This is a genomic window from Kitasatospora sp. NPDC004289 (assembly GCF_053602875.1).
The window spans coordinates 1-200,929 of record NZ_JBSGEL010000006.1 but is presented as its reverse complement, the minus strand read 5'-3'; the positions used below and the strand labels follow the sequence as shown (position 1 = coordinate 200,929).

General features: G+C 72.9%; 176 protein-coding genes, 4 tRNA genes, 1 rRNA gene, 1 other RNA gene and 1 riboswitch. Of the genes, 110 read left to right on the top strand and 72 right to left on the bottom strand.

Translation table 11 applies throughout. From position 1 onward, the window contains the following. Positions 1 to 92: ribosomal RNA gene (gene rrf, locus ACWEPF_RS06275) — 5S ribosomal RNA — on the top strand; the annotation flags it as partial. Between the two features lie 61 nt (positions 93 to 153). Here the strand turns inward: rrf and ACWEPF_RS06270 are convergent. The 6 genes from ACWEPF_RS06270 to ACWEPF_RS06245 all read right to left on the bottom strand — a co-directional run bounded on the left by ACWEPF_RS06270 (position 154) and on the right by ACWEPF_RS06245 (position 6,463). Beyond that, the gene (locus ACWEPF_RS06270) at positions 154 to 768 is read right to left on the bottom strand and encodes a hypothetical protein (RefSeq protein WP_452171621.1); all 615 of its coding nucleotides are present in this window, start codon (positions 766 to 768) and stop codon (positions 154 to 156) included. A gap of 103 nt (positions 769 to 871) precedes the next feature. Then, positions 872 to 2,182: a DUF58 domain-containing protein gene (locus ACWEPF_RS06265; RefSeq protein ID WP_452171620.1), complete on the bottom strand. Its 1,311-nt coding sequence runs from the start codon at positions 2,180 to 2,182 to the stop codon at positions 872 to 874. Between the two features lie 27 nt (positions 2,183 to 2,209). Next, a complete protein-coding gene (locus ACWEPF_RS06260; RefSeq protein ID WP_452171619.1) occupies positions 2,210 to 3,238 on the bottom strand; it encodes an AAA family ATPase in 1,029 nt (342 codons plus the stop codon). Continuing rightward, positions 3,235 to 4,512, bottom strand: coding sequence for a DUF4350 domain-containing protein (locus tag ACWEPF_RS06255; protein WP_452171618.1), 1,278 nt, complete (start codon positions 4,510 to 4,512; stop codon positions 3,235 to 3,237). Before ACWEPF_RS06255 ends, ACWEPF_RS06260 begins: the two co-directional genes overlap by 4 nt. Then, positions 4,509 to 5,171 (bottom strand): DUF4129 domain-containing protein, encoded by a 663-nt coding sequence (locus tag ACWEPF_RS06250; RefSeq protein WP_452171617.1) that lies wholly within the window; start codon positions 5,169 to 5,171, stop codon positions 4,509 to 4,511. The genes ACWEPF_RS06255 and ACWEPF_RS06250 overlap by 4 nt, the downstream gene beginning before the upstream one ends. Continuing rightward, a complete protein-coding gene (locus ACWEPF_RS06245) occupies positions 5,171 to 6,463 on the bottom strand; it encodes a hypothetical protein (protein ID WP_452171616.1) in 1,293 nt (430 codons plus the stop codon). The genes ACWEPF_RS06250 and ACWEPF_RS06245 overlap by 1 nt, the downstream gene beginning before the upstream one ends. Before the next feature lie 205 nt (positions 6,464 to 6,668). Between ACWEPF_RS06245 and mtrA the strand changes: the two genes are divergently transcribed. Genes mtrA through ACWEPF_RS06230 form a run of 3 tightly spaced genes read left to right on the top strand, consistent with a single transcriptional unit; the run spans position 6,669 to position 11,305 of the window. Then, on the top strand, positions 6,669 to 7,346 hold the full coding sequence (gene mtrA / locus ACWEPF_RS06240; RefSeq protein WP_104816374.1) for an MtrAB system response regulator MtrA: 678 nt from the start codon (positions 6,669 to 6,671) through the stop codon (positions 7,344 to 7,346). A gap of 1 nt (position 7,347) precedes the next feature. Continuing rightward, positions 7,348 to 9,474, top strand: a complete 2,127-nt coding sequence (gene mtrB, locus ACWEPF_RS06235; RefSeq protein WP_380149639.1) for an MtrAB system histidine kinase MtrB — start codon at positions 7,348 to 7,350, stop codon at positions 9,472 to 9,474. Continuing rightward, entirely contained in the window at positions 9,452 to 11,305 is a 1,854-nt protein-coding gene (locus ACWEPF_RS06230; protein ID WP_452171615.1) for an LpqB family beta-propeller domain-containing protein, read from the top strand. Before mtrB ends, ACWEPF_RS06230 begins: the two co-directional genes overlap by 23 nt. On the opposite strand, the gene ACWEPF_RS06225 is transcribed toward ACWEPF_RS06230, so the two are convergent. Further along, complete coding sequence (locus ACWEPF_RS06225; RefSeq protein ID WP_452171614.1) at positions 11,293 to 11,985, bottom strand: ComF family protein; 693 nt, start codon at positions 11,983 to 11,985, stop codon at positions 11,293 to 11,295. The two genes, ACWEPF_RS06230 and ACWEPF_RS06225, sit on opposite strands and share 13 nt — an antisense overlap. 328 nt (positions 11,986 to 12,313) lie before the next feature. On the opposite strand from ACWEPF_RS06225, the gene hpf reads away from it, so the two are divergent. Both hpf and ACWEPF_RS06215 read left to right on the top strand, forming a co-directional pair. Continuing rightward, positions 12,314 to 13,006: a ribosome hibernation-promoting factor, HPF/YfiA family gene (gene hpf, locus ACWEPF_RS06220; RefSeq protein ID WP_345289991.1), complete on the top strand. Its 693-nt coding sequence runs from the start codon at positions 12,314 to 12,316 to the stop codon at positions 13,004 to 13,006. Positions 13,007 to 13,151: 145 nt separating this feature from the next. Further along, the gene (locus ACWEPF_RS06215; protein ID WP_345289990.1) at positions 13,152 to 13,880 is read left to right on the top strand and encodes a response regulator transcription factor; all 729 of its coding nucleotides are present in this window, start codon (positions 13,152 to 13,154) and stop codon (positions 13,878 to 13,880) included. A 27-nt stretch (positions 13,881 to 13,907) separates the two neighbouring features. On the opposite strand, the gene ACWEPF_RS06210 is transcribed toward ACWEPF_RS06215, so the two are convergent. Together ACWEPF_RS06210 and ACWEPF_RS06205 are read right to left on the bottom strand one after the other, a co-directional pair. Then, positions 13,908 to 15,707: an FAD-dependent oxidoreductase gene (locus tag ACWEPF_RS06210; protein ID WP_452171613.1), complete on the bottom strand. Its 1,800-nt coding sequence runs from the start codon at positions 15,705 to 15,707 to the stop codon at positions 13,908 to 13,910. A gap of 63 nt (positions 15,708 to 15,770) precedes the next feature. Then, entirely contained in the window at positions 15,771 to 16,937 is a 1,167-nt protein-coding gene (locus tag ACWEPF_RS06205; RefSeq protein WP_452171612.1) for a winged helix-turn-helix domain-containing protein, read from the bottom strand. A 271-nt stretch (positions 16,938 to 17,208) separates the two neighbouring features. On the opposite strand from ACWEPF_RS06205, the gene secA reads away from it, so the two are divergent. Next, on the top strand, positions 17,209 to 19,968 hold the full coding sequence (gene secA / locus ACWEPF_RS06200) for a preprotein translocase subunit SecA (RefSeq protein WP_345289986.1): 2,760 nt from the start codon (positions 17,209 to 17,211) through the stop codon (positions 19,966 to 19,968). Positions 19,969 to 20,220: 252 nt separating this feature from the next. Here the strand turns inward: secA and ACWEPF_RS06195 are convergent, their stop codons facing one another. Then, positions 20,221 to 20,691, bottom strand: coding sequence for an Rv3235 family protein (locus ACWEPF_RS06195; RefSeq protein WP_452171611.1), 471 nt, complete (start codon positions 20,689 to 20,691; stop codon positions 20,221 to 20,223). A gap of 251 nt (positions 20,692 to 20,942) precedes the next feature. Here ACWEPF_RS06195 and ACWEPF_RS06190 point away from each other — a divergent pair, with 251 nt between their 5' ends. From ACWEPF_RS06190 to ACWEPF_RS06180, 3 genes are all read left to right on the top strand, one after another. After that, positions 20,943 to 21,938 (top strand): patatin-like phospholipase family protein, encoded by a 996-nt coding sequence (locus ACWEPF_RS06190; protein WP_452171610.1) that lies wholly within the window; start codon positions 20,943 to 20,945, stop codon positions 21,936 to 21,938. Between the two features lie 64 nt (positions 21,939 to 22,002). After that, entirely contained in the window at positions 22,003 to 22,512 is a 510-nt protein-coding gene (locus tag ACWEPF_RS06185) for a DUF6912 family protein (protein WP_345281331.1), read from the top strand. Between the two features lie 62 nt (positions 22,513 to 22,574). Beyond that, entirely contained in the window at positions 22,575 to 23,489 is a 915-nt protein-coding gene (locus ACWEPF_RS06180) for an endonuclease/exonuclease/phosphatase family protein (RefSeq protein WP_452171609.1), read from the top strand. Positions 23,490 to 23,506: 17 nt separating this feature from the next. Here ACWEPF_RS06180 and ACWEPF_RS06175 read toward each other — a convergent pair whose 3' ends face one another. Next, positions 23,507 to 24,724, bottom strand: a complete 1,218-nt coding sequence (locus ACWEPF_RS06175) for a PucR family transcriptional regulator (protein WP_345281329.1) — start codon at positions 24,722 to 24,724, stop codon at positions 23,507 to 23,509. Positions 24,725 to 25,024: 300 nt separating this feature from the next. Here ACWEPF_RS06175 and ACWEPF_RS06170 point away from each other — a divergent pair, with 300 nt between their 5' ends. From ACWEPF_RS06170 to ACWEPF_RS06150, 5 genes are all read left to right on the top strand, one after another. Next, complete coding sequence (locus ACWEPF_RS06170) at positions 25,025 to 25,471, top strand: SsgA family sporulation/cell division regulator (protein WP_345281339.1); 447 nt, start codon at positions 25,025 to 25,027, stop codon at positions 25,469 to 25,471. Positions 25,472 to 25,500: 29 nt separating this feature from the next. Beyond that, positions 25,501 to 26,154 carry an HAD family hydrolase gene (locus ACWEPF_RS06165; RefSeq protein ID WP_449797272.1) on the top strand — a complete coding sequence of 218 codons (654 nt, stop codon included), beginning with the start codon at positions 25,501 to 25,503 and terminating at the stop codon, positions 26,152 to 26,154. A gap of 280 nt (positions 26,155 to 26,434) precedes the next feature. Then, positions 26,435 to 31,375: an NAD-glutamate dehydrogenase gene (locus ACWEPF_RS06160; protein WP_452171608.1), complete on the top strand. Its 4,941-nt coding sequence runs from the start codon at positions 26,435 to 26,437 to the stop codon at positions 31,373 to 31,375. Between the two features lie 102 nt (positions 31,376 to 31,477). Next, positions 31,478 to 32,095: an RNA polymerase sigma factor gene (locus ACWEPF_RS06155; RefSeq protein WP_452171607.1), complete on the top strand. Its 618-nt coding sequence runs from the start codon at positions 31,478 to 31,480 to the stop codon at positions 32,093 to 32,095. Further along, positions 32,092 to 32,889: a CU044_5270 family protein gene (locus ACWEPF_RS06150; RefSeq protein ID WP_452171606.1), complete on the top strand. Its 798-nt coding sequence runs from the start codon at positions 32,092 to 32,094 to the stop codon at positions 32,887 to 32,889. The genes ACWEPF_RS06155 and ACWEPF_RS06150 overlap by 4 nt, the downstream gene beginning before the upstream one ends. A 7-nt stretch (positions 32,890 to 32,896) precedes the next feature. On the opposite strand, the gene ACWEPF_RS06145 is transcribed toward ACWEPF_RS06150, so the two are convergent. Beyond that, on the bottom strand, positions 32,897 to 35,680 hold the full coding sequence (locus tag ACWEPF_RS06145) for an FtsK/SpoIIIE domain-containing protein (protein WP_452171605.1): 2,784 nt from the start codon (positions 35,678 to 35,680) through the stop codon (positions 32,897 to 32,899). 258 nt (positions 35,681 to 35,938) lie between these two features. Here ACWEPF_RS06145 and ACWEPF_RS06140 point away from each other — a divergent pair, with 258 nt between their 5' ends. From ACWEPF_RS06140 to prfB, 3 genes are all read left to right on the top strand, one after another. Further along, positions 35,939 to 37,864: a serine/threonine-protein kinase gene (locus tag ACWEPF_RS06140; RefSeq protein WP_452171604.1), complete on the top strand. Its 1,926-nt coding sequence runs from the start codon at positions 35,939 to 35,941 to the stop codon at positions 37,862 to 37,864. A gap of 195 nt (positions 37,865 to 38,059) precedes the next feature. Further along, positions 38,060 to 39,334, top strand: coding sequence for a serine/threonine-protein kinase (locus ACWEPF_RS06135; protein WP_452171603.1), 1,275 nt, complete (start codon positions 38,060 to 38,062; stop codon positions 39,332 to 39,334). A 9-nt stretch (positions 39,335 to 39,343) separates the two neighbouring features. Then, on the top strand, positions 39,344 to 40,453 hold the full coding sequence (prfB, locus tag ACWEPF_RS06130; RefSeq protein ID WP_345281351.1) for a peptide chain release factor 2: 1,110 nt from the start codon (positions 39,344 to 39,346) through the stop codon (positions 40,451 to 40,453). Between the two features lie 56 nt (positions 40,454 to 40,509). On the opposite strand, the gene ACWEPF_RS06125 is transcribed toward prfB, so the two are convergent. Continuing rightward, positions 40,510 to 40,704 (bottom strand): hypothetical protein, encoded by a 195-nt coding sequence (locus ACWEPF_RS06125; RefSeq protein WP_345281353.1) that lies wholly within the window; start codon positions 40,702 to 40,704, stop codon positions 40,510 to 40,512. Positions 40,705 to 41,003: 299 nt separating this feature from the next. On the opposite strand from ACWEPF_RS06125, the gene ftsE reads away from it, so the two are divergent. From ftsE to ACWEPF_RS06075, 10 genes are all read left to right on the top strand, one after another. Further along, a complete protein-coding gene (gene ftsE / locus ACWEPF_RS06120; RefSeq protein WP_345281355.1) occupies positions 41,004 to 41,693 on the top strand; it encodes a cell division ATP-binding protein FtsE in 690 nt (229 codons plus the stop codon). A 57-nt stretch (positions 41,694 to 41,750) separates the two neighbouring features. Further along, entirely contained in the window at positions 41,751 to 42,662 is a 912-nt protein-coding gene (ftsX, locus tag ACWEPF_RS06115; protein WP_345281357.1) for a permease-like cell division protein FtsX, read from the top strand. Positions 42,663 to 42,697: 35 nt separating this feature from the next. Next, a complete protein-coding gene (locus ACWEPF_RS06110; RefSeq protein WP_452171602.1) occupies positions 42,698 to 43,816 on the top strand; it encodes a S41 family peptidase in 1,119 nt (372 codons plus the stop codon). A 36-nt stretch (positions 43,817 to 43,852) separates the two neighbouring features. Next, the gene (gene smpB, locus ACWEPF_RS06105; protein WP_452171601.1) at positions 43,853 to 44,329 is read left to right on the top strand and encodes an SsrA-binding protein SmpB; all 477 of its coding nucleotides are present in this window, start codon (positions 43,853 to 43,855) and stop codon (positions 44,327 to 44,329) included. A 92-nt stretch (positions 44,330 to 44,421) separates the two neighbouring features. Further along, positions 44,422 to 44,797, top strand: a transfer-messenger RNA (tmRNA) gene (gene ssrA / locus ACWEPF_RS06100). Positions 44,798 to 44,984: 187 nt separating this feature from the next. Beyond that, positions 44,985 to 46,349, top strand: a complete 1,365-nt coding sequence (locus ACWEPF_RS06095; RefSeq protein ID WP_452171600.1) for a nitrate/nitrite transporter — start codon at positions 44,985 to 44,987, stop codon at positions 46,347 to 46,349. Positions 46,350 to 46,517: 168 nt separating this feature from the next. Then, a complete protein-coding gene (locus ACWEPF_RS06090) occupies positions 46,518 to 47,684 on the top strand; it encodes a uroporphyrinogen-III synthase (protein ID WP_452171599.1) in 1,167 nt (388 codons plus the stop codon). Between the two features lie 270 nt (positions 47,685 to 47,954). Next, entirely contained in the window at positions 47,955 to 50,237 is a 2,283-nt protein-coding gene (locus tag ACWEPF_RS06085) for a HelD family protein (protein ID WP_380149628.1), read from the top strand. 325 nt (positions 50,238 to 50,562) lie between these two features. Beyond that, complete coding sequence (locus ACWEPF_RS06080) at positions 50,563 to 52,038, top strand: malic enzyme-like NAD(P)-binding protein (protein WP_452171598.1); 1,476 nt, start codon at positions 50,563 to 50,565, stop codon at positions 52,036 to 52,038. Between the two features lie 527 nt (positions 52,039 to 52,565). After that, on the top strand, positions 52,566 to 52,847 hold the full coding sequence (locus ACWEPF_RS06075; RefSeq protein ID WP_104816345.1) for an HU family DNA-binding protein: 282 nt from the start codon (positions 52,566 to 52,568) through the stop codon (positions 52,845 to 52,847). A 78-nt stretch (positions 52,848 to 52,925) separates the two neighbouring features. On the opposite strand, the gene murA is transcribed toward ACWEPF_RS06075, so the two are convergent. Beyond that, positions 52,926 to 54,281: a UDP-N-acetylglucosamine 1-carboxyvinyltransferase gene (gene murA / locus ACWEPF_RS06070; RefSeq protein WP_345290378.1), complete on the bottom strand. Its 1,356-nt coding sequence runs from the start codon at positions 54,279 to 54,281 to the stop codon at positions 52,926 to 52,928. Positions 54,282 to 54,564: 283 nt separating this feature from the next. Here murA and ACWEPF_RS06065 point away from each other — a divergent pair, with 283 nt between their 5' ends. From ACWEPF_RS06065 to ACWEPF_RS06020, 10 genes are all read left to right on the top strand, one after another. Next, positions 54,565 to 55,134, top strand: coding sequence for a YqgE/AlgH family protein (locus ACWEPF_RS06065; protein ID WP_345290379.1), 570 nt, complete (start codon positions 54,565 to 54,567; stop codon positions 55,132 to 55,134). Between the two features lie 72 nt (positions 55,135 to 55,206). Then, positions 55,207 to 55,488, top strand: coding sequence for a DUF3039 domain-containing protein (locus ACWEPF_RS06060; RefSeq protein ID WP_345290380.1), 282 nt, complete (start codon positions 55,207 to 55,209; stop codon positions 55,486 to 55,488). 72 nt (positions 55,489 to 55,560) lie between these two features. Beyond that, a complete protein-coding gene (locus ACWEPF_RS06055) occupies positions 55,561 to 57,162 on the top strand; it encodes a beta-N-acetylhexosaminidase (protein WP_452171597.1) in 1,602 nt (533 codons plus the stop codon). Positions 57,163 to 57,449: 287 nt separating this feature from the next. Further along, positions 57,450 to 58,310, top strand: a complete 861-nt coding sequence (locus ACWEPF_RS06050) for an FAD binding domain-containing protein (RefSeq protein WP_449797329.1) — start codon at positions 57,450 to 57,452, stop codon at positions 58,308 to 58,310. Beyond that, on the top strand, positions 58,307 to 59,521 hold the full coding sequence (locus tag ACWEPF_RS06045; RefSeq protein ID WP_452171596.1) for a (2Fe-2S)-binding protein: 1,215 nt from the start codon (positions 58,307 to 58,309) through the stop codon (positions 59,519 to 59,521). The genes ACWEPF_RS06050 and ACWEPF_RS06045 overlap by 4 nt, the downstream gene beginning before the upstream one ends. Continuing rightward, positions 59,518 to 61,845, top strand: a complete 2,328-nt coding sequence (locus tag ACWEPF_RS06040) for a xanthine dehydrogenase family protein molybdopterin-binding subunit (protein ID WP_452171595.1) — start codon at positions 59,518 to 59,520, stop codon at positions 61,843 to 61,845. The genes ACWEPF_RS06045 and ACWEPF_RS06040 overlap by 4 nt, the downstream gene beginning before the upstream one ends. Positions 61,846 to 61,962: 117 nt before the next feature. Then, positions 61,963 to 62,550, top strand: coding sequence for a DUF3558 family protein (locus ACWEPF_RS06035; RefSeq protein WP_452171594.1), 588 nt, complete (start codon positions 61,963 to 61,965; stop codon positions 62,548 to 62,550). Positions 62,551 to 62,691: 141 nt separating this feature from the next. Beyond that, positions 62,692 to 64,065, top strand: a complete 1,374-nt coding sequence (locus ACWEPF_RS06030) for a S8 family serine peptidase (RefSeq protein ID WP_452171593.1) — start codon at positions 62,692 to 62,694, stop codon at positions 64,063 to 64,065. Positions 64,066 to 64,209: 144 nt separating this feature from the next. Further along, a complete protein-coding gene (locus tag ACWEPF_RS06025; RefSeq protein ID WP_452171592.1) occupies positions 64,210 to 64,536 on the top strand; it encodes a hypothetical protein in 327 nt (108 codons plus the stop codon). Position 64,537: 1 nt separating this feature from the next. Beyond that, positions 64,538 to 66,028 (top strand): PPE domain-containing protein, encoded by a 1,491-nt coding sequence (locus ACWEPF_RS06020; RefSeq protein WP_452171591.1) that lies wholly within the window; start codon positions 64,538 to 64,540, stop codon positions 66,026 to 66,028. Positions 66,029 to 66,196: 168 nt separating this feature from the next. On the opposite strand, the gene ACWEPF_RS06015 is transcribed toward ACWEPF_RS06020, so the two are convergent. After that, a tRNA-Cys gene (locus ACWEPF_RS06015) sits at positions 66,197 to 66,268 on the bottom strand. Between the two features lie 271 nt (positions 66,269 to 66,539). Further along, positions 66,540 to 66,601: riboswitch (guanidine-III (ykkC-III) riboswitch) on the top strand. Between the two features lie 35 nt (positions 66,602 to 66,636). Between ACWEPF_RS06015 and ACWEPF_RS06010 the strand changes: the two genes are divergently transcribed. After that, positions 66,637 to 66,951, top strand: a complete 315-nt coding sequence (locus tag ACWEPF_RS06010) for a DMT family transporter (protein WP_345290388.1) — start codon at positions 66,637 to 66,639, stop codon at positions 66,949 to 66,951. A 101-nt stretch (positions 66,952 to 67,052) separates the two neighbouring features. Then, the gene (locus ACWEPF_RS06005) at positions 67,053 to 68,567 is read left to right on the top strand and encodes an MFS transporter (protein ID WP_452171590.1); all 1,515 of its coding nucleotides are present in this window, start codon (positions 67,053 to 67,055) and stop codon (positions 68,565 to 68,567) included. On the opposite strand, the gene ACWEPF_RS06000 is transcribed toward ACWEPF_RS06005, so the two are convergent. Next, positions 68,564 to 69,808: a polysaccharide deacetylase family protein gene (locus ACWEPF_RS06000; protein ID WP_345290390.1), complete on the bottom strand. Its 1,245-nt coding sequence runs from the start codon at positions 69,806 to 69,808 to the stop codon at positions 68,564 to 68,566. The genes ACWEPF_RS06005 and ACWEPF_RS06000 overlap by 4 nt on opposite strands. 197 nt (positions 69,809 to 70,005) lie before the next feature. On the opposite strand from ACWEPF_RS06000, the gene ACWEPF_RS05995 reads away from it, so the two are divergent. The 4 genes from ACWEPF_RS05995 (at position 70,006) to ACWEPF_RS05980 (ending at position 77,394) form a co-directional block, all read left to right on the top strand. Continuing rightward, positions 70,006 to 72,558: a phosphatidylglycerol lysyltransferase domain-containing protein gene (locus tag ACWEPF_RS05995; RefSeq protein WP_452171589.1), complete on the top strand. Its 2,553-nt coding sequence runs from the start codon at positions 70,006 to 70,008 to the stop codon at positions 72,556 to 72,558. Positions 72,559 to 72,861: 303 nt separating this feature from the next. After that, positions 72,862 to 73,503: a class F sortase gene (locus tag ACWEPF_RS05990; protein WP_345290392.1), complete on the top strand. Its 642-nt coding sequence runs from the start codon at positions 72,862 to 72,864 to the stop codon at positions 73,501 to 73,503. A 55-nt stretch (positions 73,504 to 73,558) separates the two neighbouring features. Beyond that, the gene (locus ACWEPF_RS05985; RefSeq protein ID WP_452171588.1) at positions 73,559 to 74,869 is read left to right on the top strand and encodes an alpha/beta hydrolase; all 1,311 of its coding nucleotides are present in this window, start codon (positions 73,559 to 73,561) and stop codon (positions 74,867 to 74,869) included. Further along, the gene (locus tag ACWEPF_RS05980; protein WP_452171587.1) at positions 74,866 to 77,394 is read left to right on the top strand and encodes a bifunctional lysylphosphatidylglycerol flippase/synthetase MprF; all 2,529 of its coding nucleotides are present in this window, start codon (positions 74,866 to 74,868) and stop codon (positions 77,392 to 77,394) included. The genes ACWEPF_RS05985 and ACWEPF_RS05980 overlap by 4 nt, the downstream gene beginning before the upstream one ends. Before the next feature lie 12 nt (positions 77,395 to 77,406). Here the strand turns inward: ACWEPF_RS05980 and ACWEPF_RS05975 are convergent, their stop codons facing one another. After that, the gene (locus ACWEPF_RS05975) at positions 77,407 to 77,832 is read right to left on the bottom strand and encodes an SsgA family sporulation/cell division regulator (protein WP_449797285.1); all 426 of its coding nucleotides are present in this window, start codon (positions 77,830 to 77,832) and stop codon (positions 77,407 to 77,409) included. A gap of 342 nt (positions 77,833 to 78,174) precedes the next feature. On the opposite strand from ACWEPF_RS05975, the gene ACWEPF_RS05970 reads away from it, so the two are divergent. The 3 genes from ACWEPF_RS05970 to ACWEPF_RS05960 all read left to right on the top strand — a co-directional run bounded on the left by ACWEPF_RS05970 (position 78,175) and on the right by ACWEPF_RS05960 (position 81,983). Continuing rightward, entirely contained in the window at positions 78,175 to 79,995 is a 1,821-nt protein-coding gene (locus ACWEPF_RS05970; protein WP_345290456.1) for a DEAD/DEAH box helicase, read from the top strand. A 379-nt stretch (positions 79,996 to 80,374) separates the two neighbouring features. Then, on the top strand, positions 80,375 to 81,025 hold the full coding sequence (locus ACWEPF_RS05965; RefSeq protein WP_345290396.1) for an IclR family transcriptional regulator: 651 nt from the start codon (positions 80,375 to 80,377) through the stop codon (positions 81,023 to 81,025). 178 nt (positions 81,026 to 81,203) lie between these two features. Then, entirely contained in the window at positions 81,204 to 81,983 is a 780-nt protein-coding gene (locus tag ACWEPF_RS05960) for a S16 family serine protease (RefSeq protein ID WP_345290457.1), read from the top strand. A gap of 70 nt (positions 81,984 to 82,053) precedes the next feature. Here ACWEPF_RS05960 and ACWEPF_RS05955 read toward each other — a convergent pair whose 3' ends face one another. Both ACWEPF_RS05955 and ACWEPF_RS05950 read right to left on the bottom strand, forming a co-directional pair. After that, the gene (locus ACWEPF_RS05955; RefSeq protein ID WP_345290397.1) at positions 82,054 to 82,932 is read right to left on the bottom strand and encodes an IclR family transcriptional regulator; all 879 of its coding nucleotides are present in this window, start codon (positions 82,930 to 82,932) and stop codon (positions 82,054 to 82,056) included. Further along, positions 82,910 to 83,464, bottom strand: a complete 555-nt coding sequence (locus ACWEPF_RS05950; protein WP_449797287.1) for an Lrp/AsnC family transcriptional regulator — start codon at positions 83,462 to 83,464, stop codon at positions 82,910 to 82,912. Before ACWEPF_RS05950 ends, ACWEPF_RS05955 begins: the two co-directional genes overlap by 23 nt. A 226-nt stretch (positions 83,465 to 83,690) precedes the next feature. Between ACWEPF_RS05950 and ACWEPF_RS05945 the strand changes: the two genes are divergently transcribed. Further along, entirely contained in the window at positions 83,691 to 84,224 is a 534-nt protein-coding gene (locus ACWEPF_RS05945) for a VOC family protein (protein WP_452171586.1), read from the top strand. 204 nt (positions 84,225 to 84,428) lie between these two features. Here ACWEPF_RS05945 and ACWEPF_RS05940 read toward each other — a convergent pair whose 3' ends face one another. Together ACWEPF_RS05940 and ACWEPF_RS05935 are read right to left on the bottom strand one after the other, a co-directional pair. Continuing rightward, entirely contained in the window at positions 84,429 to 85,805 is a 1,377-nt protein-coding gene (locus tag ACWEPF_RS05940) for an ATP-binding protein (protein WP_452171629.1), read from the bottom strand. Positions 85,806 to 85,840: 35 nt separating this feature from the next. Then, entirely contained in the window at positions 85,841 to 86,554 is a 714-nt protein-coding gene (locus ACWEPF_RS05935; protein ID WP_452171585.1) for a response regulator transcription factor, read from the bottom strand. 168 nt (positions 86,555 to 86,722) lie between these two features. On the opposite strand from ACWEPF_RS05935, the gene ACWEPF_RS05930 reads away from it, so the two are divergent. From ACWEPF_RS05930 to ACWEPF_RS05920, 3 genes are all read left to right on the top strand, one after another. After that, entirely contained in the window at positions 86,723 to 87,277 is a 555-nt protein-coding gene (locus tag ACWEPF_RS05930; protein WP_345290401.1) for a hypothetical protein, read from the top strand. Positions 87,278 to 87,635: 358 nt separating this feature from the next. Then, positions 87,636 to 89,189, top strand: coding sequence for a cellulose binding domain-containing protein (locus tag ACWEPF_RS05925; RefSeq protein WP_452171584.1), 1,554 nt, complete (start codon positions 87,636 to 87,638; stop codon positions 89,187 to 89,189). Between the two features lie 187 nt (positions 89,190 to 89,376). After that, positions 89,377 to 90,747 (top strand): glycosyltransferase 87 family protein, encoded by a 1,371-nt coding sequence (locus tag ACWEPF_RS05920; protein ID WP_452171583.1) that lies wholly within the window; start codon positions 89,377 to 89,379, stop codon positions 90,745 to 90,747. A gap of 223 nt (positions 90,748 to 90,970) precedes the next feature. Here the strand turns inward: ACWEPF_RS05920 and ACWEPF_RS05915 are convergent, their stop codons facing one another. After that, entirely contained in the window at positions 90,971 to 91,387 is a 417-nt protein-coding gene (locus ACWEPF_RS05915) for an SsgA family sporulation/cell division regulator (RefSeq protein ID WP_345290404.1), read from the bottom strand. Between the two features lie 227 nt (positions 91,388 to 91,614). Between ACWEPF_RS05915 and ACWEPF_RS05910 the strand changes: the two genes are divergently transcribed. Both ACWEPF_RS05910 and ACWEPF_RS05905 read left to right on the top strand, forming a co-directional pair. Further along, positions 91,615 to 92,982, top strand: a complete 1,368-nt coding sequence (locus ACWEPF_RS05910; protein WP_452171582.1) for an RDD family protein — start codon at positions 91,615 to 91,617, stop codon at positions 92,980 to 92,982. 76 nt (positions 92,983 to 93,058) lie between these two features. Further along, the gene (locus ACWEPF_RS05905; RefSeq protein WP_452171581.1) at positions 93,059 to 93,799 is read left to right on the top strand and encodes an RDD family protein; all 741 of its coding nucleotides are present in this window, start codon (positions 93,059 to 93,061) and stop codon (positions 93,797 to 93,799) included. Positions 93,800 to 93,936: 137 nt separating this feature from the next. On the opposite strand, the gene ACWEPF_RS05900 is transcribed toward ACWEPF_RS05905, so the two are convergent. Beyond that, positions 93,937 to 94,182, bottom strand: coding sequence for a hypothetical protein (locus tag ACWEPF_RS05900; RefSeq protein ID WP_345290407.1), 246 nt, complete (start codon positions 94,180 to 94,182; stop codon positions 93,937 to 93,939). 189 nt (positions 94,183 to 94,371) lie between these two features. Between ACWEPF_RS05900 and ACWEPF_RS05895 the strand changes: the two genes are divergently transcribed. The 5 genes from ACWEPF_RS05895 (at position 94,372) to ACWEPF_RS05875 (ending at position 98,994) form a co-directional block, all read left to right on the top strand. Beyond that, the gene (locus tag ACWEPF_RS05895) at positions 94,372 to 95,091 is read left to right on the top strand and encodes an endonuclease V (protein WP_452171580.1); all 720 of its coding nucleotides are present in this window, start codon (positions 94,372 to 94,374) and stop codon (positions 95,089 to 95,091) included. A gap of 168 nt (positions 95,092 to 95,259) precedes the next feature. Further along, the gene (locus ACWEPF_RS05890; protein ID WP_452171579.1) at positions 95,260 to 95,727 is read left to right on the top strand and encodes a hypothetical protein; all 468 of its coding nucleotides are present in this window, start codon (positions 95,260 to 95,262) and stop codon (positions 95,725 to 95,727) included. Positions 95,728 to 95,779: 52 nt separating this feature from the next. After that, positions 95,780 to 97,183 carry a WXG100 family type VII secretion target gene (locus tag ACWEPF_RS05885; RefSeq protein ID WP_452171578.1) on the top strand — a complete coding sequence of 468 codons (1,404 nt, stop codon included), beginning with the start codon at positions 95,780 to 95,782 and terminating at the stop codon, positions 97,181 to 97,183. A 188-nt stretch (positions 97,184 to 97,371) separates the two neighbouring features. Next, on the top strand, positions 97,372 to 98,652 hold the full coding sequence (locus ACWEPF_RS05880; RefSeq protein WP_452171577.1) for a S8 family serine peptidase: 1,281 nt from the start codon (positions 97,372 to 97,374) through the stop codon (positions 98,650 to 98,652). Between the two features lie 93 nt (positions 98,653 to 98,745). Then, the gene (locus ACWEPF_RS05875; RefSeq protein ID WP_452171576.1) at positions 98,746 to 98,994 is read left to right on the top strand and encodes a hypothetical protein; all 249 of its coding nucleotides are present in this window, start codon (positions 98,746 to 98,748) and stop codon (positions 98,992 to 98,994) included. On the opposite strand, the gene ACWEPF_RS05870 is transcribed toward ACWEPF_RS05875, so the two are convergent. After that, positions 98,985 to 99,566: a GNAT family N-acetyltransferase gene (locus ACWEPF_RS05870; RefSeq protein ID WP_345290413.1), complete on the bottom strand. Its 582-nt coding sequence runs from the start codon at positions 99,564 to 99,566 to the stop codon at positions 98,985 to 98,987. The genes ACWEPF_RS05875 and ACWEPF_RS05870 overlap by 10 nt on opposite strands. A gap of 120 nt (positions 99,567 to 99,686) precedes the next feature. Between ACWEPF_RS05870 and ACWEPF_RS05865 the strand changes: the two genes are divergently transcribed. Together ACWEPF_RS05865 and ACWEPF_RS05860 are read left to right on the top strand one after the other, a co-directional pair. Beyond that, positions 99,687 to 100,178: a GNAT family N-acetyltransferase gene (locus tag ACWEPF_RS05865; protein ID WP_345290414.1), complete on the top strand. Its 492-nt coding sequence runs from the start codon at positions 99,687 to 99,689 to the stop codon at positions 100,176 to 100,178. 98 nt (positions 100,179 to 100,276) lie between these two features. Continuing rightward, entirely contained in the window at positions 100,277 to 100,816 is a 540-nt protein-coding gene (locus tag ACWEPF_RS05860; protein WP_452171575.1) for a DinB family protein, read from the top strand. A gap of 46 nt (positions 100,817 to 100,862) precedes the next feature. Here ACWEPF_RS05860 and ACWEPF_RS05855 read toward each other — a convergent pair whose 3' ends face one another. The 3 genes from ACWEPF_RS05855 to ACWEPF_RS05845 all read right to left on the bottom strand — a co-directional run bounded on the left by ACWEPF_RS05855 (position 100,863) and on the right by ACWEPF_RS05845 (position 103,516). Next, positions 100,863 to 101,981 (bottom strand): DUF2332 domain-containing protein, encoded by a 1,119-nt coding sequence (locus ACWEPF_RS05855; protein WP_452171574.1) that lies wholly within the window; start codon positions 101,979 to 101,981, stop codon positions 100,863 to 100,865. A gap of 199 nt (positions 101,982 to 102,180) precedes the next feature. Beyond that, positions 102,181 to 102,588 carry a hypothetical protein gene (locus tag ACWEPF_RS05850; RefSeq protein ID WP_345290417.1) on the bottom strand — a complete coding sequence of 136 codons (408 nt, stop codon included), beginning with the start codon at positions 102,586 to 102,588 and terminating at the stop codon, positions 102,181 to 102,183. Between the two features lie 496 nt (positions 102,589 to 103,084). Further along, positions 103,085 to 103,516 (bottom strand): hypothetical protein, encoded by a 432-nt coding sequence (locus tag ACWEPF_RS05845; protein ID WP_345290418.1) that lies wholly within the window; start codon positions 103,514 to 103,516, stop codon positions 103,085 to 103,087. 318 nt (positions 103,517 to 103,834) lie between these two features. On the opposite strand from ACWEPF_RS05845, the gene ACWEPF_RS05840 reads away from it, so the two are divergent. Next, on the top strand, positions 103,835 to 104,860 hold the full coding sequence (locus ACWEPF_RS05840; protein ID WP_345290419.1) for a type IV toxin-antitoxin system AbiEi family antitoxin domain-containing protein: 1,026 nt from the start codon (positions 103,835 to 103,837) through the stop codon (positions 104,858 to 104,860). A gap of 213 nt (positions 104,861 to 105,073) precedes the next feature. Here the strand turns inward: ACWEPF_RS05840 and ACWEPF_RS05835 are convergent, their stop codons facing one another. Further along, entirely contained in the window at positions 105,074 to 105,664 is a 591-nt protein-coding gene (locus ACWEPF_RS05835) for an isochorismatase family protein (RefSeq protein WP_345290420.1), read from the bottom strand. Positions 105,665 to 105,765: 101 nt separating this feature from the next. Then, positions 105,766 to 107,082 (bottom strand): nicotinate phosphoribosyltransferase, encoded by a 1,317-nt coding sequence (locus ACWEPF_RS05830; protein ID WP_452171573.1) that lies wholly within the window; start codon positions 107,080 to 107,082, stop codon positions 105,766 to 105,768. A 129-nt stretch (positions 107,083 to 107,211) separates the two neighbouring features. Here ACWEPF_RS05830 and clpS point away from each other — a divergent pair, with 129 nt between their 5' ends. The 7 genes from clpS to ACWEPF_RS05795 all read left to right on the top strand — a co-directional run bounded on the left by clpS (position 107,212) and on the right by ACWEPF_RS05795 (position 111,832). Further along, positions 107,212 to 107,505, top strand: coding sequence for an ATP-dependent Clp protease adapter ClpS (clpS, locus tag ACWEPF_RS05825; RefSeq protein ID WP_345290422.1), 294 nt, complete (start codon positions 107,212 to 107,214; stop codon positions 107,503 to 107,505). Between the two features lie 62 nt (positions 107,506 to 107,567). Next, positions 107,568 to 108,143 carry a DUF2017 domain-containing protein gene (locus ACWEPF_RS05820; RefSeq protein WP_345290423.1) on the top strand — a complete coding sequence of 192 codons (576 nt, stop codon included), beginning with the start codon at positions 107,568 to 107,570 and terminating at the stop codon, positions 108,141 to 108,143. 184 nt (positions 108,144 to 108,327) lie between these two features. After that, positions 108,328 to 109,770: an amino acid permease gene (locus ACWEPF_RS05815; protein ID WP_345290424.1), complete on the top strand. Its 1,443-nt coding sequence runs from the start codon at positions 108,328 to 108,330 to the stop codon at positions 109,768 to 109,770. A 44-nt stretch (positions 109,771 to 109,814) separates the two neighbouring features. Next, positions 109,815 to 110,240 carry a Mov34/MPN/PAD-1 family protein gene (locus ACWEPF_RS05810; protein ID WP_452171572.1) on the top strand — a complete coding sequence of 142 codons (426 nt, stop codon included), beginning with the start codon at positions 109,815 to 109,817 and terminating at the stop codon, positions 110,238 to 110,240. 136 nt (positions 110,241 to 110,376) lie between these two features. Next, complete coding sequence (locus tag ACWEPF_RS05805) at positions 110,377 to 110,493, top strand: putative leader peptide (protein ID WP_345290426.1); 117 nt, start codon at positions 110,377 to 110,379, stop codon at positions 110,491 to 110,493. Positions 110,494 to 110,585: 92 nt separating this feature from the next. Further along, positions 110,586 to 110,864, top strand: coding sequence for a MoaD/ThiS family protein (locus ACWEPF_RS05800; protein ID WP_452171571.1), 279 nt, complete (start codon positions 110,586 to 110,588; stop codon positions 110,862 to 110,864). Further along, positions 110,864 to 111,832: a PLP-dependent cysteine synthase family protein gene (locus ACWEPF_RS05795; RefSeq protein WP_452171570.1), complete on the top strand. Its 969-nt coding sequence runs from the start codon at positions 110,864 to 110,866 to the stop codon at positions 111,830 to 111,832. The genes ACWEPF_RS05800 and ACWEPF_RS05795 overlap by 1 nt, the downstream gene beginning before the upstream one ends. A 63-nt stretch (positions 111,833 to 111,895) precedes the next feature. On the opposite strand, the gene ACWEPF_RS05790 is transcribed toward ACWEPF_RS05795, so the two are convergent. Further along, the gene (locus ACWEPF_RS05790) at positions 111,896 to 112,333 is read right to left on the bottom strand and encodes a type II toxin-antitoxin system PemK/MazF family toxin (protein ID WP_452171569.1); all 438 of its coding nucleotides are present in this window, start codon (positions 112,331 to 112,333) and stop codon (positions 111,896 to 111,898) included. 169 nt (positions 112,334 to 112,502) lie between these two features. On the opposite strand from ACWEPF_RS05790, the gene ACWEPF_RS05785 reads away from it, so the two are divergent. Continuing rightward, on the top strand, positions 112,503 to 112,697 hold the full coding sequence (locus ACWEPF_RS05785; RefSeq protein ID WP_345290430.1) for a helix-turn-helix transcriptional regulator: 195 nt from the start codon (positions 112,503 to 112,505) through the stop codon (positions 112,695 to 112,697). A gap of 168 nt (positions 112,698 to 112,865) precedes the next feature. Continuing rightward, positions 112,866 to 113,612: an MBL fold metallo-hydrolase gene (locus ACWEPF_RS05780; protein ID WP_345290431.1), complete on the top strand. Its 747-nt coding sequence runs from the start codon at positions 112,866 to 112,868 to the stop codon at positions 113,610 to 113,612. Between the two features lie 23 nt (positions 113,613 to 113,635). On the opposite strand, the gene ACWEPF_RS05775 is transcribed toward ACWEPF_RS05780, so the two are convergent. The 5 genes from ACWEPF_RS05775 to ACWEPF_RS05755 all read right to left on the bottom strand — a co-directional run bounded on the left by ACWEPF_RS05775 (position 113,636) and on the right by ACWEPF_RS05755 (position 120,384). Continuing rightward, positions 113,636 to 114,910, bottom strand: a complete 1,275-nt coding sequence (locus tag ACWEPF_RS05775) for an LLM class flavin-dependent oxidoreductase (protein ID WP_452171568.1) — start codon at positions 114,908 to 114,910, stop codon at positions 113,636 to 113,638. Then, on the bottom strand, positions 114,907 to 115,836 hold the full coding sequence (locus ACWEPF_RS05770) for an LLM class flavin-dependent oxidoreductase (RefSeq protein ID WP_452171567.1): 930 nt from the start codon (positions 115,834 to 115,836) through the stop codon (positions 114,907 to 114,909). The genes ACWEPF_RS05775 and ACWEPF_RS05770 overlap by 4 nt, the downstream gene beginning before the upstream one ends. A gap of 238 nt (positions 115,837 to 116,074) precedes the next feature. Beyond that, positions 116,075 to 117,325: a PTS transporter subunit EIIC gene (locus ACWEPF_RS05765; RefSeq protein WP_345290434.1), complete on the bottom strand. Its 1,251-nt coding sequence runs from the start codon at positions 117,323 to 117,325 to the stop codon at positions 116,075 to 116,077. 288 nt (positions 117,326 to 117,613) lie between these two features. Beyond that, entirely contained in the window at positions 117,614 to 118,852 is a 1,239-nt protein-coding gene (locus tag ACWEPF_RS05760; protein ID WP_380149622.1) for a PTS transporter subunit EIIC, read from the bottom strand. A gap of 242 nt (positions 118,853 to 119,094) precedes the next feature. Further along, positions 119,095 to 120,384, bottom strand: a complete 1,290-nt coding sequence (locus tag ACWEPF_RS05755) for a PTS transporter subunit EIIC (protein WP_452171566.1) — start codon at positions 120,382 to 120,384, stop codon at positions 119,095 to 119,097. Positions 120,385 to 120,727: 343 nt separating this feature from the next. Between ACWEPF_RS05755 and ACWEPF_RS05750 the strand changes: the two genes are divergently transcribed. From ACWEPF_RS05750 to rdgB, 4 genes are all read left to right on the top strand, one after another. Beyond that, the gene (locus ACWEPF_RS05750) at positions 120,728 to 120,961 is read left to right on the top strand and encodes a PTS glucose/sucrose transporter subunit IIB (RefSeq protein WP_345290435.1); all 234 of its coding nucleotides are present in this window, start codon (positions 120,728 to 120,730) and stop codon (positions 120,959 to 120,961) included. A gap of 111 nt (positions 120,962 to 121,072) precedes the next feature. Next, entirely contained in the window at positions 121,073 to 121,807 is a 735-nt protein-coding gene (rph, locus tag ACWEPF_RS05745; protein WP_345290436.1) for a ribonuclease PH, read from the top strand. Between the two features lie 95 nt (positions 121,808 to 121,902). Then, on the top strand, positions 121,903 to 122,289 hold the full coding sequence (locus tag ACWEPF_RS05740) for a hypothetical protein (RefSeq protein WP_452171565.1): 387 nt from the start codon (positions 121,903 to 121,905) through the stop codon (positions 122,287 to 122,289). A gap of 60 nt (positions 122,290 to 122,349) precedes the next feature. Then, the gene (rdgB, locus tag ACWEPF_RS05735; protein WP_452171564.1) at positions 122,350 to 122,958 is read left to right on the top strand and encodes an RdgB/HAM1 family non-canonical purine NTP pyrophosphatase; all 609 of its coding nucleotides are present in this window, start codon (positions 122,350 to 122,352) and stop codon (positions 122,956 to 122,958) included. 87 nt (positions 122,959 to 123,045) lie between these two features. On the opposite strand, the gene ACWEPF_RS05730 is transcribed toward rdgB, so the two are convergent. Then, positions 123,046 to 123,128: transfer RNA gene (locus ACWEPF_RS05730), tRNA-Leu, on the bottom strand. A 498-nt stretch (positions 123,129 to 123,626) separates the two neighbouring features. Between ACWEPF_RS05730 and ACWEPF_RS05725 the strand changes: the two genes are divergently transcribed. After that, positions 123,627 to 125,990, top strand: coding sequence for a chitinase C-terminal domain-containing protein (locus ACWEPF_RS05725; protein ID WP_452171628.1), 2,364 nt, complete (start codon positions 123,627 to 123,629; stop codon positions 125,988 to 125,990). Positions 125,991 to 126,078: 88 nt separating this feature from the next. Here the strand turns inward: ACWEPF_RS05725 and bcp are convergent, their stop codons facing one another. Continuing rightward, positions 126,079 to 126,555: a thioredoxin-dependent thiol peroxidase gene (gene bcp / locus ACWEPF_RS05720; protein ID WP_345290439.1), complete on the bottom strand. Its 477-nt coding sequence runs from the start codon at positions 126,553 to 126,555 to the stop codon at positions 126,079 to 126,081. 144 nt (positions 126,556 to 126,699) lie between these two features. Here bcp and ACWEPF_RS05715 point away from each other — a divergent pair, with 144 nt between their 5' ends. Further along, positions 126,700 to 127,047: a DUF3618 domain-containing protein gene (locus ACWEPF_RS05715; RefSeq protein ID WP_345290440.1), complete on the top strand. Its 348-nt coding sequence runs from the start codon at positions 126,700 to 126,702 to the stop codon at positions 127,045 to 127,047. 176 nt (positions 127,048 to 127,223) lie between these two features. Then, a complete protein-coding gene (locus ACWEPF_RS05710) occupies positions 127,224 to 127,526 on the top strand; it encodes a GroES family chaperonin (protein ID WP_345290461.1) in 303 nt (100 codons plus the stop codon). Here the strand turns inward: ACWEPF_RS05710 and ACWEPF_RS05705 are convergent. After that, positions 127,517 to 129,934: a transglycosylase domain-containing protein gene (locus tag ACWEPF_RS05705; RefSeq protein WP_452171563.1), complete on the bottom strand. Its 2,418-nt coding sequence runs from the start codon at positions 129,932 to 129,934 to the stop codon at positions 127,517 to 127,519. The genes ACWEPF_RS05710 and ACWEPF_RS05705 overlap by 10 nt on opposite strands. A gap of 339 nt (positions 129,935 to 130,273) precedes the next feature. On the opposite strand from ACWEPF_RS05705, the gene ACWEPF_RS05700 reads away from it, so the two are divergent. The 9 genes from ACWEPF_RS05700 (at position 130,274) to ACWEPF_RS05660 (ending at position 140,376) form a co-directional block, all read left to right on the top strand. Next, positions 130,274 to 131,119, top strand: a complete 846-nt coding sequence (locus ACWEPF_RS05700) for an ABC transporter permease (RefSeq protein WP_452171562.1) — start codon at positions 130,274 to 130,276, stop codon at positions 131,117 to 131,119. 73 nt (positions 131,120 to 131,192) lie between these two features. Then, the gene (locus ACWEPF_RS05695; RefSeq protein WP_380149643.1) at positions 131,193 to 131,957 is read left to right on the top strand and encodes an ABC transporter permease; all 765 of its coding nucleotides are present in this window, start codon (positions 131,193 to 131,195) and stop codon (positions 131,955 to 131,957) included. Between the two features lie 28 nt (positions 131,958 to 131,985). Further along, positions 131,986 to 132,945 carry an ABC transporter ATP-binding protein gene (locus ACWEPF_RS05690; protein WP_345290444.1) on the top strand — a complete coding sequence of 320 codons (960 nt, stop codon included), beginning with the start codon at positions 131,986 to 131,988 and terminating at the stop codon, positions 132,943 to 132,945. Positions 132,946 to 133,059: 114 nt separating this feature from the next. Next, positions 133,060 to 134,262, top strand: coding sequence for a DegT/DnrJ/EryC1/StrS family aminotransferase (locus ACWEPF_RS05685; RefSeq protein WP_452171561.1), 1,203 nt, complete (start codon positions 133,060 to 133,062; stop codon positions 134,260 to 134,262). Between the two features lie 49 nt (positions 134,263 to 134,311). Further along, the gene (locus ACWEPF_RS05680) at positions 134,312 to 135,310 is read left to right on the top strand and encodes a Gfo/Idh/MocA family protein (RefSeq protein ID WP_345290446.1); all 999 of its coding nucleotides are present in this window, start codon (positions 134,312 to 134,314) and stop codon (positions 135,308 to 135,310) included. Positions 135,311 to 135,331: 21 nt separating this feature from the next. Further along, entirely contained in the window at positions 135,332 to 136,474 is a 1,143-nt protein-coding gene (locus tag ACWEPF_RS05675; protein ID WP_452171560.1) for a glycosyltransferase family 2 protein, read from the top strand. Between the two features lie 17 nt (positions 136,475 to 136,491). Continuing rightward, a complete protein-coding gene (locus ACWEPF_RS05670; protein WP_452171559.1) occupies positions 136,492 to 137,877 on the top strand; it encodes a nucleotide sugar dehydrogenase in 1,386 nt (461 codons plus the stop codon). Positions 137,878 to 137,960: 83 nt separating this feature from the next. Further along, positions 137,961 to 139,250 carry a DUF445 domain-containing protein gene (locus ACWEPF_RS05665; protein WP_452171558.1) on the top strand — a complete coding sequence of 430 codons (1,290 nt, stop codon included), beginning with the start codon at positions 137,961 to 137,963 and terminating at the stop codon, positions 139,248 to 139,250. 76 nt (positions 139,251 to 139,326) lie between these two features. After that, positions 139,327 to 140,376 carry an adenosine deaminase gene (locus ACWEPF_RS05660; RefSeq protein ID WP_345290450.1) on the top strand — a complete coding sequence of 350 codons (1,050 nt, stop codon included), beginning with the start codon at positions 139,327 to 139,329 and terminating at the stop codon, positions 140,374 to 140,376. A 4-nt stretch (positions 140,377 to 140,380) separates the two neighbouring features. Here the strand turns inward: ACWEPF_RS05660 and ACWEPF_RS05655 are convergent, their stop codons facing one another. The 5 genes from ACWEPF_RS05655 to ACWEPF_RS05635 all read right to left on the bottom strand — a co-directional run bounded on the left by ACWEPF_RS05655 (position 140,381) and on the right by ACWEPF_RS05635 (position 144,976). Continuing rightward, a complete protein-coding gene (locus ACWEPF_RS05655) occupies positions 140,381 to 141,127 on the bottom strand; it encodes a YidC/Oxa1 family membrane protein insertase (protein WP_452171557.1) in 747 nt (248 codons plus the stop codon). A 156-nt stretch (positions 141,128 to 141,283) separates the two neighbouring features. After that, positions 141,284 to 141,577: a DUF6412 domain-containing protein gene (locus ACWEPF_RS05650; protein ID WP_380149620.1), complete on the bottom strand. Its 294-nt coding sequence runs from the start codon at positions 141,575 to 141,577 to the stop codon at positions 141,284 to 141,286. A 94-nt stretch (positions 141,578 to 141,671) separates the two neighbouring features. Continuing rightward, positions 141,672 to 142,754: a Gfo/Idh/MocA family protein gene (locus tag ACWEPF_RS05645; protein ID WP_452171556.1), complete on the bottom strand. Its 1,083-nt coding sequence runs from the start codon at positions 142,752 to 142,754 to the stop codon at positions 141,672 to 141,674. Between the two features lie 124 nt (positions 142,755 to 142,878). Beyond that, positions 142,879 to 143,802: a lytic polysaccharide monooxygenase auxiliary activity family 9 protein gene (locus ACWEPF_RS05640; protein WP_452171555.1), complete on the bottom strand. Its 924-nt coding sequence runs from the start codon at positions 143,800 to 143,802 to the stop codon at positions 142,879 to 142,881. A gap of 394 nt (positions 143,803 to 144,196) precedes the next feature. After that, the gene (locus ACWEPF_RS05635) at positions 144,197 to 144,976 is read right to left on the bottom strand and encodes an HAD-IIA family hydrolase (RefSeq protein ID WP_380149618.1); all 780 of its coding nucleotides are present in this window, start codon (positions 144,974 to 144,976) and stop codon (positions 144,197 to 144,199) included. Positions 144,977 to 145,299: 323 nt separating this feature from the next. Between ACWEPF_RS05635 and ACWEPF_RS05630 the strand changes: the two genes are divergently transcribed. Further along, entirely contained in the window at positions 145,300 to 146,013 is a 714-nt protein-coding gene (locus tag ACWEPF_RS05630; protein ID WP_345287808.1) for a uracil-DNA glycosylase, read from the top strand. A 447-nt stretch (positions 146,014 to 146,460) separates the two neighbouring features. After that, positions 146,461 to 147,342, top strand: a complete 882-nt coding sequence (locus tag ACWEPF_RS05625; protein WP_452171554.1) for a glycoside hydrolase family 6 protein — start codon at positions 146,461 to 146,463, stop codon at positions 147,340 to 147,342. A gap of 23 nt (positions 147,343 to 147,365) precedes the next feature. On the opposite strand, the gene ACWEPF_RS05620 is transcribed toward ACWEPF_RS05625, so the two are convergent. Together ACWEPF_RS05620 and ACWEPF_RS05615 are read right to left on the bottom strand one after the other, a co-directional pair. After that, positions 147,366 to 148,139 carry a 3-oxoacid CoA-transferase subunit B gene (locus tag ACWEPF_RS05620; protein ID WP_452171553.1) on the bottom strand — a complete coding sequence of 258 codons (774 nt, stop codon included), beginning with the start codon at positions 148,137 to 148,139 and terminating at the stop codon, positions 147,366 to 147,368. Positions 148,140 to 148,142: 3 nt separating this feature from the next. Next, positions 148,143 to 148,913: a CoA transferase subunit A gene (locus tag ACWEPF_RS05615; protein WP_452171552.1), complete on the bottom strand. Its 771-nt coding sequence runs from the start codon at positions 148,911 to 148,913 to the stop codon at positions 148,143 to 148,145. A gap of 384 nt (positions 148,914 to 149,297) precedes the next feature. On the opposite strand from ACWEPF_RS05615, the gene ACWEPF_RS05610 reads away from it, so the two are divergent. From ACWEPF_RS05610 to ACWEPF_RS05585, 6 genes are all read left to right on the top strand, one after another. Beyond that, a complete protein-coding gene (locus ACWEPF_RS05610; protein WP_452171551.1) occupies positions 149,298 to 150,611 on the top strand; it encodes a substrate-binding domain-containing protein in 1,314 nt (437 codons plus the stop codon). 101 nt (positions 150,612 to 150,712) lie between these two features. Next, the gene (locus tag ACWEPF_RS05605; protein WP_452171627.1) at positions 150,713 to 151,489 is read left to right on the top strand and encodes an ABC transporter ATP-binding protein; all 777 of its coding nucleotides are present in this window, start codon (positions 150,713 to 150,715) and stop codon (positions 151,487 to 151,489) included. Positions 151,490 to 151,650: 161 nt separating this feature from the next. After that, on the top strand, positions 151,651 to 152,466 hold the full coding sequence (locus tag ACWEPF_RS05600; RefSeq protein WP_452171626.1) for an ABC transporter ATP-binding protein: 816 nt from the start codon (positions 151,651 to 151,653) through the stop codon (positions 152,464 to 152,466). Beyond that, complete coding sequence (locus ACWEPF_RS05595; protein ID WP_452171550.1) at positions 152,466 to 153,347, top strand: branched-chain amino acid ABC transporter permease; 882 nt, start codon at positions 152,466 to 152,468, stop codon at positions 153,345 to 153,347. Before ACWEPF_RS05600 ends, ACWEPF_RS05595 begins: the two co-directional genes overlap by 1 nt. Positions 153,348 to 153,421: 74 nt before the next feature. Continuing rightward, complete coding sequence (locus ACWEPF_RS05590) at positions 153,422 to 154,576, top strand: branched-chain amino acid ABC transporter permease (RefSeq protein WP_452171625.1); 1,155 nt, start codon at positions 153,422 to 153,424, stop codon at positions 154,574 to 154,576. Beyond that, complete coding sequence (locus ACWEPF_RS05585) at positions 154,573 to 155,613, top strand: alpha/beta fold hydrolase (RefSeq protein WP_452171549.1); 1,041 nt, start codon at positions 154,573 to 154,575, stop codon at positions 155,611 to 155,613. The genes ACWEPF_RS05590 and ACWEPF_RS05585 overlap by 4 nt, the downstream gene beginning before the upstream one ends. 164 nt (positions 155,614 to 155,777) lie before the next feature. Here the strand turns inward: ACWEPF_RS05585 and ACWEPF_RS05580 are convergent, their stop codons facing one another. Continuing rightward, positions 155,778 to 157,052, bottom strand: a complete 1,275-nt coding sequence (locus ACWEPF_RS05580) for a hypothetical protein (RefSeq protein WP_452171548.1) — start codon at positions 157,050 to 157,052, stop codon at positions 155,778 to 155,780. A gap of 263 nt (positions 157,053 to 157,315) precedes the next feature. Next, a complete protein-coding gene (locus tag ACWEPF_RS05575) occupies positions 157,316 to 157,915 on the bottom strand; it encodes a DedA family protein (RefSeq protein ID WP_345287822.1) in 600 nt (199 codons plus the stop codon). 650 nt (positions 157,916 to 158,565) lie between these two features. Here ACWEPF_RS05575 and ACWEPF_RS05570 point away from each other — a divergent pair. After that, positions 158,566 to 159,681 (top strand): LLM class flavin-dependent oxidoreductase, encoded by a 1,116-nt coding sequence (locus ACWEPF_RS05570; protein ID WP_452171547.1) that lies wholly within the window; start codon positions 158,566 to 158,568, stop codon positions 159,679 to 159,681. 133 nt (positions 159,682 to 159,814) lie between these two features. Here ACWEPF_RS05570 and ACWEPF_RS05565 read toward each other — a convergent pair whose 3' ends face one another. Further along, positions 159,815 to 161,842, bottom strand: coding sequence for a putative bifunctional diguanylate cyclase/phosphodiesterase (locus ACWEPF_RS05565; protein WP_452171546.1), 2,028 nt, complete (start codon positions 161,840 to 161,842; stop codon positions 159,815 to 159,817). Positions 161,843 to 162,271: 429 nt separating this feature from the next. Continuing rightward, entirely contained in the window at positions 162,272 to 162,697 is a 426-nt protein-coding gene (locus ACWEPF_RS05560) for an OsmC family protein (RefSeq protein ID WP_452171545.1), read from the bottom strand. A gap of 213 nt (positions 162,698 to 162,910) precedes the next feature. Here ACWEPF_RS05560 and ACWEPF_RS05555 point away from each other — a divergent pair, with 213 nt between their 5' ends. Continuing rightward, positions 162,911 to 163,315: a chorismate mutase gene (locus ACWEPF_RS05555; protein WP_345287829.1), complete on the top strand. Its 405-nt coding sequence runs from the start codon at positions 162,911 to 162,913 to the stop codon at positions 163,313 to 163,315. Between the two features lie 317 nt (positions 163,316 to 163,632). Next, complete coding sequence (lepB, locus tag ACWEPF_RS05550; RefSeq protein WP_452171544.1) at positions 163,633 to 164,349, top strand: signal peptidase I; 717 nt, start codon at positions 163,633 to 163,635, stop codon at positions 164,347 to 164,349. A 102-nt stretch (positions 164,350 to 164,451) separates the two neighbouring features. On the opposite strand, the gene ACWEPF_RS05545 is transcribed toward lepB, so the two are convergent. The 4 genes from ACWEPF_RS05545 to ACWEPF_RS05530 form a co-directional block, all read right to left on the bottom strand. Continuing rightward, the gene (locus ACWEPF_RS05545) at positions 164,452 to 165,099 is read right to left on the bottom strand and encodes a DNA alkylation repair protein (RefSeq protein ID WP_452171624.1); all 648 of its coding nucleotides are present in this window, start codon (positions 165,097 to 165,099) and stop codon (positions 164,452 to 164,454) included. A 146-nt stretch (positions 165,100 to 165,245) separates the two neighbouring features. Continuing rightward, complete coding sequence (locus tag ACWEPF_RS05540; protein ID WP_452171623.1) at positions 165,246 to 166,235, bottom strand: EamA family transporter; 990 nt, start codon at positions 166,233 to 166,235, stop codon at positions 165,246 to 165,248. Between the two features lie 163 nt (positions 166,236 to 166,398). Continuing rightward, positions 166,399 to 168,723 carry a transglycosylase domain-containing protein gene (locus ACWEPF_RS05535; protein WP_452171543.1) on the bottom strand — a complete coding sequence of 775 codons (2,325 nt, stop codon included), beginning with the start codon at positions 168,721 to 168,723 and terminating at the stop codon, positions 166,399 to 166,401. 218 nt (positions 168,724 to 168,941) lie between these two features. Further along, a tRNA-Lys gene (locus tag ACWEPF_RS05530) sits at positions 168,942 to 169,015 on the bottom strand. 80 nt (positions 169,016 to 169,095) lie between these two features. Here ACWEPF_RS05530 and ACWEPF_RS05525 point away from each other — a divergent pair. From ACWEPF_RS05525 to ACWEPF_RS05495, 7 genes are all read left to right on the top strand, one after another. Then, complete coding sequence (locus ACWEPF_RS05525; protein ID WP_452171542.1) at positions 169,096 to 169,893, top strand: DUF998 domain-containing protein; 798 nt, start codon at positions 169,096 to 169,098, stop codon at positions 169,891 to 169,893. Positions 169,894 to 169,895: 2 nt separating this feature from the next. Next, positions 169,896 to 170,816 carry an alpha/beta fold hydrolase gene (locus ACWEPF_RS05520; RefSeq protein ID WP_452171541.1) on the top strand — a complete coding sequence of 307 codons (921 nt, stop codon included), beginning with the start codon at positions 169,896 to 169,898 and terminating at the stop codon, positions 170,814 to 170,816. A gap of 449 nt (positions 170,817 to 171,265) precedes the next feature. Continuing rightward, positions 171,266 to 172,849, top strand: coding sequence for an ATP-binding protein (locus ACWEPF_RS05515; RefSeq protein WP_452171540.1), 1,584 nt, complete (start codon positions 171,266 to 171,268; stop codon positions 172,847 to 172,849). Positions 172,850 to 172,866: 17 nt separating this feature from the next. Continuing rightward, positions 172,867 to 173,250 (top strand): roadblock/LC7 domain-containing protein, encoded by a 384-nt coding sequence (locus ACWEPF_RS05510; protein ID WP_380149641.1) that lies wholly within the window; start codon positions 172,867 to 172,869, stop codon positions 173,248 to 173,250. After that, the gene (locus ACWEPF_RS05505) at positions 173,247 to 173,606 is read left to right on the top strand and encodes a DUF742 domain-containing protein (RefSeq protein WP_345285703.1); all 360 of its coding nucleotides are present in this window, start codon (positions 173,247 to 173,249) and stop codon (positions 173,604 to 173,606) included. Before ACWEPF_RS05510 ends, ACWEPF_RS05505 begins: the two co-directional genes overlap by 4 nt. Further along, positions 173,587 to 174,207 carry a GTP-binding protein gene (locus ACWEPF_RS05500; RefSeq protein ID WP_345285705.1) on the top strand — a complete coding sequence of 207 codons (621 nt, stop codon included), beginning with the start codon at positions 173,587 to 173,589 and terminating at the stop codon, positions 174,205 to 174,207. Before ACWEPF_RS05505 ends, ACWEPF_RS05500 begins: the two co-directional genes overlap by 20 nt. A gap of 181 nt (positions 174,208 to 174,388) precedes the next feature. Then, positions 174,389 to 175,759 carry a cytochrome P450 gene (locus ACWEPF_RS05495; RefSeq protein ID WP_452171622.1) on the top strand — a complete coding sequence of 457 codons (1,371 nt, stop codon included), beginning with the start codon at positions 174,389 to 174,391 and terminating at the stop codon, positions 175,757 to 175,759. Positions 175,760 to 175,866: 107 nt separating this feature from the next. Here the strand turns inward: ACWEPF_RS05495 and ACWEPF_RS05490 are convergent, their stop codons facing one another. The 10 genes from ACWEPF_RS05490 to ACWEPF_RS05445 form a co-directional block, all read right to left on the bottom strand. Continuing rightward, the gene (locus ACWEPF_RS05490) at positions 175,867 to 176,145 is read right to left on the bottom strand and encodes a hypothetical protein (RefSeq protein WP_345285707.1); all 279 of its coding nucleotides are present in this window, start codon (positions 176,143 to 176,145) and stop codon (positions 175,867 to 175,869) included. After that, the gene (locus ACWEPF_RS05485; RefSeq protein ID WP_452171539.1) at positions 176,142 to 176,819 is read right to left on the bottom strand and encodes a hypothetical protein; all 678 of its coding nucleotides are present in this window, start codon (positions 176,817 to 176,819) and stop codon (positions 176,142 to 176,144) included. Before ACWEPF_RS05485 ends, ACWEPF_RS05490 begins: the two co-directional genes overlap by 4 nt. Positions 176,820 to 176,881: 62 nt before the next feature. After that, on the bottom strand, positions 176,882 to 177,559 hold the full coding sequence (locus ACWEPF_RS05480; RefSeq protein WP_452171538.1) for a Crp/Fnr family transcriptional regulator: 678 nt from the start codon (positions 177,557 to 177,559) through the stop codon (positions 176,882 to 176,884). A 115-nt stretch (positions 177,560 to 177,674) separates the two neighbouring features. Next, positions 177,675 to 177,748, bottom strand: a tRNA-Lys gene (locus ACWEPF_RS05475). Between the two features lie 75 nt (positions 177,749 to 177,823). Further along, positions 177,824 to 179,242 (bottom strand): MFS transporter, encoded by a 1,419-nt coding sequence (locus ACWEPF_RS05470; RefSeq protein WP_452171537.1) that lies wholly within the window; start codon positions 179,240 to 179,242, stop codon positions 177,824 to 177,826. Positions 179,243 to 179,264: 22 nt separating this feature from the next. Further along, positions 179,265 to 179,645, bottom strand: a complete 381-nt coding sequence (locus ACWEPF_RS05465; RefSeq protein WP_449797324.1) for a DUF6755 family protein — start codon at positions 179,643 to 179,645, stop codon at positions 179,265 to 179,267. Further along, positions 179,642 to 180,256, bottom strand: a complete 615-nt coding sequence (locus ACWEPF_RS05460; RefSeq protein WP_452171536.1) for a QcrA and Rieske domain-containing protein — start codon at positions 180,254 to 180,256, stop codon at positions 179,642 to 179,644. Before ACWEPF_RS05460 ends, ACWEPF_RS05465 begins: the two co-directional genes overlap by 4 nt. Beyond that, entirely contained in the window at positions 180,253 to 180,906 is a 654-nt protein-coding gene (locus ACWEPF_RS05455; protein ID WP_345285719.1) for a 4Fe-4S dicluster domain-containing protein, read from the bottom strand. The genes ACWEPF_RS05460 and ACWEPF_RS05455 overlap by 4 nt, the downstream gene beginning before the upstream one ends. A gap of 4 nt (positions 180,907 to 180,910) precedes the next feature. Continuing rightward, on the bottom strand, positions 180,911 to 183,202 hold the full coding sequence (locus ACWEPF_RS05450) for a molybdopterin oxidoreductase family protein (RefSeq protein ID WP_452171535.1): 2,292 nt from the start codon (positions 183,200 to 183,202) through the stop codon (positions 180,911 to 180,913). After that, positions 183,199 to 184,251, bottom strand: a complete 1,053-nt coding sequence (locus tag ACWEPF_RS05445) for an MFS transporter (protein ID WP_452171534.1) — start codon at positions 184,249 to 184,251, stop codon at positions 183,199 to 183,201. The genes ACWEPF_RS05450 and ACWEPF_RS05445 overlap by 4 nt, the downstream gene beginning before the upstream one ends. 155 nt (positions 184,252 to 184,406) lie before the next feature. On the opposite strand from ACWEPF_RS05445, the gene ACWEPF_RS05440 reads away from it, so the two are divergent. Continuing rightward, entirely contained in the window at positions 184,407 to 185,186 is a 780-nt protein-coding gene (locus tag ACWEPF_RS05440; RefSeq protein ID WP_452171533.1) for a formate/nitrite transporter family protein, read from the top strand. A 55-nt stretch (positions 185,187 to 185,241) separates the two neighbouring features. Here the strand turns inward: ACWEPF_RS05440 and ACWEPF_RS05435 are convergent, their stop codons facing one another. Beyond that, complete coding sequence (locus ACWEPF_RS05435) at positions 185,242 to 185,523, bottom strand: hypothetical protein (RefSeq protein WP_345285727.1); 282 nt, start codon at positions 185,521 to 185,523, stop codon at positions 185,242 to 185,244. A 277-nt stretch (positions 185,524 to 185,800) separates the two neighbouring features. Here ACWEPF_RS05435 and ACWEPF_RS05430 point away from each other — a divergent pair, with 277 nt between their 5' ends. The 3 genes from ACWEPF_RS05430 (at position 185,801) to ACWEPF_RS05420 (ending at position 190,032) form a co-directional block, all read left to right on the top strand. Next, the gene (locus ACWEPF_RS05430) at positions 185,801 to 187,153 is read left to right on the top strand and encodes an FG-GAP repeat domain-containing protein (protein ID WP_452171532.1); all 1,353 of its coding nucleotides are present in this window, start codon (positions 185,801 to 185,803) and stop codon (positions 187,151 to 187,153) included. A gap of 119 nt (positions 187,154 to 187,272) precedes the next feature. Continuing rightward, positions 187,273 to 188,436, top strand: a complete 1,164-nt coding sequence (locus ACWEPF_RS05425) for an FG-GAP-like repeat-containing protein (protein ID WP_452171531.1) — start codon at positions 187,273 to 187,275, stop codon at positions 188,434 to 188,436. A 48-nt stretch (positions 188,437 to 188,484) separates the two neighbouring features. After that, positions 188,485 to 190,032, top strand: a complete 1,548-nt coding sequence (locus tag ACWEPF_RS05420; protein ID WP_452171530.1) for an FG-GAP-like repeat-containing protein — start codon at positions 188,485 to 188,487, stop codon at positions 190,030 to 190,032. 57 nt (positions 190,033 to 190,089) lie between these two features. On the opposite strand, the gene nirD is transcribed toward ACWEPF_RS05420, so the two are convergent. Then, positions 190,090 to 190,428 carry a nitrite reductase small subunit NirD gene (gene nirD, locus ACWEPF_RS05415; RefSeq protein WP_449798825.1) on the bottom strand — a complete coding sequence of 113 codons (339 nt, stop codon included), beginning with the start codon at positions 190,426 to 190,428 and terminating at the stop codon, positions 190,090 to 190,092. After that, positions 190,428 to 192,920: a nitrite reductase large subunit NirB gene (gene nirB / locus ACWEPF_RS05410; protein ID WP_452171529.1), complete on the bottom strand. Its 2,493-nt coding sequence runs from the start codon at positions 192,918 to 192,920 to the stop codon at positions 190,428 to 190,430. The genes nirD and nirB overlap by 1 nt, the downstream gene beginning before the upstream one ends. A gap of 216 nt (positions 192,921 to 193,136) precedes the next feature. Between nirB and ACWEPF_RS05405 the strand changes: the two genes are divergently transcribed. Further along, entirely contained in the window at positions 193,137 to 193,892 is a 756-nt protein-coding gene (locus ACWEPF_RS05405) for a sirohydrochlorin chelatase (RefSeq protein ID WP_452171528.1), read from the top strand. 191 nt (positions 193,893 to 194,083) lie between these two features. Next, the gene (locus ACWEPF_RS05400) at positions 194,084 to 194,878 is read left to right on the top strand and encodes a phosphotransferase (protein ID WP_452171527.1); all 795 of its coding nucleotides are present in this window, start codon (positions 194,084 to 194,086) and stop codon (positions 194,876 to 194,878) included. Between the two features lie 60 nt (positions 194,879 to 194,938). Here the strand turns inward: ACWEPF_RS05400 and ACWEPF_RS05395 are convergent, their stop codons facing one another. The 6 genes from ACWEPF_RS05395 to ACWEPF_RS05370 all read right to left on the bottom strand — a co-directional run. After that, entirely contained in the window at positions 194,939 to 197,005 is a 2,067-nt protein-coding gene (locus ACWEPF_RS05395; RefSeq protein WP_452171526.1) for a phosphocholine-specific phospholipase C, read from the bottom strand. Between the two features lie 200 nt (positions 197,006 to 197,205). Further along, positions 197,206 to 197,973 carry a hypothetical protein gene (locus ACWEPF_RS05390; RefSeq protein ID WP_452171525.1) on the bottom strand — a complete coding sequence of 256 codons (768 nt, stop codon included), beginning with the start codon at positions 197,971 to 197,973 and terminating at the stop codon, positions 197,206 to 197,208. A gap of 37 nt (positions 197,974 to 198,010) precedes the next feature. Beyond that, complete coding sequence (locus ACWEPF_RS05385; RefSeq protein WP_452171524.1) at positions 198,011 to 198,658, bottom strand: pentapeptide repeat-containing protein; 648 nt, start codon at positions 198,656 to 198,658, stop codon at positions 198,011 to 198,013. A gap of 28 nt (positions 198,659 to 198,686) precedes the next feature. After that, entirely contained in the window at positions 198,687 to 199,265 is a 579-nt protein-coding gene (locus ACWEPF_RS05380; protein WP_452171523.1) for an EF-hand domain-containing protein, read from the bottom strand. After that, complete coding sequence (locus tag ACWEPF_RS05375; protein WP_452171522.1) at positions 199,262 to 200,461, bottom strand: low temperature requirement protein A; 1,200 nt, start codon at positions 200,459 to 200,461, stop codon at positions 199,262 to 199,264. Before ACWEPF_RS05375 ends, ACWEPF_RS05380 begins: the two co-directional genes overlap by 4 nt. A gap of 275 nt (positions 200,462 to 200,736) precedes the next feature. After that, a partial coding sequence (locus ACWEPF_RS05370; protein ID WP_452171521.1) for a hypothetical protein occupies positions 200,737 to 200,929 on the bottom strand: 193 nt, incomplete at its 5' end.

The window sequence follows — 200,929 nt, the reverse complement described above, 5'->3', positions numbered from 1 at the left end:
CGCCCGGTTACATTCCGAACCCGGAAGCTAAGCCTCACAGCGCCGATGGTACTGCAGGGGGGACCCTGTGGGAGAGTAGGACGCCGCCGAACAATCATTCAAGAAAGCCCCCGCCGGGAAACCGGCGGGGGCTTTCTGCATTTCCAGGCCCTTTCAGGGCAGCGGCGGGAGCGGTATCGGGGTGGTGGTCGAGGTGTTGCCGTTGACGTCGACGAGGTTCTGGACCTTGGTGGGGTCCCTCAGGTCGACCGCGTTGACGAAGACGGTGTCGGAGGCTCGGTCGAGCAGGACCTGGCCGCTGTGGGCGTCCAGCAGCTCGTCGATCTTCGGGTGGGACACCCAGGAGGGGGCCGACGGGAGGTGCGGCAGGAGGGAGGCGGGGACGGCGGTGCGGTCGACGTCCTTGGAGGTGGTGGGGTAGTGCTGGACCTTGGGGAACTCGGCCGGTTGTGCGGGGAGTTGGCCGATGACCTTCGCGACCTGACCCGGGGGGAGCTGGGCGACAGCGCAGTAGAAGAGGTCGGTCGGGCCGGGGATGCTGCGGTCGGGGGTGTAGTCGTTCGAGGAGATCTCGGTCCAGTGGGCCGAGAGGACCGGGCCGAGACGGGCCAGGGCGCCACGGATGAAGGCCGGGTCGCTGACGGGCTCGGGCGCTTCGATGACCGAGTCGGTTGCCGAGGCGGTGTTCCTGTGGTCGGTGTCGCAGCCGACCAGGGCCAGTGGTGACAGGCCGAGTGCGCTGAGCAGGAGGAATTCCCTGCGCTTCATGTGGTGCTCCCCCGAAGGTTACTGATGACCGGTCAATTGGATCATCGAGGGAGCCGTGGCGGGATACGCCGGAGGTACCGGGGGCGTACGCCTCAGGTAGGGCTCAGAGGCGGCCGGCGGCCTTGAGGGCGAGGTAGGTGTCGGCGAGGGCCGGGGGGAGGGCCGCGGGCGGGGCGTCGAGGACGGTGACGCCGCGGCGGGTGAGGAGGGTGGCGGTGCGGGCGCGGTCGGCGCGGGTCTGCTCGGCGGCTGCGGCGGCGTAGACGTCCTGGACGGTGCCGCGGGTGGTGGCGAGTTCGTCGAGGCGGGGGTCGGCGACGGAGGCGAGGACGAGCTCGTGGCGCTTGGTGAGGAGGGGGAGCTGGGGGAGCAGGCCCTCCTCGACGGGGCCGGCGTCGAGGCCGGTGATCAGGACGATCAGGGAGCGGTGGGGGGCCAGCCGGAGGGCGGCGGAGGTGAGGGCACGCAGGTCGGTCTGGACCATGGCCGGCTGGAGGGTGGCCATCGCCTCGGTGAAGGCGGGGAGCACGTCGGAGGCCGAGCGGCCGACGACGGTGCGGCGCTTGTGGGAGTCGTGGGCGAGGAGGTCGACCCGGTCGCCGGCCTTGGTGGCCAGGGCGGCCAGCAGGAGGGCGGCGTCGAGGGCGGCGTCCAGGCGGGGGGCGTCGCCGACGCGGCCGGCGGAGGTGCGGCCGGTGTCGAGGACGATCAGGACGTGACGGTCGCGTTCGGGGCGCCAGGTGCGGACGGCGACGGTGTGCCGGCGGGCGCTGGCGCGCCAGTCGATGGAGCGGACGTCGTCGCCGGGGAGGTACTCGCGCAGGGAGTCGAACTCGGTGCCCTGACCGCGGGTCAGGATCGAGGTGCGGCCGTCGAGTTCGCGCAGGCGGGCCAGGCGGGAGGGCAGGTGCTTGCGGCTGGCGAACGGGGGGAGGGCGCGGACCGTCCACGGCACCAGGTGGGAGCCCTGGCGGGCGGCGAGGCCGAGCGGGCCGTGGGAGCGGACGGTGACCCGGTGGGCGTGGTGGTCGCCGCGGCGGGTGGGGAGCAGGTGGGTGGTGATCCGGCGGCGCTCCCCCGCGGGGATGGTGAGGGCGTGCCGGGAGGCCTCGAAGGAGGTGCCGGGGCGCCAGGTGGAGGGCGGCCAGGCGTCGCGCAGGCGGGCTCGCAGGGGGCGCCGGGAGGGGTTGGTGACGGAGAGTTCGACCGTGGCCGGCTCGCCGAGGCGGACGGTGGTGTCGCCGGTGCGGGTGAGCACCAGGGACCGTACCGGGGCCGCCAGGGCGAGGTCGGCGAGGACGGCGAGCAGGAGCGGGCCCGTGACCGCGGCGATCCCGGCCCAGGAGGGCAGCAGGAGGCCCACGACCAGCGCGCCGAGCGCGGCGATGAGGGCGGTGCGGCCGGTCAGGGCCATGGGTGACGCTCCTTCAGGCAGTACGGGTCAGCGCGGGGCCGGGGTCTGGGCCAGGACGGCCTGGATGACGGAGTCGGCGGTGACGCCCTCCATCTCGGCCTCGGCCCGGAGCTGGACCCGGTGGCGCAGGGTGGGCAGGGCGAGGGCCTTGACGTCGTCGGGGGAGACGTAGTCGCGGCCGGCCAGCCAGGCCCAGGCGCGGGAGGCGTTGAGCAGGGCGGTGGCCCCGCGCGGGGAGACGCCGATGGAGAGCGACGGGGACTGCCGGGTGGCCCGGCAGAGGTCGACGATGTAGGCCAGCACCTCGGGGGAGACGGTGAGCTTGGCGATCTCGGCGCGGGCGGCGGTGATGTCGGCGGGGCCGGCCACCGGGCGCACGCCCGCGGCGGCGAGGTCGCGGGGGTCGAAGCCGGAGGCGTGCTTGGCGAGCACCTGGTACTCCTGGTCCCGGGTGGGGAGCGGGAGCACCAGCTTGAGCAGGAAGCGGTCGAGCTGGGCCTCGGGCAGCGGGTAGGTGCCCTCGTACTCGACCGGGTTCTGGGTGGCCGCGACCAGGAACGGGACGGGGAGCGCGCGGGGTTCGCCGTCGACGGTGACCTGGCGCTCCTCCATGGCCTCCAGCAGGGAGGCCTGGGTCTTCGGGGGAGTGCGGTTGATCTCGTCGGCCAGCAGCAGGTTGGTGAAGACGGGGCCGGGCTGGAAGGAGAACTCGGCGGTGCGGGCGTCGTAGACCAGGGAGCCGGTGACGTCGCCCGGCATCAGGTCGGGGGTGAACTGGATGCGCTTGGTCTCCAGGCTGAGGGCGGTGGAGAGGGTGCGGACCAGCAGGGTCTTGGCGACACCGGGGACGCCCTCCAGCAGGACGTGGCCGCCGCAGAGCAGGGCGACGACCAGGCCGGTGACGGCGGCGTCCTGGCCGACCACGGCCTTGCCGATCTCGGCGCGCAGGGCGGTGAGCGCGGCCCGGGCGTCGGTGGCGGCGGCCGGGGCGGTCGAGAGGGTGGCACCGTCCTCGGGGGTCGGCTTGCTGAGGGAGGTGGTGGCCTGCTCGGTCACGGCTGTCGTACCTGCCTTTCCAGGGCGTCGAGGGCGTCGGTGAGCCGCAGCAGGGCGGCGTCGTCGGTGGGTGCGTCGCCGTACAGCAGCGCGTGGAGGTCGACGGCGGGGCGGTCGAGGCGGTCGGCCAGGGCGGTGCACAGGGCGGTCGGGTCGGGTTCGCCGGTGTGCAGGGGGATGCCGAGGGCGGGGGCGGTGCGGTGGCGGGCGGCGCGGCGCAGGGCGTCGGCGGCCCGGCCGCGGGCCTTGGCGCGTTGGTAGAGCCGGGCCCGGCCCTCGGTGGTCTCGGCGGCCCGGACGACCACCGGCAGCTGCTCGGTGACCACCGGACCGAGCCGGCGGGCGCGCCAGAGGGCGGCCAGGGCGGCGGCCACGGCGAGCTGCAGGGCGGCCCAGTTCCAGCCGGCCGGGATGTGGTCGGTGAGGCTCCTGGGCTGCTCGGCCTGCGGGCCGGAGTAGTCCGGGAGGTACCAGACCAGGTGGTGGCGGGAGCCGAGCAGGCCGAGGGCGAGCGAGGCGTTGCCCTCCTCGGCGAGCCGCTCGTTGGTGAGGAAGCGGCCGCTGCCGAGGACCACGGTCTCGCGGGAGCCCGGGTCGGTGTGGCGGACCAGGGCGGGGCGGCCGTTGGTGGGGTAGCAGCCGGTGTCGCCGGGGCCGGGCCGGTAGAGCAGGCCGCCGACCTCGGCGGTGCCGGCCCGGGCGGCCTCGGGCAGGGAGCAGCCGGGGGCGGTGGCGGTGGACTTGGTGAGGTGCGGCTCGCCGGAGGAGTCGTTGGCGGTGGTGATGCCCGGGGCGAGCTGGGTCAGGGTGTCGTTGTCGGGGCCGATCAGCACCAGGCGGCTGTCGCTGCCGCGCTTGCGGGCGGAGACCGGTCCGAGCTGACCGGGCGTCAGCGGGACGGTGAGGGGCAGCACCACCGTGGTGCCGGGAGCGGCCAGGGCTTCGGAGAGCTCGTCCTGGGTGGCGGCGGTGCGGACGTCGACGCCGCGCTGTTCGAGCAGGCGGACCACGGCCCGGGTGCCGTGCGGATCGGGGTCGCGCGGGTGGAGCGGGGGGTACTCGCGGTGGTCGTCCAGGCCGGTGACGAGCAGCCCGCCGACCAGGACGACGGCAGCGCCGAGCAGGAACCAGCGGCCGCGACGCCAGATCCGGCCCCAGCCGGGGAAGACCCGCAGTGCGGTGCCGACGGTCGGCGCGGGCCCCTCCGACGGTGTGTCAGGAGCGGTTGCCGGCGCGGCGGGTGCGGGGGCCGGGGCGGTGGTGTCGGTGCTCACGCGGTGCTCCCGGCGAGGGTCGGCCGGCTGGTGGTGACGGCCCGGTCGAGGTCGAGCAGGGCCTGGTAGGCGGCCGCGTCGGCGGTGTGCTCGCCGTAGACCACGTCGTCGAAGGTGCGGGCGGCGCGGCGCAGGGCCTCGGCGTGCTCGGGGAGCACCCGGCCGGCCTCGGCGGCGGCCTCGTCCGCGGTCCGGCCGGGGCGGACGTCGAGGAGCGTGCGCTCCTCCAAGCCGCGTATCAGGGCGCGCAGTTGCTCGCGCACGGCGTCGGCCCAGGCGCCCGCCGCCGCGTGGGCGGCGGCGGTCGCGCGGTGCTCGGCGGCGGTGGCCGGGCGGTCGGCGCCGAACAGGTCCGGGGCGGTGCTGCGGGCGGCCCGGCGCGGGGCGCCGAGACCCCACCACAGCAGCCCGGCCAGGACGGTCAGGACGACCAGGAAGAGCGCCACGGAGGTGATGCCGTGGGTGGCGATGCCGACGGCGCCGAAGGCCTTGTCGAGCTGCTCGACCACCCAGTTCCAGATCCGCTGCAGCAGGCTCGGATCGTGGTGGTGGTACGCCGGGTCGAGCCGTTCGATCCGGGCGGCGTCCCGGGCCGCGTCACGCTCCTCGGTGACCGGGACGCCGGCGGCCAGCGGGGCCCACTCCCCCCAGTTGGGCATCAGCTTCCCTGCGGTCCGGTCTGGTCGGGGGCGGTGTCGGCCGGGGCGGCGGCGGGTGACGGTGCGTCGGCGGGCGCGCTCGCGGCGCGGGCCAGCTCGATGTCCAGGCCCTCGCGGCGGATCCGGCGGTCGACGTAGAGCAGCACGTTGATCGCGGCGACCAGCGGGATGGTGATGCAGGAGGCCAGGATGGCGCCGATCGAGAGGACCAGGATCAGCGACGGCGGGGTGGTGGCGCCGAACACGCCGAAGTCCGAGTTCGGGGTGAACTGGTCCTCGCCGACCGCGGCCATGCCGATGACGGTGAACGGCAGCACGAAGACGGCGGCGATCAGCCCGGCGATGAACTGGCCGAGGGCGGTGATGCCGAAGGTGCGCCACCAGGCGCCCTTGACGAGGCGTCGGGAGCGCGAGAGCGCGGTGAAGACGCCCTGCTTCTCCAGCATCAGGGCCGGGGCGGCCATGCTGAGCTGGACCATCAACCAGAGCATCACGGCCAGGCCGGCGAGCAGTGGCAGCACGGCGAGGCCGATCAGCGCGCCGTCGGCGTCGGCGACGGCGAGCACCAGCATCGGCGCCATGGCGACCAGGGCGATGCCGACCATGATCAGGGTGGTGATCACGGTGAGCCCGAAGAGCTTCAACAGCTGCGGCCGGGCGGCGGCCCAGGCGGCGCCGAGGGTGGCGCGCTGTCCGAGGATCGCCTTGCTGACCACCATGGTGAGCAGGCCGGAGGCGATGATGCCGAGCAGCATCGCGAACAGGTAGGCGGCGATGCTCAGGACGGCCGGGCCGATCGCGTCGGGCTGCTCGTAGCCCCACCACTCGGCGCCGGCGGTGAGCGACTGCTCGGCGACCGCGACGCCGAGGGAGAGGCCGATGGTGGAGCGCCAGTAGCGGCGCACGGTGGTGAAGGCACCGTCCAGCAGCTCGCCGACCGAGAGCGGGCGGAGCGGGATGACGCCGGGCTTCGGGCTCGGCGGCTGGCCCCAGCCCGGGGCGCCGCCCCACTGCTGACCGCCGCCCCAGCCGGGCTGCGGACCGTACGGGGGCTGCTGGCCCCAGCCGGGCTGCTGCCCGTGGGGGGCCTGCTGTCCGTACGGGGGCTGCTGGCCGTAGGCGCCGGCGTAGGGGCCCGGCGCGGGCGGCGGGACCGGCGGCGGCACGGGGCCGGCCTGCGGCGGGACGGGCGGGGCGGTGGCCGCGGAGGGAGCTGGAGCGTCCGACGTCCCGGCGTCCTCTCGGGGCGGCTCGGGTGAGCCGGGCGAGGCCCAGCCCGGAGTGTCGGTCATCACTGCTCCCGTCGAATCGGTACTCTGTGGCGCCCATCGTGCCACGGCACTGTTCGGCGCTCGCAGGGATATCCCGGCCCGGTCCGGGGCCCGGTCCTGGCGGGGGGCGAACTCTGCGACGATATGACTGACTTGGCGGGCACGAGCACGCCAGATTGGCACGGCTGTGCGGCAGGTCACAATCCGGTAATGAGAGGATGGACGCATGAAGGGACGTGTCCTCGTCGTCGATGACGACACCGCACTGGCCGAGATGTTGGGCATCGTGCTTCGTGGTGAGGGTTTTGAGCCGTTTTTCGTCGCGGACGGGGACAAGGCACTAGCCGCGTTCCGGGAGACCAAGCCTGATCTGGTCCTCCTCGACCTGATGCTGCCCGGGCGGGACGGGATCGACGTGTGCCGTCAGATCCGCTCCGAGTCCGGCGTGCCGATCGTGATGCTCACCGCGAAGACCGACACCGTCGACATCGTGGTCGGACTGGAGTCCGGCGCCGACGACTACGTCGTCAAGCCGTTCAAGCCCAAGGAGCTGGTGGCCCGGGTCCGCGCCCGGCTGCGCCGCGCCGAGGAGCCGACGCCGGAGCAGCTGACGATCGGCGATCTGGTGATCGACGTGGCCGGTCACTCCGTGAAGCGGGAGGGCCGGGGCATCCCGCTGACCCCGCTGGAGTTCGATCTGCTGGTCGCGCTGGCCCGCAAGCCCTGGCAGGTGTTCACCCGCGAGGTGCTGCTGGAGCAGGTCTGGGGCTACCGGCACGCCGCCGACACCCGTTTGGTGAACGTGCACGTGCAGCGCCTGCGCTCGAAGATCGAGAAGGACCCGGAGCGTCCGGAGATCGTGGTCACCGTCCGCGGTGTCGGCTACAAGGCCGGGCCCAGCTGACGTGACGCAGCAAGCTGACGACTCCCCGTCGGGCACCGCCGCCGACGGGGAGTCCACCGTTCGCGGGGACGTGTTGAGCTCCACCACCACCGGTGGCCGCCGCCCCCGGCGCGGCCCGGTGGCACTCTTCGCGCTGGTGGCCCGTCAGTTCCGGCGTCCCTTCCACCGGGTGGTGGCGCTGTACCGGCGCTCCATCCAGGTGCGGGTGGTGGCCGCCACCCTGCTGCTCTCGCTCGCCGTGGTGCTGGTGCTGGGCGTGGTGGTGGTCGCCCAGGTCCGCACGGTGCTGCTGGACGCCAAGAAGCACTCGGCGCAGAACCAGGCCCGGGGCGGCTTCGAGATCGAGCAGGACAAGATCAACGACGCGATCAACCTGCAGGCCACAGTCGGTGCCAACACCGACCCGACCCGGGTGAAGACCAGCACCTGGCTGATCAAGCAGGTCTCCGACCTCGCCACCGGCGGCAGCGGGGTCTACTCGGTGATCGCCCTGGTGCCCAACAGCGACGAGGTGCAGAGCTCGTCCAGCGCCGCGCTGCGCGGCGCGTACGGCTCCGGCGAGATCCTGCCGGCCTCGATCTCGCCGGCCCTGCGCGCCCAGGTCGCCGCGAACCCCGGGCAGATGTTCGAGCAGACCGCCGAGGTGCAGCGGGCGACCGCGCCCGGGAAGGCTCCGAAGGAGGAGCCGGGCCTGATCATCGGTCAGCAGTTCCGGGGCCCGGACGGGACCACGCAGTACCAGCTGTACTACGTCTTCTCGTTCGCCCAGGAGACCAGCTCGCTCGGGCAGGTCACCGGCACGCTGGCGACCGCCGGGGTGTTCGTGGTGATGCTGCTCGGCGGCATCGCCTGGCTGGTGGTCCGTCAGGTGGTCACCCCGGTGCGGATGGTGGCCGGGATCTCGGAGCGGCTGGCCGCCGGGCACCTGGAAGAGCGGATGAAGGTCACCGGCTCCGACGACATCGCCCGGCTCGGCGAGTCCTTCAACCGGATGGCCAACGCGCTGCAGGCGCAGATCCGGCAGCTGGAGGAGCTCTCCCGGGTGCAGCGGCGGTTCGTCTCGGACGTCTCGCACGAGCTGCGCACCCCGCTGACCACCGTCCGGATGGCGGCGGACCTGATCTACGACAGCCGGGACGACCTGGACCCGATGGCGGCCCGCTCGGCGGAGCTGCTCCAGGGGCAGCTGGACCGCTTCGAGTCGCTGCTCGCCGACCTGCTGGAGATCAGCCGGTTCGACGCGGGCGCGGCGATCCTGGACGCCGAGCCGGTGGACCTGCGGGACATCGTCGGCCGGGTGGTCGAGGCGGCCGACCCGCTGGCGCAGGCCAAGGGCAGTGCGGTGATCATCCGGGGCGGCGAGGAGCCGGTGGTCGCCGAGGTGGACTCCCGGCGGATCGAGCGCATCCTGCGCAACCTGGTGGTCAACGCGCTGGAGCACGGCGAGGGCCGGGACGTGGTGATCCGGCTCGGTTCGGCCGAGGGCGCGGTCGCGGTCGGCGTCCGGGACTACGGCATCGGGCTCAAGCCCGGCGAGGCCTCCCGGGTGTTCCACCGCTTCTGGCGGGCCGACCCGTCCCGGGTGCGGACCACCGGCGGCACGGGCCTGGGCCTGTCGATCGCGGTCGAGGACGCGCACCTGCACGGCGGCTGGCTGCAGGCCTGGGGCGAGCCGGGCGGCGGCTCGCACTTCCGGCTCACCCTGCCGCGCACCCGCGGCGGGGAGATCAGCCGGGCGCCGTTCCGGCTGGAGCCGGAGGACTCCCGGCACAACCGGGGGCTGGCCAGCGCGGGCCCGTACCGGCGGGCCAGGCCGGCCGGGGCGACCGCGCTCACCTCGGCCGAGCAGACGGCGGAGGTCCCGGAGACGCCGGAGGGCCAGGCCACGGGCTTCGGCCCCGGGCTGGGCGGCGTGCTGAGCATCGGACCCGGGCTGGGCAAGACGCCCTCGGCCCCGGTGGCCGACCCCTCGGACGTCCGGGCCGCTTCGGCGGGGTACGGTGCGACCGGCGCACACGTGGTGGTGGACCGGTCGGCGGCCAGGCCGGCGGACGCGCCGTCGGCCGGCGCGGATGCCGGTGGGAGCGACTCGGAGGGGGAGCGGCGTGCGGAGGACGGACAGGACTGACCGGCGGCTGCTCCGCGCGCTCGGCGCGGTGCTCGCCCCGCTGGTGGCCGCGGGCTGCGTCTCGATGCCCTCGGACGGCGCGCCGGAGCGGGTCGGCACCCCGGCGACCGCCGCCCCGGAGAACCTCCAGGTGCGGGTCTACCCGGCGCCTCCGCACCCCGGGGACGATCCGGAGAAGCTGCTCACCGGCTTCCTGGACGCGGCCAACGCCGACGAGGCGACCTACGCGACCGCCAAGCAGTACCTGACGGCGGCGGCGCTGCGGAAGTGGCAGCCGGAGACGCAGGTGGTGGTCCTGGGCTCGCAGGCCCGGTACACCGTCTCGCTGGCCGCGGGCTCCGACCGGGCCGAGGTCCAGGTGCAGGGCGGCCAGATAGCCGAGTTGGACCGGCACCGCACCTACCGGCCGACCCCGGGCACGTCGTCCAACCAGACCTCCCCGTACGACAAGCGGTTCAAGCTGGTGCGGGAGACCGAGGGCAAGAACAAGGGCGAGTGGCGGATCGACGACCTGCCGGACGGGCTGATCACCGATCAGACCGAGTTCAAGAACGGGTACCGGGCGGTGCACCGCTACTTCCCGACCCGGACGGACCCCTCGGTCGACCCGGGCCCGCAGGCGGTGCTGGTGCCCGACCCGATCTACGTGCGCCGCCGGGTGGACCCGCTCACCGCCGCCGCCCAGGCGCTGGCCGACGGACCGTCGCCCTGGCTCGCCAAGGGGGTCCGGACGGCCTTCGGCGAGCAGGTCGCGATCGTGGGCGCCGTCACCGTCAACGACTCCAACGCGGCCACCGTGAAGGTGGACGTGCCGGACCTCGGCGCCGAGCCGGGGCGCTGCGGCGAGATGGCCGCGCAGCTCTTCCACACCCTGTCCGACGTCCAGGGCAAGCGGCTGACCCTGCTGACCCTGAACGGGCAGAAGGGCACCTGCCAGGCCGTCGGCGACACCGTGCTGCGCGCGCCGGGCGCGCTGGCCGGCGGGGTGTTCGGGACCAGGCAGTACTACCTGGACCAGGCGAAGGGCCAGCTGATGCAGACCGCGGACTCCGACGGGAGGGGCACTCCGGTCCCGGGCGAGCTGGGGGCGGAGAACGGCTCCCTCCGCCCGAGCGGCTTCGCGGTCCGACGGGACGGTGTGGCGGCGGCCGCGATCGGGGCGGACGGCCACGAGCTGTTCCTGGTCGACCTGGCCGCCAACAGCACCAAGGGGGAGCGCGTGCACCGGAGCGGTGGCGTGCTGAGCTCGCCGAGCTGGGACGGCTGGAACAACCTCTGGCTGGTGGACCCGGCCGCAGACTCCGGGGTGGTCATGGTGCGCGGCCGGACGGTGGTGCCGGTCCACGTCGGCGGGCTGGGCGGCGGGAAGGTCCAGTCGCTGCGGGTCTCCTCGGACGGCGCCCGGATCGCCCTGGTGGTGAACGAGGGCGGCAGGACCACGCTCAGGCTCGGCATGGTCCTGCACACCGGGAGCCAGACCAGTCCGGGGGCCGAGGTGGTGGGCCTGCGGGCGGTGGCCTCGGTGCTGAGCGAGGTGGTCTCGGTGGCCTGGGCCGACACGGACCAGCTGCTGGTGCTCGGCAAGGAGCAGGACAAGCTCCAGCAGCTGCACTACTTCGGCACCGACGGATCGGTCAGCGCGGACGTGCCGCTCCAGGGCGGTGACTCGATGACCTCGGTCTCGGCGACCGAGGCGCGGAACACCGGCAGCAAGGAGCTGCTGCCGCCGGTGCTGGCCACCTCCGCCGACCAGGTCTACCGGCTGTCGGGCAGTCAGTGGGTCGAGCTGGCGTCGGGCCTGAAGGGTCGTCAGTTCTCCTACCCGGGCTGACCGGTGGCCCGCCGGGCGGCGGCCACGGTGGCGGCGGCGCGGGGTGGGTGGCCGAGGGCGGTGAGGGCGCGGGCGGCTTCGGCGAGGGAGGCCCCGGTGGTCACCAGGTCGTCCACCAGCACGGCCTGACGGCCCGCCAGCAGGCGGGCGGCGCCCGGGCGGGCGGTGAGGGCGCCGTGCAGGTTGGCGTGCCGCTGGGCGGCCGTCAGGCCCGCCTGGTCGGCCACCGCGCGGCGGTGGCGCAGCAGGTGCGCGGCCCGGACGGGGCGGCCCCGCCGGCGCAGCTCGCGGGCGGCGGCCCGGGCCAGGCGCAGCGTCGGGTCGTGGCCGCGGGCGCGGGTGGCGGCCCGGGTGGAGGGCACGGGCACCAGCAGGGCCGGGCCGGGGCCCAGCAGGGGGAGCACCGCGGCGGCCAGGGCGCGGCCGAGCGGGGCGGCCAGGCGCAGGGCCCCGCGCTCCTTGTGGGCGAGCAGCAGTTGGCGGACCGGGTCGGCGTAGTGGGTGGCGGCGTGCACCGGGGGCAGGCCGGCGGGGCACGGGTGCGGGGTGGCCGGGCCGGGGCGGGCGGTGTCCAGCGCGGCGCGGCAGCCGGGGCAGAGCGGGGTGCGGCCGGTGCGGCAGCCGGCGCAGCGGGCGGGCAGCAGGAGGTCGGCCAGTTCGAACAGGGCGTGGGCGGTCATGGTGACTCCCGGTGGTCGGCCCGTACCAAACGGTGGGCCGTCCGGGGCATGTTGTCCAGGTGTTTACCGGTTTTTCACCCGCGTGAGGGTAAACAGGACGGAACAGTCCTCCAGCCGACCGGGGATGGCGAAATCCCGGTGTGAGGTGTTCGATGAGGCTCCAAGGGGTTTCAAGCGCTTCTGGTGGGGAGGAAGTGAGGTGAGGGCCAGTCCCTCCCAGCGCCCCCGGGAGCCCCGGTGGTGATGGTGAAGCGGCTGGTCCGGCTGGGTCTCAGTCCGGTCCGGGAACGTTCCGGCCCGGCGTCAGCACGAGGGATCGGAGTTCTGCGTGGACATCGTCGTCAAGGGCCGCAAGACCGAGGTGCCCAAGAGGTTCCGAGAGCACGTGGCCGAGAAGCTGGAGAAGGTCCAGAAGTTCGACGGCAAGGTGATCAGCCTCGACGTCGAGGTGTCCAAGGAACACAACCCGCGCCAGGCCGACCGGTCCGAGCGGGTGGAGATCACGATGCGCACCCGCGGCCCGGTGATCCGGGCCGAGGCCGCCGCCGCTGACCCGTACGCGGCGCTCGACCTGGCCTCCGCGAAGCTGGACGCGCAGCTGCGCAAGTCCGCCGACCGGCGGCGGGTGCACAAGGGCGGCAACGGCCGCACCCCGATCAGCGTCGCGGAGGCGACGGCGGCGCTGGCGTCGCTCCCCGAGGTGGAGGAGCCCAGCGCCGGGGTCAACGGCACGGCCCGCAAGACCATGATGGGATCGCTGGAGGTGGAGGGCGACGGACCGCTCGTCGTCCGGGAGAAGACGCACGGCGCCGCGCCCATGTCGCTGGACCAGGCGCTGTACGAGATGGAGCTCGTCGGCCACGACTTCTACCTCTTCGTGGAGAAGGACAGCGGCCTGCCGAGCGTGGTGTACCGGCGGCACGGCTACCACTACGGCGTGATCCACCTGGCCACCGACGGCACGAACGTCGGCCCGGCCAGTGACGCCGGTGGTGCGATCGGCGGCCCGGACCAGGACTGACGCACAGGAGGCGATGCGGGTGACCCCCGGTGGCGGCTGCCACCGGGGGTCACCCGTTCCGGGAGGGGCGACGGCGGAGGGTGATCGACCGCGGGTGCTTCGTGGAATGATGTGCCGACACTGACCGGGCGGCGGGGAGGGGCGGATGGGGGAGCGATTCGGTCTGACGGGCGGACCGCCGGGGGACGCGGACGAACCGCCGCACCGGGACGAGCCGATCCGGGTCCTGGTGGTGGACGACCACGCGCTGTTCCGCCGGGGCCTGGAGATCGTGCTGGCGGAGGAGCCCGACATCCGGGTGGTGGGCGAGGCCGGGGACGGCGCGGAGGCGGTCCTCAAGGCGGCCGACCTGCTGCCCGACATCATCCTGATGGACGTACGGATGCCGCGGCGCAGCGGGATCGAGGCCTGTACCGCGATCAAGGACGTGGTGCCCAGCGCCAAGATCATCATGCTGACCATAAGCGACGAGGAGGCCGACCTCTACGAGGCGATCAAGGCGGGTGCCACCGGCTACCTGCTGAAGGAGATCTCCACCGACGAGGTCGCCACCGCGATCCGGGCGGTCGCCGACGGGCAGTCGCAGATCAGCCCGGCGATGGCCTCCAAGCTGCTCACCGAGTTCAAGTCGATGATCCAGCGGCGGCCGGACGAGCGGGAGCTGCTGCCGGCGCCCCGGCTCACCGACCGCGAGCTGGAGGTGCTCAAGCTGGTCGCCACCGGGATGAACAACCGGGAGATCGCCAAGGAGCTCTTCATCTCCGAGAACACCGTGAAGAACCACGTGCGCAACATCCTGGAGAAGCTGCAGCTGCACTCCCGGATGGAGGCCGTGGTCTACGCGATGCGGGAGAAGATCCTGGAGATCGGCTGACCGCCGACCTCCAGGCCTGACCCTCCGTCAGCGGGCCTGCAGCTCCAGGAAGGTGCGCACGGCGGACTCCAGCGCGCCCTCGATCCAGGCCGGCTTGAGGCTGGTGTGCTCGCCCGCGAAGTGCACCCGGCCCTCGGGCCGGCCGGCCGCCGGGTGCAGCTCGTGCAGCTGCCCCGGGGTCGGGATCACCGCCTCGCCCAGGGCGTACCGGGCCCGGGCCCAGGACTGGGTGACGCCGACGCCGGTGAACTCGCGGCGCACCTGGGGGCCGAACAGCCGCTCCAGGTCGTCCAGCGCGAAGGCGTACCGCTCGCCCGGGGTCAGCGAGTCCCAGCGCATCGCGTCGTCGGACCAGGTGTACGAGGCCAGCACCACCCCGCCGGGGGCGCCGCCCGGGGCGTGCGAGGGGAAGTAGGTGAAGCGGCTGGCGCTGTCCGAGACGCAGCCGCCGCCGGTGAAGCCGTTCGGACCGTCCTCCCAGAAGCGGCGCTTGAACTCCAGCAGCACCTTGGTGGCGGAGTCGTAGTGCAGCTCGGTGACGGCGCGGCGCTTGGGGTAGGACATCAGCGGCTCGAACCGGCAGAACCGCAGCGCGCTGAACGGGATGGTGACCAGGGCGTAGTCGCCCTCGAAGACCTCGGTGCGGCCGTCGGGGGCGCCGTCGCAGGACTCCTCGTCGCCGCTCTCGCCGACCGTCTCGATCCGCACGCCGGCGGCGCTCTGGGACAGCCTGGTCATCCGGCGGCCCATCCGCAGCTCGGCGGCGAGCGGGGCGGCCAGCGCGGTGGTCAGGGTGTCGGTGCCGCCCTCCAGCTCCCAGTAGCGGTTCGCGGGGTTGATCAGGGCGTGGTCGATCAGGGTCGGGACGAGGGAGTAGTGCAGCCGGGAGGTGATGTTCTCCAGCGTCCCGGCGGCCTGGACGGACGCCTCGTCCCAGCCGGCCTCCTCCCGCAGGAAGCGGCGGGTGGAGTGGTAGCCGTAGCGGGAGAAGACCTCCGTCCAGCCGTCCAGGCGCCGGGCGATGTCGCCGGGCGGGACGCTGGCCGGCTCGAAGGCGGCGTGCACGGCGGCCGCGGCGGTGGAGGCGAAGCGGGCGCCGAAGGAGCGGTTGAGCTCGCCGGGGTCGCGGGCGTAGTCGGCCTTGGCGGCGGTCAGGCCGTTGACCGCGAGCAGGGTGCGGAAGACCGGGGCGGGCGCGGTGAAGGGGGTGTCCGGGCCGTTGCTCCAGACCTCGCCGGTGAAGGAGCGGTGCGTCACCGGGGGCACCGGACCGAGCGCCCGGGTGCCGGGGGCGATGTCGGCGTTGAAGAACAACTGCCGCTTCAGGCCCAGCTTGTCGGCCAGCGCCAGCACCAGGGGGTGGAAGTCGGGCAGCCGCATCGCGCCGGCCTCCGCGTACAGCCGCTCGTCGCTGAACATGCCGCGGAAGGTCTTCACCCGGCCGCCGACCCGGTTCGCGTTCGCCTCCAGGACCACCACCTCGTGGCCGGCCCGCTTCAGGAGGGTGGCCGCCGTCAGCCCGGCCACGCCCGCGCCGACCACCAGCACCCGCTTCCGGCCGGTGGTGGGCGGCAGCTGACCGTCGATCAGGACCTTGAGGTACTCCAGGGTCAGGTCGGTGCGCTCGTCCTCGCCGACCATCAGCATCTCCCGGGCCAGCCCCCGGCTGACCGCCCCGTCCGCCCGGGTGGCGTCCCTGGCCGGGAGCGTCCGGAGGGACGGCGCGGCGGTGGCCGGACGGGGTGTCAGGCCGACGGCGCCGAGGGCGGCGGTGCCCAGGGCGGCGGCTGCTCCGAACAGGGTGCGGCGGGTGGTGGTCGGACCCATGCGTTGCTCCGAATCGGTGGTGCGGAAGGACACCACCGGGCAACGGCTCCGGGCCCGCCGGGATCACCCGATCAGCTTCTCCAGGGCCGGGCGCAGGCCCTCGTCGGAGAGCCGCTCCACCCGGACGGCGGTGCAGCCCACCCAGCCGGCCGCCTCGCGCAGCGCGCCGGCCAGCGCCTCCAGATGACGGGGCGAGTCCAGCGACACCTGACGGGCCACCAGGGTCTTCCCCTCCCGGGCCGGGTCGACCCGGCCGACCAGCCGGCCGCCGGTCAGCAGCGGCATCGCGAAGTACCCGTGCACCCGCTTCTCCTTCGGGGTGTAGGCCTCCAGCCGGTGGGTCAGGCCGAAGATCCGCTCCGTCCGGGGCCGGTCCCAGACCAGCGAGTCGAAGGGCGACAGCAGGGTGGTGCGGTGCCGCCCGCGCGGGGCGGTCTCCAGCGCGGCCGGGTCGGCCCAGGCCTGCGCGCCCCAGCCGGCCACCGTCACCGGAACCAGGCCGGACTCCGGCAGGGCCGCGTCGAAGTGCTTCGCCTTCAGCCGGTAGTAGTCCATCAGGTCGGCCCGGGTGGCCACCCCGAGCGCCGTGCCGGCCTGGGCCACCAGCCGGCGCACGCACTCCGCGTCGGAGGGCTCCTCGGCCAGGTACTCGGCCGGGATCGCCTGCTCGGCCAGCGCGTACACCCGCTTCCAGCTGCGCCGCTCGGTGCAGACCACGTCGCCGAAGGCCAGCGCCTTCTCCACCGCGACCTTGGTGTCCGACCAGTCCCACCACTCCGAGGTGCGCTTGGCGCCGCCCAGCTCGGTGGAGGTCAGCGGGCCCTCCGCGCGCAGCTGGTCCAGCACCTGACGGTACGTCCGCTCCTCGGTGCTGCGGCCCCAGACGTGACCGTTGGACCGGTAGGAGCGGCGGCGGAAGCCGAACAGCGGCCACTCCTCCACCGGCAGGATGCAGGCCGCGTGCGACCAGTACTCGAAGGAGGTGCCGCCGCCCCAGTACGCCGCCTCCACCCCCGGGCGGCCGACCGCGCCGAGGCGCGCGTACGGCACCAGCTCGTGCGAGCGGGCCAGCACCGAGATGGTGTCCAGCTGGACCGCGCCGAGGTGCCGGAGCACGCCGCGCACCCCGCCCCTGCGGTCGGGCGCGCCGAGCAGCCCCTGGGCGCGCAGCGCGATCCGGCGGGCCTCGTCGGCGGAGAGTTCGAGGACGGGTGCAGGCGTGGCGGTCATGCCGCGCAGGGTAGACGGAGGGACTGACAGCGGGGGGAGCCGGAGCGGGAACCAAGTCAGGTCCCGGCGCGTACAACCTGAGCGAGGGCCGGAGGGTGACCGAAATGTCCGCACCGGAGCGCAATCGGCCGTTGTGCCCCCACGGGTGACACGGGAATACCGTGCTGACGCACCTCCCGGCGCGTTGGCTCCCTCGCATACGATGGCCCGTGCGGTGGGGTCGACCCACCGTGCTGCCGTCCAACGCCGAACAGGCAAGGAGCCCGCCCTAGTGTCCGTCTTCGACAAGATCCTGCGCGCCGGTGAGGGCAAGGTCCTTCGCAAGCTCCAGCGGATTGCTGCCCAGGTCAACTCCATCGAAGAGGACTTCGTCAACCTCAGCGACGAGGACCTGCGGGCACTCACCGACGAGTACAAGCAGCGGCTCGCCGATGGCGAGACCCTGGACGACATCCTCCCCGAGGCCTTCGCCACCGTCCGCGAGGCGGCCAAGCGGGTGCTCGGCCAGCGCCACTACGACGTCCAGCTGATGGGCGGCGCCGCGCTGCACCTGGGCTACGTCGCCGAGATGCGCACCGGCGAGGGCAAGACCCTGGTCGGCACCCTGCCCGCGTACCTGAACGCGCTGAGCGGCAAGGGCGTGCACCTGATCACGGTCAACGACTACCTCGCCGAGCGCGACTCGGAGTGGATGGGCCGGGTGCACCGCTTCCTCGGCCTCGAGGTCGGCGTGATCCTGGGCAACATGTCGCCCGCCGAGCGCAAGCGGCAGTACGCCTGCGACATCACCTACGGCACCAACAACGAGTTCGGCTTCGACTACCTGCGCGACAACATGGCGTGGTCGCAGGACGAACTGGTGCAGCGCGGCCACAACTTCGCGATCGTCGACGAGGTCGACTCGATCCTGATCGACGAGGCCCGCACCCCGCTGATCATCTCCGGCCCGGCCGACCAGGCCACCAAGTGGTACGCCGACTTCGCCAAGCTGGTGCTGCGCCTCAAGCGCGACCGCGACTACGAGGTCGACGAGAAGAAGCGCACGGTCGGCGTCCTGGAGGAGGGCGTCTCCCGGGTCGAGGACTACCTCGGGATCGACAACCTCTACGAGTCGGTCAACACCCCGCTCGTCGGGTTCCTGAACAACGCCATCAAGGCCAAGGAGCTCTACAAGAACGACAAGGACTACGTCGTCATGAACGGCGAAGTCATGATCGTCGACGAGCACACCGGCCGCATCCTGGCCGGCCGCCGCTACAACGAGGGCATGCACCAGGCGATCGAGGCCAAGGAGGGTGTGGAGGTCCAGAACGAGAACCAGACCCTGGCCACCGTCACCCTGCAGAATTTCTTCCGCCTCTACGACAAGCTCGGCGGCATGACCGGTACCGCCACCACCGAGGCGGCCGAGTTCCACCAGATCTACAAGCTCGGCGTGGTGCCGATCCCGACCAACAAGACCCCGCTGCGCATCGACCAGCCGGACCTGATCTACAAGTCCGAGCCGGCCAAGTTCGCCGCCGTGGTCGAGGACATCGTCGAGAAGCACGAGAAGGGCCAGCCGGTCCTGGTCGGCACCGTCTCGGTCGAGAAGTCCGAGTACCTCTCGCAGGAGCTGCGTAAGCGCGGCGTCCCGCACGAGGTCCTCAACGCCAAGCACCACGAGCGCGAGGCGCAGATCGTCGCCCAGGCGGGCCGTCGCGGCGCCGTCACGGTGGCCACCAACATGGCCGGCCGCGGCACCGACATCATGCTCGGCGGCAACGCGGAGCACCTCGCGGTGGCCGAGCTGGCGCAGCGCGGCATCACCGAGATCGACACTCCGGAGGAGTACGAGGCCGCCTTCCCGGCCGCCCTGGAGAAGGCCAAGACCGCCGTGAAGGCGGAGCAGCTCGAGGTCCAGGAGCTGGGCGGCCTGTACGTGCTCGGCACCGAGCGGCACGAGTCGCGGCGCATCGACAACCAGCTGCGCGGCCGTTCCGGCCGTCAGGGCGACCCGGGCGAGTCGCGGTTCTACCTGTCGCTGGGCGACGACCTGATGCGGCTGTTCAAGGCCGGGATGGTCGAGCGCGTGCTGGCCATGGCCAACGTGCCGGAGGACGTGCCGATCGAGTCCAAGATGGTGACGCGGGCCATCGCCTCGGCGCAGACCCAGGTCGAGCAGCAGAACTTCGAGATCCGCAAGAACGTCCTCAAGTACGACGAGGTGCTGAACCGTCAGCGCGAGGTCATCTACGGCGAGCGTCGTCGCGTGCTGGAGGGCGAGGACCTGCAGGAGCAGGTCACGCACTTCATGGACGACACCGTCGAGGCGTACGTCAACGCCGCGACCGGCGAGGGCTTCGAGGACGACTGGGACCTGGACAAGCTGTGGGCGGCGCTCAAGCAGCTGTACCCGGTGACGCTGGACCTGGAGGAGCTCGAGGAGGAGGCCGGCGGGCCGGCCGGGCTCACCGCCGAGTTCCTGGTCAAGGCGCTGCAGGAGGACGTGCAGGGGCAGTACGGCGCCCGTGAGGACGCGCTCGGCGCGGAGATCATGCGGGAGCTGGAGCGGCGCGTGGTGCTGTCGGTGCTCGACCGGCGGTGGCGTGAGCACCTCTACGAGATGGACTACCTCCAGGAGGGCATCGGCCTGCGGGCGATGGCCCAGCGCGACCCGCTGGTCGAGTACCAGCGCGAGGGCTTCGACATGTTCTCCGCGATGATGGAGGGCATCAAGGAGGAGTCGGTCGGCTACCTGTTCAACCTGGAGGTCCAGGTCGAGCAGCAGGTCGAGGAGGTGCCGCTCGCGGACACCGAGGAGACCCTCGCCAAGCTGGAGAAGGACCAGGCGGCCGGCCGCCCGGAGATCAAGGCGAAGGGCCTGGAGGCTCCGAAGCCGCAGCGTCTGCACTACACCGCCCCGTCGGTGGACGGCGACGAGCACGTCATCGAGGGCGACTTCGAGGACGGCGTCGAGGACGGCGACGGGCTGACCCGGGCGGAGCGGCGCAAGGCCGCCCGCGCGGCGAAGGGCCGCCGGAAGAAGTAACGCGTAGCTGTACGCGGTCGCCCGGAAGGGCAGCGCCTCAGGGGCGCGAGGAACTGCGCGAAGGGGAACGGCAACACCTGCAACTGGCTGATGGTGGGTCAGTTGCAGGTGCGCCGCCTCCCGAAGCGCGCGGTTCCTCGCGCCCCTTGGTGTTGCAACTGGCTGCCGGAGCTCGTGCTGTAGGTGGGTGCCTTCCGATTCGCGCAGTTCCTCGCGCCCCTGGGCGTTGCCCTGCCGAGTCGCTGCCTCCAACTACCTCGCTTCGACGGCGGTGCACTGCCACTGGTCGGTGCGGCGGTGCTGTTCGAGGCGGAAGGCGACCATGTGGTGGCGGGGGCCGAACTCGACGCGGACGCAGACTTCGAGGGCGCGGGGGGTGGGGGCGGAGTCGTAGACGCGGCCGAGGCGGTGGGGGGTGAGGCTGCCGCGGGGGCGGAGGGGGCCGGTGCGGACCAGGGCGGTGAGTTGCTGGTATCCGGGGAGGGTGGTGTGGCGCTGGAGCTGGCCGGCGGGGCGGTGGCCGGTGAGGACCTCGACGAGGCGGTGGGCGAAGCGGGCGGCGAGTCGGCTGCTGCCGGTGCGGGCGGGGGCGCAGGCGGCCCGAGGGTGACGCGGGGTCAGTTCGCCGACGGGGTGCGGGCGGCGCGGGGTGCGTTCGGGGCGCCGCGGATGGGGGTGGACCAGGGCTCGGACCCGGGGTGCGGCGGCGGTGGGAGCGGTCATCGGCGGCGCCCTTCGTGCGGAGCGGTGCGGGTTCGGCTCCTTGGTACCCGGGGCCGGGGGCGGTGGCAACGGACCCCGGGGGAGGTGTCGCGGGAGCGCGCCGGTGTCACCTATCCGGGTGGTTCGCGGTGCGGGACAAGGGCTGCGGCGGCCGGGGGTGGTGCACGGGGTTGACCGGCGGGGCGCGGCGGGAGGGCACGAAGGGGGACGTACCGTGGGGGCCGGTCGGTGGAGGGCGGAGGTGGTGCCTGGTGCGGCGGGGTCTGGTGCTCGGCGGGGGCGGGGTGCTGGGGGCGGCCTGGGCGGTGGGTGCGCTGCGGGCCGTGGAGGAGGAGACGGGGTGGCGGCCGGGGGAGGCGGAGGTGATCCTCGGGACCTCGGCCGGGTCGGTGCTGGGGACGCTGCTGGCGGCGGGGGTGGGGACGGCGGACCTGACGGACCACCAGCGCGGGCTGGACCTGGCCGCGGGCCCCCTGGCGGGGGTGGGCTTCGGGTACGAGGAGGCGCTGGGCGGGGCGCTGCCGCCGCTGCCGCGGCCGGGGTTCGGTTCGCCGGGGCTGCTGCGGGCCACGGTGCGCAACCCGCGGGGGTACCCGTTCCTGACCATGGTGTCGGCGGCCGCGCCGACCGGCCGCGCGTCGGTGGCGCCGGTCGGTGAGCTGGTGCGCGGGCTGGTCGGGGAGGCGGCGCCCGGGGGGTGGCCGCTGCGGGTGGTGTCGGTGGACTACGGGACCGGCCGGCGGGTGGTGTTCGGGGACCCGGGGCAGCCGCCGGCGCCGGTGGCGGAGGCGGTGATGGCCTCCTGTGCGATCCCGGGGTGGTTCGCACCGGTGGAGCTGGACGGGCACCGGTACGTGGACGGCGGCTGCTGGTCGGCGACCAACGCGGACCTGATGCTCGGCCGGGGCCTGGACGAGGTGTACGTCCTGGCCCCGATGGCGCTGCGGCCCGGCTGGCCGGACGGCCGGGCGGAGAGCCGGGGGTGGGCGGGAGCGGTGCGGGAGTGGCGGCGGCGGGACCGGCCGCGCGGGGTGCTGGTGCAACTGGTGGGCCGGTACCGGCGGGTGGTGACCCGTCAGCTGTTCCGTGAGGTGCGGGCGCTGCGGGCGGCGGGGGTGCGGGTGCAGGTGCTGGCCCCGACGCTGGAGGACCTGGCCGCGATGGGGCCGAACATGATGGATCCGCTGCGCCGTGCGCTGACCCTGGAGACCGCCCTGCACACCACGGCGCGGGCCCTTCGACGGTGAACCCGGCCGGGCCCGGGTGCGTATTGTTTGGCTGTCCAGATCGTCCGAGGAACCGGAGCCCCCGATGCGCGTGTACGTGCCCACCACCCTGGCCGGCCTGGCGGCCGCGCACCCCGGCGGCTCGCTGGACCAGTCGGTGGCGTACGCGGTGACCCCGGCGCTTCGGGAGTGGTACGTCAGCGACGACCTGGAGGAGCTGGAGTACGCCGCGCTGAACCGGGCCGCCCAGGCCGCGCTGCGCCTGCTGGCCGAGGACGCGCAGGCCCCGCGCCGCCGGGTGGTGGTGGCGGTGGACGTGGCCGACTCGGCGGTGGCGCCGTTCGCCGGTGACGAGTACCAGGACCAGGCCTCGCTGGGCCGGATCGTGCTCAGGGGCCCGCTGCCGCTGGCCAAGGCGGCCGCCGTGCACGCGGACGTGGCCGACGCGGACGTGGTGGCCGACGTGGCGGCGGCGGTCGCGGCGATCGGCGCGGCGGACGGCGGCGACGCGGACGCGCAGTTCACGGTGGACGGCGCCGAGGACCACGAGCTGCTCTGGTTCGCCACCCAGGAGATCCCCGCGCTGCTGGCCTGACCGGCGGGGTCTGACGGCCCGTAGAATCCCCCGGTCGTGCAGTCGATCGAGGGGGAACGTCCGTGCGCAGGCTGATGACGGTGCTGGTCGCGGTGGTGGGGCTGCTGCTGGCGGGGGCCCCGGCCCGGGCCGACGTGGCCGATCCGGTGAACTGGCCGAAGCCGAGGTTCATCACGTACAACGTCTGCGGGGCGGCCTGCCCGGAGGTCTACCAGGGCAGCACGGCCGCCTGGCGCGACCGGCTGGTCTCCGAGGTGGACGCCTGGAGCGCCGACGTGGTGGTGCTGCAGGAGCTCTGCCACGGGCAGTGGGACCTGCTGCGCACCAAGCTGGCGGGGCATTACGAGGCGGTCTGGGGGGCCACGCTGCCGTCGGCCTCCGGCTGCGCCAAGTGGGACGCCGCGGACACCCGCTTCGGCCTGGGGATCTTCGTGAAGGGCCCGGCGGGCACCGTGGTGCCAGGCAGCCGCTCGGTGACGATGCTGCCGAAGCCGGACGGCACCGAGCAGCGCGCGCTGCTCTGCGCCCAGGCGAAGGTGACCGGCCGTCAGGTCCGGGTCTGCGACACCCACCTGGACCCGCACGACGCCGTCACGCCGGTGCACGCCGCCGAGGTGGCCCGGCTGACCGGGGCGTACGTGGACGCGGGCGAGCCTGTGCTGCTGGCGGGCGACTTCAACGCGACCCCGCAGGAGCCGGCCCTGGACGCGCTGTACAACCACTCGGGCGGCGGCGGGAAGTACCAGGAGGCGGACGAGAACGACGCCGACTTCTGCGCGCTGCCGGGTGGCCGCTGCCGCACCGGCGCGCCGACCGTGGAGCCGCTCTGCTCGCCGAAGGCCACCACCGCGACGAAGATCGACTACCTCTTCCTGAGCGCCCGGGACTTCCGCGACGTCAAGGGTGACGCGGCGCCCTGCACCCCGGGCATGTCGGACCACCACCTGCTGCGCGGGGCGGCCGAGTTCGAGGGCTGAGCACCCCCGGAGGGCACTCAGTGCAGCGGGTCGCGGACCACCTCGGGCAGGCGGAGGACGGCCTGCAGGGCGATGTAGAGCTCGGCGGAATCCAGCGGGCGCTCGAAGGAGCGTCCGCTGAGCTGCTCGATCCGGCGCAGGCGGTAGCGGATGGTGTTGGGGTGGCAGAACAGCAGTTTGCCCGCCTTGTCGGCCGAGCCGTCCACCGCGAAGTAGGTGGACATGGTGGTGAGCAGCTGCTCGCGCTGGCTCTCCGGGAGGTCCATCAGCGGGCCGAGCACCTGGTGGCCGATCCGGGAGGCGGTGGAGGGGGAGCTGACCACCAGCATCGGCAGCGGGGAGGCGTCGAAGACCGAGACGGTCTCGGAGCGGGGGGCCGCGCTGGCCAGCGCGACCTGGGCCAGGTGGAGGGCCTGCGGGGTCTGGTCGAGTCTGGAGTAGCAGGGGCTGACCCCGGCCCGACGGACCGTCTGGAGCCGTAGCGTCTCGACCAGTTGCTCCATCGCCGCGCCGTCCTGCATGGAGACGATGCCGATGTGGGCGTCGGGGGTGAGGCGCCAGGCGGAGCCCATCTGGTGGCTGCGCAGGGCGGGTTCGATGTCCGGCAGGGCCTGCCGGGCCAGGCCGGGGGCGTGCGCGACCACCACGGCGAAGGTGCCGTCGTAGGGCAGGGTGAGCATGTCGGCGGCCTCCAGGACCCGTCCCGGGTTGCCCATGCCGCCGCGCAGCACCACGTCCACCAGGGCCGAACGCTCCTGGTCCCACTGGATCTTGAGGGCGGCGGTGCGCTCGTTGAAGGCGTCCACCATGGCGCCCACCACCTCGTCGTTGTACCGCCAGACCTCGCTGGCCATCGCGACCAGGTCGGCGCTGCTGGCCGCGCCGGTGCGCTCGGCCTCGGCGACCATCCGCTCCCACAGGCAGCGGAAGCCCAGCCGGTAGGCGGTCTGCACCATGGCCAGCGGCACGCCCTGCTCGGCCCGGCGGCGGCCGGTGACCCGGGGGGCCTCCAGGGTGATCTCCTCGCCGGTGAGGCCGCGCAGGGAGTAGGCCAGGTTGTCCCGGACCGCCTCGTGCAGCTGGCCGGACGGCAGCGGGCCGGCGTCCTGGTAGACCTTCAGCTCCTCGCGGATCCGGCGGACCGTCTCCTCGGTCAGCTCCGGCAGGCCGTCGAGCAGGATCCGGGCCAGCCGCTTGGTCGATTCCCCCAGCACCGTGGTCGGTTGAGCGTCCATAGCGGTCAGGGTAGGAAGCGGCGGCCCGGCCGCTCCGGGGCCGTTCGTGCCCGGCCGGGCGCGGCCGCACGGTGGGGTGGCGGGACGGGTGGGCGGACGGGCGGGCGTTCGGGGGGTGAGGCGGTGTCGCGAAGTTGACGCGGTGTCATCCGGAAGGCTGTCGGGCGCTTTTGTCGCCACCGACAGAACCGGCCGGGCCACCGCTGTTTGCCCCTACAGGGTTGCGGATCCGCGGGTACCGACCCGTTCCCGGTGTCGTTCTCAGTGCGCCGGACCGGGACGAGCGGAGGAGAGCGCGAGATGGAGAGCCGCGAGATGGAGAGCACCGTGCTGGAGCGCGACCTGACCATGGACCTGTTGGTGTCGCCCCAGGACAGCATCCCGGTCCGGGCCCGGCTGGGCTACCGGGCCGACGACCCGTACGCCGTGCACGTCACCTTCCACGTCCACTCGGCCTCCCCGGTCAGCTGGTACTTCGCCCGGGAGCTGCTGGCCGAGGGCGTCTACCGGGCCACGGGCAGCGGGGACGTGCGGATCTGGCCGAGCACCGTCGGCGGCCGCGGCCTGCTCACCGTGATGCTCCGCTCGCTGGAGGGCGACGTGCTGCTCCAGGCCGACGCCTCCACCGTGGCGGAGTGGGTCCGCCGCACCGAGGAGCTGGTGCCGCCCGGCACCGAGCTCGTGCACCACCAGGTCGACCGGGTGCTGCGCGAGCTGCTGGCGGACGGCTCGACCCCCGGGGCCTGAGCGCCGGCGGCGGCGGGTACCGTTCCTGGGTGAGCACGCACATCGTCTGGGACTGGAACGGCACCCTGCTGCACGACATGGCGGCCGTGGTGGCCTCCAGCAACGCGGCCTTCGCCACGCTCGGCATGGCGCCGATCACGCTGGAGCAGTACCGGGAGCTGTACACCTTCCCGATCCCGAAGTTCTACGAGCTGCTGCTCGGCCGCGAGCCCAGCCGGGACGAGTGGACGGTGCTGGACGCCGCCTTCCAGGACCGCTACCAGGAGCTCAGCGACGCCTGCGGGCTGACCGAGGGCGCGGCCGGGCTGCTGGCCGGCTGGCGGGCGGCCGGGCGCAGCCAGTCGCTGCTGTCGATGCACGAGCACCACCGGCTGGTGCCGCAGGTGCGGGCCCGCGGGATCGAGGAGCACTTCGTCCGGGTGGACGGCCGGGTCGGCGAGTCGTACGGGACGGGCAAGCGCGACTACCTGAAGCGGCACCTGGAGCGGCTCGGCCAGGACCCGGCGCGCACCGTGGTGATCGGGGACGCGGCGGACGACGCGGCGGCCGCCCACTGGGTGGGCGCGCGTGCGGTGCTGTACACCGGGGGTTCGCACACCCGGGAGAAGCTGGCCGGGCTGGGAGCCCCGGTGGTGGACTCGCTGGCGGAGGCGGTCGAGCTGGTCCTGGCCGACGAGGTCTGACGGGGCGTCATGTGACCGGCCGGTTTGGACATCGTGTCCAGGACGGTGTGATCTTCCTCCGGCTTTGTGCCTCCATGTCCCCTGACACCTTGGTTTGCTTTGGTTAGGGTGAGTGACGTCGTCGGGTGCCGAAACCGTCACCATTACCCGGACGAAGGTCGCTTCATGCGCGCCATGGGCCACTTTCCTCCGGAGCTGGTGGAGGATTGCGGGCAGACCCGGCGGTGAACCGGACCCATCACCGAGTCACGCAACGGCGCGCGACAGGAGCCATACAGCCATGCAGACCAAGCTGGACGCAGCCAAGGCCGAGCTGCTCATCAAGGCAGCGGCAGCCGCTGAGAACAGCCAGGTGGGGGGAGCGGCGCCCGGGGAGGGCCTGAGCAACGGTGCTCTCGCCTCGTACCTGCGGTACTACTACCTCCACACCGCCCCCGAGGACCTCGTCGACCGCGACCCGGTGGACGTCTACGGCGCGGCGGCCTCGCACTACCGCCTCGGCCTGAAGCGCCCGCAGGGCACCGCCGAGGTCCGGGTCTACACCCCCACGGTGGAGGAGAACGGCTGGTCCTGCGGCCACACCGTGGTCGAGGTCGTCACCGACGACATGCCCTTCCTGGTCGACTCGGTCACCAACGAGCTGACCCGCCAGGACCGCGGCATCCACGTGGTGATCCACCCCCAGCTGGTGGTGCGCCGTGACCTGACCGGCAAGCTGCTGGAGATCCTCGACCTGGACGCCTGCTCGCGCAGCCAGGCGGCCGGCACCGAGTGGCCCGCCGACGCCACGGTCGAGTCCTGGATGCACATCGAGATCGACCGCGAGACCGACCGCGAGGACCTGCACGCGATCGAGGCCAACCTGCGCCGGGTGCTCGGCGACGTCCGCGAGGTCGTCGAGGACTGGGGCAAGATGCGCGACTCCGCGCTGCGCCTGGCCGACGAGCTGGCCGAGGAGCCCCCGGCCCACCTGGCCGAGCAGGAGGTCGGCGAGGCCTGGGAGCTGATGCGCTGGCTGGCCGACGACCACTTCACCTTCCTCGGCTACCGCGAGTACGACCTGGCCGAGCACGAGGGCGAGGAGGTGCTGCGGGCCGTCCCCGGCACCGGCCTCGGCATCCTGCGCTCCGACCCGCTCAGCCACGACACCGACCACCACCCGGTCTCCGAGGCCTTCGGCCGGATGTCCGCCCCGGTCCGGGCCAAGGCGCACGAGAAGAAGCTGCTGGTCCTCACCAAGGCCAACAGCAAGTCCACCGTGCACCGCCCGGCCTACCTGGACTACGTCGGCGTGAAGCGCTTCGACGCCCAGGGCAACGTGATCGGCGAGCGCCGCTTCCTCGGCCTGTTCTCCTCGGCCGCGTACACCGAGTCGGTCACCCGGATCCCGGTGGTCCGCCGCAAGGTGCAGGAGGTGCTGGCCGGCTCCGGCTTCGCCAACGAGAGCCACGACGGCCGCGACCTGCTGCAGATCCTGGAGACCTTCCCCCGGGACGAGATCTTCCAGACCCCGGCCGAGCAGCTGCTCTCCATCGCCACCAGCGTGCTCTACCTGCAGGAGCGCCGCCGGCTGCGGCTGTTCCTCCGTCAGGACGAGTACGGGCGCTACTTCTCCGCGCTGATCTACCTGCCGCGCGACCGCTACACCACGCGGATCCGGCTGCGCCTGATGGACCTGCTGCTGCAGGAGCTGAACGGCGAGAACATCGAGTACACCGTCTGGTCCACCGAGTCGGTGCTGACCCGACTGCACTTCGTGGTCCGGGTCGCCAAGGGCAGCGAGCTGCCCTCGCTGACCGACGCCGAGGTGGAGCGGATCGAGGCCAAGCTGGCCGAGGCCGCGCGCTTCTGGATGGACGGCTTCCACGACCAGCTGCACGTCGAGCTGGGCGAGGAGCGCGCCGCCGAACTCGGCCGCCGCTACGCCAACGCCTTCCCCGACGGCTACCGCGCCGACTTCCCGCCGCGCACCGCCGTGGCCGACCTCAAGCAGATCGAGGCGCTGAGCGGCGAGGGCGACTTCCGGCTCAACCTCTACCAGCCGGTCGGCGCGGGCGACGACGAGCGCCGCTTCAAGATCTACCGGGTCGGCGGCCCGATCTCGCTGACCGAGGTCCTGCCGGTGCTCCAGCGCCTGGGCGTCGAGGTGCTCGACGAGCGCCCGTACGCGCTCACCCGCGAGGACGGCTCCAAGGCCTGGGTCTACGACTTCGGCCTGCGCCTGCGCGAGGCCTCCGCCCTCACCGACGAGGCGCGCGAGCGCTTCCAGGACGCCTTCTCGGCGACCTGGACCGGCAAGGCGGAGAACGACGGCTTCAACGAGCTGGTCCTCACCGCCGGTCTGACCTGGCGTCAGGCCGTGGTGCTGCGCGCCTACGCCAAGTACCTCCGCCAGGCCGGGAGCACCTTCTCCCAGGACTACATGGAGGACGCGCTCCGCAACAACATCCACACCACCCGGCTGCTGGTGAACCTCTTCGAGGCCCGGCTCAGCCCCGGCCACCAGCAGGGTGCGTCCGAGCTGACCGAGGGCATCCTGGAGGAGCTCTCGGGCGCCCTGGACGAGGTCGTCTCGCTGGACGAGGACCGCATCCTGCGCTCCTTCCTGCACCTCATCAAGGCCACCCTGCGGACCAACTTCTTCCAGCACGCCTCGGACGGCGAGCGGCACTCCTACGTGTCGATGAAGTTCGACCCCAAGGCCATCCCGGACCTGCCGGCCCCGCGCCCGGCCTTCGAGATCTGGGTCTACTCGCCCCGGGTCGAGGGCGTGCACCTGCGCTTCGGCAAGGTCGCCCGCGGCGGTCTGCGCTGGTCCGACCGGCGCGAGGACTTCCGCACCGAGATCCTCGGCCTGGTCAAGGCCCAGATGGTCAAGAACACCGTCATCGTCCCGGTCGGCGCCAAGGGCGGCTTCGTCGCCAAGCAGCTGCCGGACCCGTCGGTGGACCGCGACGCCTGGCTGGCCGAGGGCATCGCCTCGTACAAGACCTTCATCTCGGCGCTGCTGGACATCACCGACAACCTGGTGGCCGGCGAGGTCGTGCACCCCTCCGAGGTGGTCCGCCACGACGAGGACGACACCTACCTGGTGGTCGCCGCCGACAAGGGCACCGCGACCTTCTCGGACATCGCCAACGGCGTGGCCGAGAGCTACGGCTTCTGGCTGGGCGACGCCTTCGCCTCCGGCGGCTCCGCCGGGTACGACCACAAGGGCATGGGCATCACGGCGCGCGGCGCCTGGGAGTCCGTCAAGCGCAACTTCCGCGAGCTGGGCCACGACACCCAGACCGAGGACTTCACCGTGGTCGGCATCGGCGACATGTCCGGTGACGTGTTCGGCAACGGCATGCTGCTCAGCGAGCACATCCGGCTGGTGGCCGCCTTCGACCACCGCCACATCTTCCTGGACCCGAACCCGGACGCGGCGGTCTCCTTCGCCGAGCGGCGCCGGCTCTTCGACGTCCCGCGCAGCTCCTGGGACGACTACGACAAGAGCCTGATCTCGGCCGGCGGCGGCGTTTTCCCGCGCTCCGCCAAGTCGATCCAGCTCTCCGCCCAGGTGCGCGAGCGGCTCGGCATCGAGGAGTCCAAGCTCACCCCGGCCGAGCTGATGAAGGCGATCCTGCAGTCCCCGGTGGACCTGTTCTGGAACGGCGGCATCGGCACCTACATCAAGTCCTCCGCCGAGACCAACGCCGAGGTGGGCGACAAGTCCAACGACGCGATCCGGGTCAACGGCGGCCAGGTCCGGGCCCGGGTGGTCGGCGAGGGCGGCAACCTCGGCTGCACCCAGCTCGGCCGCATCGAGTACGCCTCGACCGGCGGCCCCGAGGGCACCGGCGGCTGGATCAACACCGACGCCATCGACAACTCGGCCGGCGTGGACACCTCGGACCACGAGGTCAACATCAAGATCCTGCTCAACCAGGTCGTCGCCGACGGCGACATGACGGTCAAGCAGCGCAACAAGCTGCTCGCCGAGATGACCGACGAGGTCGGCCACCTGGTGCTGCGCAACAACTACGCGCAGAACGTGGTGCTGGCCAACGCGGTCGCCCAGGCCCTCTCGATGGTCGACGTGCACGCCCGCATGATCAACCGCCTGGAGGGCAACGGCCAGCTGGACCGGGCCATCGAGTTCCTGCCGACGGACCGTCAGATCAAGGAGCGGGCGGCCGGCGGGCGCGGGCTCTCCCAGCCCGAGCTCTCGGTGCTGCTCGCCTACACCAAGATCACCCTGGCCGACGAGCTGCTCGCCACCGAGCTCCCCGACGACCCGTACTTCCGCACCGCGCTGCACGAGTACTTCCCGAGCGCGCTGCGGGCCCGGTTCGCCGAGGCGATCGACCAGCACCCGCTGCGCCGCGAGATCATCACCACCCTGATCGTCAACGACACGATCAACCGCGGCGGCTGCACCTTCGCCTTCCGGCTCCGCGAGGAGACCGGCGCCACCATGGAGGAGATCGCCCGCACCCACGCGGCGGCGCGCGCGGTCTTCGGCCTGGAGCGGATCTGGTCGGACGTCGAGGGCCTCGACAACGCCGTCCCGGCCCGGGTGCAGACCAAGATGCGCCTGCACACCCGCCGGCTGGTCGAGCGGGCCACCCGCTGGATGCTCAACAACCGGCGCCAGCCGCTGGACATCCAGGGCACCATCGAGTTCTTCCAGTCCCGGGTCGACCAGGTCTGGGACAGCCTGCCCAAGCCGCTGCGCGGCGAGGACCTCACCTGGTTCGAGGGCGTCCACCGGGAGCTGGCCGAGGCCGGCGTGCCGGAGGAGCTGGCGCTGCGGATCGCGGGCCTCTCGTCCGCCTTCCCGACCCTGGACATCGTCGGCGTCGCGGACCGCAGCGGCAGCGAGGTGACCGACGTCGCCGAGCTGTACTACGACCTGGCCGACCGCCTGCAGATCACCCACCTGCTGGACCGGATCATCGAGCTGCCGCGCGACGACCGCTGGTCCTCGATGGCCCGCGCCGCGATCCGCGAGGACCTGTTCGCCGCGCACTCCGCGCTCACCGCGGACATCCTGTCCTGCGGCACCGAGGGCTCCACGCCCGAGGAGCGGTACGCGGCCTGGGCCGAGCTCAACTCGACCCTGCTGAGCCGGGCCAAGACCACCCTCGACGACATAAGGGGTTCGGACAACTACGAGCTGTCCAGCCTCTCGGTCGCCATGCGGGTGATCCGCACCCTGCTCCGCACGGGCGTCTGACGGTCCGACAGTTCACCGCGAGGGCGGTACCGGCTTCCCTGCCGGTACCGCCCTCGCGGCATCCTGGTCGGAACCCGGGGGCGCGAGCGGACAGGTAGGGGCGTGGAACTGTCACTACGGGCCCGGCTGCGCGCCGGGGACCAGAGCGCCTTCGGGCAGCTCTTCGACGAACACGCACAGGGGGTGTACGGGTATGCCGTACGGACGCTGGGGGACTGGGCCGCCGCCGAGGACGCCGTCTCGCTGACCTTCCTGGAGGCCTGGCGGCTGCGCGGGAAGCTGGAGGAGGACGGCGGGTCGGTGCGGCCCTGGCTGTTCGGCATCGCCACCAACGTGCTGCGCAACACCACCCGGGCCGGCCGCCGCCACCGGGCCGCGCTGGCCCGGCTGCCGGACCGGGACGTGGTGCCCGACTTCGCCGACGAGCTGGTCGGCCGGATGGACGACGGCGCCCGGCTGGCCGCCGCCAAGCGCGCGCTGGAGCGGCTGCGCCGCCGCGAGCGCGAGGTCTTCCAGCTCTGCGCGCTGGCCGGGCTGGACTACGCCTCGGCCGCCGAGGCGCTCGGCGTGCCGGTCGGCACCGTCCGCTCCCGGCTCTCCCGGGCCCGGGCCCGGCTGCGCGACCTGGCAGCGGAGGAACTGACGGAACCTCACCGCGGCCGCGGACAGGTAGGGAGTGACCGCGTCGAAGCGGTCCGGTCCGAGGGGAAGAACCGATGAACCACGAGCACGAGCCGGTGCTCCCCGCCGACCGCCACCAGCTGTTGAGGGGACACCTGATGAGCGAGATCAGCCGGAAGCCCAGGAGCACCACCCGCCGTTACGGATGGGCCGCAGTGCCTGTGCTGGCGGGCGCGCTGGCGCTGACCGTGGTGCTGAACACCGGGGGCGCCGCCCCGACCGCCTCGGCGGCCTCGGTGGTGCTGGACCGGGCGGCCGCGGCGGCGGCGGCCAAGCCGCGGCAGGAGGTGAAGGACGGCCAGTACGTCTACGTGCAGCGGCAGGACCCGGAGGTGAAGGCCGAGCTCTGGCTGCCGGTGGACGGCAAGCGGCCCGCCCTGCTGGACGACAGTCGGTACGGGCGGCGGGAGCTGACCCCGCTGGACGAGCCGGCCAGCGTCAACAACCCGAACTACCGCTACGTGGCCACCCTGCCGACCGACCCGGCGGCGCTGCTCGCGCTGATCAAGGCTCAGACCGAGGGGCAGGGCCAGAGCCCCGAGCACGCCGCCTTCAAGGCGATCAACCGGCTGGTCGCCGAGCAGATCGCGACGCCGGAGGTGAGCGCGGCACTGTTTCGGGCGGCCGGGCTGATCCCCGGGGCGGTGGTGCACGAGGACGTCACGGACGGGCTCGGCCGGCACGGTGTCGGGGTGGCGCTGCCGGACGGCAAGGCCACCGTGGAGTGGGTCTTCGACCGCGACAGCTACGAGTACCTCGGCGCCCGCTGGGGCCAGGGCGCGGACGCGGTGGTCCGCCGGGCGGTCGTCGACAAGGCCGGCGACCGCCCCTGAGACACCGTCAGGACCCGGCCCCGAGGGTGGCGGCCCGCTGGAGGGCGCTGGCCAGCAGGGCCAGGTCGGTCGGTCCGTTGCCCAGTTCGCGGACCGGGCGGCGGGTCGGCGGGGCGCCGAGCTGGGCCGGGTCGACGGCGACCACGGTGGGGCGCAGGGTGGCGGTGCGGGGGATGCGGCCGCTGACCTTGGCGGCCTGGAAGGCCGTCACCCCGCCGTCCGGACGGCGCAGGTAGCCGCGGCCCGGGGTGCCCTCGGGGAGGGCGGCGGCGTCGGTGAGGTGGATCAGCAGGTCGGAGTCGACCGGGTCGGCGGTGCGCAGGGCGATCCGTAGCTGGGCGTTCTCGTCCAGCGCGGTGCCCACCGCCAGCTCGGGCGCCCCGGTGGCGGCCACCAGGTGGACGCCGAGCAGGCCGCCGCGCTCGGCCACGGCGGACAGCGCCCGGCTGAGCGGCCGGCCGGCCGGGGAGGTGGGGGAGAGCAGCGCGTCCAGGTCGTCCACCACCACGACCAGCCGGGCCGGGGCGGTGAGCACATCGGCCGGCTTGCGCTGCTGGCCGACCCGGGGGGCCGTCATCGGGGCGGTGCCGCCGCCGGCCGTCACCAGGGCGGGGGCGGGCTGCACGGCGGCCCGGGCGTTGTGCCAGGCGGTGAACGAGAGGCCGTCGAACAGCGCCTCCCGGTGGGCGAGTTCGTCCAGCAGGGTCTCGGCGGCGAGCAGGGCGCGGCGCGGGTCGGCCCCGGCGTCCACGTGCTCGGTGACCTGCGGCAGGTCGGTGCAGCCGGCCAGCCCGGCGGGAGCCTCCGGAGTGCCGCCGCCGCGGCCGTCGACCACCGTGATCCGCAGCCGCCCGGGCTGCTCGGAGACGGCGAGGGAGGCGACCAGGGTGCGCAGCAGCTCGGTCTTGCCGGTGCCGCGGGCACCGCCGATCAGCAGGTGCGGGCCGTTGGGCTCGTCCGGGTCGGCGAGGTCGACCAGCAGGGTCTCGTCCCGGCCGGTGCCGAGCAGGGCGGTGGCGGTGCCGGGGCCGCCGGGCAGCGCGGCCCAGCGGGCGGCCAGCTTGGAGGGGGTGACGGTGTCGGGCTGGAGCAGGTCCAGCAGCCGCAGCTGCTCGGGCAGCGGGCCGCGGGAGACCGGGGAGGCCTCGCGCAGCGGGGCCAGCACCCGGGCCAGCCGCTCGGCCCAGGCGGGGGAGACGGCGTCCAGGGCCAGGTCGCGGACCAGTTCGCGGCCGCCGCCGCCCAGCGGGCGGTCCAGGGTGAGCTGGGTGGCGACCTCGCCGGTGACCACGGCGGTGGCGCCGAGACCGGCGGGCAGCGCCTGCGGGGTCTCGGCCAGGCAGACCGGGAAGACGCCGAGGGCCGGGCCCTGCTCCAGCAGGACGGCGAGCGCCTCGCGGGCGGGCGCGGTGGTGGGGGCGCCGTCGAGCAGCAGCACGGTGGTGCCGGACGGTCCGTCAGCCGCGCCGGTCCGCCCGCGCAGGCCGGCCTCCGCGCGCAGGCCCGCTTCCCGGCGCAGGCCCGCACCGGCGGCCAGCTCGGTGAGCCGGGCCTCGGTCTGCTCGGGGCCGAACCCGACCAGCAGGCGGCAGTCCTGACCGTGCGTCGGCTCCAGGTGCGGCAGCCAGAAGGCCCAGGACCAGTCGGCGGAGTGGGCCTCGTCGGCCGCGGCCACCACCAGACTGAGCGAGCTCGGCGGGTGCAGCACGGCGAGCTGGGCGAGCACCGCGCGGGCCAGGCCGGCCAGCCGGGGGCGCGGCCCGGCGAGCCCCAGGCTGCCGGCGGTCTGCAGGTCCACGGTGACCGGGACGGCGGGCAGCACGGTGCCGGGGGCGGTGCCGGGGCCGCCCGGGAGGTCGGCGGTGCCGAGCCGGAGGGTGAGCGCGTCCGGGTGGTGCGGGCCGCGCTCCCAGAGCCGGGGGCCGGCGCCGAGCGCGGTGAGCAGCAGGGCGGCCGGGTCGGGCCAGCGCTCGCGCTGGGCGGCGGCCTGGCGGCTGCGGACGGCGGCGTGCTGCTGGGCGGCGCTGGGCCCGGCGGGCTCGGCCGGGCGTCGGCGGGAGAACAGCGAGCGGCGGCCGCCGGCCGGGGGCTCGGTGGCGGGCGGTTCGGGCGCGGCGGCGGCCGGGACGGACGGGGCCGACGGCGTGGCGGCCAGCTGGAGCCGGCCGAGGCCGTCGGGCGTGGTGCGGTTGCCGTCCCTGGTCTCGGGGCGGGTGACCAGCAGGGTGGACTCGCCGATCCGGACCAGGCCGTCCTCGGCCAGCTCGACCGCCTCGTCGCGCAGGAAGCGGCCGTCCAGCACGGTGCCGTTGGTGGAGGCCAGGTCCCGGACGGTCACGGTGCCGTCGGGGGAGAGCTGGAGCGAGAGGTGCAGCCGGGAGACGTCCGGGTCGTCCAGCGGGACGTCGGCGGCGCTGGAGCGGCCGATGGTGACCCGGTCCCCGTGCAGGCGGTGCACGCCGCCCGCGTCGGGGCCGCCGGTGACGCGCAGCTCGGCCGGGGCCGGGGCGTCGTCCTGGTCGGCGTCCGGGTCGGGCTCGTTGAGCGAGAGCACCGCGCCGTCGAGCAGCGGGGGGTGGCCGAGCGGGGTCTGCTCGTCGATCCGCCGGTTCCCGGCGTACAGGTGCACATGGGTCGCGGAGCGCGGGCCGCGCACGCCCACCGCACCGGCGAGCGCCCCCGCGACCGCGCCGAGCGCCGTACCGACCGGGGCCGTGACCAGGACGTCGGTGGCCGTTCCGGCGGCTGCCGGTCCGCTGCGCGCTCGGAGGACAGTGAGCCGGATCTGCATCGCCCCCGCACTCCCCTTCAGTGATGCCGTTGGGCCACAAGAGTGGTGCCTGTCATCCTGCCACTACGGGGGGACACGGCGCGCCCGGCACCAGAATCGGACGATCTTGCGATGATCGCCATGGTGGAGCCGACGCCCCGTCAGGTCAACCCGCGTCGGGGTCGGTCCCGTCGGGGTGCCTCGGAAACCTGGACGAGCGCCGTTAGAGTTGCCGAAAACCACGGCAGCGCAGTACCGCAGTAGTACCGAGGAGACAGCGTGCGGCCAGTCGGCAGCAAGTACCTGCTTGAGGAGGCCCTCGGACGCGGGGCCACCGGCACCGTCTGGCGTGCCCGGGTGCGCGAGGACGTGGTCGTGCCGGGGATCGAGCCGGGCAGCGCGGTGGCGATCAAGATACTGCGCGAGGAGCTGGCCGCCGACCCGGACGTGGTGATGCGCTTCCTGCGCGAGCGCTCCGTCCTGCTCCGGCTGACCCACCCCAACATCGTCCGGGTCCGCGACCTGGTGGTGGAGGGCGAGCTGCTGGCCCTGGTGATGGACCTGGTGCAGGGCCCCGACCTGTTCCACTACCTGCGCGGGAACGGTCCGTTCAGCCCGATCGCCGGCGCCCTGCTGATGGCCCAGATCACCGACGCGCTGGCGGCCAGCCACGCCGACGGGGTGGTGCACCGCGACCTCAAGCCCGCCAACGTGCTGCTCGCCTCCACCACCGTGGACGGCGCCGAGCAGATGCACCCGATGCTCACCGACTTCGGCATCGCCCGGCTCGCCGACTCCCCGGGGATCACCCGCAGCCACGAGTTCGTCGGCACCCCCGCCTACGTCGCCCCCGAGTCCGCCGACGGCCGCCCGCAGACCTCGGCGGTGGACGTCTACGGCGCCGGCATCATGCTGTACGAGCTGACCACCGGCCGTGCCCCGTTCCAGGGCGACAACCCGGTGGCGATCCTCCAGGCGCACCTGGCCCAGGACCCGGAGCGCCCGCGCACCATGCCCGAGCCGCTCTGGTCGGTGATCGAGCGCTGCCTGCGCAAGGAGCCGGCCGAGCGGCCGAGCGCCGTGGCGCTGGCCCAGGCGCTGCGGGTGGTGGCCGCCGGGATCGGCGTGCACGCCTCGCCGGACCAGGCCGAGGCCGCCTTCGCGGTCGGCGAGCTGCTCCGCCCGGACCCGCGGCCCACCCCGGCCACCGGCTCCCCGACCGAGCCCGGCGTGCCGGTGCCGGCCCAGTTCGCCGACTCCTCCTTCGGCGACCAGACCTTCGGCGAGCAGACCCAGGTGCTGCCCTCGGGGCAGTACGACGCGGCCGCCGCCACCCAGTTGATGAGCCCTCAGGGCGCGGGCGCCCCGCCGCTCGGCGCCGCCGACCGCACCGCCGTGATGCCGCAGACCCCGGCGATGCCGCCGGTGCCCCCCGGCGCCCCGGCCGCTCCCGCGGCGCCCGCCGGCGAACAGCCGCACCCGTGGCAGACCCAGCTCCGGGCCGCCCGGGACCGCAACCAGCAGACCGAGGTCTTCGCCCCCGGTGACTACGGCGCCCAGGACGACTGGCCCGCCCCGCAGGTGGCCCCGCAGCCCTACCAGTCCCACCCGCAGCCGCCCCGGCCCCCGCAGGGCTACCAGCCGCCGCAGCCGTACTCGCCGTACCGCCCGGACCAGCCGCAGCCCCAGCAGCAGCCCCACCGGCAGCCGGGCCCGCCGCAGGGCGGCCCCCGCCCGCAGCCGCCCGGTGGCTACAACCAGCGCCCGCCGGTGGCCCCGCCGCCGTACCAGGGACGCCAGCAGCCCCAGCCGGGGTACGGGTACCCGCAACAGCAGGCGCAGCCCGGTTACGGCCACCCCCAGCAGCAGCCCCAGCCGCCCGCCTACCAGCAGGCGCCGCCGCCCGCCCCGGCCCCGGTCCGCCGCCCCGAGCCGGCCCCGCCGCGCCGCCAGGAGCCCCCGGCCCCGCAGCAGCGCGAGCCCGAGCCCCCGCGGGAGCGGGAGCGCGAGCCGCGCCGGCGCAGCCGGAACCGGATGTACATCCCGGGCCTGGGCTGCCTGAAGGGCTGTCTGATGGTCATCGTGGTGCTGGCCCTGGCCGCCGTGGCGCTGTGGAACTTCACCGACCTGCCCGTCTGGTGGGAGAACGTGAAGGGCTGGTTCGCCGACGCGAGCGACTGGGTCAGCAGCCTGACGAGCAGTTAGCCGCCGGGCCGTCAGTCCGGAGGCCGCGATGGCGACTTGTCGACAATTCACGATTTTTCCTGCCCCCTGAGGGCTGTTCCGGGCCGATCGGCGTCCCCCGAACGGCCCTCGGGCGCGTAGGTTGGGTGGCTGAAGCACCGACCTACCGAGCGCGCAGAAGGGCAGCGCGCTCCCGCCGCCTACGGAGCAGCAGCATTGGCACGCAAGATCGGCAGCCGGTACACCGTCCAGCAGGTGATCGGCCGGGGGTCCGCCGGGACCGTGTGGCTCGGTGAGGGCCCGGACGGACCGGTGGCAGTCAAGCTGCTGCGCGAGGACCTGGCATCCGATCAGGTGCTGGTCGGCCGCTTCGTCCAGGAGCGCGCCGCGCTGACCAGCCTCGACCACCCCAACGTGGTCGAGGTCCGCGACATGGTGGTGGACGGCGACGACCTCGCCCTGGTGATGGAGCTGGTCCAGGGCACCGACCTGCGCTCCCGGCTGGAGCGCGAGGGCGCGCTGGCCCCGGCCGTCGCCGTCTCGGTGATCGCCGACGTGGCCGACGGCCTGGCCGCCGCGCACGCCGCCGGGATCGTCCACCGCGACGTCAAGCCGGAGAACGTGCTCCTCGACCTGGCCGCCCCGGCCGGCCCCGGCGGCGCCCCGCGCGCCAAGCTCACCGACTTCGGCATCGCCCGCCTGGTGGACGCCCCCCGGCGCACCCGGGCCACCCGGATCATCGGCACCCCCGACTACCTCGCCCCCGAGATCATCGAGGGCCTGGAGCCGCGCGCCGCGGTCGACATCTACGCCCTGGCCACCGTGCTCTACGAGCTGCTCACCGGCTTCACCCCGTTCGGCGGCGGCCACACCGGCGCGGTGCTCCGACGGCACGTCACCGAGCAGGTGCCGGCCGTCCCCGGCCTGCCCGAGGGCCTGTCCCGGATCATCACCGAGTGCCTGGCCAAGGCCCCGGCCTCCCGGCTGCGCGCCGCCGAGCTGGCCACCCGGCTGCGCGAGCAGCTCCCCTACCTGGTCGGCCTGCCCCCGCAGCTGCCCCCCGAGCGCGCCGAGGCCGAGCCCCCGCTCACCCCGGGCGAGGCGGTCTACACCGAGGTGGACGCCGGCCCCGGCACCCACCGCCGCCGGCGCGGCCCGGCCGTCCCGCTGGTCCAGGCCCCGCTGCCGGACTCCACCCGCGACACCCACACCAGCCTGCGCCGCCCCTCCGACCGCGAACTCGCCTCCTACGCCGCCGAATCGCAGGCCCAGCGCCGCGAGGCCGTTCCGGCCGGACACCGCAAGGGCCGCCGGGCGCTGGTACGCCGCCGCCGGCTCTACGCGGTGCTGATCGCGGCAGTGCTGCTGCTGGCCGGCGCGGCCGCCGCGTACTCCGCCTTCGCCCGGGAACGGCACGCCTCCGGCGCCCGACCGGCGGGAATCCACTGGGTGACGGATACCCATGCGCAGCCGGGCCCGCCGAACCATTAGTCTGGTGGCGTGGCAGCCGTCGATCCTTCCGAAGAGCTCAAGTCCCTCGAAACGACCATGGGGTCGATCGAGGCCGTCCTCGACCTGGACAAGATCCGGGCCGACATCGCCGTTCTGGAGGAGGAGGCAGCCGCCCCGGCCCTCTGGGACGACGTCGCGAACGCCCAGAAGGTGACCAGCCGGCTCTCCTTCCTCCAGGGCGAGGTCCGCAAGTTCGAGACCCTGCGCGGCCGGGTCGAGGACCTCGGCGTGCTGTTCGAGCTCGCCGAGGCCGAGGACGACGCGGACACCCGCGCCGAGGCCGAGGCCGAGCTGACGTCGGTGCAGAAGGCGGTCGAGGAGCTCGAGGTCCGCACCCTGCTCTCGGGCGAGTACGACGCCCGCGAGGCCCTGGTCAACATCCGGGCCGAGGCCGGCGGCGTGGACGCCGCCGACTTCGCCGAGCAGCTGATGCGCATGTACCTGCGCTGGGCCGAGCGGCACGGCTACCCGACCGAGGTCTACGACACCTCGTACGCCGAAGAGGCCGGCATCAAGTCCGCGACCTTCACCGTCAAGGCGCCCTACGCCTACGGCACCCTCTCGGTCGAGCAGGGCACCCACCGCCTGGTCCGCATCTCGCCCTTCGACAACCAGGGCCGCCGGCAGACCTCCTTCGCCGGCGTCGAGGTGCTCCCGGTCGTCGAGACCTCCGACCACGTCGACATCGACGAGGGCGAGCTGCGCGTCGACGTCTACCGCGCCTCCGGCCCCGGCGGCCAGGGCGTCAACACCACCGACTCCGCGGTCCGGATCACCCACCTGCCGACCGGCATCGTGGTCTCCTGCCAGAACGAGCGCTCGCAGATCCAGAACAAGGCCTCGGCGATGAACGTCCTCCAGGCCAAGCTGCTGGAGCGCCGCCGCCAGGAGGAGCGCGCCGCGATGGACGCGCTCAAGGACGGCGGCTCGTCCTGGGGCAACCAGATGCGGTCGTACGTGCTGCACCCGTACCAGATGGTCAAGGACCTGCGGACGGAGTTCGAGGTCGGCAACCCGCAGTCGGTGCTGGACGGCGACATCGACGGGTTCATCGAGGCCGGCATCCGCTGGCGGAAGCAGCGCGAGGCCGCCGCGTAAGGGCGCACCGAAAAGGGCCCCGGGTGTTCCCGGGGCCCTTTCGCGTGCGGGGTCGGTCAGGCCAGGGCCTGACGGGCGATCAGCGCCACCGCCAGCAGGCCGACGATCAGCGCGAGCAGCGCCGTGGGCGACAGCGCGGCGAACGGGCCCTGCTGGTCCTGCAGCCGGGCCCGGTTGGCGCGGCAGACCGGGCAGCGGCCGTCACTCACGCGGCCGTTGCAGTTGGCGCACACCAGATGGTCGCAAGTCATGCGATCTCCTCCTTGCTGGTTACTGCAACGCGCCGGACGGGCTTCCGGTTCCTCGGACGGCCCCGGACGGGCGCTCTCAGCTACCACTGTGCCAGGTTCCGCCCGTTCCGGCCCGTCCTCCCCGTTCGCCGACCGCTCAACCGCATGCCGGGCTGTGACATGGGTCGCACTTATCCGGGCAGAACGGGATATTTCTCGCCAAATCCCAGGTGAACCCCCGGACAGTGCCTGCGGGCCCGGAGGGGCTTCGCGTAGGGTCCGAGTCCTGACCCACCTAGGATGGCCCCCGTGATGCAGCCGTGATCAGATTCGACAACGTCTCCAAGACCTATCCCAAGCAGAACCGTCCGGCCCTGGACAACGTCTCGCTGGAGATCGAGAAGGGCGAGTTCGTCTTCCTGGTCGGTTCGTCCGGCTCCGGCAAGTCGACCTTCCTGAGGCTCTGCCTGCGCGAGGAGCGCCCGAGCACCGGCGCGGTCCACGTGCTGGGCAAGGACCTCGGCAAGCTGTCCAACTGGAAGGTGCCGCACATGCGGCGTCAGCTGGGCACCGTCTTCCAGGACTTCCGCCTGCTGCCGAACAAGACCGTCGCGCAGAACGTCGCGTTCGCGCTGGAGGTCATCGGCAAGCCGAAGAGCGCCATCAACAAGGTGGTGCCCGAGGTGCTCGACCTGGTCGGCCTCGGCGGCAAGGAGGACCGGATGCCCGGCGAGCTCTCCGGTGGTGAGCAGCAGCGCGTGGCGATCGCCCGGGCCTTCGTGAACCGGCCGATGCTGCTGATCGCGGACGAGCCCACGGGAAACCTCGACCCGCAGAACTCGGTCGGCATCATGAAGCTGCTCGACCGGATCAACCGCACCGGCACCACGGTCCTGATGGCCACGCACGACCAGGCCATCGTCGACCAGATGCGCAAGCGGGTGATCGAGCTCGACAAGGGGCTGCTGGTCCGCGACCAGGCCCGCGGCGTCTACGGCTACCAGAACTGAGCCACCCGACGCCCCGTCCGCCTGCCCGTTCCACCTGCCTGCCCCTGGAGTAACGCCATGCGCGCCCAGTTCGTCCTGTCGGAGATCGGCGTCGGTCTCCGCCGCAACCTGACCATGACCATCGCGGTCGTGGTCAGCGTCGCGCTATCGCTCGCCCTCGCCGGCGCCTCGCTGCTCGTCCGCGACCAGGTCAACTCCATGAAGGGGTACTGGTACGACAAGGTCGAGGTGAGCATCTACTTCTGCACCAAGTCGGACGCCAAGACCTCCGCCCAGTGCTCGGCGGGTGCCGCCACCGACCAGCAGATCGCCGAGGTCAAGGGCCAGCTGGACAAGATGACCCAGCTGGTGCAGAGCTCCACCTTCGAGAGCTCGCAGGACGCGTACAAGCGCTGGAAGGAGACCAACCCGGACAACCCGCTGCTCGCTGCGGTGGGTGCGGAGGCGATGCCGCAGTCCTGGCGGGTCAAGCTGAACGACCCGACCAAGTACGACGTGGTGCAGAGCGCCTTCGCCGGGAAGCCGGGCGTCAAGTCGGTCGAGGACCAGCGGAAGATCCTGGAGAACCTGTTCGGCCTGCTGAACGGTCTGCAGACCGCCGCGTTCGTGATCATGGTGCTGATGCTCTTCGTCGCCCTGCTGCTGATCGTGAACACCGTCCGGGTGTCCGCGTTCAGCCGACGGCGCGAGACCGGGATCATGCGCCTGGTCGGTGCCTCGAACTTCTACGTGCAGATGCCGTTCATCGCGGAGGCGGCCTTCGCCGCGCTGCTCGGTGCGGTGCTGGCCTCCGGGCTGCTGCTCGGCGGGCACTTCTTCGTGCAGGAGTTCCTGGCCCAGCGGGTGCAGTTCATCCACTTCATCGGGCTCTCCTCGGTGCTCACCGTCATCCCGCTGCTGGTCGTGGTCGGCATGGGGATGGCCGGCATCGCGGCGTTCATCACCCTCCGGAAGTACCTGAAGGTCTGACGCCCCCTCAGGCAGTGCGCCTAGACTCCCTTGCCATGCCGGTGACTCTGCGTGCGGGAGTGCGCCAGGGAGCTGTGCTCTCCCTGGCGTTCGGCGCCGTGCTGTTCACCGGGGCGGTCACCGGGGCCTGGAGCGGGGCTCCGGCCGACGGGCGCCCGCCCACCTCCTCCTCCGATGCCCTGGCCGGGCGTGACCTGGCCGGGGCGTCGCTGTCCCGGCAGCAGGCCGAGCGGCTGGTCGCCGAGGGCGGCGACCCGTGGGCCGCGTACTACACGCCCGAGGAGTACACCGATCTGACCAAGGGGCGCTACCGCGGCGTCGGGCTCTCGGTGCGGCGGACGGCGGACGGGGCCACCACGGTGGACCGGGTGCACCCCGACGGGCCCGCCCGGCAGGCCGGGATCGCGGCCGGGGACGTGCTGCTCGGCATCGACGGCACCCCGGCCGACCGGCTCCCGGTCACCGAGGTGGTGGCCGGGCTGCGCGGCGAGGTCGGCACGGCGGTGGAGCTGACGGTCCGCCGGCCGGGCGGGCCGGCCCGCGAGCTGACGCTGCGCCGGGCCGAGCTGGCCGCCCGGGACGTGACGGTGGAGCAGCTGCGGCCCGGGGTGGTGAAGGTCGCGGTGCGCGGCTTCACGGCCGGTGTGGCCGCCGAGGTGGCGCAGGCCGTCCGGGGCGCCCGGGGCGTCCTGCTGGACCTGCGGGGCAACTCCGGCGGGCTGGTGGACCAGGCCGTGGGGACCGCCTCGCTCTTCCTGGACGGCGGCCCGGTGGCCTCGTACCAGGAGCGCGGCGAGCGGCGCGAGCTGACCGCCGCGCGCGGCGGAGACACCACCGTGCCCCTGGTGGTGCTGGTGGACGGCGGCACCATGAGTGCCGCCGAACTGCTCGCCGGGGCGCTCCAGGACCGCAGCCGCGCCGTCCTGGTCGGCTCCCGCACCTTCGGCAAGGGCACCGTCCAGCAGCCCAGCCGCCTCGCGGACGGCGCCGTCCTGGAGCTCACCGTCGGCCGCTACGCCACCCCGGCCGGCCGCTCCCCGGACGGCACCGGCCTCACCCCGGACGTCCCCCAGCCGCCGGGCGGCGACCCGGAGGCGGTGACCCGGCTCGCCGACACCGTGCTCTCCGGGCTGGGCCGCGGCCAAATGGGCTGACCACCGGGCGGGCGAGGTGCGAGAATGGCCGGTGCTATGGCTAAGGAAACGGGAAAGAAGCTGATCGCGCAGAACAAGAAGGCGCGACACGAGTACACCATCCTCGACACGTACGAATGCGGCATGGTGCTGACCGGCACGGAGGTGAAGTCGCTCCGCGAGGGGCGGGCCAACCTGGTGGACGGTTACGCCTACGTGCAGGGCCACGAAGCGTGGGTCGACAACGTGTTCATCCCCGAGTACACCCAGGGGACCTGGACGAACCACGCCTCGCGGCGCAAGCGCAAGCTGCTGCTGCACAAGCTCGAGATCCGCAAGATCGAGTCGAAGGTCAAGGAGACCGGCCACACCCTGGTGCCGCTCTCCCTGTACTTCAAGGACGGCCGGGTGAAGCTGGAGCTGGCGCTCGCGGTCGGCAAGAAGCTGTACGACAAGCGGCAGACCCTGCGCGAGAAGCAGGACCGCCGCGAGTCCGACCGGGCCGTCGCGGCGGCGCGCCGCCGTCAGAAGTAATCCGCTTGGCCGGGGCCGGTGCCTGCGCGTACTATGGCCCGAGCAACACCACCGGAGGGTCCGCCTGCCGGAGCTGTTTGTCAAATCAACATGGGGATGATCGGTTTCGACAGGGGACGTCGAAACAGGAGAAGCGAGCCGAGGAACGCGGCAATGATCTCGTTAACCATCTGTCGCAAAAAAATAATCGCCAACTCTAAGCGCGATTCCCAGCAGTTCGCTCTCGCTGCCTAAGCAAGAGTGAATGGGTGTCAGCCCGGGGAGTTCCCGACCCGGATCCTGGCATAATCTAGGGAACTCATCCGCCACCCCGGCCACGGGGGTCGGCGGAAAAACAAAACAGTGGCTGGGCCTGTTGGCGGCTTGTCCGCGTGACTGCCAGGGCCGAGAAACTCACAGCGGACTGCGCTCGGAGAAGTCCTGAATCCACTCCACTGGACCCGGGTTCGATTCCCGGCATCTCCACAGACCCATGTCGCTCGAAGGCCGCACTCCGCGAGGAGGCGGCCTTCTTGCGTTTCCGCGGTCTCACACCGCGCCGGGCGGCCCGGTGAGAGGACCGTACCGGCGGGTTCACAACCCACAACTCCCCGGAAATCCCGGCCCGTTAGGGTCGTCCAGGTCAGGGCACCGAACTTGCACAAGGGGAGTTGCGATGAGTGGAGACACGGCGGTGCGACGGGGCTGGATCCAGGAGTGGGATCCGGAGGACCGGGCGTTCTGGGAGCGGACCGGGCGCCGGACCGCCAACCGCAACCTGGTCTTCTCGGTGCTCTCGGAGCACATCGGCTTCTCGATCTGGAGCCTCTGGTCGGTGATGGTCCTCTTCATGGGGCCCAAGTACGGGATCGACCCGGCCGGGAAGTTCTTCCTGGTCGCGATGCCCACCCTGGTCGGCGCCTTCGTCCGGATCCCCTACACCGTGGCGGTGGCCCGCTTCGGCGGGCGGAACTGGACGGTGGTCTCGGCGCTGCTCCTGCTGCTGCCCGCACTGGCCGCCGCGTACGTGATGGAGCCGGGGACCTCCTACACCACCTTCATGGTGGTGGCCGCGCTCACCGGGCTCGGCGGGGGGAACTTCGCCTCCTCGATGACCAACATCAACGCCTTCTTCCCGCAGCACCGCAAGGGCTGGGCGCTCGGGCTGAACGCCGGCGGCGGCAACATCGGGGTGCCGGTGATCCAACTGGTCGCGCTCGCGGTGATCACCTGGGCCGGGGCCACCTCACCCCGGCTGGTGCTCGGCATCTACCTGCCGCTGATCGTGATCGCGGCCACCCTCGCCGCGCTCTTCATGGACAACCTGGCGCCGATGAAGAACGACACCGGCGCGCTGGCCGAGGTGCTGAGGGAGCGTCACACCTGGCTGATGTCGGTGCTCTACATCGGCACCTTCGGCTCCTTCATCGGATTCAGCTTCGCCTTCGGCCTGGTGCTGCAGACCCAGTTCGGCCGCACCCCGCTGCAGGCCGCCCAGCTCACCTTCGTCGGCCCGCTGCTCGGCTCGCTGATCCGCCCGGTCGGCGGCTGGCTGGCCGACCGCTGGGGCGGTGCCCGGATCACCCTGTGGAACTTCGCCGGGATGGCCGCCGCCACCCTGGTGGTGCTGTACGCCTCGTCGGAGCGCTCGCTGCCGGTCTTCCTGGCCGGGTTCACCACGCTCTTCGTGCTGGCCGGGCTGGGCAACGGCTCCACCTACAAGATGATCCCGGTGATCTTCGAGGCCAAGGCGCAGAACCGGATCGCCGAGCTCGGCGCCACCGCCGAGCAGGCCGCCGCCTGGTCCCGCCGGATGTCCGGCGCGGCCGTCGGGGTGATCGGCGCGGTCGGCGCGCTCGGCGGCCTCTTCATCAACCTGGCCTTCCGGCAGTCCTTCCTGGTCGCCAAGACCGGGACCCCCGCCTTCGCCTCCTTCCTGGTGGCGTACGCGGTCTGCGCCGCCCTCACCTGGGCCGTCTACCTGCGCCGCCCCACCGGCAGCGCGGTGCCCGCCCAGGTGAAGGAGCGGGTCGCGGCCTGACCCCGGGGCCGGACCGGCCGTCCATCCCCTGGACGGCCGGTCCGGCCCGTGAAACACCCCGGAAATCCGGCCGACCCCGCAGCGACACCGCCTCGGGGGAGGATGCCCGTCCACCCACCCTCCCGGCCCGCCGCAGCCGGGGTGCGCACCACCGAAGGACCCACAGCCATGGACGAACTGACGGCCCCTCAATCCGTCGAACCGGTGCCTCCGCTGGCCGGATTCACCGTCGGCATCACCGCCGCCCGCCGCTCCGAGGAGCTGGCCACGCTGCTCCAGCGCCGGGGCGCCGCCGTGCAGCGGGCCGCCGCACTGCGGATCGTGCCGCTGCCCGACGACACCGAACTCCTCGCCGCCACCCGGGCCCTGGTCGCCGGGCCGCCGGACCTCGCGGTGGCCACCACCGGGATCGGCTTCCGGGGCTGGATCGAGGCCGCCGAGGGCTGGGGCCTCGGCGACGAGCTGATCGAACGGCTCGGCAAGGCCTCCGTGCTGGCCCGCGGCCCCAAGGCCAAGGGCGCGATCCGGGCCGCCGGGCTGCGGGAGGAGTGGTCGGCGAGGTCGGAGTCCTCGGTGGAGGTGCTGGAGAAGCTGCTGGAGGAGGGCGTCGAGGGCAAGCGGATCGCCGTCCAGCTGCACGGCGCCCCGCAGCGCGACTTCGTCGACTCGCTCACCGCGGCGGGCGCCGAGGTGGTCGAGGTGCCGGTCTACCGCTGGCTGCCGCCCGCCGACATCGCCCCGCTGGACCGGCTGCTGGACGCCTGCTGCACCGGCGCGCTGGACGCGATCACCTTCACCTCCGCCCCGGCGGTGCTCAGCCTGCTCGACCGGGCGGCGGAGCGCGGCCTGACCGACCAGCTGCTGCACGCGCTGCGCCGCGACGTCCTGCCGGTCTGCGTCGGGCCCGTGACGGCCGCCCCGCTGGAGGAACTGGACATCGCCACCGTCTGGCCGGAGCGGATGCGGCTGGGCGCGATGGTGCAGCTGCTCACCGCCCGGCTCCCCGTGCGCGGGCGGCGGCTCTCGGTGGCCGGGCACCAGCTGGAGCTGCGCGGCCAGGCCGCCCTGGTCGACGGCGAGCTGCGGCCCGTCCCGCCCGCCGGGATGGCCCTGCTCCGCGCCCTGGCCCGCCGCCCCGGCTGGGTGGTGGCCCGCGCCGAGCTGCTCCGCGCCCTGCCCGGCAGCGGCAACGACGAGCACGCCGTGGAGACCGCGATGGCCCGCCTGCGCGCGGCCCTCGGCACCCCGAACCTGGTCGCCACCGTGGTCAAGCGCGGCTACCGCCTGGCGGTCGACCCGACGGCGGAGCCGGGGGAGAAGTACGGCGCCGTCTGACGGCCGCGCCTCGGGGCCGAAGGCTCCAGGGGCGCGGGGAACTGCGCGAGTACGGAAGGCGGACCGGTGTGAGGTCGGGGCAGTCGAGCCAGTTGCAGGTGCTGCCGTTCCCCCACGCGCAGTTCCTCGCGCCCCCGGGGTGACCACTACGAGTGGTGGTGCGGTGCAGGTGATGTGTGCGGGTGTCTGCCGCTGGGCGGGGTCCTGGGCGTAGGATCTTCCGTCCGTCTCTTTTTTCCCGCAGGTTCACAGCCGCCACTGAACGAGGCCATGCACAGCAGCACAGACTCAGACACCGTCCGAGACCGCGAGATCGCCGAGGAGCAGCGCCACCTCGACACCGTCTACCGCCGGTTGGAGGAGAAGCTCGCCGAGGCCGAGTACATCCTCGAGGACGCCGCCAAGCGCGTCCACGTGGGCACGCCCGGCGCGCTCGCGGAGCGGGACGCCCAGGTGTACCGCGCCGGGGCGCACCTGCACCGGCTGAACACCGAGTTCGAGGACTTCCTGTTCGGCCGGATCGACCTCCAGCAGGCCGACGCCCCGGAGGAGCACGGGATCCCGTCGCAGACCCCGCTCGACCCGGCCGACCCGGCCGTGGCCGAGACCCTGCACATCGGCCGGCTCGGCGTGCTGGACGCCGAGTTCGGTCCGCTGGTGATCGACTGGCGGGCCCCGGCCGCCGCGCCGTTCTACCGCTCGACCCCGGTCGAGCCGGGCCGGGTGATCCGGCGCCGGGTGATCCGGTCCAAGGGCCGCCGGGTGATCGGCGTCGAGGACGACCTGCTCCGCCCGGACCTGACGCCGACCCTGGGCGGTCAGGAGCTGGCGGTGGTCGGCGACGGCGCGCTGATGGCGACGCTGGGCCGGGCCCGCAGCCACACCATGCGCGACATCGTCTCCTCGATCCAGAAGGAGCAGGACGAGGTGATCCGGGCCCCCGCGCCCGGCGCCACCCTGGTCACCGGCGGCCCGGGCACCGGCAAGACCGCCGTCGCGCTGCACCGCGCCGCCTTCCTGCTCTACCAGGACCGCCGCCGGTACGCGGGCGGCATCCTGGTGGTCAGCCCGACCGCGCTGCTGGTCTCGTACACCGAGGGCGTGCTGCCCGCGCTGGGCGAGGAGGGCCAGGTGGCGATCCGCGCGGTCGGCAGCCTGGTCGACGGCATCGAGGCGGGCCGGTACGACACCCCGGAGACCGCCCACGTGAAGGGCTCGGCCCGGATGGTGACGCTGCTGCGCCGGGCGGCCAAGGCCGCCCTGGAGCTGGGTGCCCCGACCGAGCTGAAGGTCTTCGCCCGCGGCGAGGCGCTGCGCCTGGACGCCGGCCGCCTGAAGGCGGTCCGCGGCAACGTGATCGGCAGCGGCGGCACCCCGCTCAACCTGCTCCGCCCGCGGGCCCGCCGGCTGCTGCTGGACGCGCTCTGGCAGCAGGCCACCCGGCACCTGCCGCGCCCCGCCGACCACTACGCGCGCGAGCAGCGCCAGGAGGAGAAGGAGGCCTTCGACGAGTACGTCTCGGACGAGGCGGCGTTCCTGGACTTCCTGGAGGCCTGGTGGCCCGCGCTGACGCCCCGTCGGGTGCTGGCGACCCTCAAGCAGTCCCGGCACACCAACCGGATCGCCCGACGCGCCGTCACCCCGGAGGAGGCCCGGCTGCTGGCCGACTCCTGGCGGCACCTGACGTCCCGCGGGGAGGGCGAGCTGTCGGCGCACGACGTGGCGCTGGTGGACGAGCTGCAGCTGCTGCTCGGCGAGGCGGCGGTCCGCAAGGTCCGTGAGGTGGACGCGGTCGACATGCTGACCGGCCTGGACGAGGTGACCACCTACGCCGACCGGATGTCCCGCCAGCGGGAGCGCGTCCCGGTGGAGCGCACCGAGTACGCCCACGTGATCGTGGACGAGGCGCAGGACCTGACGCCGATGCAGTGGCGGATGGTCGGCCGCCGGGCCCGGATGGCCACCTGGACCATCGTCGGCGACCCGGCGCAGTCCTCCTGGCCGTTCCCGCAGGAGGCGCAGGCCGCGATGGACGAGGTGCTGGCCGGCAAGCCGCGCCGTCGGCACACCCTGACCGTCAACTACCGCAACCCCTCGGAGATCGCGGAGGTGGCGGCCAAGGTGCTGGAGCTGGCCGCTCCCGGCACCCCCTCGCCGACCGCCGTCCGCTCCACCGGCCTGGAGCCCCGCTTCGCGGCGGTCGGCTCGACCGAGCCGGCCGCGGTCGCGGCGGCGGCCCGGGCCGAGCTGGAGCGGCTGCTGGCCGAGGTGGACGGCACCGTCGCGGTGGTGGTCCCGATGGACCGCCGGGCCGAGGCGGCCGGCTGGGTGGCCGGGCTGGGCGAGCGGGCGGTCGCGCTGGGCTCGCTGGAGGCCAAGGGCCTGGAGTACGACGCCACGGTGGTGGCCGACCCGGTCGGCATCGCGGGCGAGTCCGAGGCGGGCCTGCGGGTGCTGTACGTGGCGCTGACCCGGGCCACCCAGCGGCTCACCGTGCTCTCCGGCCCGGACGACCTGCCGGACGCGGACGGGGTGCCGGCGCTGCTGCGCTGACGGACCGCCAGCTGACGCGGGGACAGCGGAAGGCCCCCTCACCGGACTTGGTGAGGGGGCCTTCGAAGCTATGACACCGACCCGCCATGCTCGCCTCGCGGCAAGTGGTCCCTCTAAGGGACGAAGGTTGGGCCCGGGGGCTTGGATCGAGCCGGTGCCTTGTCCAATGTAACGCATCGTCCGCCGAGGGCAAGAAGCCTTGTCGACTCCGCACACTCAATGAACGTTATTTCTATCGAACCCTTGGTGAGTGCGACGATCGAGGTCTAGCATGCCGACTGCGCAGGCATTCAACAAAGTGTTGATTTCAGGAAGAAGGACGTCGATGGCGACGGTGCCCAGTGTCTCGAACTCGATCACGGTCCGGTTGGAGGTGCCCGCCACCGGCAACGCGGTGAGCTCGATCACCACCGCCGTCGAGTCCTCCGGCGGCTCGGTCACCGGCCTGGACGTCACCGCCTCCGGTCTCGAGGCGCTGCGGATCGACGTCACCGTGGCCGCCGCCTCGGTCGCCCACGGCGAGGAGATCGTCGAGAAGCTCCGCGCGATCGACGGCGTGGCGATCGGCAAGGTCTCGGACCGCACCTTCCTGATGCACCTCGGCGGCAAGATCGAGATGTCCTCGAAGCTGCCGATCCGCAACCGCGACGACCTCTCGATGATCTACACCCCCGGCGTGGCCCGGGTCTGCATGGCGATCGCCGAGAACCCCGAGGACGCCCGCCGCCTGACCATCAAGCGCAACAGCGTCGCCGTGGTCACCGACGGCTCGGCCGTGCTGGGCCTGGGCAACATCGGCCCGAAGGCCGCCCTGCCGGTGATGGAGGGCAAGGCCGCGCTGTTCAAGCGCTTCGCCGGCATCGACGCCTGGCCGATCTGCCTGGACACCCAGGACGCCGACGAGATCGTCGCCATCGTCAAGGCGATCGCCCCCGGCTTCGCCGGCATCAACCTGGAGGACATCTCCGCGCCGCGCTGCTTCGAGATCGAGGCCCGGCTGCGCGAGGCCCTGGACATCCCGGTCTTCCACGACGACCAGCACGGCACCGCGATCGTGGTGCTGGCGGCGCTCACCAACGCGCTCAAGGTGGTCGGCAAGCCCATCGACGAGATCCGCGTGGTGATGTCCGGCGCGGGTGCGGCCGGCACCGCGATCCTCAAGCTGCTGCTGGCCGCCGGCGTGCGGCACGCCACCGTGGCGGACGTGCGCGGCGTGGTCCACGAGGGCCGCGACGACCTGAACGACAGCCTGCGCTGGATCGCCGAGCACACCAACCGCTCGGGCCGCACCGGCAGCCTCAAGGAGGCGGTGGCCGGGGCCGACGTCTTCATCGGCGTCTCCGCCCCGAACGTGCTGGACGGCGACGACCTGGCCACCATGGCCGACAACGCGATCGTCTTCGCGCTGGCCAACCCGGACCCGGAGGTGGACCCGGCGGTGGCCCGCCAGACCGCCGCCGTGGTGGCGACCGGCCGCAGCGACTTCCCGAACCAGATCAACAACGTGCTGGTCTTCCCCGGCGTCTTCCGCGGCCTGCTGGACGCCCAGAGCCGCACCGTCAACACCGAGATGATGCTGGCCGCCGCCCGGGCGCTGGCCACCACCGTGGCCGACGACCAGCTGAACCCGAACTACATCATCCCCAGCGTCTTCCACCCCGACGTGGCCAAGACCGTCGCGGCCGCCGTCCGGGAGGCCGCCCTGGCCGCCCGCGGCGAGACCGAGCCGGCCCCGGCCCCGCCCACCCCGGGCATCGTCGGCACCCTGGACACCACGTCGTTCCCGGCCGTTCAGCTCTGATCCAGCCGCAGCTCGGGCGGGGTGGCGGGCCCGGTCCGGACCTCCCGCGCGGAGGGTCCGGCGGCCGGCCGGCCACCCTACCCGAGCCCGCTCGCCCCGAACCCTTGCGACACAAGGGGAAGGGGCGTGTTTGGGCTTGTCGGTGGCAGGGCGTACGGTAGCCCTGCACGGGGCAGGCGTGTCCGACAAGTACGGAACGTCCCCCTGGGCCCTCGGCGTGTCGTCCCGGCCCGCCGCCCGCCCCGGTCCACCGGAGCGGACGGAGCGTCACAACTCCGTCCGGCGGGCGCTGTTCGGGTCAACCGCGGCGGGGACCGATTGGCTTTCTCAGTGCCGGTCGGGGCAGGATTCGTACCCAGGCAGTGCGGTTTGAGGCGCTTCGGGGTGCAAGCCCGACCCCTGACCAACCCTCGCCTGAACGAGCACAGTGTGCGGACCAGCGGCCCTGCCGTCGCCAGTGATGGCGGCCCGGCGGGACGACCGACGGGCCCCGCACACCGCAACGCGAACAGACCACAGGAGTACACATGAACCGCAGTGAGCTGGTGGCCGCTCTGTCGGAGCGCGCCGAGGTGACCCGCAAGGACGCCGACGCCGTTCTGGCCGCCTTCGCCGAGGTCGTCGGCGAGGTCGTCGCCAAGGGTGACGAGAAGGTCACCATCCCCGGCTTCCTGACCTTCGAGCGCACCCACCGTGCCGCCCGCACCGCTCGTAACCCGCAGACCGGCGACCCGATCCAGATCCCGGCCGGCTACAGCGCCAAGGTCAGCGCCGGTTCGAAGCTGAAGGAGGCCGCCAAGGGCAAGTGACGCCCCTGGTAGCCCCTACGACCGTGGCCGGTCTCCCCTCGGGGAGACCGGCCACGGTCGTTTCGCGTGCCGTCCGGATCAGACGGCGACCAGCTCCTCGTCGGCCGGCTCCTCGTTCTTCAGCTCGACCTGGGCGCCCAGGTCGCGGAGCTTCTCCATGAAGTTCTCGTAGCCGCGGTTGATCAGGTCGATGCCGTGCACCGTGGAGGTGCCCTCGGCCGCCAGCGCCGCGATCAGGTACGAGAAGCCGCCGCGCAGGTCCGGGATGACCAGCTCGGCGCCGATCAGCTTGGACGGGCCGGAGACCACCGCGGAGTGCTGGAAGTTGCGCGCGCCGAAGCGGCAGGGGGTCCCGCCGAGGCACTCGCTGTAGAGCTGGATGTGGGCGCCCATCTGGTTCAGCGCGCCGGTGAAGCCGAGCCGGGACTCGTACACCGTCTCGTGGACGATGGAGAGGCCGTCGGCCTGGGTCAGGGCGACCACCAGCGGCTGCTGCCAGTCGGTCTGGAAGCCGGGGTGCACGTCGGTCTCCAGGGCGATCGCCTTGAGCTCGCCGCCCGGGTGCCAGAACCGGATGCCCTCGTCGTCGATCTCGAAGGCGCCGCCGACCTTCCGGAAGGTGTTCAGGAAGGTCATCATCGGGATCTGGTCCGCGCCGCGGACGTAGATGTCGCCCTTGGTGGCCAGCGCCGCGCAGGCCCAGGAGGCCGCCTCCAGGCGGTCCGGCAGGGCGCGGTGGTTGTAGCCCGAGAGCTCCTCCACGCCGGTGATCAGGATGGTGCGGTCGGTGCCCATCGAGATGATCGCGCCCATCTTCTGCAGGACGCAGATCAGGTCGACGATCTCCGGCTCGACGGCCGCGTTGCGCAGCTCCGTGACGCCCTCGGCGAGCACCGCGGTGAGCAGCACCTGCTCGGTCGCGCCGACCGAGGGGTAGGGCAGCTCGATCTTGGTGCCCTGGAGCCGCTGCTGGGCCACCAGGTAGGTGCCCTGCGGGTGCTTCTCGATGGTGGCGCCGAACTGGCGGAGCACCTCGAAGTGGAAGTCCACCGGCCGGCCGCCGATGTCGCAGCCGCCCAGGCCCGGGATGAAGGCGTGGCCGAGGCGGTGCAGCAGCGGGCCGCAGAACAGGATCGGGATCCGGGAGGAGCCCGCGTGCGCGTCGATGTCGGCGACGTTGGCGCTCTCCACGTGCGAGGGGTCGAGGATCAGCTCGCCCTCCTCGTCGCCGGTGCGCACGGTCACGCCGTGCAGCTGCAGCAGGCCGCGCACGACCTTGACGTCGCGGATGTCCGGGACGTTGCGCAGTCTGCTGGGGCCCGTGCCGAGCAGGGCGGCGACCATGGCCTTGGGGACCAGGTTCTTCGCACCACGGACGCGGATCTCGCCTTCGAGCGGGTTTCCGCCGTGGACCAGCAGGACGTCGTCGGTCATCGTTCTCGCAATCCGGGGTGACTGGGGGAGGAAGCGGCTGCGGAGCAGGGCAAACGCGAGTGGAAGGAACTTCCGCCGTTCGGCGAATGCCCTTCCACCACCTGTAGATGGTAATGGGCGGGCGGGTGGTTCCCTTGCGCCCTACTGGTGATGGTCGCCTCCCCGGAACCTCCACGGCGGCGACACGGCGGTGCGGTACGGCCGTACGGGTGTTCGCCCACGGCGTGTCGGGGCATCCCGTGTTGTCCGCCCCGGGCGGGCCGGACTGGGGGATCATGTGGGCATGACCCCGGCCTCCTCGCACACCGGCCGACTGCTGGTCGCGACACCGCTGCTCACCGACCCGAACTTCTCCCGGGCGGTGGTGCTGCTGCTGGACCACGACGCCCAGGGCGCGCTCGGCGTGGTGCTCAACCACCCCACCCCGATCGAGGTCGCCGCCGTGCTGGACGGCTGGTCCGCGCTGGCCGGGGCGATGCCGGTGGTCTTCCAGGGCGGCCCGGTCGGCCTGGACTCGGCGCTCGCGGTGGCCGTCGTCCCCGGTGAACCGGGCTCGGTCGAGCCGCTCGGCTGGCGGCGGGTGCACGGCGCGATCGGCCTGGTCGACCTGGAGGCCCCGCCCGAGGTGCTGGCCGGGGAGCTCGGCGGCCTGCGGGTCTTCGCCGGCTACGCGGGCTGGTCGCCCGGCCAGCTGGAGTCCGAACTCGCCGAGGGTGCCTGGTACCTGGTCGACTGCGAGCCCGGCGACATCTTCTCCCCGGAGCCCGAACGCCTCTGGCGCTCCGTCCTGCGCCGTCAGCGGGGCCCGCTGGCGGTGCTGGCGACGTACCCGGACGACCCGACGCTGAACTGAGGCGGCCCCGGCGGCGCGGGCTGCGGGCGTGTGCCTTCTGTTCGCTTCGGCGGGCCCATAGACTTGAGCGTCATGAGCACTCTTGAGCCCGAGCGCGGCCTCGGTACCGGCACCCTGGTCGAGCCCGTCCCCCAGGTCTCCAACGGGGACGGCGACCACGAGCGCTTCGCGCACTACGTCCAGAAGGACAAGATCATGGAGAGCGCGCTCTCCGGATCCCCCGTGGTCGCGCTCTGCGGCAAGGTCTGGGTGCCCGGGCGGGACCCGAAGAAGTACCCGGTCTGCCCGATGTGCAAGGAGATCTACGACGGCATCGGCGGCCCGCAGGGCGGCGGGGACGACGACAAGAAGTAGCGCGTCGCGCTCTGCAGAACACTTCCCGATTGGTCTATGCCACTCGGGCCCCGGCGGGGCAGGATGCAGGTCATGGACCTCATCCCTGCCCCGCTGAGTGTCATCTCCCCCGAGACTTCCGGCACCTACCCCCTCGACGCGAGCACCGGACTGACCGCCGACCCCGCGCTCGCCCCGGTCGCCGACTGGCTGCGCGTCACGCTCGGCGCCTCCACCGGACTCCCGTTCCCCGCCGCCCCCGGCGGCATCGAGCTGCGGCTCGACCCGGCGGCCGCCCCCGAGGCGTACCGGCTCGCCGTCGGCCCCGAGGGCGTGCTGCTCTCCGCGAGCACCACGGCCGGCGCCTTCGCCGGCGCCCAGACGCTCCGTCAGCTGCTCGGCGCCGACGCCTTCCGCACCGCCCCGCTGCGCCGCGCCGGCTGGGAGCTGCCGTACGCGGAGATCGAGGACGCGCCGCGGTTCGGCTGGCGCGGCGTGCTGCTGGACGTCTCGCGGCACTTCATGCCGAAGGCGGGCGTGTTCCGCTTCATCGACCTGATGGCGGCGCACAAGCTGAACGTCCTGCACTTCCACCTGACCGACGACCAGGGCTGGCGGATCGAGATCAAGCGCTACCCGCGCCTGACCGAGGTCGCGTCCTGGCGGGAGCGGTCGATGGTCGGCTTCCGGGCGGCGGACCGCCGGGACGACCGGCCGCACGGCGGCTTCTACACCCAGGACGACCTGCGCGAGATCGTCGCGTACGCCGACGCCCGGCAGATCACCGTGGTGCCGGAGATCGACCTGCCGGGCCACTCGCAGGCCGCCATCACCGCCTACCCGGAGCTGGGCAACACCGACGTGGTGGACACCGCCGCGCTCGGGGTCTGGACGGACTGGGGCGTCAGCGAGAACGTGCTGAACGTCTCCGAGGCCACCCTGCGGTTCTTCGAGGGCGTGCTGGAGGAGGTGCTGGAGATCTTCCCGTCCCAGTTCGTGCACCTGGGCGGGGACGAGTGCGACAAGGACCAGTGGCGGAAGAGCCCGGCCGCGCAGGAGCGGATCCGCGAGCTGGGGCTGGCCGACGAGGACGAGCTGCAGAGCTTCTTCATCCGGCACTTCGACAGCTGGCTCGCCGAGCGCGGCCGCCGGCTGATCGGCTGGGACGAGATCCTGGAGGGCGGGCTGGCGCCCGGCGCCGCGGTCTCCTCCTGGCGGGGCTTCGAGGCCGGGATCGCCGCCGCCACCGCCGGGCACGACGTGGTGATGTGCCCGGAGACGTACGTCTACCTGGACCACCGGCAGGGGGCGGGGGAGGAGGAGCCGATCCCGGTCGGCTTCGTCCGCACCCTGGAGGACGTGTACCGCTTCGAGCCCGTCCCGGCCGAGCTGGACGAGGAGGCCGCGGCGCACGTGCTCGGCACCCAGGCCAACATCTGGACCGAGTTCATGGACGACGCCCGGGACGTGGACTTCCGGGCCTTCCCGCGGCTGGCCGCCTTCGCCGAGGTGGCCTGGTCGGCGCTGCCCGCGCCGGCCGAGCGGGACTGGGAGGGATTCGAGCGGAGGATGACGGCGCACTACGCGCGCCTCGACGCGCTCGGCGTGGAGTACCGCCCCCCGGGCGGCCCGCACCCCTGGCAGAAGCGCCCCGGCGTGCTCGGGCGTCCACTCGACGGGCCGAAGGACTCCTGACGGAGTGTCGGAAGCCTCCGGGAACTCCTGGTGGAGGCCCGGACGTCAACAACAGATGAAGATCCGATCCGGTGGCCGCCGGATCGGATCGTTCTGTGCCTGGATTCGTCCGGGATTGACACAGCTTGTTCGCGGGCCAGGAAATGATCACCAAGCTTTGTGTGCCAGAGTTGCCCAACCCGCACCGATCGCCCGTACCCTACGGGCCAGGCCACACACCGCCGTGGGACGGCGGGGCAGTTGATGAGCAAGTGGAGCACGGTGGATTCCTGGTGAACCGGACGATCATGCTGCCGGCCTCGCTCGACGAGGCCGTCGAGGCGCTCGCCGCCACACCCGGCGCGGTGCCGGTGGCCGGGGCCACCGACCTGATGGAGGCGGTCAACGCCGGACGGCTCCGCCCGGCCGCGCTGATCGGCCTCGGCCGGATCACCGAACTCCGGGGCTGGCGCTACGAGGACGGCGGCACCGCCGTCCTGGGCGCGGGCCTCACCTTCGCCCGGATGGACCGGCCCGACTTCGCCGCGCTGATTCCCGCGCTGGCCGACGCGGCCCGCACCGCCGGGCCCCCGCAGATCCGCAACGTCGGCACCCTGGGCGGCAACGTCGCCACCGCCGCCCCCGGTGGCGACACCCTGCCGGTGCTCGCCGCGCTGGAGGCCGCCGTCACCCTGGCCCGCCCCGGCGGCAGCCGCGAGGTGCCCGTCAGCCACCTGCTCACCGGCCTGGACCCGGTCCGCCCGGGCGAGCTGCTCACCTGGGTGCGCGTCCCGCTGCTGCACGCCCCCCAGGTCTTCCTCAAGGCCACCGGCCGCAGCGGTCCGTCCCGCGCCAGCGCCTCCGTCGCCCTGGTGCTCGACCCGGCCCGCCGGGCCGTCCGCTGCGCCGTCGGCGCCGTCGCCCCCGTACCGCTGCGCCCGCTGGAGGCCGAGGCCTGGGTGGCCGGCTGCATCGACTGGGACGCCCGCGGCGACCAGGCCGCCGACGCCATCGACCCGGCCGCCGCGGCCGCCTTCGGCGAGTACGTGGCCGCCGCCTGCGTCCCCGACGGGGCGCTCGAGGGGGAGGGGGCCCCGGCCGCCGCCGCCCGGCTGCGGCGTACGGTATCCGTGCTGGCCCGACGGGCGCTGGGAAGGGCACTGAAGTGACGGATCTGGTGAGCGACGGCCTCGGCGCCGCGGTCGGCGGTGCGGCGGCCGGCGGTGCGCTCGGCGGAGATGCGGTCGGGGACGCGGTCGGCGGCCCGCTCGGCGGTGACCTGCGCCCGACCGCCTCGTACACGCTGCGGGTCAACGGCTTCGACCGGCCCGTGGCCGACGCCTGGATCGGCGAGAGCCTGCTCTACGTGCTGCGCGAGCGGCTCGGCCTGGCCGGGGCCAAGGACGGCTGCGAGCAGGGCGAGTGCGGGGCCTGCTCGGTGCAGGTGGACGGCCAGTTGGTGGCCGGCTGCCTGGTGCCCGCGGCGCTCGCCTCGGAGAGCGAGATCGCCACCGTCGAAGGACTGAGCGCGGACGGCTCCGCCAGCGACGTGCAGCAGGCGCTGGCCGACTCGGGCGCGGTGCAGTGCGGCTACTGCACCCCCGGCATGGCGATGGCCGTGCACGACCTGCTCCAGCGCAACCACCGGCCCAGCGAGGTCGAGGCGCGGCAGGCGCTCTGCGGCAACCTCTGCCGCTGCACCGGCTACCAGGGCGTGCTGGCCGCCGTGCAGACCGTGGCGGAGGCGCGCGGGCTGGCCGAGGAGGAGGCGCTGGCCGCCGCCGAGGCGGCCGCGACGGGGGCGTCGGCCGCCGGCACCGCTGCCGGGACCGCCGCCGCCGGGACCGCCGACGTCGCCGGGGCTGCTGCCGAGGGCGGCGCCGCCGCGGTGGCCGCGGCCGTCGCGGACCTGCCCCCGGTCGGTGAACTCCCGCTCTACGCCGACTCCGACGCCTGGGTCGAGGCCGAGCCGGCCCTCACCGAGTACGGCCTGACCACCCATCAGACCGGAGTCTACGAGCCGGTGCAGGGCGAGGCCACCCCCGCGCACGGCACCGCCTACGACGGCCCGGCCGCCACCGGCACCCCCGCGCACGGCACCCCGTACGTGCCGACCCCGGCGCACGGCACCGCGTACGACCCCGGCTACGCCCCGGGCCCGGCGCCCGCCCCGGCCCCCGCCCCTGCTCCGGGCTTCGGCCAGGGTCCGGACCACGGCCTCGATCACGGCACGGTCTACGAGGGCGGTTACGAGCAGACCTACCAGGCCTTCGAGGGCGGCTACCAGACCGGTTACGACCCGGCCGCCGCCCAGGCCCAGGCCCACGACGGCAGCACCCCGCCGCACGGCATCCGGCACCCCGAGGACGATCGCGCATGAGCTCGCCCACCGACCTCACCGCCCCGGCGGCGCCCACCGCCGCGGAGGCCGAACTCCCCGACGGCGCGGAGCCGTTCGGCCTCGGCACCTCCGCCCGGCGCAGCGACGCGCTGCCCAAGGCGCTCGGCATCTACCCCTACGCCTCCGACCTCTGGGCCGAGGGCCTGCTCTGGGGCGCCGTGCTGCGCTCGCCGCACCCGCACGCCCGGATCGTCTCGGTCGACACCAGCGCCGCCCTGGCCGTCCCCGGCGTGCACGCCGTGGTGACCGCCGCCGACCTGCCGGCCGCCGCCGTCGAGGGCCTGACCGACCGCCGGGGCGTCGCCGACCGCCCGGTGCTCGCCGACGGCCTGGTCCGCCACCACGGCGAACCCGTGGCCGCCGTCGCCGCCGACCACCCCGACACCGCCCGGCTGGCCGCCGCCTCGATCGTGGTCGAGTACGAGCTCCTGGAGCCCGTCACCGACCCCGAGCAGTCCTTCACCTGCCCGCCGCTGCACCCCGACGGCAATCTGTTCCGCCACCTCCCGCTGCGCACCGGCGACCCGGAGGCGGTCGGCGAGGTCGTGGTCGAGGGCCTCTACCAGGTCGGCCGCCAGGACCCGGCCCCGATCGGCGCCGAGGCAGGCCTGGCCGTGCCCCGCCCCGACGGCGGCGTCGAACTCCACCTCTCCTCCACCGACCCGCACGGCGACCGCGACCGCACCGCCGCCTGCCTCGGCCTGGAGCCCGACCGGGTCCGCCTGGTCGCCACCGGCGTGCCCGGCGCCACCGCCGACCGCGAGGACCTCTCCTTCCAGGTCGTGCTGGCCCTGCTCGCGCTGCGCACCGGCCGCCCGGTGAAGATGACCCTCACCCGCGAGGAGTCCTTCCACAGCCACACCAGCCGGCACCCCGCCCTGCTGCGCTACCGCCACCACGCCGACGCCGAGGGCCGGTTGGTCAAGGTCGAGGCGCAGATCCTGCTGGACGGCGGCGCCTACGCCGAGGTCTCGGCCGAGGCGCTGGCCGCCGCCACCGCCTTCTCGGTCGGCCCCTACACCTGCCCCAACGTCTTCGTCGACGCCTGGGCCGTGCGCACCAACAACCCGCCCGCGGGCCGGATGCGCGGCGAGGGCGCCCTGCAGACCTGCTTCGCGTACGAGTCCCAGCTCGACCGGCTCGCGGCCCTCGTCGGCGTCGACCCCGTGGAGATCCGGCGGCGCAACGCGATGACCACCGGCGACCCGCTGCCCACCGGACAGGCCGTCACCTGCCCCGCCCCGGTGGCCGCCCTGCTCGACGCCGTCTCCACCGCCCCGCTGCCCGCACTGCCGGTCGACGACCCCGACAGCGAGTGGCTGCTCCCCGGCGGCCCGGGCGGCGCCGGTGACCCGGCCGCCGTCCGGCGCGGCATCGGCTACGCCCTCGGCATGGTCCACATGCTCGGTGCCGAGGGCGAGGACGAGGTCTCCACCGCCACGGTCCGGGTCAGCGGCGACCACGCCACCGTCATCTGCGCCGCCGTCGACGTCGGCCAGGGCTTCGCCACCCTCGCCCGGCAGATCGTCCAGTCCGTGCTCGGCGTCTCCGAGGTCTACATCGCGCCGGTCGACAGCGACCAGTCGGTGGCCGGCCCGTCGGCGCGGGGGCGGCACACCTGGGTCAGCGGCGGTGCGGTGGAGCGGGCCGCGGTGATGGTCCGTCACCAGCTGCTCCAGCCGATCGCCGCCAACTTCGGCATGTCGGTGGAGCTCCTCACCATCGCCGACGGCAAGATCTCCTCCTACGACGGCGTGCTCGGCATGCCGGTCACCGAAGCCCTGGAGGGCAAGGAGCTCTGGGCCACCGCCCAGTGCCGCCCGCACCCCACCGAGCCGCTGGACGAGAACGGGCAGGGGGACGCCTTCGTCTCCATCGCCTTCTGCGCGATGCGGGCCGTCGTGGACGTGGACATCGAGCTCGGCGCGGTGCGGGTCGTCGACGTGACCGTCGCCCAGGACGTCGGCCGGGCCCTGAACCCGCGTCAGATCGAGGAGCGCATCGAGGCGGGCGTCGCCCAGGGCGTCGGCCTGGCCCTGCTGGAGGACCTCCGCACCGAGGGCGGCCGCCTCCTCAACCCCTCCCTCACCGGCTACCGCCTCCCCACCGCCCTCGACACCCCCGAGGTCCGCATCGCCGCCCTCCTCGAGGAGCGCGACGTGGTCGCCACCTTCGGCGCCAAGGCCGTCAGCGCCGTCCCCGCCGTCGCCGCCCCCGCCGCCGTCGCCGCCGCCGTCCGCGCCGCCACCGGCCTCCCCGTCGCCCGCCTCCCCATCCTCCCCGAGGACGCCATCACCGCCTGACGCAACCGCGCCCGCTAGGGTGACGTCCCGTAGACAGTCAGTCAGTACCGGCCGGGGGGCTCCGTGGTTCGCGCGCGCCCCGCGCCCGCCGGACCGAACGGAACGAGGACCGAACCCATGCGCCGACCCACCGCCGCCCTCGCGGCTGTTGCCGTCCTGTCGCTGGCCCTGACGGGCTGTTCGATGCTGAACGGGAAGGACTCCGACTCCACCGAGCCGGCCGTGAAGCTCCCGGTCGCGGCGGAGACCGCCGATCCGGGGACCGGCGAGCCGGTGACCCACCAGAAGAAGACCCGGACGGTCGAGATCTGCCGGCTGTTCACCGCGGCCGACATCCAGCAGGCCACGAACGACGAGATGGAGGGGTCGCTGGACAACGGGGGGAGCTACTGCGTGGTCTCCACCAAGAAGTCCATGTTGGCCGTCTCCGTTCAGGCCCTCCGGTTCGAGCAGGGTGTTCAGAACCAGGGGGGTGGAGCCACCAACATCCGGATCGGCGGCAACCGCGCCTCCCAGAAGGCGGCCAAGAACGCCGAGGGTTTGGACCAGTGCGATGTCGTGGTGCAGCTCAACAGCATCAACGAGTTCGGCGACAACTCCCTCAACGTCAAGATCACCAACTACGACAAGGCCAAGAAGCCGGATGTCTGCGGAGTCGCTCGCAACATCACTCAGATGGTCTTCGACAAGATTCCGGCGGCCTGACGCGTAGTCATCGCCGTTCGTGCGGAAGCTGTGCAGCTGCGTGGGCGCCTGCCCGGGTCGGCTGGTCCGGCGATACGATCGAGCGGTCCGTATCCGGAAGGCGCGGACCGGGGTCTCCAACTGACGGGGTACGGGGTAGGGATGACGTTCACCAGGAGCTTGCGCTCGCTCGGGGCCACCGCGATGGCCGCCGGTCTGCTGTTGGCCTCGGCGCCATCCGCTTCGGCCGATGAGGTGCGGGACGGGCAGTGGCCCATCCAGGCGTTCAACCTGGACAAGGCCTGGGGCGTCTCCAAGGGCGACGGGATCAAGGTCGCCGTCATCGACCAAGGCGTCGACGCCAACCATCCCGACCTGGCGGGCCAGGTCCTGCCGGGCTTCGACCCGAGCGGCCAAGGGCTCGACCGGGCGCCCAAGAACGACCACGGGACCTCGATGGCCAGCATCATCGCGGCCAAGGGCCACGGCAGTGGCGCGGGTGTCATCGGGGTGGCGCCAGGAGCCAAGATCCTTCCGGTCTACAAGACCAGCGCGCAGAACACGGACGCCATCCCGGAGGGCATCCGTTGGGCGGTGGACAACGGTGCGAAGGTCATCAGCATCTCCCAGGGCAAGGGCGGTGTGCGCAGCGCCCGGTACGACGACGCCGTGGCGTACGCGCTCGGCAAGGACGTGCTGATCGTTGCCGCCTCCGGCAACAGCGGAGCGGCGGTCGAGGTGCCGGCGAACGCCCCGGGGGTGCTCGCGGTCGGCTCGGTCGGCAAGGACGGCAGGGTCTCCTCGGACTCGAACTGGGGACCTGAGCTTCTGCTCACGGGCCCCGGTGACGACATCGTCGCGGCGGGCGACTGCGCGGGCAGCAAGTACTGCCTCGGTGGTGGCACCTCCCAGGCGACGGCCTTCGTGGCCGGTGCTGCGGCGCTAGTCAGGGCCAAGTACCCGGACCTGACGGCCGGCCAGGTAGCCAATCGCCTCACCAAGTCGGCCAAGGCGCCCGCGTCGGTGACCAAGCTGCCCGACGCGCACTACGGCTACGGCACCGTGCGTCCGTACGAGGCGCTCACCCAGGAGATGGCCGCCGGCCCGGCGCAGGGCCCGCTGGCTGCGGTGGCTGGTGCGACCGCCAGTGGCGGCGCCTCGGCCGCAGCGCCCACGCCGGGTGCCTCTGCTCCGGCCGCAGGAGGTGCCCAGGCTCCGGTGAAGGAGCCGGAGGGCTTCTCGATCCTCGGCAAGGGCATCGCGGTGGCGGCCGGGGTGCTGCTGCTCCTCGCCCTGCTGTTCGTCGGCCTGATCGTGGTCCTGGTGAAGGGCTCCAAGCGTCGGCGCGAGGCCCGCCAGGTGCCGCCGGCTCCTGCGCCCTACGGTTACCCGCCGGCTCAGCAGCAGTACCCGAACCAGCCGTACGGGGCGCCGCAGTACGGCAACCAGGCGCCGCCGCAGGGGTATCCGCCGCACGGCGGGCAGCCGCCTCAGCCGCCGTACCAGAATCCTTATGGTTCCGGTGGCAACCAGTGACGCTGAGGGTGTGTCAGACGCCCTCGTACAAGCGATACGATCGAACGTCCCTGCCTGTCGGTAGACAGTCAGGGTGCCTTCAGTAACCCGCCCGGGGCAGAAGCGCACACGGGGAAGCAGCGACACTCCAGGGGGAGGAGCCGTATGTCGGACGGATATCAGGTCAACACCGACGAGTTGGAGGCGGTCGTCAAGCGACTGCGAGTGCTCCAGCAGAATCTCGGCCAGACCGCGAACAAGAGCAAGTACAACACCGTGGTCGACTCCGGAAACTTCGGGGGCAACTTCGCCGAGGCGCAGGAGCTCTACAGGGCCCACAGCAACATGCAGGACTTCCTCGCGCAGACGATCGCCGAGCTGAACGACCTGATCAACGACTTCGGTGACAAGACCCAGACGGTGAACGCCAACTACCGGGGCACGGAGTACGAGCAGAGGTCCGTCATGAACAGCCAGGAGAGGGTGGTCTGACGTGGCAGGCAAGACGAACTTCGAGGGTCACGCACTCATCCCGCTCAAGGACATGCTGAGCGGATCCAATCCAGGCCGGCTCGAGGAGGTCGCCGAGCACTGGAAGAACGTCGACGCTGAACTCCGTGCTGCGGCTGATGACTTGAAGAAGGCGGTGGAGCACGCCACGCAGAACTGGTCGGGCAAGGCCGCCGACGGCTTCGTGACCCGCGCAGGGGTGCTGCACACCAACCTCACGAACACGGCGGCTCACGCCGTGCAGACCTCGGCCGCGATGAAGTACGCGGGCCAGGCACTCTCCCAGAGCAAGACGGCGATGGCGGACATCGAGGTCCCGAGCTCGTTCGAGAGCGGGGCGAAGTGGCTCGGTGACCTCGGCCAGCGCTCGGACGAGCAGTTCAAGTCGGACCTCGCCGGTGGGATGGACCGGTCGGCCGCGGTCAACAAGAACTATGACGAACTGTCGGCGACGGAGATCGCGCACCAGCGTGCCATCGTCGTGATGGAGCACCTGGCGCCGCACTACACCGAGGCCGCCGCCTACCTCGAGCCGCCGGCCCAGGACCGTGAGCGTCGGCCCGACACGCCGTACCCGCCGGCCCCGGTGAACCCGCCCGGCAAGATCGGCCCGGTGCGCCCGCAGCCGGAGATCAAGCCTCCGGTGCAGCCGCCGGGTAGCGGCAACGACAAGCCCGGTTGGACGCCGCCCGGCGGCACGCCCGGTGTGCCGAAGCCGGACGGGCCGCACTCGCCGACCCTCCCGACGGGCCCGACCGGGCCCGGGGTGCCGGATGGGCGGGTGCCGACGCCGGTGCACCCGTTGCCGGGTGGGCCGCGGCTGGACAGTGTGGTTCCGCCGGTGTCGACCTTGCCGGCGCCGGGGCACAACGTGCCGACGGTGCCGACGGGGCCGGGGCTCGGTGGTGGTGGTGGTGGCGGCGGTGGTGGCGGTGGGCTGCCGCCGATGGGGCTGCCGGGTATCGGTGGTGGCGGCGGTGGCCGTGGCGTCGGTGGTGGTGGTGCCGGTGGTGGTCGTGGGATCGCTGGTGGTGCGGGCCGTGGTGGCGCCGGGGCCGGTGCCGGTGGTGCGGGCCGCGGCGGTGCCGGGGCCGGTGCGGGTGCCGGGGCCGGTGGTGCTGGTTCGGGCCGTACGGGTCAGCCCGGGATGGGTGGCATGCCGGGGGCCGGTGCCGGTGGTGGCGCCGGTGGCAAGGCCGGTGGCGGCAAGCCGAGTCTGGTCCGCAAGGAGGGCGGGACGGTCGGCGGTGCCAAGGCCGGCGGGGCCAGTGGGCGTTCGTTCACCCAGGGCGGTTCGGGCCTCGGCCAGGGCGGTCAGGGGCGCGGTGGCGCGGCCGGTGCGGGTGGCATGCCCGGGATGGGTGCTGCCGGCGGCAAGAAGAAGGACAAGAACGGCAACCGTCCGGACTACCTGGTCGAGGACGAGGACACCTGGCGTACCGGCGGGAAGGCCAACCCGCCGGTGATCGACTGACCGGCGGCACGCCGAACGACGACCGGGGCCCGGCCGCAGGGGAGATCCTGCGGCCGGGCCCCGGCGTTTTCGGAGTTACCGGAAATGCGGTGCGCGGAAACACGGAAATGCGGAAAAGGGCATGCCGAATTCACCCTCCCGCATCGGGAGGGTGAATTCGGCATTCGGAGGCCATGACGGGAATCGAACCCGTGTACACCGCTTTGCAGGCGGTTCCCTCAACCACTCGGGCACACGGCCAAGAAGGGGTGACGGCAGGTCAGCGACGGCTGCCGGCAAGGGGGAGAGAGGTCAGCGACAGGAGTGACAACAGGGAGCGGCACAGGTGCGGGGCGCTGCGATCGCCACCGTCTTCCTGCTCATGGCCTGCTCCTGTCGTCCGGCCCCGGAATCCCCGGGGGCGCTGTGTGAATTCATGGTGGCGGATAAACCGAGCCCGCGTCAATCCCCGAACGTGAATTCCGTGTGTCGCGGCCCGGAGGGTCGGAACGCGGCCGCGTGCTAGCCTCGGGGGCAGGTGAGTGATCACCCCGGACGAGGCGCGTCGTACCCGGAACGACAAGACGGCGCAGTAGTGAAGTCGAGACCTACTGCGAGGAGTGCCCGTCATGGCTTGGGTCGTGTTGATCGTCGCCGGTGTGCTGGAGACGGTGTGGGCGGTGGCCCTGGAGGCGTCGAAGGGGTTCTCCCGGCTGGTGCCGAGCGTGGTGTTCGGGGTGGCCCTGCTGCTGAGCATGGGCGGGCTGGCGTACGCGATGAAGAGCATCCCGTTGGGGACGGGCTACGCGGTCTGGGTCGGGATCGGGGCGATCGGGACGGCGCTGTACGGGATGGCCGTCATGGGGGACGCGGTGACGGCGGCCCGGGTGACCTGTCTGGTGCTGATCCTCGGCGGTGTGGTGGGGCTGAAGGTGCTGCACTGACCGCGACCGGGAGGGCCGGCCGGGCCTAGGACCTGCGGGGTAGCGAGAACGGGCCTGCAGGTCAGGGGTCATTTCGCCGGACGGCACTTACGATGTCGGGCATGACCACAGCAGCCGGCAGCGCCACCCAGACCGTGCACGAACCGCCCTCCGAGGGAGAGGGCGGTGTGCTCAGCGGCCCGTACCGGGCGTTGACGCTGGGGATCGTCTCGGTGGTGCTGCTGCTGGCCTTCGAGGCGACGGCGGTGAACACCGCGATGCCGGTGGCGGCGGAGCACCTGCACGGGCTGGGGCTGTACGCCTTCGCGTTCTCGGGGTACTTCACCTCGACGCTGTTCGCGCTGGTGATATCCGGGCAGTGGGCGGACCGGCGGGGGCCGATCGGGCCGCTGTTCGCGGGGATCGCGGTGTTCGGGGCGGGGCTGGTGCTGGCCGGGGCGGCCGTGAACATGTGGATGTTCGTGGCGGGCCGGGCCGTGCAGGGGCTCGGGGGCGGGCTGGTGATCGTGGCGCTCTACGTGGTGGTGGGGCGGGCGTTCCCGGAGCGGCTGCGGCCGTCGGTGTTCGCGGCCTTCTCGGCGGCCTGGGTGCTGCCCTCGATCGTCGGGCCGGTGGTCTCGGGGGCGGTGACCGAGCACCTGGGCTGGCGCTGGGTGTTCCTGGCGGTGCCGGTGCTGATCCTGTTGCCGCTGGCGGTGATGGGCCCGGCGCTGCGGCGCTCCGAGCGGGCCCAACCGCCCGCCGAGGCCAAGGAGTTCGACCGGGCCAGGACGCTGCGGGCGGCGATGGCCGCGCTCGGTGCGGGGCTGCTCCAGTACGCGGGCCAGCGGCTCGACCTGCTCGGGCTGCTGCCGGCGGCGGCGGGCGTGGCCCTGCTGGGGCCGGCGGTGGTGCGGCTGCTGCCGGCGGGGGCGCTGCGGGCGGCCCGGGGGCTGCCGACGGTGATCCTGCTGCGCGGGATCGCGGCGGGGGCGTTCTTCGCGGCCGAGGCCTTCATCCCGCTGATGATGGTGACCCAGCGCGGGCTGTCGCCGACGATGGCCGGGCTGACCCTGACCAGCGGCGGGCTCTCCTGGGCGCTGGGCTCCTTCCTGCAGGGGCTGCCGGCGGCGCAGGCGCACCGGGAGACGATGATCTGGGTCGGGTTCCTGCTGACGGCGGTGTCGATCGCGGGGGCGGCGCTGGTGCTCGTACCGGCGGTGCCGGTCTGGGTGGCGGCCGCGGCCTGGGCGGTCGGCGGGGTCGGGATGGGGCTGGCTGTGGCCAGCATCAGCGTGCTGATGATGAAGCTCTCGGCGCCGGAGGAGGCCGGGGTGAACTCCTCCTCGCTCCAGCTCAGCGACGCGCTGGGCAACGTGCTGCTGATCGGCCTGGCCGGGGTCCTGTTCGCGGGCCTGGGCGGCGGTTCGTTGGCGGCGGCGGAAGGGGCGGCCTCGGTGCCGGTGGCCCCGTTCACGGCGATCTTCCTGGTGATGACGGGCGTGGCGCTGGTCGGCGCCCTGCTCTCCGGCCGGGTCCGGCCGACCGGGGACCGGCCGGCGGAGGACCAACCGGCTGAGGACCGGGCGGCCGAGGACCGGGCGGCGCGGCCGGCCGGAGAGCTGACGGCGCGTTAGGGGGTGCCGAGGAAGGTCTCCCAGCCGCCGGTGGGGGCCTGGCCGGGGGTGAGGGTCTGGAGCTTGCGCAGTACGGCGGGGTCCTGGACCTCCAGCCACTCCACCAGCTGACGGAACGACACCATCCGGACCTCGGGCTTGGCGGCGATGGTCCTGATGGTCTGTTCGACGGCGTCCATGTAGATGCCGCCGTTCCACTGCTCGAAGTGGTTGCCGATGTAGAGCGGGGCCCGGTTGCTGGTGTAGGCGCGTTCGAAGCCGGCCAGCAGGGAGCCGGTGGCCTGGGTGCGCCAGGCGTCGTACGAGCCCGGGTTGCCCTTGGTGTTGTTGCCGGACTGGTTGTACATGATGTTGTAGTCCATCGAGAGCACCTGGAAGCTGTGCCCGGGGAAGGGGACGGACTGCAGCGGCATGTCCCACAGCGCGCCGCCCTGGAACTTCTGCGGCCAGACCTGGGTGCCGCCGGGGCCGCTGGAGTCGTACTTCCAGTTCCGTTTGACGGCGGTGGGCAGCAGGCCGCGCTGGCCCTCCAGGCAGGGGGTGCGGGCGCCGATCAGCTCCTTGCGGTAGTCGAAGGGCAGTGCGGGCAGGTCGGTGAAGCCGGTGTTGGTCTTCCAGTTCATCACGAAGTCCATCGCCTGTTGGATCTCGCTGTCCCACTCCTCGGGGGACCAGCGGCCGCCGCCGTTGGAGCCGCAGAAGTGGCCGTTGAAGTGGGTGCCGATCTCGTGGCCCTCCAGCCAGGCGGCGCCCAACTGCTCGATGGTGTCGTGGATGTGCTGGTCCGACAGGTAGCCGATGTCGCTGGCGCCGACCCGGTGCTGGGGCGGGTGGTAGAGGTCCTTCTTGCCCTCGGGCAGCAGGTAGATGCCGGAGAGGAAGAAGGTCATCGAGGCCTTGTGCTCCTTGGCGAGGGCACGGAAGCGGGTGAAGAGGCGGTTGTCCAGCTCGCCGGCGCCGTCCCAGGAGAAGACCACGAACTGCGGGGGCCGCTCGCCGGGCTTGAGCTTCTCGGGGGTGGGCTGGTTGGGCTGGGGGCCGGTGTCCGAGGTGGAGCCGTCGCCGATCGAGACGGCGGGGGGTTTGGCGGGGGCGGCCTGTTCGCCGGGGCCGGCGGGCGCGTTGGCGGGTGGGGCGGCCTGTTCGCCCTCGTTGGTGATGCCGCTGCCGCAGCCGGCCGCCAGGGTGGCGGCGGTGGCTGCTCCGGCGGCCAGCAGGCTGCGGCGGGAGATTGCGTCCATGGGCACGTCCGTTTCGGTGGCTCGTCGGAGCAGGAGCAGCGTGGGCTGTTTGTCCGATAAGTGCATGGATGTCGGTGATCGGGCCAAAGCTTCCCACGCGGACCGGCGCGAAACGGGGAAGGCGGGGCGGGCACCACGGGTGATCCTGCGGGCGTGCGCGGCGCGCTCACCCGCGCGGAGTACCCGGGTGGCGCGCCGTGCTGACCGGCCGTCAGATGGGGGTGACCCCGCCCGGCCGGAGGGAGGAGCAGCAGCCGATGTGGCAGTCGCTGCTCGACGCCTACCGGGAGCGGATCGTCGACACCGGCCGGGAGCCGCTCTTCCTGCTGCTGCTCGGTCTGATCGGCTCGTTCCTGTTCATCCGGTTCAGCGTCCGCATGATCCGCCGGGGCACCAGCTGGTGGCCCGGCAACGTCACGCCCGGCGGCCTGCACATCCACCACGTGGTCTTCGGCCAGGGCCTGATGGTGGTCTGCGGGGTCGGCGCCTTCGCGGTCCGCGGCGACGGCGGTCAGCTGTGGAACGTGCTCGCGGTCGGCTTCGGGATCGGCTGCGGACTGGTGCTGGACGAGTTCGCGCTGGTCCTCCACCTCCAGGACGTGTACTGGAGCGAGCAGGGCCGGGCCTCGGTGGACGCGGTGATCCTGGTGGTCTCGCTGATCGGGCTGCTGCTGCTCGGCGAGCTGCCGCTCGGCGGCTTCTCCGGGAAGCTAACCGTCGGTCAGGTCGGGGTGGCCGGGCTGCTGCTGGTGCCGGTGCTGGTCTGCCTGTTCAAGGGGAAGATCTGGACCGGCCTGATCGGGGTGATGGTGCCCCCGCTGGCGGTGGTCGGGATGCTCCGGCTGGCCCGCCCGGCCAGCCCGTGGGCGCGCTGGCGCTACCACGCCAGGCCGCGGCGGCTGGCCCGGGCGGAGCGGCGGGAGGAGCGCTTCCACCGCCGGGTGGTGGCGGCCAAGACCTCCTTCTACGACGTGCTGGCGGGCGCCCCGGACCCCAGCCCGGCGGCGGTGGAGGCCACGGTCGTGCCCGCGCCCGCCCCCGGACCGCCGTCCCCCGCAGCGGAGGTGACGGCCCGTGAGCCGGTGCCCCGGCCGCTGCCCCGCTGGCGGCGGCGCTGCGCGACCGCCGTCGAGTGGTACCTGCGGGTGGCCACCCTGCTGAACCTGGTGGCCGGCCTGATCGCCCCGTTCCGGGACCGGGTCCAGCGGGCCAACAGCGGCGAGTACTTCACCCCGGTGCTGCTGACCGCCGGCTTCACCGCCGCGCTCTTCGCCGGCCTGCTCGCGGTGATGGTCCGCCGCCGCAAGCGGGCCGCCTGGCTGGTCACCACCGTGGTGGTGGCCGGGTACGCGGCCCTCTGCGCGCTGGCCCTGGCCGTGCTGCCGGAGGACCGCGCCCACCCCTTCAACTGGGTCTCGGCCGGCCTCACCACCGCCCTGCTGCTCGCCCTGCTGGCCGCCCGCCCGGCCTTCCGGGCCCGGGGCGAACGGGGCAACCTGGCCGCCGGGCTCACCGTGCTGCTCGGCGGCGGCGCCCTGATGACGGGCCTGGGCACGGTGCTGCTGCGGCTGGCGGACGAGGGCGAGCACCCCGGCTGGGGCGACTGCGCCCAGTACGTCGCGCTGCGGCTGGTCACCATGGCCGGGCTGGTCGAGTACACCGACCTGACCGTGCCCGGCTGGCTGGACCTGCTGCTCAACGTGCTCGGCGCCGGTGTGCTGCTGTTCGCGGTGCGGATGCTGTTCCGCTCCCCGCGCGGCACCGAGCGGCTGGAGCCGCCGGACGAGGAGCGGCTGCGCGCCCTGCTGGCCCGGTACGGGGAGCGGGACCCGCTCGGCTACCTGGCGCTCCGTCGGGACCGCGCCGTCTGCTGGGCGCCGGACGGGCGGGCCGCGGTGGTCCACCGGGTGCTCAACGGGGTCTCCTTCGCCGCCGGGGATCCGGTCGGCGACCCCGGGGCCTGGGGCGGAGCGGTGTCGGCCTGGCGCGAACGGGTCCGGGAGGCCGGCTGGGTGCCCGCCGTGATCGGGCCGGGCGGGCGGGGGAGCGAGGCGTACCGGGCGGAGGGGCTGCGGGCCCTGGAGTACGGCGACGAGGGCGTGGTCACGGCGGCCGGCTTCGCGCCCGGGCCCGAGCTGCGGGCGGTCCGGGCCCGGGTCACCGCCGCCGGGTACCGGGCGGTGATCCGGCGTCACCGGGACGTCCCCGAGGAGGAGGTGGCCGAACTGGTGCGGCTGGCCGACGCCTGGCGGCACGGCCGGGACGTCCGGGACTTCGTGCTGACCCTCGGGCGGTTCGGCGACCCGGCGGACGGGGACTGCCTGCTGGCCGAGGCACGGGACGAGCGGGGGCGGGTCTGCGCGCTGGTCAGCCTGGTGCCCTGGGGCGGGGACGGGCTGGCGCTGGACCTGATCCGTCGCGACCGCGAGTCGGACGACGGGCTTGTCTCCCACCTGCTCACCGAAGTGCTGCTGCGGGCCGGTGAGTTCGGCCTGCGGCGGCTCTCGCTGAACTTCACCATGGCGCCGGGGGCCCGGTTGGCGGTGCTCCGCCTGCTCGGCCGCTGGTGGCGCCTGGACGAGCGGCGCCGGGCCGCCGCGCGCTTCCGGCCCGCCCGGCGGGCGCGCTTCCTGCTGTACGAGAAGTCCTCCGAACTCCCCGCGATCCTGGCCGCCGGCCTGGCGGGGGAGGGCCTGCTGACCCGCCGTCGCCTCCGGGGCGCCCGGGCCGGGGGACGCGGCAGACCGTGACGTTGGGGGCGCGCGGAACGTGACCCCGGGGCGCGCGGAAACTGACGCTGAGGCGCGCGGAACGTACGTGGTGATACCGGGGGCGCGAGGAACTGCGCGGGTCGGAAGGCGGCTCACCTGCAACTGAATCACCGTCAGCCAGTTGCAGGTGCTGCCGTTCCCCTGCGCGCAGTTCCTCGCGCCCCCGGTGTAACCACTTTGCCGCGCCGTTCGGTCACCCGTTCAGTAGCTCACAGCGGGTGGGCGGGGCGGATGGCCGGTTGACTGGCGGGGTCGTGAGTCGGGCGGAGCGAGGGAGTGCGGGTGGCGCGCCAGCTGGTGTCGGGACCGTGGCCCGGGGCGGTGGCGGCCGGGGGTGCGCTGGTGGTGGGGGCGTGGCTGCTGGGCGGCGGGGGGATCGTGCTGCCGCCGGCTCCGGGGGCGGCGCAGGCGATGGACGGGGCGACCTCGGCCGCGCTGCTGGTGCCGCCGAGGGAGCGCGCGGTTCCGACCCGGATCAGGATCCCGGCGATCGGCGTGGACGCCCCGGTGACCGGGCTGGGACTGGACGGCGGCGGAAGGCTGGAGCCCCCGGCGGAGAAGGAACGGAACCTCGCGGGCTGGTACCGCGAGGGAATCACCCCAGGTCAGCGCGGAACCGCCATCGTGGCCGGGCACGTCGACACTGCGGAGGGCCCGGCGGTCTTCTACCGGCTCGGCTCGCTGCACAAGGGCGACCAGGTCGCGGTGGACGGCGAGGACCGCGGCACCGGCTGGTTCGTGGTGGACGCGGTGGAGAGCTTCGCGAAGCGGGACTTCCCGGACACCCGGGTGTACGGCCAGGGCAGGGACTCCCAGCTGCGCCTGATCACCTGCGGGGGCGACTACTCGGCGGCCCGCGGCTGGGAGGCGAACGTGGTGGTCTTCGCCCATCTGGTGCGCAGCGCGCGCGGCGCCGCCGCCTGACCGCGCGTCAGCCGGCGGGCCACCGAGGGACGGAAGGACGGAGGAGAAGAGCGGCATGACGATCGCGGCCTGGAACCCGCTGGACTGGAGCCTGACCACGGGGGTGATCCCCTACCTGGTGCTGGTGGCGGGGTGCGCCGCGCTGCTCGGACTGGCGGTGTCGCGGGGCCGCGGCTGGTGGACCCGGCGCTTCCCGTGCGCGGTGGTGACCGCCGCCGCCCTGACGGTGCTGCTGAAGTACGTGGTGGACGACTGGTGGCAGCCGCTGCCGGACGGGCTGCCGCGGCCGACGCTGGTCTGGACCGGGGTGGGGATCCTGGGCGTCTGCCTGGCCCTGTTCCGGATGCCGCCGCTGCGCTGGCGCGGACGGGCGGTGGCCGCGCTGGCCGCGGCCCTGGTGGTGCTGATGTCCTCCTCGCAGATCAACCGGGAGTTCGACCAGTACCCGACCCTGCGGGTGCTGCTGGCGCCGTGGATCGGCAAGACCGACGCACTGACCACCGGCAGGGTCCGGACCGTGCAGGTGCCGCCGGGCAAGGTGCTCTCCGAGGTCTGGCACGCCCCGGCCGGGCTGCCGGCCAAGGGCACCGTCTCCACCACGCCGGTGCCCGGCACCAAGTCCGGCTTCAAGGCCCGGGACGCGTACGTCTACCTGCCGCCCGCCTACCAGGCCGACCCGCGGCCGCTGCTGCCGGTGCTGGTGCTGATGGCCGGTCAGCCCGGTTCGCCGGGGGACTGGGTGAACTCCGGTCAGCTGCCCGAGCAGATGGACGCCTTCGCCGCCGCGCACCAGGGCCTGGCCCCGATCGTGGTGGTGGTGGACCAGATCGGCTCCCAGTGGGCCAACACGCTCTGCATGAACTCCCGGATCGCCCAGTCCCAGACCTACCTCGCCGAGGACGTCCCGGACTGGATCCACGCGCACCTACAGACCGCCACCGGCCGCACCGCCACCTCGATCGGAGGGCTCTCGCTGGGCGGCACCTGCGCGCTCCAGCTGGCGGTCAACGCACCCCAGGTCTACGGCTCCTTCCTGGACATCTCGGGCCAGCAGGAGCCGACCCTGGGCAGCCACGACAAGACCGTGGAGGAGGCCTTCGGCGGTGACGAGGCGGCCTTCGACGCGGTCGACCCGCTGCACGTGATGGCCCGTCAGCGCTTCCCCGACACCGACGCCGCCTTCGTGGTCGGCGAGGGCGACGGGGAGTACGGGCCGCAGCAGAAGGTGGTGTACCAGGCGGCGGTCGCGGCCGGGATGCGGGCGCACTTCCAGACCGTCCCGGGCGGCCACGACTGGAACACCTTCCGGGCCGGGCTCGGCGACAACCTGACCTGGCTGGCCCGGACGACGGGACTGATCCGATGACCGATGCGACGACCGATCCCTCGCCCGCCGCCGGGGCGCCCACCACCCCGGCCCCCGAGCGGCACCGCCGGCTGCGGATGGCGGCCGTGCTGGCGGCCCGGGTGCGCACCGCCCCGCTGACCCTGGTGCTGTTCCTCGCGCTGTGGGTGGTCGGCGCGGCCACCGGCAGCCTCGGCGCCGGGCCGGACCAGCCGCTGCTGGAGCGGGTCGGGGTCGGCCTGCCGACCCTGGAGGCCGGGCGCTGGTGGACCCCGCTGAGCTCGCTGCTGTGGATGCCGGGCATCGGCGCGTACGTGGTGACCACCCTCGTCCTGCTGCTGGTCGGCCCGGTCGCGGAGCAGCGCCTCGGCGCGGCGCGCAGCGCACTGGCGCTGACGGTCTGCCAGGTGCTGGGCTCGCTGCTCGGGGTGGCCCTGGTGCGGCTCGGGGTGGCGGCGGACCTGAACTGGACGCAGGCGGTCCAGGACCAGATCGCGGTCGGCCCGGCGCCCGGGCTGCTCGGCCTGGCGGCCGTGCTCAGCTACCGGCTGACCGCGCTCTGGCGGCGCCGGCTGCGGCTGCTGGTGGTGCTGATGCCGGTGGTCACCATGCTCTACATCGGGCACCTGGAGGGCGTGCGCCGGGTGGCCGCGGTGCTGGTCGGCCTGCTGCTGGGGGCGCTGCTGTTCCACCGGGGCCCGGCCCGCCCGCGCGGGGTCTCGCACACCGAGGCCCGGGTGCTGGTGGCGCTCTGCCTGGTGGCCACCGCGGTCGGCCCGCTGGTGGCCTCGCTGTACAAGGACGCGATCGGGCCGTTCAACACCATGAGCGAGCTCTACTTCTCGCACGTGCCCTCGGCCGAGGAGGTGGCCGACGCCTGTGACGAGTCGGCCCGGGCCTGCGCCGCCGCGCACTCCACCCTGCGGTTCTTCGACTCGCCCGGGCGCCTGATGGCGGCCCTGGTCCCGGCCCTGCTGCTGGTGCTGGCGGAGGGGCTGCGCCGGGGACTGCGGCTGGCCTGGTGGCTGACGGTGGTGACCGAGCTGGCCTGGGCCGGCCTGCTGGTCTGGCTGCTGGTGGACAACTACGACGAGTTCGCGCGGACCGGCGGCGCGGGCTTCCTGATCCAGCTGATGGGCGAGGCGATGCTGCTCCCGGTGCTGGTCCTGGTACTGCTGCTGATCACCCGTCAGCGCTTCGACCAGCTGCTGCCGGGCCGGGTGGTGCGCCGGCTGGGGGCGGTGGTCGGCGCGACGCTGCTGCTCAGCTGCGGTGCGTACGTCGGGATCGGCTGGCTGGTGCGGGACCAGTACGAGCCGGACGCCACCTTCGGGCAGCTGGTGGCCGGCCTGCCCTCGGAGCTGCTGCCGCCGGCCTACAACGCGCTGGTGCCGGACTACCCGATCGCGGCGGGCGGGACGGCGCAGGCCACCCAGATCTGGTGCGGGGTGCTGTTCTGGGCGGTGGCGCTGACGGCGCTGCTGCTGGCCTTCCGCCGCCCGGTGGTGCACGTGGACGCCGAGGACGCGGCCCGGGCCCGGGAGCTGCTGACCAGGTACGGCGGCTCGACGCTGTCCTTCATCACCACCTGGGACGGCAACCACTACTGGTTCGACGAGCGGGGCGAAGCGGCGGTGGCGTACCGGGTGCTGGCCACCGTGGCGCTGACCACGGGCGACCCGTTCGGGGAGCCGGCGGCCCGGGAGCGGGCGGTGGCCGGATTCGCCCGGTACTGCGACGAGCGCGGCTGGACCCCGTGCTTCTACAGCGTCACCCCGCAGGTCCAGCAGGAGGCCGAGCGGCTCGGCTGGCGCTCGCTCCAGGTGGCCGAGGACACCGTGGTGCCGCTGCCCGACCTGGCCTTCACCGGCAAGAAGTGGCAGGACATCAGGACCTCGCTGAACAAGGCCGCCAAACAGGGCATCACCGCCGAGTGGTGGAGCTGGGCGGACGCCCCGATCGCGGTGAAGGACCAGATCCGCTCGATCTCCGAGGAGTGGGTCTCGGACAAGGGCCTGCCCGAGATGGGCTTCACGCTCGGCGGGCTGGACGAGCTGGCCGACCCGGCGGTGCGGATCCTGGTCGCGGTGGACGGGGACCGCACCGTGCACGGGCTCACCAGCTGGATGCCGGTGTACCGGGACGGCGTGCCGGTCGGCTGGACGCTGGACTTCATGCGCCGCCGCTCGGAGGGCTTCCGGGGCGTGATGGAGTTCCTGATCGCCTCGGCCGCGCTGGGCTTCAAGGAGGAGGGCGCCGAGTGGCTCAGCCTGTCCGGCGCCCCGCTGGCCCGGGTCGAGCGGGGCGGGCAGCCGACGGCGCTGGACCGGCTGATGGACTGGCTGGGCCGGTCGATGGAGCCGGTGTACGGCTTCCGCTCGCTGCTGGCCTTCAAGGCGAAGTTCCAGCCCGAGTACCGCCCGATGTACATGGTGTACCCCGACCCGGCGGCGCTGGCCAGCATCAGCCGGGCGATCGGCAAGGCGTACCTGCCGCACCTGACGCCCGCTCAGGGGGTGCGCCTGATGCGCAAGCTCTCCTCCTGAGGCCCCGCCGGATCACCGGAGCAGCTCGGCCAGCGCCCGGTCGGCGTCCAGGTGGAGGTGCTCCTGGCCGGCCGCCACCAGGGCGTGGCTGCGCCACAGGAAGCGGCGCAGCTCCGGGGCGGGGAAGCGGACCAGCGCGGTGCCCTCGGGGGAGCGCAGCTCCACCAGGGTGTGCCGGGGGGAGGAGGGGCGGACGTGCACGTCGCCCTGGCCGCAGGGCAGGTCCACCCCGCCCGCGAGCAGCTCCCGGGCGAACACCCAGGTGATCTCCGGGACGCCGTCCGGGACGGGCTCGCCGTCCAGGGCGAACTCGGCGGGGAAGCCCATCCGCACGGCCAGCGGGTCGCAGGCCCGGTAGCGCAGGGTGACCCGGAGCGGGGCCGAGCGGTGCGCGCTGACGATGAGGTGGGCCTGGACGACCTGCTCGACGACGGACATGGGTGCCTCCCGGTGGCGGTGCGTGCGGACCCGTTCGTTCGGGGCCACTCCGGTGAGACGGGTGGGGCGCCCGGGGCTTACGCGACTCGGGTGGGGGAAACGGGTGATCCGCATCACAGGGCGAGGCTCCCCGGGAGGCCTCGGAAGGGGCCCGCGGAAGCCGCTGACCAGGGCCCCGGGGGTACCCGCGCGGCGCCCGTGTCGGGCCGCCCTCCCGGCCGGGCCCCGGTAGGCTAGGCGGGTTGTCCGACCGCCGTCCCACCGTGGATCGGGCCTGCCACAACGGCCCTGACCTGCGACGATCCCCCCTCGGAGACCGTGAGTACTGCCGCCAGCTCCGCCATGACCCCGCTCTTCTCGGACGCCCAGCCGCACACCGCGGCGAAGGCCGCCCACGCGGGCTCGCACCACCTGTCCCCGGCCTTCCCCAGCCGTGCCGCCTACGGCACTGCGGGCAAGCTCCGGGCCTGGCAGCAGGGTGCGCTGGACAAGTACGTCGAGAACCAGCCGCGGGACTTCCTCGCGGTCGCCACCCCCGGCGCCGGCAAGACCACCTTCGCCCTGACCCTGGCCTCGTACCTGCTGCACAACCACCTGGTGCAGCAGATCACCGTGGTCGCGCCGACCGAGCACCTGAAGAAGCAGTGGGCGGAGGCGGCCGGGCGGATAGGGATCAAGCTCGACCCGGCGTACTCCTCCGGCCCGCTGTCGAAGGAGTACCACGGCATCGTGGTCACCTACGCGGGCGTGGGCGTCAACCCGATGCTGCACCGCAACCGGACCGAGGCCCGCAAGACCCTGGTCATCATGGACGAGATCCACCACGCCGGTGACTCCAAGTCCTGGGGCGAGGCCTGCTTCGAGGCCTTCGAACCGGCCACCCGGCGCCTCGCGCTGACCGGGACGCCGTTCCGCTCCGACACCAACCCGATCCCCTTCGTCCAGTACGGCGTGGACACCGACGGCCTGCGCAAGTCGGTGGCCGACTACACCTACGGCTACGGGCACGCGCTGGCCGACCACGTCGTCCGCCCGGTGATCTTCCTGTCCTACAGCGGCAACATGCGCTGGCGGACCAAGTCCGGCGACGAGCTGGAGGCGCGGCTCGGCGAGCCGATGACCAAGGACCTGATCGCCCAGGCCTGGCGGACCGCGCTGGCCCCGCAGGGCGAGTGGATCCCGAGCGTGCTGCAGGCCGCCGACAAGCGCCTCAGCGAGGTCCGCAAGGCCATCCCGGACGCCGGCGGCCTGGTGATCGCCACCGACCAGAACGTGGCCCGGGCCTACGCCAAGATCCTGCGCGAGATCAGCGGGGAGAAGGTCACCCTGGTGCTCTCGGACGAGACCGAGGCCTCCCAGCGGATCTCCGACTACGCGGCCGGCACCTCGCGCTGGATGGTCGCGGTCCGGATGGTGTCCGAGGGCGTCGACGTGCCCCGGCTCTGCGTGGGGGTGTACGCCACCTCGATCTCCACCCCGCTGTTCTTCGCCCAGGCCGTCGGCCGCTTCGTGCGCGCCCGCAAGCGCGGCGAGACCGCCTCGGTCTTCCTCCCCACCGTGCCCACCCTGCTCGGCTTCGCCAACGAGATGGAGCTCCAGCGCGACCACGTGCTGGACCGGCCGAAGAAGGAGGGCGAGGGCCTCTTCGACGAGGAGGACCGGCTGCTCGCCGAGGCCGAGCGGGCCGACGACGGCCCGGACGGCGCGGGCGGCGACGAGTTCAGCTACGAGGCGATCGGCTCGGACGCGGTCTTCGACCGGGTGCTCTACAACTCCATGGAGTTCGGGATGCAGGCGCACCCGGGCAGCGAGGAGGAGGAGGACTACCTCGGCATCCCGGGCCTGCTGGAGCCGGACCAGGTGCAGATGCTGCTGCAGAAGCGCCAGACCCGGCAGATCCAGCGCTCCAAGGGCAAGCCGGCCGAGGAGGCCGACCTGCTCGAACTCCCGGCCGAGCAGCGTCCGGTGGTGACCCATCAGGAGCTGCGCGACCTGCGCAAGGAGCTGAACGGTCTGGTGGCCGCCTGGCACCACCGGACCAACCAGCCGCACGGCACCATCCACAACGAGCTGCGCCGCCAGTGCGGCGGTCCGCTCACCGCCCAGGCCACCGCCAACCAGCTGAAGGCCCGGATCGCCAAGGTCAAGGAGTGGGCCAACTGACGGCCCCCGTCCGGAGTCCGTTCACACCGTCCGTTCACACCGCCCGTGTCCGGACTCCGGAATTCCTTCGAACGCACGACTGATTTGCCCCTGGGAAATGGGCTTGATGTCCGCTTTTGGCGCGCGTTCGATAACGGATGTTGACCGAATTTTGGACAAGGCCTTCCGCTGTGCGGTCTCCGTTCACTACTTTCTCCCCACGCTCTCTCGAACGACCACCCGCGGTCGGGACGGGCGCACCGCAAGGCTGTGCGTTCGTCGAAGGAGCCGACGCACCGCCTCAGCGCGGAAAACCCCCACCTGCGCGCGACACCCCGGTCTCCGGCTCCGGTTCCCCCTGCCCGGAGCCAGGTGACCGCCGCAGAAAGGAATGCGCGTCGTGACTGCCGAGACCTCCCAGACCCTGGACCGTGGTGTCCGGGTCCTCAAGCTGCTCGCCGACTCCGAACGCGGCCTGACCGTGACCGAGTTGGCGGCACGGCTGGCCGTCAACCGGACCGTCGTCTACCGCCTGCTGGCCACCCTGGAGCAGCACGGACTGGTCCGTCGCGACATCGGCGGCCGGGCCCGGGTCGGCCTCGGCGTGCTCCGGCTCGCGCACCGGGTCCACCCGCTGCTGCGCGAGGCCGCGCTGCCCGCACTGCGCAGCCTGGCCGAGGACCTCGGCGCCACCGCCCACCTGACCCTGGTGGACGGCGCGGAGGCGCTCGCGGTCGCCGTGGTCGAGCCCAGCTGGACCGACTTCCACGTCGCCTACCGCACCGGCCTGCGCCACCCGCTGGACGAGAGCGCGGCCGGCCGCGCCATCCTGGAGGCCCGCAACTTCCCCGGCCAGCGCCGCCCCGACCAGGGCTTCGTGATCACCCGCGCCGAGGAGCAGTCCGGCGCCAGCGGCGCCGCCGCCGCGCTGATCGGCCTCAGCGGCATCGAGGGCAGTGTCGGCGTGGTGATGCTCAACGGCCTGGTGCCCGAGCGGGTCGGCCCGCGGGTGGTGGAGGCCGCCACCGAGGTGGCCGACGCCCTGCGCTGAGCGCCCTGCGCCGACGGCCCGCCGCCGCACGCGCCGCCCTGACACCCCGCCACCCTGACACCCCGCCGCCGAACGCCCGGCGGTGGGCCCGGCGGCGGAGGCGACCCCGTACGATCACGGTGTGTCCGATCTCGGTGTGCCCGACCAGAACCCGTCCCCGGCCCCCCGCGCCCGCCGGCTGCCCGGGCCGCGGGCCCGTGCGCTGACCCTGTGCGGGGTGCTGGTCGCGGCGCTGTTCGGGACGGCCGCCTTCGTGCCGCTGCCCTACACGCTCACCATGCCCGGCGACACCGCGGACGTGCTCGGCTCCTACCAGGACCGGCCGGTGCTGACCGTCACCGGGGCGCCGGTGCGGACCACCAGCGGACAGCTGCGGATGGTGACCATCTCGGCCACCAACCCCGGCGAGCGGCTCAGCCTGGCCGAGGCGCTGAGCGCCTGGCTCGACCCGGACGAGGCCGTGCTGCCCTCCGAGGCCGTCTACCCGGACACGGACCCGGAGAAGGCCGAGCAGGTGACGGCCGAACAGATGACGGACTCCCAGGACAGCGCCACCACCGCCGCCCTGAACTACCTCAAGCTCTCGCCGGCCCAGGTCAAGGTGAAGGTCGACCTGGGCGCGGTCGGCGGGCCGAGCGCCGGGCAGCTGATCGCGCTCGGCATCGTGGACAAGCTGGCCGGGGACGGCAAGGGCGGTGACCTGACCGGCGGCCGCGTGGTCGCCGGCACCGGGACCATCGACGACCAGGGCAACGTCGGCGCGGTCGGCGGGGTGCCGCTGAAGACCCAGGCCGCGGCCCGGGACGGGGCGACCGTCTTCCTGGTCCCCAGGAGCGAGTGCTCCGAGGCCAAGGTGAACCTGCCGGCCGGGCTGCGGCTGGTGCCGGTGGAGACCCTGGCCGGGTCCGTCGCCGCGCTCACCGCGCTGAACGAGGGCGGTGCGGTGCCCGCCTGCTGACGCGGGCACCCGTGGGTCCGCCCCGTGGTGTGGTGGAGGGCGGCTCCCGGGGAGGTCTCCCCGGGGGGCGTCAGAGTCCGAAGGCCGCCGCCGCGAGATCGTCCGTCAGGCGGGACCGCAGCTGGGCCGCGATCTGCGGTAAACGGTGCGCCTGGGCCATCGGCAGGGTGACGGAGAAGGCGGCCAGCCCGCTGCCCATCACGATCGGCACCGCCGCCCCGGCCGCCCCCAGGGCGAACTCCTGGTACTGCGTGATCGGCGCCGCCCGCTGCGGACCCTGCCGGGGCAGCAGCGGCAGCCGGGACGGGTCGCGCAGCGTGTACGGGGTGAACGGCACCATCGGGTACCTGGCCAGGTGGGCCCGCCGCTCCTCGGCCGACATCAGCGCCAGCAGCGTCTTGCCCGCCGAGGTGGCGTGCGCGCCCGCCCGGAACCCGGAGAGGTCCACCGTCGGCGCCCCGGGCGCGGCGTGCGAGGCGACCAGCACCACCTCGCCGCGCAGGTGGCGGGAGAGGTAGACGGCCGCGCCCAGTTCGTCGCTCAGGCGGCGCAGCATCCGCTCCAGGCGCCGTCGCCCGGCCGCCGGGCCCTCCTCCCGGCAGAGCCCGGCCACCGCGGGGCCGGTCAGGTACCGGCCCTCCAGGCGCTCCAGGTAGCGGTCGTGCACCAGCGTGCGGAGCAGGTGGTACGCGGTGCCGAGGGCCAGCCCGGTGTCCCGGGCCAGCTGCTTGGCGGTGGCGCCGCGCGGGTAGCGGGCCACCGCCTCCAGCAGGCGCAGCGCCCGCTGCGCGGAGGCGATCAGGGTCGGCGGCGGTTGGCGCTCCGGCGACGAGCGCTCCGGCGACGGGCGGCCGGGCGGCGGGCGGTCGAATGACGGGGCGTCAAGTGACGGAAGGTCAGGTGACGGAAGGTCAGGATTGCGGCGCTCAGGCGCCGGTGCGGGTGTCATGGAGTCGATCTTGACTCGCCTGGTCCCGGGCGGCCTGCTCGCGGGCGGTCTGTTCGCGTGCCGCCTGGTCGACCAGCGGCAGCACCCGGAACGGTACGGGGTTCTCCAGCGCGATCGCGGTGGAGGCCCGGACGATCCCGTCGAAGCCCACCACCCGGTCGATCACCCGTTGGAGGTCGGCGTTCGAGCGGGCCACGATCCGCACCAGCATGTCGCCCTGCCCGGTGATGGTGTGCAGCTCCAGCACCTCCGGGACCGAGGTCAGGTGCGCCCGCACGTCCACCCCCTGGCCCTGGGAGATCTCCAGGGTGGCGAAGGCCGTCACCGGATAGCCGATCGCCGCCGGGTCCACCTGCGGGCCGAAGCCGCCGATCACGCCCCGGGACTGCAGGCGGTCGAGCCGGGCCTGCACGGTGCCGCGGGCCACCTGGAGGCGGCGGGAGCACTCCAGCACCCCGATCCTCGGCTCCTCGCTGAGGAGCCTGATCAGCTTGCCGTCGAGCTGGTCGATGGCGTCGTTCGGCGTCTGCACGGCTGCTGCTCCGTCCGTGGGTGGGGGTGGTGGGGCGGTGCCCGTGGGGGTGGGCAAACTGTCCAGCGGTGACCGCCATTCTCCGGCCCGGGGCGGCAGCTTGCCCAGGACCGGGAGCACCGGTTGCGTAACGCCGCCGCGGACGGGACGCTCCCTGCACCGCCCCGCGGAACGGGCCCCCACACCGGGCCGCGGGGCTCGGACCGGCCCACCGGGGAGGTACTCGTTGACCGACGTCTCCACCGCACCGCACGTCCTCCACCCGGACGGGCCCGGGCCGCTCGCGGCGCTGCGCACCGACGCCGTCTACGCCGTCCGGGACGCCCGCCTCGCCGCCCGCCACTACGCCGTCTCGCTCGCCATGCGCTGCACCGCGTGGGCCGGTCCGGCCACCGGCTGCCCCTCGATGCTCTCCTACGTCCTGGAGTCCGGACCGACCCGGCTGGTCGTCAGCTCCGCACTGACGCCGGGGAGTTCGCACGCCCGGCGGATCGCCGAGCACGTCGAGCGGCACGGGGACTCGCTGCTGGACCTGGTGATCGAAGTGCCGGACGCCTACGCCGCGTACGACTACGCGGTGGACCGGGGCGCCCGCTCGGTCACCGAGCCGTTCGAACTCGGCGACCGCTACGGCACCGCCGTCCTCGCCGTGCTCGGCACCCCCGGCCCGGCCCGCCACCTGCTCGCCGACCGCACCGCCTACCCGGGCCCGTACCTGCCGGGCTACCGCCCCGCCCCGCCGCACCTGCTGCAGCACTAGCCGACGCGCCACCCGGGCCGCCCGGAGGGCGGTCAGGGGCGCGGGGCTCTGCTGGTGTGCGGCTCCGCCGCGTGGGCGCGATTCGGAAGGCACCGACCCGTGTGCCGGGTACGGAGAACCACCTGCAAGTGGGTGCCCGTACCCGGCACACGGGTGTCCTGCTTCCGCCGCGCGCAGTTCCCCGCGCCCCTGGCCGGAGGCGGCTCAGCGGCGGCGGCGCGCCGGGCGGGGGACGGTCGCCCTGGTCTCCAGGCGCAGGCGCAGTTCGGCTCCGCCGAGGCCGGCCGAGCGGCCCAGCGCCAGATCGCCCCCGGTGGTCTCGGCCAGCTTGCGGACGATGTCCAGTCCGAGCCCGGTCGAGCCCTCGCCGCCCTGCCCCTCGCCGCGGCGCAGCGCCGCCTCTGGGTCGGCGAAGCCGGCCCCCGCGTCGCCGACCAGCACGATCACCGAGCCCTCGGTGACCAGCACGTCCACCGAGAAGGCGGTGCCCATCGGGGTGTGCCGGAAGACGTTGCCGAGCAGGGCGTCCACCGCCGCCGCCAGGTCGCCGCGCTGCACCGGCACCGGTGCGGCGCCCTCCGCCCCGGCCAGCTGCCAGCGGCGCCCCTCGTCCTCGGCCAGCGCGGACCAGAAGCCGACCCGCTCGCGGATCACCTCGGCCGCGTCGCAGCCGATCGCCACCTGCGGCACGTCCTCGGGGGAGCGCCGGGCGGCCCGGATGATCTGGTCCACCTCGCGCTCCAGCTGGGCCACCGCGTGCCGGGCCGCGTCCGCCGCGTCGCCGCTGCCCAGCGACGCGGTGTTCAGCCGGAGCACGGTCAGCGGGGTGCGCAGCCGGTGCGACAGGTCGGCCGCCAACTCCCGTTCGGCGGCGAGCAGGTGGACCACCCGGTCGGCCATCGCGTTGAACGCGTGGGCCGCCTCCCGGAGCTCGTTCGGCAGGCCCTCGGACTCCCGGCCGTCCACCGGCACCCGGACCGCCAGGTTGCCGCTCCCGAGCGAACGGGCGGCGGCCGCCAGCCGACGGGAGGAGCCGACGATCCGGGAGCCCATCCGGTCCGCCACCAGCACCGAGATCGCCACCAGGCCGACCGCCACCCCCGAGAGCACCAGCCAGGCGGTGACCACCCCGTGCCCGAGCTCCTCCTCGGCCACGAACACCTCGACCACCGCGACCCGACTGCCGCTCACCGCCACCGACTTGAGCAGCACGAAGCCGCCCGGAGCCGCGGCCACGAAGGACCGGCCCTGCCCGGAGCGGCCCTGGCCGGCCGCGTCCGCCACCGAGGACTGCGCGGCCCGGCTGTGGCCGACCACCGTGCCCGGGCCGAACCCGGTGACCGGCAGGTGCACCGCGACCCGCTCCTGGGTGGCCGAGTCGGTGGAGGCCAACGCCCTTGCGATGGCGTCCTGTTCGGTGGTGATGGCCAGGGCCGGGCCGAGCGCGGCGGCCTGCCGCTCGGCGGCGGCGAAGGCGCGGTCCCGCGCGGTCTGCTGGACCATCAGGCCCAGCGGGATCAGGAAGGCCAGCGCGACCATGGTGGTCCCGGCCACCGCTGCCCTGACGAGTGCCCAGCGCAGCGAGTGGCCGCCCCCGCCGACCCGGTCGCGCCGCCTCACGTCGCTTCCCCGCCGTCCGGCGCCGGAGCGGCGGGCGCCTCCAGGCGGACCCCGACGCCGCGCACCGTGTGCAGGTAGCGCGGCTTGGAGGCGGTCTCGCCGAGCTTGCGGCGCAGCCAGGACAGGTGCACGTCGATGGTCTGGTCCCCGCCGTAGGTCTGGCGCCAGACCTCGGCCAGGATCTCCTTGCGCGGCACCACCACCCCGGGCCTGGCCGCCAGGAAGGCCAGCAGGTCGAACTCGCGCCGGGTCAGGTCCAGCGGCCGGGCGTCCAGCAGGGCCTCCCGGCGCTGCACGTCGATCGCCAGTCCGCCGACCCGCAGCACCCGGCCGGCCGGGGCGCTGCCGCTGCCGAAGCGGCGCAGCACCGCTGCCATCCGGGCCGTCAGGTGCTCGACGGAGAAAGGTTTCACCAGGTAGTCGTCGGCGCCGTCGTTGAGCAGCCGGACGATCTCCGCCTCGTCGTCCCGGGCGGTGGAGATGATCACCGGGACGTCGGTCAGCCCTCTGATCATCTTCAGCGCCTCGGAGCCGTCCAGGTCCGGCAGACCGAGGTCCAGGATCACCAGGTCGCACCCGACCTGAGCCACCTCGCGGAGCGCCTCCAGCGCGGTGCCGACGCTCCTGACCGCGTGGCCGGAATCGGCCAGGTGCCGGATCAGGGCGGAGCGTACGAAGGGGTCGTCCTCGACCACGAGCACTGTTGCCATGGGGCCGCAGGCTAGTCCATCCCGGAGCAGTGGTCTGTACCTCGGTCGGTCTGGCAGGAGTGCCGGACGGCCGCTCCCTGCCACCTCGGTGTCATTTGTGCAACTTCCCTGCCGATTCCCTGACCTGCACGCCAGCCGGTCCCGGCGGTACGGCAGGATGTGGACGCGATGCGGAACGGACTCGTACAACTCGGCGCCTGGACGGCTGCCACCGGGGCGGCGGTGGCGCTGTCCTGGTTCGGCGTGCACGCGGTGCTGGCCGAGACGGCCTTCGAACAGCCCTCCGCCCTCCAGCTCCCCACCTCGGCCGCCCACCCCTCGTCCGACGCACCGTCAACCCCCGCCCCGCCCACCGCCGTCGAACCGTCGCCGAGCGCCTCGCCGACCCCCTCCGCCACCCCGCTCGCCCCCACCAGCCCGGCCCCCGGCCGCACCCCGGCGAAGAAGCCCGCCGCCCCCGGCAGCGCCGCCGCGTCGGCCCCCGGCAGCGCGGCCGCGGTCTCCTCGGTCAAGAGCTACCGCGTCCCCGGCGGCCGGGTCGCGCTCGACATGCAGCCCACCACCGCCGAACTGGTCTCGGCCACACCGGACCAGGACTGGCAGATGCAGATCTGGCAGGGCGACAAGTGGCTCCGCGTCGACTTCACCAAGGACGGCGCCACCAACTCCGTCTTCGCCACCTGGAACGGCCACCACCCGGACGTCCAGACCGTCGTCCGCTGACCCCCTGCCAGGGGGCGCGTGCACGGTTCGGCGCGTGGCGTCGGCCGGGGTGATTGCACCAGGGGCGCGGGGAACGCAGGTGGTGATCCCGGGGGCGCGGGGAACTGCGCGAGTCGGAAGGCGGACCAGTGCCAGGTCGGGGCAGGCGAGCCAGTGATACGTGGTGCCGTTCCCCCGCGCGCAGTTCCTCGCGCCCCCGGGGTGACCACGTTCGCCGCGCCCCCACCGCTCTTCCTTAACGGCGCCGTAAGGGAGGTGTTCGGCTGGCTGAGGGACGGCTTCCGGCCGGTCCGGCCGGGCTAGCGTCTGGCGGGTCCGGAGGCGTGGGGCTTCCGGTGACGCCGGAGGTAGCGAGCAGATGAGCCAGCCCACCCGCCGTTCGGGACACCGCCGCCGCAGCCGCAAGGGGCCGGTGGCCTTCGCGGCCGCCCTGGCCACCGTGCTCGCCGCCGGAGCCGCCGTCACCTTCGCCACCTCGGCCGGCGCGGCCAGCCTCGGCGCCGTCTACAGCCGGACCAGCACCTGGGAGTCCGGTTACACCGGCCAGTACCTGGTGACCAACCCGGGCAGTGCGGCGATCGACGACTGGACGCTCGGCTTCGACCTCCCCGACGGGGCCCGGATCGACTCGCTGTGGAACGCCACCTTCAGCGCCACCGGCCGGCACGTCACCGTGAAGGCCCAGTCCTGGAACAAGCGGATCGAGCCGGGGAAGACCGTCGAGGTCGGCTTCGTGGTCCAGGGCAGCGGCGCGGCCCAGGCCGAGCCGTCCAACTGCACCGTCAACGACTCCCCGTGCAAGGGCGGCAGCACCCCGCCGCCCACCCCCTCCGGCCGCCCGAGCACCACGCCGACCGCCTCCACCTCTCCGTCCGCCTCCACTTCTCCGTCCGCCTCCGCGTCCGCGTCCGCGACGGCCACGGTCAAGCCGACCCCGACCGTGACGCCCAGTCAGACCCCGTCCCCGACCGGCACCACCGCCCCGCCGGTGACGACGGCTCACTTCGCCCCGTACGTGGACACCTCCCTCTGGCCCCCCTTCGACCTGGTGGCCACCGCCAAGGCCGGCGGCGTGAAGAACTTCAACCTCGCCTTCGTCGTCTCGGGCGGCGGCTGTACCCCCAAGTGGGGCGGCGTCAGCGACCTCACCGCCGACCCGGTGGCGGCCCAGATCGGTGCGCTGCGCGCGATCGGCGGCGACGTCCGGGCCTCCTTCGGCGGCGCCAACGGCAGCGAGCTCGCCACCGCCTGCGCCTCGGTGGCGGACCTCACCGCCGCCTACCAGAAGACCGTGGACGCCTACGCCCTCACCAAGGTCGACTTCGACGTGGAGGGCGGCGCGCTCGGCGACACCGCAGCCAATACCCGCCGCGCCCAGGCCATCGCCCAGCTGCAGAAGAACGCCGCCGCCAAGGGCCGCCCGCTGGACGTCTCCTTCACCCTCCCGGTGCTGCCCAGCGGTCTCACCCAGGACGGCGTGAACCTGGTCGCGGGCGCCAAGGCCGCCGGGGTGGCGATCGGCGCGGTGAACGTGATGGCGATGGACTACGGCGCCGGCGCGGCCCCGAACCCGCAGGGCCGGATGGGCAAGTACGCGATCGACGCGGCCACCGCGACCCAGGCCCAGCTGAAGTCGGTGCTCGGCCTGTCCGACGCGGCGGCCTGGTCCAAGGTCGCGGTCACCCCGATGATCGGTGTGAACGACGTCTCCACCGAGGTCTTCACGGTGGCCGACGCCACCGAGCTGGCCGCGTTCGCCAAGGGCAAGCACCTGGCCTGGCTCTCGATGTGGTCCGGCACCCGCGACAAGGCCTGCCCGGGCGGCCCGAAGCAGGCCGCCGACGCGACCTGCAGCAGCATCGCCCAGCAGCCGCTGGACTTCACCCGGGTCCTCGGCGCCTACACCGGCTGACGCTCCCTCCGTCCCGCACGGCGGGGGCTCCTGACCTCACGGGGGGTCAGGAGCCCCCGGCCGCTCGGGACGGCCCCGGCCGCTCGCCGGGCCGCCTGCCCGACCGTCTGCCCGGCCGCTCGTCGGGCCGTGGCCGCGGACCGTCGGGTAAGGTCGCAAGCTGGTCGACCGGCGGACGGAGCGGAACGTGACAACGGCGCAGGAACAGCGCAAGGCCCCGGAACGGGCGCCTTCCCCGTCACCCGCCCGTGCCCTCCGGGCCACCCCGCAGGCCGTCCGGGAGGCGGTCAAGGAAGCACCCAGGCGGCTCATGGTGACCGCTTCGGTGGTCGCCGTCCTCTCCCTGCTGGTCTACGCGGTGCTGCGGCACTTCGTCGGCACCTCGATGGTGGACATGATCGTCTACCGGGCCGAGGGAGCCGCCGTGGCCAACGGCACCGACCTCTACGCCCTGCGGGTGACGGAGTGGAACCTGCCGGCCACCTACCCGCCGTTCGCCGCGATGCTCTTCGTGCCGACCACCTGGTTCGGCGTCCCGTTCCTCCGGGTGGCGATCACCCTCGGGAACGTCGCACTGCTCGGCCTGCTGGCCCACCTCTCCTTCAAGCTGGTCGGCTGGCCGCGCAAGGAGCTGCGCCCGGTCGGCGTGGTGCTGGTGGCCGGGCTCGGCGTCTGGCTGGAGCCGGTCTTCACCACCCTGCGGTACGGCCAGATCAACCTGGCCCTGGCCTGCCTGATCCTCTGGGACCTCACCCGGCCCGACGGCCACCGCTCCAAGGGCCTGGCCATCGGCATCGCCGCCGGGATCAAGCTCACCCCCGGCCTGTTCGCGGTCTACCTGCTGATCACCGGCCGGATCAGGGCCGCCTTCGTGGCGGGCTTCACCTTCCTCGGTACCTTCCTGATCGGCGCCCTGGTGCTGCCGGACGCCACCTGGGGCTTCTGGACCAAGTACCTCTACGACTCCTCCCGGGTCGGCAAGACCGAGATCGTCGACAACCAGTCCGTACGCGGCGCCGTCGCCCGCCTGCTGCACACCGCCGAACCGGGCACCGTGGCCACCCTGGCCGGGGCCGTGGTCGCGGTGGCGGGTCTGGCCACCGCGGCCTGGGCCTACCGCAGCGCGCGCTGGGCCCCCCGGGCCGAGGCCTGGGGCGTCTGCTGCGCCGCCGTCACGGCCGTGCTGATCTCACCGATCAGCTGGACCCACCACTGGGTCTGGTGCGTCCCGGTGCTGGTGCTGCTGGCCGCCGAGGCCGCGCACGAGCGCTCCCGCCCGGCCCTCGTCCGGCGGCTGCGGTGGCGGCCGATCTTCGGCGCCACCCTGCTCGCCTTCGTCTCCTTCGGCATGTGGCTCGTCCCGCACAAGGGCGACCTCGACCTGCACCTGTCGCCGATCGCCCAGCTCCCGGCGGCGGTCTACCCGCTGGTCGGCCTCTGCTTCCTGCTGACCGCCGCACTCCGGGTCCGCTCCCGGCGCCGCTTCGCCGGGGCGCCGCTGGTCAGCCTGCCGACCCAGCGCAGGGCACCCGAAGGGACCGGCGCACCGCGACGGTGAGCTGACGCTCCCTCATCCGGGGGTGGGGGCGGCGCGCTCCGCTGACGGAGCGTCGGCCGGCCCCCACGCCCGGCCGCATGCTCCCCGGCGTGGACCCCGAAGGCCCACGCCGCACCACCGGACACGCGCCCGCGCCCGCGCCCGTTTCTGCTTCCCGCTCCGCTCCTGCTCCTGCTCGGGCTCCCGCCTCCGCCGAGCGCGGGTCCTCCGCTGCCCGGCCGCGTCACGCGAGCAGCTCGGCCAGCGAGTGGTCGAGGTCCAGTGCCGCCAGCTCCGCGCCCGGCGGCACCAGCCGGTGGGCGCGCTCCAGCCAGGCCGCGACGGCCGGCAGCGGCGCCTCCAGCAGCGCGTCCCCGGCCGGGGAGCTGAGCGCCATGCAGAGCACGCTGCGCCGCCCGGAGCGGGTCGGCCAGATCCGCACGTCCCCCTGCCCGCACGGCCTGAACGTGCCCTCCACCAGCAGCTCCCGGGCGAACACCCAGGTCACCGGCGTGCCGGTGTCCAGGTGGAAGGTGATGTGGACGGCGTACGGGTCGTGGCTGCCGTACGACAGCCGGGCCGGGACGGGGACGCTGCGCTCGGGGGAGAGCACCAGGTTCAGTTCGAGCTCGTGCTCGACCACGCTCGTGGACCGTTCCATGACGGGTTCCTCTCGGTGTCCGCGGGGTCCGCTCTCGAACCCCTCCACCGGAGGAGAGCGGGGCGCGGCGAAGGTCTTACACACATTCGGCGCACGTTCCGGGATTCACCAACTGCCCGCCGCGACGGCGCCGAGGCACTACCCTTTGTGACTGCTCGACGACTGTCCGACCGCGACCGGCTGGTGACGGTGCGTCGCCCCACGGTGCTGCCAGGAGAGAAGACCCCATGACGGAACGCCCCTTCGCAACTCACCAGGGCGAACCGGGGGCGCTGGCCGCAGCCGCGCCCGCCCCGCTGCCGGGCTACTACCCGGACCCCTCCGTCCCCGGCTTCGTCCGCTACTGGGGCGGTGCCTCCTGGGTGCCCGGCACCAGCCGTCCGGCCCCGGTGGCCGGCGAACACCTGGCGCCGCCCCGCGGCGTCGCCCAGCGGCCCGCCAACCTGGCCGCGGCCGCCCCGCCGCCACCGGTCCTCCCTTCGCCCTCGCCCTCTCCTGCCCCGGCTCCCGGTTTCGGCGGCGCCTTCGCGGGGGGCGCTCCGCCGGTGCGGGCGGACGAGACCGGCCCAGTGTTCTTCGACGAGACCTCGGGCGGCGCGTCCTTCGTGATGGCGCCGTTCGCCGCCGAGGCCGTCGCACCGCCGGTCCGGCCGCTCCCCCCGACCCCGTCTCCGGCAGTGGCCGCGAACCCCGCCCCCGCCCCCGCCCCGGCTCCGGTGGCGGCCGGGTGGAAGGCCACCCAGTCGCGGCCGGCCGAGCGGATCTCCTGGGGCGCCCCGGCGGTCACCACCCCCGAGCCGGTGCCGACCGCGTCCGCCACCGTCGTGGCGCCCGTGCCCGTGCCCGTGCCCGCGCCCGCGCCCGTGTCGGCTCCCGCGCCGGAGCCCGTGGCCCCGGGGGCGGGGTCGCGGCCCGAGCGGACGGCGGTCGCGGAGCCCGTCGCCCCGAAGGCGGGGGGCGCCGTCCCCGCCGCCCGGCGGAAGCCGGTCACGTCCGCCTCCGGGTCCGCCTCCGGATCCACGTCCGGGTCCACCTCCGGCCCCTCGCCCGCCGCTGCCGCCGCCCGCCGCCGGGGCTCGGCAGCCGCCCGCAGGCCCGCCGCGCCCGCCCCGGCCGGTCTCGGCCGCCGCCTGACGGCCCGTCTGGTCGACGGCCTGGTGCTCGTGCTGGTGGCCGTGGCGGCCGGGGTGCCGATGGTCCGCTCGATCTCCGTCCACCTGGACCAGAAGCTCGGCGAGGCCGCGCAGGCCAGCCGGGCCAACAGCGGGGCCCAGGTGCAGGTCTGGCTGGTCGACGGCACCGTGCTCGGCCGGGCCGGGGTGGTGCTGGGCGTGGTGCTGCTGGCCGCACTGCTCTACGAGGTGCTCCCGGTGGCCCGCACCGGCCAGACCTTCGGCAAGCGGCTGGCCGGGATCAGGGTGGTCGACGCGGAACGTCCCGGTGCCGCGCCCTCCTTCGGCCGTTCGGCACTGCGCTGGGTGGTGCGGCAGGCGGCGCTGCTCTCGGTGTTCGGCCTGCTGGCCCCGGTCCTGGACCGGAAGGGCCGACGGGCCTGGCAGGACCGGGCGGCCGGTACCCGGGTGGTCCGGTCCTGACCCTGACCGCTCGTCAGGTAGGCAAAACGGACCAAATATCCCAACACTGCCGTAATCAGGGTGTTCTACTCGGGTCATGAGCACCCATGACCCCTCGTCAGGATCCGAACCGGAGGGGGGCGACCGGCCCTCCTTCGACAAGCAACCCCCGCCGTCCGGTACGCCGTCCGGTGCGCCGGCCGACCCGTACGGCAGTCCGCCGCCGCCCCCGGCCGACCCCTACGGCAGCGGCGGCCCGTACAACGGGGCGCCCGGCGCCCACGGTTCGCCCTACGGGGCGCCGCCGCCCCCGCCCCCGCCGCCCGGCTACGGCCAGGACCCGTACGGCCAGTCCCCGTACGGTCAGGCCCCCTACGGTGGTCAGTACGGCGTGGGCGCCGGCCCGGTGCCCGGGATGCCGCCGCTCGGCGGCTGGGGCGCCCGGATCGGTGCGCGGGTGATCGACTACCTGATCGTCCAGGTGGTGGCCGTGGTGATCGCCGCCCCGTTCGCCGACCTCGGCTCGCGCAACGGCTGGCTCAGCACCTTCTGGGTCACCTACGTCCTCTACCTGATCTACGAGGGCGTCATGCTCAGCCGGGACGGCCAGACCGTCGGCAAGAAGGTGACCAAGGTCCGGGTCGCGATGCTCGTCGACGGCAGCCCCCCGACCACCGCCGCGGCCTGGAGCCGGGCAGCCACCTTCGCCGCCCCCGCACTGATCTGCTGCGGCCAGCTGTGGTGGGTGGTCGACGGCCTGTTCGGCGTCTTCGACAAGCCCTACCGCCAGGCGATCCACGACAAGGCGGCCAAGACCGTGGTGGTCAGCACCGCCTGACGCACCCTCGGACCCGCACGCCCGGACCCGCACGCTCGGGCCCGAACGCTCGGGCCCGCACGCTCGGCCCCGCCCCGTACGGCCGCCGCTCCCGCGGCCCCGCCGTACGGGGCGTCCGTACGTCCGGCCGGCCCGGATCAGCGGTGGGCGGCATACTCCCGGGCCGGCGCGCTCTGCGGCGCCCCGACCGACGCGATCCGGCGCCGCCGATCGGCCCCGGTCACCAGCAGAGCGGTCGTCAGGGTGCCGAGCGCGACGGCGAACCCGACCAGCACCGCGATCTCGAACACCCCCCTCGACCCGGAGACGGCGAGCAGGACGGCGGCCGCGACCACCACGGTCAGGACGCCGGTGCTGAGGTGAGCCAGGGTGGGACGAGACATGACGGACCGTCCTTCGCGTACGGGGGAGGGGAGGGGAGGGTGCGGAGCGGGGGAAGCCTTGCCTTACCTGTCCAAGGTCTACCCACCCCCGGTCCCGGACAAGTACCTTTCCCGTCCCCTTCCCTCCGGGCCCCGCAGGCTGGATACGGTGGCACCCGACCGCTCGAACACCCCGGGGGAACCGTGCCCGTGCCACCGTCCTCGTCCCACCCGTCCACCACCCCCGAGGGCTGGCCGCGCACCGAGGAGGAGGCCGTCGCGGAACAGCTGCGACTGCGCCCGCTGATCGACCCGACCGGCCCCGAACCGGCCCCCGACGCCCTGGTCGCCGGCGTGGACGTCGCCTACGACGACGAACGCGACCTGGTGGTCGCCGCCGCCGTCCTGCTCTCCCTCCCCACCCTCACCGTGGTCGAGGAGACCACCGCCACCGGCCGGATCTCCTTCCCCTACGTCCCCGGCCTGCTCGCCTTCCGCGAACTCCCCACCGTCCTCGACGCCCTGGCCTCCCTCCGCACCCGCCCCGACCTCGTCGTCTGCGACGGCTACGGCCTCGCCCACCCCCGCCGCCTCGGCCTCGCCACCCACCTCGGCCTCCTCACCGACCTCCCCACCCTCGGCGTCGCCAAGACCCCCTTCACCTTCACCCACACCCCACCCGCCCCCACCCGAGGCGCCACCACCCCCCTCCTCGACCCCACCACCGGCGAACAGGTCGGCGCCGCCCTCCGCACCCGCCCCGACGTCAAACCCGTCTTCGTCTCCACCGGCCACCGCATCGGCCTCCCCGAATCCCTCGCCACCGTCCTCCGCCTCACCCCCACCTACCGCCTCCCCGAGACGACCCGCCGCGCCGACTCCCTCTGCCGCCGCGCCCTCTCCACCGCCCTCGCCCGCCCCGTGTACTGATTCCGTCCCAATCCCCGACGGTGCGTCACGTCACCCTCCGGCCCGGGCATCCCATGTGTTAGACATGAGGGTTGAGGGGGCGGTCGCCACGGACCCGTCGCCCACGAAACACCTGACATCGAGTCACACAAACCAGTCCCAGCACTGGCTCCACGGGGGAGGACAGTCGTGAGTACGGGCAAGGGCTACCGCGTCGAAGTGGACAGCCTGCGGGCCTTCGCTACCCAGGTACGCGGCCTACTGGACGAGTTCCAATCACGAGCGGACGGCACCCGCACCCACGGCCAGACCGGCGTGGCGCGGAGCGCCTTCGGGAGCTTCCCAGAGGCCCAGGCACTGCACCAGCAGTACGAGTTGACCCGTGATGGACTGCGGGACGTGCTCCTCCTGCTCCAGGACGCCATCGACGAAGCGCAGCGCAAGGCGGATCTGACGGCCTCCAACTACGAGGAGCAGGAGACGGAGACGACTCGTCACCTCAAGCTCAACACCGACGGCTGGTCCGTCGGTGCGGGGAACCCCGCAGTTCCGGTGAGCTACACGACCACGCAGCGTCCGATCACCGGCCCGACTCCCAAGCCTCCTACTCCCAGTGCGAGCCCAGTGGGCAGCGGGGATCCGCAGTCGACATGGTGAAGGTCAGGACGCTCCGGAGTAATGATCACCAGCGGACAGGGGGTGCCGGCTCGTGAACGAGCACACCAATTTCGACAACTACAGCCATGCCGAACTTCGCCGCATGGTCGGCTCCATGGACTCCGGCGGCGTGATGTCCGCAGCGGATCCGTGGCGGCGGGCGACTGTGGCGCTCAAGCAGATCCACAACTCACTCGCCACGTCGACGAGTGATGCCACCAGCACGTGGGAGGGCGACACCAGCGACGCCTTCGAGTCGAAGATGACGGTGCTGGCCGACCGAGTCAGGTACGTCGCCGCTTACACCAACGACGCAGCCCTCACCCTCGAGATGATGTCGAGCGCCATCGCCGAGGCGAAGAGCACCATGCCCGAAGAACCGGGTTTCTGGTCGAAGGCGGCCGACGCGGTCGGTGACACGGCCTCCTCCGCGATGGGGAACGAGGACGAGGACACCAAGACCGCCATCACGGATGAGAAGAAGGCCCAAGCGGTGGCGGTGATGAACCTGCTCGCCACGCGCTACCGGGCTGCCTCCGACTACCTCAAGCCGCCGCCCAAGCGGATCGAGGACATGAAGGAGATCGTCTCGTCCGACTCGATGGGAACGGCTGCCTTCAGCGCGATGATCATGGGTGGAGGGATGGGCTTCGCCAGTTCCCAGTCCTCCGGCACTGCCACTCTGCGGTCCCGAACTAGCGGACCCACCGGCACCGCGGGAGTGCAGTCCCCCAAGTCTGTCCCGCCGAGCCGTCCCACGGATCCGGGTATCAAGGGCGGTACCGCCAATCCGATGCCGAAGCCGCCGTCCCCCAACCCGTACGGGCCGGGTACCGGAATTGACGGTGCCACGGTTGCTCCGAAGCCGGGTACGTACGGCCCCGGGAGCCAGGGCATCTCGGGGCCGGGGGCCGGCGGTGGTGGCGGCGGCATCGGGTCGTCCTCCGGCAATGGGTCCAACACTTTCGGAGGCGGCCAGCTGAACGCCACCAAGAACGGTGGTGGCCAGTTCGGTGCTGCCGGGGTGGGTGGTCCCTCCGGCAACTCTGCCCGGGGTGGCGGGAGTGGTATCGGACAGGGCGCGGGCGGCGCGGGCCGTGGTGGTGGTGCGTTCGGAGCTGGTGGCATGCAGGGCGGCGGTGCCTCTGCCGGCGGTCTCGGTGGAGGGCAGGCGGGTCGGGCAGGCGCTGGAGCCGGACGCATGGGCGGCGGCACGGTCGGTGGCTCTGTGGGTGGCGCCGGTGGTCGTGGTGCCTTCACCGAGGGCGGGTCCGGTCTCGGGCGCGGCCGTGGCCAGGCCGGTCAGGGCGCAGCGGGCCAGGGCGGTGGCATGCACGGTGCCAACTCAGCCGGCAAGAAGAAGGACGAGAAGGAGAAGCGGCGTCCGGACTACCTCGTCGAGGACGAGGAGACCTGGGCGTCCGGCAAGCCGTCCAATCCCAACGTGGTGGACTGACGGCATCCCATGGGACGGGCACCGCCATTTGATGGCGGAGCCCGTCCCGAACGCGGCACGGATGGTTCCAGCGAGCGGAGTGGCGAGTCTTGAGGTTCAGTCGGAAGGTTCGAGGAGCATCTGCGCTCGCGCTGGGGTCGGTGCTCTGGGGAGCCGCTGCCTTCCCGGCGGCTGCGGACAACATTCGCGTGGCTCAGTGGCCGATCAGGAAGCTCGCTGCAGCAGAGAAGGTCTGGCCCATCAGTCAGGGCGAGAACGTGACTGTCGCGGTCATCGACACCGGTGTTCTGGCGGACCATCAGGACTTGGTGGGGCAGGTGCTGCCGGGTGCCGACTTCTCGGGGCAGCAGAGCGACGGCCGGATCGACACCGATGGTCACGGGACCGCGATGGCGAGTCTGATCGCCGGGCACGGCCACGGCAACCAGGACGGAATCATCGGCTTGGCGCCGAAGGCGAAGATCCTGCCGATAAGGATCAACCTCGGCGGTGACGACCAGCTTGTCAGTGCACAGAACGACGAGGTGCCGAAGGCCATTCGCTATGCGGTGGACCACGGCGCCAAGGTCATCAACATGTCGTTCACCAGCGCAGTCGGTGCGGACGCTCGGGAGGCCATCAAGTACGCCATCGACAACGACGTGGTTCTGGTCGGTGGTAGCGGAAACCTGGGCAACCGTGGCGTGGGAGTGAGCTATCCGGCCGCAGTTCCCGGAGTCGTGGCCGTCGGTGCGGTCGACGAGAACGGGAACGTCTGGGAGAAGTCGAACCGGGGCCCCGAAATCACGCTGGTGGCGCCGGGGGTCGACATCTACTCGGCAGGCCCGAAGGCCAAGGCACCAGGGGACTATCACCGGGCGAACGGCACCTCCGATGCGGCGGCTTACGCGTCTGCCATTGCCGCTCTGGTGCGCGCCAAGTATCCGAACCTGTCGGCTGGGCAGGTCATCAACCGGATGATCAAGTCGGCGGTCATGCCGGCTGGCCAGAAGCTTCCGAACGATGGCTACGGCTACGGCATCGCGTCTGCGCAGCGTGCGCTTGCCGAGAATCCCGAGGTCGACAACGGGCCGAAGGAGAACCCGCTCCTTTCACGGGCCGAGTCACGGTTCTCCGAAGCCCCCTCGTCACCCGCCTCCGCGCCCGCCACTGGTGGGGCGAAGGAGGGCCAGACGGCGGCTCCGGTGGGGGAGAAGAAGGACGACGGTGGGATCCCGGTGTTCGTGTGGGGGGTCGTCGGGGTGTTGGCCGTGGTGGTGGTCGGTGGGGTGATCGTGCTGGCTCGCCGTCGTGGTGGTGGCGGCGGTGGGGGGCAGCCGCCGCAGCCTCCGTACGGGGGTGGGCAGCAGTATCCGCAGCAGTACCCGCCGCAGCAGCAGTACCAGCAGTATCCGCAGCCGCCGCAGCCGGGCCAGGGCTACCCGCCCCCGCCCCCGCCGCAGCAGGGCGGCGGCAACCCGTACCGCTGACACGCCCACGAACGGCGCACAATCCGAGCACGGCGAACGGCCCTTCGGGTACTGATGACCAGTCAAGTCGTCAGTAGACCGAAGGGCCGTTCCATGTTCCGGGTGTTCAGCAACTCCTCCTCCGCCCCCGCGTCCCGCCGCCGGCTCCCCGCCGTACTGCTCGCCGCCGGCCTGGCGGCCGCCACCTTCGCGGGTGCCGCCGCCGCGTCCGCGTCGGAGAACCACGGCCCGGCCAACGCCGAGGAGGCGAAGGTCTGTTCGGACCTGTTGGGTTGGGCGCAGGGGATCGTGGGGCTGCCGGCGACTTCGGTGGATGCCAGCTGTACCGTCCGTCAGGGCTGAGCGGCGGACGGGGTGGTGGCCGCCCGCCATTCGGGGGCGAGGGCGGCCATCAGCAGGATGTCGTGGCGGGTGCCGTCCCAGACGTGGGCGTCGCGGAGGCGGCCTTCGGGGAGGAAGCCGGCCTTGAGGTAGGCGGCCCGGGCGCGGGGGTTGTAGGAGAAGACCTCCAGGTGGACGCGGTGCAGGCCGATGGCGTCGAAGGCGTGGGAGAGCAGGAGCCGGGTGGCTTCGGTGCCGAGGCCGCGGCCGGCGACGGCGGGGTCGAGGGCGATCCGGTAGGAGGCGGATTCGGTGGGGCGGTCGAGTTCGTTGAGGGCGAGTTCGCCGAGGTAGGCGCCGGTGCGGAGGTCTTCGACGGCCAGGTCGAGGCGGTCGGGCTGGTCGGCGCGGGTGGCGCACCAGTCGTCGATCTCGGCGCGGGTGAACTGCTTGGTGGTGCCGGTGAGCCGGAGCAGTTCCGGGTCCTGGAAGGTGCGCCAGGCGTCGTCGGCGTGGGCGGGGGAGAGCGGCACCAGGCGGACGCGTTCGCCGGTGAGGGTGGGCTTGTGGCGGAGGGCCTCGTCGTTGATCACCTCTCAGTTGTAGTCAGTGGGGCCGGGCCCCGCCACGGGATTCCGTCCGCGTGCCGTCGGAGGCCGGTGCCAGGAGGAAAACCGGTGGTCGGGTCCGAGCGGCCGGGGCAGACTGGCGGGATGATCATTCGTGAGGCGACGGCCGCGGACTGGCCGGCCATCTGGCGGTTCCTGCACCGGATCGTGGCGGCGGGCGACACCTTCACCTGGCCGCGGGACATCGGCGAGGAGGACGCCCGGGCGATCTGGATGAAGCGGGCCCCTGGCCGGACGGTGGTCGCGGTGGACGGGGACGGCACCGTGCTCGGCAGCGCCGAGACGCACCCCAACCAGATGGGCCCCGGCTCGCACATCGCCAATGCCGGTTTCATGGTCGCCCCGGAGCACGCCGGCAAGGGCGTCGGGCGGGCGCTGGCGGAGCACGTGATCGAGCAGGCCGGGGCGGACGGGTACCGGGCGATGCAGTACAACGCGGTGGTGGCCACCAACACCCGGGCGGTGGAGCTGTGGAAGTCGCTCGGCTTCGCGGTGATCGGCACCGTCCCGGAGGGCTTCCGGCACGCCGAGCTCGGTTATGTGGACCTGCTGGTGATGTACCGCCCGCTCGTCTGACCGGCGTTGGGGGCCGGTGGCGGCGTTGGCAGGATCTTGGCGGGTGCTGGCGTCGCGGCCACTGGCCGGGCCCGGGCGGTCCGCGCCATGCTGGAGCCATGATCACGCCTGACACCAAGGACTGGACCTGGGTCCTGGAACGCGCCTGCCCCGACTGCGGTTTCGACACCCCGGAGGTGGACGCCGAGCGGGTCGCCGACCTGGTCCGGGCCAACGCCGCCGCCTGGGTGGCGCTGCTCGCGGAGCGGCCGGAGGCCGCGCTGCGGAGCCGTCCCGTACCGGAGGTCTGGTCGGACCTGGAGTACGCCTGCCACGTGCGGGACGTGTTCCGGCTGTTCCGTGTCCGGCTGGGGCTGATGCTGGACGACCAGGACCCGCTCTTCGCCAACTGGGACCAGGACGAGACCGCCGTCGCCGAGCGCTACGGCGAGCAGGACCCGGCCCGGGTCTCGGTCGAACTCGCCGAGGCGGCCGAGGAGTTGGCCGCGGCCTTCGACCGGGTCGAGGGCGGGCAGTGGCAGCGGCCGGGGCGTCGCAGCGACGGTGCCCGGTTCACGGTGGCCTCCTTCGCCCGGTACCTGATCCACGACCCGGTGCACCACCTGTACGACGTCACCGAGGGACGCCCCGCAGTCTGACCGGACCGCCGGTCGCAGCCCCCAGCCCCGCCGCCCCGCCGGCCCGTCAGGCGAGGGACCAGGCCGGAAGGCCGTGCGGGACCGCCTCGGCGAGGACGGACTCGGCGGCCGGCCCGGTGCGGACGGTGAGCAGGAAGCGGTGCTCGCGCCAGTCCGGGGTGCGGCGCGGCTCGAAGGAGATGTGGGCGAACGGGGCCGCAGGGGTGGACTCGGCCGCCAGGCGGTCCAACTCGGCCTCCACCAGGGCCCATTCGGCGGCCGGGACGTACTGGCGCATCACCGAGTGCCAGACGACGGTGAGGGCGCCCTCCGCGAGCGAGACCCCGCGGAGGAACTCGGCCGCACCCACGGGCTCGACGGTGGTGGGCAGCCGTTCCGCCAGCTGGAGGGCTCCGGTGAGCCGGGCGGCCCGCTCGGGCTGGTCGGCCCAGACGTAGGAGCGCAGCGCGAGGGCGCCCTCGGGGGAACGCGGGTCGATCGGGTCGAGGTCGCAGCCGCGCCGTTCGGCGAAGCGCAGCGGCGGGAGTTCCGCCGCCGCGCCGAGCGGGGACGTCGGGGTGCCCCGCCAGGCGTCGGCCAGCAGGACGGGGGAGTCGGCGGGGCCGAAGGCTCCGCTCGCGGAAGCGGCAGGCGCTCCGGCTTCGGGGCCGGAAGGGGTGGACCAGGCGCAGCGGAAGTGGTCGGCGAGCAGGTTGAGCCCGGCGCTGGAACCGAGTTCGAACAGCCGGACCGGCAGGTCGGCGCCGTCGAGGGCGTGCAGGACGCCGGCGATCAGCAGGTTGGCCCGGCCGGTCTCGTTGGTCTGCGGGGGTCTGGTCAGCCAGTCCTTCAGCCAGTCGGGGTGGTCCGCCACGGTGGCCCGGAAGTCCTCCCAGACAGCTTCCGGGACGGGGGACGGACAGCTTCCGCCGGCGCTCGGGTAGTGGGCGGCGAGGGCGGGGGCCCGTCCGCTCAGCACCAGGGCGTGCACCCCGCCCATCAGTCGGAGTGCGATGGCGTCGGGTCCGGGGGCGTCCTCGTGACCGCTGACCGCGGCCGCGCACGGGCCGTTCTCCAGCAGGTCCCGCGCGGCCCGGCGGATCAGGAAGGCGTACAGCGGCGAGCCGAGTTCGTCGCAGGCGTCGGCCTGCCGGTCGAACATCGCGGCGGTTCGGGCGAGGGACACGGGCGCCTCCCTGGAGCTCTGCGGTGGGGCTGACCACCCGTCAGTCGGGCGGCCCTCCACATCATTCGCCCGCGAAGCCCGGCCTGAGAAGGACCCGCCGGGGTGATCGTGATCACCGAGCCGCACGCACCCCACAGCACGCACCGCACACCGTGCCGAGTTCCGTGCCGCACGCCCTCTCGCTGCCGCGCGGGCCCGGTCACCAGTCGGCGGCCGCGCGCAGGGCGTGGCGGAGCTGGCTGGCCACGTTGGCGTGGTCGGCGCCGACCACGTCGGCGATCTCCGGGGTGGCCAGGCCGACCACGTAGTGGAGGATGGCGAGATCCTCGTCCGGTGTCGCGGTCGGCCGCTGCGGTGGCACCCGGGCCTCGTCGCCGCGTTCGGCCACGGTGGCGCGCAGGATGCGCCAGGCGTCGGCGGTCGGGTTGGGGCTGCCGAGCAGCTCGGGCCAGGCGGCGGCGAGGGCGCCGAAGGCCTCCTCGACCACTGCGGCGGCCTGCGCGGCGTCCCGGAACCAGACCCGGGCGTAGCTCAGGTACCGCGGATGGTGCAGCTCCCGGAAGGCGGCGAACTCCACCGAGGAGACCGGGTCATGACGGTTGGTCACATCAGCCTCTCGATCCGGGTGCGACGACGGGTTCGGCGACGGGGTGGCCGTCCTTCACTCTAGGGCCTCGGATGACTGCTCTGTGTGACAAGTCCCATCAGATACCCGTGCGAGGGATGCGATTGAGCCGTTGTGTGACGGGGTGTCAGTTCCCTTGGTGCGGGCGGCGATCGGTGCGCCGGCGGGGCGGTCGGCAGGGGCGCCGGCGCCGCCGCGCCGGGGACCGCGGCCGTAGGCCGGTCGCAGTGGGCCGTACGGGGGGCGCAGGGGCCGCACAGGGGCTGCACAGGGGCCGCAGGGGGCCGCAGAGGGGGCCCGGAGGTGGTGCCGACGTGCGTGGTGGGCGCGCGCGTGCCGGTGGCAGCGCGCCCCGGACCGGTCGCGCTGCTCGGCGGCGCCGGTCCGGCCGCACGGGCGGCAGCCGTGAGGGCCCGGGCCCGGGGCCGGTCGGGGTGCGGTGCCGATCCGGGCGGGGGCCGGACCCCGAGGGAGGGGTTCAGCAGGTGCGGTTGGGTTCGTCGGGTTTGCGGCGGGCCCGCTTGGCAGCGGCTGTGGCGGCCGTTGCTGCGGCGGCTGCGGCGGAGGGAGCGGCGGCGCGGCGGTTCTGCTGCTCGGGGACGCCGGCTGCTTCGAGCGCCTCCCGTGCGGCCAAGTAGGCGTGCACGGCGGCGATGCCGTACACCGGCTGGATCAGCTGGTTGCCCTTGAAGAACGGTCGCGCAGGGGCGAAGCCGGCCGCGACCACCAGGTCGCGGATCTCCGCTATCTCCTCCTCGGTCCGCGCGGTGAAGCGGACCTCCCACCCCTTCTTGTACAAGTGGCCCTCCTCGCCGCTGCGGCGGGCCAGGTCCGGCTGTCGGACGTAGCCGGGCAGTCGGCCTAGGCGCAGCTGGGCAGCGCGCAGGGAGGCGGTTTCGTCACGTGGCATGAGTGTGATGTTAGGCAATCCTGCGCGGGCGGTGTGACCCCCGAGCGGCGGGGATGCGTATGGCGCTCGTCACTCTCGGTCAGGCACCGCAGGTCGCGGTGGGTGCCGGGGCGTCGCGCCGATGGCCGAAACGGTGTGCGAAATGCGGATGGTACAGGCCAACTGCGGTCGATACCGGCAGTCCGATGAACGTCCTTTGGGCCGAATGGGTGAGGGTATGGGGACTTTAGTGCGGGCTAGTCCCGGTTTCGCGACGGTTGGGTAACGGTGCGTCAGGTCGTGGATGCGGAGCGGGGGGTCTTGGGGAGGGTAGGCGGCATGAGCAGCTACCAGATTCCTTCGCCCTCGCCCTCCCTCGAGGAGCTGGCCCGCCGCCAGCAGAACGTGATCACCGCGAACCAGCTCCGGTCCCGCGGCGTGCCCACCCGGCTGGTCAGCGAGCGCTGCCGCCGGGGCGGCCCCTGGCAGCGGCTGCTGCCCAAGGTCTACCTGCTCCAGGGTGGCGAGCCGACCCCGGAGCAGCGGATGTGGGCCGCACTGCTGTACGCCGCCCAGGACGGCCGCGAGGAGGGCCGCCGCGAGGGTGCGGTGATCACCGGTGCGGCCGCGCTGGCCCTGTACGGCTTCGCCTCCGCGCCCCGGCTGCCCGCCGTCACCGGGGTGGAGGTGCTGGTGCCCCGTCAGCGCCGCCTCAAGGACGCGGGTGAGGTCCGGATCCGGCGTACGGAGAGGGAGTTGGAGGCCCGCTCGGTGCACGGCCTGGCCTGCGCCCCGGTCGCCCGGGCGGTCGCCGACACGCTGCGGGAGTGGACCGACTCGGCCGCGTTCGACACCGGGGAGGTGCACCCGGCGCAGCTGCGGGCGGTGCTGCGCGAGTCCGTCTCCCGTGGCGAGACCGGTTGCACGGTGCGGGACTTGCTGGCCGAGCTGGCCGAGGCCGGGCTGCTCACCGAGCCCCGGGTGCGGGCCGCGGTGGACGAACTCCTGGCCGCCGGGCGGGAGTCGGCGCTGGAGCGGCTGAACGAGCTGGTGGACGAGTGGCTGCTGCCGGTGCCGTTGGCCGGGCCCGAGCTCCGGATGAAGGGCGGCACCTTCGTGGCCGTGCCGGACCTGTACTGGCCGGGAGCGGCGGTCGCGGTGGAGGTGGACTCGGAGCTGCGTTGCGTCAGCGAGGGCGAGGCGGCCTGGGTCCGGGGCGGGCAGCACCGGATGGAGTACCTCGGGGTCCGGGTGGTCTACGTCTCCACCGACCGTCTGGAGGCCGAACCCGACGTGGTGGGCGGCGAGTTGCGCGAGGCCTTCCTGGCCGGTGGCGAGGACGTGGTCGAGCTGGTGGTCACCTGAACGGGACGTGTGGCGCCCCCTGCGGCGCCCTGCGACGACCGAACCGTGGTGACCGGCCCGCGGAGGCGGGCCCGCCGGGCGCACCACCTCCGCCGCCCCAGCCGCACCCGCCCCACCTGTCGCGCCGCACCCGCCGCTCCTCGACCACCCGGCCGCCGGCCCGCGAGCGGCCCGGCCCCGCTCCGGGGCTGCCGCCCCGCGCCGCGCCGGACGTCAGGAACGGACGATCGGCGCTCCGGTCAACTCCACGCCCGCAGCGGTGAGTTCGGCCAGTGCGGCCTCGGTGGTGGGGCCCGAGACCCCGGCCGTCAGATCGAGCAGTACCCGGGTGGTGAAGCCCGCCCGGCGCGCGTCCAGGGCGGTCGCCCGGACGCAGTGGTCGGTGGCGATCCCGACCACGTCCACCTCCGTCACCCCGCGCTCGCGCAGCCACTCGGCCAGCCCCGCGCCGTTCTCGTCCGCGCCCTCGAAGCCGCTGTAGGCGGCCGAGTACGCGCCCTTGTCGAAGACCGCCTCGATCGCGCCGGAGAGCACCACCGGCGACAGGTTGGGGTGGAAGCCCACGCCCTCCGTGCCGGCCAGGCAGTGCACCGGCCAGGAGTCCCGGTAGTCCGGCTCGGCGGAGAAGTGCGCGCCCGGGTCGATGTGGTGGTCCCGGGTGGCGCAGATGTGCGCGTAGCCGGGGGTGGAACCGGCGATCAGGTCGGTGATCGCGGCGGCCACCTCGGCGCCGCCGGCGACGGCCAGGCTGCCGCCCTCGCAGAAGTCGTTCTGCACGTCCACGACGATCAGTGCCCGCTGCATGGCGTTGCTTCCTTCTCCCCCGACGGGGGCGGTGTGGTGGGCCCGGACGTTCGCCACTGTAGGGAGTGACGCGCGTAGGCGAAAGGGGAACGGCCGCCGGCTCAGCGGCCGAGCAGCAGCTCGGTGGGCAGCACCGGCTCGCCGCGCGAGAGCTGGGTGGCGGAGAGCGGCAGGCCGGCCCGGGCCCGTACGTGGCGTTCGCGCGCGGCGGCCAGCGGCTCGCGGCCGACCACCTCGCCGGCCTTGACCAGCGGGACCTGGAGCAGATGCGGCTCCAGCGCGTCCGGGACGGCCCCGGTGCCGGTCACCTCGGCCTCCGCGACGCCCTCCGCGTCGGGCCGCCGGGCGGCCCACTTCCGGCCGCCGACACTGGACTTGGCGCCGGCCGAGCGCTTGGCCACCGAGACCAGCGGGCCCTCGGGGCCGGCCGCCCTGGCGACCAGCTTGTAGACCATCGCGCAGGTCGGGTGGCCGCTGCCGGTGACCAGGCTGGTGCCGACCCCGTAGCCGTCCACCGGGGCGGCGGCCAGCGCGGCGATCGCGTACTCGTCCAGGTCGGAGGTGACGATGATCCGGGTGGCCGTGGCGCCGAGCTCGTCCAGTTGGCGGCGGACCCGGTGGGCCAGCAGGGTGAGGTCGCCGGAGTCGATCCGGACGGCGCCGAGCTCGGGGCCGGCCACCTCCACGGCGGTGCGGACCGCCTCGTTGAGGTCGTAGGTGTCGACCAGCAGGGTGGTGCCCCGGCCCATCGAGTCGATCTGCGCGGTGAAGGCGTCCCGCTCGCTGTCGTGCAGCAGGGTGAAGGCGTGCGCGGCGGTGCCGGTGGTCGGGATGCCGTAGGTGAAGCCGGCCTCCAGGTCGGAGGTGGCCTTGAACCCGGCGACGTAGGCGGCCCGGGCGGCGGCCACGGCGGCCCGCTCGTGGGCCCGGCGGGCGCCCATCTCGATGCAGGGGCGGTCGCCCGCGGCGCTGGTCATCCGGGAGGCGGCGGCGGCCACGGCCGAGTCGAAGTTGAGGATCGACAGGATCAGGGTCTCCAGGATCACCGCCTCGGCGAAGCTGCCCTCGACGGTCATCACGGGGGAGCCGGGGAAGTAGACCTCGCCCTCGGGGTAGCCGTGGATGTCGCCGGTGAAGCGGTAGTCGGCGAGGAAGCGCAGGGTCCGCTCGTCCACCACGCCCTGGTCCGAGAGCCAGTCCAGCTGGGGGGTGGTGAAGCGGAAGTCCTCGACCGCGTCCAGCACCCGGCCGACCCCGGCCAGCACGCCGTAGCGGCGGCCGTCGGGGAGCCGGCGGGTGAACACCTCGAAGACCGAGCGCCGGTGGGCGGCGCCGCTGCGCAGGGCTGCCTGCAGCATGGTCAGTTCGTACCGGTCGGTGAGCAGCGCCGTGGAGTGGCGCGCGGTGGTGGCGTCCATGGGAACGATGCTAGCGGACTTAGCGTCAGTTTGACGATTTCTCGTTCGAGTGGGACCGGATTCGCTCGCGGGTCCCCCGGATGGAAGCATGAGCAGTGGAGAACCGAGCCCCGACGAGGAGTGTCAGCCGTGAGTGTCGCGCCCGTGGAGATCGAGCGCCCGGAGGTCGAAGGCATTCCGGCACTGGAGCCGGACACCCCCTGGGTCACCATCGTCCACAACGACCCGGTCAACCTGATGAGTTACGTCCAGTACGTGTTCCAGGCCTACTTCGGCTACCCGAAGGAGAAGGCCAGGACGCTGATGATGGAGGTGCACCAGAAGGGCCGGGCGGTGGTCTCCAGCGGTACCCGCGAGGAGATGGAGCGGGACTGCCAGGCGATGCACGGCTACGGCCTGTGGGCCACCCTCCAGCACGACTGAGCGGGCCGAGGGCCCGACGGACCATCAACCACCCCACGACGTAGACGGGCTGACGAGGAATCATGGCTGGGCTGTTCGAGAGTGCCGGTGACGGCGGTGCGGCGATCGCGCTGGAGGAGGTCGAGGCGTCCATCCTGCGCTCCTTCGAGGTGCAGATGCTGGAGCTGATCGGCCCCGGCCCGGGCGGCGAGAGCGACGACCCGCTGGCCGCGCTGTTCGCCGAGGGCCCCTCCAGCCCGCCCGCCGACCCGGCGCTGGCCCGGCTCTTCCCCGACGCCTACGGCGGTCCTGACGGCCCGTCGGGCCCGGAGGAGGTGGCCGCCGCCGGGGAGTTCCGCCGCTACACCGAGCTGGACCTGCGGGCCCGCAAGCGGGACGACGCGCTCGCGGTGATCCGTTCGCTGGACGGTCTCGGCGGCGTCGGCGGCGTGCTCAAGGCCGACGCCGAGGAGTGCCGGCACTGGCTCGGCGGCCTCAACGACCTGCGGCTCACCCTCGGCACCCGGCTGGAGGTCAGCGAGGACGACGACGAGGGCCTCTACGAGCTGGACGACGAGGACCCGCGCAAGCCGCTGGTGATGGCCTACCTCTGGTTCGGCATGCTCCAGGAGTCGCTGCTGGAGGCGATGGCCGGCTAGCGGCCGATCCGCCGCGCCGCGCCGCGCCGGAGCCCCGTCCCACGTGCTGGGACGGGGCTCCCGGCATTCCGGGCAGATCCCACCGAACAGGGACGCTCCATGCTCAAATATCGCTCAGATACGCACCGGTATCCGGGCGTGCCGTGGTACGACTGCCACTCCCCACGAGCAAGGACGGTGGCCCATGGCCCAGCAGCAGTACGACGAGGTGACGGATCCGGTCCCCGACGAGGAGGGCTACGAGCGGGGTCTGGGCAGCCGTCAGATCCAGATGATCGCGATCGGCGGGGCGATCGGCACCGGGCTGTTCCTGGGCGCGGGCACCGCGATCTCCAAGGCCGGGCCGAGCCTGATCCTCAGCTACGCGGTGGCCGGCCTGGTGATCTTCGCGATCATGCGGGCGCTGGGGGAGCTGCTGACGTACCGTCCGGTCTCCGGCAGTTTCGCCGAGTACGCCCGTGAGTTCCTCGGCCCGTTCGCGGGCTACGTGACCGGCTGGACGTACTGGCTGTTCTGGGTGGTCACCGGCATGGCCGAGACCACCGCCGCCGCCGTCTACGTGAAGTTCTGGGCGCCGTCCATCCCCCAGTGGATCTCCGCCCTGGTCTTCCTGGTCATCCTCTACGGCGCCAACCTGATCTCGGTGAAGCTCTTCGGCGAGATCGAGTTCTGGTTCTCGATGATCAAGGTGACCGCGATCATCGGCATGATCCTGATCGGCATCGGGGTGCTCACCCTCGGCTTCAGCGACGCCGGCGACACCGCGGCCATCTCCAACCTCTGGTCGGACGGCGGCTTCTTCCCCAAGGGCATCGGCTCGACGGTGATGACCCTGCAGATCGTCATGTTCGCCTACCTCGGCGTCGAGCTGGTCGGCGTCACGGCCGGCGAGAGCGAGGACCCGGCGAAGACCCTGCCGCGCGCGATCAACACCCTGCCGTGGCGGATCGCGCTGTTCTACGTCGGCGCCCTGGTGGTCATCCTGGCCGTGGTGCCGTGGCGCGAATTCGCCCCCGGGGTCAGCCCGTTCGTGGCCGCCTTCGAGAAGATGGGCATCCCCGCCGCGGCCGGCATCGTCAACTTCGTGGTGCTCACCGCCGCGCTCTCCTCCTGCAACTCCGGGATGTACTCCACCGGCCGGATGCTGCGCGACCTGGCGCTGCGCGGCCAGGCCCCCGGGAAGCTCACCGACCTCAACGCCCGCAAGACCCCGGCGCTGGCGATCACCGTCTCCTGCCTGCTGATGGGCCTCGGCGTGGTGCTCAACTACCTGGCGCCGGCCAAGGCCTTCGAGTACATCACCTCCGTCGCCACCGTCTGCGGCCTCTGGACCTGGGCGATGATCCTGATCTGCCAGATCCGCTACCGCGCCGCCTGGAAGGCCGGCCACCTGCCGCCGCCCACCTTCAAGGCACCCGGCGGGGTGATCGCCAGCTGGGCCTCGCTGGCCTTCCTGGTGCTGGTCGTGGTGCTCATCGCGATCGACGAGGACAGCCGCATCTCGCTCTACGTCTTCCCGGTCTGGGCCCTGCTGCTGGTCCTCGGCTACCAGGCCCTCAAGCGGCGCAACCCCGGGGCCACCACCGGGCACGACCACGACCACGTCCACGCGAGGTCCGGCGACTGAGACGGACGGCGGGCGCGGGCGGGGGCCGTGGCTATCCTGACCGGATGCTGACCATCACCCGAGAGCTGCACGACGCGATCGTCGCCCACTCCCGCGCGGACCACCCGGACGAGGCGTGCGGCGTGGTCGCCGGCCCGGCCGGCACCGACCGCCCGGAGCGGTTCGTCCCGATGCTCAACGCCGCCCGCTCGCCCACCTTCTACGAGTTCGACTCCGGGGACCTGCTCAAGCTCTACCGGGAGATGGACGACCGGGACGAGGAGCCGGTGGTGGTCTACCACTCCCACACCGCCACCGAGGCCTACCCCTCCCGCACCGACGTGAGCTACGCCTCCGAGCCGAACGCCCACTACGTGCTGGTCTCCACCGCCGAGGGCACCGAGCCGGGCGACCCGTTCCAGTTCCGTTCCTTCCGGATCGTCGACGGGGTCATCACCGAGGAGCCCGTGGTGCTCGTCGAGGCCTACTGAGCAGGGCCGAAGGGCCCGTCGCAGCACCCCGCCGGTGCGCGGCGGGCCCTCGGCCTGTCCCGGGATGTGACACACATTCATCCGGATGGCGAGACGTGGATGTCGGAGCGGGGCGGGGAATCTATACGATGAGCCCATGCGTTCCGTCGATGTGAGCAACCAGGCCCAGGGCACCCGCCTTGTCGCGCGCCTGCACGTCGACCTGTGCCGGCTCGCCAGCGCGATCTGTCCCGGCCCCGCCGCCGCTCGCTGAGCCCGGCCAACCGCCTTGCCCCGTACGGGGATCGCACCGCCCTGCCGCGCCCCTGCGGCCCACCCCGAACCCACCTCCACAGGAGCGCAGTCATGGCCATCGAGGTCCGCATCCCGACCATCCTCCGCACCTACACCGACGGCGCCAAGTCCGTCGAGGGTGCCGGTGCCAGCCTCGGCGAGCTCTTCGCCGACCTGGACGTCCGCCACCCGGGCATCGCCGCCCGCCTGCTGGACAACGGCGAGCTGCGCCGCTTCGTGAACGTCTACCTGAACGACGAGGACGTCCGCTTCCTGGACGGCATCGAGACCGGCCTGAACGACGGCGACAGCGTCACCATCCTCCCCGCCGTGGCCGGTGGCTCGGTCTGATGAGGTACGACAGCCCGCTCGAAGCCGTCGGCAACACCCCGTTGGTCCGCCTGCCCCGCATCTCCGCCGCCGTGCCCGGCAACGGGGAGGGGCAGGTGACCCTCTGGGCCAAGCTGGAGGACCGCAACCCGACCGGATCGATCAAGGACCGGCCGGCCCTGCACATGATCGAGCGGGCCGAGGCCGCGGGGCTGCTCACCCCCGGCTGCACCATCCTGGAGCCCACCAGCGGCAACACCGGCATCTCGCTCGCCATGGCGGCCAAGCTCAAGGGCTACCGGATGGTCTGCGTGATGCCGGAGAACACCAGCGAGGAGCGCCGCGAGCTGCTCCGGATGTGGGGCGCGGAGATCATCGCCTCCCCGGCGGCCGGCGGCTCCAACACCGCCGTCCGGATCGCCAAGGAGATCGCCGCCGAGCACCCCGACTGGGTGATGCTCTACCAGTACGGCAACCCGGACAACGCCGGTGCGCACTACGCCGGCACCGGCCCGGAGATCCTCGCCGACCTGCCGACCGTCACCCACTTCGTGGCGGGCCTGGGCACCACCGGCACCCTGATGGGCGTCGGCCGGTACCTGCGCGAGAAGGTCCCCGGCGTCCAGGTGGTGGCGGCCGAGCCGCGCTACGACGACCTGGTCTACGGGCTGCGCAACCTGGACGAGGGCTTCGTCCCGGAGCTGTACGACGCCGAGGTGCTCACCACCCGGTACTCGGTGACCTCCGAGGACGCGGTGCGCCGCACCCGGGAGCTGCTCCAGCAGGAGGGCATCTTCGCCGGCGTCTCCACCGGCGCCATCCTGCACGCCGCGATCGGCGTCGGCCGCAAGGCCGCCCAGGCCGGCGAGCGGGCGGACGTGGTGTTCGTGGTCGCCGACGGCGGCTGGAAGTACCTCTCCACCGGCATCTACACCGCCGAGACCACCGAGGCCGCGGTCGAGGCCTTGCAGGGCCAGCTCTGGGCCTGACGCCCGGTCGGACGCACCGCCGGAAGGCGCACTCCCCAGCGGGGGAGTGCGCCTTCCGCGGTTCTAGCGCAGGGCGCGCTGCACCCGGGACCAGGTCTGTCCGTCGACCTTGCCGACCCTGCGGCGGAAGGCGGTCACCGGCACCTCGCGGAGCTCGTCGGTCTCCAGCCAGCTGGCCCGGCCCTGGCGGTCGCCGACCGAGCCGGGCGGCAGCGGGAGCACACCGGGGCGGCCGGCGTGGTGCTTGCTGGTGATCTTCACGACCGTGGCGGTGCGGCGGTTCACGCCGAGCACCAGGCAGGGGCGGTCCTTGGCCCCGGGCCCGTCCTCGAACGGGACCTCGGCCCACCAGATCTCCTGCGGTGCCGGGCGGCCGGTGGTGCGGACCGGGCCGGAGGGCGTGCGGCGGGGTGCGGGCGCCGGGGTGGCGCGCCTGCGCAGCAGCCACAGCACGACCGCGAGCGCGGCCACCACCAGCAGTGTGATCAGCACCTTGTCCATCCGGAGACCGTACCCCGGAGGGCCCGGAGCGTCGTGACACTCGGGGATTTATCCGTTCGGTGCTGCCGATTCGTCACGGAACGACCACGGAGTCCGTTCCGCCCTAAAGATTCTCGTTGGGCCGGAAAAGCTGACCACGGAAGATCACCCGCACCTGAAGGTGGCCCAGATGTCCTTTTGCAGCCGCGAGTTGTGGTCCTACTCGGAGATCGCCCGGCACATCAACGTCCAGCCCGACACGGTCCGCAACTACCGCCGCCACGGCCTGCTGCCCGACCCGGACGTGGTGGACGGCAGCGGCCACCCGCGCTGGTTCGCGGAGACCATCCGGGCCTGGGCCCGCAACCGCCCGGGGAACCGGTGACGCCCCGTCCGCCGTCGGCGGCCCGTTCTGGTGACATCAGCCACAGCACGGCACGGGGACGGGGGCAAAGTGACGTCCGGCCCTTACTCTCGTCAGGCAGCCCGGCCACCGCCAGTCGGTGGGCGTCCGGGGCTCGGACCATGACCAGACGGGGTGGAGGGGCTCGGCATGAAACTGACCGTGGTGGGGTGCTCGGGGAGCTTCCCCTCGGCCGAGTCCCCCTGCTCCAGTTACCTGGTCGAGGCCGACGGCTACCGGGTCCTGCTGGACCTCGGCAACGGCGCGCTCGGCGCGCTGCAGAAGTACGCCGGGCTCTACGAGATCGACGCCATCCTGCTCAGCCACCTGCACGCCGATCACTGCATCGACCTCTGCGCCTACTGGGTGGCCCGCAACTACCGCATGGAGGGCTGCCCGGACCCGGTGCCGGTGTACGGCCCGACCGGCACCGCCGAGCGGCTGGCCCGCGCCTACGACATGCCCGAACAGCCGGGCATGACCGAGGTGTTCGACTTCCACACGCTCGCCGAGGGCAGCTTCGAGCTCGGCCCGCTGCGGATCACGGTGGCCCGGGTGAACCACCCGGTGGAGGCCTTCGCCTTCCGGATCGAGCACGAGGGCCGCAGCCTGGTCTACTCCGGGGACACCGGCGAGTGCCCGGAGCTGGTCGAACTCGCCCGGGGCACCGAGCTGTTCCTCTGCGAGGCGGCCTACACGGACGGCAAGGAGACCTTCGCGGCGGTCCACCTGAACGGCCGCGAGGCCGGGCAGCACGCGGCCGCCGCCGGGGTCGGCCGGCTGGTGCTCACCCACATCCCGCCGTGGACCGACCCCGAGGTCAACCGCCGGGACGCCCAGGCCGCCTTCGCCGGACCGGTCGAGGTGGCCCGCCCCGGCGCCGTCTACCAGCTCTGACGGCGCCGGGCGCCCGGCGGGGGTCAGGGGCTGCCGGTCAGCCGCTCCCGCAGCGTCCCCACCGGATACTCGGTGCGGTGCACGCCGCGCCGCTGGAGCAGCGGCACCACGTGCTCGACGAAGTCGTCCAGCCCGCCCGGCGTCAGGTGCGGGATCAGGATGAAGCCGTCCGCCGCGTCGCGCTGGACGTGCTCGTCCAGGGCCGCGGCCACCGACTCCGGCGTGCCGACGAAGGAGTGGCGGCCGCTCAGCTCGATCACCACCTCGCGCGAGCTGAGCCCCTTCTCGGTGGCCAGCTTCCGGTAACGGGCCGCGAGTTCGAGCGGATAGCCGAGCCGGGTGCGGCCCTGGACGAGGGCGGAGCCGATCACCGGGTCGGCGGCCGGGAGCGGGCCGTCCGGGTCGTGGTCGGAGAGGTCGAGGCCCCAGATCTGCTCCAGGTGGGCCAGCGCGGTGCGCGGGCCGACCTGCTGACGGCGGATCAGCGCCGAGCGCTCGGCGGCCTCCGCCTCGGTGGAGCCGAGCACGAAGGTCACCCCCGGCATGATCTTCAGCTGCTCCGGCCGCCGCCCGTACGCCGCCAGCCGCCGCTTCACGTCGGCGTGGAAGGCCCGGCCGGCCTCCGGGGTGGAGTGCCGGCTGAACACCACGTCGGCGTGGGCGGCGGCGAACTCCCGCCCCTCGTCCGAGTCCCCGGCCTGGATGATCACCGGCCGCCCCTGCGGCGAGGGCGGCAGCGGCCCTGCGCCCTCGACGGTGAACTGCGGCCCGGAGTGGAGCACCGCCCTGCCGTCCGAGGCCCAGAACTCCGAGGCCAGCTGGACGAACTCCTCGGCCCGCCGGTACCGGTCGGCGTGGTCCAGGTAGCCGCCCCGGCGGAAGTTCGCGCCGGTGAAGGCGTCGTTGGAGGTGACCACGTTCCAGGCCGCCCGGCCGTCCGAGAGGAAGTCCAGGGAGGCCAGCCGACGGGCGAGTTCGTACGGCTCGTTGAAGGTGGCGCTGACCGTGGCGGCCAGACCGAGGTGGGTGGTGACGGCGGCCAGCGCGTTCAGCACGGTGATCGACTCGGGGCGGCCGAGCACGTCCAGGTCGTGGATGCGGCCGTTCACCTCGCGCAGCCGCAGACCCTCGGCGAGGAAGAAGAAGTCGAACAGGCCGCGCTCGGCGGTGCGGGCCAGCTCGTGGAAGGAGCTGAACTCGATCTGGCTCCGGGAGGCCGGATCGGCCCAGACGGTGGTGTTGTTGACGCCGGGGAAGTGCGCGGCGAGGTGCACCTGCTTCTTCTGCGTCCGGCTCATCGGGCGGCTCCGGCCACGGCGGCGTAGCGGGAGACCGGACGGGCCAGGCCGAGCCGGTCCCGCAGGGTCCCGCCGCGGCCGCTGCCGGCCGCCGTGGCGTCGATGAACTCCCGCAGGTCGGCGGGCAGATGACGGGGCACCAGGTGCAGGCCGTCCACCGCGCCGGCCCAGTCGGCCGGGCGGACGCCGGGGGAGACCCGGGCCAGCACCAGCAGCTCGCGCCCGGCGGCGGTCCGCAGCGCGGCCCGGGCGGTGGCGGCGGTCTGCGGGGAGGGGGCGTCCAGCAGTACCAGGTCGGCCTGGTGGAGCGCCAACTCCCGCCGGGCGCCGGTCTCCTGGTGGTCGAGCCGGACCGCCACCACCGGGCGGCCCTGCGGCGGGCGCGGGGTGATCGAGGGGCCCTTGACCGAGAACCACCGGCCCTCGAAGTCCGCGTAGTGCAGCTTCTCCCGGTCGACGAAGCGGCCGGTGGCCAGGTCACGGATCTCCGCGTCGTCCTCCCAGCTGTCCCAGAGCCGGGCGGCCACCTCGACGGCGTCGGCGGCCTCCTGCCACAGCTCCTCGACGGGCAGCACCGCCCGGCGGCCGAAGGCCCGGGCCTCCTCCTCGGTGGCCGAGACGTCGACCAGCCAGCCGGCCCGGCCCTCGCTCACCCAGTCCAGGGTGTTCACCGCGAGCGAGGTGTGGAAGGGCTCGGTGTGGGTGGTGGTGACGGTCGGGACGAGCCCGATCCGCGAGGTGGCGGGGGCGACCCGGGCGAACACCGCGAGGGCGTCCAGCAGGTTGGAGCCGGGGGCGAGCGAGTCGTCTAGGGTGACGAAGTCCAGCCCGCCGCGCTCGGCGAGCAGGGCGAGTTCGGTGTAGTGCGCGGCGGTCAGCGGCCCGGGGCCGTCCAGACCGGAGGAGAGCAGCAGGGAGTGGGGCACGGCGGGGCCTCGGCCTTCCGGAGGTGGTGTCGTGTCTGGGCTGGGATCAACCGCAGCGACGACACGCCGCCGACCACACGCGACCGAAGTCGATGTGGTCGCGGGTCACCAGGAAGCACGAGGCGCGCATGCCCCCAGTGGACCAGCGGTCCTGGCGGCCCGTCAACCTCCGTCCACAACGCACCGACCCCGACCGGCAGTTGCCGGTCGGGGTCGGTGGGGTGGAGCGGGGGCCGGATCAGGCCTTGGTGATGTCCTCGATCTCGGCGTCGTCCTCGCGACCGGGGGTCTTGAGGTCGAACTTCACGATCGCCCAGCGGAACAGGACGTAGTAGAGGGCCGCGAAGACCAGGCCGATCGGGATGATCAGCAGCGGCGAGCTGGCCTTGGAGTAGGCCAGGCCGAAGTCGATCAGACCGGCGGAGAAGGTGAAACCGACCTTCACGCCGAGCGCCCAGGTGACGGCCATCGAGACGGCGGTCAGCACGGCGTGGATCACGTACAGCGCGGGGGCGATGAAGACGAAGGCGAACTCGATCGGCTCGGTCACACCGGTGACGAAGGAGGTCAGCGCGAGCGACATCATCATGCCCATCACGGCGGCGCGGCGCTCGGGCTTGGCGGCGTGCGCGATGGCCAGCGCGGCGGCGGGCAGCGCGAACATCATGATCGGGAAGAAGCCGGAGGTGAACTGACCGGCCGTCGGGTCGCCGGCGAAGAAGCGGGTGATGTCACCGTGCACGACGGTGCCGTCGGCCTTGGTGTAGTCACCGGTCTGGAACCAGGCGTACGAGTTGACGAACTGGTGCATGCCGACCGGCAGCAGACCGCGGTTGATCAGGCCGAAGGCGCCGGCGCCGAGCGCGCCCGCACCGATCAGGGTGTCGTTCAGGCTGGCGATCGCGTCGCCGATCGGGCCCCAGCAGAGCGCGAAGAACACACCGACGGCGGTGCCGACGAAGGCCATGATGATCGGGACCAGGCGGCGGCCGTTGAAGAAGCCGAGCCAGTCGACCAGCTTGGTGCGGTGGTACTTCTGCCACAGGATCGCGCTCAGCAGGCCGATCACGATGCCGCCGAGCACGCCCGGGTTCTGGTAGGTGGGGGCGACCCACTTGCCGTCGGCGATGTGGCCCTCGGTGATCGGGAACGCGGTGAGCACGTTCTTGTAGACCAGGAAGCCGACCAGCGCGGCGAGCGCGGTGGAGCCGTCGGCCTTCTTCGCGAAGCCGATCGCGATGCCCACCGCGAACAGCAGCGGCAGGTTGGCGAAGACGGCGTCACCGGCGGTCAGGAAGACGGCGGCGACCTTGCCCCAGCCGAGGCCGTCCTTGCCGAACACGTCGTCCTGGCCGAGGCGGAGCAGCAGACCCGCGGCCGGGAGGACGGCGATCGGGAGCTGGAGGCTGCGGCCGATCTTCTGCAGGCCCTGGAGCAGGCTCTGGCCGGCCTTCTTGGCCGGGGACGGCGCCGTTGCTGTCGTGGTCATGGGGGTGGTTCCTCAACGTCAGGGCGGGTCGGTCGGGGGCGGTGCATCGGGGGCCGAACCGCGAACTGGTCTACACCACTAGTGGTGTAGACCAGTTTTCTAGCACGGGCGGAGGAGCCTCGGTACCCCCGGGTGCCGCGCAGGTGGGAAGCGCTATGAAATCGAAACCTTCTTTTGGATTGGTGATCATGGTTACCCGCCGTAATCGCGATTTTGGCGAGTTGCGCAACAAAAAGGCCCGCTCCGGGTGGGGGTTCCACCGGGAGCGGGCCGCGGGCTGAGGGGGTGTCAGTCCTTGGTGATGTCCTCGATCTCGTCCTCGGGCTCGCGGCCCGGGGTGGTGAGGTTGAACTTGGTGATCGCGAAGCGGAAGAGCCCGTAGTAGAGCGCCGCGAAGCAGAGTCCGATCGGGATGATCATCCAGGGCTTGGTGGCGAGGTTCCAGTTCAGCGCGTAGTCGATCAGGCCGGCCGAGAAGCTGAAGCCGTCGTGCACCCCGAGTGCCCAGGTGAGCGCCATCGAGAGGCCGGTGAGCAGTGCGTGGATCACGTACAGCACCGGGGCGATGAACATGAAGGAGAACTCGATCGGCTCGGTGACGCCGGTGATGAAGCTGGTCAGCGCGACCGAGACCATCATGCCCATCACGGCCTTGCGGCGTTCCGGGCGGGCGCAGTGCGCGATGGCGATGGCGGCGGCCGGGAGGCCGAACATCATGATCGGGAAGAAGCCGGACATGAACTGACCCGCCGTCGGGTCACCGTGGAAGAAGCGCGGGATGTCGCCGACCCAGGTGTGGCCGGAGGCGTCGGTGAAGCTGCCGACCTGCTGCTGGAAGAAGGTGTTGAGGAACTGGTGCATGCCGATCGGGATCAGCATCCGGTTGGCCACGCCGTAGATTCCGGCGCCCGCCGATCCGAGGCCGACCAGCCAGTCGCTCGCGTTGGTCAGGCCGGTGCCGATCGGGCCCCAGGCCAGGCCGACCACCACGCCGACCAGGGTGCCGACGAAGGCCATGATGATCGGGACCAGGCGGCGGCCGTTGAAGAAGCCGAGCCAGTCGACCAGCTTGGTGCGGTGGTACTTCTGCCACAGGATCGCGCTCAGCAGGCCGATCACGATGCCGCCGAACACCCCGGGGTTCTGTGGTGATCCCTTGGGCAGCGCCTCGGTGACGGTGCCGGCCATCGGAAAGGCCGTCAGGACGTTGTGGAACACCAGGTAGCCGACCAGGGCGGCGAGTGCGGTGGAGCCGTCCGCCTTCTTGGCGTAGCCGATCGCCACGCCGACGCAGAACAGCAGCGGCAGGTTGGCGAAGACGGCGTCGCCCGCGGTCGCGAAGACCGTGGCCACCTTGCCCCAGCCGAGGCCGTCCTTGCCGAAGACGTCGTCCTGGCCGAGGCGGAGCAGGATGCCGGCGGCCGGCAGTACGGCGACCGGGAGCTGGAGGCTGCGTCCGATCTTCTGGAGACCTTGCAGGAGGCCGGCTCCGGGCCTCTTCGCCGGTGCGGCGGCGGTCGTGCTCATGGGCTGTCCTTCGGGCGGTGGGCGGCGTTGCGCACCGATCGGTGATCGGCCGATTGGTCTACACCAGTGGGGTGCGAAAGCTTTTCTAACACGCCGTTTAAGTCCGGAGGAAATAACTGCGACACTTCTGGTTTTGCCAATTCCGGCGTGAATTCCGCCAGGGCACTTGGTCCCTTCTCCGGCATGCCGAAAGGCCCCCGGACCGGTGGGTCCGAGGGCCTTTCGGGCGGATTGACGGAGGGTCAGGCCTTGGTGACGTCCTCGACCTCGTCCTCGTCCTCGCGTCCGGGGGTCTTGAGGTCGAACTTGATGATGACGAAGCGGAAGACCACGTAGTAGACCACCGCGAAGCAGAGTCCGATCGGGATGATCATCCAGGGCTTGGTGGCCAGGCTCCAGTTGATGACGTAGTCGATCAGGCCGGCCGAGAAGGAGAAGCCGTCGTGCACGCCGAGGCCCCAGGTGACCGCCATCGAGACGCCGGTGAGGATCGCGTGCAGGGCGTACAGCGCCGGGGCGATGTAGGCGAAGGAGTACTCCAGCGGCTCGGTGACGCCGGTGACGAAGGAGGTCAGGCCGACCGAGAGCATCAGGCCGGTGATCTCCTTGCGGCGGTGCGGCTTGGCGCAGTGCGCGATGGCCAGGGCGGCTGCCGGGAGGGCGAACATCATGATGGGGAAGAAGCCGGAGGTGAACTGACCGGCCGTCGGGTCGCCCGCCAGGAAGCGGTTGATGTCGCCGTTCACCACGGTGCCGTCCGGCTTGGTGAAGGAGCCGAACTGGAACCAGAGGAAGGTGTTCAGCAGCTGGTGCATGCCGATCAGCAGCAGGGCGCGGTTGGCGAGGCCGAAGATGCCGGAGCCCACCGCGTCCAGGTCGGAGAGCCACTCGGAGAAGGAGTTGAGCGCGTCGCCGATCGGCGGCCAGACCCAGAGGCAGAGGCAGGCGAAGGCGAGGCCCATCACGGCGGTGATCATCGGGACCAGGCGGCGGCCGTTGAAGAAGCCGAGCCAGTCGACCAGCTTGACCCGGTGGTAGCGGACCCAGAGCCAGGCCGACATCAGACCGATCGCGATGCCGCCCAGCACGCCGGGGTTCTGGTAGACCGCGTTGGACGACTTCTGGGCGGCGTAGTCCACGCACTGGTTGCCGACCAGCTTGGCCGCGCCGGTGCAGTCCTCGGGGAAGGCGGCGAGGACGTTGAAGTAGACCAGGAAGCCGACCACCGCGGCCAGCGCGGTGGAACCGTCGGCCTTCTTCGCCATGCCGATCGCCACGCCGATGCAGAACAGCAGCGGCAGGCCGAGGGTGGAGCTGAGCAGCGCGCCGCCGGCGGACGCGAAGACCTTGGCCACGTTGTCCCAGCCGAGGCCGTCGGCGCCGAACACGTCGGGCTGGCCGATCCGGTTGAGCAGGCCGGCGGCGGGGAGCACGGCCACCGGGAGCTGGAGGCTGCGGCCCATCTTCTGGAGGCCGCCGTACAGGCCGTGCCACCACTGTTTCTGCGGAACTGCCGCGCCTGCCGAACTCATCATCGTCCTCCGAGTGCCGAACCGGTCCGGGCAGGAACACCGGAGGGCGTCGGCGCGTTGTCCGAAGTGCACCTAATATTGGTGTAGACCACTTCTGGCACTGCGGGTCCGACGGGTCCGAGTTCCCACTGATCGTCATCCTCGGGTGATCATCGGCGGCGCGCGCGTCGTGCTCGGCCAAAAGTGGACTAACGTGACAAGTCGGTCGGAATCGGGCGATGCTGTCCGGGTGCCGTCATGGGCGCGGCATCTGAGCCCGCGTCACTTTCCGGCCACTGCCACCAGCACCGAGCGGTACGGCTCCGGGCACAGCCGCCGGGGGCCGAGACAGAGGGAGAAGGACATGGCCAGCAAGGCTGAGAAGATCGTCGCCGGTCTCGGCGGGATCGACAACATCGAAGAGGTCGAGGGCTGCATCACCCGCCTCCGCACCGAGGTCAAGGACTCCTCCCTGGTCGACGAGGCCGCGCTGAAGGCCGCCGGCGCCCACGGCGTCGTCAAGATGGGCACCGCGATCCAGGTCGTCATCGGCACCGACGCCGACCCGATCGCCGCCGACATCGAGGACATGATGTGAGCTGAGACCCCCTCAGGTCTCCGATCACCGCTCCGGCCCGTCACCCCGTCAGGGGGTCGACGGGCCTCAGCGTTTCCGGGTGGGGCGCCCGCAGCGGATAGGCTCGGGGCCATGTCTCGCATCGACGGCCGCACGCCCGATCAGCTCCGCCCGGTCACCATCGAACGCGGATGGAGCAAGCACGCCGAAGGCTCCGTCCTGGTCTCCTACGGGGACACCAAGGTGCTCTGCACCGCCAGCGTCACCGAGGGCGTGCCGCGCTGGCGCAAGGGCAGCGGCGAGGGCTGGGTCACCGCCGAGTACGCCATGCTGCCCCGGGCCACCAACACCCGCGGCGACCGCGAGTCGGTCCGCGGCAAGATCGGCGGCCGCACCCACGAGATCAGCCGGCTGATCGGCCGTTCGCTGCGCGCCGTGATCGACCACCGCGCGCTGGCCGAGAACACCATCGTGCTCGACTGCGACGTGCTCCAGGCCGACGGCGGCACCCGCACCGCCGCCATCACCGGGGCCTACGTCGCCCTGGTGGACGCCGTCTCCTGGGCCCGCGAGAAGAAGCTGCTGCGCGCCAAGGGCCAGCCGATCACCGGCGGCGTCAGCGCCGTCAGCGTCGGCATCATCGACGGCGTCCCGATGCTCGACCTCCGCTACGAGGAGGACGTCCGGGCCGAGACCGACATGAACATCGTCTGCACCTCCGACGGCCGCTTCGTCGAGGTCCAGGGCACCGCCGAGGGCGCGCCCTTCGACCGCGCGCTGCTGGACCAGCTGCTCGACCTGGGCACCCTGGGCTGCGCCGAGCTGGACGAGGTCCAGAAGAAGGCGCTGGAGTCGCTCCAGGCCTGACCGTGCGTCGGGACCCGCGGAGCGGACCGGTCCGGGAACCGGGGAGGGCCGTCACTCGTCCTCCCCGGTGCCCGCCCACCCGACCGGAGGACCCGATGCCGTTCCGCACCCACCGCTCCACCGTCCTGTCCGTCGCCGCGCTCGCCCTGGTGCTGCCGCTCGCGGTGGGCTGCTCGGCCGCGCAGAAGGCGCTGGACTGCGGCAACACCGCGGTGACCGTCAGCACCGACATCGCCAACGTGAGCAGCGCCTTCGGGAACGCCCAGAACGACCCGCAGGCGGCCGGCCAGGCGCTGCAGAAGCTCAAGACCGACCTGGACCAGCTGGGCCGCAACTCCAGCGACACCGACGTGGCCAAGGCGGTCACCGACCTCCAGACCCAGGTCGAGAAGCTCCAGCAGGCGGCGAACGGCAAGCAGGTCCCCGACCTCAAGCCGCTCGGCGACGCCGCCGCCAACCTCACCAAGGTCTGCACCGGCTGACGCTCCGTCGAGGACGGGTCGGCGGGCCCCGGGGTCCCTCCCAGACCCTAGGCTGGCCGCATGACTACCCGACGACTCGTCCTCGCCACCCGGAACCGGCACAAGGTGACCGAGCTGCGCGACATCCTCGGTGCGGCCGGCCTCGACGTGGAGCTGGTCGGGGCCGACGCCTACCCGGAGATCCCGGACGTCCGGGAGACCGGCGTGACCTTCGCGGAGAACGCCCTGCTGAAGGCGCACGCGCTGGCGCGCGCCACCGGCCTGCCCGCCGTCGCCGACGACTCCGGGCTCTGCGTGGACGTGCTGAACGGCGCGCCCGGGATCTTCTCGGCCCGCTGGGCCGGGAAGCACGGCGACGACCGGGCCAACCTCGACCTGCTGCTGGCCCAGCTCTCCGACATCGCCGAGCCGCACCGCGGCGCGCACTTCGCCTGCGCGGCGGCGCTGGCCCTGCCGGACGGCACCGAGCGGGTGGTGGAGGGCCGGCTGCTCGGCACGCTGCGCACCGAGCCGGCCGGCAGCGGCGGCTTCGGCTACGACCCGGTGCTCCAGCCGCTGGGCGAGACCCGGACCTGCGCCGAGCTCACCCCGGACGAGAAGAACGCCATCAGCCACCGGGGCCAGGCCTTCCGCGGACTCGCGCCGGTGGTCCGGGAGCTGCTCGGCTGAAGCGCCGTCAGGCCCGCGCCGCCCTCTGACGCGACGTGAGAAGGCCCCCGCCTCCGAGTGGTTCGGAGGCGGGGGCCTTCCCCGTTGTGCGGCCTGAGGGATTCGAACCCTCACGAGGTCTCCCTCACGGGCACCTAAAGCCAGCGCGTCTGCCGTTCCGCCAAGGCCGCAGGGTGCTTCGTCGCCATGCTACTTGGCCGGTCGGCCGCCCGGCACCCGCCTTCCGGCCGGTACCCGCCGGGCGTGCGCCGGGGCGGCCCGTCGGCGCTGCCGGATCCGGCCACGGCGGCACCCCGGGGCCCGGCCGGGTCACCGTGATCGTCTCGATGCCGCAGCGGTGGCACGGCGGGCCCGGAACGCCACCGGATGCGAAGCACCACTGGGGCCAAGGGGTCGCGCGCATACGGAAGATGAACGGGTGATGAGGATCACCTGACGGTTCAGGTCTCGGTTCTTCGTCGATTGGTACAGACCTATTGACCTGTGTGGTTCAGACCACATAGCTTCTCGGCAATTCCCCCACAGCGTGCGTTCCCACAGCGCGCGCCGGCACTCTCCCCCTGGAGGAACGAGTGTTGATCCGATCCACGACGGAGCAGCGTCCCACCGCTGCGGGCCGTCGGACGTCCGGCAAGCGCGTGGCCTTCGCCACCTCTGCCGCCGCCGCCATGGCCGGTCTGCTCGTCGCCACGCTCGGCACCGCGCCCTCGCAGGCCGCCGCCGCCGTCGACAACCAGTCCTGTCGCCCCGACGGGATGTACACCACGCCCGGCGTGGACGTCCCGTACTGCAGCGTCTACGACACCGAGGGCCGCGAGAAGATGGGCGCGGACCACCAGCGCCGCATCATCGGCTACTTCACCGGCTGGCGCACCGGCAAGGACGGCACGCCCGCCTACCTGGTGAACAACGTCCCGTGGGACAAGGTCACCCACATCAACTACGCCTTCGGCCACATCGACGGCAGCAACAAGCTCTCGGTCGGTGACGACACCCCGACCAACGAGGCGACCGGCATCACCTTCCCCGGCGTGGCCGGCGCGGAGATGGACCCGACGCTTCCGTACAAGGGTCACTTCAACCTGCTGACCAAGTACAAGAAGCAGTACCCGAACGTCAAGACCCTGATCTCGGTGGGTGGTTGGGCCGAGACCGGCGGCTACTTCGGTGCCGACGGCAAGCGCGTCAACTCGGGCGGCTTCTACTCGACCACGGTCAACGCGGACGGCTCGGTCAACCAGGCCGGCATCAACACCTTCGCGGACTCCTCGGTCGACTTCATCAAGAAGTACGGCTTCAACGGCGTCGACATCGACTACGAGTACGCCACCTCGATGAAGGACGCGGGCAACCCGCTCGACTGGACCACCGCGAACGCCAAGCGCGGCTCGCTGGTCAAGGCCTTCGACGCCCTGCTGAAGACCATGCGCGAGAAGCTGGACCGGGCCGGCGCCGCCGACGGCAAGCACTACATGCTGACCGTCGCCGCTCCGTCCTCCGGGTACCTGCTCCGCGGCATGGAGACGTACCAGATGGCGAAGTACCTGGACTACGTCAACATCATGTCGTACGACCTGCACGGCGCCTGGAACAAGTACGTCGGCCCGAACGCCTCGCTGTTCGACGACGGCAAGGACGCCGAGCTGGCCGCCGCCAACGTGTACGGCACCTCGCAGTACGGCGGCATCGGCTACCTCAACACCGACTGGGCGTACCACTACTTCCGCGGTGCGATGACGGCCGGCCGGATCAACGTCGGCCTCCCGTACTACACCCGCGGCTTCAAGAACGTCACCGGCGGCACCAACGGTCTCTGGGGCACCGCCTCGACCAACACCTGCCCGGCGGGCTCCGGCCTGACCACCTGTGGTGACGGCGCGGTCGGCATCGACAACCTCTGGAACGACAAGGACACCAACGGGGTCGAGTCCCCGGCGGGCTCCAACCCGATGTGGCACGCCAAGAACCTGGAGAAGGGCATCCTGCCCGACTACCTCTCCAAGTACGGCCTGACCGACACCGCGCTCCAGGGCACCTACACCCGCAACTACGACTCGACCCTGGTCGCGCCGTGGCTGTGGAACGCGCAGAAGAAGGTCTTCCTCTCCACCGAGGACGAGCAGTCGGTCGGCGCCAAGGCCGACTACGTCGTGAACAACGGCATCGGCGGCGCGATGATCTGGGAGCTCGCGGGCGACTACAAGTGGGACGCCGCGAAGAACCAGTACGTCCCGGGCTCGACCCTGACCTCGCTGATGTACGACAAGTTCAAGGCCGCCTCCGGCTACGGCGCGACCCGCTCCACCATCGCGCTGCCGAAGCAGACCCTGCCGATCGACATCCAGTTCAACAACTTCGCGCTGGGCGACTCGAACTACCCGATCAGCCCGAAGCTGCAGATCACCAACAACTCCACGGTGACCCTGCCGGGCGGTACCGAGTTCCAGTTCGACTACTCGAGCTCGGCCCCGGGCAACGCCAAGGACTCCTCAGGCTTCGGCCTCACCACGATCCGTCAGGACCACACCGGCAACAACGTCGGCGGCCTGAAGGGCATCTACAACCGGGCCTCGGTCAAGCTGCCGTCCTGGCAGTCGCTGGCCCCGGGCGCCTCGCTCACCATGGACTTCACCTACTACCTGCCGGTCTCGACCCCCGGCAACTGGACCGTGAACGTCGGCGGCACCCTCTACGGCCTGGCCGTGGACCTGACCCGCGGCAGCGGCGGCGCGACCACCTCGCCCTCGCCGTCCACCTCGCCGAGCACCTCGGCCTCCCCGAGCGCGTCGGCCTCGCCGTCCGCCTCGGCCAGCCCGAGCGCCTCGGCCTCCCCGTCGGCCTCGGCCAGCCCCTCGGCCAGCCAGACCGGCGGCACCTGCACCGCGCCGAGCTGGAGCGCCGGCGCCGTGTACGCCACCACCACCAAGGTGTCCTGGAAGGGTCGCAACTACCAGAACAAGTGGTGGACGACCAACGAGGACCCCTCGACCACCGGTCAGTGGGGCGTGTGGACCGACCTCGGCCCCTGCTGAACTGAGGCGCTGAGGTAACAGACGGCGGTGGCGGTGCACCCGGTCGGGGGGTGCACCGCCACCGCTCCTTCGCGTTCCTGACGGACGGTCAGGCGGTCTCGATCTTCAGGTCGCGCAGCAGCTTGGCGACGTGGCCGGTGGCCTTGACGTTGTAGAGGGCGCGCTCGACCTTGCCCTCCTCGTCGACGATCACGGTGGACCGGATGACGCCCTGGTAGGTGCGGCCGTAGTTGACCTTCTCGCCGTAGGCGGCGTAGGCCTCCAGGACGGCGTGGTCCTCGTCGGCGAGCAGGGTGACCTTGAGGTTCTCGGCCTCGCGGAACTTGCCGAGCTTGGCCGGCTTGTCCGGGGAGATGCCGATCACGTCGTAGCCGGAGCCGGCGAAGACCTCCAGGTTGTCGGTGAAGTCGCAGGCCTGCTTGGTGCAGCCGGGGGTGAGGGCGGCCGGGTAGAAGTAGACGATCACCTTGCGGCCGAGGTGGTCGGCGAGGGAGACCTGGTTGCCGTCGGCGTCCGGCAGGGTGAAGGCGGGGGCGGTGTCGCCGGCCTGAAGGCGCTCGCTCATGGTGGGGCTTCTCCTCGTGCTCGCTCGTGGGTCGTGCCTCGGCCAACCTACCTCCGTTGGTGGGTGGCACTGCGCGGCCCGGGCGGGGAGCTGACAGACTGACACCTGACGTAGCGCAAGACCGAGTGAGAAGGGGTGGCCCGAGTGGGCAAGGCCGGAGCACAGCAGAACGCGGGGCGGTCCACCGCACAGATCGAGGCGGACATCGCGCGCACCCGCACCCAGCTCGCGGCGACCCTGGACGAGCTGGCGGTCCGGGTGCACCCGAGCACCATCGCCGCCCAGACCAAGGCCAAGGTGGCGGGCGCGGTCGAGGAGAAGGCCGGCCGGGCGTACGTGGCCGCCAGTGGTGCGGTGGAGCAGCTCAAGGCGCGGTTCACCGACGAGAAGGGACAGCCGCGTCCGGACCGGATCGTCCCGGCGGCGCTGGTCGGCGTCGGCGTGGTGCTGCTGGTCGCCGCGGTGCGGCGGCGCGGTCGCGGACGCGACTGAGTACGCGGAGCAGGCGGACGGGGTCGGGCCCATCGGGCCCGGCCCCGTCTCCGTGTGCCGGTCCGGCGTCACGCCGGCGCGGGTGTCCGGGTACCGTCGGGGGCGTGAACGAAGAGCTGAACGAGCAGCGGGAACAGACCAGGCACGAGCGTCTGGGCGAGAAGCTGCCGATCAAGATGCTGCACGACCGGGTGCTGGTGAAGACCGAGGGCAGCGAGGGGGAGCGCCGCTCCACCGGCGGCATCCTCATCCCGGCCACCGCCGAGCTGTCCAAGCGCTGCACCTGGGCGGAGGCGGCCGCGGTCGGCCAGAGCGTGCGCTCGGTGGAGCCGGGCGACCGGGTGCTGTACGACCCGGAGGACAAGCTGGAGGTGGAGGTGGGCGGCGCCACCTACGTGCTGCTGCGCGAGCGCGACCTGCACGCGGTGGCGGCCGTCCGTTTCGGTGACGCGGAGGGCTCGACCGGGCTCTACCTCTGAGGGCCTGACGGGGACTCGGGAGCGCGGGCAGCGGCGGCCTCCTGGTCCGCCGGGCCCGGTGCCCGGCTGGTGCCCTGCGAGGGGAGCCGGCTGGGCGGTGCGGCCGGGCCGGTCGCCGGGCCGGTCGCCGTGGCGGAGCCGCTGCCGGACGGCGTGCCGGTGGGGGAGCGGTCCGGGCGCCGGGACGGGGAGAGCGGGGACGAGGGGGAGAGCGGGGCCACCGGGGTCCGGCTCGGGGCCGTCGCGGAGGCCGTCGGCGAGGTGGTGGGCGGGGCGGTGGCCGAGGCCGTCGCGGAGGCCGTCGGCGAGGCCGGTTCGGACGGCTGCGCGTTGCCCCGGCTGGGCTGGAGGTCGAACTGCCGCACGGGGGAGCCGCGCAGCGCCCCGGTCATGTAGGCGGTCCAGATCTGGGTGGGGAAGGCCCCGCCGTTGATCCGGCTGTAGCCGGCCGTGCCGGCCAGCGACTCCTTGGCGTGGGTGTCCGGGTTCTCCCTGAACAGGCCGACCACGGTGGCCAGTTCGGGCGTGTACCCGGCGAACCAGGCGGACCGGTTGCTGTCGGTGGTGCCGGTCTTGCCGGCCGCCGGGCGGCGCAGCCCGAGGGCCCGGGCGCCGGTGCCGCCGGGGGCGACGACGTCCTGGAGCACGTCGGTGACGGCGTCGGCGGTGCCCCGGCCGACCGCCTCCCGGGCGGTGTGGGCGGGGAGTTCGGGCAGGTCGGTGTAGCCGCTGGAGCGCTCCAGCTTCAGCACCGCCCACGGGGCGTACGCCTGGCCGTGGTTGGCGAGCGCGGCGTAGGCGGCGGCCAGGTCCACCGCGCTCGGGGTGGCGGTGCCCAGCGTCATCGAGGAGTTGGCCGGGTCCATGCCGGGGGTGGCCGCGGGCAGTCCGAGCCGGACGGCGGTGTCCCGGACCTTCGCCAGCCCGGCGTCCACGCCCTCCTGGGCGTAGACCGAGTTCACCGACTTCACCATGGCGTACCGCAGGGTGATCGAGCCGTAGTCGACGTCGTCCTCGTTGGGCGGGGCGTAGGCGGTCGGGCCGCCGACCACCGGTCGGCGGGTGGAGCCGTCGTAGAGGGTCTGGGTGGTGATCGGCCGCCCGTCCTGGGTGCGGCCGCCCTCCAGCCCGGCCGCCAGGTCGAAGGGCTTGAAGGTGGAGCCGACCTGGTTGTCCTGCCGGAGCGCGTCGTTGTACTGCTGCTTGGCGTAGTCCGGCCCGCCGTACGCGGCCACCAGCTTCCCGGTGGCCGGCTCCACCGAGGCCCCGGCGACCCGGACGTCGGTGTCGGTGCCGGGGCGCGCGGCCGGGTCCAGCTCGCTGGTCAGCTCGTCCTTCACCGCCTGGACGAAGGCGTCCTGCCGGGCCTTGTCGAAGGTGGTGGTGATCCGCCAGCCGCCGGCCTTGAGGGTGGCGGCGTCCAGCACGTCGTTGCCGGTGAGGTAGGAGTCGGCGATCTCCACCAGGTACCCGGCCTGGCCGCCGAGGCCGGTGACCGGCTGCGGGTCCAGCGGTTCGGGGAAGGCGGTGGCGGCCCGGGCGGCGGCGTCCAGGAAGCCGAGCGAGACCATGCCGTCCAGCACGTAGTTCCACCGGGTCAGGGCGCGGTCGCGGTTGACCGGGGTGGCGGTCTTCACGTCGTAGGCGCTGGGGGCCTGCAACAGGGCGGCCAGGTAGGCGCCCTGACCGACGCTCAGCCGGGAGACGTCCACCCCGTAGTAGGCCTTGGCGGCGGTCTGGATGCCGTAGGCGTTGCGGCCGAAGTAGCTGGTGTTGAGGTACCCCTGGAGGATCTCGTCCTTGCTCTGCCGCTGGTCGACCTTGAGCGCGATGAAGAGCTCCCTGACCTTGCGGGACAGGGTCTGGTCCTGGGTCAGGTAGTAGTTCTTGACGTACTGCTGGGTGATGGTGGAGCCGCCCTGGGTGCCCTTGCCGGTGGCGGTGTTCCACGCCGCCCGCGCCATCCCGCGCAGGTCGACGCCCTTGTTCCGGTAGAAGCTGCGGTCCTCGGCGGAGACCACCGCGTGCTGGGTGTCCAGCGGGATCTGACGGATCGGCACGTCCTGGCGGTTCACCGAGCCGGTGCGGGCCAGTTCGGTGGTGCCGTCGGCGTAGAAGTAGACGTTGCTCTGGGCCACCGCCCGGGTGTTCGGGTCCGGGACGGGGACGATCAGGTAGAGCGTCACGAAGCCGGCCAGGCCGAGCAGCAGCAGGGTGAGCAGGGTGGCGACCACCATCCGCCAGGTGGGCACCAGCCGACGCCACCAGGGCAGGGCCCGACGGCGCGTCCTGCGGGCCGTGCGCCGGGCGCGACGGCGGTCGCGCCGGGAGCCCTCGGCCCGGTCCTCCGACTCCAGGCTGTCGGGGGCCGGTCCGTCGGCGTCTCGGCGCTCCGGCTGCTGGTCCATGGGGGAAGTATGGGCGATTTGACAGTGAATCAGCTGGTTTGACGAGGCGGAATGCGCAGGGGCGGGGCCGGCGGGGTGGTGGGTCGGCGGGCGGCGCGGCGGCGGTCCGGCGGTAAATCGGCTGCGCGGTGCGGGCGCCGGCGGTACGTTGAAAGGTGACAACCCCATAGCGCAGCAGGTCCCAGCACAGACCACCAGCTCCGCCCGCGACTCCCGGCACCCCCGGGGGCCAGCCGGTCGGAGCCGCTCCGGTCTGCCCCCGGGTGCGTTCCTGCCGCGCACTTCGCCATGCCTCCGCGCGCCCCCGTGCGGACAGAAAAGTCGACAAGGAGACATATGATGCTGCTCGCACAGCGGCTCCGCCCTCCGGATCGGTCGGGCACCGCCCGGCTCTACCTCGGGGTGGCGGCCGGGGCGTTCCGCCGCTACTCGACCTACCGGGCGGCCACCCTGGCCGGGGTCTTCACCAACACCGTCTTCGGCTTCGTCCTCGCCTACACCTTCCTGGCCCTCTGGCAGGCCCGCCCCGGGCTCGGCGGCTACGACGCCGACCGGGCGGTGGCCTACATCTGGGTCAGCCAGTCGCTGCTGATGACCGTCGCGGTCTGGGGCGGCGGCTTCCAGGACGACGTCCAGCAGCGCTTCCGCACCGGCGACATCGCGGTGGACCTCTACCGGCCGGTGGACTTCATGGGCTGGTGGCTGGCGACCGACCTCGGCCGGGCCGGTTTCCAGCTGCTCGGCCGGGGCCTGGCGCCCACCGCGATCGGCGCGCTGGCCTTCGGCTTCGCCCTCCCCGTCAGCCCGCTGGTCTGGGCCGCCTTCCTGCTCTCGGTGCTGCTCGCGGTGGTGGTCAGCTTCGGGCTGCGCTTCCTGGTCGCGCTCACCGGCTTCTGGCTGCACGACTCGGAGGGCATCCGCTCGGTGATGGTGGTGGTCGCGATGTTCTTCTCCGGCGCGCTGCTCCCGGTGGTGGTCTACCCCGGCTGGCTGGGCACCCTGGCGACCGTGCTGCCCTGGTCCGGCATGGTGCAGATCCCCACCGACGTCATCCTGGAACGGCGCACCGGCACCGCCCTGTTCACCGGCCTGGCCTTCCAGCTCGCCTGGGCCGTCGGCCTGCTGGCCCTCGGCCGGGGCGTCCAGCTGCTGGCCACCCGCAAGGTGGTGGTCCAGGGTGGCTGAACTCCTGATCCCCCGCCAGGGCTTCGCCGCCAAGGCCGCCTGGGCGCTGCGCTCCTGGTGGCTGGTGGCCGCCATGTGGAACCGGGCCAGCATGGCCTACCGGGCCTCCTTCACCATGATGCTGGTGGCCAGCACCGTGATCACCGCGCTGGACTTCGTGGTGATCCTGCTGATGTTCCAGCACACCGAGCAGCTCGGCGGCTGGTCGCTGGCCGAACTCGCCTTCCTGTACGGCACCTCCGGCTTCGCCCTCGGCACGGCCAACCTGCTGGTCGGCTGCGTGGACGCGCTCGGCGACCGGATCCGCACCGGCACCCTGGACACCATGCTGATCAGGCCCGCCGCCGTGCTGGCCCAGCTCTGCGCCGAGCGCTTCACCCTGCGCCGGGTCGGCCGTCCGATCCAGGCCGCCGCGGTGCTGGGCTGGGCGATCGGGCGGCTGGACGTGCGGTGGACGGCGGACAAGGTGCTGCTGCTCGCGGTGATGCTCGTCTGCGGCAGCGTCATCTTCTGCACCGTCTTCATCGGCTTCGCCACCGTGCAGTTCTGGTGGGGCGAGGCCGGCGAGTTCCAGAACGCCTTCACCTACGGCGGCGGCACCCTGCTGCAGTACCCGCCGACCGTCTTCGCCAAGGAGGTGGTGGCGGGCACCGTCTTCGGCCTGCCGCTGGCCTTCGTCAACTGGCTGCCCGCGCTGCACGTCCTGGGCAAGCCGGACCCGCTCGGCCTGCCCGAGGCCTTCCGCTTCGCCTCGCCGGTGGCCGCCCTGCTCTGCGTGCTGGCCGCCGGGCTGGCCTGGCGGGCCGGGCTGCGGGCCTACCGCGGCACCGGCAACTGACCACTCTCGCGTACGGAGGTACGGACACATGTCTCTGATCGAACTCGACGACGTCAGCCGGGAGTTCACCGTGCGGGCGAAGGCCGGCCGGTTCCGCCGGGAGAAGCGGACGGTCCGCGCGGTGGACGGGCTGAGCTTCCGGGTGGAGGCCGGCGAGTGCGTCGGCTACATCGGGCCGAACGGCGCCGGGAAGTCCACCACCATCAAGATGCTCACCGGCATCCTGGTGCCCACGGCCGGCCGGCTGCGGGTGGCCGGGGTCGAGCCCGCCCGGGAGCGGGTGCAGCTGGCCCGCCGGATCGGGGTGGTGTTCGGCCAGCGCACCACCCTCTGGTGGGACCTGCCGCTGCGCGACTCCTACGAGCTGGCCCGGCGGATCTACCGCATCCCCGACGCCCGGTACCGGGAGAACCTCGGACGCTGCGTCGAACTGCTGGACCTGGGAAGCCTGTTGGACACCCCGGTGCGCCAGCTCTCGCTCGGCCAGCGGATGCGCGGCGACCTGGCGGCGGCCCTGCTGCACGACCCGCAGGTGCTCTACCTGGACGAGCCCACCATCGGGCTGGACGTGGTGAGCAAGGCCCGGGTCCGCGAGTTCCTGCGCGAGGTCAACCGGGACCGGGGCACCACGGTCCTGCTCACCACCCACGACCTGACCGACATCGAGCAGCTGTGCGGCCGGGTGATGGTGATCGACCACGGGCGGGTGGTCTACGACGGCGGCCTGGACGGGCTGCACGCGGCGGCGGAGAGCGAGCGCACCCTGGTGGTCGACCTGGCCGAGGAGGGGCCGGAGATCGCGGTGCCCGGAGCCCGGGTGGTGAAGGTCGAGGGGCCGAGGCAGTGGCTGGCCTTCCCGGCCGAGCAGAGCGCCGCCCCGCTGGTGGCGGCGGTCGCGGAGCGGTACCCGCTGGTCGACCTCTCGGTGCGCGAGCCGGCCATCGAGGACGTGATCGCGCGGATGTACGCCGAGGTGGCGATCGGCTGACCCGGTGATCAGGTGTGCGGTGCGTTCACTCGTGAGGGTGGATTCCGTGACTCCGGGGTGTCGCTGCTCGTTGACATCCCGGAGTACCGCACGGGCACGAGGAGTTGGGCGGGGATGGCGGGGCAGACCGGCAGCACGGAGGGGCCGGTGCCGGTGGCGCGGCCGGTGATCGGGGACGAGGAGATCGCGGCGGCGGTGCGCGTGCTGCGCTCCGGCTCGGTGGTCCAGGGGCCCGAGGTCGCGGCGTTCGAGCGGGAGTTCGCGGAGCTGGTGGACGGCCGGGAGTGCGTGGCCGTCAACTCGGGCACCTCCGCCCTCCACCTGGCCCTGCTGGCCCTCGGCATCGGGCCGGGCGACGAGGTGGTGGTGCCCTCGTTCTCCTTCGCCGCCACCGCCAACGCCGTCCGGCTGGCCGGGGCCGAGCCGGTCTTCGCCGACATCGAGCCCGGGAGCTTCGGCCTGGACCCGGCCGCCGCGGCCGCCGCCGTCGGCCCCCGTACGGCAGCGCTGCTCCCCGTCCACCTGTACGGGCACCCCGCCGCCATGGGCGGGTTGGGGAGGCTGGCGGAGCGGCACGGACTGGCCGTGGTGGAGGACGCCTGCCAGGCGCACGGCGCAGCCCTGGGCGCCACTGCGGCCGGCGCCTTCGGGGCGGCGGGCTGCTTCAGCTTCTACCCGACCAAGAACATGCACGCCCTGGAGGGCGGCATGGTGACGGTGGCCGACCCGGCGGTGGCCCGGAAGCTGCGGCTGCTGCGCAACCAGGGCATGGAGCAGCGCTACCGGAACGAGATCGTCGGGGCCAACCTGCGGATGACGGACGTCTCCGCGGCCGTCGGCCGGGTCCAGCTGCGGCGGCTGCCGGTCGCCAACGAGCGGCGACGCGCCCATGCGGCCCTGCTGGACCGCGAGTTGGCCGGCCTCGGCGCGGCCGGGCTGGTCACCCCGGCGGTGGCGGCCGGGGCCCGGCACGTCTACCACCAGTACACCGTGCGCGTCCTCGGCGGCCGACGGGACCGGCTGCGCGGCGAGTTGGCGGCGGCGGGGGTGGGCAGCGAGGTGTACTACCCGGTGCCGATCCACCGGCTGCCGCCCTTCCGGGGCCGGTGGGAGCTGCCGGAGACGGACCTGGCGGCGGCCGAGGTGCTCTCGCTCCCGGTGCACCCCTCGCTGACGGAGCGGGAGGTGGCGCGGGTGGCGGAGGCGGTCCGCGGCGCCCTGGGCGCGGTCGGCCCGGTCGACCCGGTCGAGCTGGCTGGCCCGGCCGACCCGGCGCTACGCCGTGCGGACGGGGCGGTGTCGAGTGCGGTCGCCTGAGAGCGGGAGCCGGCCCGGACCGGTCAGGGCGGAGCAGCGGACCCGTTCCGTGGGGCGGCAGCGCAGCGGTGCCCCGCTGCGGGCCGGGCTGATCGGCTTCGGGGCGATGGGGCGCAACCACGCCCGGGTGCTCGGCGGCCTCCCCGGTGTCGAACTGGCCGGTGTGGTGGACCCGTTGGGAGGAGCGGGCCCGTGCGGGGTGCCGGTGCTGCGCAAGCTCGAACGGCTGCTCGCCCTCGGCATCGACTACGCGGTGGTGGCCTGCCCCACCGCCGAGCACGAGGCCGTCGGACTCCGGCTCGCGGAGGCGGGCGTGCCCGCGCTGATCGAGAAGCCGCTGGCCCCGGACTCCCGGGCGGCCGGCCGCCTGGTGGCCGCCTTCGACGGGCTGGTCGCCGGGGTGGGCCAGGTGGAGCGGTACAACCCGGCGCTCCAGCAGCTGCGCACCCGGCTCGCGGCGGGCGAGCTGGGCGAGGTCTACCAGGTGTCGACCCGCCGTCAGGGTCCCTTCCCGCAGCGGATCGCCGACGTCGGGGTGGTGCAGGACCTGGCCACCCACGACATCGACCTGACCGGCTGGATCACCGGCCAGGCCTACGCCTCGGTGGCGGCCAGGACGGTGCGCAAGAGCGGCCGTCCGCACGAGGACATGGTCGCGGTGGTGGGCACCCTCGCCGACGGCACCATGGTCAGCCACCTGGTGAACTGGCTCAGCCCGCAGAAGGAGCGCCAGGTCGCGGTCACCGGGGAGCGCGGCTGCCTGGTCGCCGACACCCTGACCGGTGACCTCACCCTGCACGCCAACGGCGCGGTGGCCACCGAGTGGGAGCTGGTCCGGGCCTTCCGCGGGGTGACCGAGGGCGACGTGGTCCGGTACGCCTTCCCCAAGCGGGAGCCGCTGCTCAGCGAGCACGAGCAGTTCCGGGAGGCGGTGGCCGGACGCCCGGCCACCATCGTCCCGCTGGCCGAGGGCCTGCGCACCGTCACGGTCGCCGAGTCCGTCCTGGCCGCCGCAGGGCGGCCCGTACCCCTGGAGGTGGCCGGATGAGCGCCGGTTGGAGGTGGCCGGATGAGTGCCGGTGAGGGGCGGGTGCCCGACGTCACCGTGGTGGTCGCGGTCTACGACACCATGCCGTACCTGACGGTCTGTCTGAGCTCCCTGGTGCGGCAGACCCTGGGCCCCGGACGCCTGGAGGTGGTCGCCGTGGACGACGGTTCCACCGACGGCAGCGGGGCCGAGCTGGACCGCTTCGCCGCCGCGCACCCCGGCCTGTTCCGGGTGGTCCACCAGCCCAACTCGGGCGGCCCCGCGGCCCCCAGCAACCGCGCCACCGACCTGGCCCGCGGCCGGTACGTGTTCTACCTGGGCGCGGACGACTGGCTCGGCCCGCGCGCGCTGGAGCTGATGGTCGCGATGGCCGACCGGTACGGCTCGGACGTGGTGCTCGGCCGGATGGTGGGTGAGGGCGGACGGCACGTCCCGCAGGGCGTCTTCGACCGGACCGAGCCCTCGGTCACCTTCGCCGACTCGGCGCTGGCCTGGGCGCTCTCCGACACCAAGCTGTTCCGCCGGGAGCCGCTGGTGCGGCACGGCGTCCGCCGCCGGGAGGACCTGCCGGTCTACTCCGACCAGCCCTTCACCCTGCAGGCCCTGCTGCGGGCCGAGGGCCCGGTCTCGGTGCTGGCCGACTACGACTGCTACCACGCGGTGCTCCGGGCCGACCGCGGCAACGTCACCGTCCGCTCCGGCCTGCTCAACCGGCTGCGCGGCCTGGAGGCGATCACCGCCGTGGTCGAGCAGTTCACCGCACCGGGCAGCCCCGAGCGCCGGGCGCTGAACCTCCGTCACTTCGGCTGGGACGTGCCGCAGCTGCTCCGGGCCGGCCTGCTCGACCTGGCGCCGGGCGAGCAGCGGCGGCTGGTGGAGGGCGTCGGGCGACTGGTGCGGGAGCACTGCTCGGTGCTCCCCGAGCTGGGGACCGCCGAGCGGCTGCGGCTGGAACTGGCGGCCGAGGGCCGCTGGCGGGCGGTGCGCGGTCTGGTCGAGGACGAGAGCGAGAGCCAGGGCGGGGCCGGGGCCGGCGGGGGGCCGGGGGAGCGGCTGGCGGTGCCGCGGCAGCTCTGGCGGGACGTGGTGCCGGAGCGGGCCCGGCGGGAGTTGCGGCGGCGGGCCGGGTGGCGGCGGTTCACCGCCAAGGTGAGCGGGGGCTGACGGGAGTGGTGGCGGAGATGGACGGCACGTCGGCGGCGGTGGCGGACGCGGCGGTGGGTGCGGTGACGGGCGCGGCGGCGGGTGCGGCGGGTGCGGCGGTGGACCGTACGGTCTGCGTGGTCGGGCTGGGCAAGATCGGGCTGCCGCTCGCGGTGCAGTGCGCCGGGAGCGGGTGGCGGGTGCTCGGGGCGGACGTCGCACCGCTGGTGGTCCGTCAGGTGAACGACGGCGAGCCCCCGTTCCCCGGGGAGCCCGAGCTTGCGGACCGGCTGAAGCGGGCCGTCGCGGAGGGCCGGCTGACCGCCGGGGGCGACACGGCGGCCGCCGTGGCCGGGGCCTCGGTGGTGGTGGTCGCGGTGCCGCTGCTCACCGCTCCCGACCACAGCCCGGACTTCGCCCTGCTGGACGCGGCCACCGACGCCGTGGCGGCCGGGCTGCGGCGCGGGGCGCTGGTCTCGTACGAGACCACCCTCCCGGTGGGCACCGTCCGGGGCCGGGTGGCCGAGCGGCTGGCGGCCCGCTCCGGGCTGCGCCCCGGAGCGGACTTCGGGCTGGTGTTCAGCCCCGAACGGGTCTCCTCGGGCAGCGTCTTCGCCGATCTGCGCCGCTACCCCAAGCTGGTCGGCGGCATCGACGAGCGCTCCACCCGGCAGGGCGTGGAGTTCTACGCCGCGGTGCTGGACTTCGACCACCGGCCCGAGCTGCCCCGGCCGAACGGCGTGTGGGCGCTGGCGTCCGCCGAGGCGGCCGAGTTCGCCAAGCTGGCCGAGACCACCTACCGGGACGTCAACATCGGGCTGGCCAACCAGTTCGCCCGCTACGCCGACCGGATCGGGGTGGACTTCGCCGAGGTGGCCGAGGCCTGCAACTCCCAGCCCTACAGTCACCTGCACCGTCCCGGCGTGGCGGTCGGCGGCCACTGCATCCCGGTCTACCCCCGGCTCTACCTCTGGGGCGACCCCTCCGCGACCGTGGTCCGCGCCGCCCGGGAGGCCAACCTCGCCATGCCCGGCCACGCGGTGGACCGGCTGGCCGCCGTGCTCGACCTGACGGACCGTCCGGTGCTGGTGCTCGGCGCGGCCTACCGGGGCGGGGTGAAGGAGACCGCCTGCTCCGGCGTCTTCCCGCTGGTCGACGCCCTCTGGGCGGCCGGGGCCCGGCCGTACGTCGCCGACCCGCTGTACGGGGCCGAGGAGCTGACCGCGCTCGGGCTGCCGCCACACCGGGGCGAGCCGGTGAGCGCGGCGATCGTGCAGACCGACCACGCCGAGTACCGGACCCTGGGGGCCGAGCAGCTGCCCGGGGTGCGGGTGCTGCTGGACGGGCGGCGGGTCACCGATCCGGCGCGCTGGGCCGGAGTGCACCGGATCGTGCTCGGCGGCGGGGCCGGCCCGTCGTGCTGAACTCCTCGGGGTGACCCGGAACTGCCCCTGAACTCCACCGCGCCCCGGCCGTCTCCGGCCGGAGTCCGGGGCAGACTGGCGGGGTGAGTGCCGATCAGACGGCCGGGACCGGGGTCCGGTTCACCGCCGCCGACGAGGAGAAGCGCCGGGGCGTCCGGCGGATGAAGCTGTTCGCCACCGGGCTGCTCGGGGTGGCCACGGTGGTCTTCGGCCTGGCCACCTGGGCCGACGCCGCCGGGGCGGGCGCCTGGGCCGGGTACGTGGCGGCCGCCGCCGAGGCCGGGATGGTGGGTGCGCTGGCGGACTGGTTCGCCGTCACCGCGCTGTTCCGCCGCCCGTTCGGGCTGCCGATCCCGCACACCGCGATCATCCCGACCAAGAAGGACGCCTTCGGCAAGTCGCTCGGCGACTTCGTCGGCGACAACTTCCTCTCCGCGCCGGTGGTCCGCGAACGGCTGGGCCGGATGGGCATCGCCCGGAGGCTCGGCGAGTGGCTGGCCGCGCCGGGCAGCGCCGAGCGGGTCACCAGCGAGGCCGCCGCCGCGCTGCGCGGGGTGCTCGCGGTGCTCAACGACGACGACGTGCAGGCCGTGGTGGCCGAGGCGGTCACCCGCCGGGCGGCCGCCACCTCGGTGGCCGAACCGGCCGGCCGGCTGCTCGGCAAGGTGGCCGCCGACGGCGGTCACCACGGGGTGGTGGACCTGGTCGCCGTCCGGGTGCACGACTGGCTGACGCGGCACCACCAGGACGTGGTGGGGCGGATCACCCAGAAGACCCCGGGCTGGACCCCGAAGTTCATCGACCACCAGGTCGGCGAGCGGGTCTACAAGGAGCTGATGCGCTTCGTCACCGACATCCGGGACGACCCGCACCATCCGGCCCGGGGCGCGGTCGACGACTTCCTCGCCGACTTCGCCGTTGAGCTCCAGCAGGACCCGGCCACCATCGCCCGGGTGGAGCGGGCCAAGGACGAGCTGCTCGCCCGCCCGGAGGTGCAGGACCTGATCGCCTCCTCCTGGGCGGCCGTCCGCACCCTGGTGCTGACCGCTGCCGAGGACGAGGAGAGCGAGCTGCGGCGCCGCATCCGCGACGGCCTGCGCGCGTTCGGGAGCCGGCTGGCCACCGACCGGCGGCTCCAGGCCAAGGCGGACGGCTGGCTGCAGGACGCCGCCGGGTACGTCGTGCAGACCTACCGGGCCGAGATCACCGCGCTGATCTCCGACACCGTGGCCGGCTGGGACGCCGACGACGCCTCCCGGAAGATCGAGGCCAACGTCGGGCGGGACCTCCAGTTCATCCGGATCAACGGCACCGTGGTCGGCGCGCTGGCCGGGTTGCTCATCCACACCGTGGCGGTGGCGCTCGGGGGCTGACGGCGTGTCCGACGCATCGGGCACGGCGGAGTTAGCATGCAGCGACTGCAACGGTGCACGAGGTGAGGAGAACGCAGTGGTCGAGAGCGCCGAGGGCAAGCGGGACATCGGGGCGTTCATCGCGGGGATGCCCAAGGCCGAGCTGCACGTCCACCACGTCGGCTCCGCCTCGCCCCGGGTGGTGGCCGAGCTGGCGGCCCGTCACGAGGGCCGGACCAAGGTGCCGCTGGACCCGGCCGCGCTGGCCGAGTACTTCACCTTCACCGACTTCGCGCACTTCATCGAGGTCTACCTGAGCGTGGTCGACCTGATCCGGGACGCCGAGGACGTCCGCGCCCTCACCTACGGCGTGGCCGAGGACATGGCCCGGCAGAACATCCGCTACGCCGAGCTGACCGTCACCCCCTACTCCTCGGTCAGCCGGGGCATCCCGGACGTGGCCTTCATGGAGGCCATCGAGGACGCCCGCAAGTCCGCCGAGAAGGACCTCGGCGTGGTGCTCCGCTGGTGCTTCGACATCCCCGGCGAGGCCGGTCTGGCCGCCGCCGAGGAGACCGCCCGGCTGGCCGTCGACCTGGCCCCCGAGGGCCTGGTCAGCTTCGGCCTCGGCGGCCCGGAGATCGGCGTGCCGCGGCCGCAGTTCAAGCCCTACTTCGACCGGGCCCGGGCGGCCGGCCTGCGCAGCGTCCCGCACGCGGGCGAGACCACCGGGCCGGAGACCGTCTGGGACGCGATCCGGGTGCTGGGCGCCGAGCGGATCGGCCACGGCACCCAGGCGGTCAAGGACCCGGCCCTGCTGGACTTCCTCGGCGAGCACCGCATCCCGCTGGAGGTCTGCCCGACGTCCAACATCGCCACCCGGGCGGTGGAGCGGATGGAGGACCACCCGATCCGTCAGATGGTGGACGCCGGGCTGCTGGTGACGGTCAACAGCGACGACCCGCCGATGTTCGGCACCGACCTGAACACCGAGTACCAGGTCGCGGCCCGGCTGCTCGGCCTGGACGAGACGGGCGTGGCCGGGCTGGCCCGCAACGCGGTCGAGGCGAGCTTCCTGGACGCACCCGGCAAGGCCCGGCTGATCGGTGAGATCGACCGCTACCTCGCCGGGTGGGACCGGGGCTGAGGCCTCAGGCCTCGGCCTTCCTCCTCTTCCGCGCCACCGTCCGCGCCACCGTGGCACCGGCCTCCGCCGTGGGGTCGGTGCCGCGGTGCAGCCAGGCGCGTTCGGCGAGGGTCCAGGCGGTGGTGGTGAGCAGGTAGAGCGCCCCGGCGAGCGGGAGCACCAGGGCGAACAGCGCGGTGCCGTAGGAGAGGTACGGCGCGATCCCGGTGCCCGGGGCGGGCGGGGTCGTGGCTGTGGTCGGCTGGGCGGCCATGGTCCGGCGGGCGCGGCGGAAGCCCAGCCAGCCGAGGGCCGCGAGGGCGGCGAACACGGCGGCGAAGAGGGCGAGTTCGGGGCCGGAGCGGGCGGCGCTCGGGTGCAGGCCGAGCGGGACGCCGAACAGCGTCGCGCCGAGGAGGTCGTTCGGCGTGGTGAAGAGCCGGTACATCACGGTGAAGAACGGCAACTGGGCCAGCATCGGCAGGCAGCCGGCGAACGGCGACGCCCCCTCCGTCCGGTACAGCTCCGCGGTCGCCTCGCGCAGCCTCTCCGGCCGCCCCTTGTGCGTGCGGCCCAACTCGGCCAGCTGGGGCGCCAGCCGGGCCCGGACCCGTTCGCCCCTGGCGGCGGCGCGGGCCAGCGGGTGGAGCAGCAGTCGGACGGCGGCGGTGAACAGGACGACGGCGAGGGCGGTCGGCAGGTGCGCGGCGAGCGCCGCGACGGCGTCGTGGGCCAGGCCGACGGCGGGGTCGAGCAGGGTGAAGACGGACATGACGGGGTGAGCCCTCCGGGGTCTCTGGGGGCGCGCGGCGGTGCGTGGCGTGCTTGGGCACGCGGGCACACGGGCGCGCGCGGGGGTGAGAGGTCGGCGGAGGACGGCCGGTGAGCTGGGGTTCCGGGGGTGCGGGTACTGCCGGGTGACGCGTGCTCAGGCGGCCGTCGGGGCCGCGCCCGGTGCCCTGGGGCGGCGACGGCCGCGGGCGTCCGGATCACGCTGGGGCAGGAAGGCCGAGCGGTAGGCGCGTCGGCGCAGTGCGCGGTCGCGGACCGCGCTCGGGGCCCGTGCCCCGAGGAGACGGGCGGTGGCCAGCGCGGTGGCGGCCACCCCGGCCAGCAGGACCAGGGTGGCGGCCGCCGCGACGGCGCCGAGGCCGCCGGAGGACATCAGCTGATCGCCCGTCAGCAGGCGCACCAGGCCGAGCAGTACGGCGAGCAGTGTCATCGGCCGGACCTCCTCGGGCTGGTTGGCGTGCTGGTTGGCGTGCGTTCGGTCCGATCATCCTACGGGCGTCGTCGGGCGCGGGGCAGGGGGCCCGTCACTTCCCGTCGAGGCGGACGGTGGTGCCGGTGGCGGAGGAGGTGCGGGCCGCCTCCAGGACGGTGAGGGTGGCGACGGCGTCCCGAGGGTCGACCGGCGGCGGGGTTCCGTCGGCGAGGGCGGCGGCGATGCCCGCGTAGTAGGCGGGGTAGTCGCCGGGGGCGGTCGGCGCCGGGACGGAGGACTCGTCGGTGCCGAGCACGCCGTAGGCGGCCGGGCTCTCGGTGCCCCAGGGGGAGCCGGGAGCGGGCCGGTGGCCGGTGCGCAGCTCGGCCTCCTGCGGGTCCATGCCGTACTTGACGTAGCCGGCCGAGTCGCCGAGCACCCGCAGGCGCGGGCCGCCGAGCGGGCTGAGCGCGCTGGTCCACAGGTGGGAGCGGACGCCGGAGGCGTGGCTCAGGGCGAGGAAGGCGTCGTCGTCCACCACGGCGCCGTCCCGGAGGGTCTCGACCTCGGCGTAGACCGTGTCCACCGGGCCGAACAGGGTGAGCGCCTGGTCCACCAGGTGGCTGCCCAGGTCGTACAGGGTACCGCCGACCTCGGCCGGGTCGGCCAGTTCACGCCAGCCCGGCTTGGGCTTGGGGCGGAAGCGCTCGAAGCGGGACTCGAAGCGGTGCACCCGGCCGAGCGCACCGGACTCCACGAGGTGACGGGCGGTCAGGAAGTCGCCGTCCCAGCGGCGGTTCTGGAAGACCGAGAGCAGCACGCCGCGCCGTTCGGCGAGCGCGCAGAGCTCGGCCGCCTCTGCGGCGGTGGCGGCCAGCGGCTTGTCCACCACGGTGGGCACGCCGGCGGCGATCGCGGCCCGGGCCAGCGGCACGTGGGTGCGGTTCGGGGAGGCGATCACGACCAGGTCGATCCGCCCGTCGGCGGCCTCGGCGAGGAGTTGCTCGGGGGTGTCGAGGGGGCGGGCGCCAGGGTGCTGCTGCAGCAGCTGGGCGCGGCGGTCGGGGTTGGCGGTGACCACCGCGTCCAGCCGCAGACCCGGGGTGGTGGCGATCAGCGGGGCGTGGAAGGCGGAGCCGGCCAGGCCGTAGCCGATCAGGCCGACGCGGAAGGGGGGAGGGGGAGTGCTGCTCATCCCCCTACCCAACCACGGCGGCGGTGCGGGCCAGCGGTGCCGGGCGGCCGCGCCGCGATGCGGCGGGGCCACCCGGCACCTGGGCCGTCCGGGCGTAGGTCGTCCGGGCCTGGGTCGTCCGGGCTCAGCGGCTCGACTCGACGGTGGCGCGACGGCGGCGGTGCAGGAAGGCGACGGTGCCGCCGGCCAGCAGGAAGGAGGTGCCGACGGCGGTCATCAGGCCCGTGGAGCGGTCGGTGCCGGTCTCGGCCAGCTGGGTCCTGGGGGCGGTGCTGGTGTTGTTGGCGATCACCGGGGCCTCGGCCGGGGCCCCGGCGGCGGGGGCGGCGACCGGGACGGCGTTGTGGTCGTGGTGGGCGGCGGCGTCCGAGGCCGGGGCGACCGCCGGGGCGGCGGCGGGGGCCTTGCCGGTGCCGTCGAAGGTGACGTCCGAGCAGGTGTAGAAGGCCTCCGGGCTGTCCGAGCGCTGCCAGATCGCGTAGACCATCTGACGGCCCGTCTTCCCGGTCGGGATGGTCACCGGGAAGGTGTAGTAGCCGTCCACCACCTGGGGGTCGGTGATGCTCGCGAACGGGGTGGTGTCCAGGTTCGACCAGCTCAGCGCCACGTTGGGGTTGTAGGTGCTGTTGGTCATGAAGAGCTGGAAGGTGCCGCGGTGCGGCGCGGTGGCGCGGAACTTGAAGTTGGTCTTGGCACCGGCGGTGAGGTTGGTGGCCGGCCAGTCGTTGCGGGCCAGGTCGAGGCCGACGAACTCGTTGGCGCCGGCGCTGCACAGGCGGCCGTCCGGGATCAGCTGGCGGTGGCGGCCGGCCGCGTCGCCGATCCGCACGCCGTTCCAGTCGTACATGGCCTGGGTGCCGCCGAACGCGATGGCGGCCTTGCAGGCGGCCGACTTGGGCTGCTCCGGGCCCTCCAGGTAGCAGCCGTAGACCCGGCTGAGCGGGTTCTGCAGGGACCCGTGCGCGGAGGCGGCGCCGGTGCCGAGTACGGTGGACGCGAGCGCGGTGCCGGCCAGGGTGAACACGGCTGCGGTGCGGCGGAATGACATGGGTGGGTGCTCCGTTCAGCAATCAGCGGTGGGGGTCACCGGGTGCGGCGGTGTGGGGCCGCCGCGGTCGGCGATGTGGGGTCGCTGTGGAGACCGTAGCCATGGGGCGTCCGGGAGTTGACGGGCCTTCAGATTGTTAGGAAGCCCTTAAGGCTCCCTTGAGGTCGGCATCAGGACGCGGTCCGAGGGCGGAGCGGGCCGTCCGGTGTGCGGGACCGGCGCCGGGTGAATGGTCTGGACCGGTCGAGGCCGGAGGTCTGGACCGGATGGTGCCAGAGGTCTGGACCGGCTGAAGCCGGTGGCCCGGGGCGGCCGATGCCGGGGTCTGAACCGGTGGCCTGGACCGGGGCTGGACCGGGGGTCCGGCCCGGGCGGGCGGGACCCCCGGTGGGGCTCAGATCAGGTCGACCAGGTCGGCGATCGAGTCGGCCACCCGGGTCGGGCGGTACGGGAAGCGCTCCACCTCGTGGGCCTGGGTCAGGCCGGTGAGGACCAGGAAGGTCGACATGCCGGCCTCCATGCCCGAGACGATGTCGGTGTCCATCCGGTCGCCGATCATCGCGCTGTTCTCGGAGTGGGCACCGATCGCGTTCAGTCCGGCCCGCATCATCAGCGGGTTGGGCTTGCCGACGAAGTACGGCTCGACGCCGGTGGCCTTGGTGATGAGGGCCGCGACCGCACCGGTGGCGGGGAGGGCGCCCTCGGCGGAGGGACCGGTCTCGTCCGGGTTGGTGGCGATGAACCGGGCGCCGTCGTTGATCAGGCGGACGGCCTTGGTCATGGCCTCGAAGGAGTAGGTCCGGGTCTCGCCGAGGACCACGAAGTCGGGGTCGGTGTCGGTGAGGACGTAACCCACGTCGTGCATCGCCGTCGTCAGGCCGGCCTCGCCGATGACGTAGGCGGTGCCGTTCGGACGCTGGTCGTCCAGGAACTTGGCGGTGGCCAGCGCCGAGGTCCAGATGTGCTCGGCGGGAACGTCGAGGCCCATCCGGGCCAGCCGGGCGTGCAGGTCCCGCTGGGTGTAGATCGAGTTGTTCGTCAGGACCAGGAACGGCTTCCCGGACTCCCGCAGCCGCTTGATGAAGGCGTCCGCCCCGGGGATCGGCACGCCCTCGTGGATGAGGACTCCGTCCATGTCGGTGAGCCAGGTCTCGATGGCCTTGCGTTCTGCCACGTAGGTGTCTCCCTAAGGTCTTGCGATGGTCCGGAAGCGCACGGACCGGACGCCTGTGGCCGGCCGGGCGGTACTGACTGCCCCAACGCCGGCAAGCCTAGTCGGCCCGGGGCCGTAGGGGCAGGTGGGGAGCGGTCGCGGACGACGGGGTGGGGGTGGGCGGCTGCTGGCGGCTGCGGGCCGGCGAGTGACCCGGTCCCCGGTTCGGTGAGCGGTCCGGTTCACGGTTCGGTGAACGGCCCGACGATCGGTTCGGGGGTGTCGGCGGGGGTGTGTAGCGTTCGGGGTGTTGGAGACGGGTTTGTCGTGAAAGGCAGTGGGTCGTGACGGAGTTGGTGGAGACCGTGGCCGCGTTCGAGGTGCCGGAGTCCTGGCGGGCGGCGCTGGCCGGGGAGTTGGCGAAGCCGTACTTCGCCCAGCTGACGGACTTCGTGGCGGAGCAGCGGGCCGAGCACCAGGTCTTCCCGCCCAGCGGGCAGGAGTTCGCGGCGCTGGCGGCGACCCCGTACGACAAGGTCCGGGTGCTGGTGCTCGGGCAGGACCCGTACCACGACGACAACCAGGCGCACGGGATGAGCTTCTCGGTGCAGCCCGGGATCAAGATCCCGCCGTCGCTGCGGAACATCTACAAGGAGCTGGACGCCGACCTCGGCGTTCCCGCGCCGGACCACGGCTACCTGATGAAGTGGGCCGAGCAGGGCGTCCTGCTGCTCAACGCGGTGCTCACCGTGCGTGCGCACGAGGCCAACTCCCACAAGGGCAAGGGCTGGGAGAAGTTCACTGACGCGGTGATCTCGGCGGTCAGCGCCCGCGAGGAGCCCTGCGTCTTCGTGCTCTGGGGCAACTACGCCAAGAAGAAGCTGCCGCTCATCGACACCACCCGCCACGTGGTGGTGCAGGGCGCCCACCCGTCGCCGCTGTCGGCGAAGCTGTTCCACGGCAGCCGGCCCTTCTCGCAGATCAACGAGGCCTTGGTCGAGTTCGGCGGCGAGCCGATCGACTGGCAGCTGCCGAAGCTCGCGGACCTGGAGGCCTGAGTCCGGCTCCTGGCCTGACGCCTGGTCTGACTCCTGGCCAGGCCCCGGGGCCTGGTCTCGGGCCCGGCCCAGGGGCCTGAGCGCTGGGTCTCCCCAGACGGACGCCCGTGGTCGGTGCGGCCCTGCTGTGCGAGGCTGGCGGGCGGAACCGATCACGGGTTCGGGCTGGGTGGGGCGAGGCGGGGCAGGGAGGCGGGGCGGGTGCTGCGGCGCTGGTTCGGGGTGGCGGGGGCCTTGCTGGTCCTGACGGGCTGCGGAGCTGCCGGACCGTCAGGGAACGGTGGGACCACGGCTTCGGGGGCGGCGGTGACGGCCCGGCCCTCGGGCGCTCCGGATGGGCCGGGTGGTTCGGGCGGTCCGAGTGCTCCGAGTGCTGCGAGTGGTCCGGGCGGTGGCCCGAGTGGTGATCCGACGATTCCGAGCATCTCCGCCGCCGATTCGGGGGGCGTGACGCCGGCCCCGACGGGGGACGCGGTCGCCGCCGGGGGGTTCTACGTCTCTCCGTTCGGCTCCGCCCAGCGCGCGGCCGGGAAGGCGTCGGGGGCCGAAGCGGCAGCGCTGAGCCGGATCGCCCGGAGCTCGGCGGCGCTCTGGCTCACCGGTGCCGACGCCGGGCAGCTGGCCGAGGTGCAGAGCCGACGCGCTGCGCTGGAGGGGCGGCTGCCGCTGTTGGTCGCCTACGGCATCCCGAACCGGGACTGCGGCCTGTACTCGGCCGGTGGGGCCGCCGACGGTGCGGCGTACCGGGCGTGGATCGACCGGGTCGCTGCCGGGCTGGCCGACCGGCCGGCCTGGGTGGTGCTGGAGCCGGACGCGGTCGCCCACGCGGTGGACGGCTGCGCCGGGGTGGACGCCGAGCGCTTCGGCCTGCTGGCTTACGCGGTGGGCGAGTTGAAGAAGCACCCGAAGGTGCGGGTCTACCTCGACGCCGGTAACGCGGGTTGGGTGCACGACCGGTCCGCCCTGGCCCGCGCGCTGGAGCGCGCGGGCATCGGTGCGGCGGACGGCTTCGCCCTCAACGTCTCCAACTTCTACTCCACCGAGGAGAGTTACGCCTACGGGCGGGAGGTGTCGGCGGCGCTCGGCGGCAAGCGCTTCGTGATCGACACCAGCCGGAACGGCAAGGGCTCGCCCGGTGGCGGGCGTTGGTGCAACCCGCAGGGTCGGGCCCTCGGGCAGGAACCCACCACCCGGACCGGCCGGGAGGGGCTGGACGCACTGCTCTGGGTGAAGATCCCGGGGGAGTCCGACGGCGACTGCGGCCGGGGCGAGCCCGCGGCGGGGGAGTTCTGGATCTCCTACGCACTGGGACTGGCCGGGGCGGCCTGACAGGCGTGGCCTGCTCCTGGAAGTCAGAGCAGACGGGGGCCGGTCGCGGCCTGGACCTCCTCGAAGGTGTGGCCGGGGGCGACCTCGACCAGCCGCAGGCCCTCAGGGGTGACGTCGATGACGGCCAGGTCGGTGACGATGCGGTGCACGACTCGCCGTCCGGTGGCGGGAAGTGACAGCTCGTCGACGATCTTCGGTGAGCCGTCCTTGGCCGTGTGCTCCATCACGACGATGACTTGGCGGGCGCCGTGCACCAGGTCCATCGCGCCGCCCATGCCCTTGACCATCTTGCCGGGGATCATCCAGTTGGCCAGGTCACCCGAGGCCGAGACCTGCATCGCGCCGAGCACCGAGACGTCGATCCGGCCCGCTCGGATCATGCCGAAGGAGACGGCGGAGTCGAAGTAGGCGGCACCGTCGGCGACGGTGACGGTCTCCTTGCCGGCGTTGATCACGTCGGGGTGCTCCTCGCCGGCGACGGGGTACGGGCCGACGCCGAGGATGCCGTTCTCGGAGTGCAGCACCACGTGCACGCCGGGCGGGAGGTGATCGGGGATCAGGGTGGGGAGTCCGATGCCCAGGTTCACGTACTGACCGTCGCTCAACTCCCGGGCGGCGCGGGCGGCCAACAGGTGACGGGGGTCGGCGCTGCCGCCGGTCGTGGTCGGTGAGGCGGTGCCGGTCGGCGTGATGGTGCCGGTCCTTGTGTCGGTGTCGGCCCCTGTGTCGGTGTCGGGCCGGGCGTCTGTGGCGGCGGTCCGTGCGTGGGTGGTGGCCAGCGGGTCGGTGGTGGTCATGGTTCAGTGCCCCTGGAAGTCGGTGCGGACGGTACGGACGGTGCGGCGCTCGATCCGGCGGTCGTCCGGGTCCGCGGCGACCACCCGGTCGACGTAGATGCCGGGCAGGTGGACGGCGTCCGGCGGGATGGCGCCGGGCTCGACGATCCGGTCGGCCTCGACCAGGGTGATCCGACCGGCGCCCGCGCAGAGCGGGTTGAAGTTGCGCGCGGTGGCGTGGAAGACGCAGTTGCCGTGGCGGTCCGCGACCTCGGCGCGGACCAGCGCGAAGTCGGTGTTGATGGCCTCCTCCAGCAGGTAGCGGCGGCCGCCGAACTCCCTCGTCTCCTTGGGCGGTGAGGCCACGGCCACGCCCCCGTCGGGGGCGTACCGCCAGGGCAGCCCGCCCTCCTCGACCTGGGTGCCGATTCCGGCCGGGGTGAAGAAGGCGGGGATGCCCGCTCCACCGGCCCGCAGACGTTCGGCCAGGGTGCCCTGCGGTGTGAGCTCCACCTCCAACTCTCCGGCGAGGTACTGGCGGGCGAACTCCTTGTTCTCCCCGACGTAGGAGGAGGTCATCCGTGCGATCCGACCGGCCCGCAGCAGGAGGCCGAGGCCCCAGTCGTCCACGCCGCAGTTGTTGGAGACCACCCGGAGCCCCGTCGTGCCGGCCTCGGCCAGCGCGCCGATCAGGGTGCTGGGGATGCCGCAGAGGCCGAAGCCTCCGACGGCCAGGGCGGCGCCGTCGGGGATGTCCCCGACCGCGAGGGCCGGGGAGTCCAGAACCTTGTCCAAGGTAGTCACCTCATGAGGGGTTGGGAGCCTGCTGCGCTCCCACCTTCACTGCGCGGCCGCGCGGCTTTCCATGGCGGCCGGGGCCATGGGACGGGTGGACGCCATGGGTGTGCGGCACATCCGCCGAGGCGCTTCCGCGCCCGAGGGGTGCGATATGGCGGGCCGTCACACAATCCCGGGGGCTGCTGCGTCGTCCCGTCACATGTCGCCGGGCAGGTGGCGCACCTACGGTTCCGGAATCCACCACCACCGTTGTCGCACCGACAGCCGCCCCTCGCGGGCACTTCGGGACGGTCGGTCGCACCCCGAGCCGCACAGCCGCAGCGCTCGGACCCACAGCCCCACCCCCACCGCCGTAGCCCCAGCCGTCAGGAGTCGGACACCATGCGCAAGACCACCCTCAGCACCAGAGCCGCAGTCCGGACGGATCGTCAGGCGGGCAGCCCGGCCGCCTCTGTGGGGGACGGCGGCCGGACGCGGCGGCGGGGGCTGGCCCTCGTCGCGGCCTGCGGGTTGCTCGTGACGGGTGCCGTGGGCTGCGCCAAGGCCGGGACGGCCGGGACCACCTCGGCCGACGGCGGGGCCGGGGCGGCCAAGAGCCCGGTCAAGGTCGGCCTGGTGTACTCCAAGACCGGGCCGCTGGCGGCCTACGGCAAGCAGTACCTGGAGGGCTTCAAGGCCGGTCTGGACTACGCGACCAAGGGCACGGGCGCGGTGGACGGGCACCCGGTCGAGCTGGCCGAGCAGGACGACGCGGGCGACCCGGCCAAGGCGGTCTCGGCGGCCAAGGACCTGATCGGCAAGGGGCACAAGATCCTGGCCGGCTCGACCGCGTCGGGCGTCGCGCTCCAGGTCGGGCCGATCGCGGCGCAGAACAAGGTGCTCTTCATCAGCGGCCCGGCCGCCGCCGACAAGGTCACCGGGCTGAACAAGTACACCTTCCGTTCCGGTCGTCAGTCGTACCAGGACATCCGGACCGCGGCCTCCTTCATCGGTGACGCCAAGGGCAAGAAGGTCGCGGTGCTGGCCCAGGACAACGCCTTCGGCCAGGCCAACGTGGCGGCGGTGAAGGCGGTGCTCGGGGAGCAGGGCGCCGGCGTGGAGGCGGTGCTCGCCCCGCCGAGCGCCACCGACCTCACCCCCTTCGCGACCCAGGCCAAGTCGACCAAGCCCGACCTGCTGTTCGTGGCCTGGGCGGGAGAGACCGCCGCCGCACTCTGGACCTCCCTCAACCAGCAGGACGTCTTCACCTCGACCAAGGTGGTCACCGGGCTCGACCTGGCGGCCTCCTACCCGCTCTTCGGCCCGGCGGCCGAGAAGATCTCCTTCCTGAACCACTACTTCGACGGTGCGGCCGGCACCGAGGTCGAGAAGGCGATGAGCGCCGCCGTCACCAAGGCCGGTGCCAAGCCCGACATCTTCACCCCCGACGGCTTCACGGCGGCCCAGATGGTGGTGCACGCGATCGAGGCCAACAAGGGCTCGGCCGATGACACCGACGCGCTGGTGAAGGCGTTGGAGGGGTGGAGCTTCGACGGGGTGAAGGGCCGGCTGACCGTCCGGGCCGAGGACCACGCGCTGCTCCAGCCGATGTTCCAGGTGAAGCTGACCGGCGTCGGTGCCTCCGCCAAGCCCTCGGTGGAGAAGACCGTCGGAGCCGACCAGGTGGCGCCTCCGGCCGCCAAGATCGCGGGCTGATCCCGGTGGCGGAACGCGTGGCCGTGACCGCCGCCGAGGCGGTGAGCACGGCGGGAGGACCGGGCACGGGACAGTCGGGCGGTGAGCGTCCGGACGGGAACCTGTTGGGCGAGGACCAGCCGGGGCTGTCGGAGAAGGTGCTGCGACTGCGCGGCGTCGGCTGGTCGGTGCGTGGGGTGCCGATCGTCGAGGACGTCTCGTTCGAGGTGCGGGAGGGCGAGTTCATCGCCTTCATCGGACCGAACGGAGCCGGCAAGACCTCCCTCTTCAACCTGATCTCCGGCATCTACCCGGCGACCCACGGCTCGATCGAGCTCGACGGTGCGGACATCACCACCGAGTCGGTGCACGGCAGGGCCCGTCGGGGCCTCGGCCGGACCTTCCAGACCTCCTCGCTGTGGACCGGGATGACAGTGGCGGACCACGTCCGGCTCGCGGCCCAGGCGGCGGCCGGGCCGGGGGCCTCGCACCGGATCTGGCGGCGGGCCGGGCGGTACGCCACCCAAGTCGCCGAGACCCTCGAACGGACCGAACTCGCCCACCGCGCCGACACCTTGGCCGGAGCCCTCTCGCACGGCGAGAAGCGCAAGCTCGAACTGGCGGTGCTGCTGGTCTCCGACCCTCGGCTGATCCTGCTGGACGAGCCGATGGCCGGCGTCAGCGCGGAGGAGGTTCCTGCCCTGACCGCGCTGATCCGCTCGGTGCACCGGGACCTCGGCCGCACCGTACTGATGGTGGAGCACCACATGGACGTCCTGCTCGGCCTGGCCGACCGGCTGGCCGTGATGCACCACGGCACGCTGCTCGCACTCGACACGCCTACGGCAGTGATGGCCGACGCCACCGTGCAGCAGGCCTACCTGGGGGAGGGGCTGTGACCGACTCCCACGACCCCGCCGCCACGGGTGCTCCTTCCGCTGCTCCTTCTTCCGTTCCTTCCTCCGTGCGCCGCCCCTTCTCGTCCTCCTCCGAGCACTCCTCCCCGGTCTCTCCGTCCGGGCGAGCTGCCACTGTCGAGCCGCTGCTGACAGTCCGGGACCTGCGCGTGGTGATCGACGGTCTCCACATCCTGCACGGGGTGGACTTCGATGTGGCACCCACCGGCGTCACCGCACTGCTCGGGCGCAACGGTGCCGGGAAGACCACTACGGTCAAGGCGGTCATGGGGCTGGTGCCCCGGGCCGGGAGCCTGCTGTTCGCCGGGACCGAACTCGTCAGGCTGCCGACCCATCTGGTGGTCCGTCAGGGAATCGGCTACGCGCCCGAGGACCGGGGCGTCTTCGCGGGGCTGACCGTCGCCGAGAACCTTCGGCTGGCCGAGCGGGACGGTGCCCCGGCGTACGACCTGGTCCACGAGCTCTTTCCTGAACTGAAGCGACGGGCTGGGCAGTTGGCCGGGACGTTGTCCGGCGGCCAGCAGCAGATGGTGGCGATCGGGCGGACCCTGCTGAACGGCAACCGGTTGATCATCGCCGACGAGCCCACCAAGGGCCTGGCGCCGAAGATCGTGGCTGAGGTGGCGGAGGTGCTGGAGCGGGCCGCCGCGACCGTGCCCGTCCTGCTGGTCGAACAGAACCTCGCCCTGGTCCGCCGCCTGGCCGGCACCTGTGCGGTGCTGGCCGACGGACGCACCGCCCACCAGGGCTCCACCGCCGAGCTGTTGGCTGACGAGGAGGCCGCCCGACGACTGCTCGGAGTCGGGCGACCGACACCCGCCCGGCCCGCTCCCTCCTCGGCGCCCGCGCCGTCGGCTCCCTCCCCGGCGCCCGGTCGGTCATCCTCCACGGCGGCCCCGTCGCCGGCCTCGGCGGCGGCCCCCGCTCCTGCTCCTGTCACCACGGAGGTGGCTCCCTGATGGACACCGTCGTCCTCCTCACCTGCACCGGCCTGGGGTTGGGTGCGCTGTACTTCCTGGTGGCCTCCGGTCTCTCACTGATCTTCGGGCTGATGGACGTGCTCAACTTCGCCCACGGAGCGCTGCTCTCGGTCGGTGCGTACGCCACCTGGTGGGCCGGCACCGAGGGCGGGATGAGCTTCTGGTTGGCGGTGGTCTTCGGCACGGCGGTCGGCACGGTCGCGGCCGTGCTGCTGGAGCTGCTGTTGATCCGTCCTCTCTACAGCCGGCCGCGGGACCAGATCCTGGCCACCGTCGGCGTGGGTCTCGCGGTGCCCGCACTGCTGATGGGCATCTGGGGTGCGGACGCCCGGCCCTTCCCCCAACCCGCCGCCCTCTCGGGCACGGTGGGGCTGTTCGGTGCGATCGTCCCGGTCAATCGCTTCGTCCTGCTCGCGGCGGCCGTCCTGGTCCTGGTGGCACTGCGCCTCTTCCTCGGCCGCACCAGGTACGGGCTGGTGGTCCGGGCCGGAGTGGAGGACCGTGCGATGGTCACGGCCCTCGGTATCGACGTCCGCAGGGCGTTCACCCTGGTCTTCGCCATCGGGGGAGCGGCCGCCGCCCTGGGTGGCGCGCTCAGCGGCCTCTACTTCGGCTCCGTCCACCCCGGCCAGGGGACCAGCCTGCTCGTGTTCGCCTTCGTCGTGGTGGTGATGGGCGGCATGGGCTCCGTCACCGGAGCGGCACTGGCCTCCGTCGCGGTCGGTCTCGTCCAGCAGTTCGCCAACTACGCTGCGTCCGCCGGGCTCGGTGCCGCCGGACTCGGCGACCTCTCGGTCGTCGTCCTCCTGGCCGTCCTGCTCCTCGTCCGGCCGCGCGGACTCACCGGGAGGCTCGCGTGAGCACGAACACCTCAACCACGAGCACCAGTGGTACCGCTGACGCCAAGTCTGCTCCCGGTGCCTCGGATCGCACCATCCCTCGAACAGGTGAATCAATCCGCAAGGCCTCGACAGCTCCGGGGAGACGCGCCCTACGCTGGTGGCCGATCGCTCCGCTGATCCTGTTCCTTGTCGCCCCATACAGTGTGCTTCCCGTTCCGGGGCTCCTCGACGGCCCGCTCGGCAGCCCCGGAAGTCTTCAACTGATAGCCCTGTGCCTGGTCTACGGGGCCCTGGCCACCGGCTACGACCTCCTGCTCGGCCGCACCGGTCTGCTCTCCTTCGGCCACGCCCTCTACTTCGCCGCCGGTCTGTACGGGACCGACCTCGGCATGCTGGAGCTCCAACTCCCCTTCGCCGCCGCCGCGCTGTTCGGTGTCGGGTGCAGCGTCAGCCTGGCGCTGCTGCTCGGCTCGGTCAGCCTCCGGGTGACCGGCATCGGCTTCTCGATGGTGACCCTCGCGTTCGCCCAGGCCGGCTCGATCCTGGTCCAGCGCAACCCCGGCGGGGTCACCGGAGGAGAGGAGGGCCGGGCCGCCCCGGTCGAGCTCCTCCCCGACGCCCTGGTCGGGATCGAGAACACCGCCAACCTCTACTGGATCGCCCTCGGGTACCTGGTGCTCACGCTCGCGGTGGTGCACTGGACCGTCAACTCCCCGACCGGACGGGTCTGGGAGGGCATCAAGGAGAACGAACGCCGGGTCGAGGTGCTCGGCCTGCGACCCTACGGCTTCAAGCTGGTCGCCTTCGTCATCGCCGGCGGCCTGGCGGGGCTGGGCGGAGTGGTCTACCTGCTGCTCACCGGAGGGGCCACCCCGCAGGCCGCCAGCTCCGACGCCACGCTCGCCCTGCTGGTCATGGTGGTGCTCGGCGGTTCCGGCAGCCGATGGGGCCCGCTGCTCGGTGGCGTCCTCTACACCTGGGCGGGCCACCGCCTGGGCGACCTGGCCAACTCCTCCGCCATCGCCGATCTCCCGGCGGTGCTCCGGGTGCCGCTCTCGCAGCCGCTCTTCCTACTCGGCGCCCTGTTCGTCGCCGTGGTCTACCTGCTGCCCGGCGGCCTCGCCAGGCTGCCCGCCCGGATCCGCACCGCCCGTGCCGCGACCTCCCGGCGGGGTATCACCCCTGCGGACTCCACCGAGGCCGGGGGTACCACCCCGGTCCGCTCCCCGGAAGGTGACCCCGCATGAGCTCCGATCTCACCGACCCGGCCCGACCTACCGACCGGGCGGGTACCGACGGCCCGGACGGGCCGACCCGTGACCTTGGCCGACCCGGCGCGGCCGCGGACGAGTCGGCCCTCCACCAGGACGCCCCGGGGCAGCGGGAGTCGTCGGCCCTCGCCCCCGAGGAGCTGACCGTCCCCGTGCCGGGCGGTGAACTGACGGTCCTCCGCTGGCCTGCCACGGACCCGGCAGCAGGACCCGACGCTCCGACCGTGCTGGCGGTGCACGGAATCACGGCCAACGCCCTCGCCTGGAGCGAGGTGGCACGCCAACTCGCGGGCCGGGCCACCCTGGTGGCACCCGATCTGCGGGGCCGGGCCGGCAGCCGAACGGTCGCCGGGCCGTACGGCCTGGCCAGGCATGCCGATGACCTGGCCGTGCTGGCCGGCGTCCTCGGGCTCGGCCGGGTGCGGTTGGTGGGCCACTCGATGGGCGCCTGGGTCAGCGCCCTGGCCGCGGTCCGCCACCCCGAACTGGTGGACTCCCTGGTACTGGTGGACGGGGCGGTCAGCTTCCCGCTGCCGCCCGGGGTGAGCGAGGACGACGCCCTGGCCGCCGTACTCGGTCCGGCTCTGGCGCGGCTGGACATGACCTTCGAGAGCCGGGACGCGTACCGGGCGTTCTGGCAGCGGCACCCCGCCTTCGCCGGGGAGTGGCGTGCGGCGCTGGACGAGTACACCCAGCGTGACCTGGTCGGCGAGGAGCCCGAACTGCGCTCCTCCTGCGTACCGGAGGCCGTCCACCAGGACGGGCGGGAGGTCCTGCTGGACAAGGACGCGGCCACCGCGATCCACCGGCTGACCTGCCGAGCCGAACTGCTCTGGGCGGAGCGCGGCCTGATGAACGAGCCGCAGGGCCTGTACGACGCCGCCCGGATCGAGCACGCGGGGCTGGACCGTGAGCGGGTCACCGCGACGGCCGTCCCGGACACCAACCACTACACGATCATCGGCGGCCCGGACGGTGCCGCCCGGATCGTCCGCAGCCTGGTCGCGGACTGACGGTGCGTCGATGCGGCACCGGCGCCGTCGCGGACGACGTCGGTACCGCACCGGTCAGAGCACACGTCGCTCAGGACCAGCCGGGCAGGACCAGCAGGGGAGGACAAGCGGCCTGCCCGGCCGGTCAGGATCGCCGGTCAGGGCGAGGGTCCGCTACGAGCCGGTCAGGACGAAGGGGTCCCGAGGAAGGCCCCCCAGCCGCCGTCGGGCGCCTTGCCGACGCCCAGGGTGCGCAGCTTCCGCAGCGTGGACTGGTCCTGCACCTCCAGCCAGTCGACCAACTGACGGAACGACACCAGCCGGACGTCGGGCTTGCCCGCGATCGTCTTCAGGGTCTCCTCCACGGCGTCCATGTAGATGCCGCCGTTCCACTGCTCGAAGTGGTTCCCGATGAAGAGCGGCGCCCGGTTGCCGTTGTAGGCCCGGTCGAACCCGGCCAGGTAGGCGTCCCTGGCCTGGGTCCGCCACTCGCCGTACTTCGACGGGTCGCCCTTGGTGCTGCCGCCGGACTGGTTGGCGAGGATGTTGTAGTCCATCGAGAGCACCTGGAACCCGTGCCCGGGGAAGGGGACGGACTGCAGCGGGAAGTCCCAGATCTTGCCGTCCTGCACCTTCTGCGGCCAGATCTGCAGCCCGCCCGGTGAACTGGCGTCGTACTTCCAGCCCATCTTGACCGCGGTGGGCAGCAGCGCCTTCTGCCCCTCCAAGCACGGTGTCCGGGCCCCGATCAGCTCCTTCCGGTAGTCGAACGGGAGCGGATCGACGTCCGTGAAGCCGGTGTTGGTGCGCCACTGGGTCACGAAGGAGATCGCCTGGTCGATCTCGCTCTGCCAGTCCTCGGGGGTCCACTTGTTGACACCGTTGCCGTCTGAGCGGGTGGAGCAGAAGTGCCCGTTGAAGTGGGTGCCGATCTCGTGGCCGGCCGTCCACGCCTGGCTGATGAGCTTGAGGGTGCTCTTCACCGCACCGTCGGAGAGGAAGGGGATGTCGGAGGCACCGACGGAGTGCTTCGGCGGGTGGTAGAGGTTCGCCTTCTCCTTCGGGAGGGCGTAGATCCCGGAGAGGAAGAAGGTCATGGTGGCCTTGTACTGCTCGGCCAGCTTCAGGAAGCGCGGGAACTGGCCGTCCTCGGTGCCGCCCGCGCCGTCCCAGGAGAAGACCACGAACTGCGGAGGCTGCTCACCGGGCTTGAGCTTCTCCGGCTTCGGCTGGTTGGGCTGGGCGCCCGTGTCCACGTTGGAACCGTCCCCGATCGGGGTGCCCTTGACGGTGGGCTTGGCCGAAGTGCCGCTCGAGGAGCCGCCGTTCGGGCTCGCGCTGCCGCTCCCACTGGTGCCGCCCGAGCTGCTCCCGCCGCTGCTGCCGCAAGCTGCCACCGCGCCGAGCGCGGCGGTTGCGGCGGTGGCACTGAGCACGGTCCTGCGCGAGATGCTGCCCATGGTCTCCCCAGCCGTAGTGCATCCGACCGTCCGACAGGAAAAATCGGATATTGATGGATATATCTGCGCCAGCATGTCACGAGGTGGGGTGGGTACTGCAACGCCCCTTGTGCTGCTCATCACGCAGTACAAGGGGCGTCGGGCTCCGGGGCGGGAGCTTTGTTGCAGTCTTGGGACAGAGCGTCAGATCGGCGCCGCGCCAAAAGGGTCGGTGCGGACGGGCCCGGTGCGTTGACGCGTCCGGCGGTGGCTGCGCGGCCGGGTCAGGTGAGTGCGAGCTCGCGCCGGCGGCGGCGGACGAGGCGGGCGACGGTGGTGCTTATCGCGGTGGCCGCGAAGCAGGAGACCGCCAGGCTCAGCCAGTCGGTGTTGAACCAGTGGCTGTTCAGCCAGCCCAGGCTGACGATGTAGCTGGCCCAGACCAGGGCCGCCAGTGCGGAGAGGCGCAGGAACCGGCGGCTGGAGTCGGCGGAGTGACCCACCGCCAGGTCGAGGATGGTCCGCCCGGCGGGGACGAAGCGGGCGACGATCACCAGGAGCGCCGCGGTCCGGCCGGTCTGACCGGTCAGGTACTGCTGCAGCCGCGCGACGCTGGCGGCCAGTTCGGGCCGGTGGTCGAGACGGCGCTGCACGGCGGGCGATCCGCGACGGGCCAGATTGAGCAGCACCAGGTCGCCGAGGAAGGAGGCGATGGCCACGCCGGCCGCCAGCAACAGCGGGGCACCGTCCATCTCCGAGGTGTTGAGCACCGCGAGGATCACCAGCGTGCCGCTGGGGATGAAGGGGAGGAAGGCGTCACCGAGTACGGCGAAGAGCGCGAGTGCGCAGATCCATACCGGTCCTACTACCGCTGCGGCATCCAAGGCGAAGCTCCCTGTCCAGTCGCCTGGAGGGGCGTCCAGGTGGCTACGGAGTCAACGCTAGCGGGTAGACGTTTCATGTCCTGAAGCACCCCCTTGTGTCACGTGCCACAGGGTCGCCCCCGGAGTCGCCGCGAGGTGCCTCCCGGCCCGGACGGGGCTGCGGCCGACCTGACGTTGTGCCAGTGGGTGGGGCGCGCCCGGAATGGCGCAAGCCCCTGAGGCGGGGTGCCGCTCCAGGGGCTCGCGGGGGTCCAGCGGGACTGGTCCAGTCCGCCGACCTTGCAGGTGGGGTGCGGTGGGTGATTCCCCTCCGTCACTGATCGGTAGCCTGCCGCATTCGCCCGGCGCGGCGCGAGTCCTGCGCCTGGCGACTTCCGGCGGTGGCGGCAAACCGCCAAGGCGGAACGGTCCCCGCCGGATCATCGGCTCGCGGGCGATCGCGGAAGGCCTTTCCCGCACCGGTTCGTCGGCGCACGGAGCAGCTGGACTGTGTCAGCTCGCCCGCCGCAGTCCGTGGGCTCACCAGGCACGTTCCGCCCGGTCCGTCACATCGATCCGCGAGAGGGAACAGACTGAGCTCGAGGCCGGTTGTCTGAGCCCGAACCACGGCGGTGCCAGGAGCACCAGGACGTCAGCACGAGGAGACCGGCATGACCTTCGAGGACGAGCAGCGGACCGACCCGTCGGACAACGCAACGGCCACCGGGCCCGTTGCCGACACCGCCGCCGATCCCGTTCGCGGGATCGCGCGGGGCAGCGCCCCGGCCCCGCTCTCCGTCCTCGACCTGGCCACCATCGGCAGCGGATACTCCCCGGGCCAGGCCCTCGCCACCACCACCGCGCTGGCCCAACAGGCGGAGCGGCTGGGCTACCACCGCTTCTGGGTGGCCGAGCACCACGGAATGCCCGGAGTCGCCAGCTCCACCCCCGCCGTCCTGCTCGCCCACCTCGGGGCGCACACCACCACCCTCCGCCTCGGCTCCGGAGGGGTGATGCTGCCGAACCACGCCCCGCTCTCCGTCGCCGAGCAGTTCGGCATGCTGGAGGCGCTCCACCCGGGCCGGATCGACCTCGGCCTCGGTCGGGCCCCGGGCACCGACATGGCCACCGCCAGGGCGCTGCGGCGCGGTACCGAGGAGGGCCCGGACGACTTCCCGCACCAGCTCTCCGAGTTGACGCACTTCCTGGACGGTGACTTCCCCATCGGCCACCCCTACGCCAGGCTCACCGCCGTCCCGCGTGGCGACGCCCGCCCGCCCGTCTGGCTGCTCGGCTCCTCCGGATTCAGTGCCCAACTGGCCGGCCGCCTCGGCCTCCCGTTCGCCTTCGCCCACCACTTCAGTGCGGCCAACACGGTGCCCGCGCTCGACCTCTACCGCAGCTCCTTCCGTCCGTCGTCGGTGCTCGACGAGCCCTACGCGCTGATCGGGGTCAACGCGGTGGCGGCGGAGGAGCCCGGCCAGGCCCTGCGGCTGGCCCGCTCCTCCGGGCTGGCCATGCTCCGGCTCCGCAAGGGAACCCCCGGTCTGATCCCCTCCCCGGAGGAGGCCGAGGCGTACCCCTACTCCGCGGCCGAGGAGGACTTCCTGGACGGCTGGCTCGCCAACCTGGTGGTCGGCGGGCCGGGCGAGGTCGCCGACGGCCTGGAACAACTGCGCAAGCGGACCGGTGCCGACGAGCTGATGGTGACCTCCCACATCCACGGCCACGAGAACCGGCTCAGCTCCTACCGGCTCATCGCCGAGGCGTACGGGCTCACCGGCTGAAGGCTGACGGCCGACCGTTGGCCGGCTGACGGATGCTCAGGTCGGATGGACCGCGGGCAAGGGGGTTCGTCGAGTTCCACCCGGTGGTCCGGGTGGACCGGGCGGGCAGGGGCGGGCACGGGCGGGCTCGGCGTCAGGCGGTGCGGGCACGGTCCTCGCGCAGTATGGCGGCGACCCGCTCGGCCTCGCCGGGGCGGGCGAAGTACCAGCCCTGGGCGGTGTCGCACCCGGTGATGCGGAGGCGCTCGGCCTGGGAGGCGTTCTCGATCCCCTCGGCGGTCACGGTGAGGCCGAGGGCGTGGGCCAGCTGCACCATCGCCCCGACGATCTGCTCGTCCGCGTCGGTGCGGCGGGAGCGGTTGTCCGGGCGGCCGCCCGGGCCCGGCTCGCGGAAGCCCGCGATGAAGCTGCCGTCCAGCTTGAGGACGTGCACCGGCAGCCGGGAGAGGTAGGCGAGGTTGGAGTAGCCGGTGCCGAAGTCGTCGATCGCGATCCGCACGCCCATGTCGGCGAGTGCCTGGAGGGCCTGGACCGGGCGGCCGCCGGGGCCCAGCACCGCGCTCTCGGTGATCTCCAGCTGGAGCAGGCGGGCCGGCAGGCCGGTGGTCTCCAGCGCCTTGGCGACGTCGGCCACCACGTCCGAGTCCCAGATCTGACGGGCCGCCAGGTTGACGCTGACGAAGGTCTCGGTGTCGGGGAACTCGGTGAGCCAGCGCTTGGCCTGGCGGCACGACTCCTCCAGCACCCACTTCCCGAGCGGCACGATCGCGCCGGACTCCTCGGCCAGCGGGATGAAGCGGTCCGGGGAGATGGTGCCGTACCGCGGGTGGCGCCAGCGGACCAAGGCCTCGGCGCCGTGCACCGTCCCGTCGGCCAGTCCGACCAGCGGCTGGTACTCGACGGCGAACTCGCCCCGCTCCAGCGCCGGCCGCAGCGCGGTGGCCAGCCGCTGCCGGCTCAGTTGGTAGGCGCCCCGGGCCGGGTCGTAGAGCGTCCAGCGGGCCCGGCCGTCCGACTTCGACCAGTACAGCGTCGCGTCGGCGTCCTTGAGCAGGTCGGTCGGGGTGGTCTCGCGGACCTGACGCTCCACCACGCCGACGCTCGCGGTCACCGCCAACTGCTGGCCCGCCACGTCGAACGGCTCCTCCAGCGTCTTGATCAGGTCCGCTGCGAGTGCGGTGAGCTGCTCGCTCCCTGCGCTGTCGCAGACCAGGACGGCGAACTCGTCGCCGCCGAGCCGGGCCACCAGCCGCCCCTCGCCCCGGGCGAAGCCGCGTTCCAGCCGGGCGGCCACCGCAACCAGGAGTTCGTCCCCGATGTGGTGGCCGAGCGTCTCGTTGATCGCGGCGAAGCCGTCCAGGTCGACGTAGCAGAGGCCGACCCGCCGCCCCGGCCCGCCGCCGACAGCTCCCGCAGGCCCTGCCGTCACGACCGCTCCAGCGACCTCCGCCGCCACGGCCGCTCCCGCAGCGCCGACCCCGGCCCCGGACACGGCGCTCGTCACTGACACGGCGCTGGTCACGGGCACGGCGCCGGTCACGGGCACTGCCCCGGTCACGGGCACTGCCCCGGTCACGGCAGCGGGTGCGACGGCGGCTGCCGCCGAGTCGAAGGCCGCGTTCAGCCGCTCGAAGAACAGGGACCGGTTCGGCAGCCTGGTCAGTGGGTCGTGCAGGGCTTGGTAGGCGAGCTGGTCGCCGAGGAGCCGCTGCTCGGTGACGTCCTCGACCATGGCCAGGGTGTACAGCGGTTCGCCGGAGCCGTTGCGGATCAGCGAGATGGTGACGTTGCTCCAGACCACCCGGCCGTCGCGGTGCTTGAGCTGCTTCTCCACCCGGAGCCGGTCGCGCTCGCCCCGGACCAGCTCCAGGTAGAGACGGCGCGGGGTGTCCTCGGGGTCGATGATCTGGTGGATGTGCGTGTCCACCAGCTCGGGCGCCTCGTACCCGATCATGGCGGCGAAGGCCGGGTTGGCCTCGATGATCAGGTCGTCCGGGCCGACAAGGGCCATCCCGATCCCGGCGTCGGCGAAGGCGGCCCTGAAACGGGACTCGCTGGCCTGGAGGGCGTCGAGCAGTGCGCCGGGGTGCCGGCCCTCACGGCTCAGGGGCGTGGAGCAGACCGGACAACGGCGGTCGGCCCCCTCGTTCCGACCCGGCACGGCATGCTCCCGTCCGCTGCTGACGCTGATCGCACGGCCGGCGCCTCGGTCGACGCTGGGTGGAGAGCATCGGGCCGGGAGCGCGGCACTGCCGTGATCATAGGACGCGCGAAGTTGCGATGACGACCGCCGCGAGGGTGATTCGCCGGGGTTTCGGGACGAGAGCGCTGGTGGACGACGGCGCCCCCGGAACACACCGTGAGGTGCACTCCGGGGGCGCGTGCGCCCGTAGCGCGCTACCAGTTGACGACCCGGCAGGTGGTCGGTGCGCGAAGCGACAGGCGGAGGTCGGACGGCTGGAAGCCCCGAACGGGACCGGGCTCAGGGCGGGACCCGTCACGGGGCAGCACGGATCCCACGCTGAGGCGACCCCGTCGTGCCAGGCGATCCTGCGCTCAGACGACGCTCGCGCTCAGACAAGGCTCGCGGTCAGGCGAGGCGCGCGGTCAGGGTGATGGTGGTACCGGTCAGGGCCTGGCTCACCGGGCAGTTGGCCTTGGCGTCCTCGGCGGCCTTCACGAAGCCCGCCTCGTCGAGCCCGGGCACCTCGCCGACCACGGTCAGGTGGATGCCGGTGATGCCGGTGCCCGGCTGGAAGGTCACGTCCGCCTGGGTGTCGAGCTTGGTGGGCGGGGTGCCCGCGCCGGTCAGGCCGTGCGAGAGGGCCATCGAGAAGCAGGCGGAGTGGGCGGCGGCGATGAGCTCCTCGGGGCTGGTCTTGCCGTTCGCCTCCTCCGCGCGGGACGGCCAGGAGACGGGGTAGGTGCCGATGCCGGAGGAGGCGAAGGTGGTCTCGCCCTTGCCGTCGACCAGGTTGCCTTCCCAGGCGGTGCGCGCGGTGCGGGTGGTTGCCATGTCAGGTCCTCCATGTGCTGTGGGACTGGTGGTCCGTCAGTTCCGGTCGGTGCGCGCCCAGCCTACGGCGCGCCCGGGCGCCGGTCCGGCAAAGCGGTGGACCCGGCCCGGGTGTGTCCGGATGCCGGACGTCCGGTCGAACGGCCGGGCCCCGGCGGCGCTCTCCCTGTTAGATTGCAAGGCCCAGCCAGCCGACCCCGGAGAGCAACCCCGATGACGGACCTTCCCCTGAACTCCGCCGCAGTTCCCGCAGGTTCCGCGGCTGCCGCCGGTTCCACGGCCGCCACCGGCGCGGCGGCGGACGGCAACGGTGAGGTCTCCGAGGCGGTCCGCGCCGAACTGGTCGCCCTGCGCGAGAGCATCGACAACATCGACGCCGCAGTTGTCCACATGCTGGCCGAGCGCTTCAAGGCCACCCAGCGGGTCGGCAAGCTGAAGGCCGAGCACCGGCTGCCCCCCGCCGACCCGGCCCGGGAGCGGGCCCAGATCACCCGGCTGCGCGAACTCGCCGAGAGCGCCCACCTCGACCCGGTCTTCGCCGAGAAGTTCCTGAACTTCATCATCGCCGAGGTGATCCGCCACCACGAGGCCATCGCCGGGGAGCCGCAGGCCCGCTGACCGGCCCGGACGCCGTCCGGGAGTTGCCCAGGACGGGCGGTCGGCCCGGCCGCCGGTACGGAACCGTGTCCGGCCTCGGCCCGTCTCCGTAGGGGAGTCCTGGGAGGATTTGCCGTCAACGGCGGCTAAATGTCTGATTTCGCGACAGTTCAGGTGCGGCGTTAGCGTGCTGTTCTCCCCGGACCCTCCGGAAAGGCAGACCGACGATGGCCAGCAGTCAGCACCCGTCGCCTGCCCGCATCACTTTCGCTCTCCCTCCGCAGGCGGCCTGATCAGTGACGATTCCTCAACCCGGCCCGGCAATGGCGCCCGGCCCGGTGACCGACTCCATCCCACCGGGCGACCCCGAGCAGTCGGAGAAGTCCGACCGGCCAGGCCGGTTCCGCGGCCGACGGCGGCTGCCGTGGTGGGCGGAGTTCCCGGCGATGATCGTGCTCGGGCTGGTCATCGCCCTGGGCATCAAGACCTGCCTGTTCCAGGTGTTCTCGATCCCTTCCGGTTCGATGGAGAACACCCTGCGGGTGGGTGACCGGGTGGCGGTCAACAAGCTGGCCCCGCTCCTGGGCTGGGAGCCGAAGGCGGGCGAGCCGGTGGTCTTCAAGGACCCGGGCGGCTGGCTGCCCAAGCCGGTGGCGAGCGGTGGCACCTTCTCCGGCGCGGTAGGCGCTGTGCTGAGCTTCGTCGGTCTGCTGCCGCCGAAGGACGACAACTACCTGGTCAAGCGGGTGATCGCGACCGGCGGCGAGACCGTCGCCTGCAACGGCACCACCCTCACCGTCAACGGCAAGCGGGTCTCCGAGCCGTACCTCTATCCCGGGGACGATTCCTGCGCCGGGATGAACTTCGGTCCGATCACGGTCCCGAAGGGCTACGTCTGGGTCGAGGGCGACCACCGCAGCGACTCCGCGGACTCCCGCTACCACCAGGGAGGCCCGGACGGCGGCGCGGTGCCGGTCGGCAACGTGGTCGGTCCGGCCACGGCCGTGGTCTGGCCGCTCGGCCACGTGGACTGGTTCGGCTGGGCGGGCAGGTAACGGCCGCCAAAAACGGGCAGGAGCACCTGCCGGCAGGTGCCAGCGGGGGCCGGCAGGTGCGGGCAGGTGCGCCCGGTGGGTGCGCGGCGGGCCGACGGCGCGTCAGCCCTGGTCGGACTGCCGCCGCACCATCTCGGCGATCCAGACCGGGGCGAACGGAGAGGTGCAGCCGGGGGAGGTCGGGTAGTCCTTGAGCACCTCCAGGCGCTCGCCGATCCCGACCGCGCGCTCGCGGTGCTCGGGATGCTCGATCCCGATCCGGGCCAGGCAGTGGTTCATCGCCCACTGCAGGCGGTCCGGCGCGTCCTTCATCCGGGCCTCGATCACGTCGAGCAGACCGGCCAGGTCGAGGCCCTCTGGACTCCGCGCGACCCGGTCGGCGGTCAGCTCCCAGCCGGCGGAGGCGACGACCGGGTCCGGGTCGGCCGACCAGGACACCCGCAGCTCCTCGGCGTACGGGCTCTTCTTCACCACGTTGCCGATCAGCCAGTCCTGGACCTTCGGCGTCCGTGCCTCACGCAGCATCAGGTCCAGCTCCTCCCGTCCGAAGGCCTTCGGACGGCAGATCAGGAGTGCCAGCAGCCGGGCGGCGCCGTCGCCCGTGGCCCACAGCCGGACGGCGAGTTCCTGCTGCGTCTTCAGCCGCTTGGCGACGGCACGCAGCTTGCCCAGGTTCACGCCGTGGTCGTCACCGTGGCGCTCGTTGACCTGACGCGCCTTCGGATCCTCGAGGTCGGCCAGCTCCGCCATGACCCGGGCCACCGCCCCGTCGAGGTCTGCCCCGACCTCAGCTGCCGCGAGCTCAGTCGGCCCGACCGGAGCCGCCCCGTCGGCCGCCGCCCTGCCATCCGCCGTTCCGGTCATCCGAGTCTCCTGTCACGGGCCGTCAGGCCGGGTCACCGCGACGTCAGCCTACGGCGCCGTTCCACCGGGGCGGGCTCCGGCGCGGCCGCTTCGGCGGGGCGGCTGGTCTGTGCCGCGAAGGCGCCGGCCAGCACCAGCAGGCCGCCGGCCAGCTGTGCCGGGCCGAGCGTCTCGCCCAGCAGGAACCAGGCGGTGACGGTGGCCACCACCGCCTCCAGGTTGGCCACCACCCCTGCCACCGGCGGGGAGAGGTACTGCACGGAGACCACGCCGGTGAGGTACGCGAGCACGGTGGCCACCAGCACCATCCAGGCGGCCGGGAGGAGGGCCGGCAGCACGTGGCCGTTCATGGTGACGTCTCCGCCGAGCAGGCTCCAGTCCGCCGTCCAGGGCCGGGTGAAGACGGTCAGCGCGACGGCGCCGACCAGCAGGCCGAACGCGCTCACCGCCATCGGGTCCACCTGCTCCTTGCCCTGCTTGGCGGCGTCGGCCAGGACGAAGTAGCCCACCTGGCAGCAGGCCGCGCCGAGCCCGAAGAGCACGCCGAGGGTGTCGAAGGCCAGGCCGTGCCAGAACTCGACCACGCAGGCCAGGCCGGTCACGGCGACCCCGGCGCCGATGGTCGCGGCGCGGGAGACCGGCTTGCGCTGGACGAACTTCACGTAGCCGAGCAGTAGCAGCGGCCCCAGGTACTCGATCAGCAGCGCCACGCCGACGGGTATCCGGGATATCGAGGCGAAGTAGCAGGCCTGCACGCCGGCCACCGCGAGCAGCCCGAAGCCGATCAGCAGCTTCGGGCGGCGGCGGAAGGCGTCGCGGTGCCGGTACGCGAGCGGGAGCAGCACGACGGCGGCGCCGGTGACCCGGAGCCAGACCACGTGCAGCGGTGAGAGCCCGGCCTCGATCAGCGGCTTGGCCGCCGTGCCGGAGCCGCCGAAGGCGACGGCGGAGACGAGGGCGAGGGAGAGCCCGAGAGACTGGGCCGAAGCGCGCCGGGGCCGGCGGAGGGGAGCCTGGGGGATGGAGGGCTGGGGCGATGAGCTGTGCACCGACGCATTCTGTCAGTCGGGCACCACTTCGGTAAGGGCTGTCCATGCCGGACGGTCCTGCCGGTGGCCGTGACCGGCAGGACCGTCTCCCGAGTGGAACCCCTGCTCAGGACGGGGGAGGAGCCCCGGGGCGGCGTTACCCCTGGCCGACCTCGGAGCGGGTGCCCGCACCGGCCTCCTCCACCGCCCCGCCGCTCGGCGTGGGCTTGGGGGTGGGCGTCGGCTTCGGCGTCGGGGTGGGCGTCGGCTTCGGCGTGGGGGTGGGTGTGGGCTTCGGGGTGGGTGTCGGGGAGGAGGTGGGGTCCTGGGTCGGCGTCGGGTCGGGCCGCCGGGAGGTGGCCGAGGAGGACGGGCTGGACGGGGTGGACGGAGTCGACCGGGTGTCGGACGGCGTCGAGCCGGTGCCGTCCGGGGTGGCCGACGGGGTCGGGGACGCCGTCCCGGCGCCCGAGCCGTAGGAGGAGGAGTCGTCCACGGCGGAGTCGGAGAAGGAGGAGACGGGCTGACCGGCCAGCGCCGACTTCATGTAGGAGGTCCAGATCTGCGCCGGGAAACCGCCGCCCGCCGCGCCGGCCACGCCACCGGTGCCGCTCAGCGAGACCTGCTTGCCGGTGGTCGGGTCCTGTCCGAACATGCCGACCACGGTGACCAGTTCGGGGGTGTACCCGGCGAACCAGATCGAACGGTGGTCGTCGGTGGTCCCGGTCTTGCCCGCAGCCGGTCGGCCGAGCTCCTTGGCCCGGTACCCGGTGCCGCCCGGGTCGCTCACCACGCCCCGGAGCATCGCGGTGACCTGCTGGGCGGTCCGCTCGCTGACGGCCTGGTTGGTCTTGTGCTCAGGCAGGCCGATCCCCTCGCCCCCGTGGTCGAGGGACTGCACCAGCCAGGGGGAGATCTGCCGACCGCCGTTGTCCAGGGCGGCGTAGACCCCGGCCATGTCCATCACGCTGGGGGTCGAGGTGCCGAGCGGGATCGACGGGACGGCGGCGAGGTCGGGGGTGTCGGCCGGGAGGCCGAGTGCCACGGCCGTCTCGCGGACCTTCTCCAGGCCGGTGTCCTGGGCGAGTTGGGTGAAGGCGGAGTTGACCGACCAGTCGGTGGCCTGCTGGAGGGTGATCTGGCCGTAGCTGCGGTCGCCCTCGTTCGGCGCCGCGTACGGGGCGCCCTTGCCGCCGACCACGGGGCGCCGGCTGGTGCCGTCGTAGACCGTGCCGGGGGTGATGGTCCGTCCGGACTGGGTGGACGCGCGGTTCTCCAGCGCGGCGGCGAGCGCGATGGCCTTGAAGGTCGAACCCGCCTGGTAGTCCTGCCGGGTGGCGTTGTCCACCCAGTGCTTGGTGGCGTCGGTGCCGCCGTACAGGGCGACCACGGCACCGGTCTTCGGGTCGACCGAGACGGCCCCGGCCTGGGCTGCGGCGTCGACCTTGCGGGAGTCCGGCTTGAGCCTGTCGGTCAGCTGCTGCTGGACGGAGTCCTGGAGCGCCTGCTGCTTCTTCGGGTCGATGCTCAGTTTGATCGTGTAGCCGCCTTGGGCCAACTGGGCGTCGGTGACCACGTTGTGGGAGGTGAGGTACTCGGTGGCGGCGTTCACCAGGTAGCCGGCCTGGCCGGAGAGGCCGGGGGCGCTCTTGGGGGCCTGGACCTCGGGGAAGGCGGTCGCGGCCCGGTCCTCGGCGGAGAGCCACTTCTCCTGGACCATCGCGTCCAGCACGTAGTTCCACCGGTCGGTGGCCCGCTTCTTGCCGTTCTCGGTGGCGGTGGCCACGTCGTAGGCGCTCGGGGCGTTCAGCAGGGCGGCCAGGTAGGCGCCCTGGGCGGCGTTCAGCTCGGAGGCGTCGACGCCGAAGTACGCCTGGGCGGCGGCCTGGATGCCGTAGGCGCCCCGGCCGTAGTACGAGGTGTTCAGGTAGGCGGCGAGCACGTCGTCCTTGGTCTCGGTGGCGTCCACCTTGACCGCTATGAAGAGCTCCTTCACCTTCCGCGAGACGGTCTGCTTCTGGTTCAGGTAGGCGTTCTTGACGTACTGCTGGGTGATGGTCGAGCCGCCCTGGGTGGAGCCGCCGGTCACGGTGTTCACCGCGGCCCGGAGCATGCCCTTCGGGTTGACCGCGCCCTCGTGGTAGAAGCTCCGGTCCTCGGCGGCCATCGCCGCGTTGCGGGCGGCCTCGGAGATCCTGTCCAGCGGGACGCTCTGCCGGTTGGTCTCGCCGGTCCGGGTCAGCAGGGAGCCGTCCGAGTAGAGCCAGGTGTTGCTCTGACGGGTCGCCTGGGCGTGCGCGTCGGGCACCTGGACCAGGGCCAGGCCGAGCGCGAACAGGCCGACGCCGAGCACGCCGAGGCCGAGGGTGGTGAAGAGCGTGAAGCGCCAGGTGGGGACGAGCCGGCGCCACCCGGTCCGGCGGGGCCGTCGCTTGCCGGTCTGCTGCGGGCGCGGACGGCCGTTCGGGGCGGGGCGGGGCAACGGAAGGGCCTTTCCTGGGCGGACGGAGAACCGTGCCAGCCTGCCCCGGGGTACGGGGCTCCCGTTAGGGACCTTTGTCCTGATTTTGATGAGAACAGGCTTATCTGTCTTGGTTGCTCAATGATCAGGTGATATAGGCCACTTGGTTGCACGGAGGGGTGAACCCGGAAACGCCGGAAGGCCCTCCATCCGAAGATGAAGGGCCTTCCGGCTGTCTGTGCGCCGCCAGGGACTCGAACCCCGGACCCGCTGATTAAGAGTCAGCTGCTCTAACCAACTGAGCTAGCGGCGCCTGCTGACGAAGAGAACATTACACGGTCGACCCGGAACCACCGAATCGGTTTCGCCGGGGCCCGGCCCTAGGCTGACCAGATGTCCAGCAGCGCAGCCGCCCGCTCCGACCGCGCCGTCCGTGTGGTCCGAGGCCTCCTCCTGTTCAGCGCCCTCGCCTACACCGCCTGGGTGCTGGAGGTGGTCCTGAGCACCGGACTCGACCCCGTGCAGACCTACGTCAGCGAGCTCGCCGCCGAGGACCAGCCGCTGGGCGGCCTCTTCCGCGCCACCGACCTGGTCGCCGGGCTCGCCGTGCTGGCCGGGGCCGGGACGGCGCTGCGGTGCCTGGAGCGGCGGCCCTGGTCGGTGGCCGGTTGGGCGGCGCTGGCCCTGTTCGGCCTGGCCACGGCGGTGGACTCGCGGCTCCCGCTGAGCTGCACCCCGACCGCCGACCCCGAGTGCGCGGCCCGCGAGACCGCCGGTCTGGTGCCGGCCACCCACACCGCGCACGCGATCAGCAGCAGCCTGGCGATGGTCGGGGCCATCGGTGCGGTGGTGCTGCTGACCGTGGCGGCCCGCCGGTACGGCTGGTGGCGGCCGCTGGCCCGGTACGGGCCGTGGCTGGTGGTGGCCGAGCTGCTCGCCACCACCTGGAGCCTGACCGCGATCGCGGCCTTCGAGGCCGGCCGCGGCACCTGGACCCTGGGGGCGGGCCAGCGTTCGCAGATCCTGCTGATCGCGGTCTGGCTGGCGGTGCTCGCGGTGAGCGTCGGCCGCTCGCCCGGCCGGGTCGACCAGGGCGTGGAGAAGGAAACGGAGACGCCGGAGAGAGTGGAGTCGGTGGAGAACGTGGAGACGGCGGAGAAGGTCGAGGAGAAGAAGGTGGAGGGGCGGTAGCCGTGACCGGTCAGGGGCGGGAGAGGGAGCGGGAGCGAGAGCAGCACGAGGGGGAGGCGCGGTTCGTCCGGGTGGACGGCCGGGCGGTGCACGTCCGGGTCTCCGGGCGCGGGCCGTTGGCGGTGCTGAGCGGAGGGCTCGGCTGTTGCTGGTTCGACTGGGACGCGGTGGTGCCGCTGCTCGAACCGCACCGGACGGTGGTCCGCTTCGACCGCCCCGGGCACGGGCTCAGTCAGCCCTCGCCGGAGCCGCCCACCGCGTGCGGCGAGGCGGACCGGATCGCCGCCCTGCTCGACGGTCTGGTCCGGGAGAAGGTGGTGGACGGCCCGGATGCGGAGGCTCCGGTCACCGTGGTGGGGCACTCGATCGCCGCCTTCCATGTCGAGGCCTTCGCCCGGCTGCACCCGGAGCGGACCGCGGCCCTGGTGCTGCTGGACGGCTCGACCGAGCCGGGGGCGCGGCCCGCGCCCGCCCGGGCCGTCCGGGACCTGACGGCCCGTACGGTCGGCGCGGTGCTGGCCGCCGCGGGGCTGCCGTACCTGCTGGGTCCGTCGGCCCGCCGGGCGGTGGCCGCCGCCACCACGCTGGGGCACCGCGACCCGGCGCCGCCGGAGCTGGTGCGGCGCTGCTACCGGACGGGTCGGATGCTCCGTTCGGTACTGGCCGAGAACACCCGCTACCTGGACGTGGCCGCCGAGTTGGACGCGCTCCGGCGCACCACCGCGCTGCGGGCGCCCGCCCTCGTGCTGGCGGCTGCGGCCCGTCCGGGCGGGCGCTGGCTGGCCCGGCAGCGGGAGTTGGCGGACCTGCTGGGAGCGGAGTACCGGGAGGCCGTGCCCGCCGGGCACCTGCTGATGTGGGACCGCCCGGAGACGGTGGCGGCGGCGGTGTTGGACGCCCCGCAGGTGCGACGACCTGGGTGAGTACGGCGGCGCCCTCGGCGGGGCGACCGGCGGCAATGCCCTTGGTACGTAGGGTCCGTACGGTCCGCGGGCGCCGGCACGGAAGGGCCGCGGATGCGGCACGGATGCGGCACGGGCGGGGCACGGGCGGGGCATGGATGCGGCACGGGCGCGGCACCGGAAGGCCGTGGGCGACGGGCGGGTGCGGCGCGCGCTCCTAGGGGCGCGCGAGCGTCGGCGCGCTCTCCTCGGGTGTGATCTGTGCCCAAAAAGCCGCGAGAAAGCCCCAAGTCTGGTAGGTCGATGGTGTATTGAGACTCCGTCAGGGAGATCGGCAAAACCGGCTATGCTTCCTTCGATCCGGCCCGCCCCGCCCATGTCAGAAACGGGTGGAAGGGCCGGAGAGGGCCCCTTCCAAGGCCGGTACGCGGTCCGATGTTCCGTACACCTTCCGACAGTTGAGGACGCTGATGCTTGGTGCTGGATCGTCATCCGGGGATCGGCGCCCCGCGGCCGGGCTGGGATGGCTCCTGCCCACCGCGCTGACCGCCGCAGCCGCTGCCGCGGCCACCGTGCTGATGGAGTCCGCCGCGCGTTGGGCCGTCGGCTGGTGCGGGGGAGTGGCCACCCTGATAGTCGCGGTGGTGGCCGCCGAGTCGGCTCGCCGGGGGCGGGCACTGACCGCCTTCCAGGAGCGGGCTGAGCGTCAGGAGGCGGAGCTCAGGCAGCAGTTGGCCGATCAGGAGGAGCAGACCGCCCGGCTGGCCGAGGCGCTGCCCAAGGCGGTGGCCCGGCTGCAGAGCGGAGAGTTCCTCGAGGACGTGCTGCGCGAGTCGGGCTCCGGCACCGGCTCGGCCGGCTTCCAGCAGGCCCGCCACGCGGTGCTGCGCACCGTGCTGGAGGCGGTGGACGCGGAGGAGGGTCTGCGCGAGTCCGCGCAGCGGGCGTTCGTGAACATCGCCCGGCGGGTGCAGGCGATCGTGCACCGGCAGGCGCAGGACCTGCGGGAGATGGAGGACCGGCACGGCAACGACCCGGCCGTCTTCGACGACCTGCTCCGGCTCGACCACGGCAACGCGCTGGTCGGCCGCCTGGCCGACTCCATCGCGGTGCTCGGCGGGGCCCGCCCCGGCCGTCAGTGGAACAAGGGCGTCCCGCTCTACAGCGTGCTGCGCGGTGCGGTCTCGCGGATCCTGGACTACCAGCGGGTGGAGCTGCACCCGGTCTCCGAGGTGGCGGTGGTCGGCCCGGCGGTCGAGCCGCTGATCCACGCGCTGGCCGAGCTGCTGGACAACGCGACCCGCTACTCGCCGCCGCAGACCAACGTGCACCTGACCGCGGTCGAGGTGCAGACCGGCATCGCGATCGAGATCGAGGACGGCGGCCTCAGCCTCAGCGAGGAGGGCCGGGCCCGGGCCGAGCGGATGCTCCGCGACGCGCAGGAGGGCATCGACCTCAAGGACCTCGGTGAGACCCCGCGCCTCGGCCTGGCCGTGGTCGGACGCCTCGCGCAGGCCTACGGCTTCCAGGTCTCGCTCCGGCCGTCCGCGTACGGCGGCGTGCGCGCGGTGCTGATCGTCCCCCAGGAGCTGCTGACCGCGACCCCGGCCAGCTCGGACTGGGCGCACGGCATCGGCGCCGTCTCCGGCCCCCGCCCCGCCGCCCGTCCGGCGGCCCGGTCCGCCCAGGCGGCACCGGCCCGGGTGGCGGTCGCCGGCCCCCGCCCGGCGCTGTCCGGACCGCAGGCCAGCCCCGAGCACGGCTGGGCCGAGGACGCCCCCGTGGTGGTGACCGAGCGGGCCGCCAACGGCCTGCCGCAGCGCCGCCGCCACGCCCGTCCTGCCCCGGCCTCGGCCCCGGCGCCCGCGGCCGTTCCGGTGGCGCACCGCTCCACCGCGCAGTACCCCACCGCTCCCGTGTCCGCCGCCGATCCGGTGCAGCCGGGGATGTGGCTGGCGGCCTTCAGCGAAGGCGTGAACGGCCAGCCGGAGCGGACCAGTGACCAGTCGTCAGGTACCACAGGCAGTACCACGGGCAGTAAGGGTGAGCAGTGATTCAGCAGCGGGCCAACATGGACTGGATGCTCAAGGAACTGGCCGAGGGCGTTCCGCAGACCCGGAACGTCGTGGTGCTCTCCTCGGACGGGCTGCGGATGGCCCAGTACGGTGCCGACACCGACACGGCGGACCGGCTGGCCGCGGCCTGCGCCGGCCTGCAGAGCCTGGCCACCGCGATCGGCACCGAGTTCCCGCACGGGGACGGCCGGATGCGCCTGGTGGTGATCGAGATCTCCGGCGGCTTCTTCTACCTGATGGCGGCCGGCGCCCGGGCCTACCTCGCGGTGCTGGCCGACGAGGGCGTGGACGCCGGGCTGATGGGCCAGCGGATGCGTGACCTGGTCGCCAGGATCGGCGAGCACCTCAGCACACCCGTCCGTGGCGAGCAGGTCGCATGACCGAGCGCGGGACGGAGTGGGACGAGGGCCATCCGGAGCGCCTGTACGTGATCACCCGCGGCCGTAGCGGGGCGGACGAACGGACCGTGCTCGACCTGGTCACGCTGATCGTCGCCAAGTCCCGTCCGCAGCCCGCGATGCAGCCCGAGCAGGCGGCGATCCTGCGGCTGTGCGGGTCGCCCCTCTCGGTGGCGGAGGTCTCCGCCCACCTGGCCCTGCCGATGAGCGTGGTCACCGTCCTGCTGGCCGACCTGCTGGCCGAGGGCCGGGTCGAGGCGCGGGCGCCCGTCCCCAAGGCCGAACTCCCCGACCGTGCCCTGATCGAAGCGGTGATGAATGGACTTCAGAGGCTCTGACGCCTACGGCTCCGACGGCTTCCACGGCCCCGCCGCCGTGGACGTGCTGCCGGACACGGTGGCCACCGCCGTCAAGGTGGTGATCGTCGGCGGCTTCGGGGTGGGCAAGACCACGCTGGTCGGCTCGGTCAGCGAGATCCGTCCGCTGACCACCGAGGAGACGATGACCCAGGCGGGCGCCGGCGTCGACGACACCGAGGGCATCGAGCGCAAGACCTCCACCACGGTGGCGATGGACTTCGGCCGGATCAGCATCAGCGACGAGTTGGTGCTCTACCTGTTCGGCACCCCCGGCCAGCAGCGCTTCTGGTTCCTCTGGAACGGCCTGTTCGAGGGCGCGCTGGGCGCGGTCGTGCTGGTGGACACCCGCCGGCTGGAGGTCAGCTTCGACGTGATCGGGCGGCTGGAGGAGCGCGGCGTCCCCTTCGTGGTCGCGGTCAACGGCTTCCCCGAGGCACCGGGCTACCCCGTCGAGGAGCTGCGCGGCGCGCTCGACCTTCCGGACGAGGTCCCGATCGTGCTCTGCGACGCGCGCAGCCGGGAGTCCAGCCGCGACGTGCTGCTCGCCCTGATGCGCTACCTGTACTCGCTCACCTCCTGAACCCGCACCCGTTCGTCTGACGCGTCGTCACCCAGGCGACGCGTCACCGTCCTGTCTGCCCACCCCCGGGAGCCCACCCCGGGGGACTCACCCCGGAGACCCAGTGACCACCACCGACGGCCCGTTCGAGACCCCGCTCGACGGTTCGCCCACCCCGCCGCCCGGCTGCCCCGCCCACGGGATGGCCACCGGCGGGTACGGCCCCGGCGGGATCCGCCGCCTGTACGGCCCGGAGGCCGAGGCCGACCCGAACGGCCTGTACGAGAAGCTGCGCGCCGAGCACGGCGCGGTGGCGCCGGTGCTGCTGCACGGCGACCTGCCCGCCTGGATGGTGCTCGGCCACTCGGCCAACCTCACCGCGATGCGCAACCCGTCCCGCTTCTCCCGGGACTCCCGCCGCTGGTCGGCCTTCCAGCGCAACGAGGTGGCGATGGACTCGCCGCTGATGCCGGTGCTGGCCTGGCAGCCGCTCTGCCTCTTCGCCGACGGCGCCGAGCACCGCCGCCTGCGCGGCGCCGTCACCGACGGCCTGGACCGCTTCGACCGCCGCGGCATCCGCCGCCACGTGACCCGCTTCGCCGACCAGCTGGTCGACGGTTTCACCGGCGCGGGCGCCGTCGACCTGGTGACCCGGTTCGCCGAGCACCTGCCGATGCTGGTGATGACCCAGCTGATCGGCATGCCCGAGGAGTACGGACCCCAACTGGTCACCGCCGCCCGGGACATGATGCTCGGCACCGAGAGCGCGATCGCCAGCAACGACTACGTGACGGCCACCCTGCGCCAGCTGGTGGACCGCAAGCGCCTCGAGCCCGGCAACGACCTGGCCAGCTGGCTGATCCAGCACGAGGCCGCGCTGACCGAGGACGAGATCGTCGAGCACCTGCGCCTGGTGCTGCTCGCCGCCAACGAGACCACCGTCAACCTGATCGCCGACACCCTGCGGATGGTCCTCACCGACTCCCGCTTCCGGGCCAACCTCTCCGGCGGGCACATGACCCTTCCGGACGCGCTGGACCAGGTGCTCTGGGACAGCCCGCCGCTGTCGATGATCCCGGGGCGCTGGGCCACCATCGACACCGACCTGGGCGGTCAGCAGATCCGGGCGGGCGACATGCTGCTGCTCGGCCTGGCGGCCGGCAACGTCGACCCGGAGGTCCGTCCCGACCTCAACACCCCGCTGTACGGGAACCGCTCGCACCTGGCGTTCAGCGGCGGCCCGCACGAGTGCCCCGGGCAGGACGTCGGCCGGGCGATCGCCGAGACCGGCATCGACGTGCTGCTCACCCGGCTCCCCGACCTGCGGCTGGCCGTCCCGGAGGAGGAGCTCAACTGGAGCGGCGCCTGGCTCGCCCGCCACCTGACCGGCCTCCCCGTCCGCTTCACCCCCGGCCGCCCCAAGGCCGCCGCCGAGCCCCAGCCCGCCCCGGCCGGCCCGACGACCGGTACCGTCACGGAGCAGCGGCCCAGTCGGCCGGACCCGGCCGCCCCGCGCCGCCGCCGGCGCCGCAGCTGGTGGCGGGTCCTCAGCGCACTGTGGCGCCGCAGCTGATCCCCGCACGGTCGTGGTGGCCGAGCAGCCCTGTCGCTCGGCCGCCACGACCGGAAGCGTTCCGTGCCGGAGTCGGCGCGCGCGGGTGAGCGGTGTCGCCCGGACGGTCAGCCGGACGCACCCGGCTGCCGCCGGGCGACGGCGACGTCCGAGGCGACCAGGAGGGCGATCACGACGACCAGGGCCCACAGGGTCTCGCCGCTGACGTGGCCGAACGGGATGTACGCGGCGAGGCCCACGGGCGCGATGCTCCGGAGGTGTCCGGCGACCTTGAGCGCGGCGCGGGGGTGCGGTACCCGGACGGAGGCCATCGGCCACCCGGGCTCCCCCTCGGGCTGCCGGGCGTGTTCGGTCCAGGCGTCGAACTGGTTCGGCGCGTCGTTCATGACGTGGTGTCCTCGTCTCTCAAGGCGGGTCGAGTGGTGCGAGGGAGCGGTGGCCGGGTGTCACGGTGTGCCGAGCGGGGGAGCTGGTCCACCGCGTGCGAGCGGGTGGGAAGAGCGACGATCCTGACCGGTGTCGACCGGTCCCGGTAGCTCAGTACGGCATGGACGAACTCGTCCCGCAGGGCAGGGGGTTGACGAGTGCTGAGGCGTGCCCATGCCTCATCGGTCACGGCCAGCACCAGGTCGGCGGAGCCCTCGGCCATGGCGCGCCTGAGCTCGGGGGCGTCGAGGAGTCCGAAGGCCAGGCTGATGTCCTTGCCGATGTAGCCCCGGCTGTCCACGGCCGTCACGCCGGTGTGGAGGACGGCCCTGAGCCGGATCTCCTCGGCCGGGCCGGCCGAGCGGTTGTGTCCTCGTAGCGCGACGGCGAGAGCGGGTGCGACGACGTCGACCACGAGGCCGGGCTCGAGCTCGGCGGCCAGGACGCACATGATGCCGTCGCCCCGGTCGAGCAGATCGCACGCGCCGGGCTGGAATCCGGCTCGCCGGAGCGCGTGTTCGAGGGCGTCGTAGAGGACCCGTCGGACCGTCAGGAGCGAGTCGTCGGTCCTGACGGGGGCGGTCGAACCCACGACGTCGACGCCGAAGAAGGTGCCGCGCACGAGCGTGTGCATACGCCGACAGTACCACGGCGCGTACTTCTACTGGAAGCGAAAGTGTAAATTTACACTCTCTATCAGAGTTCTTCGGTGATGACCCGGAGGGCGGGCAGGTCCACGACCGTGATCCTCCCCCGGCCGGTGGTGACGAGGCCGTGCTTGCGCAGGAGGAGCAGTGCCTTGGCCACGGCCTCCCGTGATGCTCCGACCATCGACGCCAACTCGTTCTGGGTGACCGGGAGTTGACGCGGACCTTCCTCCTGGGTCCGGTCCGGCTCGGTGTACTGGTCGTGGAGCGCGAGGAGCTGGCCCGCGATCCGCTGGAGGACGGTCCGGGACGCCATCTCCAGGCGGGCCTGGTCGGAGTCGCGAAGCCGGGAGGCGAGGGTCCGGACCAGGGTGAGCAGGACCTCCGGGTTGCGTTGCAGGAAGTCGTTCAGGTGCTCTGCCGTGACGACCGTGGCGGTGATCCTGGTCTTCGCCACCACGGAGGCGGACCGCGGGGTGCCGTCCAGTGCCGCCATCTCGCCCACGATGTCCGGCCCCTCGCGGAGGGCGAGGATCACCTCCTGGCCGTTGTCGGCCGTCACGACCACCTTGGCGGTGCCCTCGTCGAGCAGCAGTACGTGCGAGGACGGTTCGTGCTCGCGCAGGATCGTCTCTCCGGCGGCGTACTGGATCCGGGTCCCGAGTTGGCCGAGGGCCGATCGGTGTTCGGCGGCCAGTGCCTCCCAGAGATCGCTCTTGACCGTCATGGGACCTTCCTCCGGTGGTGCGCGCTACGCGTACAACGTAGACCAAGACCCGCGATCGAGGCGCCGAATGCCGGAAGGCCCCCCATCCGTCGATGAGGGGCCTTCCGGCTGTCTGTGCGCCGCCAGGGACTCGAACCCCGGACCCGCTGATTAAGAGTCAGCTGCTCTAACCAACTGAGCTAGCGGCGCCTGCTGACGTCGGAGACTCTACGCGATCGGGGCGGTCGGACGGAAATCGTGACGCCCCGACCACGGAGAGCCGTGTCAGCTGGGGGCCTCGGCGCCCTTGCGGGCGTAGAACCACCAGCAGACGACCAGGCAGACGGCGTAGAAGCCGACGAAGACCCAGAGCGAGCTGGTGACGGGGAAGAGGGCGAACATCGCGGGGATGAAGAAGAAGCCGAAGGCGGCGATGGAGGCGGAGAAGCCGGTGACGGCGCCGGCCTCCATCTCGGCCTGGTGGCGGGCCTCCTCCTGGGCGGCCGGGTCGGGGCCGGCGGCCGCGCGGTGCTGGTTGAGGAAGATGACCGGGATCTGGCGGAAGGTGGAGCCGTTCCCGATGCCGGAGAAGAAGAAGGCGCAGAGGAAGCCGACGTAGAAGACCCAGAAGTTGCCCTGGTTCCCGCCCGAGGGGAGGGCGTTGATCACCACGACGATCGAGGCGCCCATCCCGACGAAGGAGATGATGGTGCACCAGGCGCCGCCGGTCTTGTCGGCGATCCAGCCGCCGAGCCAGCGGGTGAGGGCGCCGATGAAGGGGCCGACCCAGGCGTAGGTGGTGGCGGAGTAGGCGGAGTCGATCGGGGTGAAGGTGGTGTTGATCAGGTTGGGCAGGGCGGAGGCGAAGCCGATGAAGGAGCCGAAGGTGCCGACGTAGAGCAGGGTCATCAGCCAGTTGTGCTTGCGCCTGAAGATGATCTTCTGCTTGGAGAACGGCGCGGCCGCGACCTTGAGGTCGTTCATCAGGAACCAGGCCGCCAGCGCCATCAGCACCAGCAGCGGGACCCAGAGGAAGGCCCCGTTCTGCAGCCAGACCTCGGTGCCGTCCTTCTGCTTCTGCGGCCCGCCGGCCGGCGGGCCGAGGATGCCCGCGGTGATCACCAGCGGTGCGACCAGCTGGACCACGCTGACGCCGAGGTTGCCCAGGCCGCCGTTGATGCCGTTGGCGTTGCCCTTCTTCGCCTTGGGGAAGAAGAAGCCGATGTTGACCATCGAGGAGGAGAAGTTGGCGCCGCCGACGCCGCAGAGCGCGGCGATCACCACCATCACCGCGTACGGGGTGGAGGTGTCCTGCACGGCGAAGCCCAGCCAGAGCAGCGGCCCGATCAGGATGATCGTCGAGAAGGCGGTCCACTTCCGCTCGCCGACCACCGGGCCGACGAAGGTGTAGACGAGCCGGCCGAGCCCGCCGGTCAGGCCGGGGATGGCGGTCAGCCAGAACTTCTGCGAGTCGCTGAAGGTGAAGCCGACCTTGCTCAGCTGGACCACCGTCACCGACCAGACCTGCCAGACCACGAAGGCCAGCAGCAGGGCGGGCACCGAGACCCAGAGGTTGCGGTTGGCGACCTTGGCGCCGGTGGCGGACCAGAAGGCGGGGTCCTCCGGCTCCCAGGTGGAGATGGTCGCCCCGGGCCGGTAGCTCTCCCGGCGGTGACTGCGGGACTTCTCGTCGAGGGTGCTCAACGCGGCCGTCCTAACGGTGGGTTCAGTGGTCGCGCGGCGAGATGCGCCACGCCAGCAGGACGACCAGGAAGGAGGCCGCCGAGAAGCCGGTGCACCACCAGGCGGTGGCGGTCTCGCCCTTCATCCAGGCGTTGGTGGCCACCGTCAGGGCCCAGAGCTGGCCGATCACGATGGTGATCGCCAGGACCAGACGGGCCGTCAGGACGGCCGAGCGCTCCGGCTCCTGCTCGGTGCCCGCGCCCGGACCGGGGCCGGTCCGGGTCACCCGGGGGTCGGCGTAGCCGCTGGTGGCGCGGATCTGCGGGTAGCGCTCCTCGACGGGGCGGTTCAGCCGGGGCTGCTCGCTGCCGGGGTGGTACTCCTCGGGGTAGGTCCCGGGCCGCTGCTCGTCGGGGTGCGTCATGACGCCCCCTCGGCGTTGCAGCCGGCCCGTTCGGCCAGCGCCGGGTTGGAGTCCCGCAGGCCGCGGCAGAGCCCGGCCCGCTCGGTCTCGCCGGAGCGCGCGGTGCCGATCGCCCAGACCGCGCCCTGTTCGTCCTCGACCACGACCACCCGGGGCAGCGGACGCGGCGGCGGACCGGCCGTCACCTCGCCGGTCCGGGCACTGAACACCCCTTCGTGGCAAGGGCAGTAGAGCTCGCCCTCGCTGCCGCGCTCCTTGCGCCAGAGCACCCCGCAGGCCAGGTGGGTGCAGACCGTGGAGTAGCCGACCACGGTGCCGTCCATCAGCCGGATGGCCATCGCCCGGTCGTGCTCGCCGGGGTAGTTGAAGGTCACCGCCTGGCCGCGGGCCAGCTTCTCGGCCACCTTGAGCGGGGGAGCGGTACCGTCGCCGTGCCGGTGCAGCACCCCGGCGGAGACCACGGTGGAGCCCACCACCAGGCCGCCGGAGACGGTGGCCACGATTCGCAGGTAGTCCCGGCGGGTGGTCAGCGAGTCGGCGCTGATCCGGTCCACCAGCGCCGCGTGCTCCTCGGAGAGGTCCGTCGACTCCGGTGCCTGAGGGGTGGTCACAGTGCTCCGTTCCCGGGCGTGGCACGCCCGTTGACCTCGATCACGTTGAGCGCGGGGTACCCGCCGGGGACGGCGGCACCGGCGAAGGCGCCCGCGCCGGCGGTGCCGTCGCGGCGTTCGGCGGGCACCACCATGGCGACGCCGGTGGAGACGGTGACGTCGCCGAAGGCGAAGAGCGTGGAGACGTCCACGTTCGGCCGCTCGGCCTGGAGCTCCTCCAGCGTCCCGTAGAACAGCGCCCCGGTCGGGCAGACCGTCGCGCACATCGGCGCCAGGCCGTAACTGGTGCGGTCGTAGCAGAGGTTGCACTTCATCTGGAGCTTGGCCTCCAGATCGATCTTGGGCACCCCGAACGGGCAGGCGTTGACGCAGTTCGCGCACCCGATGCACCGGGTCGGGTCGGCCTCCTGGACCACGCCGTCGGCGGTGATCAGGATGGCGTCCGCCGGGCAGACCTCGGCGCACGGGGCGACCGGGTCCTCGCAGTGCATGCAGACCGTGGGCAGCGAGGCGGCCGAGTGCCCCTCGTCGGGGTAGTCGAGGTGGATCATCGACTTGCCCCGGTGCGAGTCGCACTCCCGGCAGGCCGAGACGCAGGCCTGGCAGCCGATGCACCGGCCCGGGTCGATGAAGATGGTGCGTCCCAGCATGGGGTCAGCTCCTCTCCGCGGTGCCGCGGCCCTGCGGTGAGGTCGGCGGCAGCGGGTCGGTCCGTGAGGCCTGGGCCTCGGGGTACGCCTCCCGCCCCGGCGGGGTGGGCGGCGCGGGCACCTCGTCCAGGTCGGCGGCCCGTTCGATCCGGACGGCGCAGACCTTGTACTCGGGGATCTTGGAGCGCGGGTCGAGGGCGTCGACGGTCAGCGCGTTGGCCGCCACCGGGGAGGGCCAGTGGTACGGGACGAAGACGTGGTCGGCCCGGATCGCCTCGGTGACCAGGGCGGGCAGCACCGATTCGCCGCGCCGGGTGACCACCCGGACCGGGTCGCCGGTGCGGAAGCCGTGCGAGGGGTGGATCTCCACCCAGGGGCGCGGGGTCTGCTCCACCAGGGCGCCCAGCCGACGGGTCTGATTGCCCGACAGGAAGTGCGCCACCGTGCGGCCGGTGGTCAGCGTCATCGGGAAGTTCTCGTCGTACGGGTCGGCCGGCGGGTGCCACTCCACGGTCTGCAGGTGCACCTTGCCGTCGGCGTGGTACGTCCTCCCGCCCTCGAACAGCCGTGGCGTGCCCGGGTGGTCGGTGTCCGGGCAGGGCCAGACGATGCCGCCGGTCTCCTCCAGCCGCTGGTAGGTGATGCCGTAGTAGTCGTTGACGGTGCCCCGGGAGGCGATCCGCAGCTCCTCGAAGACCTCCTCGGAGCCGGCGAAGTCGAACTTGTCGCCCACCCCGAGGCGGCGGGCCAGCTCGCACATCACCCAGGTGTCGGTGCGCACCCCGGCCGGGGGCTCCTGGGCCTTGTTGTGCTTGACCACCCGGGCCTCGGCGTTGGCCATCACGCCCTCGTCCTCGGCCCAGGTGGTGACCGGGAAGACCACGTGGGCGTTCTGCGCCGTCTCGGAGAGGAAGAAGTCGAACTGGGCGTGGAACTCCAGGGTGTCGTAACCGTCCTTCACCACCGCGTAGTTGGGCAGCGAGACGAAGGGGTTGTTGCAGATGCCGATCAGGCCGCGGATCTCCTGGCGCTGCATCTGCCAGACCATCTCCATCATCGAGGTGCCGGCCTTCGGCAGCTCGGACTCCTCGATGCCCCAGATCTCGCAGATCTGCCGCCGGTGCTCGGGGTCGTTGATGGAGCGCCCGCCCGGCAGCAGGTCGGACTTCTGGCCGTGCTCGCGCCCGCCCTGGCCGTTGCCCTGGCCGGTGATGGTGCCGTAGCCGGCGCCGGGCTTGCCGAGGTTGCCGGTGGCGGCGCACAGGTTGATGACGGTCAGGCAGTTCTCCACGCCCTGGGTGTGGTGCTCGATGCCGCGCGCGTGCCAGGCCATCGCCTTCCCGGCGGTGCCGAACATCCGTGCCACCTCGACCACTTGGGACTCCGGGATGCCGCAGACCTCGGCCGCCCGGCTGGGCGGGTAGGCCTTCACGGTGGCCTTCAGCTCCTCCCAGCCGGTGCAGTGGGCGGCGATGAAGGCGTCGTCGGTCAGGCCGTCCTCGATCACCACGTTCAGCACCGCGTTGAAGAACACCGCGTCGGTGCCGGAGCGCAGCGCCACGTGCACGTCGGCGGTGCGGGCCACCGCCGTCTCCCGCGGGTCCACCACGATCAGCTTGGCGCCGCGGTCCCGGGCGCCCCACAGGTACTGGGTCATCACCGGGAAGCACTCGCCGACGTTGGAGCCGGCGATCAGCAGGCAGTCGGTCCGCAGGATGTCGGAGAACGGGTTGGCCGCCCGGTCGATGCCGAAGGCCAGCTTGTTGGCCCCGGCCGCGCTCACCATGCAGAGCCGCCCGTTGTAGTCCACGTGCCGGGACTTGAGCGCGACCCGGGCGAACTTGCCCACCAGGTAGGTCTTCTCGGAGAACAGGCTGGCCCCGCCGAGCAGGCCGAAGGCGTCCGCCCCGTGCTCGGCCTGGATCCGGCGGATCTCGCTCACCGTGTGGTCCAGCGCCTTCTCCCAGCTCACCTGCTGGAAGGGCTCGTCCCGGCTGCGCCGCATCAGGGGGGAGGCCAGCCGGTCGGGGTGGTTGACCTGCTGGTAGGCGTTGATGCCCTTGGGACACAGCCGCATCCGGTTGATGTCGTGGTTGCGCGGCTCGACGCCGAACACCTTGCCGTGGGAGTCGACCCGCAGGTACATCCCGCACTGCACCCCGCAGAAGCAGCAGTGGGTGGGCACCAGGGTCTGCTCGGTCTGGTCGGCCCGCCAGGCGGCGGCGGGCAGGCCGCCCGCGTCCCGGAAGTTGCGGGTGCCGCGCGGGGCGACGGTCGGGTCCACACGCTCGCTCAACGGTCGAAGCCCTTCTTCACCTGGGAGAGGTAGGCGCCGCCGCGCAGCACCCGCTTGCAGCGCGGGCAGTACTCCGCCCACTGGTCGAAGCCGAGCTTCAGGTCCTGCATGGTGGCGCGCAGGTTGGCCACGTACTCGGGGGTGTCGATCGGCTCGCCGCAGTTCTTGCACGCGAACAGGTCGTCGGGCGCGTCCGGGTCCTTCTTCTTGGACGTGTACTTGAACAGCTGCATGCCGACCGCCGCCGGGCGCTGCACGATGTGGAAGAACTTGCCGAACGGCAGGTACACCAGCGTCAGCACCACCGAGGCCATGTGCAGGATCGCCAGGAACTCGTAGCCGCCGCCGTGCAGGAAGATGGACGAGAAGGTGAGCAGCAGCCCGGTCACCGAGATGGTGATCAGCGCCAGCAGCGGGACGAAGTCGTAGCCGAAGCGCTGGCCGGTGGTGGCCTCGCGGTCGCGCATCCGGCGCCAGAGGAAGTAGCCGGCCCCGGCGATCACCAGGACCGCGGCCAGGTCCAGGCCGTGGTACATCGACCAGCCGAGGAAGGAGTCGGAGGCGAAGCCGAGCACCTTGAAACCCCAGATCCGCATCTCGTAGCCGGGGCCGGCCGCGCTGGAGGCGGTGAAGGTGAACCAGCCCCAGGTGAGCGGGAAGGTGATCGCGGCGGCCAGCAGGCAGCCCCAGAACATGAGTTGGTGGGCGGCCCAGCGGGCGTGCGAGCGGGCGCCGAGGAACTTCTGGAAGCCCAGGTAGGTGACGATCATCCTGGGCAGGGCGGTCGGGGCCTTGCGCAGGTTCTGCCAGGAGAGCGCCGCCCGCCAGCCCTGCTTGAAGAGCCTGCGGGCGGCCGGGGCGGAGACCCAGACCACGTAGCGGTAGACCACCCCGAAGGTGAGGAAGAGCGTCGCCACCGCGTACGGCACCAGGGCCGAGTCGAAGTCCCTGAGGCCGCGGCTGCCGAGCACGATGGCGGCCAGCAGGAGCAGTGTCGCCCCCGTGGCCACCAAGGACGCCCGCACCGCCACCGACTGACCTTGCGCCACCGGTCCGCTCCTTCGCTCGACTGTTTCGCAAGCTACTGACGGTCCGTCGGGTCCGCGCGCCGGGTGAGCCGGCGGGGTGACGAGGGGACGAAACGCACCCCGGTTGGTGACTTTCGCCCGGTCAGGGCGGCCGACGGGCGCGGGAGGGTGGTCTTATGCCGCACTCACCCGCGCACGCGCTCGACGACCTGCTGGCCCAGGCGGAGAAGAAGGCCGGCACCTCCCGGCGACGGCCCGGCCGCTACCTGGTCTCGGCGGTGCAGGCGGGGGTCTACATCGCACTCGGCGAGGTGCTGCTGCTCTCGGTGGCCGCTCCCTTCGACCTGGCGCACTCGCCGGTGGTGAGGCTGCTGGAGGGCGCCGTCTTCGGGGTCGCGCTGATCCTGGTGGTGTTCGCCGGGGCCGAGCTGTTCACCAGCGCGGCGATGGTGATGGCGGTCGGCCGGCTGGCCGGGCGCACCGGCTGGGGAGCGCTGGCCCGGGTCTGGCTGCTCACCCTGGCCGGGAACCTGGCCGGGGCGCTCGGCCTGGCCGTCCTGGTGCACGCGGGCGGGCTGCTCGGCGGCGCCCCCGCCGGTCGGATGCTCGGCGAACTCATCGCGCTGAAGGACGGGCTGAGCGGCGGTCAGCTCTTCGCCCGGGCGGTGCTCTGCAACCTGCTGGTCTGCCTGGCGATCTGGACGGTGGCCCGGGTGCGCGGCGACGGGCCCAAGATGACCGCCGTCTGGTGGCCCGTCTTCGCCTTCGTCGCGATCGGCTTCGAGCACTGCGTGGCCAACATGGCGCTCTACGGCCTGGCGATCACCGACGGCCGCGCTTCGTTCGCCGACCTGGCCCGCAACCTGCTGTACGTGGTGCCCGGCAACGTGGTCGGCGGGGCGGTGCTGGTCGGTGCCGCGTACTGGTTCACCACCCGCCGCGAGCGGGCGGACTGACCCGACCCGTGCGAGAGCCCCCGGCAGCCGGGCTGCCGGGGGCTCACACCTTTCCTCACGCCATCCGGTGCCGGCCGGCCGACCGCTCCTCCCGCCGGTGACCCGCCCAGCCGGCCACCGCCAGCAGGGTGCAGGCCCAGACCGCGCAGAACACCGCCAGCGCGATCGCGTTTCCCCCCATCTGCACCGCGACCAGCACCAGACCGACCGAGAGCGACAGCAGCACCGCGACGGTGCCGGTCTGCACGTCCTCCAACAGGTGCCAGTACCCACGCGGCCCGCCCACCGGCCGCGGCTTCGCGTACCGCTCCGGGCCGAACTCCGCCTGCGGTTCCATCCCGCTCACCTCCCAGTACAGGGGACCCCTCCAGCGTGCACGGCCGCCCGGCTCCCCGCACGCCTGGAGGACGCTTGCGGCCCGGGCCGCTTCGGTCCACCGGTGATCCCTTCCACCCGTGCTGAGCAGCGACGAAGCTGTTCTTCGTCAGCAGGGACCACCCGGAACCGGTGGGGAGAGGGACCGCTGACGGTGCGTCGCACGCACCGGACCGCTGCTCCTGCAGGGCAGCCGTCCCCGTGCCACTTCCCGTCCGTCCTGCCCCTGGAGCCCTGCCATGCCCTCGCGCGCCTCGAAGCTCACCCGCGTCGCCCTCTCCGCCGCCATCGCCCTCTCCGGCGCGGTGGCCACCACCGCCCTTGCCACGGCCAACGCCACGGTCGCCCAGGCCGCCTCGTCGGTGGACGGTTCGATCACCCGCTCCGAGGTGATCGCCCGGGCCGACTACTGGTTCCAGAACAAGGCCAGCATCACCTACGACCAGGGCGGTTCGTACCAGGACTCCTCCGGTCGCTCCTACCGCACCGACTGCTCGGGCTACGTCTCGATGGCCTGGCACCTCGGCACCAGCCTGGCCACCGGCACGCTCCCGGGCGTCGCCACCCAGATCCCCCGCAGCCAGCTCAAGCCCGGTGACATCCTCGACTACGAGGCCAAGCACGTCATCCTGTTCGAGAAGTGGGACGACGCGGCCCACACCACCTTCTCCTACTACTCCTTCGGCTCCACCCCGGTGAAGCACATCACCGGTGTGTCGATCAACGCCGCCAAGTTCGACAGCCACGACAACGGTCTCTACACCGCCTACCGCTACAACAAGATCGTGGATGACCGTTCTGCGGCGCGGACGGTGGCGGCGGACTTCGACGGTGACGGTCGGGTGGACGTCGCGGGGATCGATGCGTACCAGAACCTGAACCTGTACGCCGGGAACGGTGCCGGTCAGGTGAGTGCGACGCTGCCGATGCTCGGCACCAATGGTCTGTGGGCGGGCTTCAAGCAGCTGGCGGCGGGTGACTTCAACGGTGACGGCAAGCAGGACGTCGCCGGGATCGACGCCAACGACAGTCTGAAGCTGTACACGGGCACCGGTGGCGGTTACGTGTCGGGCGGCAGCGCGATGCTGGGTGGAAACGGTACGTGGGCGGGCTTCAAGGCGCTGACGGCGGGTGACTTCAACGGTGACGGCAAGGCCGACATCGCGGGGATCGACGCGAACGACAGCCTGAAGCTGTACGCGGGCAACGGTGCGGGTCAGCTCTCCGAGGTCGGCGCGATGCTGGGCGGCAACGGCACCTGGGCCGGGTTCAAGGGGATCACCTCGGGTGACTTCAACGGTGACGGCAAGCGCGACGTCGCCGGGATCGACGCCAACAACGACCTCAAGCTGTACACCGGCAACGGCGCGGGCCAGCTCGGTGGTGGCAGCCCGATGCTCGGCACCAATGGTCTGTGGGCGGGCTTCCGCTCGGTCATGGGCGGCGACTTCAACGGTGACGGCAAGCAGGACATCGCCGGCATCGACGCCAACAACGACCTCAAGCTCTACACCGGCAACGGCGCGGGCCAGGTCAGCGGCGGCTCCGTGATGATCGGCAGCGCCGGCAGCGGACTCTGGTCCGGCTTCTAGTGAACGGCCGTCCGGGGCAGGTGAGTCAGCCCCTGCCCCGGACGGCACCCTCCTCCGCCTCTTCCGGACATTCGTACCGCGCGCCCGCCCCGTGGCCGGGCCCAGCAGAAGGAACTCACGTGATTCGCAAGACCACCCTGCTCACGGCCGCGCTGGTGACCGCTGCCCTGTCGGCAGCCGTCGCCCCGTCGGCCAACGCCGCGTCGGTCGACACCTGGGAGCGGATGGCCGACTGCGAGAGCAGCGGCAACTGGGCCAGCAACACCGGCACCTACTACGGCGGTCTGCAGTTCTCCCAGAGCACCTGGGTGGCCCAGGGCGGCACCGCCTACGCGGCCCGCGCCGACCTGGCCACCAAGGAGCAGCAGATCCGGATAGCCGAGAAGCTGCTGCGCGCGGCCGGCCCCGGCCAGTGGCCCGACTGCTCGAAGCGGGTCGGACTGACCAACGACGGCGTCGACCCGTACCCGGCCACCCCGCCGACGGTGCGTCAGGCGCGGACGGTGGCGGCGGACTTCGACGGTGACGGTCGGGTGGACGTCGCGGGGATCGATGCGTACCAGAACCTGAACCTGTACGCCGGGAACGGTGCCGGGCAGGTGAGTGCGACCCTGCCGATGCTCGGCACCAATGGTCTGTGGGCGGGCTTCAAGCGACTGGCGGCGGGTGACTTCAACGGTGACGGCAAGCAGGACGTCGCCGGGATCGACGCCAACGACAGTCTGAAGCTGTACACGGGCACCGGTGGCGGTTACGTGTCGGGCGGCAGCGCGATGCTGGGTGGAAACGGCACCTGGGCGGGCTTCAAGGCGCTGACGGCCGGTGACTTCAACGGTGACGGCAAGCAGGACGTCGCCGGCATCGACGCGAACGACAGTCTGAAGCTGTACGCGGGCAACGGCGCGGGCCAGCTCTCCGAGGTCGGCGCGATGCTGGGCGGCAACGGCACCTGGGCCGGGTTCAAGGGGATCACCTCGGGTGACTTCAACGGTGACGGCAAGCGCGACGTCGCCGGGATCGACGCCAACAACGACCTCAAGCTCTACACGGGCAACGGTGCCGGTCAGCTCGGCGGCGGCAGCCTGATGCTCGGCAGCGGTGGCGCATGGGCCAACTTCCGTTCGGTCATGGGCGGCGACTTCAACGGTGACGGCAAGCAGGACATCGCCGGCATCGACGCCAACAACGACCTCAAGCTCTACACCGGCAACGGCGCGGGCCAGGTCGGCGGCGGCTCCGTGATGATCGGCAGCGCCGGCAGCGGCCTCTGGGCCGGCTTCTGACGGCTCACCACTTCCACAGACCATTCCTCACCATCAGAAAGCGATTCAGTGAAGCGCCTCGCCTCCCTCGCCGCCGCCACCCTGGTCGGCATGCTCTGCCTGCCCGTCACCTCGTCTCCGGCTTCGGCGGCGACGGCGACCCCGCCCCAGCTCAAGGTCATGCCGCTCGGTGACTCGATCACCCGTGGGTACATGAGCACCCCGGAGAACGGCTACCGGGCGAAGCTGCAGCAGCTGGTCTCCCAGCAGTCCCGGTACACCGTCAACATGGTCGGGTCCGTGCGGAACGGCACCCTCGCCGATCCGGAGAGCGAGGGCCACAGCGGCTACGAGATCCAGGGCATCAGGGCCGAGCTCGACGGCTGGCTCGCCGCGGCCCAGCCGGACGTGGTGCTGCTGCACATCGGCATCAACGACCTCAACAACAAGCACGACGTCGACGCCAACGGGAACACGGCGGTCGACCGGGCCAAGTTCCTGATCAACCAGATCTTCGCGGACCGCCCCAACGTCACGGTGATCGTCCAGGGTCTGATCCGGTCCACCGCGGGCATCCCGGAGCAGCCGGGCATCACCGCGAAGATCGACGACTACAACAGCCAGCTGAAGACCTGGGTCAACCAGGAGCGGACCAAGCGGCACGTCCGGTTCGTCGACTCCACCGTCCCTGCCGACCAGTTGGCGGACAAGCTGCACCCGAACGCGGACGGGTACGACACCTTCGGCCGGACCTTCTACTCCGAGCTCGACCAGGCCTTCTCCGACGGCTGGATCGTCGGCGGCCCGCCCACCGCGCTGACCACCCCGGCCCGCACCGCGGCCGGTGACTTCAACGGTGACGGCAAGCAGGACGTCGCCGGGATCGACGCCAACAACGACCTCCGGCTCTACACCGGCGACGGTGCCGGGCACGTGGGCGGTGGTTCGCCGATGCTCGGCACCGGCGGTGCCTGGAGCGGCTTCAAGCTGATCGCCGCAGGCGACTTCAACGGTGACGGCAAGCAGGACATCGCCGGGATCGACGCCAACAACAGCCTGAAGCTGTACGTCGGCAACGGCGCGGGCACCGTCTCGGGCGGCAGCGCGATGCTGGGTGGCAACGGTGCGTGGGCCGGGTTCAAGGCCATCACGGCCGGTGACTTCAACGGTGACGGCAAGGCCGACATCGCCGGGATCGACGCCAACGACAGCCTCAAGCTGTACGCGGGCAACGGTGCGGGTCAGCTGTCCGAGGTCGGCGCGATGCTGGGCGGCAACGGCACCTGGGCCGGGTTCAAGGCCATCACGGCCGGCGACTTCAACGGTGACGGCAAGCGCGACGTCGCCGGGATCGACGCCAACAACGACCTCAAGCTCTACACCGGCAACGGTGCCGGCCAGCTCGGCGGCGGCAGCCCGATGCTCGGCACCAATGGTCTGTGGGCGGGCTTCCACGCGGTCATGGGCGCCGACTTCAACGGTGACGGCAAGCAGGACGTCGCCGGGATCGACGCCAACAACGACCTCAAGCTGTACACCGGCAACGGCGCCGGCCAGCTCGGCGGCGGCTCGGTCATGATCGGCACCAGCGGTAGCGGCCTCTGGGCCGGCTTCTGAGCCCCTTCTGACACGGCGTCGGCCCCCGGACCGGACGGTTCGGGGGCCGACGCCGTGTCAGACCACCTGGACCGGATAGACCGGCAGGGCGTTGGCCGGGTCGTCCAGGCAGACGCCGCTGCGCAGGTCGAAGGTCTGCTTGTGCATGGGGGAGGCGACGGTGGGGGCGCCGTCCACGCTGCCGGTGATGCCGTCGGCGATCACGTCGGCGTGCGAGAACGGGTCGCGGTTGCCGACGGCGTAGACCTCGCCGCCAGGGGTGCGGAAGACGGCGGCCTGCTCGCCCTCGGGGAGCAGCGCGGCGACCCCGCAGGCGGGTTCGAGCTCCTCGTAGGCGCAGACGGTGACCCATGTGCCGTCGGGGGACTGGACCTGGACCTGGCCGGTGCGGTTCATCACTGCTCCTGGAGGACGGGGACGGTCGGGGAGTCGACGAAACTGACGGGGTCGGCGGGGGCGTTGACGAACGGGGCGAAGGCGCGGAGCTTGGCCGGGTCGTCCAGCACGGCCCGCCACTCGTCCTGGTAGGCGGCCACGTGCCGCTCGGCCTGGGCCTCCAGCTCGGCGGCCAGCCCGAGCGAGTCCTCCACCACCACCGCGTGGACGTGGTCGAGGCCCAGGCGCTCCAGCCAGGCGGCGGTCCGCTCCAGCCGCTCGCCGGTGCGGGCGTAGTACATCAGGAAGCGGTCGGTCAGCCGGAGCAGTTCCTCGGTGGAGAGGTCGGAGGCCAGCAGGTCGGCGTGGCGCGGCGTGGTGCCGCCGTTGCCGCCGACGTAGAGGTTCCAGCCCTTGGCGGTGGCGATCACGCCGATGTCCTTGCCCCGGGCCTCGGCGCACTCGCGCAGGCAGCCGGAGACCCCGCCCTTGACCTTGTGCGGGGTGCGCAGGCCCCGGTAGCGCAGCTCCAGGTCGATCGCCAGCTGCACCGAGTCGCCCTGCCCGAAGCGGCACCAACGGCTGCCCACGCAGGACTTCACGGTGCGCAGCGACTTGCCGTAGGCGTGGCCGGACTCGAAGCCGGCGTCCACCAACCGCCGCCAGACCGCCGGGAGTTGTTCGCGCCGGGCGCCGAAGAGATCGATCCGCTGGCCGCCGGTGACCTTGGTGTGGAGACCGAAATCCCGTGCCACCTCGCCGATCACGATCAGTTGCTCGGCGGTCAGTTCGCCACCGGGGATGCGTGGCACCACGGAGTAGGTGCCGTCCTTCTGCAGGTTGGCCAGGTAGCGGTCGTTGGAGTCCTGGAGGCCGCGCTGTCCGGGGTCGAGCACGTGCCGCAGCCCGAGCTCGGGCCCGAGGGTGGCCAGGATCGAGCCGACCACCGGCTTGCACACCGCGCAGCCGTCCTCGGCGCCGTTGCCGTGTGCCGTCAGCACTTCGGCGAAGGAGGTGAACCCCCCTTCCACGACGGCCTGGTAGAGCTCGGCGCGGGACAGCGCGAAGTGCTCGCACAGGCCCGGGCGGCGCTGCACCCCGAAACCGTCCAGCAGGGACTGCAGGGTGCCCGCGCAACCGCCGCAGCCGGTGCCGGCCCTGGTGCAGGCCTTCAGCTCGGAGAGCTCGGTGACGCCCTCGGCCACGGCGGCCCGGACGGCGCCCTTGGTGACGTTGTGACAGCTGCACACCACGGCCTCGTCCGGCAGCAGCTCGGCCCCGGGTGGTGCCCCGGCTCCGGCCGGGAGGAGGAACGACTCGGGCGCGGCCGGGAGTTCGGTGCCGGTGTGCGGGCGCAGCAGCCCGTACGCGGCGGCGTCGCCGACCAGGATGCCGCCGAGCAGCCGGCCGTCGGCACCGAGCACCAGCTTCTTGTAGACCCCGGAGCCGGAGTCGGAGAACTGCACCTCCACCGAGCGCCCGCCGGCCGCGAACGGGTCGCCGAAGCTGGCCACGTCGGCGCCCAGCAGCTTGAGCTTGGTGTCGGTGTCGGCGCCCTCGAAGGAGGCGGAGCCGTCGCCGTGCAGCTGCTCGGCCACCACCTCGGCCATCTGGTAGCCCGGGGCCACCAGGCCGTACACCTGGCCGTCGCAGGTCTGGGCGCACTCGCCGACGGCGTAGACCGCCGGGTCGGTGGTGCGGCAGTGCCGGTCGACGGCGACGCCGCCCCGGTCGCCGCAGAGCAGCCCGGCCTCGCGGGCGAGCCGGTCCCGGGGGCGCACGCCCGCCGAGAACACCACCAGGTCGGCGTCGACCAACTGGCCGTCGCTCAGCCGCAGGCCGTCGGTGACGCCGTCCGCGTCCAGCTCGATCCGGTTCGCCCCGACACCGGTGTGCACGCCGATGCCCATCCCCTCGACCGCGCCGCGCAGGGCGGCCCCGCCGCCCTCGTCCAGCTGGAGCGGCATCAGCCGGGGTGCGAACTCCACCACGCTGGTGCGCAGCCCCAGGCTGCGCAGCGCACCGGCCGCCTCCAGTCCGAGCAGCCCGCCGCCGACCACCACCCCGCTGCGGGCGCCGGCCGCCGCGTAGGCGGTGATCGCGTCCACGTCGTCCAGGGTCCGGTAGGCGAAGCAGCCCGGGGCGTCCGCGCCGGGCACCGGCGGCACGAAGGGGTACGAGCCGGTGGCCAGCACCAGGGCGTCGTAGCCGAGGGTGCGGCCGCCTGCGGTGGTGACGGTCCGCCGGGCGGTGTCGAGGGCCTCGGCCGGGTCGCCGAGGTGCAGCTCGATGCCGTGCTCGGTGAAGAACTCCGGCCCAGCGAGCGCGAGTTCGTCCGGGCTGGTGCCGGTGAAGCGGGCCGTCAGGTGCACCCGGTCGTAGGCGGGGCGGCTCTCCTCGGCGAGGACCACGGCCCGCCAGTCGTGCTCGAAGGCCCCGCGCTCGGCCAGGGCGGACAGCAGGCGCTGGCCCACCATGCCGTGTCCGACGAGGACCAGGGTCTTGGTCGTCATGGTGCGTGCTCCTCCTGCGCGGGTGCTCCTGTCTCCGACCGTAGTTCCGGGACGGTGGGCGTCCCACGAGTAAAGGGCCCGAGCAGAAGGGACCTTGGGCCCGAGTGACACGCGGCCGGGCGGTGCGGGACCTTCGGCCCCGGAGCCGGTGGCCTCGGCCCGGTCCGGCGGCCCGGGGCGGCCGCCTAGCGTGGACGGTGAAGGGAGTGGAGCCTGATGACCGTCTTCGCACCGATCCGTGAGCCGGGGCCGCTGCCCGCCGCAGGGTCTGCCGGGCCGCCCTTGGTGCTGGCCGTGCACGGCAGCGCCGTCCCGGCGGCGGTGCGCACCGTGGCCCGGCTGTGCTCCCGGCTCGACGCCCTGACCGGACGTCACCCCCTGGTGGGCCACCTGGACGTGCAGAGCCCCGCACTGGCCGAGGTGCTCGGGCAGCTGACGGGCGAGGCCGTGGTGGTGCCGCTGTTGCTCGGTGACGGCTTCCACCGCGCGGTGGACGTCCCGGGCGTGGTGGCCGCGGCCACCGGAGTACGGGCCGTGGTCACCCCGGGGCTGAGCGGCGCCGCCGCCTCGATCGGACTGGCGCTGCACGGACGGCTGCGGGAGGCCGAGGAACGGGCCGGCGGCCGGGCCGACGCCGTGGTGGTGGCCGCCGCCGGCTCCACCCGCCCGGGCGGCAACGACGGCGCACTGGCCGCGGCCGCCCAGCTGGAGCACCTGCTCGGCGGCACCGTCCCGGTCCGCACCGCCTACTGCTCCGCCGCCGCACCCACCGTCCCGCAGGCGGTCGACGCCCTCCGGGCCGAGGGCCACCGCCGGATCGCGGTCGCCGCCCACCTGCTCGCCCCGGGCCGCTTCACCGCCGCCCTCCGCACTACCGGCGCCTGGACCGTCACCGCCCCGCTGGCCGACCACCCCCTGATCGCCCGCGCCGTCCTGCGCCGCTACGCCCTCGGCCAGCGGATCGGGGTGTGAGTGGTCACGCCGGGGGCGCGAGGAACTGCGCGAGTCCGGAAGGCGGCCCAGCGTGAGGTCGGGGCAGGTGAGCCAGTTGCACGTGGTGCCGTTCCCCTGCGCGCAGTTCCTCGCGCCCCCGGGGCGCTGCCCTGCCGGGCCCCGGCTGTAAAACGTTTGGCCTCGAAGGACCGTCACGTGAGAATGGCCGTATGAGTACCCCACAAGGTCCGGTCGCGGTACCGGAGTTCGTCCGTGAGTACGCCGCCGGCCGGCCCCTGCGGGCCGTCTGGGAGAACGAGCTCGGCGGGCTGACCTTCCAGGTCGGCCTGGCGGAGCGCACGTTCGTGAAGTGGAACCCGGCGGGGAACACCATCGACCTGTCCGCCGAGGCGGCCCGGCTGGCCTGGGCGGCGAAGTACGCCACGGTGCCCCGGGTGCTGGAGCAGGGGGCGGACGAGGGCGGCAGCTGGCTGGTCACCGAAGGCCTGCCCGGGAGTTCGGCCGAGGACGAGCACTGGCGGCGCCGGCCGGAGCAGGCGGTGCGCGCGCTCGGTGCCGGGCTGCGCCGTCTGCACGAGGCGCTGCCGGTGGCGGACTGCCCGTTCGACTGGTCGGTGCCCACCCGGCTGGCCTCGGTGCACGCCAGGGTCGCCGCCGGACTGGTGGAACCGGCGTGCTGGCCGGATGAGTTGGCGTACGTGGGCGGCGTGCCGCGGGCGCTCGAACTGCTGGCGGACGCCCCGCCGGTGGACCGCCTGGTGGTCTGTCACGGCGACGCCTGCTCGCCCAACACCCTGATCGGCGAGGACGGCACCGCCTCCGGGCACGTCGACCTGGGCGACCTCGGGGTGGCCGACCGCTGGGCCGACCTGGCGATCGCCACCTGGAGCACGCGGTGGAACTACGGGCCGGGCTGGGAGGAGCCCCTGCTGGAGGCCTACGGCGTCGCGCCCGATCCGGAGCGCACCGCCTACTACCGGCTGCTCTGGGAGCTCTCGGACTGAACACCGGGCCCCGCCGCGCGGAGAGCGCGCGGCGGGGCCCGGCCGGGGCCCGGCCGAGGGTCAGCCGGTGACGCTGGGCAGGCCGGTCTCCAGGTGGCCGGTGAAGCGCTGGGACCAGGTGGAGTCCGAGCTGACGGTGACCGTGAAGTCGTACCAGCCGTTCTGGTAGGCGACGGCGTTGAAGTAGTCGCTGGTGTTGCCGCCGGGCTGGACGGTGTAGGTCCACGGGCCGTCGGTGCGGTAGTTGTTCGGGGTGACGGTGAAGGTCACGGCCGAGGTGCCCGCGTTGTCGAGGCGGAACCAGAGGGCGAGCTTGCCGGTGTCCGGCGCGTTCGCGTACGAGGCGGTGACGGTGACGGTCTTGCCCGCCTTGGTGGCGTCGCCCTTGAAGCGGCGCAGGAAGCGGTTCGGGCCGGTGACGCTCAGGTCGTAGGGGCCGTTGCCGAAGTTGGTGCCGCAGTTGAAGAAGTCGCTGGTGGAGCCGGCCGGGTCCACCGTGTACTGCCACGGGCCGCCGCTGCGGTAGGCGTTGGCGTAGGCCGCGAAGTGGGTGGCGCTGGTGGCGGCGGCGCCCTCGTTGGCCATCTTGATCCAGACCTTCATCACCCCGTTCGCGCCGAACTCCAGGTGGTCCAGATTGGCGTTGGGCTGGTACGGCAGCGCGCGGGCCGGCCGGGTGCCGGGCTCCTGGAGCGGGAGCGCGTTGTTGGTCGGGGCCGGGTTCGGCAGCGGGCCGCAGGTGGACTGGCCGATCACGAAGGAGGTGTCGGGCAGCGCGGGCATCCCGTAGACCGGGTGGGCGAAGTCGAACATGCCGGTCAGGTCGCCGGTGACCTTGCGCCGCCAGGCGGAGATGTTCGGGCAGACCGCGGGCTTGCCGAGGGCGGCCGTCCAGCGCTCCAGGAAGCGCAGCACCGAGGTGTGGTCGAAGACCTCCGAGGAGACCCAACCGCCGCGGCTCCAGGGCGAGATGGCGATCATCGGGACCCGGAAGCCGAGGCCGACCGGCTGGCCGTTGTAGAACTCCCCGGGCGTCCCGGCGACCGGCACCGGCGGCGGCACGTGGTCGAAGAAGCCGTCGTTCTCGTCGTAGTTGAGGAACATGATGCTGGAGTTGAAGACCGCCGGGTCGGCGTTGAGCGCGTCCATCACCAGGTGCACGAAGTGCGCGCCGTCGTTCGGCGGCGCGTAGGGGTGCTCGGAGGAGGCCTCGTCGGCGACCACCCAGACCACCTGCGGCAGCGTCCCGTTCAGCACGTCGGCGCGGATCGCGGCGGCGATGTCGTCCGGGGTCTTCCCGGTCACCTTCGGGACGGATCCCATGCCCTTGACCTTGAGCGGGCTGCCGGCCGGGGCGTCGGTGAACTGCTTGAAGTAGGCCAGGGCGTTGTCGCCGTAGTTGTCGGCCGCGTTCTGGTAGAGCTTCCAGCTGACCCCGGCGGTCTCCAGCGCCTCGGCGTAGGTCTGCCAGCGCAGGCCGGACTCGTCGCCGCCGTTGTAGGCCGGGCCGCCCGCCTTGCCGTCCGGGTCGATCTGCCCGCTCCAGTGGAAGGTGCGGTTGGGGCCGGTGGCGCTCAGCGTGGAGCAGAAGTAGGCGTCGCCGACGGTCCAGTTGTCGGCCAGCGCGAAGTGGAACGGGATGTCCTTGCGGTTGAGGTAACCGAGCGCGCGGACACTGGACTTGGCGGCCACCCAGTTGTCCATCTTGCCGGTGTTCCAGGCGCTGTGCTGGTCGTTCCAGGAGTGCGCGAGGTCGCCGTTGCACTGGGCGAGGCGCTCCGGGGTCTGGCCGCCGGCCGCCTTGGTGGCGCTGAACAGCCACGGGTACTGGCGGCCCGTCCCGTTCGGCTGGTTGAAGACGCTGAACCCGCCCGGGATCTGGATCGCGGCCCGGTCGCCGAAGCCCCGGACGCCCTGGAGGGTGCCGAAGTAGTGGTCGAAGCTCCGGTTCTCCTGCATCAGGATCACGATGTGCTTGGCGTCGGTCAGCGTGCCGGTGGCGTCCAGCCCGTACTGCTCCGCCGCCTCCGCCGCCCCGCCGCCGACCGTGGCCGACCCCGCGACGGCCGCCCCGGCCGCCGCGGTCGCCGACAGTGCCATGAACTTCCTACGACTCAGCTCGGACATCCCGCAGCCCGTCCCTTCGCTCCACAGAAGCCGCTGATGGTGACCGGTGTTGTCTGCACACGTTGTGTGCACGCCATCGGCCGAGCGGAATCTTTGCGCAGGTCGCGGCCGGTGGCCATGACTTTCCATCAAGGCTTGTTGGACTGTTCAACGCCCGGTCGCCGGGCGAAGACGAGATGAACGCGAAGCGGTACGGCGGCTCAGAGCCCGCCTCCGCAGCCGCCACCCCCGCAGCCCGCGCCGCCTCCGCAGCCGAAGCCTCCGACGGCCCCGGCCGCCTCCCCGTCCCGGCCGACGGGCCCGGCCGGGCTCCCGGGCAGCGAGGGCAGCCACCGGTGGTGCTGCCAGGGGAAGAGCGTGACGGCGGCCCACCAGGACGGGAAGGGCACCCGGTCGCCGGCCGCGGCGCACTCGGCCTCGGCGGCCTCGCAGGCCGTGCCGTACCACTCGACGGCCTGGGTCCGCTGCGTGCGCAACTCCAGCAGCCCGTGCTCCAGTTCACGGACCGTCAGCCGGGCGGCGGTGGGGTCCGCCTCCGGCGGCACCTCGGCGTCCCACCGGAAGACCCGGACCGGCCCGAGGGCGGCCGGGGCCAGCAGCCCCCAGACCGGACGGTCCGCCCCGGCCCGGAAGCGCCGGGCCCGGGCCGTCCGGAGGGCCGCCTCCCGGTGCTCCCGGTGTTCCGCCAGCCGGGCCGCGATCTCCGCCCGGACGGGTCGGTACGCCTCGTCGGCCGGCGTGGCCGCGACCGGTCCGCGGCCCAGCACCCGGATCACCCGGCCCCGCGCTCCCGGCGGACGGGCCGCCGCCCGGTACCGTTCGGCCGCCCCGGCCCAGCGCTCCAGCTCCTCCCGGGTGCCGGGCACCACCGTCGCCCCGGGTGCGTCGCTCCGCTCCGTCCCGGCCTCGCGCACCGGGTAGCGGCCGTCCACCGGGGCACCGACCTCGATCAGGATCCGTTCCTCCACCGTTACCCACCCTCCGTCGGACGGACCACGGGCGTGGTCAGTCCTTCACGGTGATACCCAGGGCCTGGGCGAACTGCGGTGCCAGCTCGAAGAGTTGCGCGGATCCGAGGATGGCTCCGCGCAGTCCGTGCGGGCCGTCGGTGAGGCCCAGCGAGCGGGCGCCGCGGAAGTCGGCCTGCTTGAGCACGGCGCCGCTCAGCCGGACCTCCTCCAGGGTGGAGCCGGGGAAGGAGACGTCGGTGAGCTTGGCCTCGCCGAAGTCCACGTCCCGCAGCAGGCAGTCCTCGAAGACCACGTCCCGCAGCACCGCGCCGCGCAGGTTGACCGCTTCCAGCTTGCACTGGCGCAGCACCACCCGGCGCACCGCCGAGCCGTAGGCGGTCAGCCCGGCCAGCACGGTGGAGACCAGGCCGGCGTCCTGCCACTCGCTCTCCGCGCAGTCCACCGCGACCCAGCGGCTGCCCTGCACCCAGACCTCGTTGAACCGGGTCTGCCGCAGCCGTGCCCCGGACAGCTCGGTGCCGGTGAAGGCGCACTCCAGGAAGCTCCCGCCGCCGGCCGAGACCGCCTCCAGCGGACCCTCGAACCGCACGGTGTCGTAGCGGTCGCCGCGCAGCGGGCCGCTGTGCGGGACGAGCAGGTGCGCGTAGGGCAGGTCGTCGAGCTGGTCGGGGACGGACTGCACGGCGGGGGCCTCCTGGGCTGACGGGGCGTTACCGGGCGAAGGCCGGGTTGCCGGTCCACCAGTTGCCGGGGGCCTCGGGGTCGCGGCTGCTCCAGTACTCCACCACGGCCTGGACGAACTCCTCGGGGTCGAGCGTACCGTTGCCGTCCAGGTCGAGCCGCGAGAAGGCCAGGTCGGTGTCCTCCCGGGTGAGGTCCGGGAAGTGGCCGCGCTGGAAGGCGTAGAACTCCTCCCGGTCGACCACCCCGTTCCCGTCGGCGTCCGCGACCGTGAGGAAGACCTCGGCCAGCGCGCCGACGGTGGCCCGGGCGGCCGCCGGGTCCTCGGCCAGGCCCAGGGTGCTGGTGATGAACTCCTCCCGGCCGATCTCGGTGGCGCCCGCGGGCAGGGTGGGCAGGTGCAGCTCGCGCCAGATGTGCAGGTAGGCGTCGACGATCCGGTCCTCCTCGGCGGAGCCCTCCGGGTGGCCGAGCGAGCGGGCGCTGTCGCGGCCCATCAGCACGTGGTCGGCCTCGGTGAGGCGGCCGTCGCCGTCCCGGTCCAGGTGGTCGAAGCCGTAGGCGATCTTGTCGCGGAGCAGGTCGCCGGTGGTGACGGGCTCGGTCATGCGGTTCCTCCGGTGGGGTTCTGGTGTACGGGGTGCCCGTGGGACTCCAGGGCCAGGCCCAGGGCGACGGTGAGGGCGCAGACCAGGCCGGCCGCCAGGGTGCCGTGCTCGCCCAGGAAGGTGCAGGCGAGCACGGCCACCGAGGCGGCGGGCAGCAGGGCCTGGCCGAGGCCGGTCTTGACGTGCCGGGAGTGCAGCGCCCAGACCGTGAGCAGGAAGAGCGCGGTGGGGACGGTGACGGCGGCGGCCGCCGGGACGGCGGTGATGTGCGCCTTGTGGGTGGCGTACTCGATCGCCACCTCCAGGCCGGCGCCGATCGCGGCGGCCGAGCCGAGCACCACGTAGTGGCCGTAGCCCCAGAGGAAGGAGCGGCGGTTGGAGGTGAGGATGTGGTGCACCGGGCGGGCGAAGTAGATCCACCAGGCGGAGAAGCAGATCAGGATGCCGCCCGCGGCGATCGGGATCAGCTCGTCCAGCGCCTCGTGCTCGTCGATCGCGGCCTGCATCGCCAGGGTGGCGGCGGCGACGGTCTCGCCGAGCACGATGATGGTGAACAGGCCGTACCGCTCGGCGATGTGGTGCGGGTGCCAGTTCGACTGGGTGCGCAGCTCGGCCAGGGCCGGGACGGAGAGCTCGGCCACGATGCCGAGCGGCAGCACCCAGGTGAGCGCGCTGTCCGGCACCAACAGCACCAGAACCCAGCCGAGTTGGCAGATGGTGATGCCGATCGCGTAGCGCAGCGCCATGGTCCGCGCCCCACCGGTCTCGGAGGCGGCCGCGCGCAGCCACTGGGTGACCATGGCCAGCCGCATCACCAGGTAGCCGACCACGGAGAGGGTGAGGTCCCGGCTGTCGAACATCCGGGGCACCCCGGCGGCCAGGATCAGCACACCGGTGATCTGCACCAGGGTGGTGACCCGGTACGGCACGTCGTCCACGTCGTAGGCGGAGGCGAACCAGGAGAAGTTCATCCAGGCCCACCAGATGGCGAAGAAGGCGAACGCGTAGCCGTACAGCCCGGCGCCCAGGTGGCCCTCGGCCAGGTCGTGCGCCAGCTGCTTCCCGGCCTGGGCGACCGCCACCACGAAGCAGAGGTCGAAGAAGAGCTCCAGCGGCGTGGCCACCCGGTGGCTCTCGTGCTTGCTGCGTGCGGTCATCCGCCGGAAGGCGGGTTGGGAGGGGAGGTCTGTGCTCATGGGGCCACCTGGGCGCTCGGCGTGGTTCCGGTCCCCGTGATCCTGACAGTCCGTCACGCCCGGCGCACGCATCCCGGCGACACGCGCACCGTCCGGCTCGCACCCCTTCTGTCCTGCTGTCAGCGCCAGTTGACGGTGGAGTGCGCGAACCGGGTGAACGGACCGCCGGAACCCGGGCGCGCCCCGCGCCGGGGGTCGGTTCCACCCCGTTTGGCCGGATAGATTCCTCCGCAGTGGCAAGGACGACGCGGGCGGACTTCGGGCAACGCGGAAGGTCAAGGCCGGTGGCGGAACACGGGGGCGAAGTGGCGCAGGATCCGCAGGGCCTCCTCATCGCCCCAGTTGGGGAGCACCCGGACCAGCAGGTAGCGGTCGGCGAAGCGTGAGGTGTTCGGCCCGCTCGGCCTGCACCTCACAGCGGAGATGCAGGCGGCGACGCGCGGGCTCCGGCAGAGGGACATGGTGGCC

What these genes read in the sequence shown, in the direction of transcription:
- ACWEPF_RS06270 (WP_452171621.1), bottom strand. Translation starts at nt 768, where the DNA reads ATGAAGCGCAGGGAATTCCTCCTGCTCAGCGCACTCGGCCTGTCACCA.
- ACWEPF_RS06265 (WP_452171620.1), bottom strand. Translation starts at nt 2,182, where the DNA reads ATGGCCCTGACCGGCCGCACCGCCCTCATCGCCGCGCTCGGCGCGCTG.
- ACWEPF_RS06250 (WP_452171617.1), bottom strand. Translation starts at nt 5,171, where the DNA reads ATGCCCAACTGGGGGGAGTGGGCCCCGCTGGCCGCCGGCGTCCCGGTC.
- ACWEPF_RS06245 (WP_452171616.1), bottom strand. Translation starts at nt 6,463, where the DNA reads ATGACCGACACTCCGGGCTGGGCCTCGCCCGGCTCACCCGAGCCGCCC.
- mtrA (WP_104816374.1), top strand. Translation starts at nt 6,669, where the DNA reads ATGAAGGGACGTGTCCTCGTCGTCGATGACGACACCGCACTGGCCGAG.
- ACWEPF_RS06225 (WP_452171614.1), bottom strand. Translation starts at nt 11,985, where the DNA reads ATGACCGCCCACGCCCTGTTCGAACTGGCCGACCTCCTGCTGCCCGCC.
- ACWEPF_RS06215 (WP_345289990.1), top strand. Translation starts at nt 13,152, where the DNA reads ATGGGGGAGCGATTCGGTCTGACGGGCGGACCGCCGGGGGACGCGGAC.
- ACWEPF_RS06210 (WP_452171613.1), bottom strand. Translation starts at nt 15,707, where the DNA reads ATGGGTCCGACCACCACCCGCCGCACCCTGTTCGGAGCAGCCGCCGCC.
- ACWEPF_RS06205 (WP_452171612.1), bottom strand. Translation starts at nt 16,937, where the DNA reads ATGACCGCCACGCCTGCACCCGTCCTCGAACTCTCCGCCGACGAGGCC.
- ACWEPF_RS06195 (WP_452171611.1), bottom strand. Translation starts at nt 20,691, where the DNA reads ATGACCGCTCCCACCGCCGCCGCACCCCGGGTCCGAGCCCTGGTCCAC.
- ACWEPF_RS06185 (WP_345281331.1), top strand. Translation starts at nt 22,003, where the DNA reads ATGCGCGTGTACGTGCCCACCACCCTGGCCGGCCTGGCGGCCGCGCAC.
- ACWEPF_RS06175 (WP_345281329.1), bottom strand. Translation starts at nt 24,724, where the DNA reads ATGGACGCTCAACCGACCACGGTGCTGGGGGAATCGACCAAGCGGCTG.
- ACWEPF_RS06170 (WP_345281339.1), top strand. Translation starts at nt 25,025, where the DNA reads ATGGAGAGCCGCGAGATGGAGAGCACCGTGCTGGAGCGCGACCTGACC.
- ACWEPF_RS06160 (WP_452171608.1), top strand. Translation starts at nt 26,435, where the DNA reads ATGCAGACCAAGCTGGACGCAGCCAAGGCCGAGCTGCTCATCAAGGCA.
- ACWEPF_RS06150 (WP_452171606.1), top strand. Translation starts at nt 32,092, where the DNA reads ATGAACCACGAGCACGAGCCGGTGCTCCCCGCCGACCGCCACCAGCTG.
- ACWEPF_RS06145 (WP_452171605.1), bottom strand. Translation starts at nt 35,680, where the DNA reads ATGCAGATCCGGCTCACTGTCCTCCGAGCGCGCAGCGGACCGGCAGCC.
- ACWEPF_RS06125 (WP_345281353.1), bottom strand. Translation starts at nt 40,704, where the DNA reads ATGACTTGCGACCATCTGGTGTGCGCCAACTGCAACGGCCGCGTGAGT.
- ftsX (WP_345281357.1), top strand. Translation starts at nt 41,751, where the DNA reads ATGCGCGCCCAGTTCGTCCTGTCGGAGATCGGCGTCGGTCTCCGCCGC.
- ACWEPF_RS06110 (WP_452171602.1), top strand. Translation starts at nt 42,698, where the DNA reads ATGCCGGTGACTCTGCGTGCGGGAGTGCGCCAGGGAGCTGTGCTCTCC.
- smpB (WP_452171601.1), top strand. Translation starts at nt 43,853, where the DNA reads ATGGCTAAGGAAACGGGAAAGAAGCTGATCGCGCAGAACAAGAAGGCG.
- ACWEPF_RS06095 (WP_452171600.1), top strand. Translation starts at nt 44,985, where the DNA reads ATGAGTGGAGACACGGCGGTGCGACGGGGCTGGATCCAGGAGTGGGAT.
- ACWEPF_RS06090 (WP_452171599.1), top strand. Translation starts at nt 46,518, where the DNA reads ATGGACGAACTGACGGCCCCTCAATCCGTCGAACCGGTGCCTCCGCTG.
- ACWEPF_RS06085 (WP_380149628.1), top strand. Translation starts at nt 47,955, where the DNA reads ATGCACAGCAGCACAGACTCAGACACCGTCCGAGACCGCGAGATCGCC.
- ACWEPF_RS06080 (WP_452171598.1), top strand. Translation starts at nt 50,563, where the DNA reads ATGGCGACGGTGCCCAGTGTCTCGAACTCGATCACGGTCCGGTTGGAG.
- ACWEPF_RS06075 (WP_104816345.1), top strand. Translation starts at nt 52,566, where the DNA reads ATGAACCGCAGTGAGCTGGTGGCCGCTCTGTCGGAGCGCGCCGAGGTG.
- murA (WP_345290378.1), bottom strand. Translation starts at nt 54,281, where the DNA reads ATGACCGACGACGTCCTGCTGGTCCACGGCGGAAACCCGCTCGAAGGC.
- ACWEPF_RS06065 (WP_345290379.1), top strand. Translation starts at nt 54,565, where the DNA reads ATGACCCCGGCCTCCTCGCACACCGGCCGACTGCTGGTCGCGACACCG.
- ACWEPF_RS06060 (WP_345290380.1), top strand. Translation starts at nt 55,207, where the DNA reads ATGAGCACTCTTGAGCCCGAGCGCGGCCTCGGTACCGGCACCCTGGTC.
- ACWEPF_RS06055 (WP_452171597.1), top strand. Translation starts at nt 55,561, where the DNA reads ATGGACCTCATCCCTGCCCCGCTGAGTGTCATCTCCCCCGAGACTTCC.
- ACWEPF_RS06050 (WP_449797329.1), top strand. Translation starts at nt 57,450, where the DNA reads ATGCTGCCGGCCTCGCTCGACGAGGCCGTCGAGGCGCTCGCCGCCACA.
- ACWEPF_RS06040 (WP_452171595.1), top strand. Translation starts at nt 59,518, where the DNA reads ATGAGCTCGCCCACCGACCTCACCGCCCCGGCGGCGCCCACCGCCGCG.
- ACWEPF_RS06035 (WP_452171594.1), top strand. Translation starts at nt 61,963, where the DNA reads ATGCGCCGACCCACCGCCGCCCTCGCGGCTGTTGCCGTCCTGTCGCTG.
- ACWEPF_RS06030 (WP_452171593.1), top strand. Translation starts at nt 62,692, where the DNA reads ATGACGTTCACCAGGAGCTTGCGCTCGCTCGGGGCCACCGCGATGGCC.
- ACWEPF_RS06025 (WP_452171592.1), top strand. Translation starts at nt 64,210, where the DNA reads ATGTCGGACGGATATCAGGTCAACACCGACGAGTTGGAGGCGGTCGTC.
- ACWEPF_RS06010 (WP_345290388.1), top strand. Translation starts at nt 66,637, where the DNA reads ATGGCTTGGGTCGTGTTGATCGTCGCCGGTGTGCTGGAGACGGTGTGG.
- ACWEPF_RS06005 (WP_452171590.1), top strand. Translation starts at nt 67,053, where the DNA reads ATGACCACAGCAGCCGGCAGCGCCACCCAGACCGTGCACGAACCGCCC.
- ACWEPF_RS06000 (WP_345290390.1), bottom strand. Translation starts at nt 69,808, where the DNA reads ATGGACGCAATCTCCCGCCGCAGCCTGCTGGCCGCCGGAGCAGCCACC.
- ACWEPF_RS05985 (WP_452171588.1), top strand. Translation starts at nt 73,559, where the DNA reads ATGACGATCGCGGCCTGGAACCCGCTGGACTGGAGCCTGACCACGGGG.
- ACWEPF_RS05980 (WP_452171587.1), top strand. Translation starts at nt 74,866, where the DNA reads ATGACCGATGCGACGACCGATCCCTCGCCCGCCGCCGGGGCGCCCACC.
- ACWEPF_RS05975 (WP_449797285.1), bottom strand. Translation starts at nt 77,832, where the DNA reads ATGTCCGTCGTCGAGCAGGTCGTCCAGGCCCACCTCATCGTCAGCGCG.
- ACWEPF_RS05970 (WP_345290456.1), top strand. Translation starts at nt 78,175, where the DNA reads ATGACCCCGCTCTTCTCGGACGCCCAGCCGCACACCGCGGCGAAGGCC.
- ACWEPF_RS05955 (WP_345290397.1), bottom strand. Translation starts at nt 82,932, where the DNA reads ATGACACCCGCACCGGCGCCTGAGCGCCGCAATCCTGACCTTCCGTCA.
- ACWEPF_RS05935 (WP_452171585.1), bottom strand. Translation starts at nt 86,554, where the DNA reads ATGGCAACAGTGCTCGTGGTCGAGGACGACCCCTTCGTACGCTCCGCC.
- ACWEPF_RS05930 (WP_345290401.1), top strand. Translation starts at nt 86,723, where the DNA reads ATGCGGAACGGACTCGTACAACTCGGCGCCTGGACGGCTGCCACCGGG.
- ACWEPF_RS05925 (WP_452171584.1), top strand. Translation starts at nt 87,636, where the DNA reads ATGAGCCAGCCCACCCGCCGTTCGGGACACCGCCGCCGCAGCCGCAAG.
- ACWEPF_RS05915 (WP_345290404.1), bottom strand. Translation starts at nt 91,387, where the DNA reads ATGGAACGGTCCACGAGCGTGGTCGAGCACGAGCTCGAACTGAACCTG.
- ACWEPF_RS05910 (WP_452171582.1), top strand. Translation starts at nt 91,615, where the DNA reads ATGACGGAACGCCCCTTCGCAACTCACCAGGGCGAACCGGGGGCGCTG.
- ACWEPF_RS05905 (WP_452171581.1), top strand. Translation starts at nt 93,059, where the DNA reads ATGAGCACCCATGACCCCTCGTCAGGATCCGAACCGGAGGGGGGCGAC.
- ACWEPF_RS05900 (WP_345290407.1), bottom strand. Translation starts at nt 94,182, where the DNA reads ATGTCTCGTCCCACCCTGGCTCACCTCAGCACCGGCGTCCTGACCGTG.
- ACWEPF_RS05875 (WP_452171576.1), top strand. Translation starts at nt 98,746, where the DNA reads ATGTTCCGGGTGTTCAGCAACTCCTCCTCCGCCCCCGCGTCCCGCCGC.
- ACWEPF_RS05865 (WP_345290414.1), top strand. Translation starts at nt 99,687, where the DNA reads ATGATCATTCGTGAGGCGACGGCCGCGGACTGGCCGGCCATCTGGCGG.
- ACWEPF_RS05860 (WP_452171575.1), top strand. Translation starts at nt 100,277, where the DNA reads ATGATCACGCCTGACACCAAGGACTGGACCTGGGTCCTGGAACGCGCC.
- ACWEPF_RS05845 (WP_345290418.1), bottom strand. Translation starts at nt 103,516, where the DNA reads ATGCCACGTGACGAAACCGCCTCCCTGCGCGCTGCCCAGCTGCGCCTA.
- ACWEPF_RS05840 (WP_345290419.1), top strand. Translation starts at nt 103,835, where the DNA reads ATGAGCAGCTACCAGATTCCTTCGCCCTCGCCCTCCCTCGAGGAGCTG.
- ACWEPF_RS05835 (WP_345290420.1), bottom strand. Translation starts at nt 105,664, where the DNA reads ATGCAGCGGGCACTGATCGTCGTGGACGTGCAGAACGACTTCTGCGAG.
- ACWEPF_RS05830 (WP_452171573.1), bottom strand. Translation starts at nt 107,082, where the DNA reads ATGGACGCCACCACCGCGCGCCACTCCACGGCGCTGCTCACCGACCGG.
- ACWEPF_RS05820 (WP_345290423.1), top strand. Translation starts at nt 107,568, where the DNA reads ATGGCTGGGCTGTTCGAGAGTGCCGGTGACGGCGGTGCGGCGATCGCG.
- ACWEPF_RS05815 (WP_345290424.1), top strand. Translation starts at nt 108,328, where the DNA reads ATGGCCCAGCAGCAGTACGACGAGGTGACGGATCCGGTCCCCGACGAG.
- ACWEPF_RS05810 (WP_452171572.1), top strand. Translation starts at nt 109,815, where the DNA reads ATGCTGACCATCACCCGAGAGCTGCACGACGCGATCGTCGCCCACTCC.
- ACWEPF_RS05805 (WP_345290426.1), top strand. Translation starts at nt 110,377, where the DNA reads ATGCGTTCCGTCGATGTGAGCAACCAGGCCCAGGGCACCCGCCTTGTC.
- ACWEPF_RS05800 (WP_452171571.1), top strand. Translation starts at nt 110,586, where the DNA reads ATGGCCATCGAGGTCCGCATCCCGACCATCCTCCGCACCTACACCGAC.
- ACWEPF_RS05795 (WP_452171570.1), top strand. Translation starts at nt 110,864, where the DNA reads ATGAGGTACGACAGCCCGCTCGAAGCCGTCGGCAACACCCCGTTGGTC.
- ACWEPF_RS05790 (WP_452171569.1), bottom strand. Translation starts at nt 112,333, where the DNA reads ATGGACAAGGTGCTGATCACACTGCTGGTGGTGGCCGCGCTCGCGGTC.
- ACWEPF_RS05785 (WP_345290430.1), top strand. Translation starts at nt 112,503, where the DNA reads ATGTCCTTTTGCAGCCGCGAGTTGTGGTCCTACTCGGAGATCGCCCGG.
- ACWEPF_RS05780 (WP_345290431.1), top strand. Translation starts at nt 112,866, where the DNA reads ATGAAACTGACCGTGGTGGGGTGCTCGGGGAGCTTCCCCTCGGCCGAG.
- ACWEPF_RS05775 (WP_452171568.1), bottom strand. Translation starts at nt 114,910, where the DNA reads ATGAGCCGGACGCAGAAGAAGCAGGTGCACCTCGCCGCGCACTTCCCC.
- ACWEPF_RS05765 (WP_345290434.1), bottom strand. Translation starts at nt 117,325, where the DNA reads ATGACCACGACAGCAACGGCGCCGTCCCCGGCCAAGAAGGCCGGCCAG.
- ACWEPF_RS05760 (WP_380149622.1), bottom strand. Translation starts at nt 118,852, where the DNA reads ATGAGCACGACCGCCGCCGCACCGGCGAAGAGGCCCGGAGCCGGCCTC.
- ACWEPF_RS05755 (WP_452171566.1), bottom strand. Translation starts at nt 120,384, where the DNA reads ATGAGTTCGGCAGGCGCGGCAGTTCCGCAGAAACAGTGGTGGCACGGC.
- ACWEPF_RS05750 (WP_345290435.1), top strand. Translation starts at nt 120,728, where the DNA reads ATGGCCAGCAAGGCTGAGAAGATCGTCGCCGGTCTCGGCGGGATCGAC.
- rph (WP_345290436.1), top strand. Translation starts at nt 121,073, where the DNA reads ATGTCTCGCATCGACGGCCGCACGCCCGATCAGCTCCGCCCGGTCACC.
- ACWEPF_RS05740 (WP_452171565.1), top strand. Translation starts at nt 121,903, where the DNA reads ATGCCGTTCCGCACCCACCGCTCCACCGTCCTGTCCGTCGCCGCGCTC.
- rdgB (WP_452171564.1), top strand. Translation starts at nt 122,350, where the DNA reads ATGACTACCCGACGACTCGTCCTCGCCACCCGGAACCGGCACAAGGTG.
- ACWEPF_RS05725 (WP_452171628.1), top strand. Translation starts at nt 123,627, where the DNA reads ATGGCCGGTCTGCTCGTCGCCACGCTCGGCACCGCGCCCTCGCAGGCC.
- bcp (WP_345290439.1), bottom strand. Translation starts at nt 126,555, where the DNA reads ATGAGCGAGCGCCTTCAGGCCGGCGACACCGCCCCCGCCTTCACCCTG.
- ACWEPF_RS05710 (WP_345290461.1), top strand. Translation starts at nt 127,224, where the DNA reads ATGCTGCACGACCGGGTGCTGGTGAAGACCGAGGGCAGCGAGGGGGAG.
- ACWEPF_RS05705 (WP_452171563.1), bottom strand. Translation starts at nt 129,934, where the DNA reads ATGGACCAGCAGCCGGAGCGCCGAGACGCCGACGGACCGGCCCCCGAC.
- ACWEPF_RS05700 (WP_452171562.1), top strand. Translation starts at nt 130,274, where the DNA reads ATGCTGCTCGCACAGCGGCTCCGCCCTCCGGATCGGTCGGGCACCGCC.
- ACWEPF_RS05695 (WP_380149643.1), top strand. Translation starts at nt 131,193, where the DNA reads ATGTGGAACCGGGCCAGCATGGCCTACCGGGCCTCCTTCACCATGATG.
- ACWEPF_RS05690 (WP_345290444.1), top strand. Translation starts at nt 131,986, where the DNA reads ATGTCTCTGATCGAACTCGACGACGTCAGCCGGGAGTTCACCGTGCGG.
- ACWEPF_RS05685 (WP_452171561.1), top strand. Translation starts at nt 133,060, where the DNA reads ATGGCGGGGCAGACCGGCAGCACGGAGGGGCCGGTGCCGGTGGCGCGG.
- ACWEPF_RS05675 (WP_452171560.1), top strand. Translation starts at nt 135,332, where the DNA reads ATGAGTGCCGGTGAGGGGCGGGTGCCCGACGTCACCGTGGTGGTCGCG.
- ACWEPF_RS05670 (WP_452171559.1), top strand. Translation starts at nt 136,492, where the DNA reads ATGGACGGCACGTCGGCGGCGGTGGCGGACGCGGCGGTGGGTGCGGTG.
- ACWEPF_RS05655 (WP_452171557.1), bottom strand. Translation starts at nt 141,127, where the DNA reads ATGTCCGTCTTCACCCTGCTCGACCCCGCCGTCGGCCTGGCCCACGAC.
- ACWEPF_RS05650 (WP_380149620.1), bottom strand. Translation starts at nt 141,577, where the DNA reads ATGACACTGCTCGCCGTACTGCTCGGCCTGGTGCGCCTGCTGACGGGC.
- ACWEPF_RS05645 (WP_452171556.1), bottom strand. Translation starts at nt 142,754, where the DNA reads ATGAGCAGCACTCCCCCTCCCCCCTTCCGCGTCGGCCTGATCGGCTAC.
- ACWEPF_RS05640 (WP_452171555.1), bottom strand. Translation starts at nt 143,802, where the DNA reads ATGTCATTCCGCCGCACCGCAGCCGTGTTCACCCTGGCCGGCACCGCG.
- ACWEPF_RS05620 (WP_452171553.1), bottom strand. Translation starts at nt 148,139, where the DNA reads ATGACCACCACCGACCCGCTGGCCACCACCCACGCACGGACCGCCGCC.
- ACWEPF_RS05610 (WP_452171551.1), top strand. Translation starts at nt 149,298, where the DNA reads ATGCGCAAGACCACCCTCAGCACCAGAGCCGCAGTCCGGACGGATCGT.
- ACWEPF_RS05595 (WP_452171550.1), top strand. Translation starts at nt 152,466, where the DNA reads ATGGACACCGTCGTCCTCCTCACCTGCACCGGCCTGGGGTTGGGTGCG.
- ACWEPF_RS05585 (WP_452171549.1), top strand. Translation starts at nt 154,573, where the DNA reads ATGAGCTCCGATCTCACCGACCCGGCCCGACCTACCGACCGGGCGGGT.
- ACWEPF_RS05580 (WP_452171548.1), bottom strand. Translation starts at nt 157,052, where the DNA reads ATGGGCAGCATCTCGCGCAGGACCGTGCTCAGTGCCACCGCCGCAACC.
- ACWEPF_RS05570 (WP_452171547.1), top strand. Translation starts at nt 158,566, where the DNA reads ATGACCTTCGAGGACGAGCAGCGGACCGACCCGTCGGACAACGCAACG.
- ACWEPF_RS05560 (WP_452171545.1), bottom strand. Translation starts at nt 162,697, where the DNA reads ATGGCAACCACCCGCACCGCGCGCACCGCCTGGGAAGGCAACCTGGTC.
- ACWEPF_RS05555 (WP_345287829.1), top strand. Translation starts at nt 162,911, where the DNA reads ATGACGGACCTTCCCCTGAACTCCGCCGCAGTTCCCGCAGGTTCCGCG.
- ACWEPF_RS05545 (WP_452171624.1), bottom strand. Translation starts at nt 165,099, where the DNA reads ATGGCGGAGCTGGCCGACCTCGAGGATCCGAAGGCGCGTCAGGTCAAC.
- ACWEPF_RS05525 (WP_452171542.1), top strand. Translation starts at nt 169,096, where the DNA reads ATGTCCAGCAGCGCAGCCGCCCGCTCCGACCGCGCCGTCCGTGTGGTC.
- ACWEPF_RS05515 (WP_452171540.1), top strand. Translation starts at nt 171,266, where the DNA reads ATGCTTGGTGCTGGATCGTCATCCGGGGATCGGCGCCCCGCGGCCGGG.
- ACWEPF_RS05510 (WP_380149641.1), top strand. Translation starts at nt 172,867, where the DNA reads ATGGACTGGATGCTCAAGGAACTGGCCGAGGGCGTTCCGCAGACCCGG.
- ACWEPF_RS05505 (WP_345285703.1), top strand. Translation starts at nt 173,247, where the DNA reads ATGACCGAGCGCGGGACGGAGTGGGACGAGGGCCATCCGGAGCGCCTG.
- ACWEPF_RS05500 (WP_345285705.1), top strand. Translation starts at nt 173,587, where the DNA reads ATGGACTTCAGAGGCTCTGACGCCTACGGCTCCGACGGCTTCCACGGC.
- ACWEPF_RS05495 (WP_452171622.1), top strand. Translation starts at nt 174,389, where the DNA reads ATGGCCACCGGCGGGTACGGCCCCGGCGGGATCCGCCGCCTGTACGGC.
- ACWEPF_RS05490 (WP_345285707.1), bottom strand. Translation starts at nt 176,145, where the DNA reads ATGAACGACGCGCCGAACCAGTTCGACGCCTGGACCGAACACGCCCGG.
- ACWEPF_RS05485 (WP_452171539.1), bottom strand. Translation starts at nt 176,819, where the DNA reads ATGCACACGCTCGTGCGCGGCACCTTCTTCGGCGTCGACGTCGTGGGT.
- ACWEPF_RS05480 (WP_452171538.1), bottom strand. Translation starts at nt 177,559, where the DNA reads ATGACGGTCAAGAGCGATCTCTGGGAGGCACTGGCCGCCGAACACCGA.
- ACWEPF_RS05465 (WP_449797324.1), bottom strand. Translation starts at nt 179,645, where the DNA reads ATGACGCACCCCGACGAGCAGCGGCCCGGGACCTACCCCGAGGAGTAC.
- ACWEPF_RS05455 (WP_345285719.1), bottom strand. Translation starts at nt 180,906, where the DNA reads ATGCTGGGACGCACCATCTTCATCGACCCGGGCCGGTGCATCGGCTGC.
- ACWEPF_RS05440 (WP_452171533.1), top strand. Translation starts at nt 184,407, where the DNA reads ATGCCGCACTCACCCGCGCACGCGCTCGACGACCTGCTGGCCCAGGCG.
- ACWEPF_RS05435 (WP_345285727.1), bottom strand. Translation starts at nt 185,523, where the DNA reads ATGGAACCGCAGGCGGAGTTCGGCCCGGAGCGGTACGCGAAGCCGCGG.
- ACWEPF_RS05430 (WP_452171532.1), top strand. Translation starts at nt 185,801, where the DNA reads ATGCCCTCGCGCGCCTCGAAGCTCACCCGCGTCGCCCTCTCCGCCGCC.
- nirD (WP_449798825.1), bottom strand. Translation starts at nt 190,428, where the DNA reads ATGAACCGCACCGGCCAGGTCCAGGTCCAGTCCCCCGACGGCACATGG.
- nirB (WP_452171529.1), bottom strand. Translation starts at nt 192,920, where the DNA reads ATGACGACCAAGACCCTGGTCCTCGTCGGACACGGCATGGTGGGCCAG.
- ACWEPF_RS05405 (WP_452171528.1), top strand. Translation starts at nt 193,137, where the DNA reads ATGACCGTCTTCGCACCGATCCGTGAGCCGGGGCCGCTGCCCGCCGCA.
- ACWEPF_RS05400 (WP_452171527.1), top strand. Translation starts at nt 194,084, where the DNA reads ATGAGTACCCCACAAGGTCCGGTCGCGGTACCGGAGTTCGTCCGTGAG.
- ACWEPF_RS05395 (WP_452171526.1), bottom strand. Translation starts at nt 197,005, where the DNA reads ATGTCCGAGCTGAGTCGTAGGAAGTTCATGGCACTGTCGGCGACCGCG.
- ACWEPF_RS05380 (WP_452171523.1), bottom strand. Translation starts at nt 199,265, where the DNA reads ATGACCGAGCCCGTCACCACCGGCGACCTGCTCCGCGACAAGATCGCC.
- ACWEPF_RS05375 (WP_452171522.1), bottom strand. Translation starts at nt 200,461, where the DNA reads ATGAGCACAGACCTCCCCTCCCAACCCGCCTTCCGGCGGATGACCGCA.